Origin of the sequence: Janthinobacterium sp. TB1-E2, from assembly GCF_036885605.1 — a bacterium.
Taxonomy (GTDB): domain Bacteria; phylum Pseudomonadota; class Gammaproteobacteria; order Burkholderiales; family Burkholderiaceae_D; genus Janthinobacterium; species Janthinobacterium aestuarii.
In genome coordinates this window covers 572425-802640 of the sequence record NZ_CP142523.1, presented here as the reverse complement: position 1 = coordinate 802640, position 230216 = coordinate 572425, and the positions used below count along the sequence as shown (strand labels likewise).

At 60.1% G+C, this 230216-nt stretch carries 209 protein-coding genes, 5 tRNA genes, 2 pseudogenes and 2 riboswitches (2 of these 218 only partly in view); of the genes and pseudogenes, 81 read left to right on the top strand and 135 right to left on the bottom strand.

Translation table 11 applies throughout. From position 1 onward, the window contains the following. The 4 genes from OPV09_RS03605 to OPV09_RS03590 all read right to left on the bottom strand — a co-directional run. A protein-coding gene (locus OPV09_RS03605; protein ID WP_034753227.1) for an efflux RND transporter permease subunit crosses the window boundary here: on the bottom strand, positions 1–1151 show its beginning. It extends 1960 nt beyond the left edge of the window; the window shows 1151 of its 3111 coding nt (coding positions 1–1151); the start codon lies at positions 1149–1151; the stop codon falls past the left edge of the window. Further along, positions 1148–2320: an efflux RND transporter periplasmic adaptor subunit gene (locus OPV09_RS03600; protein ID WP_338680567.1), complete on the bottom strand. Its 1173-nt coding sequence runs from the start codon at positions 2318–2320 to the stop codon at positions 1148–1150. The genes OPV09_RS03605 and OPV09_RS03600 overlap by 4 nt, the downstream gene beginning before the upstream one ends. An 88-nt stretch (positions 2321–2408) precedes the next feature. Continuing rightward, on the bottom strand, positions 2409–3767 hold the full coding sequence (locus OPV09_RS03595) for an ATP-binding protein (protein WP_034753225.1): 1359 nt from the start codon (positions 3765–3767) through the stop codon (positions 2409–2411). Continuing rightward, on the bottom strand, positions 3764–4492 hold the full coding sequence (locus tag OPV09_RS03590; RefSeq protein WP_034753223.1) for a response regulator: 729 nt from the start codon (positions 4490–4492) through the stop codon (positions 3764–3766). Before OPV09_RS03590 ends, OPV09_RS03595 begins: the two co-directional genes overlap by 4 nt. Before the next feature lie 185 nt (positions 4493–4677). Here OPV09_RS03590 and OPV09_RS03585 point away from each other — a divergent pair, with 185 nt between their 5' ends. Beyond that, entirely contained in the window at positions 4678–5211 is a 534-nt protein-coding gene (locus tag OPV09_RS03585) for a Spy/CpxP family protein refolding chaperone (protein WP_338680565.1), read from the top strand. 95 nt (positions 5212–5306) lie between these two features. On the opposite strand, the gene dsbD is transcribed toward OPV09_RS03585, so the two are convergent. From dsbD to creB, 33 genes are all read right to left on the bottom strand, one after another. After that, a complete protein-coding gene (dsbD, locus tag OPV09_RS03580; protein WP_338680563.1) occupies positions 5307–7253 on the bottom strand; it encodes a protein-disulfide reductase DsbD in 1947 nt (648 codons plus the stop codon). 171 nt (positions 7254–7424) lie between these two features. Further along, positions 7425–7817 (bottom strand): 50S ribosomal protein L17, encoded by a 393-nt coding sequence (gene rplQ, locus OPV09_RS03575; RefSeq protein WP_034753219.1) that lies wholly within the window; start codon positions 7815–7817, stop codon positions 7425–7427. Between the two features lie 135 nt (positions 7818–7952). Continuing rightward, positions 7953–8930 carry a DNA-directed RNA polymerase subunit alpha gene (locus OPV09_RS03570; RefSeq protein WP_008444343.1) on the bottom strand — a complete coding sequence of 326 codons (978 nt, stop codon included), beginning with the start codon at positions 8928–8930 and terminating at the stop codon, positions 7953–7955. Positions 8931–9041: 111 nt separating this feature from the next. After that, entirely contained in the window at positions 9042–9665 is a 624-nt protein-coding gene (rpsD, locus tag OPV09_RS03565; RefSeq protein ID WP_010394478.1) for a 30S ribosomal protein S4, read from the bottom strand. Positions 9666–9923: 258 nt separating this feature from the next. Further along, a complete protein-coding gene (gene rpsK, locus OPV09_RS03560; protein ID WP_010394475.1) occupies positions 9924–10328 on the bottom strand; it encodes a 30S ribosomal protein S11 in 405 nt (134 codons plus the stop codon). A 17-nt stretch (positions 10329–10345) separates the two neighbouring features. Further along, positions 10346–10711, bottom strand: a complete 366-nt coding sequence (gene rpsM, locus OPV09_RS03555; RefSeq protein WP_046681666.1) for a 30S ribosomal protein S13 — start codon at positions 10709–10711, stop codon at positions 10346–10348. Positions 10712–10725: 14 nt separating this feature from the next. Continuing rightward, entirely contained in the window at positions 10726–10839 is a 114-nt protein-coding gene (gene rpmJ, locus OPV09_RS03550) for a 50S ribosomal protein L36 (RefSeq protein WP_010394471.1), read from the bottom strand. A 42-nt stretch (positions 10840–10881) separates the two neighbouring features. After that, positions 10882–11100, bottom strand: coding sequence for a translation initiation factor IF-1 (infA, locus tag OPV09_RS03545; RefSeq protein ID WP_005663428.1), 219 nt, complete (start codon positions 11098–11100; stop codon positions 10882–10884). Between the two features lie 18 nt (positions 11101–11118). Continuing rightward, on the bottom strand, positions 11119–12453 hold the full coding sequence (secY, locus tag OPV09_RS03540) for a preprotein translocase subunit SecY (RefSeq protein WP_010394438.1): 1335 nt from the start codon (positions 12451–12453) through the stop codon (positions 11119–11121). A 32-nt stretch (positions 12454–12485) separates the two neighbouring features. Next, entirely contained in the window at positions 12486–12917 is a 432-nt protein-coding gene (gene rplO / locus OPV09_RS03535) for a 50S ribosomal protein L15 (RefSeq protein ID WP_034753211.1), read from the bottom strand. Positions 12918–12947: 30 nt separating this feature from the next. Continuing rightward, positions 12948–13127 (bottom strand): 50S ribosomal protein L30, encoded by a 180-nt coding sequence (gene rpmD, locus OPV09_RS03530; RefSeq protein WP_010394435.1) that lies wholly within the window; start codon positions 13125–13127, stop codon positions 12948–12950. Between the two features lie 10 nt (positions 13128–13137). Then, the gene (gene rpsE / locus OPV09_RS03525) at positions 13138–13656 is read right to left on the bottom strand and encodes a 30S ribosomal protein S5 (RefSeq protein WP_010394433.1); all 519 of its coding nucleotides are present in this window, start codon (positions 13654–13656) and stop codon (positions 13138–13140) included. Positions 13657–13665: 9 nt separating this feature from the next. Continuing rightward, a complete protein-coding gene (rplR, locus tag OPV09_RS03520; RefSeq protein WP_010394431.1) occupies positions 13666–14028 on the bottom strand; it encodes a 50S ribosomal protein L18 in 363 nt (120 codons plus the stop codon). A gap of 13 nt (positions 14029–14041) precedes the next feature. Continuing rightward, on the bottom strand, positions 14042–14575 hold the full coding sequence (gene rplF, locus OPV09_RS03515) for a 50S ribosomal protein L6 (protein ID WP_034778281.1): 534 nt from the start codon (positions 14573–14575) through the stop codon (positions 14042–14044). Between the two features lie 10 nt (positions 14576–14585). Next, positions 14586–14981, bottom strand: a complete 396-nt coding sequence (rpsH, locus tag OPV09_RS03510) for a 30S ribosomal protein S8 (protein ID WP_034753208.1) — start codon at positions 14979–14981, stop codon at positions 14586–14588. A 14-nt stretch (positions 14982–14995) separates the two neighbouring features. Next, a complete protein-coding gene (rpsN, locus tag OPV09_RS03505; RefSeq protein WP_010394423.1) occupies positions 14996–15301 on the bottom strand; it encodes a 30S ribosomal protein S14 in 306 nt (101 codons plus the stop codon). Between the two features lie 2 nt (positions 15302–15303). Next, positions 15304–15843 carry a 50S ribosomal protein L5 gene (gene rplE, locus OPV09_RS03500; RefSeq protein ID WP_010394421.1) on the bottom strand — a complete coding sequence of 180 codons (540 nt, stop codon included), beginning with the start codon at positions 15841–15843 and terminating at the stop codon, positions 15304–15306. 6 nt (positions 15844–15849) lie between these two features. Continuing rightward, on the bottom strand, positions 15850–16164 hold the full coding sequence (gene rplX / locus OPV09_RS03495) for a 50S ribosomal protein L24 (RefSeq protein WP_034753204.1): 315 nt from the start codon (positions 16162–16164) through the stop codon (positions 15850–15852). Positions 16165–16173: 9 nt separating this feature from the next. Then, on the bottom strand, positions 16174–16542 hold the full coding sequence (gene rplN, locus OPV09_RS03490; RefSeq protein ID WP_008444317.1) for a 50S ribosomal protein L14: 369 nt from the start codon (positions 16540–16542) through the stop codon (positions 16174–16176). A 253-nt stretch (positions 16543–16795) separates the two neighbouring features. Next, positions 16796–17068, bottom strand: a complete 273-nt coding sequence (gene rpsQ / locus OPV09_RS03485; protein WP_010394415.1) for a 30S ribosomal protein S17 — start codon at positions 17066–17068, stop codon at positions 16796–16798. Further along, positions 17065–17256: a 50S ribosomal protein L29 gene (rpmC, locus tag OPV09_RS03480; RefSeq protein WP_010394412.1), complete on the bottom strand. Its 192-nt coding sequence runs from the start codon at positions 17254–17256 to the stop codon at positions 17065–17067. Before rpmC ends, rpsQ begins: the two co-directional genes overlap by 4 nt. A gap of 12 nt (positions 17257–17268) precedes the next feature. Further along, positions 17269–17688, bottom strand: coding sequence for a 50S ribosomal protein L16 (gene rplP, locus OPV09_RS03475; protein ID WP_034753201.1), 420 nt, complete (start codon positions 17686–17688; stop codon positions 17269–17271). Positions 17689–17690: 2 nt separating this feature from the next. Further along, positions 17691–18515: a 30S ribosomal protein S3 gene (gene rpsC, locus OPV09_RS03470; protein ID WP_034753199.1), complete on the bottom strand. Its 825-nt coding sequence runs from the start codon at positions 18513–18515 to the stop codon at positions 17691–17693. Between the two features lie 9 nt (positions 18516–18524). Beyond that, positions 18525–18857 carry a 50S ribosomal protein L22 gene (gene rplV, locus OPV09_RS03465; RefSeq protein ID WP_170840583.1) on the bottom strand — a complete coding sequence of 111 codons (333 nt, stop codon included), beginning with the start codon at positions 18855–18857 and terminating at the stop codon, positions 18525–18527. Continuing rightward, positions 18854–19129, bottom strand: a complete 276-nt coding sequence (gene rpsS / locus OPV09_RS03460; protein WP_008444295.1) for a 30S ribosomal protein S19 — start codon at positions 19127–19129, stop codon at positions 18854–18856. The genes rplV and rpsS overlap by 4 nt, the downstream gene beginning before the upstream one ends. A gap of 10 nt (positions 19130–19139) precedes the next feature. Continuing rightward, a complete protein-coding gene (gene rplB / locus OPV09_RS03455) occupies positions 19140–19967 on the bottom strand; it encodes a 50S ribosomal protein L2 (protein ID WP_034753198.1) in 828 nt (275 codons plus the stop codon). Further along, positions 19967–20284: a 50S ribosomal protein L23 gene (gene rplW, locus OPV09_RS03450; RefSeq protein WP_010394398.1), complete on the bottom strand. Its 318-nt coding sequence runs from the start codon at positions 20282–20284 to the stop codon at positions 19967–19969. The genes rplB and rplW overlap by 1 nt, the downstream gene beginning before the upstream one ends. After that, positions 20281–20901: a 50S ribosomal protein L4 gene (rplD, locus tag OPV09_RS03445; RefSeq protein ID WP_034753197.1), complete on the bottom strand. Its 621-nt coding sequence runs from the start codon at positions 20899–20901 to the stop codon at positions 20281–20283. The genes rplW and rplD overlap by 4 nt, the downstream gene beginning before the upstream one ends. 3 nt (positions 20902–20904) lie before the next feature. Further along, entirely contained in the window at positions 20905–21561 is a 657-nt protein-coding gene (gene rplC, locus OPV09_RS03440) for a 50S ribosomal protein L3 (protein ID WP_010394393.1), read from the bottom strand. 325 nt (positions 21562–21886) lie between these two features. Next, on the bottom strand, positions 21887–22075 hold the full coding sequence (locus OPV09_RS03435; protein WP_034753196.1) for a hypothetical protein: 189 nt from the start codon (positions 22073–22075) through the stop codon (positions 21887–21889). 242 nt (positions 22076–22317) lie between these two features. After that, positions 22318–23709 (bottom strand): cell envelope integrity protein CreD, encoded by a 1392-nt coding sequence (creD, locus tag OPV09_RS03430; RefSeq protein WP_338680551.1) that lies wholly within the window; start codon positions 23707–23709, stop codon positions 22318–22320. Between the two features lie 86 nt (positions 23710–23795). Then, the gene (creC, locus tag OPV09_RS03425) at positions 23796–25217 is read right to left on the bottom strand and encodes a two-component system sensor histidine kinase CreC (protein WP_338680550.1); all 1422 of its coding nucleotides are present in this window, start codon (positions 25215–25217) and stop codon (positions 23796–23798) included. Further along, positions 25214–25945: a two-component system response regulator CreB gene (gene creB, locus OPV09_RS03420; protein WP_338680549.1), complete on the bottom strand. Its 732-nt coding sequence runs from the start codon at positions 25943–25945 to the stop codon at positions 25214–25216. The genes creC and creB overlap by 4 nt, the downstream gene beginning before the upstream one ends. Positions 25946–26111: 166 nt before the next feature. Between creB and OPV09_RS03415 the strand changes: the two genes are divergently transcribed. Further along, positions 26112–26657, top strand: a complete 546-nt coding sequence (locus tag OPV09_RS03415; protein WP_051991374.1) for a tetratricopeptide repeat protein — start codon at positions 26112–26114, stop codon at positions 26655–26657. Positions 26658–26677: 20 nt separating this feature from the next. Here OPV09_RS03415 and OPV09_RS03410 read toward each other — a convergent pair whose 3' ends face one another. The 6 genes from OPV09_RS03410 to rpsL form a co-directional block, all read right to left on the bottom strand. Further along, on the bottom strand, positions 26678–27523 hold the full coding sequence (locus tag OPV09_RS03410; RefSeq protein WP_046681662.1) for a DUF817 domain-containing protein: 846 nt from the start codon (positions 27521–27523) through the stop codon (positions 26678–26680). A 153-nt stretch (positions 27524–27676) separates the two neighbouring features. After that, positions 27677–27994, bottom strand: coding sequence for a 30S ribosomal protein S10 (gene rpsJ, locus OPV09_RS03405; RefSeq protein WP_010394389.1), 318 nt, complete (start codon positions 27992–27994; stop codon positions 27677–27679). A gap of 179 nt (positions 27995–28173) precedes the next feature. Then, positions 28174–29364: an elongation factor Tu gene (gene tuf, locus OPV09_RS03400; protein WP_034753125.1), complete on the bottom strand. Its 1191-nt coding sequence runs from the start codon at positions 29362–29364 to the stop codon at positions 28174–28176. Between the two features lie 72 nt (positions 29365–29436). Further along, positions 29437–31542 (bottom strand): elongation factor G, encoded by a 2106-nt coding sequence (fusA, locus tag OPV09_RS03395; RefSeq protein WP_034753184.1) that lies wholly within the window; start codon positions 31540–31542, stop codon positions 29437–29439. A gap of 108 nt (positions 31543–31650) precedes the next feature. Next, positions 31651–32121: a 30S ribosomal protein S7 gene (rpsG, locus tag OPV09_RS03390; RefSeq protein ID WP_010394377.1), complete on the bottom strand. Its 471-nt coding sequence runs from the start codon at positions 32119–32121 to the stop codon at positions 31651–31653. 152 nt (positions 32122–32273) lie between these two features. Further along, positions 32274–32657, bottom strand: coding sequence for a 30S ribosomal protein S12 (gene rpsL / locus OPV09_RS03385; protein ID WP_010394376.1), 384 nt, complete (start codon positions 32655–32657; stop codon positions 32274–32276). 433 nt (positions 32658–33090) lie between these two features. Between rpsL and OPV09_RS03380 the strand changes: the two genes are divergently transcribed. Continuing rightward, positions 33091–35016 (top strand): phosphoethanolamine transferase, encoded by a 1926-nt coding sequence (locus tag OPV09_RS03380; RefSeq protein WP_338680543.1) that lies wholly within the window; start codon positions 33091–33093, stop codon positions 35014–35016. Positions 35017–35025: 9 nt separating this feature from the next. Here the strand turns inward: OPV09_RS03380 and OPV09_RS03375 are convergent, their stop codons facing one another. Next, complete coding sequence (locus OPV09_RS03375) at positions 35026–36699, bottom strand: MutS-related protein (RefSeq protein WP_338680541.1); 1674 nt, start codon at positions 36697–36699, stop codon at positions 35026–35028. 157 nt (positions 36700–36856) lie between these two features. Between OPV09_RS03375 and OPV09_RS03370 the strand changes: the two genes are divergently transcribed. The 8 genes from OPV09_RS03370 to OPV09_RS03335 all read left to right on the top strand — a co-directional run bounded on the left by OPV09_RS03370 (position 36857) and on the right by OPV09_RS03335 (position 45785). After that, entirely contained in the window at positions 36857–38122 is a 1266-nt protein-coding gene (locus tag OPV09_RS03370) for an efflux RND transporter periplasmic adaptor subunit (protein ID WP_338680540.1), read from the top strand. Between the two features lie 34 nt (positions 38123–38156). Further along, on the top strand, positions 38157–38873 hold the full coding sequence (locus tag OPV09_RS03365; protein ID WP_070301644.1) for an ABC transporter ATP-binding protein: 717 nt from the start codon (positions 38157–38159) through the stop codon (positions 38871–38873). Positions 38874–38882: 9 nt separating this feature from the next. Further along, a complete protein-coding gene (locus OPV09_RS03360; RefSeq protein WP_072457727.1) occupies positions 38883–40205 on the top strand; it encodes an ABC transporter permease in 1323 nt (440 codons plus the stop codon). Between the two features lie 28 nt (positions 40206–40233). Continuing rightward, complete coding sequence (locus OPV09_RS03355; protein WP_338680537.1) at positions 40234–41472, top strand: ABC transporter permease; 1239 nt, start codon at positions 40234–40236, stop codon at positions 41470–41472. Positions 41473–41500: 28 nt separating this feature from the next. Then, positions 41501–42853, top strand: coding sequence for a sigma-54 dependent transcriptional regulator (locus OPV09_RS03350; RefSeq protein WP_338680536.1), 1353 nt, complete (start codon positions 41501–41503; stop codon positions 42851–42853). Next, on the top strand, positions 42853–44184 hold the full coding sequence (locus OPV09_RS03345; RefSeq protein ID WP_425324020.1) for a sensor histidine kinase: 1332 nt from the start codon (positions 42853–42855) through the stop codon (positions 44182–44184). Before OPV09_RS03350 ends, OPV09_RS03345 begins: the two co-directional genes overlap by 1 nt. 237 nt (positions 44185–44421) lie before the next feature. After that, positions 44422–44946 (top strand): FxDxF family PEP-CTERM protein, encoded by a 525-nt coding sequence (locus OPV09_RS03340; protein WP_219330262.1) that lies wholly within the window; start codon positions 44422–44424, stop codon positions 44944–44946. A gap of 59 nt (positions 44947–45005) precedes the next feature. After that, positions 45006–45785 (top strand): spermidine synthase, encoded by a 780-nt coding sequence (locus OPV09_RS03335; protein ID WP_219330261.1) that lies wholly within the window; start codon positions 45006–45008, stop codon positions 45783–45785. Between the two features lie 10 nt (positions 45786–45795). Here the strand turns inward: OPV09_RS03335 and OPV09_RS03330 are convergent, their stop codons facing one another. Next, a complete protein-coding gene (locus OPV09_RS03330) occupies positions 45796–47283 on the bottom strand; it encodes a PLP-dependent aminotransferase family protein (protein ID WP_338680534.1) in 1488 nt (495 codons plus the stop codon). Between the two features lie 109 nt (positions 47284–47392). On the opposite strand from OPV09_RS03330, the gene OPV09_RS03325 reads away from it, so the two are divergent. Both OPV09_RS03325 and OPV09_RS03320 read left to right on the top strand, forming a co-directional pair. After that, positions 47393–48049 carry a pyridoxamine 5'-phosphate oxidase family protein gene (locus OPV09_RS03325; RefSeq protein WP_070301649.1) on the top strand — a complete coding sequence of 219 codons (657 nt, stop codon included), beginning with the start codon at positions 47393–47395 and terminating at the stop codon, positions 48047–48049. Positions 48050–48137: 88 nt separating this feature from the next. Further along, positions 48138–48965, top strand: a complete 828-nt coding sequence (locus OPV09_RS03320; protein ID WP_338680532.1) for a methyltransferase — start codon at positions 48138–48140, stop codon at positions 48963–48965. 60 nt (positions 48966–49025) lie between these two features. Here OPV09_RS03320 and OPV09_RS03315 read toward each other — a convergent pair whose 3' ends face one another. The 4 genes from OPV09_RS03315 to OPV09_RS03300 form a co-directional block, all read right to left on the bottom strand. After that, positions 49026–49220, bottom strand: a complete 195-nt coding sequence (locus OPV09_RS03315; RefSeq protein WP_046682096.1) for a hypothetical protein — start codon at positions 49218–49220, stop codon at positions 49026–49028. A 293-nt stretch (positions 49221–49513) separates the two neighbouring features. Continuing rightward, complete coding sequence (locus OPV09_RS03310; RefSeq protein WP_338680531.1) at positions 49514–51151, bottom strand: serine hydrolase; 1638 nt, start codon at positions 51149–51151, stop codon at positions 49514–49516. A gap of 22 nt (positions 51152–51173) precedes the next feature. Next, on the bottom strand, positions 51174–53033 hold the full coding sequence (locus OPV09_RS03305; protein ID WP_338680530.1) for a M1 family metallopeptidase: 1860 nt from the start codon (positions 53031–53033) through the stop codon (positions 51174–51176). Positions 53034–53151: 118 nt separating this feature from the next. Further along, complete coding sequence (locus OPV09_RS03300; RefSeq protein WP_338680529.1) at positions 53152–55533, bottom strand: M1 family aminopeptidase; 2382 nt, start codon at positions 55531–55533, stop codon at positions 53152–53154. A 145-nt stretch (positions 55534–55678) separates the two neighbouring features. After that, a riboswitch (yybP-ykoY riboswitch) is annotated at positions 55679–55848 on the top strand. Positions 55849–55869: 21 nt separating this feature from the next. Between OPV09_RS03300 and OPV09_RS03295 the strand changes: the two genes are divergently transcribed. Further along, the gene (locus tag OPV09_RS03295; RefSeq protein WP_058050181.1) at positions 55870–56445 is read left to right on the top strand and encodes a TMEM165/GDT1 family protein; all 576 of its coding nucleotides are present in this window, start codon (positions 55870–55872) and stop codon (positions 56443–56445) included. 113 nt (positions 56446–56558) lie between these two features. Beyond that, entirely contained in the window at positions 56559–56780 is a 222-nt protein-coding gene (locus tag OPV09_RS03290) for a hypothetical protein (protein ID WP_070301653.1), read from the top strand. On the opposite strand, the gene OPV09_RS03285 is transcribed toward OPV09_RS03290, so the two are convergent. After that, positions 56777–65404, bottom strand: coding sequence for a GH36-type glycosyl hydrolase domain-containing protein (locus OPV09_RS03285; protein ID WP_425324048.1), 8628 nt, complete (start codon positions 65402–65404; stop codon positions 56777–56779). The two genes, OPV09_RS03290 and OPV09_RS03285, sit on opposite strands and share 4 nt — an antisense overlap. A gap of 407 nt (positions 65405–65811) precedes the next feature. Beyond that, positions 65812–67839: an aminotransferase class V-fold PLP-dependent enzyme gene (locus OPV09_RS03280; RefSeq protein WP_338680528.1), complete on the bottom strand. Its 2028-nt coding sequence runs from the start codon at positions 67837–67839 to the stop codon at positions 65812–65814. Positions 67840–67990: 151 nt separating this feature from the next. Between OPV09_RS03280 and OPV09_RS03275 the strand changes: the two genes are divergently transcribed. Both OPV09_RS03275 and OPV09_RS03270 read left to right on the top strand, forming a co-directional pair. Beyond that, positions 67991–68488, top strand: coding sequence for an Lrp/AsnC family transcriptional regulator (locus OPV09_RS03275; RefSeq protein WP_034753155.1), 498 nt, complete (start codon positions 67991–67993; stop codon positions 68486–68488). Between the two features lie 141 nt (positions 68489–68629). Beyond that, a complete protein-coding gene (locus OPV09_RS03270) occupies positions 68630–70606 on the top strand; it encodes a methyl-accepting chemotaxis protein (protein WP_338680526.1) in 1977 nt (658 codons plus the stop codon). 9 nt (positions 70607–70615) lie between these two features. On the opposite strand, the gene OPV09_RS03265 is transcribed toward OPV09_RS03270, so the two are convergent. Continuing rightward, complete coding sequence (locus OPV09_RS03265) at positions 70616–71116, bottom strand: thioredoxin family protein (protein WP_034753151.1); 501 nt, start codon at positions 71114–71116, stop codon at positions 70616–70618. A gap of 155 nt (positions 71117–71271) precedes the next feature. Here OPV09_RS03265 and OPV09_RS03260 point away from each other — a divergent pair, with 155 nt between their 5' ends. The 6 genes from OPV09_RS03260 (at position 71272) to OPV09_RS03235 (ending at position 78289) form a co-directional block, all read left to right on the top strand. Beyond that, on the top strand, positions 71272–71562 hold the full coding sequence (locus tag OPV09_RS03260) for a DUF3349 domain-containing protein (RefSeq protein ID WP_139248496.1): 291 nt from the start codon (positions 71272–71274) through the stop codon (positions 71560–71562). 80 nt (positions 71563–71642) lie between these two features. Continuing rightward, positions 71643–72809, top strand: a complete 1167-nt coding sequence (locus OPV09_RS03255; protein ID WP_070301656.1) for an HPP family protein — start codon at positions 71643–71645, stop codon at positions 72807–72809. After that, entirely contained in the window at positions 72806–73903 is a 1098-nt protein-coding gene (locus OPV09_RS03250; protein ID WP_338680525.1) for a M48 family metallopeptidase, read from the top strand. The genes OPV09_RS03255 and OPV09_RS03250 overlap by 4 nt, the downstream gene beginning before the upstream one ends. A gap of 134 nt (positions 73904–74037) precedes the next feature. Next, a complete protein-coding gene (locus OPV09_RS03245) occupies positions 74038–75858 on the top strand; it encodes a DUF885 domain-containing protein (protein WP_338680524.1) in 1821 nt (606 codons plus the stop codon). Positions 75859–76016: 158 nt separating this feature from the next. Further along, positions 76017–77117, top strand: a complete 1101-nt coding sequence (locus OPV09_RS03240; RefSeq protein ID WP_338680522.1) for an SRPBCC family protein — start codon at positions 76017–76019, stop codon at positions 77115–77117. Next, the gene (locus OPV09_RS03235) at positions 77114–78289 is read left to right on the top strand and encodes a zinc-dependent alcohol dehydrogenase (protein ID WP_034753144.1); all 1176 of its coding nucleotides are present in this window, start codon (positions 77114–77116) and stop codon (positions 78287–78289) included. Before OPV09_RS03240 ends, OPV09_RS03235 begins: the two co-directional genes overlap by 4 nt. Before the next feature lie 58 nt (positions 78290–78347). Here OPV09_RS03235 and OPV09_RS03230 read toward each other — a convergent pair whose 3' ends face one another. Together OPV09_RS03230 and OPV09_RS03225 are read right to left on the bottom strand one after the other, a co-directional pair. Then, complete coding sequence (locus OPV09_RS03230; protein WP_034753622.1) at positions 78348–79187, bottom strand: HDOD domain-containing protein; 840 nt, start codon at positions 79185–79187, stop codon at positions 78348–78350. 76 nt (positions 79188–79263) lie between these two features. Further along, on the bottom strand, positions 79264–79815 hold the full coding sequence (locus tag OPV09_RS03225) for an ArsR family transcriptional regulator (RefSeq protein WP_331779118.1): 552 nt from the start codon (positions 79813–79815) through the stop codon (positions 79264–79266). Between the two features lie 96 nt (positions 79816–79911). On the opposite strand from OPV09_RS03225, the gene OPV09_RS03220 reads away from it, so the two are divergent. After that, entirely contained in the window at positions 79912–80685 is a 774-nt protein-coding gene (locus OPV09_RS03220) for a hypothetical protein (RefSeq protein ID WP_338680520.1), read from the top strand. A gap of 265 nt (positions 80686–80950) precedes the next feature. Here OPV09_RS03220 and OPV09_RS03215 read toward each other — a convergent pair whose 3' ends face one another. The 19 genes from OPV09_RS03215 to OPV09_RS03125 form a co-directional block, all read right to left on the bottom strand. Beyond that, complete coding sequence (locus OPV09_RS03215) at positions 80951–81142, bottom strand: hypothetical protein (protein ID WP_338680519.1); 192 nt, start codon at positions 81140–81142, stop codon at positions 80951–80953. A gap of 47 nt (positions 81143–81189) precedes the next feature. Continuing rightward, the gene (locus OPV09_RS03210) at positions 81190–81354 is read right to left on the bottom strand and encodes a hypothetical protein (RefSeq protein ID WP_331779115.1); all 165 of its coding nucleotides are present in this window, start codon (positions 81352–81354) and stop codon (positions 81190–81192) included. Positions 81355–81402: 48 nt separating this feature from the next. Beyond that, positions 81403–85644: a DNA-directed RNA polymerase subunit beta' gene (gene rpoC, locus OPV09_RS03205; RefSeq protein ID WP_034753138.1), complete on the bottom strand. Its 4242-nt coding sequence runs from the start codon at positions 85642–85644 to the stop codon at positions 81403–81405. 109 nt (positions 85645–85753) lie between these two features. Next, complete coding sequence (gene rpoB, locus OPV09_RS03200; RefSeq protein WP_046682083.1) at positions 85754–89860, bottom strand: DNA-directed RNA polymerase subunit beta; 4107 nt, start codon at positions 89858–89860, stop codon at positions 85754–85756. A gap of 244 nt (positions 89861–90104) precedes the next feature. Further along, the gene (gene rplL / locus OPV09_RS03195) at positions 90105–90476 is read right to left on the bottom strand and encodes a 50S ribosomal protein L7/L12 (protein WP_034753136.1); all 372 of its coding nucleotides are present in this window, start codon (positions 90474–90476) and stop codon (positions 90105–90107) included. A 67-nt stretch (positions 90477–90543) separates the two neighbouring features. Beyond that, positions 90544–91083, bottom strand: coding sequence for a 50S ribosomal protein L10 (gene rplJ, locus OPV09_RS03190; protein WP_034753621.1), 540 nt, complete (start codon positions 91081–91083; stop codon positions 90544–90546). 320 nt (positions 91084–91403) lie between these two features. Continuing rightward, on the bottom strand, positions 91404–92099 hold the full coding sequence (rplA, locus tag OPV09_RS03185; RefSeq protein ID WP_034753134.1) for a 50S ribosomal protein L1: 696 nt from the start codon (positions 92097–92099) through the stop codon (positions 91404–91406). Beyond that, the gene (rplK, locus tag OPV09_RS03180; RefSeq protein WP_034753131.1) at positions 92099–92533 is read right to left on the bottom strand and encodes a 50S ribosomal protein L11; all 435 of its coding nucleotides are present in this window, start codon (positions 92531–92533) and stop codon (positions 92099–92101) included. Before rplK ends, rplA begins: the two co-directional genes overlap by 1 nt. 115 nt (positions 92534–92648) lie before the next feature. Continuing rightward, positions 92649–93275, bottom strand: coding sequence for a transcription termination/antitermination protein NusG (nusG, locus tag OPV09_RS03175; protein WP_034753130.1), 627 nt, complete (start codon positions 93273–93275; stop codon positions 92649–92651). After that, positions 93275–93658: a preprotein translocase subunit SecE gene (secE, locus tag OPV09_RS03170; RefSeq protein ID WP_010394308.1), complete on the bottom strand. Its 384-nt coding sequence runs from the start codon at positions 93656–93658 to the stop codon at positions 93275–93277. The genes nusG and secE overlap by 1 nt, the downstream gene beginning before the upstream one ends. Before the next feature lie 32 nt (positions 93659–93690). Continuing rightward, positions 93691–93766: transfer RNA gene (locus OPV09_RS03165), tRNA-Trp, on the bottom strand. A gap of 66 nt (positions 93767–93832) precedes the next feature. Next, entirely contained in the window at positions 93833–95023 is a 1191-nt protein-coding gene (gene tuf, locus OPV09_RS03160) for an elongation factor Tu (protein ID WP_034753125.1), read from the bottom strand. Positions 95024–95111: 88 nt separating this feature from the next. Beyond that, positions 95112–95186 (bottom strand) — tRNA-Thr (locus tag OPV09_RS03155). 43 nt (positions 95187–95229) lie between these two features. Beyond that, positions 95230–95303: transfer RNA gene (locus OPV09_RS03150), tRNA-Gly, on the bottom strand. Between the two features lie 62 nt (positions 95304–95365). Beyond that, a tRNA-Tyr gene (locus tag OPV09_RS03145) sits at positions 95366–95450 on the bottom strand. 232 nt (positions 95451–95682) lie between these two features. Continuing rightward, complete coding sequence (locus OPV09_RS03140) at positions 95683–97329, bottom strand: response regulator (protein ID WP_338680515.1); 1647 nt, start codon at positions 97327–97329, stop codon at positions 95683–95685. Positions 97330–97462: 133 nt separating this feature from the next. Next, positions 97463–99058, bottom strand: a complete 1596-nt coding sequence (locus tag OPV09_RS03135) for a DUF3369 domain-containing protein (RefSeq protein ID WP_070304557.1) — start codon at positions 99056–99058, stop codon at positions 97463–97465. 63 nt (positions 99059–99121) lie between these two features. Beyond that, a complete protein-coding gene (locus tag OPV09_RS03130; RefSeq protein WP_338680513.1) occupies positions 99122–100213 on the bottom strand; it encodes a J domain-containing protein in 1092 nt (363 codons plus the stop codon). A 149-nt stretch (positions 100214–100362) separates the two neighbouring features. Continuing rightward, positions 100363–101514, bottom strand: a complete 1152-nt coding sequence (locus OPV09_RS03125) for a class I SAM-dependent methyltransferase (protein ID WP_338680512.1) — start codon at positions 101512–101514, stop codon at positions 100363–100365. Between the two features lie 74 nt (positions 101515–101588). Between OPV09_RS03125 and OPV09_RS03120 the strand changes: the two genes are divergently transcribed. The 3 genes from OPV09_RS03120 to ttcA are packed head-to-tail and all read left to right on the top strand — an operon-like array spanning position 101589 to position 103788. Further along, positions 101589–102377 (top strand): SDR family oxidoreductase, encoded by a 789-nt coding sequence (locus OPV09_RS03120; protein WP_338680511.1) that lies wholly within the window; start codon positions 101589–101591, stop codon positions 102375–102377. Between the two features lie 53 nt (positions 102378–102430). Then, positions 102431–102829, top strand: coding sequence for a dihydroneopterin aldolase (locus tag OPV09_RS03115; RefSeq protein ID WP_046682033.1), 399 nt, complete (start codon positions 102431–102433; stop codon positions 102827–102829). A 5-nt stretch (positions 102830–102834) separates the two neighbouring features. Further along, entirely contained in the window at positions 102835–103788 is a 954-nt protein-coding gene (gene ttcA, locus OPV09_RS03110) for a tRNA 2-thiocytidine(32) synthetase TtcA (RefSeq protein WP_413774559.1), read from the top strand. Positions 103789–103841: 53 nt separating this feature from the next. Here the strand turns inward: ttcA and OPV09_RS03105 are convergent, their stop codons facing one another. Then, on the bottom strand, positions 103842–105539 hold the full coding sequence (locus OPV09_RS03105; RefSeq protein WP_034753109.1) for a methyl-accepting chemotaxis protein: 1698 nt from the start codon (positions 105537–105539) through the stop codon (positions 103842–103844). A gap of 196 nt (positions 105540–105735) precedes the next feature. On the opposite strand from OPV09_RS03105, the gene OPV09_RS03100 reads away from it, so the two are divergent. Further along, positions 105736–107064 carry an amidohydrolase gene (locus OPV09_RS03100; RefSeq protein ID WP_338680510.1) on the top strand — a complete coding sequence of 443 codons (1329 nt, stop codon included), beginning with the start codon at positions 105736–105738 and terminating at the stop codon, positions 107062–107064. Between the two features lie 147 nt (positions 107065–107211). After that, entirely contained in the window at positions 107212–109092 is a 1881-nt protein-coding gene (gene pepF, locus OPV09_RS03095) for an oligoendopeptidase F (protein ID WP_338680509.1), read from the top strand. Positions 109093–109148: 56 nt separating this feature from the next. Here pepF and kefC read toward each other — a convergent pair whose 3' ends face one another. From kefC to hppD, 11 genes are all read right to left on the bottom strand, one after another. Next, positions 109149–110975 (bottom strand): glutathione-regulated potassium-efflux system protein KefC, encoded by a 1827-nt coding sequence (gene kefC, locus OPV09_RS03090; protein ID WP_338680508.1) that lies wholly within the window; start codon positions 110973–110975, stop codon positions 109149–109151. Positions 110976–111059: 84 nt separating this feature from the next. Then, positions 111060–111644, bottom strand: a complete 585-nt coding sequence (locus tag OPV09_RS03085; RefSeq protein WP_338680507.1) for an SRPBCC family protein — start codon at positions 111642–111644, stop codon at positions 111060–111062. Beyond that, on the bottom strand, positions 111641–112216 hold the full coding sequence (locus OPV09_RS03080; protein ID WP_034753105.1) for a dual specificity protein phosphatase family protein: 576 nt from the start codon (positions 112214–112216) through the stop codon (positions 111641–111643). Before OPV09_RS03080 ends, OPV09_RS03085 begins: the two co-directional genes overlap by 4 nt. After that, complete coding sequence (locus OPV09_RS03075) at positions 112213–112683, bottom strand: hypothetical protein (protein ID WP_338680506.1); 471 nt, start codon at positions 112681–112683, stop codon at positions 112213–112215. The genes OPV09_RS03080 and OPV09_RS03075 overlap by 4 nt, the downstream gene beginning before the upstream one ends. An 8-nt stretch (positions 112684–112691) precedes the next feature. Further along, the gene (locus tag OPV09_RS03070) at positions 112692–113819 is read right to left on the bottom strand and encodes an MGDG synthase family glycosyltransferase (protein WP_319992108.1); all 1128 of its coding nucleotides are present in this window, start codon (positions 113817–113819) and stop codon (positions 112692–112694) included. 111 nt (positions 113820–113930) lie between these two features. Further along, positions 113931–115076, bottom strand: coding sequence for an ankyrin repeat domain-containing protein (locus tag OPV09_RS03065; protein ID WP_338680504.1), 1146 nt, complete (start codon positions 115074–115076; stop codon positions 113931–113933). 61 nt (positions 115077–115137) lie between these two features. Next, entirely contained in the window at positions 115138–116958 is a 1821-nt protein-coding gene (locus OPV09_RS03060; protein ID WP_338680502.1) for a M14 family metallopeptidase, read from the bottom strand. Between the two features lie 127 nt (positions 116959–117085). Then, entirely contained in the window at positions 117086–119809 is a 2724-nt protein-coding gene (locus tag OPV09_RS03055; RefSeq protein WP_072455785.1) for a TonB-dependent receptor plug domain-containing protein, read from the bottom strand. A gap of 162 nt (positions 119810–119971) precedes the next feature. Then, positions 119972–121477 (bottom strand): S41 family peptidase, encoded by a 1506-nt coding sequence (locus OPV09_RS03050; protein ID WP_338680501.1) that lies wholly within the window; start codon positions 121475–121477, stop codon positions 119972–119974. A 123-nt stretch (positions 121478–121600) separates the two neighbouring features. Continuing rightward, positions 121601–125197, bottom strand: a complete 3597-nt coding sequence (locus OPV09_RS03045) for an indolepyruvate ferredoxin oxidoreductase family protein (protein ID WP_070304537.1) — start codon at positions 125195–125197, stop codon at positions 121601–121603. 209 nt (positions 125198–125406) lie between these two features. After that, positions 125407–126534, bottom strand: a complete 1128-nt coding sequence (gene hppD / locus OPV09_RS03040) for a 4-hydroxyphenylpyruvate dioxygenase (RefSeq protein WP_338680500.1) — start codon at positions 126532–126534, stop codon at positions 125407–125409. 125 nt (positions 126535–126659) lie between these two features. Here hppD and OPV09_RS03035 point away from each other — a divergent pair, with 125 nt between their 5' ends. Then, positions 126660–127184 (top strand): Lrp/AsnC family transcriptional regulator, encoded by a 525-nt coding sequence (locus OPV09_RS03035; RefSeq protein ID WP_034753092.1) that lies wholly within the window; start codon positions 126660–126662, stop codon positions 127182–127184. Here OPV09_RS03035 and OPV09_RS03030 read toward each other — a convergent pair. From OPV09_RS03030 to OPV09_RS03015, 4 genes are read right to left on the bottom strand one after another with little or no spacing between them, the layout of a single operon-like run. Beyond that, the gene (locus OPV09_RS03030) at positions 127176–127889 is read right to left on the bottom strand and encodes a GNAT family N-acetyltransferase (protein ID WP_338680498.1); all 714 of its coding nucleotides are present in this window, start codon (positions 127887–127889) and stop codon (positions 127176–127178) included. The genes OPV09_RS03035 and OPV09_RS03030 overlap by 9 nt on opposite strands. Next, positions 127886–128998 (bottom strand): multifunctional CCA tRNA nucleotidyl transferase/2'3'-cyclic phosphodiesterase/2'nucleotidase/phosphatase, encoded by a 1113-nt coding sequence (locus tag OPV09_RS03025; RefSeq protein ID WP_338680497.1) that lies wholly within the window; start codon positions 128996–128998, stop codon positions 127886–127888. Before OPV09_RS03025 ends, OPV09_RS03030 begins: the two co-directional genes overlap by 4 nt. Before the next feature lie 12 nt (positions 128999–129010). Further along, positions 129011–129727, bottom strand: a complete 717-nt coding sequence (locus OPV09_RS03020) for a glutathione S-transferase family protein (RefSeq protein ID WP_058051110.1) — start codon at positions 129725–129727, stop codon at positions 129011–129013. 12 nt (positions 129728–129739) lie between these two features. After that, positions 129740–131728 (bottom strand): lytic transglycosylase domain-containing protein, encoded by a 1989-nt coding sequence (locus OPV09_RS03015; RefSeq protein WP_338680496.1) that lies wholly within the window; start codon positions 131726–131728, stop codon positions 129740–129742. A gap of 104 nt (positions 131729–131832) precedes the next feature. On the opposite strand from OPV09_RS03015, the gene OPV09_RS03010 reads away from it, so the two are divergent. Then, positions 131833–132360 (top strand): 5-formyltetrahydrofolate cyclo-ligase, encoded by a 528-nt coding sequence (locus OPV09_RS03010; protein WP_338680495.1) that lies wholly within the window; start codon positions 131833–131835, stop codon positions 132358–132360. 14 nt (positions 132361–132374) lie between these two features. On the opposite strand, the gene metF is transcribed toward OPV09_RS03010, so the two are convergent. From metF to metK, 4 genes are all read right to left on the bottom strand, one after another. Then, positions 132375–133205, bottom strand: coding sequence for a methylenetetrahydrofolate reductase [NAD(P)H] (metF, locus tag OPV09_RS03005; protein WP_338680494.1), 831 nt, complete (start codon positions 133203–133205; stop codon positions 132375–132377). After that, a complete protein-coding gene (locus OPV09_RS03000; RefSeq protein ID WP_034753082.1) occupies positions 133192–133548 on the bottom strand; it encodes a phage holin family protein in 357 nt (118 codons plus the stop codon). The genes metF and OPV09_RS03000 overlap by 14 nt, the downstream gene beginning before the upstream one ends. A 188-nt stretch (positions 133549–133736) precedes the next feature. After that, positions 133737–135161, bottom strand: coding sequence for an adenosylhomocysteinase (ahcY, locus tag OPV09_RS02995; RefSeq protein ID WP_092713571.1), 1425 nt, complete (start codon positions 135159–135161; stop codon positions 133737–133739). Positions 135162–135185: 24 nt separating this feature from the next. Next, a riboswitch (S-adenosyl-L-homocysteine riboswitch) is annotated at positions 135186–135254 on the bottom strand. A gap of 123 nt (positions 135255–135377) precedes the next feature. Then, a complete protein-coding gene (gene metK / locus OPV09_RS02990) occupies positions 135378–136544 on the bottom strand; it encodes a methionine adenosyltransferase (RefSeq protein ID WP_034783537.1) in 1167 nt (388 codons plus the stop codon). Positions 136545–136732: 188 nt separating this feature from the next. On the opposite strand from metK, the gene OPV09_RS02985 reads away from it, so the two are divergent. Genes OPV09_RS02985 through dapF form a run of 3 tightly spaced genes read left to right on the top strand, consistent with a single transcriptional unit; the run spans position 136733 to position 139349 of the window. After that, entirely contained in the window at positions 136733–137602 is an 870-nt protein-coding gene (locus OPV09_RS02985) for a lysophospholipid acyltransferase family protein (RefSeq protein ID WP_070304528.1), read from the top strand. Further along, complete coding sequence (locus tag OPV09_RS02980; RefSeq protein ID WP_034753075.1) at positions 137599–138474, top strand: lipid A biosynthesis acyltransferase; 876 nt, start codon at positions 137599–137601, stop codon at positions 138472–138474. Before OPV09_RS02985 ends, OPV09_RS02980 begins: the two co-directional genes overlap by 4 nt. An 11-nt stretch (positions 138475–138485) precedes the next feature. After that, positions 138486–139349: a diaminopimelate epimerase gene (dapF, locus tag OPV09_RS02975; RefSeq protein WP_338680491.1), complete on the top strand. Its 864-nt coding sequence runs from the start codon at positions 138486–138488 to the stop codon at positions 139347–139349. An 11-nt stretch (positions 139350–139360) separates the two neighbouring features. On the opposite strand, the gene OPV09_RS02970 is transcribed toward dapF, so the two are convergent. Further along, positions 139361–140863, bottom strand: a complete 1503-nt coding sequence (locus OPV09_RS02970; protein ID WP_338680490.1) for a hypothetical protein — start codon at positions 140861–140863, stop codon at positions 139361–139363. A gap of 415 nt (positions 140864–141278) precedes the next feature. Here OPV09_RS02970 and OPV09_RS02965 point away from each other — a divergent pair, with 415 nt between their 5' ends. The 8 genes from OPV09_RS02965 (at position 141279) to OPV09_RS02930 (ending at position 148690) form a co-directional block, all read left to right on the top strand. Next, positions 141279–142349, top strand: coding sequence for a porin (locus tag OPV09_RS02965; protein ID WP_034753069.1), 1071 nt, complete (start codon positions 141279–141281; stop codon positions 142347–142349). A 178-nt stretch (positions 142350–142527) separates the two neighbouring features. Continuing rightward, positions 142528–143205 (top strand): DUF484 family protein, encoded by a 678-nt coding sequence (locus tag OPV09_RS02960; protein WP_035823876.1) that lies wholly within the window; start codon positions 142528–142530, stop codon positions 143203–143205. Positions 143206–143212: 7 nt separating this feature from the next. After that, the gene (locus tag OPV09_RS02955; protein ID WP_338680489.1) at positions 143213–144160 is read left to right on the top strand and encodes a tyrosine recombinase XerC; all 948 of its coding nucleotides are present in this window, start codon (positions 143213–143215) and stop codon (positions 144158–144160) included. 138 nt (positions 144161–144298) lie between these two features. Beyond that, positions 144299–145393: a GTP-binding protein gene (locus tag OPV09_RS02950; RefSeq protein ID WP_338680488.1), complete on the top strand. Its 1095-nt coding sequence runs from the start codon at positions 144299–144301 to the stop codon at positions 145391–145393. A 481-nt stretch (positions 145394–145874) separates the two neighbouring features. Then, positions 145875–146327, top strand: coding sequence for an RNA polymerase-binding protein DksA (dksA, locus tag OPV09_RS02945; RefSeq protein ID WP_034753066.1), 453 nt, complete (start codon positions 145875–145877; stop codon positions 146325–146327). A 223-nt stretch (positions 146328–146550) separates the two neighbouring features. Further along, positions 146551–147087, top strand: a complete 537-nt coding sequence (gene hslV / locus OPV09_RS02940; RefSeq protein ID WP_034783551.1) for an ATP-dependent protease subunit HslV — start codon at positions 146551–146553, stop codon at positions 147085–147087. A 37-nt stretch (positions 147088–147124) separates the two neighbouring features. Next, positions 147125–148477 carry an ATP-dependent protease ATPase subunit HslU gene (gene hslU, locus OPV09_RS02935; protein ID WP_034753607.1) on the top strand — a complete coding sequence of 451 codons (1353 nt, stop codon included), beginning with the start codon at positions 147125–147127 and terminating at the stop codon, positions 148475–148477. Between the two features lie 18 nt (positions 148478–148495). Then, positions 148496–148690: a hypothetical protein gene (locus OPV09_RS02930; RefSeq protein WP_034753063.1), complete on the top strand. Its 195-nt coding sequence runs from the start codon at positions 148496–148498 to the stop codon at positions 148688–148690. 69 nt (positions 148691–148759) lie between these two features. Here the strand turns inward: OPV09_RS02930 and OPV09_RS02925 are convergent, their stop codons facing one another. Continuing rightward, positions 148760–149374, bottom strand: a complete 615-nt coding sequence (locus tag OPV09_RS02925; RefSeq protein WP_070304524.1) for an outer membrane protein — start codon at positions 149372–149374, stop codon at positions 148760–148762. 168 nt (positions 149375–149542) lie between these two features. On the opposite strand from OPV09_RS02925, the gene OPV09_RS02920 reads away from it, so the two are divergent. Continuing rightward, positions 149543–150328, top strand: a complete 786-nt coding sequence (locus tag OPV09_RS02920) for a helix-turn-helix domain-containing protein (RefSeq protein ID WP_070304523.1) — start codon at positions 149543–149545, stop codon at positions 150326–150328. Here OPV09_RS02920 and OPV09_RS02915 read toward each other — a convergent pair. The 17 genes from OPV09_RS02915 to gpmA form a co-directional block, all read right to left on the bottom strand. After that, a complete protein-coding gene (locus OPV09_RS02915) occupies positions 150301–152559 on the bottom strand; it encodes a patatin-like phospholipase family protein (RefSeq protein WP_338680477.1) in 2259 nt (752 codons plus the stop codon). The two genes, OPV09_RS02920 and OPV09_RS02915, sit on opposite strands and share 28 nt — an antisense overlap. A gap of 68 nt (positions 152560–152627) precedes the next feature. Continuing rightward, the gene (locus OPV09_RS02910) at positions 152628–153194 is read right to left on the bottom strand and encodes a type II secretion system protein N (protein ID WP_080698615.1); all 567 of its coding nucleotides are present in this window, start codon (positions 153192–153194) and stop codon (positions 152628–152630) included. A 16-nt stretch (positions 153195–153210) separates the two neighbouring features. After that, on the bottom strand, positions 153211–154431 hold the full coding sequence (gene gspF / locus OPV09_RS02905) for a type II secretion system inner membrane protein GspF (protein ID WP_070304520.1): 1221 nt from the start codon (positions 154429–154431) through the stop codon (positions 153211–153213). Between the two features lie 10 nt (positions 154432–154441). Next, a complete protein-coding gene (gene gspE / locus OPV09_RS02900) occupies positions 154442–155863 on the bottom strand; it encodes a type II secretion system ATPase GspE (protein WP_100428779.1) in 1422 nt (473 codons plus the stop codon). Between the two features lie 10 nt (positions 155864–155873). Next, the gene (gene gspD / locus OPV09_RS02895; RefSeq protein ID WP_034753053.1) at positions 155874–158120 is read right to left on the bottom strand and encodes a type II secretion system secretin GspD; all 2247 of its coding nucleotides are present in this window, start codon (positions 158118–158120) and stop codon (positions 155874–155876) included. After that, on the bottom strand, positions 158117–158893 hold the full coding sequence (locus OPV09_RS02890; protein WP_338680473.1) for a type II secretion system protein N: 777 nt from the start codon (positions 158891–158893) through the stop codon (positions 158117–158119). Before OPV09_RS02890 ends, gspD begins: the two co-directional genes overlap by 4 nt. Beyond that, positions 158890–159423, bottom strand: a complete 534-nt coding sequence (gene gspM / locus OPV09_RS02885) for a type II secretion system protein GspM (RefSeq protein ID WP_034753050.1) — start codon at positions 159421–159423, stop codon at positions 158890–158892. Before gspM ends, OPV09_RS02890 begins: the two co-directional genes overlap by 4 nt. Next, complete coding sequence (gene gspL / locus OPV09_RS02880; RefSeq protein WP_338680471.1) at positions 159420–160649, bottom strand: type II secretion system protein GspL; 1230 nt, start codon at positions 160647–160649, stop codon at positions 159420–159422. The genes gspM and gspL overlap by 4 nt, the downstream gene beginning before the upstream one ends. Before the next feature lie 19 nt (positions 160650–160668). Then, positions 160669–161646, bottom strand: coding sequence for a type II secretion system minor pseudopilin GspK (gspK, locus tag OPV09_RS02875; RefSeq protein ID WP_338680470.1), 978 nt, complete (start codon positions 161644–161646; stop codon positions 160669–160671). Beyond that, on the bottom strand, positions 161643–162266 hold the full coding sequence (locus OPV09_RS02870; RefSeq protein ID WP_070304516.1) for a PulJ/GspJ family protein: 624 nt from the start codon (positions 162264–162266) through the stop codon (positions 161643–161645). The genes gspK and OPV09_RS02870 overlap by 4 nt, the downstream gene beginning before the upstream one ends. Beyond that, positions 162266–162649, bottom strand: a complete 384-nt coding sequence (gene gspI, locus OPV09_RS02865) for a type II secretion system minor pseudopilin GspI (protein ID WP_070304515.1) — start codon at positions 162647–162649, stop codon at positions 162266–162268. Before gspI ends, OPV09_RS02870 begins: the two co-directional genes overlap by 1 nt. Further along, a complete protein-coding gene (locus OPV09_RS02860; protein ID WP_070304514.1) occupies positions 162646–163140 on the bottom strand; it encodes a GspH/FimT family pseudopilin in 495 nt (164 codons plus the stop codon). The genes gspI and OPV09_RS02860 overlap by 4 nt, the downstream gene beginning before the upstream one ends. A 12-nt stretch (positions 163141–163152) precedes the next feature. Further along, positions 163153–163605, bottom strand: coding sequence for a type II secretion system major pseudopilin GspG (gene gspG / locus OPV09_RS02855; protein ID WP_058051125.1), 453 nt, complete (start codon positions 163603–163605; stop codon positions 163153–163155). Between the two features lie 93 nt (positions 163606–163698). Beyond that, the gene (locus OPV09_RS02850) at positions 163699–164460 is read right to left on the bottom strand and encodes a molybdopterin-synthase adenylyltransferase MoeB (RefSeq protein WP_338680468.1); all 762 of its coding nucleotides are present in this window, start codon (positions 164458–164460) and stop codon (positions 163699–163701) included. A gap of 84 nt (positions 164461–164544) precedes the next feature. After that, positions 164545–166038, bottom strand: coding sequence for a S41 family peptidase (locus OPV09_RS02845; RefSeq protein WP_034753035.1), 1494 nt, complete (start codon positions 166036–166038; stop codon positions 164545–164547). 47 nt (positions 166039–166085) lie between these two features. Beyond that, on the bottom strand, positions 166086–167549 hold the full coding sequence (locus OPV09_RS02840) for a murein hydrolase activator EnvC family protein (RefSeq protein WP_128141379.1): 1464 nt from the start codon (positions 167547–167549) through the stop codon (positions 166086–166088). Between the two features lie 76 nt (positions 167550–167625). After that, positions 167626–168372, bottom strand: coding sequence for a 2,3-diphosphoglycerate-dependent phosphoglycerate mutase (gene gpmA / locus OPV09_RS02835; protein WP_034753030.1), 747 nt, complete (start codon positions 168370–168372; stop codon positions 167626–167628). A 106-nt stretch (positions 168373–168478) separates the two neighbouring features. On the opposite strand from gpmA, the gene OPV09_RS02830 reads away from it, so the two are divergent. From OPV09_RS02830 to OPV09_RS02810, 5 genes are all read left to right on the top strand, one after another. Continuing rightward, positions 168479–168895 carry a rhodanese-like domain-containing protein gene (locus OPV09_RS02830; protein ID WP_034753027.1) on the top strand — a complete coding sequence of 139 codons (417 nt, stop codon included), beginning with the start codon at positions 168479–168481 and terminating at the stop codon, positions 168893–168895. Between the two features lie 27 nt (positions 168896–168922). Beyond that, on the top strand, positions 168923–169189 hold the full coding sequence (gene grxC / locus OPV09_RS02825) for a glutaredoxin 3 (protein WP_034753025.1): 267 nt from the start codon (positions 168923–168925) through the stop codon (positions 169187–169189). A 160-nt stretch (positions 169190–169349) separates the two neighbouring features. Continuing rightward, a complete protein-coding gene (gene secB, locus OPV09_RS02820; RefSeq protein ID WP_034753023.1) occupies positions 169350–169826 on the top strand; it encodes a protein-export chaperone SecB in 477 nt (158 codons plus the stop codon). A gap of 83 nt (positions 169827–169909) precedes the next feature. Then, positions 169910–170371: an SH3 domain-containing protein gene (locus tag OPV09_RS02815; RefSeq protein ID WP_051991348.1), complete on the top strand. Its 462-nt coding sequence runs from the start codon at positions 169910–169912 to the stop codon at positions 170369–170371. Between the two features lie 36 nt (positions 170372–170407). Continuing rightward, entirely contained in the window at positions 170408–171448 is a 1041-nt protein-coding gene (locus tag OPV09_RS02810; protein ID WP_219328498.1) for an NAD(P)H-dependent glycerol-3-phosphate dehydrogenase, read from the top strand. 8 nt (positions 171449–171456) lie between these two features. Here the strand turns inward: OPV09_RS02810 and OPV09_RS02805 are convergent, their stop codons facing one another. From OPV09_RS02805 to mscL, 4 genes are read right to left on the bottom strand one after another with little or no spacing between them, the layout of a single operon-like run. Continuing rightward, positions 171457–171801 (bottom strand): hypothetical protein, encoded by a 345-nt coding sequence (locus OPV09_RS02805; protein ID WP_332860606.1) that lies wholly within the window; start codon positions 171799–171801, stop codon positions 171457–171459. Positions 171802–171816: 15 nt separating this feature from the next. Further along, complete coding sequence (locus tag OPV09_RS02800; protein ID WP_034753016.1) at positions 171817–172509, bottom strand: DUF2461 domain-containing protein; 693 nt, start codon at positions 172507–172509, stop codon at positions 171817–171819. A gap of 21 nt (positions 172510–172530) precedes the next feature. Continuing rightward, positions 172531–173691: a Do family serine endopeptidase gene (locus tag OPV09_RS02795; protein ID WP_072455825.1), complete on the bottom strand. Its 1161-nt coding sequence runs from the start codon at positions 173689–173691 to the stop codon at positions 172531–172533. Positions 173692–173732: 41 nt separating this feature from the next. Next, entirely contained in the window at positions 173733–174182 is a 450-nt protein-coding gene (mscL, locus tag OPV09_RS02790; RefSeq protein ID WP_034753010.1) for a large conductance mechanosensitive channel protein MscL, read from the bottom strand. 412 nt (positions 174183–174594) lie between these two features. Here mscL and petA point away from each other — a divergent pair, with 412 nt between their 5' ends. The 6 genes from petA to OPV09_RS02760 all read left to right on the top strand — a co-directional run bounded on the left by petA (position 174595) and on the right by OPV09_RS02760 (position 178877). Further along, on the top strand, positions 174595–175203 hold the full coding sequence (gene petA / locus OPV09_RS02785; protein WP_072455827.1) for a ubiquinol-cytochrome c reductase iron-sulfur subunit: 609 nt from the start codon (positions 174595–174597) through the stop codon (positions 175201–175203). Positions 175204–175205: 2 nt separating this feature from the next. After that, entirely contained in the window at positions 175206–176618 is a 1413-nt protein-coding gene (locus OPV09_RS02780) for a cytochrome b (protein ID WP_034753602.1), read from the top strand. Between the two features lie 36 nt (positions 176619–176654). Continuing rightward, positions 176655–177419 carry a cytochrome c1 gene (locus tag OPV09_RS02775; RefSeq protein WP_034753006.1) on the top strand — a complete coding sequence of 255 codons (765 nt, stop codon included), beginning with the start codon at positions 176655–176657 and terminating at the stop codon, positions 177417–177419. 120 nt (positions 177420–177539) lie between these two features. Further along, positions 177540–178151 carry a glutathione S-transferase N-terminal domain-containing protein gene (locus OPV09_RS02770; protein ID WP_010394154.1) on the top strand — a complete coding sequence of 204 codons (612 nt, stop codon included), beginning with the start codon at positions 177540–177542 and terminating at the stop codon, positions 178149–178151. A gap of 111 nt (positions 178152–178262) precedes the next feature. Beyond that, positions 178263–178775, top strand: a complete 513-nt coding sequence (locus tag OPV09_RS02765; RefSeq protein ID WP_128140997.1) for a ClpXP protease specificity-enhancing factor — start codon at positions 178263–178265, stop codon at positions 178773–178775. A gap of 26 nt (positions 178776–178801) precedes the next feature. Next, positions 178802–178877: transfer RNA gene (locus tag OPV09_RS02760), tRNA-Thr, on the top strand. Between the two features lie 1211 nt (positions 178878–180088). On the opposite strand, the gene OPV09_RS02755 is transcribed toward OPV09_RS02760, so the two are convergent. Continuing rightward, positions 180089–180226, bottom strand: coding sequence for a hypothetical protein (locus OPV09_RS02755; protein WP_338680462.1), 138 nt, complete (start codon positions 180224–180226; stop codon positions 180089–180091). Between the two features lie 399 nt (positions 180227–180625). Here OPV09_RS02755 and OPV09_RS02750 point away from each other — a divergent pair, with 399 nt between their 5' ends. From OPV09_RS02750 to OPV09_RS02730, 5 genes are all read left to right on the top strand, one after another. Beyond that, the gene (locus OPV09_RS02750; RefSeq protein WP_338680461.1) at positions 180626–181153 is read left to right on the top strand and encodes a hypothetical protein; all 528 of its coding nucleotides are present in this window, start codon (positions 180626–180628) and stop codon (positions 181151–181153) included. Continuing rightward, on the top strand, positions 181150–182160 hold the full coding sequence (locus tag OPV09_RS02745; RefSeq protein ID WP_338680460.1) for a hypothetical protein: 1011 nt from the start codon (positions 181150–181152) through the stop codon (positions 182158–182160). The genes OPV09_RS02750 and OPV09_RS02745 overlap by 4 nt, the downstream gene beginning before the upstream one ends. Before the next feature lie 691 nt (positions 182161–182851). Continuing rightward, positions 182852–184014 (top strand): IS3 family transposase gene (locus OPV09_RS02740; RefSeq protein WP_338682225.1). Its coding sequence is split into 2 segments (ribosomal slippage): positions 182852–183107 and positions 183107–184014, totalling 1164 coding nucleotides; the frame shifts between segments, so codons are not numbered across the junction. Positions 184015–184158: 144 nt separating this feature from the next. Continuing rightward, positions 184159–188148: a hypothetical protein gene (locus tag OPV09_RS02735; protein WP_338680459.1), complete on the top strand. Its 3990-nt coding sequence runs from the start codon at positions 184159–184161 to the stop codon at positions 188146–188148. A 78-nt stretch (positions 188149–188226) separates the two neighbouring features. After that, a complete protein-coding gene (locus OPV09_RS02730; protein ID WP_338680458.1) occupies positions 188227–189714 on the top strand; it encodes a hypothetical protein in 1488 nt (495 codons plus the stop codon). Positions 189715–189853: 139 nt separating this feature from the next. Here the strand turns inward: OPV09_RS02730 and OPV09_RS02725 are convergent, their stop codons facing one another. Beyond that, on the bottom strand, positions 189854–191161 hold the full coding sequence (locus OPV09_RS02725) for a phospholipase D family protein (RefSeq protein WP_338680457.1): 1308 nt from the start codon (positions 191159–191161) through the stop codon (positions 189854–189856). 400 nt (positions 191162–191561) lie between these two features. Between OPV09_RS02725 and OPV09_RS02720 the strand changes: the two genes are divergently transcribed. From OPV09_RS02720 to OPV09_RS02705, 4 genes are all read left to right on the top strand, one after another. Next, a complete protein-coding gene (locus tag OPV09_RS02720) occupies positions 191562–191939 on the top strand; it encodes a hypothetical protein (RefSeq protein WP_338680456.1) in 378 nt (125 codons plus the stop codon). A gap of 59 nt (positions 191940–191998) precedes the next feature. Then, the gene (locus OPV09_RS02715; RefSeq protein WP_338680455.1) at positions 191999–192163 is read left to right on the top strand and encodes a hypothetical protein; all 165 of its coding nucleotides are present in this window, start codon (positions 191999–192001) and stop codon (positions 192161–192163) included. Positions 192164–192640: 477 nt separating this feature from the next. After that, positions 192641–192904: a helix-turn-helix domain-containing protein gene (locus OPV09_RS02710; protein WP_338680454.1), complete on the top strand. Its 264-nt coding sequence runs from the start codon at positions 192641–192643 to the stop codon at positions 192902–192904. A gap of 2 nt (positions 192905–192906) precedes the next feature. Further along, positions 192907–194253 (top strand): type II toxin-antitoxin system HipA family toxin, encoded by a 1347-nt coding sequence (locus OPV09_RS02705; protein WP_338680453.1) that lies wholly within the window; start codon positions 192907–192909, stop codon positions 194251–194253. 115 nt (positions 194254–194368) lie between these two features. Here the strand turns inward: OPV09_RS02705 and OPV09_RS02700 are convergent, their stop codons facing one another. Both OPV09_RS02700 and OPV09_RS02695 read right to left on the bottom strand, forming a co-directional pair. Further along, on the bottom strand, positions 194369–195049 hold the full coding sequence (locus OPV09_RS02700; protein ID WP_338680452.1) for a hypothetical protein: 681 nt from the start codon (positions 195047–195049) through the stop codon (positions 194369–194371). A gap of 13 nt (positions 195050–195062) precedes the next feature. Then, the gene (locus OPV09_RS02695; RefSeq protein ID WP_338680451.1) at positions 195063–196304 is read right to left on the bottom strand and encodes a phage integrase N-terminal domain-containing protein; all 1242 of its coding nucleotides are present in this window, start codon (positions 196302–196304) and stop codon (positions 195063–195065) included. Between the two features lie 926 nt (positions 196305–197230). Between OPV09_RS02695 and OPV09_RS02690 the strand changes: the two genes are divergently transcribed. Continuing rightward, positions 197231–198238: a ParM/StbA family protein gene (locus OPV09_RS02690; RefSeq protein WP_338680450.1), complete on the top strand. Its 1008-nt coding sequence runs from the start codon at positions 197231–197233 to the stop codon at positions 198236–198238. A gap of 14 nt (positions 198239–198252) precedes the next feature. After that, complete coding sequence (locus OPV09_RS02685) at positions 198253–198663, top strand: hypothetical protein (protein WP_338680449.1); 411 nt, start codon at positions 198253–198255, stop codon at positions 198661–198663. A gap of 184 nt (positions 198664–198847) precedes the next feature. Here the strand turns inward: OPV09_RS02685 and OPV09_RS02680 are convergent, their stop codons facing one another. Further along, positions 198848–199174, bottom strand: coding sequence for a hypothetical protein (locus tag OPV09_RS02680; protein ID WP_338680448.1), 327 nt, complete (start codon positions 199172–199174; stop codon positions 198848–198850). 103 nt (positions 199175–199277) lie between these two features. On the opposite strand from OPV09_RS02680, the gene OPV09_RS02675 reads away from it, so the two are divergent. The 3 genes from OPV09_RS02675 to OPV09_RS02670 all read left to right on the top strand — a co-directional run bounded on the left by OPV09_RS02675 (position 199278) and on the right by OPV09_RS02670 (position 202873). Beyond that, entirely contained in the window at positions 199278–200921 is a 1644-nt protein-coding gene (locus OPV09_RS02675; protein ID WP_338680447.1) for a hypothetical protein, read from the top strand. Positions 200922–200977: 56 nt separating this feature from the next. Further along, on the top strand, positions 200978–201217 hold the full coding sequence (locus OPV09_RS28400) for a hypothetical protein (protein WP_425324019.1): 240 nt from the start codon (positions 200978–200980) through the stop codon (positions 201215–201217). A 327-nt stretch (positions 201218–201544) separates the two neighbouring features. Further along, positions 201545–202873, top strand: coding sequence for a hypothetical protein (locus tag OPV09_RS02670; RefSeq protein WP_338680446.1), 1329 nt, complete (start codon positions 201545–201547; stop codon positions 202871–202873). A 214-nt stretch (positions 202874–203087) separates the two neighbouring features. Here the strand turns inward: OPV09_RS02670 and OPV09_RS02665 are convergent, their stop codons facing one another. From OPV09_RS02665 to OPV09_RS02635, 7 genes are all read right to left on the bottom strand, one after another. Continuing rightward, the gene (locus OPV09_RS02665; RefSeq protein WP_338680445.1) at positions 203088–203996 is read right to left on the bottom strand and encodes an HNH endonuclease signature motif containing protein; all 909 of its coding nucleotides are present in this window, start codon (positions 203994–203996) and stop codon (positions 203088–203090) included. A gap of 199 nt (positions 203997–204195) precedes the next feature. Next, entirely contained in the window at positions 204196–204507 is a 312-nt protein-coding gene (locus OPV09_RS02660; RefSeq protein ID WP_338680444.1) for an ATP-binding protein, read from the bottom strand. An 87-nt stretch (positions 204508–204594) separates the two neighbouring features. Then, entirely contained in the window at positions 204595–205554 is a 960-nt protein-coding gene (locus OPV09_RS02655; protein WP_338680443.1) for a hypothetical protein, read from the bottom strand. A 2-nt stretch (positions 205555–205556) separates the two neighbouring features. Next, on the bottom strand, positions 205557–207233 hold the full coding sequence (locus OPV09_RS02650) for an AAA family ATPase (RefSeq protein ID WP_338680442.1): 1677 nt from the start codon (positions 207231–207233) through the stop codon (positions 205557–205559). Next, complete coding sequence (locus OPV09_RS02645) at positions 207227–208420, bottom strand: restriction endonuclease subunit S (RefSeq protein ID WP_338680441.1); 1194 nt, start codon at positions 208418–208420, stop codon at positions 207227–207229. Before OPV09_RS02645 ends, OPV09_RS02650 begins: the two co-directional genes overlap by 7 nt. Further along, on the bottom strand, positions 208417–209958 hold the full coding sequence (locus tag OPV09_RS02640; RefSeq protein WP_338680440.1) for a class I SAM-dependent DNA methyltransferase: 1542 nt from the start codon (positions 209956–209958) through the stop codon (positions 208417–208419). Before OPV09_RS02640 ends, OPV09_RS02645 begins: the two co-directional genes overlap by 4 nt. 30 nt (positions 209959–209988) lie before the next feature. After that, positions 209989–213438: a DEAD/DEAH box helicase family protein gene (locus OPV09_RS02635; protein WP_338680439.1), complete on the bottom strand. Its 3450-nt coding sequence runs from the start codon at positions 213436–213438 to the stop codon at positions 209989–209991. Positions 213439–213740: 302 nt separating this feature from the next. On the opposite strand from OPV09_RS02635, the gene OPV09_RS02630 reads away from it, so the two are divergent. From OPV09_RS02630 to OPV09_RS02615, 5 genes are all read left to right on the top strand, one after another. Next, a protein-coding gene (locus OPV09_RS02630) for an IS5 family transposase (RefSeq protein WP_338680438.1) occupies positions 213741–214485 on the top strand; the annotation gives its coding sequence in 2 pieces (ribosomal slippage) (positions 213741–214070 and positions 214072–214485; 744 coding nt in all). Between the two features lie 397 nt (positions 214486–214882). Beyond that, complete coding sequence (locus OPV09_RS28395; RefSeq protein ID WP_425324018.1) at positions 214883–215017, top strand: KTSC domain-containing protein; 135 nt, start codon at positions 214883–214885, stop codon at positions 215015–215017. Position 215018: 1 nt separating this feature from the next. After that, positions 215019–215219 carry a hypothetical protein gene (locus OPV09_RS02625; protein WP_338680436.1) on the top strand — a complete coding sequence of 67 codons (201 nt, stop codon included), beginning with the start codon at positions 215019–215021 and terminating at the stop codon, positions 215217–215219. A gap of 590 nt (positions 215220–215809) precedes the next feature. After that, positions 215810–216985 (top strand): hypothetical protein, encoded by a 1176-nt coding sequence (locus tag OPV09_RS02620; RefSeq protein WP_338680435.1) that lies wholly within the window; start codon positions 215810–215812, stop codon positions 216983–216985. 100 nt (positions 216986–217085) lie between these two features. Beyond that, entirely contained in the window at positions 217086–217814 is a 729-nt protein-coding gene (locus OPV09_RS02615; protein ID WP_338680434.1) for a hypothetical protein, read from the top strand. A gap of 717 nt (positions 217815–218531) precedes the next feature. On the opposite strand, the gene OPV09_RS02610 is transcribed toward OPV09_RS02615, so the two are convergent. After that, positions 218532–219155, bottom strand: coding sequence for a tyrosine-type recombinase/integrase (locus OPV09_RS02610; protein ID WP_338680433.1), 624 nt, complete (start codon positions 219153–219155; stop codon positions 218532–218534). A gap of 91 nt (positions 219156–219246) precedes the next feature. Between OPV09_RS02610 and OPV09_RS02605 the strand changes: the two genes are divergently transcribed. Next, positions 219247–220505 (top strand): IS3 family transposase gene (locus OPV09_RS02605; RefSeq protein ID WP_338679941.1). Its coding sequence is split into 2 segments (ribosomal slippage): positions 219247–219586 and positions 219586–220505, totalling 1260 coding nucleotides; the frame shifts between segments, so codons are not numbered across the junction. Here the strand turns inward: OPV09_RS02605 and OPV09_RS02600 are convergent. The 3 genes and pseudogenes from OPV09_RS02600 to OPV09_RS02590 all read right to left on the bottom strand — a co-directional run bounded on the left by OPV09_RS02600 (position 220502) and on the right by OPV09_RS02590 (position 223628). Then, the gene (locus tag OPV09_RS02600) at positions 220502–221239 is read right to left on the bottom strand and encodes an Arm DNA-binding domain-containing protein (RefSeq protein WP_338680432.1); all 738 of its coding nucleotides are present in this window, start codon (positions 221237–221239) and stop codon (positions 220502–220504) included. The genes OPV09_RS02605 and OPV09_RS02600 overlap by 4 nt on opposite strands. Before the next feature lie 615 nt (positions 221240–221854). Continuing rightward, positions 221855–222235: pseudogene (locus OPV09_RS02595) on the bottom strand (transposase); the annotation flags it as partial. Positions 222236–222386: 151 nt separating this feature from the next. Beyond that, positions 222387–223628, bottom strand: a complete 1242-nt coding sequence (locus OPV09_RS02590; RefSeq protein ID WP_338680431.1) for a hypothetical protein — start codon at positions 223626–223628, stop codon at positions 222387–222389. A gap of 507 nt (positions 223629–224135) precedes the next feature. Between OPV09_RS02590 and OPV09_RS02585 the strand changes: the two are divergent. The 5 genes and pseudogenes from OPV09_RS02585 to OPV09_RS02565 form a co-directional block, all read left to right on the top strand. Next, positions 224136–224507, top strand: a pseudogene (locus OPV09_RS02585) (DUF4123 domain-containing protein); the annotation flags it as partial. Continuing rightward, positions 224494–224841 (top strand): hypothetical protein, encoded by a 348-nt coding sequence (locus tag OPV09_RS02580; RefSeq protein WP_072455830.1) that lies wholly within the window; start codon positions 224494–224496, stop codon positions 224839–224841. The pseudogene OPV09_RS02585 and the gene OPV09_RS02580, both read left to right, overlap by 14 nt. Then, positions 224841–225428, top strand: coding sequence for a Tox-REase-5 domain-containing protein (locus tag OPV09_RS02575; RefSeq protein WP_072455832.1), 588 nt, complete (start codon positions 224841–224843; stop codon positions 225426–225428). Before OPV09_RS02580 ends, OPV09_RS02575 begins: the two co-directional genes overlap by 1 nt. 19 nt (positions 225429–225447) lie before the next feature. After that, complete coding sequence (locus OPV09_RS02570; protein WP_338680430.1) at positions 225448–226164, top strand: immunity 52 family protein; 717 nt, start codon at positions 225448–225450, stop codon at positions 226162–226164. A gap of 134 nt (positions 226165–226298) precedes the next feature. Continuing rightward, the gene (locus tag OPV09_RS02565; protein WP_034753599.1) at positions 226299–226505 is read left to right on the top strand and encodes a dodecin; all 207 of its coding nucleotides are present in this window, start codon (positions 226299–226301) and stop codon (positions 226503–226505) included. A 27-nt stretch (positions 226506–226532) separates the two neighbouring features. On the opposite strand, the gene OPV09_RS02560 is transcribed toward OPV09_RS02565, so the two are convergent. Beyond that, positions 226533–226844 (bottom strand): hypothetical protein, encoded by a 312-nt coding sequence (locus OPV09_RS02560; RefSeq protein ID WP_070304507.1) that lies wholly within the window; start codon positions 226842–226844, stop codon positions 226533–226535. A 160-nt stretch (positions 226845–227004) separates the two neighbouring features. Here OPV09_RS02560 and OPV09_RS02555 point away from each other — a divergent pair, with 160 nt between their 5' ends. Together OPV09_RS02555 and OPV09_RS02550 are read left to right on the top strand one after the other, a co-directional pair. Further along, the gene (locus tag OPV09_RS02555; protein ID WP_230518124.1) at positions 227005–227379 is read left to right on the top strand and encodes a hypothetical protein; all 375 of its coding nucleotides are present in this window, start codon (positions 227005–227007) and stop codon (positions 227377–227379) included. Positions 227380–227569: 190 nt separating this feature from the next. After that, positions 227570–228559, top strand: a complete 990-nt coding sequence (locus tag OPV09_RS02550) for a PEP-CTERM sorting domain-containing protein (RefSeq protein ID WP_338680424.1) — start codon at positions 227570–227572, stop codon at positions 228557–228559. A 67-nt stretch (positions 228560–228626) separates the two neighbouring features. Here OPV09_RS02550 and OPV09_RS02545 read toward each other — a convergent pair whose 3' ends face one another. Continuing rightward, positions 228627–229694 carry a tetratricopeptide repeat protein gene (locus OPV09_RS02545; RefSeq protein ID WP_338680423.1) on the bottom strand — a complete coding sequence of 356 codons (1068 nt, stop codon included), beginning with the start codon at positions 229692–229694 and terminating at the stop codon, positions 228627–228629. An 11-nt stretch (positions 229695–229705) separates the two neighbouring features. Beyond that, positions 229706–230216, bottom strand: partial view of a type II secretion system F family protein gene (locus OPV09_RS02540; protein WP_070304505.1) — the 3' portion only. Its footprint extends 428 nt past the window's final position; 511 of the gene's 939 nt are visible here — the last part of the coding sequence; its start codon lies beyond the right edge, outside the window — the gene reads right to left on this strand; the stop codon is at positions 229706–229708.

Sequence of the window (230216 nt, the reverse complement as noted above, 5' to 3'; positions counted from 1 at the left end):
AGGCTGTAGCCGAGCCAGTACAGCAGGGCCAGCGCGCCGAGCAGCGAGATCGGCATGGTGACGGCCGGAATGAAGGTGGCGGCCGCGCGGTGCAGGAACAAAAAGATCACCAGCACCACCAGCACCACCGTCAGGGCCAGGGTCAGATTCACGTCGTGGATGGCTTCGCGGATCGACAGCGAGCGGTCGTTGACCAGGCTGATCTGTATCGACTGCGGCAATTGCTCCTTGAAGCCCGGCAGCAATCGGCGCACGCCATCGACCACTTGCACGGTGTTGGCGTCCGGTTGGCGCTGCACCATCAGGCTGATCGAGCGCTCGCCATTGAAACTGCCGACGGCCTTGATCGATTGAAAGCTGTCTTCCACCTCGGCCACGTCTTTCAGGCGCACGGGCTGGCCATTGCGGCTGGCGACGATCAGTTCGGCAAAATCGGCCGCTTTCATCATTTGCGGATTGCCCTGGATGGTCAGGGTCTGGCTGGGGCCGTCAAGGATGCCCAGCGGGGAATTCGTGTTCGAGGTGCGCAAGGCAATGGCCAGCTCGTCCATCGTCAGGTTGCGTGCATTCATCAGGTCGGCACGGGCGCGCACACGCACGGCAAAGCGCTTCTGGCCATTGACGATGACCTGGGCGACGCCGGGCAGGGTCGACAGGCTCGGCGCGATCAGGTTTTCCGCATAATCGTTGAGGTCCGACAAGTTCAACGAAGGCGACGTCATCTGGATGAACAGCACCGGCGCATCGGCCGGATTGACCTTGCGGTAGGACGGCAAGTCCGTCATTTCCGTCGGCAACTGGCGCTGCGCGCGCAGCAGGGCCGCCTGCACGTCGACGGCCGCCTCGTTGACATTGATGCTGGCGTCAAACTCCAGGGTCAGCGAGGTATTGCCCAGGGTACTCGTGGATGTGATCAGGCTGAGGCCGGAAATGGTGGAAAATTGTTTTTCCAGCGGCAAAGCCACCGACGAAGCCATGGTTTCCGGGCTGGCACCGGCCAGGTCGGCACTCACGTTGATGACGGGCGTGTTGTAGCTCGGCAAAGCCGCCACGGGAATTTGCAGGTAGGCCAGCACGCCGGCCAGGATGATGGAGAGGGACAGCAGCACCACCATGACGGGGCGGCGGATGCTCAGTTCGGACAGGTTCATGCTGGCTTGCCCTGCGCTGCGGCGGCGCCATCGGCAGCCTTGTGTTTTTCCGCCAGGCGCACCTTGCTACCCGGACGCAAATTCTGCTTGCCATCGACGATGACTTTTTCATCGCCGGACAGGCCGGTGACGACGGTGTTCGGTCCGAATGCGTACACGCGGGCAACCTTGCGCATCTTGGCCGTGCTGTCCGCTTCCATCGAGTACACAAACGTACCGGCGGTACTCGTGATGATGGCGTTTTGCGGGATCACCAGCGCATCCTTGAGGGTGCGCACGGTCAGCTGCGTATTCACGTACTGGCCTGGCCACAAGTCGGTGCCGCCATTATTGAAGCGGGCCTTGATCTTGATCACGCCCGTGGCGGGATCGACGGCATTGTCGATAAAGTTCAGCTTGCCGTCGAGCTGCTTGCCGCCCGCGTCCGACAACAGCGCCGTGACAGGCACCTCGCCCGCCTTTTGCGCCGCCAGCAAGCCGGACAAGCTGCTTTCCGGCAAGGTGAAGGCCACATCGATCGGGTCGAGCTGGGTGATGCTGGTCAGCGACGTGGTCGGCTGCACCAGGCTGCCCGCGTAGACATTAATGGCGCCCACCCGCCCCGCCTGCGGTGCGCGCAGGACGGTGTAGCTGGAATCGACCTGGGCGGCGCGCAAGGCGGCCTGGTCGGCGGCCAGCAAGGCGCGTGCCGCGTCGAGCTGGCTTTGCAGGGTGTCGACGGCGCCCTGGGCGATGAAATTCTTGCTCAGCAAATCCTGGTTGCGCTTGAGCTGGCGCTCGAAATCCTGTACCGAGGCGCGGTCGCGCAAGACCTGCGCCTGTGCCTTGTCGACATTCGCATGCTCGCTGCGCGCGTCCAGCGTAAACATCAGCTCGCCCTGCTTGACGAACTGGCCTTCGCGTATATGCACCTTGCTAATCGTGCTGGTCGTCTGCGGGTGCAAGTCGACGCTGCTGATCGGCATCACGCTGCCATTGGCTTGCAGCACCATCGGCACATCCTCCCGCACGGGCGCGACCACGCTCACCGTCGTCGGCGCCTGCCCGCCCTTGCCCCCTTTGCCATCCTGCCCACCGGCCGCCGCGCCGGACGGATGAGTGAAATACCAGATGCCGCCACCGATACACAGGGCCGCAGCCACGAGGATTGCCAGACTAGTCTTTTTCATTGTTCTGTCACGCTGTCGCAGCGCAGGGCTGCAGGTTGAATGTAGTTGCCAGGGAGGCATAAAGCACAATATTGTCGCACGGAAATGCTCACTTTCCTGCGTAATACTCTGGCACGATGAGGGTGACTTCCAGTCCACCGTCGACGTGATTGGACAGCAAAACCGTGGCGCCGTGCTGCTCGGCGATATTGCGCGCGATGGTCAGGCCCAGGCCCGTGCCGCCCGACTCGCGCGAACGCGACGTCTCGATACGGTAAAACGGTTCGAACACCTTGGCCAGCTGATCTGGCGCAATGCCCGGCCCGCCATCACGGATGCGGATGCGCGCGGCACCGGGGATGCGCTCGACGGTGACTTGCGCGTACTGGCCATATTTGACGGCATTGTCGATCAGGTTCACCAGGCAGCGCCGCATGGCGATCGGGCGCGCCATCAAGGCCATACTGGCTTGCCCGGCCAAGGTGACATTCTGGCCGGCATCGGCCGCGTCGGAGCAGACGCTGTCCAACAGGGAATCGAGATCGAGCGCCTGCATCGCTTCCGTGCTATCCATCGAGCGGGCCAGGTCCAGCCCTTCCTTGACCATGCTCTGCATGGCAGACAGGTCGCCCACGAGGCGGTCATACAATTCCGTATCGGCCACTTTTTCCAGACGCAGGCGCAAACGCGTGAGCGGCGTCTGCAAGTCATGCGTGATGGCGGCCAGCATCTGTGTACGCTGGGAAATGTGCTGGCGGATGCGCGCCTGCATGGCGTTGAAGGCGGCGCTGGCCTGGCGGATTTCGCTGGCGCCCGACAGGGTCAGCGGCGGGTGGTTGATGTCGTTGCCCAGGTCTTTCGCCGCCTGCGCCAGCTGCTTGAGCGGGCGCATGGTCATGCGCGTGACCAGGTAGGCGAGGATGGCAATGCTGATCAGGAAAGGCAGCAAGGTCATCCAGTCGTTATGTTCATTGAATGGCGGCTGCTGGCGCGGCGGCAAGACCATCAGGCGCAGCACGTGGCCATCCTGCATGCGCACGTCGAGGTTTTCGCAGGTGCCGCCCCATGGCTTGGCGGAAAACATGCCCGGTGATTTACGCGGTTCGATACAGGCGGCCGGGCGTTCGGCCAGCGCGCTGACCTTGAAACCTTCACCCAGTTTGGCTTGCAGGGCGGTGGAAAATTCCGTCGGCTTGCCCGGTACATGCTCGACATCGGGACGCAATTCCAGACGCACGCTGCCCTTGTTGGCCACCTTCAGGTAGGCGGCGCGCGAGGCCAGCGGCACCACGTCGGCCGCCATCACCAGCTGCTCGGCCCGCTCGACGGCGTGGTAATCGCGGTATTGCTCGATGGCGCGCTGGCGTTCGCCCACGGCCAGCCACTGCGTCAGCGCGGCCGAAGCGACGATGCCGATCAGCAAAAACACGAAGACTCTGCCCGTCATCGAGCCCAGGAAGGCCTTCACGCGTGCGGCTCCACATTGACCTGGCCGGCCAGCACGTAGCCGCCGTTGCGCACGGTCTTGATGATTTGCGGCAAGCGCGCGTCTTCGCCGAGTTTTTGCCGCAGGCGGCTGATCTGGATATCGATCGAGCGGTCGAACGGGTCCGCGTCGCGGCCCTGCGTCAGGTTCAGCAGCTGGTCGCGGTTGAGCACGCGGTTCGGGTGCTCGAGGAAGACGCGCAGCAGGCGGAATTCCGCGCCCGACAGCATGATCACCAGGCCGCTGGGATTGAGCAGGTGGCGCGCCGTCAAGTCCAGGGTCCAGCCGGAAAAGCGGATTTGCTGCGCCTTGTCCGACGGCACGTTCGACGGCATGGCATGGCTGCGGCGCAACACGCTGCGTATGCGCGCCAGCAATTCGCGCGGCTCGAACGGTTTCGGCAAATAATCGTCGGCGCCCATTTCCAGGCCCAGGATGCGGTCCAGCGGTTCATTGCGCGCCGTCAGCATGATCACCGGCACCGTCGATTGGGCGCGCAGCTTGCGGCACAAGGTCAGGCCGTCGTCACCGGGCAGGTTCAAGTCGAGCACGATCAAATCGGGCCGCGTTTCATCGAGGATTTTCCACATGGCCGTGCCATCTGCCGCGCCCAGGGTGCGGTAGGCGTTCGTTTCCAGGTAGTCCGCCAGCAAGCTGCGGATATCGCGGTCATCGTCGACGATGAGAATTGTAGAAGTGGGTTCCATGGTACGAATTATCCCCACTTCCCCCGGCCTTGCACAACGCATTTGTATCGTCTTGTATATAGAAGACCCGAAGAAACATATAGATACAAACTGTCTGGCAGCGGACACTTCGGGGAAACATGGCGCGTCCAACATGGATTCATGTGCAGCGACATGTACATCCCTCACTTTACAAAGGAATCCAGATGAACGCCTCAATGAAGACTTTACGCAAGAATTTGATCATCGCCATGAGCGTACTCGGCATGAGTGCGGCATCGCTGACCGTCCACGCCCAGGAAGCGGCCGCCAGCGCGCCTGCCGCCAGCACCAAGATGCAACATGAAGGCCAGCGCGGCCAGCACCGCGGAGGCAATCCCGCCGAACGCATGGCCAAGTACCAGGCCCGCCTGCACGACAAGCTGAAGCTGACGGCCGCCCAAGAACCGGCCTGGGCCACGTTCACGGCCGCCAACGCACCGAAAAAGCCGATGGGCGACTGGAAAGCCAAGCGCGAAGCGATGGCCAAGCTGTCGGCGCCGGAACGCATGGAACAATGGATCGCCATGTCGAAGGAACGCATCGCCGACCAGGAAAGCCGATTGGCCTCGCTGAAAACGTTCTACGCCGTGCTGACGCCGGAGCAAAAGAAAGTGTTTGACGACAGCGTGCCTGGCGGCAAAGATGGTGGAATGCGCGGCCACCATCGTGGTCATGGTGCGCACCATAAAGCAGGCTGAGCGCAGGTCGGATTAGCGGCGGAACGCCGCGTAATCCGACAACCTTGTTGATGTGTGCGGTGATGTCGGGTTACGCCCTGACGGGCTAACCCGCCCTACTCCTCCAGCTTGCGCAACGAGGTAAGGAAAGTGGCCGCATTCTGAAAGCCGATCACGCGCGACTGGGCGATTTCCTGTCCCTGCGGGTTGAACATGATGATGCCCGGCGGACCGAACAGCTGAAAACGTTTCAGCATGGCCTTGTCGTCCGCGTCATTGGCCGTCACGTCCACTTGCAGCAGCACGGCTTTCCCCATCTTCTCGCGCACGGCGGGATCGACGAAGGTCAGTTTTTCCATCTCGATGCACGACACGCACCAGTCCGCATAAAAGTCCAGCAAGGCCGGCTTGCCGTTCAGCTGTGCCAGCGCCGCATCGAGCTGCGCCACGGTCTTTACACGCGTAAATGGTTGCGCATGGACCTGGCCACCACCGAGGTGCGCCAGCGGCGCCAGCGGGTCGCGGCCACCGCTGGCCACACCGACCAGTTGCATCGCACCCAGCACGGCGAACACGACGCCGAAGGCCTTGGCGACCCAGGCGTTCTTCGCGCCGCTCTTGCCCACCAGCAGATACATGCCGTAGCCGACGAACAGCACCGTCCAGCCCAGCATCTGCACGGCGCCCGGCAGCACGGGCGAGACCAGCCACCAGGCCACGCCCAGCTGCAGCACGCCAAAGAAGCGCTTGACGGCATCCATCCACGCGCCCGCGCGCGGCAACAAGGTGCCGGCCGACACGCCCACCAGCAGCAGCGGCACGCTCATGCCCACGGCCATGGCAAACAGGGCGCTGCCACCGATGACGACGTCGCGCGTCTGGCTGATGTACAGCAAGGCGCCAGCCAGCGGCGCGGCCACGCATGGCCCCACGATCAAGGCGGAAATGGCGCCCATGACGAACACGCCCGCCAGGCGGCCCGACGATTGCTGGTTCGACACGGACGTCAGCTTGCCTTGCAGGAAAGCCGGCACTTGCAGCTCATAAAAACCGAACATCGACAGGGCCAGGCCCGCCATCAGCAAGGCAAAGAAACCGAGCACCCACGGGTTTTGCAGTTGCGCCGCCAGGCCTTCGCCCGCCAGGCCGGCCGCCACGCCCAGCGCCGTGTAGACGATGGCCATGCCCAGCGCATAGGTCAGCGACAGCAGCAAGCCGCGCGAGCGGCTGACCTTGGCGCCATCGCCGATGATGATCGACGACAAGATCGGCACCATCGGCAGCACGCACGGCGTAAAGGCGAGGCCCAGGCCCAGCAGCATGAACAGGGGCACGATGACGAGCAGCTTGCCGCCCTTCAGTGCCGCTTCGATCTTGCCCATTTCGCTTTGCGCAGGCGCGGCGCTTGCCGCTACGGGGGCCGCCGCCACCGGCTCGGCCGTGCTGGTGATGTCCGCCTGGGGAATGCTCATCACGGACACGCCAGGCGACGCTTGCGCCTGCGGACCGTTGACGGCAGCCGTGTCGACGGCGGGAGCTGCCGGCAAGGCGAATTTCGACGGCAAGCCGCCCGGCGCCATGCTCTGGCCGCCACCACCGCCCACCAGCTGGGCCGTGGCATCCTGCGGCGCATAACACAGGCCCTTGTCGGAGCAGCCCTGGCCCGTCGCCTTCAGGGTGAACGCGCCGGCCGCTTCCACGGGAATCGTGATGGTCAGCGTCTTGCGGAACGTTTCCACGTTCTTCTGGAAAGTATCGTCAAACTTGACTTTGCCAGCCGGATACACGGGCGTGCCCAGCTTGGCGCCCACGGCCTCGAACTTGAAGCGCTCGTGGTACATATAATAGCCATCGGCGATCACATAGGTGACGGCGATGGTGGACGGATCCTGCATGCGGGCGGAAAACTTGAAGGCCAGCTCGGGATCGAGGAATTCATCGTCGGCACGGGCATGATTGGCGCCAAAGACGGCCATGGCCAGCAGCAAGCTGGTGGCAAACCACAGCAACAGTTGACGTAGGGGAGCGGCGCGCGCGGTGGCGCTGGAGGGGAAACGGGACATGAACGACCTTTTTCTGCGGCATCAGCTGTGCCATTCAACAAGAGACGCGCGGGGCGTGCAGTGGCTGCAGGGCCGGCGCGAAAGAAGAATAGTACACCGCAGCAAGGATAGCTGCAGCAGAAAACAAAAAAGCCAGGCTAAGCCTGGCTTTTCTTGAAGCGGCTACTGGGATTACTCGCCAGCAACTTCAACTGCTTCGGTCGTATCTGGACGATCCATCAGTTCAACGAACGCCATAGGAGCGTTATCGCCGACGCGGAAACCCATTTTCAGGATACGTACATAACCACCGTTACGGTTGGCGAAACGTGGGCCCAGTTCAGCGAACAGTTTGACGACCATTTCACGGTCGCGCAGGCGGTTGAAGGCCAGACGCTTGTTTGCCAGGGAGTCGGTTTTGCCCAGGGTCAGAATTGGCTCGACAACGCGGCGCAGTTCTTTTGCTTTTGGCAGGGTGGTTTTGATCGCTTCGTGACGCAGCAGCGATACTGTCATGTTGCGCAGCATTGCCAGACGGTGGGACGAGGTACGATTCAGTTTACGGAGGCCGTGACCGTGACGCATGGTAAATCCTTTCGGTAGTGAGTTTAAATCCAGTTCTTCGATCAATGAAACCAGGGTTTCATCGCGGACCGGTTTGGTACTTCAAAAATAAAAGCCTGGGACACCTGTCCCAGGCAGTTTGCTACAAACTTCGAATTACTTTTCCAGGCCGGCAGGCGGCCAGTTTTCCAGCTTCATGCCCAAGGTCAAGCCGCGCGATGCCAGCACTTCCTTGATTTCGTTCAGGGACTTGCGGCCCAGATTTGGCGTTTTCAGCAGTTCGTTTTCCGAACGTTGGATCAGGTCGCCGATGTAGTAGATGTTTTCCGCTTTCAGGCAGTTCGCCGAACGCACGGTCAACTCCAGATCGTCGACTGGACGCAACAGGATAGGATCGACCAGCGGAGCGCGCGATGGCGCTTCGGCGGCGGCTTCCGTGCCTTCCAGGGCGGCGAACACATTCAACTGGTCCACCAGAACGCGGGCCGACTGGCGGATCGCTTCTTCCGGCGAGATCACGCCGTTGGTTTCGATGTTGATGATCAGCTTGTCCAGGTCGGTACGCTGTTCAACGCGGGCCGATTCAACGAAGTACGATACACGGCGCACTGGCGAGAACGACGCATCCAGAATGATGCGGCCGATGGTCTTGTTCGTGTCTTCCGACAGGCGACGCACGTTACCAGGAACGTAGCCGCGGCCTTTTTCAACCTTGATCTGCATGTCCAGCTTGCCACCAGCGGTCAGGTGGGCGATCACGTGGTCAGGGTTGATCAGTTCGACGTCATGCGGCAGGTCGATGTCGGAGGCCAGGATCGCGCCTTCGCCTTCTTTTTTCAGGGTCAGGGTTACCGAATCGCGGTTGTGGACTTTGAAAACCACACCCTTCAAGTTCAGCAACAGATCGACGACGTCTTCTTGCACGCCATCGAGGGAGGAATATTCGTGGACGACGCCAGCGATCGTCACTTCGGTCGGCGCGTAGCCTACCATCGACGACAGCAGGACGCGGCGCAACGCGTTACCCAATGTGTGGCCATAGCCGCGCTCGAACGGTTCCATCACGACTTTGGCGTGACCTGCACCGAGAGCTTCAACATCGATAATACGTGGCTTCAACAAACTGTTTTGCATGAAATGTCCTTTTCAATACCCTCGGCTCATTACACCGATAAGGCTGATGGCATTAGTGAAACGCCCACTTTACAAAAGCAAAGTGGGCGGAGATCTTGCTACTGACTACTATTAACGCGAGTACAGCTCGACGATCAGCGATTCGTTGACGTCGTTAGCGATTTCGTTACGCTCTGGCAGGGACTTGAAGGTACCTTCCATTTTCTTGGCATCAACCGAAACCCAGCTAGGCATACCAACTTGTTCAGCCAGCGACAGTGCTTCAACGATACGCACTTGCTTTTTCGATTTTTCACGAACAGCAACGATGTCGCCAACTTTGACTGCGTACGAAGCGATGTTCACAACGATACCGTTCACGGTGAACGCTTTGTGGCTGACCAATTGACGCGCTTCAGCGCGGGTCGAGCCAAAGCCCATGCGGTAGCAAACGTTGTCCAGACGCGTTTCCAGCAACTTCAACAGCGTTTCGCCGGTGTTGCCTTTACGACGGTCTGCTTCAGCGAAGTAGCGGCGGAATTGACGTTCCAGCACGCCGTACATGCGCTTGACTTTTTGCTTTTCGCGCAGTTGGTTACCGTAGTCCGAGGTGCGGGCGCCGGATTTGACACCGTGCTGGCCTGGCTTGACGTCCAGTTTGCACTTGCTGTCCAGCGAGCGACGTGCGCTCTTCAGGAACAGGTCTGTACCTTCACGGCGGGAAAGTTTTGCTTTAGGTCCGATATAACGTGCCACGATACTTCCTTTTTTTAAATGATAACGCCCCAGCCACATGCATGATCAAACACACTGATGCGGTTAGGCGCTAGTCTGATTTGGTTTCAATCAGACGGTGGCTGAAAACGAAAAACCCGTCAAACAGAATTTGACAGGCAAGAACAGCCGGGCAGTATAACCGTTTCCGGCTCCCTGCTCCAGCGTTTTCACACAACTGTACTGAGTTACAACAGACAGCAAAGCAGCTGGCGCCGAAGCGCCCTCTGCAACACTATCTTAGATACGACGACGTTTCGGTGGACGGCAACCGTTGTGCGGTACCGGCGTCACGTCCTGGATCTCGGTGATCTTGATGCCCAGGTTGTTCAGCGCGCGAACGGCGGATTCACGACCAGGACCTGGGCCCTTGATACGTACTTCCAGGTTCTTGACGCCACACTCAACAGCCACTTTACCAGCGGCTTCCGCGGCGACCTGCGCTGCGAATGGGGTCGATTTACGCGAACCCTTGAAGCCTGCACCGCCGGAGGTAGCCCACGACAAGGCATTGCCTTGACGATCGGTGATGGTAATGATGGTGTTATTGAACGATGCGTGGACATGTGCGATGCCTTCAGCGACGTTCTTTTTAACTTTTTTACGCACGCGTGCTGATGCGGCGTTATTTTGCGACTTAGCCATAATTATTCCCTAGCGGATTATTTTTTCAGCGATTGAGCGGCTTTACGCGGTCCCTTGCGGGTACGTGCGTTCGTACGCGTACGCTGGCCACGGCAAGGCAGACCCTTACGATGACGCATGCCGCGGTAGCAACCCAGATCCATCAAACGCTTGATGTTCATGGACAGTTCACGACGCAGATCGCCTTCGACGATGAATTTACCTACTTCATCGCGCAGCTTTTCCAGTTCGCTGTCATCCAGATCTTTGATCTTTTTGTTGGTTGCTACACCGGTCGATGCACAGATTTTCTCTGCGCGTGGACGGCCCACACCGTAGATGGCCGTCAGGCCGATAACGGTATGCTGATGATTTGGGATATTAACCCCTGCAATACGTGCCATTTGTTATTCCTCGATTAACCTTGACGCTGCTTGTGACGTGGTTCCACGCAGATAACGCGGACTACGCCTTTGCGCTTGATGATCTTGCAGTTGCGGCAGATCCGCTTGACTGATGCGAGAACTTTCATTTTTGGGCTCTTTCTTTCGCTTCTTTGGTTTGATTCAGTGTGTTACTTGGTACGGAACACAATGCGGGCTCGGCTCAGGTCGTACGGCGTTAACTCCACCGTCACCTTGTCTCCAGGGAGAATGCGAATATAGTTCATCCGCATTTTACCTGAAATATGCCCGAGCACCACGTGTCCGTTCTCCAGCTTCACTCGAAATGTTGCATTTGGGAGATTCTCAAGAATCTCGCCCTGCATCTGTATGACGTCGTCTTTTGCCATTCGGTATGTTTACCGCGCTTAACGCGTCGGAATTCCGCCCTTGAAATTTGCTTTGCGCAGCAGTGAATCATATTGCTGCGACATCACGTAGTTCTGTACTTGCGCCATGAAATCCATGGTGACAACTACAATAATCAATAAAGAAGTACCGCCGAAATAGAATGGTACTTTCCACTGGGCTTGCATAAATTCCGGCAATAAACACACCAGGGTGATGTAGACTGCGCCGGCAAGTGTCAAGCGTGTCAGGATCTTGTCGATGTAACGGGCTGTCTGCTCGCCTGGACGAATCCCGGGAATGAACGCACCGCTTTTCTTCAAGTTATCCGCTGTTTCCTTGCTGTTAAAGACCAGCGCTGTATAGAAGAAACAGAAAAACACGATCGCCACTGCGTACAACAGCGCATGGATAGGCTCACCAGGCCCCATCGATGCTGCCAAATCTTTCAAGAACCGCACCGCAGGGTTAGCGTTGTCGGCGCCCTTTGAAAACCAGTCCACGATAGTGGCCGGGAACAAGATGATCGAAGAAGCAAAGATCGGCGGGATCACGCCGGCCATGTTCAGCTTCAACGGCAAATGGCTGGTTTGACCGCCATAAATCTTGTTGCCTACCTGGCGCTTCGCGTAATTGACCAATATTTTGCGCTGACCACGTTCGACGAATACAACGAAGTACGTTACCAGTGCTACCAGGATCACGATGAAAATCGCGCTGAAGCTGCCGATCGAACCATTCGACACCTGAGTGAACAAGCCACCCAACGCCGACGGCAGACCTGCTGCAATCCCGGCAAAAATGATGATCGAGATGCCATTCCCCAAGCCACGCTCGGTAATTTGCTCACCCAACCACATCAAAAACATTGTTCCGGTCAACAAAGTGACGACCGTCACGAAGCGGAATGCAAGACCAGGTTCCAACACCAGACCAGCTTGCGACTCCAGTGCGACTGCAATGCCTAACGCTTGGAACAGTGCCAGGGCAACCGTGAAATACCGGGTGTACTGGGTGATCTTGCGACGACCTGCTTCGCCTTCTTTTTTCAACGCTTCCATCTGCGGTGACACGATCGACAGCAATTGCATGATGATCGAGGCCGAGATATAAGGCATGATACCCAGCGCAAACACTGTAAAACGAGACAAGGCACCGCCCGAGAACATGTTGAACATGCCCAGGACGCCGCCTTCGTGCTCCTTGAACAGCGAGGCTAATTGTGTCGGGTCAATCCCGGGAACCGGGACGTGAGCACCGATACGATAAACCACCAATGCGCCAAGCAAAAACCAGAGCCGTCCCCAAGGGAAACCGGCCGCTGCACTTTTAGCAAGTTGTGGATTAGTCGCCAATTTTCGCTCCGATCAAGCTGTTAGCGGTCAACTCAGGCTACCGAGCCGCCGGCTGCTTCGATGGCTGCTTTCGCGCCAGCGGACACTTTCAAGCCCTTCAAATTCACCGCTTTGGTGATTTCGCCGGACAAGATCACGCGCACGTCACGGGCCAACACGCCCAGAACGCCAGCTTGCTTCAAGACCAGAATGTCGACATCGCCAACAGCCAGGTTGTTCAGATCGGACAGGCGCACTTCAGCTTTGAAGGTTGCGTGCATCGATTTGAAACCGCGCTTAGGCAGACGGCGTTGCAGAGGCATCTGACCGCCTTCGAAACCGACTTTATGAAAGCCGCCCGAACGCGATTTCTGACCTTTGTGACCACGACCCGAGGTTTTACCCAGGCCGGAGCCGATACCGCGACCGACGCGACGCTTGTAGTGCTTAGCGCCTTCGGCTGGTGCAATAGTATTCAATTCCATGATTTGCTCCGTTCGTGTAAGCCCGAAGGCTTACCCGACAACTTTAACGAGATACGATACTTTATTGATCATGCCGCGTACGGATGGGGTGTCTTGCAATTCGGAAACCGAATTTACACGACGCAGACCCAGACCGCGCACGGTAGCGCGATGCGATTCGCGCGTACCGATCAAGCCCTTGACCAATTGCACTTTGACTGTGTTTGTCATTTTGTCCACCTTAAGCCAGAATGTCTTCGACCGACTTGCCGCGTTTGGCAGCGATATCGGAAGCAGTGCTCATTTTCGACAGGCCGTCCAGCGTAGCGCGTACCAGGTTGTATGGGTTGTTCGAACCGGTGGATTTCGCCACCACGTCCGTCACACCCATCACTTCGAAGATAGCGCGCATTGCGCCACCAGCGATAACGCCAGTACCAGGCTTAGCTGGGTTCATCAGGACCTTGGAGGCGCCGTGACGACCAACAACCGTGTGATGCAAGGTGCCGTTTTTGAGCGGTACTTTGATCAGGTTGCGACGGGCTTCTTCCATTGCCTTCTGCACGCCAACTGGCACTTCTTTCGATTTGCCCTTGCCCATGCCGACGCGGCCATCGCCATCACCAACTACGGTCAGCGCGGCGAAACCCATGATACGACCACCCTTGACCACTTTGGTCACGCGGTTGATCGCGATCATTTTTTCGCGCATGCCATCATCCGGCTTGTCGCTTTGCATTTTTGCTTGCATTTTTGCCATGATTGATCCTTAGAACTTCAGACCGGCTTCGCGTGCGGCTTCTGCCAACGCTTTCACACGGCCGTGGTAACGGAAACCGGAGCGGTCAAACGCAACTTCGGTAATCCCTGCTTTCAACGCTTTTTCAGCGACGCGCTTGCCGATCAAGGCTGCAGCAGCGGCATTGCCGCCTTTGCCGGATTGGCCTGCCAGTTCAGCGCGAACTTCCGCTTCAGCCGTCGAGGCCGAAACCAGGACTTTAGCGTCCGGGCTGATCAGGTTGGCGTAAATGTGCAGGTTGGTGCGATGCACCGACAAGCGATTTACTTTCAATTCCGCAATCTTGATGCGGGTTTGGCGTCCGCGGCGAAGCCGTGATTCTTTCTTATCCATCGTCAGCCCCTAATTACTTCTTCTTGGTTTCTTTAAGCTTAACCACTTCGTCCGCATAGCGAACGCCCTTGCCTTTATAAGGCTCAGGAGCGCGGTAAGCACGAACTTCAGCGGCTACCTGGCCAACCTGTTGACGGTCGATACCTTTAATCAGGATCTCGGTCGGGGTTGGTGTTGCGCAGGTAACGCCAGCTGGCATGTCATGCACTACAGGGTGCGAGAAACCCAGGGACAGATTCAACTTGTCGCCTTGAGCTTGCGCCTTGTAACCCACGCCTACCAGGTTCAGCTTTTTCTCGAAACCCTTGGTGACGCCAACAACCATGTTGTTGACCAGTGCGCGCAGCGTGCCGGACATGGCATTGGCTTCGCGGCTGTCGTTCGCCACGTCGAAACTCAGGGTTCCTGCATTGTTTTCTACTTTGACCTGGCCGGTGAGAGCCTGGGAAAGTACGCCCAGCGGGCCTTTTACGGTGATCGCTTGTGCGGAGATGGCGACTTCGGCGCCAGCTGGCACTACGATAGGCATTTTAGCTACTCGAGACATGTGTAACTCCTTAAGCCACGTAGCAAATAACTTCGCCGCCGACACCGGTAGCGCGTGCTTTGCGGTCAGTCATGACGCCTTGCGGAGTCGACACGATCGCCACACCCAAGCCATTCATCACAACAGGGATCTCGTCTTTACCCTTGTAGACGCGCAGACCCGGACGGGACACGCGCTCCAAGCGCTCAATGACGGGACGGCCAACATAATACTTCAAACCGATTTTCAGTTCCGCTTTGCCACCAGCTTCGGCAACAGCGAAATCTTCAATGTAACCCTCGTCCTTCAGGACGCTGGCAATCGCAATTTTGACTTTCGACGATGGCATGGCCACGGTCGTCTTTTGCACGCCTTGTGCATTGCGAATGCGGGTCAGCATATCGGCGATAGGATCGCTCATACTCATTGCATATTCTCCTATTACCAGCTTGCTTTTGTCATACCCGGAATTTCACCACGCATGGCGAATTCACGGAGCTTGATACGACCCAGACCGAATTTACGGAATGTGCCGCGCGGACGACCAGTGATGGCGCAACGGTTACGTTGACGCGTCGGGTTCGAGTTACGTGGCAGCGCCTGCAGTTTCAGGCGAGCTTCGTAGCGCTCTTCTTCCGATTTCGATTGGTCATCGACGATGGCCTTGAGAGCTTCGCGCTTAGGGGCGAATTTCGCCACCAGGTCAGCACGCTTGATCTCACGATTAATCAGTGACAGTTTGGCCATGATCAGTTCCTGAAAGGGAATTTAAAGGCGGCGAGCAAAGCTTTGGCTTCGTCATCGGTCTTAGCGGTTGTCGTGATGCTGATATTCATACCGCGCAACGCGTCAATCTTGTCGTATTCGATTTCAGGGAAAATGATCTGTTCCTTGACACCGATGTTGTAGTTGCCACGACCATCAAATGCACGGCCGTTCACACCACGGAAATCGCGTACGCGCGGCAGAGCCACGGTAATGAAGCGATCCAGGAACTCGTACATGCGAGCGCCGCGCAGGGTGACCATCGTACCGATCGGGTAACCTTCACGGATTTTGAAGCCTGCGATCGCTTTGCGGGACTTGGTGGTCACTGGCTTCTGGCCGGCGATCTTGGTCAAGTCAGCAACTGCGTGCTCGAGAACTTTTTTATCCGCGATAGCCTCACCAACACCCATGTTCAGGGTGATCTTGGTCAGGCGTGGAACTTCCATTACCGACTTGTAACCAAACTTGCTGGTCAGGTCGGCAACGACTTTTTCTTTATAGAATTCTTGGAGACGTGCCATGATTTCTTAAGCCTTCACTACTTCGCCGGAGGATTTAAAGATGCGAACTTTCTTGCCGTCCACTTCTTTGAAACCCACGCGATCTGCCTTGCCAGTCGCTGCATTAAACAATGCAACGTTGGACACGTGAATTGGCATGGTCTTATCGACGATACCACCAGTTACGCCAGTCATCGGGTTTGGCTTAGTCGCTTTTTTAGCGATGTTAATGCCGTCAACCACGATATGTTCAGCATCGATACGCTGCTGCACCACACCACGTTTGCCCTTGTCTTTCCCGGTCAGAACGATGACTTCGTCGTTTTTACGAATCTTATCCATTACGACTCCTTACAGGACTTCCGGTGCCAGGGACACGATTTTCATGAACTTCTCAGTACGCAGTTCGCGTGTGACAGGTCCAAAAATACGGGTACCGATCGGTTCCAGCTTGGCGTTCAACAGAACGGCGGCGTTGCCGTCGAACTTCACCAGGGAACCGTCTTGGCGGCGAACACCTTTAGCGGTGCGCACAACCACGGCGTTATAAATTTCACCTTTTTTGACACGGCCACGTGGCGCAGCAACCTTAACGGTTACCTTGATCACATCGCCAATGCCAGCATAACGGCGCTTGGAGCCGCCCAATACCTTGATGCACATTACTTCTTTGGCACCGGTATTGTCAGCCACTTCGAGCCGGCTTTCAGTTTGAATCATAGTATTCTCTTTCCCAACTTAAGCCGAAGAATCCACACAATGTAGACCCACGGTCAGTCTTGGTCCCGCCAGAGCCGCCCTGCTGGGCTTCACTGTTTGGGTGCATGACCTTCATACATCAACTGACCGCGAATGCTACTGTCTGTGGCCAGACACTTTGCGGCGTTACATGAACGAAGCCCGCAAGTATTACATACAATTTGCGGGCCTGCAAGTACTAATTAAAACCCACCGCCGAAACGGTGGCTTTTATTTAAACGGTTGGTGCGGCTTGAACCACACGTGTCACCGTCCATGCCTTCGTTTTGGAGATCGGGCGACCTTCCTGGATCTCGACCGTATCACCGGCCTTGACTTGGTTGGTCTCGTCATGCGCGTGATACTTGTTCGAGCGCATGATGATCTTGCCATACAAAGGATGTTTTACGTGGCGCTCGATCAGAACGGTAACGGTCTTGTCCATCTTGTCCGAAACCACTTTACCGATCAGCGTGCGCTTGAGCGACTGTTTCACTGGTTCGTTCATTTGGCTTCCTTCAGATTCATTACCGTCTTCACACGCGCGATATCGCGGCGTACCTTCTTGAGCTGCGAAGTGTTGCTCAGCTGCTGCGTAGCGATTTGCATGCGCAGGCCGAACTGTGCCTTCAACAGGTCATTCAGCTCTTTTTGCAGAGCTGGCTGGTCCTTGCCGCGGAGTTCAGATGCTTTCATATACAACTCCAATTATTGGCCGACTTGGCGGATGACAAACGTCGTCGCCAGTGGCAGTTTAGCGGCGGCAAGACGGAATGCTTCCCGTGCCAGCGCTTCATCAACGCCATCCATTTCGTACAGTACTTTGCCTGGCTGAATTTCAGCGACGTAGTACTCAGGATTACCTTTACCGTTACCCATACGGACTTCAGCCGGTTTGTTCGAAATCGGTTTGTCCGGGAAGATACGGATCCAGATACGGCCACCGCGCTTGATGTGACGCGTCATTGCACGACGCGCCGCTTCAATTTGACGCGCAGTGATACGACCGCGCGCAACTGCCTTCAGACCGAATTCGCCAAACGACACGGCGGTGCCGCGGCTGTGCGAAATACCGGTATTACGGCCTTTCTGCTCTTTACGATACTTTCTGCGTGCTGGTTGCAGCATGATTATTCTCCTGCTTTCTCAGCTGGTGCTGCTGCGGCGGCCGGTTTAGCGGCGGTACGCACACGTGCACCTGGTGCTGTGGATGGTTTCGCACCGGCACCGGCTGGACGTGGACGGCCAGCTGGCTTGCCATCGTCACGGCGTGGGCCGCGGCTTTTCTTCTCGTCAGCTGGGGTATCGATGACTGGTGCATCGCCGTTAGGCGCGCGGTCACCTTTGTATACCCACACCTTGACACCGATGATGCCGTAGGTGGTCGACGCTTCGCTGGTACCGTAGTCGATATCGGCGCGCAGGGTATGCAGAGGCACGCGGCCTTCGCGGTACCACTCTTTACGTGCGATTTCGATACCGTTCAGACGGCCGGAGGACATGATCTTGATACCGAGAGCACCCAGGCGCATTGCATTTTGCATTGCACGCTTCATGGCGCGGCGGAACATGATCCGTTTTTCCAGCTGCTGAGCGATCGAATCGGCGATCAGTTGCGAGTCGATTTCTGGCTTGCGAATTTCTTCGATGTTCACGTGAACAGGTACGCCCATGATCTTGGTCAGCGCCGACTTCAGTACTTCGATGTCTTCGCCTTTTTTACCAATGACCACGCCTGGACGCGAGCTGTAGATCGTGAAGCGCGCGTTCTTGGCTGGGCGCTCGATAACGATGCGGCCAACGGATGCGTTCTTCAGTTTCTTTTTCAGGTAAGCACGTGCTTTCAAGTCTTCGTTCAGCATGGCAGCGAAATTACCGTTGCCTGCATACCAGCGCGAAGCCCAGTTACGGGTGACCGCCAGACGGAAACCGGTTGGATGAATTTTCTGACCCATCGTGGCTCCTTAGTTACCGACAGTCACGTAAACGTGACAGGATTGTTTCGAAATACGGTCGCCACGGCCTTTTGCACGCGCGGTGAAGCGCTTCAGGACGGGGCCCTTTTCGACGTAGATCGTTTTCACGAACAATTCGTCGATGTCCGCACCATCATTGTGCTCGGCATTCGCAATAGCGGATTCCAGAACGCGTTTGATGATCGCAGCACCTTTTTTCGGGCTGAATTGCAAGATGTTGAGTGCAGCGTCAACTTTCTTGCCACGGATCAGGTCAGCAACCAGGCGGCCCTTTTGGTCCGACAGGCGCACACCTTTGAGGATAGCTTTAGTTTCCATTATTTCTTAGCCTTTTTGTCAGCTGCATGGCCCTTGAACGTACGGGTCAGTGCGAATTCGCCGAGCTTGTGACCAACCATGTTTTCGGAAACATAAACCGGCACGTGCAGCTTGCCGTTATGAACCGCGATCGTCAGGCCGATGAAGTCAGGCATGATTGTCGAACGACGCGACCAGGTTTTGATTGGCTTTTTGTCTTTGGCTGCTTGCGCGGCTTCAACTTTTTTCACCAGGTGGGCGTCACAGAACGGCCCTTTTTTCAATGAACGTGTCATGTGCTACCCCTTATTTCTTGCCGCGGCGCGAGACGATCATGGAAGTAGTACGCTTGTTGCTGCGTGTCTTCTTACCCTTAGTCTGTTGGCCCCAAGGCGAAACTGGATGACGACCAGCTGCTGTTTTACCTTCACCACCACCGTGCGGGTGATCGACCGGGTTCATGACCACACCGCGAACGGTAGGACGAACACCGCGCCAGCGCATCGCACCAGCTTTACCGATTTTACGCAGGCTGTGCTCGGCATTGCCGACTTCACCAACCGTTGCACGGCACTCGATGTGCACGCGACGTACTTCACCCGAGCGCAGACGCACTTGAGCGTAGGTACCTTCACGTGCCATCAGCACAACGCCAGCGCCGGCGGTACGTGCCATTTGGGCACCTTTACCTGGCAGCATTTCGACGCAATGCATCACGGTACCGACTGGGATGTTACGGATTGGCAAGCAGTTACCCGATTTGATCGGTGCTTCCGAACCGTTCATCACGCTGTCGCCAACGGCCATGCCTTTGGTTGCGATGATGTAGTGACGTTCGCCGTCGGCGTAGCACAACAGAGCGATATTCGCGGTGCGGTTTGGATCGTATTCGATACGTTCCACTTTCGCTGGAATACCATCTTTGGTGCGCTTGAAGTCGATCAAGCGGTAGTGTTGCTTATGACCACCACCGATATGACGGGTGGTGATGTGACCGTTGTTGTTACGACCAGCGGTCTTGGATTTCTTTTCAACCAGGGCAGCGAACGGACGACCTTTGTACAGGTCGGCATTCACCACCTTCACCATGCCGCGACGGCCTGGCGAGGTTGGTTTCATCTTAACGAGTGCCATTATGCAGCCTCCTCGGAGAAGTTGATTTCCTGGCCAGGCTTCAGGCACACGAAAGCACGCTTGGTATGGTTACGACGACCGTTGAACTTGCCGGTGCGCTTTTGCTTACCTTCGCGGTTTGCAGTTTGCACGGACAGAACTTCAACCTTGAACAGCAGTTCGACCGCTGCCTTGATTTCAGGCTTGGTTGCATCCGGCAGTACGCGGAATACAATTTGCTCGTTCTTTTCCGCGACCATGGTGGCCTTTTCGGAAATCACGGGCGCCAACAGCACCTTCATCAAGCGTTCTTCGCTATGTTTCAAAATCGCGCTCATGCCAGCATCTCCTCAATCTTGGCCAATGCAGCTTTGGTGACCAGGATCTTCTTGTAGAACACCAGGGACATCGGGTCTGCGTGACGTGGCTCAACGACGAGTACGTTAGGCAGGTTGCGCGATGCCAGTTCCAGGTTTTCGTTCAGAACGTCGGTGATGATCAGAACCGAATCAAAGCCCAGGCCGTTCAATTTTTGCGACAACAGCTTGGTTTTTGGCGCGTCGATCGTCAGATCGTCGATGACGATCAGGCGCTCTTCGCGAGCCAGCTGCGACAGGATCGAGCAGATACCTGCGCGATACATTTTTTTATTCACTTTGTGGGTGAAGTTTTCGTCAGGCGAGTTCGGGAAAATCCGACCACCGCCGCGCCACAGTGGCGACGACGACATACCAGCACGAGCGCGGCCGGTACCTTTTTGGCGCCATGGCTTTTTCGTCGTGTGGTGAACTTCTTCACGGTCTTTTTGCTTGCGGTTACCACTACGTGCATTCGCTTGATAAGCGATGACGACTTGGTGGATCAGCGCTTCATTGTAGTCACGGCCGAAAATCGTATCGGCTGCAGCAACGTTCGAGGCGGCTTGACCTTGCGCATTCAGAAGCTTGAGTTCCATCGTTTAAGCTCCCTTCTTGGCTTTGGTTTTGATGGCTGGCGAGACAACTACCTGGCCATTTTTCGCACCTGGAATCGCGCCTTTGACCAGCAGCAGCTGACGGTCGGCATCGATACGGGCGATCACGAGGTTCTGGATCGTACGGTTAACGTCACCCAGATGACCGGTCATGCGCTTACCAGGGAAAACGCGACCTGGATCTTGTGCCATACCGATGGAACCTGGAACGTTATGCGAACGCGAGTTACCGTGCGTTGCACGGCCAGAAGCGAAGTGGTAACGTTTGATAACGCCTGCATAGCCTTTACCGATGGTAACGCCTTGCACGTCGATCTTTTGACCGACTTCGAACAGGGAAGCAGCGACAACATCGCCAGCTTTCAGTTCAGCGGCTTTGGCAGCGTCGACACGGAACTCTTTCAACAGAGTACCGGCTTCAACACCAGCTTTAGCGTGATGACCAGCAACAGCTTTGGTCACGCGGGAAGCGCGACGTTGACCGAATGCGACCTGAACAGCGGAGTAACCATCTGTTTCAGGGGTTTTGATTTGCGCAACACGGTTGTTCGATACGTCCAACACGGTGACAGGAATCGAATCCCCTTCATCCGTGAAAATGCGCATCATACCAACCTTGCGACCGAGAAGGCCTAGGCTCATTTTTTCTCCATTCCCACCTGCGATTGGGCGGGGCTTGTTTAACTACAAAGTAACGTAGGACTCAAAAAAGACGAATCCATACCGAAGCCGGCTAGTATATAGCACAAAAACCCTTGACGCAACAAGTTAACACGAGGTATGTCAAAGTGTTGCGCGACGCCCCTGCGGGAGTTGTCGGCACGCCGGAAAAATGCCGCCGCGAGCCAACTTGAGAGGCGCAAAGCACGGCGCCATGCGCCCTGGCGGGCAATGGCAGAAACACACAGGGCGCGCAATGGCTTGCGCGCCCTGTCCTGCACTTCCCGGGCGTGACGCCCGAAAAAGCTTATTGCTGGCAGTTGATCAGGCAATGCTGGTACAGATCTTCGCAGATGGGGCTGCCGCCGAGGTGCGCCCGGCAATTGGCCACTTTTTGCCCGCACTCGCTATAGCACTGCGTGACATCGCCAGCGGCAAACGCATACGAGGCGCTCAGGCCCAGCGCAAACAGGAAAGCCATCGACTTCTTGATCATATTTCATCTCCGTTTATCAGATGGAAGAACAACCAGGACGACACGCCATCCTCGCGCCGCTCCGGGCAGGCGCCGCGGCGCCCGCCATTACTTAAAAAGCAATGCCAATAGAATACCGTAAACAATACCAACCAACTACCAATTAACGACGCCGCGTACCTGCCAATCAAAAAAAGCCAGCCCGGACAAATCACCGTCCGGGCTGGCTGCAAGCATCGCGGCGCCTGGCGCCTGGCTGGTCCTTACTCTTGCGGCGCTCCTTTTCCAATCTGATACCAGTCCACCTTGCGCGTTGCCACCATGATGACGGCCAGCACGGCGAACAACAGAATGCTGCCCATCACCAGCGCATTGTTTTCCGAGCTCAGCAAGCCATACAGGGCGCCATACAACAACGTCAGGCCCACGCCGAAGCCGATGCCGCGCCAGGCGTTGCGCAGCACGTGCACCAGGTAAAAGCTGGTCAGCGTGATACAGGCGGCGCTGGCGATCAGGTAGGCGGCCAGGAAGGCGATGTGCTCGGCCAGGCCCACCAGCAGCAGGAAGAAGATCACCAGCGACAGGCCCACCAGCAGATATTGCACCGGGTGGATCGGCAGGCTTTTCAAAATTTCAAAGATGAAGAAGGCGGCAAACGTCAGCGCCACAAACAGCAAGCCATACTTGGTGGCCCGGTCCGACTGCGAATACACATTGATCGGCTCGATGAAGCCGACGCTGAAACGGTCCACCTGGCCCAGCGGTGCGCTGTCGGGCACCTTGAACTCGCCCTCGATCGTGCTCAGCTGCGTTTGCGCATTGCTGGCCAGCGACGAGATATTCCATTCGACCTGAAAGCCATCGGCATTGATCTGGCGGTGTTTCGGCGACGGCAGGAAGCGCCCGCCAAACTGCGGATGGGGCCAGTTCGACTTGATGCTGATCTGGCTGTTTTTCGCCACCGGCACGAAATGCTGGCGTTCGATGCCGTCCAGTCCCAGGTCAAAACTGAATTTCACCTGCTGCGCTTGCGCCAGCGGCATGGCGCCCAGGGGTGCATGCAGGCCGCTGCGGAAGGCAAACAGGTCGGTGCCCTGTTCGAATTCGATCTGGCGCCCGCCCCAGTCGATTTTCGGGATGTTGCGGATGCCGCGCACGTCCTCGATGGACAAGGCAACAAACGGCTCGCCCAGGGTCACGCGCGCGTCCGGCGTCTTGCGCGGCAACTGCTCAAGACTGGGCACCGTGAAGTCGCCCTTGAACGCATGCTGGCCGCTGTACACCAGCACCTGGTGGATGCCACGGTAGCGGCGGTCGGTCTCGATGGTGCCTTCCTGCAGCAAGAGGTTCGGGTACACCAGCAAGCGGCGCTGCATGACGCGGCGCTGCACCTGCGTCTGCGCCGGCACGCTGCCTTTCTGCTCCTTGTCGACGGCGATCTCGACCCGCTCGTCATATTGCTCCACATACGGGATCACGAGGATGGGACCGATGATGGTTTGTTCGCGCACCGAATCGGCGGCGATGCTGTTGACGGCTTCCTGGCGGAATTCCATCCGCTCCTTGATCGTTTCCTGAATCATCAGCAAAGGCAGGCCGATCAGCAACATCAGGCCGAACACGATCAACGCTTTGACTAAGAGGGTTTTTTGCATGGCGCATCCTTGAAGTAAGGCGGCCAGTGTAAAAAAGCTGTGTGCGCTGACGATGCAGTCTGTGTGAAGCGGGAGAATAAAGTGCGCTAGGCTAGTGGCAGGCACAGGCGCGCGCAGGCGCCGCCCTCCGCATGATTGAGCACTTCGACCGTGCCGCCATGCAGCGAGGCCACCTCGCGCACGAAGGGCAAGCCCAGGCCCGTGCTCTTGCCGGCGCTCGGGCGCGGCAGGGAATAGAAACGCTCGAAGACGCGTTCCAGCGCATACGCGGGGATGCCCGCGCCACGGTCGCGCACGGCAATTTCCACCTGGCTGCCCTGGCGCCGCGCCGTCAGGTCGATGCAACTGCCCGGTGGCGCAAAGCCGGCCGCGTTGTCGAGCAAATTGCCCAGCGCCTGGCGCAGCAGCAAGGCATCGCCGGCGACAAGCAGCTCGTCGGTATCGAGTTGCAGGCGCACGCCGCGCGCCGCCAGGGTGGCGGCCGCGTCCTGCGCCACTTGCGCCAGCAGGGGCGCCAGCGCGATGCGCTCGGGGTGATCCAGGCGCTGCTGCTTTTCCACGCGCACGAGGGCCAGCAGCTTGTCGATCAGCTGCCGCTGGCGCGCATTCTGTTCCAGGATGCTGGCAAGGAACTGGCGGCGCTCGACCGGCGGCATGTCTTCCTGCAGCAGCTCGGCCGAGGCCTGGATGGCGGCGATCGGGCTTTTCAATTCGTGCGCCAGGGTGTGCATCAGCTGCTCCACGTATTCCTTGCCTTCCAGGCGCGTGCGCATCGCCTCGAGCGCCCGCCCCAGGGTACCGATCTCGTTCTTTCCCAGCGCCGGCAGCGCCACCTTGCGCCCCGCTTCCACGTCGCCGATGTAATGCATCAGCTTGCCCAGCGCATGGTGCAGCCACCAGGCAAATGCCAGGCCGATCAGCAGCGACAGCAGCAACAGGATGGCGCCGCGCTGCAATATCTTGCGCTGGCTGCGCTCGACAAACGCTTGCACGCTGGCATTCGGCTTGGCCACCGTCAGCACGCCGATCACCTCATTGCCGTCGCGAATCGGCGCGGCCACATGCATGACGGTCGACATCTCGTCATCGGGCCGGCTGCGCGTGCTGCGCGCGCCATACTTGCCCTGCAAGGTGAGATATACGTCATTCCAGCGCGAATAGTCGCGCCCTACGTCGCGCCCGCTGGAATCGAACAGCACGATGCCGTGCCGGTCCGTGATGGTGATGCGGTAGTCGAGCGTGCGCTTGCGTACGCCATTGATATTGACGTCCACGCCATGGCGCGCGTAATCCTGCATGCGCTCGGCCACGGGCGACTGCGCCAGCGTGCCCGCCTTCACGTCGGGCGCCACCAGGCTGGCCAGCAGTTGCGAGGTATCGACCAGCGTGTCTTCCAGGGTCGAGCGCACGCCCGGCTTGACCTGCTCCATGAAGACATTCAGCAGGAACCACGCGGCCAGCCCGACGATCAGGAAGTAGCCGAGCAGGATGCGCAGGCCGATCTTCATGCGCCGGCCAGGCTGTAGCCGAGGCCACGGTGAGTGTGGATGGGGTCGACCTGCGCATCGACGGCGCGCAGCTTGGCGCGCAGCGATTTGACGTGCGCGTCGACGGTCCGCTCGAGCGTGTCGGGGGCACCACTCCACACGCGCTCCATCAGCTGCGCGCGCGACAGCACGTGGCCCGGATGCTCGAGCAGGGTTTTCAGCAGCAGGTATTCATAGCGGGTCAGGTCCAGCGGCTGGCCGTGGAACAGCACCCGCGCCTCAAGCGCGCGCAACTCGAAGCGCGCCGGCGCGGTCGCGGCGACAGGCGCGGCTATCGTCATGCCAGTCTCGCGCGGCACCTGAGCGACACCCGCGCGGCGCAGGATGACGCGGATGCGCGCCACCAGTTCGCGCGGCGAAAACGGTTTGGTGACGTAATCGTCGGCGCCGATTTCCAGGCCCACGATGCGGTCGATCTCGTCGCTGCGGGCCGTCAGGAAGATCACCGGCACGTCGGAAAACTGGCGCAGCCGGCGGCACACTTCCAGGCCGCTCATGTCGGGCAAGCCCACGTCGAGCACCACGAGAACGGGCATCTGCGCCGCTTCGCCGGGCATGGGGCGCAGCGCGGCCAGGGCGTGCTCGCCCAGCATCACATGGCGCGGCGTAAAGCCGTCCGTGCGCAAGGCATAGGCGATGCTGTCGGCAATCGCCTGTTCATCTTCCACGATCAGGACAGTCTTGGACATGGCGGCGGCACGCATTAATGGACAAGCCCGGAGTATCCCTGAAGCACGCAAGCGGCGTCAATCGCGCGGGCTGGCGAAAAGCCACCCTACCCCAAAAAACTTATAGTATATTTATTACGGCATGACTCCACCGATACACCGTGTTTGACACCCGTCCGAGGAGACTATGAAGACCCATACCATCAGCCTGCTATGCGCCGTCAGCCTGCTGGCCGCCTGCGCGGCGCCAGCGACGCTCACCACCTCCAATGAACAGCAGGACGCCTGCAACGCGGCCGAACTCAAGGGCCAGTTTGGCGAAGCGGAACTGGCTTGCGTACAGGCGCTGCGCAGTGCCGAGCAGGCCGGGGCCAGCGCGGACATCCTCTCGCAGCGCCAGTACAACCTGGGCCGCATCAAGCGCTTGCAGGGCAAGAATGCGGAAGCGGAGCAACTGTACCGGCAAGCGCTGGCCACGGAAGAAGCGGCACAGCCGCGCAGCGATGCGCGCGTTGGCCGCCGCATGGTGGAGCTGGCGTCGGCCCTGGCCGCGCAAGGCAAGTGGCAGGAAGGTACGGGCTATCTGGAACGCGTGCTGCCGCTGCTGCCGAAGCTGTCGCCCGCCTCGCGCACGTATTCGGCGGAAGTACTGCGCCAATATGCGAAGCAACTGCAAGGCGGCCCGCAAGCGGCGCTGGGCGCGCGCTTCGACGTGGTGGCGGCCAGCTTGTAAAAGTCGTCCCGAAGCCCGGCCTAAGGCTGGGCGACGTGGATGCTGGCCTTGATGTGCTTGAGGTGCGCCACGATGGTGAACGTCATCACCACCAGCAGCGACCATGAGCTCCATTTGCTGACGTGCACGACCGACCACGCGCCTAGCTGGTTCGGATAGCGCCACACGCCCCAGAAGGTGCTGATGTTTTCAGCCAGCCAGATGAAGAAGCCGACCAGCACGAAACCGAGCAGCAAGGGCATGCTGCGATCGCGGTCGAGCGGGCGGAACACCACGGTCGTGCGCGCGTACAAGCCCAGCGCGCAGGCAGCCAGATACCAGCGGTAGTCGCCGATGTAGTGGTGAGTAAAGAAGTTGGCGTAGATCAGCAGCGCGATCAGCACCGCCATCCAGTACGGTGGATGGTGGCGGATCCGCATGTCGAGCAGGCGCCAGGTCTGGATGATGTAGCTGCCGACGGCCGCATACATGAAGCCGGAAAACAGGGGCACGCCGAACACCTTGGTGTAGGCGAAGTCGGGATAGCTCCACGATTGGATCGTCCCCGACACCTTGAACACTTCCAGCGCGAAGCCGACCGCATGAAACAGGCAGATGGCTTTCAATTCATCCCACGTCTCCAGCCCGCTCCAAACCATCGCGCCCTGGATCGCCAGCGCCACCAGCAGCAGCACGTCATAGCGCGGCAGGCCGAACAGGCCGGCGCGCGGCACCAGGAAGACGGCGGCAAAAAACAGCCCCACAAACAGGCACGACCTCGCCTCCTTGATGCCGAAATACAAGAATTCGGTCAGGAAGCGCGGCCAGCCGCGCAGGCGCTCACGGGGAGCGGCATTTAACAGATGGGTATCGAGGGCGTTAAGCATGCAGCAACTTTATCGGCCGGCTGCGGCACTGTAAAGCGATTTTGCAGAGGTGCGCGGGCACCAATAGCAATGGGGCCGGGCGCACTCACGATCGTGAGCAGGCCCGGCCCCATCATCAGGCAGCGGGATACCCCGCCGGCCTTTTAAAAACGATTATTGCAGTTTGATTTCGACATCAACACCAGCTGGCAGGTCCAGCTTCATCAGCGCGTCAACGGTTTTGTCCGTTGGGTCAACGATGTCCATCAGGCGTTGGTGCGTACGGATCTCGAACTGATCGCGCGAAGTTTTGTTGACGTGCGGGGAACGCAGCACATCGAAACGTTGAATACGGGTAGGCAGTGGTACTGGGCCTTTGACGACAGCGCCGGTGCGCTTCGCGGTTTCAACGATTTCCAGAGCGGACTGGTCGATCAGTTTGTAATCGAAAGCCTTCAGGCGGATACGGATTTTTTGGTTTGGTGCCGACATGATATTTCCTTAAAAGAACGAACCGCGCGGTTTGCACGGCAATGAGGTCATACGGGAATTTCTGACGCAACAACCGTCAGGGTCGACATGATAGCACCAAAATGCTTGCCAACCCCGGCAGTTGAATAAAAAGAAGGGCGCCGGGCGACGACGCGTCTTCTTTTATGCAGGCTTAAGAATTAAGCCAGGATTTTTGCAACAACACCAGCGCCGACGGTACGGCCGCCTTCGCGGATAGCGAAGCGCAGACCTTCTTCCATCGCGATCGGGTTGATCAGCTTGACGGTGATCGACACGTTATCGCCTGGCATGACCATTTCTTTGTCTGCTGGCAACTCGATCGAACCAGTTACGTCCGTCGTACGGAAGTAGAACTGTGGACGATAGTTGTTGAAGAATGGCGTATGACGGCCGCCTTCGTCTTTCGACAGAACATAGATCTCGCCGGTGAAGTGTGCATGCGGCTTGATCGAGCCTGGCTTGGCCAGAACTTGACCACGTTGCACGTCTTCACGCTTGGTGCCGCGCAGCAGCAGACCAACGTTGTCGCCAGCTTGACCTTGGTCCAGCAGCTTGCGGAACATTTCCACGCCGGTGCAAGTCGTTTTGACGGTATCGGTGATACCGACGATTTCGATCTCTTCGCCGACTTTGACAATGCCGCGCTCGATACGACCGGTCACAACGGTACCACGACCCGAGATCGAGAACACGTCTTCCACTGGCATCAGGAAAGCACCGTCAACAGCGCGCTCTGGCGTTGGGATGTAAGCATCCAGCGCATCGGCCAGACGCAGCACTGCGTCAACGCCCATTTCGCCTTCTTTGCCTTCCAGCGCCATACGTGCCGAACCTTTGATGATTGGCAGGTCGTCGCCTGGGAATTCGTACTTCGACAACAGCTCGCGCACTTCCATTTCAACCAGTTCCAGCAGCTCTGCGTCGTCGACCAGGTCGCACTTGTTCAGGAACACGATGATGTATGGAACGCCAACTTGGCGGGCCAGCAGGATGTGTTCGCGGGTCTGTGGCATTGGGCCATCAGCTGCGGAGCACACCAGGATCGCGCCGTCCATCTGGGCTGCACCGGTAATCATGTTTTTGATGTAATCGGCGTGGCCTGGGCAGTCAACGTGCGCGTAGTGACGCGTTTCCGTTTCGTACTCGACGTGGGCGGTGTTGATCGTGATACCGCGCGCTTTTTCTTCTGGTGCTGCATCGATCTGGTCGTATGCTTTAGCTTCGCCGCCGAATTTCTTCGACAGAACCGTTGCGATTGCAGCGGTCAGCGTGGTTTTACCGTGGTCGACGTGGCCGATGGTGCCGACGTTGACGTGCGGCTTGGTCCGTTCGAATTTACCTTTTGCCATTTTATTCTTCCTTAGAACAATGATTTAAATGTAGGGACCGGCATTCTCGTGAAAGCCGGCCCGGAACTTCTATTACTTAGCTTTCGAGCTTACGATTGCTTCAGTCACATGCTTAGGTGCTTCAGCATAGTGCTTGAATTCCATCGTGTAAGTCGCACGACCTTGGGTCGACGAACGCAACGATGTGGCGTAACCGAACATTTCCGACAGAGGTACTTCGGCCTTGATGATCTTGCCGCCACCGCCAGCAATTTCATCCATACCTTGCACCATGCCGCGACGCGACGACAGATCGCCCATCACGGTACCGGCGTAGTCTTCCGGCGTTTCCACTTCCACGGCCATCATCGGCTCCAGGATGACTGGCGATGCTTTGCGGCAGCCATCTTTGAATGCCATCGAAGCGGCCATGCGGAATGCATTTTCGTTCGAGTCAACATCATGGTACGAACCGAAGAACAGCGTGACTTTCACGTCAACGACTGGGTAACCAGCCATCACGCCCGAAGTCAGCGTGTCGCGCACACCTTTTTCAACTGCAGGGATGTATTCGCGAGGAACGGTACCGCCCTTGATCGCGTCAACGAATTCGAAGCCCTTGCCCGGTTCTTGCGGTTCGATCTTCAGAACCACGTGACCGTATTGACCACGACCACCCGATTGCTTGACGAATTTGCCTTCCGACTCTTCGCACACTTTACGGATCGTTTCGCGGTAAGCCACTTGTGGCTTGCCGACGGTCGCTTCAACGTTGAATTCGCGCTTCATGCGGTCAACGATGATGTCCAGATGCAACTCGCCCATACCGGCGATGATGGTCTGGCCCGATTCTTCATCGGTACGCACGCGGAACGATGGATCTTCTGCAGCCAGGCGGTTCAGCGCCAGGCCCATTTTTTCCTGGTCGGCCTTGGTTTTTGGCTCGACTGCCTGCGAAATCACTGGCTCAGGGAAGACCATGCGTTCCAGAACGACACTGGCTTTTTCGTCGCAAAGCGTATCGCCGGTGGTGGTGTCTTTCAGACCCACAACAGCGGCGATGTCGCCAGCGCGCATTTCCTTGATTTCTTCGCGTTCGTTCGCTTGCATCTGCACGATACGGCCGATACGCTCTTTCTTCTGCTTCACGGAGTTCAACACCGAGTCGCCCGAATTCAGGGTACCCGAGTAGCAACGGATGAAGCACAACTGACCGACGAACGGATCGGTTGCGATCTTGAACGCCAATGCCGAGAATTTCTCATTGTCGTCAGCTGCGCGCTCGACTGGCTGCTCGTCCTCGTCCAGACCTGGGACAGGCGGAATGTCGATTGGCGATGGCAGGTACTCGATGACCGCGTCCAACATGGCTTGTACGCCCTTGTTTTTAAAGGCGGTACCGCACAACATTGGAACGATTTCGCTGGCGATGGTACGCTGACGCAGGGCAGCCTTGATCTCTTCTTCCGAGAGGTCGCCTTCTTCCAGGTACTTGTTCATCAGGTCTTCCGACGCTTCAGCAGCGGCTTCAACCATGTTTTCGCGCCACTTGGCAGCATCAGCGGCCAGGTGTGCAGGAATGTCGCCGTATTCGAACTTCATGCCTTGCGAAGCGTCGTCCCAGATAACCGCTTTCATCTTGACCAGATCGATAACACCGGTGAAGACGTCTTCAGCGCCGATAGGCATCTGAATAGGTACTGGGTTGGCTTTCAGACGCGAACGCATCTGATCGTAGACCTTGAAGAAGTTGGCGCCGGTACGGTCCATCTTGTTCACGAAGGCCAGACGTGGCACTTTGTACTTGTTAGCCTGACGCCATACCGTTTCCGATTGTGGCTGCACGCCGCCGACTGCACAGTAAACCATGCAGGCGCCATCCAACACGCGCATCGAACGTTCCACTTCAATGGTGAAGTCAACGTGGCCTGGGGTGTCGATGATGTTGATGTGGTGAGCTGGGAAGTTGTTTGCCATGCCTTTCCAGAAGCACGTAACAGCAGCCGAGGTAATCGTGATACCGCGCTCTTGCTCTTGTGCCATCCAGTCGGTGGTGGCAGCGCCATCATGGACTTCGCCCAGCTTGTGGTTCACGCCTGTGTAGAACAGGACGCGCTCGGTCGTGGTCGTCTTACCTGCATCGATGTGAGCGGAGATACCGATATTACGATAGCGCTCAATGGGGGTCTTGCGGGCCATAATTAATCCTAAATGAATGGACAAAACCGAGCAGCATTTTTTTGCAAAAATGAGCCCGGCCTCGAACAACAGATGCTTGACAGCCGCCTTGCGGTAGCTGGCTTTATATTAGAAGCGGAAATGCGAGAACGCTTTGTTCGCTTCAGCCATACGATGGACTTCGTCGCGTTTTTTCATCGCGCCGCCGCGGCTTTCAGCCGCTTCCATCAGCTCACCGCCGAGGCGTTGTGGCATCGATTTTTCGCTGCGCTTGTTAGCAGCTTCACGCAACCAACGCATGGACAGAGCCATACGACGGACTGGGCGAACTTCGACCGGCACCTGGTAGTTTGCACCACCGACGCGACGGGATTTCACCTCAACCAGCGGCTTGGCGTTGTTGATTGCGGTAGCAAAAACTTCGAGCGGATCTTTGCCCGATTTTGCTGCGATGTGCTCGAAAGCACCGTAGATGATGTTTTCTGCAACCGATTTCTTACCGGACAGCATCAGCACGTTTACAAATTTAGCGACATCAGTGTTGCCGAATTTTGGATCTGGCAAAATTTCGCGCTTGGGTACTTCACGACGACGTGGCATATCAATTCCTTTCAATCTTCAGTTGAGCGCGCGTTCTTCGCACACTCGCGGACGACCATCATAGTCTTCCACTTACTCGACCAGATGCGGTCGACTACATTCACTTAGCTAGTTGCCACTGAGCGAAACTTGGGTTTGCTGCGTACAACTTATTACTTCTTGCCAGCTTTAGCGCGCTTGGTACCGTACTTCGAACGCGATTGCTTACGGTCTTTAACGCCTTGGGTATCCAGAGCACCGCGAACCATGTGGTAACGCACACCCGGCAAATCCTTGACGCGGCCGCCGCGCAACAGCACAACACTATGCTCTTGCAGGTTATGGCCTTCACCGCCAATGTACGAAATGACTTCGAAACCATTGGTCAGGCGAACTTTAGCGACTTTACGCAGAGCCGAGTTAGGCTTCTTTGGAGTCGTGGTGTAAACACGTGTGCAGACGCCACGTTTTTGCGGGCTGTTTTCCAGCGCCGGCGATTTGCTCTTCACGGTCAAAGCGACGCGTGGATTGCGAATCAATTGATTGATGGTTGGCATCGTTATAAATCCAACAAAAAACTACGATTAATAACCCGGGCAAGATGCCCGGCGACTAAAACCTCGTCCCGCTTTCATCTACTGCGCACCGGAGGCGCCCGCAGCCACTCGATTAGGAGCGGCCATGAAATGCCAAGTAATGCGTAAACGATGAGCAGAATAAAATCGAGAACTCGCTAGTTTAGACCTTGTGCCACAGGGGGTCAATCGGTTTACCACTTTTTGCTATAAAAAAAGGCAAAAATGGCAGGTGTTTGTGGCATTTTGACTAATTTTTGGCGCCGATGCGCGGATGCCGGTATGCGTAAACGATTGATGATTTGGCATTCTTCCCCTGCGGCCAAGCATCTGCCGTGCACATTCTTGTGTGACCGCAAGACAACAAAAGGATTGATAATAGCGGACATTTTTCGCTGCCCTCCCGCCCTCCTTTATGCGCTCCTTGCTTCGCCCCGCCAATCTGATCCTGCTCCTGACGTATGCCTCGCTGACGGCCGTGCCCTTCATCCCTGCGCTGCTGGGGCGTGCGCTCGAGCATCCGTGGCAGATGCTCACGTTCGAGCTGCTGGCCTGGCTGGCCGTGTGGGGCATCTTCAAGCGCCCCGCCTACTTCCACTGGTTGCTGGTGCCCGCCTTCCTGGCCTTGCCGACGGAAATCTACCTGTTCATCTTTTATGGCCAGGGCATTTCCACGCACCACCTGGGCATCATCTTCGAAACCAGCCCCAAGGAAGCGATGGAATTCCTCGGGCAAAAAGTATGGCTGATGGGCGCCGTCATGCTGGGCGTGATCACCTGGTGCGCCCTGAGCTGGTATGCGGCCACGCGCACGCGCGACCTCGATTGGCGCGGCAAGACGCGCCCGGCCGCCTTCGTGCTGCTGATCCTGCTGGGCGGCTTCTGGTGGTATGGCTACGAATTCGGTTTCGAGGCCAAGGCCGTGCACAGCGCCGCCGCGTCCGCCAAGGCAAGCAAGCCGGCGGCCAGCGCCAAGCCGGGTGCTTCCGGCTTCGGCGACGCCAGCTCGGCCGACGATGAAACGGAAGAGGAAGACGAGGAAAGCAGCAAGCCAGAGAACGCCAGCATCGCCGGCGCCGATGAAACGGGCCTGGGCTGGCCCAGCCTGCCCCACTGGGCGCGCCTGCCCTACGCCTTCGACACCGTCAGCAATTCCTGGCCCTTCGGCCTGGCAGCGCGCGGCTTCGATTTCTACAAGGAACGCAAGTACCTGGCCGAGCTGGGACAGAAAAGCAGCAGCTTCCGTTTCGGCGCGCACCAGCAACAGCCCGATACCAGCCCGGAAGTGGTGGTCATGGTGATCGGCGAATCGTCGCGCTACGACCGCTGGAGCTTGAACGGCTACGAACGCGACACCAATCCCCTGCTGAAACAGGAAAGCAACCTGGTGCCGCTGGCCGACGTCATCACGGCCGTTTCCGCCACGCGCCTGTCCGTGCCCGTCATCATCTCGCGCAAGCCGGCCACGCAAAGCCTCAAGGATGGCTTCTCGGAAAAATCCTTCCTGACCGCCTACAAGGAAGCGGGCTTCAAGACCTACTGGCTGTCGAACCAGATCTCGTTCGGCCAGTTCGACACGCCCGTGTCCGTCTTCGCCAAGGAAGCGGACGTGGTGCAATTCCTGAACCTGGGCGGCTTTACCAACAGTTCGAACTTCGACCAGATCCTGTTCGACCCGTTCAAGAACGCGCTGGCCGACCCGGCGCCGAAAAAACTCATCGTGCTGCACACCCTGGGCAGCCACTGGAACTACAGCCAGCGCTATCCGAAGGCCTTCGACAAGTGGCAGCCGTCGCTGTTCGGCGTCGACAAGCCCGTCTACACGGACACGGCCATCAAGCCGCAGCTGAACAACAGCTACGACAGCTCCATCCTGTACACGGACTGGTTCCTGTCGAACGTGATCGGCATGCTGAAGGACGACGGCCAGCGCACGGCCCTGCGCAGCTCGCTCGTCTATGTGGCCGACCACGGCCAGACCCTGTACGACGGCACCTGCCGCCTGGCCTTCCACGGGCACAACACGCAATTCGAATTCCACGTGCCCGCCTTCGTCTGGTATTCGCCGCAATTCCAGCAGCACTATCCGGACAAGGTAACGCAGCTGCGGCGCCATCAGAAGGCGCGCCTGTCGACGGAAAACATGTTCCATACCCTGCTCGACCTGGGCGACATCCGCTTTGCCGGCGAACAGCCCGAATGGAGCATCGCCAGCGCCCGCTTCAAGCAGCACAAGCGCTACGTCGACAGCTACGGCTGGACCAACTACGACAACGCCATCATCCGCGGCGATTGCCGCGAAGTGATCGACAAGAGCACGCCGGAAAAGCAGGACAAGTAAGGGCGGCCATCACGCCCGTTCGAGCACGCCGCCGCAATCGGCCGGCTGCGCCATGTGCGTGCTGAGCCAATCGAAGACGCGCCCCGCCTTGTCCGCGATACCGGCGTCAAAACCGCGCTGCGCGAGCAGCGCGATGCCATTCGTGGCCTGCAGCACGCCAGGCGCCAGCAATAACGCGCCCGCCTCATCGCGGCGCACGCACCACGGCGCCAGACAGTCTTCCAGCAGCGGCCCCAATACCAGATTGTGCGACGAGACGATCACCAGGTGATCTGCGGCCAGGCTGTGCAGCACGGCGGCGGCCGCCGCCACCGACTCGAGGTGGTTCGTGCCGCGGAAAATCTCGTCGATCAGGAACAGGGCCGGCGCCCCCTCTTCGGCCAATGCCAGCAATTCGCGCGCGCGCCGCAATTCGGCGATATACAAACTTTCGCCGCCATCGAGCGAATCCTCGTTCTGCATGCTCGAATACAGCGGCAGCATGGGCACCCAGGCCGCCTGCGCATAGCAAAAGCCGAAGGCGCGCGCACTGATCAGATTGAGGCCCACGCCGCGCAACAAGGTACTTTTACCCACCGCATTCTGCCCCGAAATGAAGGCGCCGCGTAAATCAAGCTTCAGCGACAGGGGCATGGCGCCGTCCAGCAACGGATGCACCATGGCCTCAAACGACAACTGCCGCGCATCGGCTTGCTGCGCCCAACAAAACTCTTCACGGCCGCGCAGGTGGCGCGCCAGAGCCAGGTCCGCCTCCAGGTCGGCCAGCAGCAGGAAACTCTGGCGCAAGAAGGCGCGTTCGCGTTGCACCACACGCAGGCTGTGAAAGTAGCGGCGGATATTGCCCAGCATGAGCCAGTCGTCATATTCGCTCAGTAAAGGGACCATCTTAATCCAGCGCACTGGCGTGATCTGGCGGTTGATCACGCCCGCAGCCCGCCCGCCTTCTCGCAGCTCCGCCGTGAGCGCGGTATCGAGCGCGCCCAGGCGGCCATGCACCAGCAGTATCTGCTGCAAGGTAAACACGCTGCGCTCCCACGGTTTGCAACGGTCGTGTAAGCGCATCTGCAACGCCATCAGCAAGAGCCAGACGGGCACCGCGACGGCCCATGCCAGCGGCGCAAACAGCCACGCGGCCAGCAGCGACGCCAACAGCGCCAGCGTCGGCAGCAGCAGCCAGCGGCTCCACCACGGCGGTGCTGGCAGCGGTGCGCCGCACAACAGCGCCGCCACTTCCATGTCCGCCGTGCGCAGCGGCTGCATCGCTTGCTCGATCACCGCCTGCTGTGCCGGCGCGGCCAGCAAGGCCGCGATGCGCACCTGCGAGACGGCGCCGGCCGCACCGCTTGCCAGGCGCTGATGCAATCGCTGCTGGCCAAGAATGCTGGTCTGCGTGGCCAGTCGCGCATGATAGTCGTCGAGCAGCATTTCATCCCACGTCTGGCGATCAAGCTGGGGCGAACCACCGTCGAGCCGCTGCAGCATGGCGATGTCGCTGGCGGCAAATGGATAATCGAGTTCCGGCGGCTCAGGCAGGCTGGCAAACTGGCGCAGCCAGGGACGCAGGCGGGCAAACAGGGAGGGAGAAGGCGACATCATGCTCCAAAGAAGGGGACCGGCATGGCGCCGCGCGCCATCACTGCCTGGGTCGCAGATCAGGTCGATTGCCAGAATATCAAGATCCATGCGCAAACGCCGCGATATTACCGCGCGCGCGGACACCGCTTGGACAGCGCGGACACGGCGGACAGCCGGACGCCAGAATTTTTCCCGATTCAAATCAATGACTTAATAACTGGCATGGATCGTGCATTGTAAAAGGTATCCTTCACGAGACATGACCATGATCCGCGATACTTCCTCCCAAGACGCCGTACTGACCGCCCCGCCGGGCCAGCGCCACAAGCGACGCGCCCTGCTGCTGGCCGGCGCCGTCATCGTCATCGGCGGCGCCATCGCTGCCGTTGCCGGCTGGCGCAACAGCGAGCATTCCGTCAACAGCAGCCGCCTGCGCATCGCCGATGTCACGCGCGGCACCCTGATACGTGACGCCGCCGTCACGGGCCGCGTCGTCGCCGCCATCAGTCCCACCCTGTATTCGACCACCGTGGCCACCGTCACGCTGAAAGCGAAGGCGGGCGACACGGTGAAAAAGGGCGACATCCTGGCCGTGCTGGAGTCGCCGGACCTGTCCGACGCACTCAAGCGCGAACAATCGAGCGTGCAGCAGCTGGAGGCGGAAGTGGCGCGCCAGCAGATCCTGGCCAAGAAGCAGAAACTGCTGGCGCGGCGCGAAGCCGATACGGCTGAAATCGACCGCCTGTCCGCACAGCGCACGCTCGAACGCTACGAGAGCGTGGCGCAGGTGGGCATCATCGCCAAGATCGATTACCAGAAGGCCAAGGACGCCTTGAATTCGGCCGATATCCGCAGCAAGCACGCTTCGCAGGCGGCGGGCCTGGAAAGCGAAGACGTGACCCTGGCCCTGAAAACAAAGAGCAATGAACTCGAACGCCAGCGTCTCGTCCGCGACAATGCCCAGCGCAGGGTCGATGAACTGACCGTGCGTGCGCCCGTCAACGGCTTCATCGGCACCCTATCGGTGGCCAACCGCAGCGTGGTGCAAGCCAATACGGCACTGATGACCCTGGTCGACCTGTCGCAGCTGGAAGTCGAGCTCGAGGTGCCGGAAACGTATGTGGCCGACATCGGCCTGGGCATGCGCGCCGAGATCGAAACAGGCGCCATCCGTGCCACCGGCAAGCTGTCGGCGCTGTCGCCCGAAGTGGTGAAAAACCAAGTGCTGGCGCGCGTGCGTTTCGACGGCGAACAGCCGGCCGGCCTGCGCCAGAACCAGCGCGTGGCGGCGCGCCTGCTGATCGATGAAAAACCGAATGTGCTGATGCTGGCGCGCGGCTCCTTCGTCGAAGCGGAAGGCGGCCGTTTCGCCTACGTCGTGCGCGACGGCGTGGCGATGCGCACGCCGATCAAGCTGGGCGCGACCAGCGTGTCGGCCGTGGAAATCCTCGACGGCTTGAAGCTGGGCGACAAGGTGGTCATCGCCGGTACGGAAAACTTTGAGAACGCGGCCCGCGTCTCGCTCAACTGACACATCATTCAACTTATACCCTGAGAGGCCCTCCATGCTGCGCATGCAAAACCTGAGCAAAGTCTACCGCACCCACATGATCGAAACCCACGCGCTGCGCGGCTTCGACATCCATGTGCAACAAGGTGAATTCGTCACCGTCACGGGGCCGTCCGGCTCGGGCAAGACGAGCTTTCTGAACATCGCCGGCCTGCTCGAGGAATTCACCGACGGCGAATACATACTCGACGGCGTCAACGTCAGGGGCATGGACGACAATGCCCGCTCGCGCCTGCGCAATGAAAAACTCGGCTTCATCTTCCAGGGTTTTAATCTGATTCCCGACCTGTCGCTGTTCGACAACGTCGACGTGCCGCTGCGCTACCGGGGCTTCAACCGCGCCGAACGCAAGGAACGCATCGAGGACGCGCTGGCCAAGGTCGGCCTGGCGTCGCGCATGAAACACTATCCGGCCGAATTGTCGGGCGGACAGCAGCAGCGCGTGGCGATCGCGCGCGCGCTGGCCGGCTCGCCCAAGCTGCTGCTGGCCGATGAACCGACGGGCAACCTGGACACGCAGATGGCGCGCGGCGTGATGGAACTGCTGGAAGACATCAACGCGCAAGGCACCACCATCCTAATGGTCACGCACGATCCGGAACTGGCGCTGCGCAGCCAGCGCAACGTGCACATCATCGACGGCCAGGTGTCGGACCTGGTGCAGCACGGCGCCACGCTGTCGGCCAGGCCGCAGCACGCCGCGACCGCGTAAGGAGAGCGCATGTTCCGCTACTATTTCACCTTGGGCTTGCGCAGCCTGCGCCGCAACCGCGCCCTGACGGCGCTGATGATACTGACCCTGGCCGTCGGCGTGGCCGCCAGCGTGTCCACCGTCACCATCCTGCACGCCATGTCGGGCGACCCGCTGCCGCACAAGAGCGACCGCCTGTTCGTGCCGATGATCGACATCCTGCCCATGAAAGGCTATGTCGCCGGTGAAAAGCCGGGCTTTCCGCAAATGCAGATGAGCTATATCGACGCCCAGAACTTCATGCGCAGCAAAATCGGCGTGCGCCGCACCGTGATGTTCGGCGTGGCCGGCCCGGTCGAACCCTTGCGCAAGGATATCGGCGTCTTCAATGCGCAGGGCATGGCGCCCACGCGCGACTTCTTTGCCATGTTCGAGCCGCCGTTCCTGTACGGCCAGCCATGGAGCGACGCCGACGACGCCAGCGGCGCCGACGTGATCGTGCTCAGCCGCGCGCTGTCGGAGAAACTGGTCGGCAGCGCCAATCCGGTCGGCCAGCGCGTCACGGTGCTGGGCCGGCCCTACATGGTGACGGGCGTCTTGGCCACCTGGGACGTCGTGCCGCGCGCCCATCACATTATCGGCAGCAAGGGGGCATTCGGGCCGGAGGACGAATTCTTCATTCCATTCGCCAGCGCCATCCGCCACGAGACCGTGCACGATGGCGGCATGAGCTGCAACGGCGACAATAACGCACCCGGCTACCAGGGCACGCTCGCCTCGGGCTGCACCTGGCTGCAGTTCTGGTTCGAGATGGCCAGCAGCGGCGAGCGCGGCCAGTTGCAGCAATACCTGGACGCCTATGCGGGCGAGCAGCGCAAGCTGGGGCGCATGCAGCGCAATGCGCCGAACAGCCTGTACGACCTGAACGAATGGATGGGCTTTTTGCAGGTGGTCGACAACGACAACAAGCTGGCGGCATGGCTGGCCTTCGGCTTCTTGCTGCTGTGCCTGGTCAATACCATCGGCCTGCTGCTGGCGAAGTTTTCCGTGCGCGCGTCCGAGGTGGGCATCCGCCGCGCGCTGGGCGCCACCCGGCGCGACATCTTCCGCCAGTTCCTGATCGAGACCACCGTGATCGGCCTGGCCGGTGGCGTACTGGGCCTTCTGCTGGCGTTTGGCGCACTGGCCGTGGTCAGCAAGCACTCGGAGGATCTGGGCACGGTCGCGCACATGGACATACCGATGCTGCTGCTGACGTTTGCCATGTCGGTGCTGGCCGCCGTGCTGGCAGGCCTGCTGCCCACCTGGCGCGCCTGCCAGGTGACGCCGGCGATCCAGCTCAAATCCCAATGAACATCGTTTACCCAACATGAGGTCCAGCATGGAAATCCGTCCCATCCTGTCGGCGCTGATGCGCAGCAAAACCGGCGCCGTCCTGGTGGCGGTGCAAGTGGCAATCAGCCTGGCCATCCTGGCCAACGCCCTGCACATCGTCAACCTGCGCCAGGCCGTCGCCGCGCGGCCCACCGGCGTGGCCGCCGAAAGCGATATTTTTTACGTCAGTATCCAGAACATCAACCGCGGCAGCCATGAGCGCCAGCTGGCGGAACAGAAGCGCCAGGCGGCACTGCTGCGCGCGCTGCCGGGCGTGATGTCGGTGGCGCAAACGTCGCAGGCGGTGCTGTCGCGCTCCGGCCACAGTACCAGCGTGTCGGCCAAGCGCGGCCAGGCTTCGGCCAGCGCCGAAGTGTCCACCTATGTCAGTCCCGATTCGCTGATCAGGACGTATGGCTTGCAATTGGTCGAAGGCCGCGATTTCCGGCCCGACGAGGTGCCCGAAATCAACGAAGACGTCGACGAGAGCTCGCCCAAGGTGCTGATACTGACGCGGGCGGCGGCGCAAAAGATCTGGCCCGGCGAGACCAGTTTTGTCGGCAAGACCTTGTACCAGGGCACCGGCAACGACGACCCGGAACTGCGCGTGGTGGGCGTCGTCGAACGGCTGCAGACCCAGGGCGCGCAGACCAAGCCGCGCGGCGAGTATTCGGCCCTGCTGCCGACACGCCTGACGGGGGGACGCGACCTGCTGATGTACGCCGTGCGGGCCGAACCCGGCCAGCGTGACCGCCTGATGCAGGAGGCGGAGCAGGCCATCCGCAGGTCCAGCACGGACCGGCTGCTGGTACACACCGACACCCTGGAACAGCACCGCAAGGCGCGCTACCGTGCCGACCAGGGCCTGTCGTGGATGCTGATCGCCGTGTCGACCCTGCTGCTGCTGGTCACCGCCAGCGGCATCGTCGGCATCGCCAGCCTGTGGGTGTCGCAGCGCCGCAAACAGATCGGCGTGCGCCGCGCCCTGGGCGCCCGCCGCATCGACATCCTGCGCTATTTCCTGACCGAGAATTTCATGATCACCAGCGTCGGCGTGGCGTGCGGCGTGCTGCTGGGATTGGGTTTGAACCAGCTGCTGGTAAGCCAGCTGGAAATGGCGCGGCTGCCGCCCGGCTATCTGCTGGCCGGCGCGCTCGTGTTCTGGTTGCTGGGCGTGGGCGCCGTGTACGGCCCGGCATGGCGCGCGGCCAGCATTTCGCCCGCCACTGCCACCCGCAGTGCCTGAGCCGGCACCTCAGTGATATGCTGCGCGCATGCCTACCGTACTGATTATTGACGACAATGCCGCCGTGGCCATCGCGCTCGACGTGCTGCTCTCCCTGCACGAGATCGACGCCGTGCGCGCCGCCTCGCCGGAGGAAGGCTTGCAGCTGCTCGAGCGCCACGCCATCGACCTGGTGGTGCAGGACATGAATTTCACGGCCGACACCACGTCGGGCGAGGAAGGCGGCGCGCTGTTCCATGCGATCCGCGCGCGCTACCCGGACCTGCCCGTGATCCTGCTGACGGCATGGACCCAGCTCGACGCCGCCGTCGACCTGATCAAGTCCGGCGCGGCCGACTACCTGGCCAAGCCATGGGATGACCGGCGCCTGATCGCCAGCGTGCAGAACCTGCTGGAACTGGGACAGGCCAACCGCGCGCTGCGCCAGCGCGTGGTGGCCGAACAGCGCCAGCGCCACGCCCTGGAACACGACTTCGACCTGCGCGGCATGGTATGGCAAGACCCGGCCACGGAACGAGTCGTGCACCTGGCGTGCCAGGTGGCGCGCGCCGACGTGCCCGTGCTCATTTCGGGGCCGAACGGCAGCGGCAAGGAACGCATCGCCGCCATCGTGCAAGCCAATTCGCAGGTCGCCAGCGGCCCTTTCGTCGTGCTCAATTGCGGCGCCGTGCCGGTGGAACTGATCGAGGCGGAACTGTTCGGCGCGGAAGCGGGCGCCTACACGGGCATCACGCGCGCACGCGACGGCAAGTTCGACGCGGCCGACGGCGGCACCCTGTTCCTCGACGAGATCGGCAACCTGCCGCTGGCCGGACAAATGAAACTGCTGCGCGTGCTCGAAACGGGACGCTTCGAGCGCCTCGGCTCGAACCGCGAGCGGCAAGTGAAAATGCGCGTCATCAGCGCCAGCAACGCCGACCTGCCGGCGATGATCAAGGCCGGCACGTTTCGCGAAGACCTGTTCTACCGCCTGAATGTGATCGAACTGCGATTGCCGGCGCTGGCGCAGCGTCCGCTGGACATCTTGTTCCTGGCACGGCATTTCCTGGGCGGCGAAAAGACGCTGGACGCGCAGGCGCAGGCGACCTTGCTGGCGCACGGCTGGCCGGGCAATGTGCGCGAACTGAAAAACGTCATGCAGCGCGCCAGCCTGCTGACGCCCGGCCCCGTGATCGGCGCGCAGGAAACGGGCTTGCCGCTGGCCGGCATGGCATCGCCGCGCGCGCCGCAAGATGGCGCCGCGACGGAACCGGACCGCGACAGCGTCACCGCGGCGCTCGCGCGTGCGCACGGCGTGGTGGCGCAGGCGGCGCAGGAACTGGGGCTGTCGCGCCAGGCACTGTACCGCCGCATGGAACGCCTGGGCATCGCGCGCGGCTGATGGGATACCGCCCCATGCGCCTCTCGCTGCTCACGCGCTGGACGGCGCTGATCGTCACCCTGCTGGTGCTGGGCATCGTCATCGCCCTGCTGCTCGCGCACTTTTTGCCAGGCCGGCCGCTGCTGGTGCTGGCCGGTACCCTGCTGTGCGTGCTGCCGGTGGCCGTCATCACCATCCGCGCGCAGCTGCAATCGATGCTGTCGCTGTTTCGCGCCTTGAGCGGCACAGTGACGAGCTACCAGGACGGCGACTTCGGCTTCAGCCTGCGTTGGCCGCAGGACGATGAGCTGGCCGACCTGGTGGCGGCCCACAATGCGCTGGGCGACGTGCTGCGCAAGCAGCGCCTGGACCTGGTGCAGCGCGAACTGCTGCTCGACACCATGGTGCAAAACACGCCGGTGGCCATGCTGCTGGTGGCCGAGGGCAGCGCCATCGTCTACGCCAACCTGGCCGCGCGCCAGCTGCTGCACCAGGGACGCCGGCTGGAAGGACATCACCTGGCCGACATCGTGCAGCAGGCGGCGCCGGCCCTGGCCGAAGCGCTGGCGCGCCGCAACGACGGCTTGTTTACCAGCGGCGAAGGGGAACAGGAAGAGGTGTATCACCTGGCGCGGCGCAGCTTCAGCCTGAACGGACGCAAGCACGAACTGCTGCTGTTGCGCCAGCTGACCCTGGAACTGCGCCGGCAGGAAGTGCAGACCTGGAAAAAAGTCATCCGCGTCATCAGCCACGAACTCAACAACTCGCTGGCGCCACTGGCCTCGCTGGCCCACTCCGGCGCCGAGCTGGTGCGCCGCGGCCAGACGGAGCGCCTGCCGCAAATCCTCGCCACCATCGAAGAGCGCACGCGTCACCTGGAAACCTTCATCCTCGGCTATGCGCGCTTTGCCAAGTTGCCCGCGCCGCGCCTGGCGCCATGCGAATGGCCCCTCTTCCTTGACAGCCTGGCCTCGCAAGCGGCCTTCACGCTCGACGCCCCGCCGCCCGCGCAAGCGGCCTTGTTCGATGCGGCGCAAATGCAGCAAGCGCTGCTGAACCTGCTCAAGAATGCGCTGGAATCGGGCTCGCGGGAAGAGCATATCGGCCTGCACGTCAGCCAGGCGCATGGCCAGCTGCGCATCGAAGTGCGCGACCGCGGGCCGGGCATGAGCGGTGCCGTGCTGGAAAACGCGCTGGTGCCGTTTTATTCCACCAAGCGCAGCGGCACGGGACTAGGCCTGGCCCTGGCGCGCGAAATCGCCGAAGCCCATGGCGGGCGCATCACCCTGGCCAACCGCGAAGGTGGCGGCCTGGCGGTGACCTTGATTCTTCCCTTGCTGGACAGAAATTAGTTCCCAGCGTAACGATTTTTAGACCACAAAATCCCGGACGATTTTGAGTAAAATATTGACAATAAAAATTGTCAATATTGAAATCACTCACGTCCCATGCCCGTGCGTTAGAAATAAGCTATTTGAGTTTGCATAATGATATTGAAATAACTAATTGACAACGTGATGTCTCAGCGATAATTTATCAGCGCGGTACGGTTTTTTTGAAACATCAATCGTCTTTTCGCGGGGATCAACATGAAATTAAAATCACTCATCGCAGCGGCAGTACTGAGCGCTGCTTCCATCGGCAGCGCCAGTGCCGCCGACTACATCGTCAACCTCGTCAATACCACGGGCAATCTGTGGACCAGCGGCTTCAGCGCCGTGCCCAGTCCGCTCGGCGACTTCACCGATACCTTCACGTTCACACCCGATGCGACCTTCGGTTCCACCGCGCAAGCCTTTCTGGCCAACCTGTCCGTCACGGGTTCGGACAGTTCCTCCATCAGCTTCACCAGCGCCAACCTGAATGGCATCGGCCTGACCGGCTTTGGCGGCCCCACCGTCTTTGGCTATGCCCAGGGCGAAGTCCTGGCGCCGACGAACCTCCTGTTCAATGGCCCGCTGGTCCTCACCGTCATCGGCAACACCAAGGGCGGCAGCTATGGCGGCGTCTTCAACCTGAACCTGGCTCCCGTTCCTGAACCGGAAACCTATGGCATGCTGCTGGCCGGCCTGGGCATACTCGGCTTCCTGGCGCGGCGCCGCAAGCAATCTTGAGCGCTCCACCCAAAAGACGCCACGGCGTCTTTTTCTTTGGCGGCTGCTAAACTGGCGCCATGACGACCGACTTTACCTCCACCAGCCATACCGCTTTCAGCCACCCGGGCCACCCGCCCGCCACCACCACCGAACACCGCGGCATCCGCTACCTGCACCTGGGAACCAAGTGGGTGCAAGGCGCCATGCGCCTCGACAAACCCGATGCCATCGAACTCGAATACGTGCAGATGATGATGATGTGGATACTGTTCAAGACGCAGCCCAGACGCATCGTGCAACTGGGCCTGGGCAGCGCCGCGCTGACCAAGTTCAGCTACCGCCGCTTCCCCGATGCCTCGGTCACGGCCATTGAACTCAATCCGAACGTGATCGCCATCTGCGGCGCCCAGTTCGCGCTGCCGCCGAACGACGCACGCCTCGATGTGCGCGAAATGAATGCGCTCGACTTCGTGCTCGACCCGGCCAACCATGGCACCGTCGACGCGCTGCAGGTGGACCTGTACGATGAAGACGCGCGCGGCCCCGTGCTCGACACGCCCGAGTTCTACCAGGCATGCTTCGACTGCCTGACGGACGAGGGCATCATGTGCACGAATGTCTTCGGCGACTTCCCCAACTACGACAAGAATCTGCAGGCGATGGAACTGGTCTTCGACGCCGTCGTCTGGGTGCCGGAAATGGAAGATGAAAACATCGTCGTGCTGGCCTTCAAAAAATCGCCATCGCTCGACTTCAGCGAGCTATACGAACGCGCCGCCACCATCAAGAAGCAATTCAACCTGCCCGCCAAGAACTGGGTCAACGGTTTGAAACAGTGGATGCAGGACCAGCAATAAGATAACCGCATCACGCCGGCAGCAGCGCGCCCAGGCGGCGCGCCAGGCCATCCATATTCTCGGCCGGTACCTGGGCATAGCCGAGCAGAAAACCGTTCCAGCCTGCCTCTTCTCGCGTCCCCTCGCCCGTGCCATGGGCGGACAGCGCCAGCGCCACGATGCCGTCCTGCGCGGCGCGGCGGCTCAGCGCCAGGTCATCCCATGCGCGATCGTGAAAACGCAGCGCCAGGTGCATGCCGGCCGTGCCGCCATGGATGGCCGCGCCCCCACACGCATGGCGCTGCAGTGCCTCGCTCAAGGCGTCGCGGCGCTGGCGGTACAGGCGGCGCATACGGCGTACATGGCGCGCAAACAGGCCGCTGCGCAGGAACTCGGCCAGCGCCAGCTGTTCGGCCACGCGGCCCCGCGCGGCGCCCTGCGCCTGCATCTGCGCGAAGGCCCCGGCCAGCGCCGCCGGCACGACGATAAAAGCCAGGCGCAAGGCGGGGAACATGGTCTTGCTGAAGGTGCCCAGGTACACGATGGGCGCGTCGGCCACCAGTCCCTGCATGGCCGCCAGGGGCGGGCCGCCATGGCGAAATTCGCTGTCGTAATCGTCTTCGATGATCAGGGCGCCGGCCGCGCGCGCGCGTTCGAGCAGCGCCATGCGGCGCGCGGGACTAAGTACGCTGCCCGTCGGATACTGGTGCGACGGCGTCGTGTAGATCAGGCGCGGCGGCGTATCGCGCCAGTCGTCGTCCGTCGGCGCGATGCCATCGATGTCGACGGCGATACCCGTCACCTGCAAGCCGGCGCCACGGCCCGCCGCCAGCGCGCCGCCATAGCCGGGATGCTCGATCCACAAGGTATCTCCCTGGTCGGCAAAGGCGCGCAGGCAGACATCGAGGCTGCTCTGCGTGCCGTCCGTGATGAACACCTGGCCCGCATCGCAGACGACGCCGCGCGCTGCGCGCAAATGGTCGGCGATGGCCATGCGCAGCTGCGGCTCGCCGGCAGGGTCGCCGTAATTGAGCTGGCGCGGCGTCAGCGCGCGCCATGCGCGGTCCAGCATGCGCCGCCACTGCGCCAGCGGAAATTCGTCGAGCGCCGGCACGCCAGGCGCGAACGCGCCCATGGCGTCGGCGGGAAACACCACCGCCGCGCCGGCATCCTGTCCCGCCACGCCGCGCAAACGCCGGGCGCGGCGCGACAAGCCGTCATTGCTGCCGCCGGCAGCAGGTGCCGCTTCCGGCACGCCCACGCTGCCGGCGACGACGGTGCCGCGCCGGTCCGGCAAGACAAACCCTTCGCTGGCCAATTGCTCGTAGGCGTACAGCACGGTATTGCGCGCCAGTCCCAGTTCCGCGGCCAGCACGCGCGTGGCGGCCAGGCGCGTGCCAGGGGCCAGCTGGCCGCCGCGGATCGCCGCGCGCAGGCATTCATGCAGCAGGCGCTGGCGCGGCCAGCCCCGCTCGCGGTGCGTGCGCTCGAATGCGTTCAGCAGCAAAGCAAAATCCATGTGGCTCCCTCAACTATGGCTCTACATTATTTATCGGTTCTGGATCTTTTTTCAGGGCCAGATGCCGATTATAGTGCGGCCTTCCTCTTCAACCAACGGGACTTCCGCCATGACCACTACCGCCCTGCCTCCCAGCCCCCGTACCCGCGTGCGCCGCGTCGCCGAACTGGCCAGCTACGAGCAAACCGCCCTGTACGCCATCCTCGATGCCGCCTACCTGTGCCATATCGCCTTCCACGACGACAAGGGCAGCCATTGCATCCCGACCGCCTGCTGGCGCATCGATGGCCACCTGTACATCCATGGCTCGAACGGCAGCCGCATGCTCAAGCTCCTGCAAGACAGCGACGTATGCGTGACGGTCACCCATCTCGACGGCCTGGTGCTGGCGCGCTCCGCCTTCAACCACACGATGAACTACCGTTCGGCGATGGTGTACGGGCGGTTTGAAAAAGTCAGCGACATCGGCCAGCAGCATGCGGCCATGGACGCGCTGATGGAAAAGCTAATGCCGGGACGCCTGGCGCACGTGCGTGGCGGCAACGCCAAGGAATACGCGGCCACCACCGTGCTGCGCATCGCGCTCGACGAATACGCCGTCAAGCAGCGCAAGGGCGGCCCGCTCGACGATGCTGGCGACATGGCGCATGCCGTCTGGACGGGCGAACTGCCGTTTACGCACGGCCGTGGCGCGGCCGTCGCCGATGCGCTCAACACCTGCGACATGCCCGCGTATGCCGCCGCATGGGGGACGGAATCCGCTTGACCGGCCAGCGTGCTTGACCGATGATCGGCGTTGATGGCGATCGCCACCAATTCACCAACCGATCCAATCACGCATGGAGCAAATGATGATGAAGCGAGTATCCCTGGCTGCGGCCCTGACGGCCATGCTGGCCTGTGGCGGCAGCGGCGCGGCGCTGGCCGCCGACACGGGCGACGCGGCCCTGAAAGCGGCCATCGCCGGCAGCGCGCGCACACCGGCCAACGCGCTGCGCGACAGCGCCCGCCACCCGTATGAAACGCTGACGTTCTTCGGCATCAAGCCGACGATGACGGTGGTGGAACTGGCGCCCGGCGGCGGCTGGTACACGGAGATCCTGGCGCCCTACCTGCGCGACAACGGCAAGCTGATTGCCGCCGGCAACGACCCGCAGTCAAGCAGCGAAGGCGCACGCCGTGGCGCGGCGCGCTTCCAGCAAAAACTCGACGCCAATCCAGCCGCCTTCGGCAAGGTGGACATCGGCGCCTTTGCGCCACCCACCACCTACCGCATCGCGCCCAAGGGCACGGCCGACATGGTGCTCACCTTCCGCAATATCCACAACTGGATACCGATCGGCGAAGCGGGCATGCAGACCCTGTTCAAGGAAGTGTATGACAGCCTGAAACCGGGCGGCGTGTTCGGCGTCGTCGAGCACCGCCTGCCGGCGAACAAGGCGCAGGACGCCACGGCCAGCAGCGGCTACATGCACGAAGCGTATGTGATCAAGCTGGCCGAAGGCGCAGGTTTCAAACTGGCGGCCAAGTCGGAGATCAACGCCAATCCGAAAGACACGGCGGACCACCAGGGCGGCGTCTGGGCGCTGCCGCCCACCTACGCCAACAAGGATGTGGACCGGGCCAAGTACACGGCCATCGGCGAGAGCGACCGCATGACCTTGAAGTTCGTCAAGCCCTAGAAAAGAAAACGGCGGCGCGCCACTCCGGCGCGCCGCCCGATCCCGGACTGGAATGCCGCCTTACAGGTGGATGCCGTACACGCCGCACAGGCGCTTGACCAGGGTGCAGGCGTTGGCATCGCCGTCCGTCACGCAGGCGGTATAGGCTTCCTCGCAGGTTTCACGCGTTGGCAAGGCAAACGCGGAAGAACTGATGGCGCCGGCAAAACCGACGGCGGCGCAAAAGACAAATACGGCTTTTTTCACATTGATCATTTTTATCCCATTCCCCAAAGTTGAGTCGTTCTAAAAAACACTGGAAGACAAAGACGTCAGCCGCCAGAAAGCATCTGTCGACAGACGAATTTCATGGCGCACGGAAATAGTACCACCTTGAAAAGTTAGTAAATACGCAAACAAGAAAACAAGATAACGTTTCTTTTTCGCCCCATTTCATGGAATAAAAACCGGCCCGCCGACCTCCTGCCGCGCATTTGCATGGCAACGGGCGAAAAAAAAACCGCAGCACAGGCTGCGGTTCTGGTATCGACCCTTTATGTATCGACCCTTTATTTCTTCGCTTCCTTCGGTTTCACCGGCACCAGGCTCAGGTCCTGGAAGTCGTAGCTGAAATCCGTCTCGGCCGACACGGGCGCCATCTTCACCCGGTCGATGCTGCCATCGGGATTGAGCGAGAACGTCACGTAGGCGTCGGCGTTGAAGTTACGCTCTTTCCAGCGCACGATGAAGGTGTCGTGCTGCCAGTGTTCCAGCTCGCCCGTCAGGTCCGGCGTGCGCGTAAAGCTGAGGATATGTTTTTTCCCTTCGGGCTTGATGATGACCTTGCCGTACCAGGCATCTTCATACTCGCCGTCGTAGGCCGCCAGAGGCAGCGATGGCTGCGATCTGGCCGCGCGCGCGCTCGACGCCTTGCCCTGCTTTTTCACTTCTTCCGCATGCTGGTCCTGCTCCACCTTGGCCACCAGCGCCAGCCAGTCCGACGGCGCCGCCTGCAGGTAATGGTCGAGGATGCGCCATTGCAGCGCCGTCATGGAACCGCCATTTTCCGCATTGGTGAGAATGGCCACGCCCAGCTTCGCTTCCGGCACCATCACCACGCGCGAATAAAAGCCCTGCAGCGCGCCGCCGTGCATGGCCACCTTCATGCCCTTGTAGTCGCGCAGCTGGAAGCCCAGGCCATACGCGCTGAAGTTCGGTTTCGTCGCGGCCAATGCCGGTTTCGGCTCGGGGATCTTGATCGGCGTTTGCGCCGTCCACATTTCGCGGCCCTGCTTTTCGCTGAACAGGCGCGCGTCCTTGCCGTCCTTGTCCTTCACGCCGGCGATCTTGCCGCCGTCAAGCAGCACCATCATCCACTTGGCGATATCTTCCGCATTCGTGTTGATGCCGACGGCACCCACGGCGTTCGGCACGGGCATCGATTTGACGGCGGCGATCTTGCCGTCGATCTTGCTGTGCGCATTGGCGACGTCGGGATTGCCCGCGTTCTCCGCCAGGCTGGTGGTGGTGCCCGTCATGCCCAGCGGCGCCAGGATGCGCTCATGCATGGCCTCGCCCCAGCTTTTCCCCGCCTTGTCGGCGATGATCTTGCCAGCCACGATGTACAGCAGGTTATCGTAGGCATAGCTGTTGCGGAAACTCGTGGCCGGACGGATGTAGCGCAGCTTCTCGATGATCTCGTCGGTGCTGAAGGTCGTCGTCGGCCACCACAGCAAGTCGCCGGCGCCCAGGCCCAGGCCGCTGCGGTGCGTCAGCAAGTCGCGGATGGTCATGGCGCCCGTCACGTAGGAATCGTGCATCTGGAAACCGGGCAAATGCTTGGTGACGGGATCGTCCCAGGCCAGCTTGCCCTCGTCGACCAGCATGGCCAGCGCGGCGGCCGTGAAGCCTTTCGAGTTCGACGCCACTTCGAACACGGTCTTCGCGTCAACGGCGGCCGGTTCGCCCAGCTTGCGCACGCCGAATCCCTTGGCGGTGATGACTTTACCGTCCTTGACGATGGCGATCGCCATGCCAGGCACGTCGAACACTTTCAGGGCGGTGGCGACGTCGCGCTCAAGATCGAAGGCCGGCGCGGGCACCGGTGCGGCGGCGACAACGGGGGCCGCGTCAAGGGCCAGCGCCGGCATGGCGATCGCGGAAAACGCCAGCACGATGGCGGCGGCGAGGCGGTTCATGGTATGCATGGTCAGGATATCCAAAGGAAGTTCAATGCGCTTGCGCGGCCATCAATTTGTCGACGCTTTCCTGCGTCACCGGGTGGTAGCGTTCGCGCGCCTTCGCATACACGTCCTTGGCCCAGGCATGGCCTTGCGGCGTCTTCATCAAGACGCTGTACAGGGGCACGACGAACTTCTGGCGGCCCACGCTCATGAGGAATGCCTGCAAGGGCTGCTGCACGTCGTAGCCGGCGTTCACGGAGGCCAGGTAGAAACGGTACGCCACTTCATTGTTGCCGCTCTTGCCCACGCCGTAGGCCTGGTCCAGCTCACGCAATTGCGCCGCGCTGGCCTTGTTGTTGATGTCGTTCAGGAAGTGCATCGATTCGATGGCGATCCACTTGTCCATGCCCAGGTCTTTCGTCGGCAATGTGCCTTTCAACCAGGCGTCGCGGTGCTGGTCGAGCAGCGCCAGGCGCGGCGAGACGACGCGCTGCGCGCTGGCCGGCACGCCCGTGCCATACAGCCATTCATCGAGTTCCGCTTCCGGCATCACGGCCGGATGCTGCGCCAGCAGGTTCTTGCGCAGGTAGGCGATGAACTGCTCCGTCGTCACGCTCTGAAACGCGTGCTGGTCGAACCAGCCGCGCAGGAAAGGATCGAACACGGCGCGGCCGGCACGGCGCTCCATGGTGGCCAGGAACCAGGCGCCTTTCGGGTAGATGATGCCGTCGTCCGTGTACGTTTCGGCCGGATTGGCGTCCGCATCGCGCGTGATCAGCGCCGTTTTCGCGGCCGGCAGTTCGCGGATCGAGGCGGCCAGTTCTTCCTGGTCGACCTGCACGCCCATCTGCGCCACTTCGCTGCCATACAGCTGCTCGACGATGCGCGTGGTGACGTAGGTGGTGAAGCCTTCGTTGAGCCACATGTGCTTCCACGAGGCGTTGGTGACCAGGTTGCCCGACCACGAGTGGGCCAGTTCATGCGCGATCAGGTCGACCAGGCTGCGGTCGCCCGCGATCATGGTCGGCGTGAGGAAGGTCAGGCGCGGGTTTTCCATGCCGCCGTAAGGGAACGATGGCGGCAGCACGATCATGTCGTAGCGCCCCCAGCCATACGGACCGTACAGCGCTTCGGCGGCCTGGATCATCTTTTCCGTGTCGGCCAGCTCGTATTCGGCCGCCTTGATGCGCGGCGGTTCCGCATACACGGCGGAGCGGGGACCGAGTTTGCGCACTTCCAGTTCGCCGATGGCAATGGCCAGCAGGTACGATGGAATCGGCTGCGGCATCCTGAATTTCCAGCCGCCCTTGCCCGTCGCCTTTTCATCGTTCTCGGCGCTCATCACGACGCGCATGCCCGCTGGCGCATCGATACGCGCGCTATACGTAAAACGCACGGCCGGCGTATCTTGCGATGGCACCCACGAGCGGGCGTTGATGCTTTGCGACTGGCTGAACATGAAAGGCAGCTTGCCCGACATGGTCTGCTGCGGCGTGAGCCACTGCAGCGCGATGGCGTTCGGCGCCGTGTGATAGTAGACGCGCACTTTGCCCGGCTGGCCCGTGGTGGTGATGCGCAGCGCCTGGCCCTTTTCCGGATCGGCCTTGTCCAGCTGGTACGGCGCCATCTGCCAGGCGCCGCGCTTGTCCTGTACCTGCACTTTCGCGATCGACAAATCGCGCGTATCGAGCACCAGGGTGCGCGCCGCCGGATCAATCCAGTTCAAGGACAGCTCGGCATAGCCGGAGAGCGTCTTTTGCTTGAAGTCCGCTTTCAGGTCCAGCTGCAGGTCGCGCGTGCGCACCTGGTCGTAGCGCGCATAGCTGAGGGGGTCGGCGTGCGCGGCCAGGGTTAGCTGGCAAAGGAGCGCACAGCCCAGCGCGCGCAGGAAGGTCAAAGTTTGCATGGTCGTCTTTTGAATGATTTGCGAAAGCCCCGGTCCGTGTACGCCGGGGCGTCGCGCAGAATAGCACTTCCGGCGCGGGCCGGCAGAAAAAAGCGCCGGACTGGCCGGCGCTGTTTCCCTATTTTGCTTCCGGCTTGGCCTCGGGCGCCTTGAGCGGCGTATTAAAATCCTTCATCAGGTTGTTCTTGTCGCGGTCCTGCTTGAACAGCTCGAGGCGCGATGGCGTGATTTTTCTCGGCCAGGCGTTGTTGCTGGTGTCGATGTCGGCCGTCTCCCAGTACGGGTCCTGCACCAGCCCCACCATCGGCTCGTCCGTGACGATCACCTTGCTGATCTTGTGCGGTGCATAGCGCCACACTTCGGCCGGCACGCGCTCGATGATCTTCTTGCCGCTTTTCAGTTCGATTTCCAGGATCAAGGGCATCACCAGGCCGCCGAGATTCGAAAAGTCGACCAGGTACAGATGCTTGCCCATGTTGCGCTGTTCCAGCAGCTTGCGCTCCCACGGTTCCAGTGTTTCCTGTTCTTCCGCATAGCTGTTGCGGTCCTTGTTGGTGACCGTGAAGTCATCGTGCCGGTTATAGAAATCCTTCAGTGCGGGATCGATGTCGACCTTCTTCGGCAGCGCCTTGTTGCGCTGGTCCGAAATCGAGATGGGCTGCGCGTCCTTCTGCGCCTTCTTCCACGCTTTCTCGACTTCCGGATTCTTCGTGCTCACGCCATATTCGCTGATGCCGTCGATGCTGATGTCGACCGCATCGGTGGTATAGAACCAGCCGCGCCAGAACCAGTCCAGGTCCGTGCCGGACGCGTCTTCCATGGTGCGGAAAAAGTCGGCTGGCGTCGGGCGCTTGAACTTCCAGCGCAGCGCGTACTGCTTGAAAGCGAAGTCGAACAGTTCACGCCCGAGGATGGTTTCACGCAGGATGTTGAGCGCCGTGGCCGGCTTGTCGTAGGCGTTCGCCGTGAACTGCAGCAAGGACTCGGAATTGGTCATGATGGGCACCTGGTTCTGGCTGCGCATGTAGTCGACGATCTTGCGCGGCTCGCCATTCCACGACGGGAAATGCTCTTCCCACGCCTGCTCGGCCAGGTACTGCAGGAAGGAATTGAGGCCCTCGTCCATCCACGTCCACTGGCGCTCGTCCGAGTTGACGATCATGGGGAAATAATTGTGCCCCACTTCGTGGATGATCACGCCGATCAGGTCATATTTTGCCGTCTTCGAATACGTGAGCTCCCCCGTCTTCTTGTCCTTCACGGGGCGCCCGCCATTGAACGCAATCATCGGATACTCCATGCCGCCCACGGCGCCGTTGACGGAAATCGCGTTCGGATACGGATAGTCGAAACTATATTTGTTGTACTGCTCGATCGCGTGCACGACGGCGCGCGTGCTGTACTGCTGCCACAGCGGATTGCCCTCGTTCGGATAATACGACATGGCCATCACGCGCTTGCCGCCGCTGTCCAGGCCCTGCGCATCCCAGATGAACTTGCGGCTCGAGGCCCACGCCACGTCGCGCACATTGGCCGCTTTGAAGTGCCAGGTTTTCATCCCCGCCGCCTTGCCTTTTTCCGCCGCCAGCGCTTCCTGCGGCGTGATCACCAGCAGCGGTGTGTTGCTGTTTTTCGCCCGCGCCAAGCGCTCGCGCTGCGCCGCGCTCAATACGGCCGCAGGATTTTGCAGCTCGCCCGTGGCGGCCACCACGTGATCTGACGGCACCGTCAGGTACAGCTCGTAGTCGCCAAACTCCAGCGTGAATTCGCCGGAGCCGAGGAACTGCTTGTGCTGCCAGCCGGCGGCGTCGTAATACGCGGCCATGCGCGGGAACCACTGCGCGATCTGGAAGATCGTGTTCTTGTCGTCTTCAAAATACTCGTAGCCGGAGCGCTCGACGAGCACCTTCTGGTCATTGATCCGATACGACCAGTCGATGTTGAACGTGATGCTCTGGCCGGGCGCCAGCGCCACCGGCAGATCGATGCGCAGCATGGTCTGGTTGACCACATACGGCAGCGGCTTGCCGTTGGCCGCTTTCACGGCGGTGAGCTTGAAGCCGCCGTCAAATTCGCGCCCGGCGTGGATGGCGCGCAAGTCCTCGAATTTCAGCGCCTCGTCTTCGCTGCCACTGAGCCAGGCCTGGCGCGATGGCGCACTCAATACGCGGCGCTGGTCGGCATCCTGGCGCAAGCCATTCTGGTCCAGCTGCAGCCACAGATAGGCCAGACTGTCGGGCGAGCGGTTGTGATAGGTGATCTGCTCACTGGCCGTGATGGCGCGGCGTTCCTCATCGAGCGTGGCGCGGATCACGTAATCGGCGCGCTGCTGCCAGTAGGCGTGGCCCGGCGCGCCGGACGCCGTACGGTAGCTGTTCGGCGTGGGCAGCAGCTCTTCCAGCTGGCGGAACTTGTCGTCGAAGGGCGCGGCGGCGCGCAGGCCGGACAAGGGAGCAAACAAGGTCAAACACAAGGCAAGCAAGCGGACAAGGACCGGCATGGCGCATTCCATCTGGGAGTCGTGGACAGAACTGCATTCTAAGTCGAGTCTGTTTGCAATCGGTCATTGTTGTCGAAGTCCCACACACCGGGCCGCGCCCCGCCCCGGCGCTACTGGCGCCGGCGCGGGCATTGGCGTATGATGCGCCTCGAACATTGGGGAGTAGTCGTCCCGCGGTCCTGCCGCGGGAACCTGTATCAACATGATTGGCCCGCAGGCCATGGTGCAGGTGGTTGCAGAACTTGACGAGACCATTGATCCAGGGCGGCCGCATGGGCCGGAGTCGCCTGTGGATCATTGGTTAATTCGTCCGGCCCGCGTACCTCTTGCAATCTCATGGAAGCATTCCTCATCTCCACCGGCATCGTCGGTCTCGCTGAAATCGGCGACAAAACCCAACTCCTGGCCTTTCTGCTGGCCGCCAAATTCCGTAAACCCCTGCCCATCGTGCTGGCCATTTTCGTCGCCACCATCGCCAACCACGCGTTTGCCGCCGCCGTCGGCGCCTGGATCACCAGCATGCTGGGCCCCGACGTGCTGCGCTGGGTGCTGGGAGTGTCGTTCCTGGCCATGGCCGCCTGGACGCTGATCCCCGACAAGCTCGATGAAGACGAGACGAAGCTGGCCAAATACGGCGTCTTCCTGACCACCCTGATCGCCTTCTTCATGGCGGAAATGGGCGACAAGACGCAGGTGGCGACCGTGGCGCTGGCGGCGCGCTACCACGACATTGTTTCCGTCGTGCTGGGCACCACCTTCGGCATGATGCTGGCCAACGTGCCGGCCGTCTACCTGGGCGACAGGATCGCCAACCGTGTATCGCTGCGCCTCGTGCACGGCATCGCGGCGCTGGTGTTTGCCGTGCTGGGCGTGGCCACCCTGCTGGGCGCAGGCGCCGCCCTGGGTTTCTGAGACAGTCTTGGATAATTTCTCATTTACAATATTCATGTTCATAATTACAATGTCGGCGACATGAATACCGGCGCGCCGATCCCGAACGACCGGTGCGCTTTCTTGAGGAATGTATGTATTTGAATGGAAAAATGGCGGCGCTGTGCCTGGCCGCTTGCGCCAGCCAGCCTGCCGCCGCCACGGCGGCAGCCGTGAACTACCACCAGCAGACGGCAACGCAGTCCGCGCCCGAAGTGCGCACGCGCGACCTACTGCTGTTTGGCGCCGGCCTGATCCTGCTGGCTGGCCGGCGCCGTCCCGAACACGATACGTGGCAAGTACGTGGGCAAGACTAAACCAGCAGCAGCACCGCATACTCGCGGCCCTCGTCGCGCAGGGTGATGCTGTTGCCGCCCTGCGCCACGCCATCGAGCGACAATCCCGCAGGCCGCCCCTGCGCCTGCTCCACCGTGATGGCGTAGCTGCTGGCGCCGAAGCGGTAATGCAGCTTGAAGCTGCGCCACTCGGCCGGCATCATCGGTGCCATGCGCAGCACGTTCGCTTCGCGCGTCAAGCCGAGCAGGGATTCGACGATCAGGCGGTACAGCCAGCCCGACGATCCCGTGTACCAGCTCCAGCCGCCGCGTCCCACGTGCGGCGCCACGGCATACACGTCGGCCGTCACCACGTACGGCTCCACCTTGTAGCGCGCCACCGCCTGCGCGTCTGCGCCATGGCGCACGGGACTGATCATGCGCAGCAGTTCCCATGCCTTTTCGCCATCGCCCATGCGGGCAAACGCCATCGCCGTCCAGATGGCCGCATGCGTGTACTGGCCGCCGTTCTCGCGCACGCCCGGCACATAGCCGCGGATGTAGCCGGGATTGAGGTCGGCTTTGTCGAACGGCGGATCGAGCAGCTGGATCACCCCGGAATCACGGCGCACGAGGCGCGCATCGACCTGGCGCATGGCGCCGGCGACCCGCTCCTTGTTGGCGGCGCCCGACAGCACGCCCCAGCTTTGCGAAATCGAATCGATCTGGCATTCCTCGTTCGTGTGCGAACCCAAGGGCGTGCCATCGTCGAAATACGCGCGCCGGTACCACTCGCCATCCCACGCATGTTCCTCGACGTTGGCGGCCAGTTTCACGGCTTCGTCGCGGCAGAACTGGGCAAACGCGGCGTCGCCGCGCAGCATGGCCACTTCGGCAAAGCGCTGCAGCACTTCATACAGGAAGAAGGCCAGCCACACGCTCTCGCCCTTGCCATGTTCGCCCACCTTGTCCATGCCGTCGTTCCAGTCGCAGGAACCGATCAGCGGCAAACCGTGCACGCCCAGGCGCAAGCCATGGCGGATGGCACGCACGCAATGCTCGTACAGGTCGGCCGACTCGCCCGAGCGCACGGGCAAGTCGTAGTAGGAATCTTCTTCCGGCTTGACGGCGCGTCCCTCGATGAAGGGCGCCACTTCCGACAGCACGTTGACGTCGCCCGTGGCGATCACATAGCGGCAGGCGGCCAGCGGCAGCCACAGGTAATCGTCAGAGCAGTGCGTGCGCACACCGCGGTCCGATGGCGGATGCCACCAGTGCTGCACGTCGCCTTCGACAAACTGGTGCGCCGCGCACAGCAGCAAGTGCTTGCGCAGCAGCTGCGGCACCGTGTGTATCATCGCCATCGCGTCCTGCAGCTGGTCGCGGAAACCGTAGGCGCCGCCCGACTGGTAATAGCCGCTGCGCGCCCACAAACGACAGGCGATAGTCTGGTACATCAGCCAGCCGTTGGCGATCACGTCGAGCGATGGATCAGGCGTTTCGATGCGTACAGCCCCCAGGGTGCTGTCCCAGTGTGCGCGCACGGCGTCGAGCGCCATGCGGGCCGCTTCCTTGCCCGCATGGCGCTGCACCATGGTGCTGGCATCGGCATTGCGGCGCCCGCCCACGCCGAGGATAAAGACGATTTCGCGCTCCTGCCCCGGCTGCAATTCAAACGGCACCTGGATGGCGGCACACTGGTCCAGCCCCGTGCCCGCCTTGCCTGACAGGCGCACGCGGCGCAGCGCCGCCGGCTGCGCCAGGCTGCCGTTGCGGCCGATGAATTCATTGCGGTCGCAGGTGATGGAGCGGATGCTGGCGTCCGTATTGAAGAAGCCGACCCGGCCCGAAAACTCCGTGTTGTAGTTATTGCGCGCAAACAGGGCGCCGCTGATCGTGTCGACCTCGGTGGCCACATGCATGCCGGACTTGGCGCGCAGGTCGGCCATCACCCATTCCACATAACCGGTGACGGACAGGCGGCGCGGCACGCCGCTGTCGTTGCGCACCTTGATCACCGAATATTTGACGGCAGCGTCCAGCGCCACATAGGTGCACAATTCCGTGGCGATGCCGCCTTCGCTGTGTTCGAAAATGCTGTAGCCGAAACCGTGGCGCGTCACGTAGTCGCCGCTGCCGCGCGCGGGCAGTGACGTGGGCGACCAAAACTGGCCGCTTTGCTCGTCGCGCACATAGAACGCTTCGCCGGACAGGTCGGACACGGGGTCGTTCTGCCATGGCGTGAGGCGGAATTCATGCGCATTCTCGCTCCACGTATACGCCTGGCCCGCTTCTGACACCACCGTGCCGAATTGCGCATTGGCCAGCACGTTCGACCACGGCGCCGGCGTCTGCTTGCCTTCTGCCGTGGTGATCACGTATTCGCGGCCGTCGGGTGTAAAACCGCCGAGGCCATTTTCCAGGATCAACTGGCGCTCTGGCGCCCGGTGCGGCACGCCGCCCTGTTCGCGGGCCGGGTCCTGCAGCAGCGGCGGCATGCGCAGCACGGGGCTCGGCGGGCGCTTGACCTGCTCGGCCAGGGTGCCGCGCAAATCGCTGATGATGGCGCGCGCCACCGATTGCAGCAAGATGCGGTCTTCGTTGGCGATCTGCTCGGCCAGGCGCACGAAGATGCCGCCCGGGCGGTCGATCGCCTGCGCATCGATGCCCGAGGCGATCAAGCCCATGATCTGGTCGTGCAACAGCTGGCGGTAGCCCGACTGCTCCTCGTACCAGATCACCAGGTCGACGATCAATCCCTTCAGGCGCCAATAGGCATGCGCCTGCACCATCTGGCGCGCCAGCTCGATATTGGCCGCGTCGCGTATCTGCAGCAGCACGATGGGCAAGTCGCCGGAAATGGCATACGCCCACAGGCCGGACTGGCCGCGCTGGTTCTTGATCAGGATGCTGGCCTCGGCGCGCAGGGCCGCATTCGGGTAGATCACGGCGTTGGCCAGGCGCGCATACAGCTGCGCGTCCGCTTCGCTCGCGTTCAACTGGCGCAGCACCACCTGGCTGTGCGTCCAGGCCAGCTCGAACACGCGGTCGGCCAGGTGGCGGTCCTGGTATTTGTCGATCAGGTGCAAGGCCGCATCGCGCTGTTCGGCCATGCCGGTGACGCTGTCGACGGTGACGGCCTGGTCTGGTTCGAGCGTGATGACGTAGCGGATGGCCACGATGGGGTCGAGCACGGAACCGTGGCCGCCACTCAATGGACCTCTTTCCTGCAGCGCCTGCGGCAGCTGCGCCGTATTGCCGCGGCCGATGAAGCGCGCGCGGTCCGTCTCGAACGATACTTCGTAGCGCTCGATATCGTGCACGGTCATCACATGCAGCAGCCACGGCATCTGCTCCTCTTTCGAGCGGGGCCGGCGCGTGCATAAAATCGCCTTTTCATGCGCGAGGATTTCCGTCTGCACGAACAGTTTGCTGAAGGCCGGATGGGCCGCATCGGCCGCCGCCGGCGCCATCACCACTTCGGCAAAACTGGTGATCTCGATGCGCCGCTGGCGGTTCGAATTATTGCTGATGCGCGTACGCCGGATTTCGATGTCGTCCTCGGGCGAGACGACGATTTCCGTGTACAGGTCCAGGCCATGGTCGGCGCGGCGGAACTCGGCCCGGCCCTCGGAGAAAATCACTTCGTATTTCTTCGGTTCGGCCAACGTGGGCTGGTACATGGTGGACCAGACTTCGCCATCATCGAGGTCGCGCAGATAGCAGAAATTGCCCCAGTTATCGCGCGTGCTGTCTTCGCGCCAGCGCGTCACGGACAGGTCTTTCCAGCGGCTGTAGCTGCCGCCCGCATTGCTCACCATGACGTGGTAGCGGCCATTCGACAGCAGCTGCGTTTCCGGCACGGCGCTGTTGGCTTGCGTGAGGATGCGCATCGGCATGGCCTGCTCGGACGCGCCGCTGCGCAGCACCGCCAGTTCGGCCGTGTTCGAGTAAAACGCGCCCGCCTGCGGCGTGCGTTCCTGCAGTACCAGCAAGGCCGATTGCAGCAGCGGATCGGACTCGAAACGGCGCTGCATCGGACGGTCGTGCAGCAGGTAGCTGAGGGCCAGAAAGCCCATGCCCTGGTGGTGCACCATGAAGGAGCGGATGATGGCGCTGCCCTGTCCGCGCGGCAGGCGCGCCGTGGTGAAATCGATCGCTTCAAAAAAGCCGTAGCGCCCCATGTAGCCGGCCGCCTGCATGCGCTGCAGGTTCTGGCACGACGCTTCCGGCTGCACCATCAGGCCCATCATGCTGGCGTACGGCGCCACCACCAGGTCGTCGGCCAGGCCCCGTTTCAAGCCCAGTCCCGGCACGCCGAAGGCGCGGTATTGATAGTTCAAACTGGCGTCGACCGTGTTGTAGCCGGATTCGGAAATCCCCCAAGGCACATCGCGCTGGCGCCCGTAATCGATCTGCGCCTCGATGACGGAGTGGTAGGTCTGGTCGAGCAAGGTGTTCGGGTAGTTCGGCATCACCAGGAGCGGCATCAGGTACTCGAACATCGAGCCGCTCCACGACAGCAGCACGGGCTGGCCCGCCACCATGCACAGCTGGCGGCCCAGGGCGAACCAGTGCTCCTGCGGCAGCTGGCCCTGGGCGATGGCGATGAAGCTGGCCAGGCGCACTTCGGAAGCGAGCAAATCGTAGTAGCTGGGGTCCAGGCGCCGTTCGCTGACGTTGTAGCCGATGGCCAGCAGTTTTGTCGACGGGTTGTACAGGAAGCCGTACTCGATCTGCGCGAAGTCGCGCGCCTGGCCCGCCGCGTGGGCGATGTCGCGCATGTGGCGACCCGCCTGTTCGCGGCCCTGCGCCAGCAAGGCGGCCAGCTCCGAAGGCAGGCCTTCCGGCGTTTCCAGGTTGGCCAGTTCGCGCAGGGTCGGCACGCGCATCAGCGCCGCATCGACGCCCGCCTGCGCCGCCCAAGGCGCCAGTTGCAGCAATTCAGCCAGCGCCGCGCGGCACTGGCGCGCCAGCGCACCCGCCCACATCGACAGCTCGCCATCCTCGCTTTGCAAGGTCAGCGACAGCAGCGCATCGGCCGCGCCATTCGCAGCAGAGAGGTAGGCATGCCATTCGGCCAGGCTGGCGGGCGTCGCAGGGGCTTGCAGCAAGTGCATGCTGTCACGCATGGCCTGGCCCTCGCCTTCGGCGGCGATGAATTCCTGCAGTACCTGCGCCGTCGTACGGATGCCCTGCACCACTTGCGCGCCGATGATCGGGGCGTCATACAGCTCCACCAGTCCCGGCTGCAAGGTCAGCAGATGGCCGGCCAGGTTGCCGCTGTCGACCGTTGAAATGTACATCGGCTGCAGCGCCTTCAGGGTCTGCGTGTCGTACCAGTTATAGAAATGGCCCTGGAAGCGTTCCAGTTCGCCCATGCTGTGCAGGGTGGCGCGGCTGCGCTCGATCAACTGGCCCAGGGTCAGATAGCCGAAATCGTAGGCCGTCAGGTTGGCCAGCAACGCCAGGCCGATATTCGTCGGCGAGGTACGGTGCGCCACCACGAGGTTCGGGTGTTCCTGCATGTTATCGGGCGGCAGCCAGTGGTCGTCCGGCCCCACAAAGGTATCGAAATAGGCCCAGGTCTTGCGCGCCACGCCATGCAGGAAACGTCCCTGCTCGGCCGACAGGCGCGCCACGGCCCGCTCGATGGGGCGGCTGATCCACCAGGCGATGGCGGGCGCGGCCAGCCACAGGAGCAGCACCACGGCGGCGGCGGGCAAGGCTTCCGGACGCCAGTAGAGCAAGGCGCCGAAGGTGGCCAGCGCCAGCGCGGGCGAGCACCACATGGCGCGCCAGCTGTCGGCCTGCGAACCTGACGATACATGCAGGTTCGAGGCGCGCCAGTCGAGCAAATGCTTGTGCGACACGCCCAGGCGCCACAGGGTGCGGACGATGGCATCGAGGCTGATCCACGCTTCGTACGGCAGGAAGACGAGGGTCAGCATGGCGTGCGAAAACTGCACGCCGCAGCGCCGCTCGAACGCGGCCAGGTGCTGGCGCCACAGGGTGTCGCGCGGTTTGCGCAGCAGATCATACAGTGCCGAAAAGACGGGCGGCAGGAAGATGATGGCCAGCATGGCCGCGCTCCAGAAGGCCACGTGCGGCAGGAAGCCCCACACCAGCAACAGCGACAAGGTGGTCGCGGGCGCGACGACGCTGCGGCGCAGGTTGTCGAACAGCTTCCAGCGCGACAGCATCGACAAGGGATTGCGTTCGCGCTTGCCGGCGCGGCCCGGCACACGGCCCAGCAGCCAGCCGACCAGTTGCCAGTCGCCGCGGATCCAGCGCTGGCGGCGGCTCACGTCGGCGTCATAGCGCGCCGGATATTCCTCGTACAGCTGCGAGTCGCTCAAGAGGCCCGCGCGCAGATAACAGCCTTCCAGCAGATCGTGGCTGAGGATTTTATTGTCGGGCAGGCGCTGGCCCAGCACGCGCTCGAACATGTCGAGATCGTAGATGCCCTTGCCGATGAACGAGCCTTCATAAAACACGTCCTGGTACAGGTCGGAAACGGTGCGCGTATAGGGGTCGATGCCCGGTTCGCCGCCGCACAGCAGCTCGTAGCGCGAGGCATTCGCGCTGGGCAGCGCCACGGCCACGCGCGGCTGCAGGATGCCGTAGCCGGCCACGACGCGCGTGCCGGCCGCGTCGAGCACGGGACGGTTCAGCGGGTGCATCATGGTGGCGATGAATTCGCGCGCCGCGTCGCGCGGCAGTTGCGTATCGGTGTCGAGCGTGATCACGTATTTGATCGTGCGCAGGCCGCGCAACTCGCCTTCCACCAGCGAGAATTTGTCGCGCGCGCCGCCGCGCAAGAACGCGTGCAGGTCGGACAATTTGCCGCGTTTGCGCTCCTGCCCCATCCACGCATTCTGCTGCGAATTCCACAGCCGCGGACGGTGCAGCAGCAGGAACGGTCCCACATGGCCCAGCTCCTCGGGATCGGCAGGGTCGCCGTTTTCCTTGAATTCGACGCCCTCCACGCGGTATTTCTCGTTCAGGATACGGATGGTCTCCTGCGCCTGGCGCAGCAGGGCTTCGTCGCCCGGCATCGTTTGCGCCTCGGCGTCGACGAAGTCCGTCAGCAGGCAGAAACGCAGGTTCGGGTCGCGGTTGGCGAGATAACGCACTTCCAGCGCCTCGCACAGGGCCGCCACGTTTTCCTCGCTGTAGATCAGGGTCGGCACGACAACGATGCCGCGCGCGTCCGACGGAATGCCGGCCTGGTAATCCATGCGCGGCAGCGGATGCGGCGACGTCATCAGGGTCGCCAGCCAGTTCACCACGGCCACGGCCAGCTGGCTGCTGCCCAGCAGCGCCAGCGCGCCCAGCGCCGCCAGGGGCCAGCCCTGCACGCCATGGCGCACGGCGCGCTCGAGCAGCAAGGCGCTCGTCGCCAGGGTCAGGAAGCAGATGGCGCCCAGGTAGACGGCCAGCGGCGCGGCGCGCGCCGTATGCTGCAGCGCCTCGACGAAGGGCAGCTTGGCGCCGGCCTGCTTTTCCAGCACCAGCACGCCGCGCCCCACCAGGTAGAAGCCGATGTGGCCGCGGCGCGCGTCATTGCCGTTGCCGTGCGTGTGCGCCAGCTGCACCACCATCTCGGCCACTTCCACTTCGCTGCGCGCGCTGCGCCTGGCAATGCGTTCGATGGCGTGGCGGTAGCTGTCGCGCGTGGCGAAATCCATCAAGCCATAGGTGCCGGCCGGGTCGAGGCGCAAGGTCTGCTCGACCACGCTCATCGTCTCGACGAATTCCTGCCAATCCATGGTGCCGAGAAAACGCAGGCTGCCGATGCTGTTGGCGATCGATACCTGGTCGGCCGCCTGCTGCCCGATCTCGGACTGGATCTGCTGTTCGATGGTGAGGCCCGACTCGGCCAGCTTGTGGGTCAGCCACGACAGCGCCAGGGTCAGCGAGGAACTTTGTCCCTGCAGGCGGCGCGACAATTCGGCCACGAAGGCGCTGGTCATCGGCGGATTCGAACGGGCCATGTCGGCCACCAGCAGGATCAAGCCGCTGGGATTGCGCTCGGCGATCTCCGTCATCTGGTCGGCCCAGGTGTTGGCCAGGTCGCGCTGCATGCGGTCGTCGGCCACGCGCACGGCGACGCGGCGCAGGTTTTCGATCAGGGCCAGGCGCAGCATGATGGGCACGGCCCACAGTTCACCGAGCGTGAGCGTGGCCACATCCTGGTAAGCCTCGACGAAGTGGCACAGGTTTTCCAGGTCGACCCGGCCATCGCCGTGCGAGATGATTTCCAGCGCAATTTTATAGACGCGCGGGCAGCCTGCGTCAGGGCCCGACGTCAAGCGCGGCAGCTCCTTGCTGTAGTTCTTCGGCAAATGGCGCCGCGTCGTGCGGATCTGCTCTTCGATCAGATAAAAATTATCGAGCAGCCATTCCGAGGCGGGCGTGACCTGGCGTCCGCTTTTGACGGTCGCCGTCAGCTCGTTGACGGTGGCCGTGATCAGGGCCGCATTGTCGGCCAGGCGCGCCAACAGGCGGTCGCGGCCATGATGCTTGCCCACCGCATGGCCGGTGGCCACGTGCTTGCCGTGGGCGGCCATCTGCATGGCGCTGAATAATTCGGAACGCAGGGGCAAGGCATCGTCGCGCGCGGCGTCGAAGGTGTCCGGTGCTAGGGAATGGTCGCGGAAGATTTCTTTAACTTTGGAAATCTGTTCCTTGATCTGCTGCGTGACAACTGCTGTGTACTCTTTCAACTTGGGGCCTCGCTAGGTGCACGCACGCAGCCAGCGGCCACCGTCACGCTGGCCCAGTCTGGAAGAACACGATCGGACACTGGCGAAGACGGAAAGCGAAGCGCCGGAGCGTTGCGACGAATCTCAGGGTATAGGGAGATTTTCTGAACTTCATCGTAGGTGCGCCATCTGCACAAGACCGTGCGCTAGCGTACATACATCACGTTTTAGGGACGTTTCAGCAAAGAAATTAGCCTGTTGAGCGGCAGAAAAATGCCGTCAGGAAATGAATGCAAGAAATGCGAGAAGAACACCGTGCCAAAGATGGCACGGTGCAATATTTCAAGGAAGAAAGTTCAGACCGTTCAGGCCGCGATGGCCAGCGGGTGGCGCGTCGCCTCGGCCATCGCCATGCCGCCATTGAGTTGCCATGCCGCGCCGTGACCGAGGCGGCGCAGGCAGGCGCTAGCGCGCGCGCTGCGGTTACCGCTGCGGCAGAAAAACACCAGCGGGCGCTGCGGCTGCTGCAGCCACGCGGCCACCTGTCCCGCCAGGCGGCTCAGCGGTACGCTACGCACCTCGCAGCCCTCGAACACCGTGCCGGCGCACGCCGCGTGTTCATACGCTTCGCGCACATCGACGAGGATGGCGCCGGGATGCTGGCGCAGGAAGGCGGGTAAGGCGGCCGCATCGAGCTGCAGTTCGGCAGCCGGCACGCTACCGTCCTGCACGGTGCGCACGGTAGCGCAAATGCTGCCGTCGTCGCCTGACGCGCACAGCACGGTATCCTGCGTCAGCAGCGCCGCATCCAGCAGAGGTGCCAGCGCCCCGGGCGTCAGGGCGCCGATGAAGGCGAAGCGCTGCCCCAGCAGGTACACATGGGTTTCGCCACACTCGACGCGGCGCAAACGCTGCTGGCCCAGCGCCAGCTCACCGTCGATATCGACGTGGCCGACTTGTTCGATCTCGAGTTCCTGCAGCAGCGCCAGGCGCGCCACGCCATGGTCGGCTGGCGCCGCCGTGTGTACGATGGCGCGCAAGGCCAGGTGCTGGCAGCGGATGAAAGCGGCCAGGCGCGGCACGAGCGCGGCGACGGGATCGATGACGACGCAACTGGCGCTGGCAAGGTCGCTGAGCAGCCAGGTGCACTGGCCATCGACGCTCAGCTGAATCACGCCGTCCTGCGGCGATGGCGCCAGCGCGGACGGCAGCAGGCAGCTGCTGCGCAGCGCTTCGCCGCAGCGCTCAATGCGCGCGCAGGCGGCCGTAATGGTCGCCGCGTCGATCAGGGGACCGAACGACAGACGGATGGCCGAGCTGGCACGCCATTGCGGCACGTGCATCGCTTCCAGCACATAGCTGGGGAGCGCCTTGGCGGCGGAACAGGCGCTGCCCGAGCTGACGCGCACGCGCGCCGCGTCGAACAGATCGAGCAATTCCTTTGACGACAAACCGGGCACGGAAAAATTGAGCGTGGTCGACAAGGACAAGTCGAACGGCATATTGAACACGATGCCGGGGAAGGCACGTTCCAGGCTGGCCACCAGCTGCTCGCGGAACGCGGCCAGGTCGGCGTGGCTGCGGAAGGTCTTGCCATCGTCGAGCGCGGCCAGCACGGCGCCCAGCGCGGCGATGCCAGCCATGTTTTCCGTGCCCGAGCGCAAGCCCGCTTCCTGGCCGCCGCCCATCATCAGGGGTGTAAACGGGGCGCCGGCGCGCACGTACAGCATGCCGATGCCCTTGGGCACATACAGCTTGTGGCCGGAAAACGGTGCGTAATCGATGCGCGTGGCGGCCAGGTTCAGTTTCAGCTTGCCCAGCGCCTGCACGCAATCGACCATCCAGTAGGCATCGGCGCCGCGCTCCTGCAGCAGCTGCGCGATGGCGGACAAATCGCTGACGACGCCCGTTTCATTATTCGCCGCCATCGTGCACAGCATGGCCGCGTCGCCGATCAGCGCATCGAGTGCCTGCAGATCGTGGCGCCCCTGCGCATCGACGGGCAGCTTGCGCACTTCCAGGTTCAGGCCCAGCAGGCGATTCCAGTGCGCCAGGCTTTCCGGCACGGCCTTGTGCTCGGTCGCGCCATACAGCAGCAGGCTGCCGATGCGCTTGCCCGCATCGCGCCGTTCGCGCAGCGCGCACAGGGCCGACAGCACGGCAGTCTGAATGCCTTCGGTGGCGCCGCTGTTGAACATCAGGCGGCCATCGCCCACGCCCAGCAAGCCGCTGGCGCGCCGGCGCACGCCATCCATCATGGCCTTGGCCTGCAATCCCGTCGCGTGGGTGCTGCTGGGATTGCCATAGCCCTGCTCCATCGCCTGTTTGGCGGCGGCAACGGCGGCGGGCAGCACGCAAGTGGTGGCATTGCTGTCGAGGTAGATTTCTTTCATGATGGCAGTCTGAGTATTCTATAAAAGGGGCAGCGCAGGCGGCTGGAACATATGGATAGTCTACCGGCCCGCCCCCGTGAAGATATGCCAAACAATGCTGCAAACGATGTACCATGCAGCATGTTCATGCCATAAAAACTGGAATAGTAAAATGAATTCACCAAACGCCTCGCTCGACAAATTCGACTGCGCCATCCTGGCCGCCTTGCAGCAGGATGGCACCCTGTCGATCGCCGCCCTCAGCGAAAAGATCGGTTTGTCCAGCACGCCGTGCTGGAAGCGGGTCAAGCGCCTGGAGGAAGACGGCTATATCGAGAGCCGCGTGGCCATCGTGAACCGGCAAAAAGTGGGTTTGCCCGTGACCGTCTTCGTCAGCGTGCGCACGGGACAGCACGATGAAAAATGGCTGCGCCGCTTCGCCGCCGCCGTCATCGTCTTGCCCGAGGTACAGGAATTTCACCGCATGAGCGGCGACATCGATTACCTGCTGAAAGTCGTCACCACCGACATCAAGGGCTATGACACCTTCTACAAAAAGCTCATCAAGGCCGTGCAGCTGACGGGCGTGTCGTCCGCCTTTTCCATGGAGCAGATCAAGTGCAGCACGGAATTGCCGCTGGAATTGATCGCCCACGGCTTGCCTGCCTGAGACGATCGCGCGTTGCTGCAATGCAACATAAATGAATGAAAAGCAGCAATGGTGCGATGGAAGGCGCAGTGCGGCCGGTATACTGTCTGCTCGCCTGCCCGCTTTTCTGCTCATTCTGCAGGCCATCCTCCAAGGTCTTCCATGTCTCTGCTCCGCCGCCTCTCCATCCAGAAAAAACTCCTGTTCAGCATGGGCTTGTGCCTGCTGCTCTTCATGGCGATCTCGTCTTTCCTCAGCGTGCGCATGAGCAGCGATTACGTGCGCGAGCGCGTCGTCAGTCAGGAGTTGCCGGCGCAAGTGGGCGAGATCCGCAACGACGTGCTGCGCCAGATCAGCCAGCCCCTGTCCGTGGTGCAGACCATGGCCAACGATGTCTACCTGCAAGACTGGGAAGACGCAGGCTTGCCCGACAGCGGCATCGCCACCTTCCAGCGCTACGCCAAGGTCGTCAAGGAAAAGAACAAGGCCGCTTCGATCAACTGGGCCTCGGCCAGCACGGGCAAGTATTTCACCACGGAAGGCTTGCTGCGCACCTTGGACAAAAACCAGGCGGCCGACCAGTGGTTTTATGGCTTGCTGGCCGGCGACAAGGCCTACACGCTCGACATCGACAAGGCGGAAAACTCCAGCGACCTGATGCTGTACCTGAATGCGCGCGGCCAGACGGCGGGCGGCAAGCAGATCGCGGCCGGCCTGGGCCTGTCCATCAATGCGCTGGCTGACACCATCCGCAGTTACAAGATCGGCCAGACGGGCCATGTCTACCTGGCGCGCGCCAATGGCGTGCTGCTGGTGCACCGCGACACGGCCCTGGCCGACGGCAAGCATCAGCTCAAGGATCTGCCCGGCTTTAGCGATACCCTGAGCAAGAGCCTGTTGACCGGTAACAAATACGCATACGCCATCTACGACGCCCCTGCGGGACGCCAGTTCGTCGCCGCCTCCTTCGTGCCGGAATTGAATTTATACGTGATGGCGGAAGTACCGGAAGCGGAAGTGCTGGGCAACGTCACGCGTTCGGCCCTGCTTGCCGCCCTGATCGCCGGCCTCGTCGGTGGCGGCATCGCCCTGTGCATCATTTATGTCATCAGCCGCGCCATCGCCGCTCCCGTCGCGCGGGCGGCCGACATGCTCAGCGAAATCGCCAGCGGCAATGGCGACCTGAGCCGCCGCATGCCCGTCGAATCGGAAGACGAGGTCGGCGCGCTGGCCGCCGCCTTCAACCGCTTCGTCGCATCGCTGAACGTGACGATACGCGAAGTTCGTGACAGTACGGGCTCCATTGCCAGCGCATCGAGCCAGATCGCGTCGGGCAATCTGGACCTGTCGGCGCGCACGGAAGCCCAGGCGTCGAGCCTGGAAGAGACGGCGGCCGCCATGGAAGAACTCACGTCGACCGTGAAACAGAATGCGGACAACGCGCGCCAGGCCAATCAGCTCGTGGTGTCGGCGTCGAGCCACGCCGTCAAGGGCGGTGAAGTGGTGGGACAAGTGGTGCAGACGATGGGTGCGATTACGGAAAGTTCACGCAAGATCGCCGACATTATCGGGGTGATCGACGGCATTGCCTTTCAAACCAATATCCTCGCCCTGAACGCGGCCGTCGAGGCGGCCCGTGCGGGCGAACAGGGCCGCGGTTTTGCCGTGGTGGCGACCGAGGTGCGCAACTTGGCGCAACGCTCGGCAGCGGCAGCGAAAGAAATCAAGGACTTGATCGTCGACTCGGGCAGCAAGGTCGAAGCGGGCAGCAAGCTGGTCGACTCGGCCGGCGCCACCATGCAGGACATCGTCGTCTCCGTGCAAAGGGTGGCCGACCTGATGGGAGAAATCGCCTCTGCCAGCCAGGAACAAAGCCAGGGTATCGCGCAAGTCAATGCCACCGTCACACAGATGGATGACGCCACCCAGCAAAACGCGGCGCTCGTGGAAGAAGCGGCGGCGGCAGCCCAATCGTTGCAGGACCAGGCGGGCCGGCTGGCGCAAGTAGTCAGCGTGTTCAAGCTGGAAGAAACCGGGCATGCGGCGCAGCCACAGCCCCGGCAGCCGGCGCACAAGCCGGCGCTGCCCACGCCATCGCGCCCGGCAGCGCCGGCCAGCGATGCGTGGGAAGAGTTTTAAAGAAGACGCTTAAATCGCCGGCGCTTTCACGCTGGCCGCTTGCTTGAAGAAATCGTAGATGCCGCTCTCGCTCATGCGGCGGGCATTTGCCAGTTCGCCGCCCTTGGTGGCGTACAGCACCTGGTTATTGTCGCTCGATACGAGCACGGCAGCCGGGATGCCTTTCTTGAGCGGATTGCCATAGGCTTGCGCCACATCCAGGTTATGGTCGAAGTTACCCACGTCGACCTTGACGACCTTGAACTGCTGCTGCATCAATTCCGCGTTCTTGCCTTCCTTCAATGCCTTGTCGAGCGCGCGGCAATCCTCGCACCAGTTGGCGCCAAAGATCAGCAAGACAGGCACGTGCGCCGCCTTCGCTTCGGCCAGCGCACGGGCCACATCGGCCTTGGCATCGGCCGCCGCGTTGTACGGCAGGTGCGGCGTGGCGACGGGGTTAGCCGGTGTCGGCGCGGCGGCAACGGCGGTGCCGGCAAGCAGCAGGCTGGCAAGGAAAAGAGAAAAGCGCATGCGGGCTCCTGAAAAAAAATCGTGAGGCCAGCTGAACAGCTGTCAGCTGGCGTGATTGTCTAGAATATGCCTGCTTATGGGAAATATCCACCATTTAATTGCACTGTGCTTATGCGGAAAAGGTATAAGCAACACCAAGGAGTAGCCGCTTGAGCATGCCAGATACCCTGCCCCCAACCTTGTCCGGCGCCGTTCGCATGCTACGCAGCGCCTATCCCGCTGGCATTCCCGACTCGGCGTATTTCGCCGTATTGGCCCTGCTGTATGAACACTTTTCCGACCGCAACCTGGCCGAGCTGATGGCCGCTGTAATGGGCAAGGATGCGGCGGTGGTCCTCAATGACATCTATGCCTGCGCCAGCAGCAAGCCGGCACCTTCCGCCATCGCGGCCTCCAGGAACTTGTTGGAGCAACACGGCTTGCAAGCGGTCTGTGCCGAAGATTGATGCCTGCAGGCAGCGAAATGGAACGCATGGGATAATATCGGGCTCACACTGAGCAACGCGATCCGAACGCGCCCTCCTCCATGACGACTTCTTTCCTGGCACGCTGGCTGCCGCAACCGAACAACGGCAGCCGCCGCGAACAATTACGCGCGTGTGCGGGCGCCATCTGCGGCTTGCTGCTAACAGGCCTGATCTGCCATTTCCTGCTGGCCCCCGACAGCGCCAGCGTCTACCTGATCGCGCCCATGGGCGCCTCTGCCGTGCTGCTGTTCTGCCTGCCGGCCAGCCCGCTGGCGCAACCGTGGTCCGTGGTGGGCGGCAACGTCATCTCCGGCCTGGTCGGCATGGCCTGCGTGAAATGGCTGGGATCGAGCGTGGGCGTGGCGGCGCTGGCCGCCTGTCTGGCCATCGGCGCGATGTTTGCCCTGCGCTGTCTGCATCCGCCGGGCGGCGCCGTGGCGCTCACCACGGTGGTTGGCGGCGCCAGCGTGCATGCGGCCGGCTTTGAATTCGTCTTCATCACCGTGCTGTTCAATTCCGCCGTGCTGGTCGCTTGCGCCGTGCTGTACAACAACCTGACGGGACGCCGCTACCCGCACATCCAGCAACTGGTGGCGCCGCATCCGCACGATACCAAGGATAACGTGCCCAGCAACCGCCTGGGCTTTTCTCCGGATGACCTCGATGCCGTCTTGCGCCAGCACAGCGAAGTGCTCGATATCAGCCGCGACGATTTGCAAGCGATCTTCCTGCAAACGGAAATGCGCGCCTACCAGCGCCGCTTCGGCGTCGTCACCTGCGCCGACATCATGTCGAAAGACGTGCTCAGCGTGGAGTTCGGCACGCCACTCGATGTTGCCTGGCGCACCATGCGCGAGCACCAGGTGGGCGCCCTGCCCGTGCTGAACCGGGCGCGCCGCGTCATCGGCATCATCACGCAAACGGATTTCCTGCGCCACGGCGGCCTCGACGATTATCAGGGCATGCGCCAGCGCCTGCGCGGCCTGCTGCAACGCAGCGGCCTGTCCCATAGCGACAAGCCGGAAGTGGTGGGGCAGCTGATGACGCCATCCCCGCACACGGCCCGCCTGGGCACGCCCATCATCGATCTGGTTCCCCTGATGGCCGACGCCGGCTATCACCACATTCCCATTCTCGACGATGAAGAGCGCCTGGCCGGCATCATCAGCCAGTCCGACCTGATGGCGGCCCTGTACGAAAGCCGCTTTGCCGAGGCGGCCGCATGACGCCATTCCAGGCACTGCTGAGCGGCCCCGACGGCGGCCCGGCGGGCACGGCCGTCAGCGCGCATTTTTTCGGCAGCCAGCTGGCTATCGATGCGCCCGGCCATGGTGTCGACGTGGCGCAGCTGGTCGTCAGCGTGGGCGGCGTCGATGGGCCGGAACTGTTCCTGAACTGGCTCGACGAACAAGGACGGCAAGCCTCGCTGAAACCGCTGACGGCGAGCGACATCGCCATCGTCTTGCGCGAAGCGCCGGCCGCGCTGCAGCCGCAACTGCAGCGTTTGTGGGGCGAGCGCCAGCGCAACCGGCGGCAGGTGTCGGGCTGGCTGGCCGGTTTGACGGGCGCGACCGTCGTCGCGGCGGCCCTGCTATGGTGGCAAGGCGGCCATGCCGTCGGCGCGCTGGCAGGATTGATCCCCTTGTCGACGGAAAAACAGCTGGGCGAACTGGCCCTGTCGCAAGTGCGCGCGCAGGGCGGCATCAGCGAAAGCGGCGTGGCGCAGCAGACGGTGCAGGAGATCGGCCGCAAGCTGACGGCCGGCTCGCGCTACCAGTACCGCTGGCTGATCAAGAACGACGACACGGTCAACGCGTTTGCTATGCCGGGTGGCATCATCGTCGTGCATACGGGCTTGCTGCGCCAGGCCGCCGACCCGGGCGAGTTGGCCGGCGTACTCGCGCATGAAGTGCAGCACGTGGAGCAGCGTCATTCGCTACGGCAAATGATCAGCAGCCTGGGCTGGGGCGCCCTCGTGGGCGTGACCATCGGCGACATCAGCGCCGTGGCCGCCATGCTGGCGCACCAGGCCGGCACCTTGTATTTCAGCCGCGACATGGAAGAAGAGGCGGACCGTCTCGGTTTGCTCGCCTTACAGCGCGCGCACATCCGTCCCGACGGCATGCTCAGTTTTTTCCAGAAACTCGATGACAAGGACAAGGCCAAGGTACCAGGCTGGATTTCCTCGCACCCGCAAACGGCGGCGCGCGCGCAGCAGATCCGCAGCCTGATCGCCGCCACGCCCTGCCCTGCTTGCCTTCCCTTGAGCAGCAGCCACTGGCAAGCGATGAAAGCGGCCCTGCCGCCTACGGCAAAATAGCAACATTCCTCTCGTACAATTTATCCAAACGTACTGGGCAATGGCGTATGCTTACGCCCCGGCTGCTCCATCGCGACCGGCCGCCCCGACCCACAACGCCTCCGTTCATTCCCTCCTTACAAAGGACATCGCGCATGAAGCATCGTTTTGCCGCCGGCACCCTCGGCACCCTGGCCATCTCCCTGTTGCTGGCCTACGCGCCCATGGCGCAAGCGGCCCAGCCCGCAGCCAAAACAGCCGTCGCGCCCGCCGTCAGCGCGCCGAAAGCAAAGCAGCAGCTGCAAGTGCTGGCCGACACATACTACGATGCGCTGGCCCGTTTCGAGCCGATCAATGCCACCGAGAGCGGCGACAACCGTTTTGATGACCAGCTCGGTTCAGCCATCGTGCCCGCCGCGCGCGCAAAACAGTTCGCCCTGTACCGCCAGTACCAGAAGACCCTGCGCAGCATTGCCCGCGCGCAGCTGTCGCACCAGGACCAGATCAACTACGACATCCTCGACTATGAACTGGCGACGGCGCTGAGCTTCGAGCGCTTCCCGGAATACCTGCTGCCGCTGAACCAGATGGACAGCATGCCCGTCACCCTCGCCAATTATGCGGGCGGCGAGGCATCGCAGCCTTTGACAACGATCAAGGAGTATGACGCTTACCTGAGCCGTATCGGCCAGTTGCCGGGCTGGATAGACCAGGCCATCGCCAACATGAAAGTCGGCATGCAAAAGGGCATCGTGCTGCCGAAGGCGCTGACGGAATCGGCCCTGCCGCAATTCAAAAAGCTCGTCAGCGCCACGCCGCAGGACAGCGTCTATTACACGCCGATCAAGAACTTGCCGGCCAGCTTTTCCGACGCGGACAAGGCGCGCCTGACGCAAACCTATACCGTCATCATCGAAGCCAAGCTGATGCCGGCGCTGCAGCGCCTGTCCACCTTCATGGAGCGCGATTACCTGCCGGCCGGCCGCACGAGCAGCGGCTGGAGCGCCCTGCCCGATGGCGCCGCCTGGTACCAGGCGCGCGTGGCCAGCAGCACCACCACGGATCTGAAACCGGAGCAGATCCACGCCATCGGCTTGAAGGAAGTGGCGCGCATCCAGGAACAATACGCGATCGTGGGCCCGAAGATGGGCTACAACGGCCCGGCCGCCGGCCTGCCCGTATGGGTATCGGAACAGGCGAAATACCGCCCGTTCAAGACGGAGCAGGAAGTGCTCGACGTCTACCGGAAACTAAACGTGCTGCTCGACAGCAAATTGCCCGCCCTGTTCACCCTGGTGCCAAAGGCGCCGCTGGACTTGCGCCTGGAACCTGAACTGAGCCGCGACACGGCCGCCGATCACTACACGGCGCCGGCCGCCGACGGTTCGCGCCCCGGCGTGTTCTGGTCCGTCGTCACGGATCCGAAACTGTATGGCGACACGGGCATGACCACCCTGTTCCTGCACGAAGGCAAGCCGGGCCACCATTTCCATCTGGCGCTGGTGCAAGAGATGGACTTGCCGAACTTCCGCCGCTTCGGCGGCAACAATGCCTTCACGGAAGGCTGGGCCCTGTATGCGGAAACCCTGGGCAAGGAAATGGGCCTGTTCGAGGATCCGGCCCAGTATTTCGGCCATTTGAACGACGAGATGCTGCGCGCCGTGCGCCTGGTGGTCGACACGGGCTTGCACACCAAGGGCTGGACGCGCGAGCAGACCATCAAGTACATGCGCGACACCCTCGGCTATGACGCCGTGGCGAAAAGCGAGACGGAACGCTACATGGCCTGGCCGGGCCAGGCGCTGGGCTACAAGATCGGTTCGCTGAAGATCGTCGAACTGCGCCAGCGCGCGCAGCAAGCCTTGGGCGACAAATTCAGCCTGCCGAAGTTCCATGAAGTGGTGCTGAGCGACGGTACGCTGCCCCTGAAACTGCTGGAAGCCAAGGTCGACCGGTGGATCGCGCAGCAGAAGTAAGCTAGTCGCTTTCCGCTACAACGGCAGCGCCAACCGGGGCTGCCGTTTTTTTTCGTGCCGATGCTTGATCTGGCGCAGATCCAGCGCATCTCACGCACGCCTGCCGGAACGCGTACCAAACGATGCTGCCTAATTCCCATACACAGAAGGGAGGCAGCATGCAAAACGAAGACATCAGCGATGGCGCTACGGCGCGTCCGCCAACGTGGCGGCAGCAGTCAGAAATGCCAGCGGAAACATCCGGCTCGTCCGGGAATGGGCACGACGCCATTCTTCACTACACGAGCGCGCGCGTCCAAGGCGATGGACGGCTGCAGCGGCACATTCCCGACGATACCGCGCATGGCAACCATGGCCTGATCACGGCACTTGGCTGGCTCAGCATCGGACTGGGCCTGGTCCAGCTGGTGGCGCCGCGCGGGCTGGCGCGGGCCAGCGGCTTGCGCGGCGTCTCGTCTGTCTGGATACGCGCCATCGGCCTGCGCGAAATGGCTTGCGGTGTCGCCTTGCTGCGCGGAGAAAGCAGGCCGGCATGGCGCTGGTCGCGCATCGCCGGCGACGCCATGGATCTGTCGCTGCTGGGCGTGGCCATGACCAGCCGGCGCAATGCGCGCACGCGCCTGGCGGCGACGGCAGCCGTGGTGGCAGGCGTGACGGCCATCGACTATATCGCCAGCGCACAACTGGCGCCGCGCAAGCTGAGCGAACTGCCCGCGCCCGGCGAAGAGGGGCTGGCGCTGCAAAGGAGCGTGATCGTCAACCGTTCCGCCGACGAATGCTACCGCGCCTGGCGCGACCTGGAAAACCTGCCCCGCTTCATGCCAGGCTTGCAATCGGTGCAGATAATCGATGCGCGCCGCTCGCGCTGGCACAGCGTCGAAGGCGAGTGGATAGGCGAACTGACAGACGAGCGTCCGGGCCAGGGCATGCGCTGGCGCGCGGCGGAAAATCATGCGGAAACGGGCGCGCTGGAACTGTCGCCCGCACCGGGCGGGCGCGGCACCGTGGTCACCATGCAACTGCAGATGCAGGCGCCGGTCGGCAAGGTGGGCGCGGCCGTGGCCGGCCTGTTCAGCCAGGCGCCTGCCTACAAGATCGAGACCACCTTGCGCCGCTTCAAGCAGTGGATGGAAACGGGCGAAGTCAGCACCATCGAGGGCCAGCCGTCAGGCAAGCGCAGCTTCAAGACGCGCTTGCTGCACAAGGCTGGCGGCACGGTATCTTCCCCCCGACCGCAAGCAAACGGAGGTGTGTCATGAAAGCCAACTGCTGGCACGGCAAGCGCGACGTACGGATCGAACAGGTGCCCGATCCCGCCATCCTCAATCCCGGCGACGCCATCATCAAAGTCAGTTCCACGGCCATCTGCGGTTCCGACCTGCACCTCTACAATGGCGTCGTGCCCACAATGGAACAAGGCGATATCCTCGGCCATGAGTTCATGGGCGAGGTGGTGGAGGTGGGCTCCGCTGTGCGCAAGCTCAAGGTGGGAGATCGGGTGGTGGTGCCGTTTCCCATTGCCTGCGGACGCTGCTTCTTTTGCGAGCAACAGCTGTACTCGGTGTGCGAGAATTCCAATCCGAACGCCTATATGGCGGAAAAGATGTGGGGCCACTCGGGCGCGGGCATCTTTGGCTATTCCCACCTGACGGGCGGCTATGCGGGCGGCCAGGCCGAATATGTGCGCGTGCCGTTTGCCGACGTCGGCCCCATCAAGGTACCGGACGAGCTCAAGGATGAACAGGTGCTGTTTCTCTCGGACATACTGCCGACCGGCTACATGGCGGCCGAAGCCTGCGCCATCACGCCAGGCCAGGTGGTGGCCGTCTGGGGTTGCGGCCCCGTGGGGCAGTTCGCCATCCAGAGCGCTTTCCTGCTCGGCGCCGAGCGCGTCATCGCCATCGACCATTACCCGGAACGCCTGCGCATGGCGCGCGAACTGTCCGGTGCGGAAACCCTGCATTTCGATGCCGTGGACGTGCCCGATGCCCTGCGGGAAATGACGGGAGGACGAGGCCCCGATGCCTGCATCGATGCCGTCGGCATGGAAGCGCACGGCTCCGGCGTCAGCTATATCTACGACCGCCTCAAGCAGACGATGAAATTGGAATCGGATCGTCCCACGGCCCTGCGCGAAGCCTTGATGGCGTGCCGCAACGGCGGCGTCGTCTCGGTGCCAGGGGTATATGGCGGCTTCAGCGACAAGATTCCGTTTGGCTCCATCATGAACCGTTCATTGACCATCAAGACGGGCCAAACACACGTGCAGCGCTACATGCAGCCACTGCTGGAACGGATACAACGGGGCGAGCTCGATCCCGGCGCCATCATTTCCCACCACTTGACCCTGGACGAAGCGCCGCACGGCTACGAAATCTTCCAGAAGAAACAGGAGCAATGCATCAAGGTCGTGCTGCATCCGGGCCCCTGACTGCGCTGGCAGACAGCGCGGCAGGGCCAGGCGAACAATGCGCTGATCTCGGACGAGCTCAGACGAGCAGCGCGGCACTCATCGAACGCACTTCCTCGGCCGATTCGGCGAGGATGCTTTGCAAAGTCTCGTTATCGATAATGAAATCGATGACGGAATCGGAGGGCGTGAGCATTTCCACATACGTCACCTGCAACGGCGACTGCACGGGCGACAGTTGCTTGGCCAACAACAAGGTGTCGAGCAGGGAGTCGGGCGGAATCGACAGCAAGCCATCGCGCAAGCCTTCGATGGCTTCGCTCACGGCCAGCGGGATCAAAAGCTTCTTCATGACTTCGCGGGAAATGATTTCTTCTGCGGACTCCATCCAGTGATCCGCATCGTCGTCGAGCAGGCCGGGAAATTCGTCGGCACGCGACAACAGGTAAAAACCGCCCACCTCATGCACGATGCCGGCGAACAGCGCCGTGTCGGCATCGACGTGCGTCACGCGGCGGGCAAGCACGTGCGCCAGCGCCGCCACGTGGGCCGTGTGCTCCCACAGCTGGGCCGCCTTCTGGCGCAGGACGGGGTCGATGATCTTGCTGCCGAACTGGCGCACCACCATGGCCGCCACCAGCGCGTACAGATTGCGGTAGCCCATGCGCATGACGGCGGCGCGTACGCTGGTCACGGGCGCCGCATCGCCGCGGCTGTAGACGGCCGAGTTGGCCAGCGCAACCGTGCGCGCCGCCAGCAAGGGTTCGGCCAATACCAGCTTGATCGCATGGTCGATATGGCAGTCCGGTTCAGCCAAAGCCAATTGCAATTGCAGTGCGGAATTAACGCTCGTGGGAAACGTTAATTCACCGCGCACCGCTTGGGAAACAATTAAACCGAAAGCCTGTAGTTTATTCATCATACGATCAATCCGCCTCAGATATTATTCTGGCCAACAATTTCATGCATCAGAAATTGAATGCCAGGCCCGGCCTTTAGAATACAGATGGCATGTCATTCGCTTGTAATGAAGAATCCGGTAATGCCAGCGCATGCAATAGCGATTCATCGCCGATGACAAACAACTTCGGCTGTTGTAATACCTGCAGCAGAAATGGCTGGCCTTCACGTAGCCGCCGGCGATAATCGGCCAGCGTATATAGGTTGGGATTGATTTTACGCCGTAAGGTTCGCTCGGCCGGCGCCAATCCCGTCAACAGATCGCCATAATTGGCTTCTTCACCCACCAGCAGCAAATCGATGGCGCTGCCGGGCATGTCCTGCCCCTTCGCCGTGGCGCCCGACACGAATGCCAGGTGCAGCTGGGCACGCAAGGGCGCCAGAGTCATGCTTAGTACACCGACGATGCCGAAGGTTTTCTGCACCAGTCCGCTCAACTCCGGATACACGAGGCTTTCCTTGTTGGGCCAGAAGCGCCGCACATTGCCGATCCGTTCGGAGGTAATCAGGCCGGACTCATGCAGCCGGCGTAGTTCCCGCTGCGCCGACGCGCTGCCCAGCCCCGTCAAGCGCATGATCTCGTTCAAGTGAAAGCCTTCATTCACGCGGACAAAGAGCAGTCCCAGCAGTTTCTGCTGGGCGGGAGTAAACAGGGCTTGGGCAATCATGCGCCAGATATTAGCATGAGCGCACTGGAAATTGGCGTGGCAAGTGCGCTTTTGCTACGCTACAACAGAGTGTGCCGGCATGACGGCATCGTGCATAATCGCCATGGTTGCGCACTCCCGAACGATCGGAAAACGGCGTGCCCTCTCACACTTGCAGTCACCGACGCACCGTATTTTCAGGGGAACACTTGTATGTCATCAGCCACCAGCAGCCTGGTCGGGTTTGTCGGAGGACAGCTTGATACGGCGGCCTTTGAACACCTTTTATATGAAGACGCAGAAACAGAGCGCCTGTTGTCAGCGCAGCCGGCGCCCAGGTATGCGCACGCGGGGCACACGCTGTATCACTATCTGATATCGCTCGACCTACACAATCCGGCGGACGTGCTGAACGCGCAGGGCGCCCTGGCCGAGTTTTTGCACGCCGCCGGGATTCCGCTATTCGTCTCGGAAAAGCCTGGCCAGCTGCACGCGCTTTTACTGGCGGCGCAGCCGAAGTGGCTGGATGTGGATCTGGCCTATGTGGCGGCACTGCTGGACAAGGCACCGCCACATGCGAAAAAAAGTGAACGGACGCAGTGGCTGCGGGCGCAATTGCTCGCGTTATTTCGCTATGCGAAGAAGCCGCCCCGTTGGCTGCAAGCGCCCAACTGGCCCATCGAGGCGCACGGTCCGCTAGTATTTTTGGGACAACTCCCGGTGGACGACTATTTTCATGACGAGGCCGCCGTCTATGTGTTTTACGATGCCAGCAAAAACGAGTGCCGATCAATACTGCAGACTTGCTGACGCCATGGCGTTCCTGGGCGCGGCTTCCTGTTTGCGTGTGTGCTGGAAGGCCGCAGTCATGGACATAAAAAACGGCACCAGGAATTTCTCCCTAGTGCCGTGCTTATCAGCGAACAGCGCAGATTCATATTTTAATAAGTTAAATAATTAGCGAATGACCGTTGAATGACATACGCAATAAATCTTTCTATTACCTGGAATTTCTATCAATTAAATGATTAAAATTTCCAGGAAAATAAAGCGGACGACATCCATGCGATTGCAATTAACTATAAATTGTACGCTGCTCGATAAAGATGACGCTTCGTCGTGTGTTGCCGGTTTCGATAGCCAAAAGATCGTCGGTGGTTTCACCGGCCAGGGTGGCTTTATCGGCCAGCAGCGGGGCTTGACTCTCAACCACTTCCCACGTCTCTTTCTCTTTGCATGCACGGTGGAAGGCCGCAGTAACGGACATAAAAAAACGGCACCCGAAGGTGCCGTTTTGTCAGCTAGCAGCGCAGATTACGCTTCGTCGCCGTGGTGTTGCCGGGTTTCGATGGCCAGCAGATCGTCGGTGGTTTCACCGGCCAGGGTGGCTTTATCGGCCAGCAGCGGGGCTTGACGCTCAACCACTTCCCACGTCTCTTTCTCTTTGCGTGCACGGTGGAAGGCCGCAGTAACGGACATAAAAAAAACGGCACCCGAGGGTGCCGTTTTGTCAGCTAGCAGCGCAGATTACGCTTCGTCGCCGTGGTGTTGCTGGGTTTCGATGTCCTGCAATGCTTCTGCAGCTTCGCCAGCCATCGAGGCTTTCTCGGCCAGCAGCAGCGCTTGACGCTCTTCCACTTCCCACGCTTCTTTCTCTTTGCGTGCGCGGTGGAAGGCCAGGCCCGTACCGCCAGGAATCAGACGGCCGACGATGACGTTCTCTTTCAGGCCGCGCAGACCATCGCGCTTGCCCATGATCGCCGCTTCGGTCAGCACGCGGGTGGTTTCCTGGAACGATGCGGCCGAGATGAACGAATCGGTCGACAGCGATGCCTTGGTAATACCCAACAAGACGTTTTCGTAGGTCGCTGGAATCTTGTTCTCAACGGCCATGCGATCGTTCTCGTCCAGCAGTTCCGAACGCTCTACCTGCTCGCCAACGATGTAGTTGGTGTCGCCGGCATTGACGATCTGAACACGGCGCAGCATCTGACGCACGATCACTTCGATGTGCTTGTCATTGATCTTCACGCCTTGCAGACGGTACACGTCTTGCACTTCGTCAACGATGTAACGTGCCAGCGCTTCGATACCCAGCAGGCGCAGGATGTCTTGCGGATCGGCCGGGCCGTCCACGATCATCTCGCCCTTGTTCACGACTTGGCCGTCATGCACCAGCACTTGTTTGTCCTTGGTGATCAAGAACTCATGCTTGTTGCCGTCCATGTCCGTGATTTCCAGACGCTGCTTGCCCTTGGTTTCTTTACCGAACGCAACCGTACCCGTGACTTCCGCCAGCATACCGGCATCTTTCGGCGAGCGCGCTTCGAACAGTTCCGCAACGCGTGGCAGACCACCGGTAATATCGCGCGTTTTTTGCGATTCGGTCGGAATACGTGCCAGCACTTCACCAACCGATACCTGTTGACCGTCCTTGACCATGATCAGCGCGCCGACCTGGAAGCCGATCGCCACCGAGTGTTCGGTGCCGGCGATCTTGACTTCTTCGTTCGCGTCGTTGATCAGCTTGACTTGCGGACGCAACGTTTTGGTCAACGAACCGCGACGTTTCGCATCGATCGCCACCAGGGTGGACAGACCGGTCACTTCGTCGACCTGACGGGCCACGGTGACGCCTTCTTCGACGTTCTCGAAACGCACTTGACCGGCGTATTCGGTAATGATCGGACGGGTCAGCGGATCCCACGTTGCCAGGGCCGTACCGGCCTTGATGACCATGCCGTCCTTGACGATCAGGGTCGCACCGTACGGTACTTTGTGACGCTCACGCTCACGGCCATGGTCGTCGGTGATCAGCACTTCGCCGGAACGGGAAATGACGATTTGCGCGCCCTTGCCGTTCGTCACGTAACGCATGGTTGCCGTGAAGCGGATGGTACCGTTCGACTTGGCTTCCACCGACGATGCCACTGCCGCACGCGATGCCGCACCACCAATGTGGAACGTACGCATGGTCAGCTGGGTACCAGGCTCACCAATCGACTGCGCTGCCACCACACCGACGGCTTCGCCGGCGTTGACCAGCATGCCGCGACCCAGGTCGCGGCCATAGCACTTGGCGCACAGGCCGAAGCGCGTGTCGCAAGTCAGTGGCGTACGGACCTTGACTTCATCGATGGACAGACGCTCGATCTCTTCGACCATGTCTTCGTCCATCAAGGTGCCGGCTTCGTACAGCGTTTCCTGGGTTTCAGGATTGACGACGTCATGTACCACCACGCGGCCGAGGATACGGTCACGCAACGGTTCGATGACTTCACCACCTTCGACCAGTGCCTTCATGACGGCGCCGTTCATGGTGCCGCAATCATCTTCGATCACCACCAAGTCTTGCGTCACGTCAACCAGACGACGCGTCAGGTAACCGGAGTTAGCCGTTTTCAGCGCCGTATCGGCCAGACCTTTACGAGCGCCGTGGGTCGAAATGAAGTACTGCAAAACGTTCAGACCTTCGCGGAAGTTCGCGGTAATCGGCGTTTCGATAATCGAGCCATCCGGTTTGGCCATCAGACCACGCATACCGGCCAACTGGCGAATCTGGGCTGCGGAACCGCGCGCGCCGGAGTCGGCCATCATGTAAATGGCGTTGAACGATTCTTGCGTCGACTTGGTGCCGTCGCGGCGGATCACGTCTTCGACTTTGAGCTGGTCCATCATGGCCTTGCCGACTTCATCCGAGGTTTTGCCCCAGATATCGACTACCTTGTTGTAACGCTCGCCGGCGGTCACGAGACCCGAGGCGTATTGCTGTTCGATCTGCTTGACTTCCGATTCGGCCGTCGCGATCAGGGTGACTTTTTGAGGCGGTACCAGCATGTCGTCGACGCAGATCGAGATACCGGCGCGTGTCGCCAGACGGAAACCCGATTGCATCAGTTTGTCTGCGAACACCACGGTGGCGCGCAGGCCGCACTTGCGGAACGACGTGTTGATCAGCTTGGAAATTTCTTTCTTTTTCAGCGCGCGGTTCAGGACGGAGAACGGCAGGCCTTTCGGCAGAATTTCCGACAGGATCGCACGGCCGATCGTCGTTTCGTAACGCGTTACCGTTTTCTCGAATTCGCCCGTTTCGGCGTTTTTCGGGTATTCGGTAATACGCACGGTGACGCGGGTCGTCAGTTCGACTTCCTTGTTGTCGTAGGCGCGGATCACTTCCGACACGTCAGGGAACATCATCCCTTCGTTCTTCGCATTGATCGCTTCGCGGGTCGCGTAGTACAGACCCAGCACGATATCCTGGGAAGGAACGATCGATGGTTCGCCGTTCGACGGGAACAGGATGTTGTTCGATGCCAGCATCAGGGTGCGTGCTTCCATCTGCGCTTCGATCGACAGAGGAACGTGGACCGCCATTTGGTCACCGTCAAAGTCGGCGTTGAATGCGGCGCAGACGAGCGGGTGCAGCTGGATGGCCTTGCCTTCAATCAGGACTGGCTCGAACGCCTGGATACCAAGACGGTGCAAGGTAGGTGCGCGGTTCAACATGATCGGATGTTCACGGATCACGTCTTCCAGGATGTCCCATACGACCGGCTCTTGAATCTCGACCAGCTTTTTGGCGGCCTTGATCGTGGTAGCCAGACCCATCAGTTCCAGTTTATTGAAAATGAATGGCTTGAACAGTTCCAGCGCCATCAGTTTCGGCAAGCCGCACTGATGCAGTTTCAATTGCGGGCCCACGACGATGACCGAACGACCGGAGTAATCGACGCGTTTGCCCAGCAAGTTTTGACGGAAACGGCCGCCCTTGCCCTTGATCATCTCTGCCAGCGATTTCAGCGGACGCTTGTTGGCGCCGGTCATCGCTTTGCCGCGACGGCCGTTGTCCAGCAGCGAATCGACTGCTTCTTGCAGCATGCGCTTTTCGTTGCGCGTGATGATCTCTGGAGCGCGCAGCTCCATCAGGCGTTTCAGACGGTTGTTACGGTTGATGACGCGGCGATACAGATCGTTCAGATCCGAGGTCGCGAAACGGCCACCGTCCAGCGGTACCAGCGGACGCAGTTCCGGCGGCAGCACTGGCAGCACTTCCATGATCATCCAGTCAGGCTTGATGCCCGAACGTTGGAACGCTTCCAGCACTTTCAGGCGCTTCGCGTATTTCTTGATCTTGGCTTCGGATTTCGATTCCTTCAGTTCCACGCGCAGGGTTTCGGCATCGCGGTGGATGTCGATCGAGCGCAGCAGTTCACGGATACCTTCGGCGCCCATGAACGCGGTGAAGTCGTCGCCGTACTCTTCGTACTTGGCGGCGTAATCGTCTTCCGACATGATCTGGCACTTTTTCAGCGGAGTCATGCCTGGATCGGTCACGACGTATGCTTCAAAGTACAGCACGCGTTCGATGTCCCGCAGGGTCATGTCCAGGACCATGCCCAGACGCGACGGCAGCGATTTCAGGAACCAGATGTGCGCGGTCGGCGAGGCCAGCTCGATGTGGCCCATGCGCTCGCGGCGCACTTTGGCCAGGGTGACTTCGACGCCGCACTTTTCGCAGATCACGCCGCGGTGTTTCAGGCGCTTGTACTTGCCGCACAGGCATTCGTAATCCTTGATCGGGCCAAAGATCTTGGCGCAGAACAGGCCGTCGCGCTCAGGCTTGAAGGTACGGTAGTTGATGGTTTCCGGCTTCTTGACTTCGCCGTAGGACCACGAACGGATTTTCTCAGGCGAAGCGAGACCGATCTTGATTGCATCGAAGGTCTCGTTGGTCTGTACTTGCTTGAATAGATCGAGCAGTGCTTTCATGTATCACTCCAGAGGTGATTAAATTTCTATATTCCTGAGACTACATTGCCCGGCGTGGTTTCCCAGCCGGGCTTTGTGTTTCCCAAACCAAATGACAGGGTGCTGTCGTTTAGTTGCGTTCGAGGTCGATATCGATACCCAGCGAACGGATTTCCTTGACCAGCACGTTGAACGATTCCGGCATGCCGGCGTCGATCACGTGGTCGCCCTTGACGAGGTTCTCGTACACTTTGGTACGGCCATTCACGTCATCGGACTTGACGGTCAACATCTCTTGCAAGACATACGACGCGCCATACGCTTCCAGTGCCCAGACTTCCATCTCACCGAAACGCTGACCACCGAACTGGGCTTTACCGCCCAGTGGCTGTTGCGTCACCAGCGAGTAAGGACCGGTCGAACGCGCATGCATCTTGTCATCAACCAAGTGATGCAGTTTCAGCATGTGCATGACGCCGACAGTGACCTTGCGCTCGAACGCTTCACCGGTGCGACCGTCATACATGGTCACCTGGTTTTTCGAAGCGGTCATGCCCAGGTTCTTGGCGATGTCGTCCGGATACGCCAGGTCCAGCATGCGGCGGATCTCTTCTTCGTTGGCGCCGTCGAACACTGGCGTGGCAAATGGAACACCTTTTTTCAGGTTTTCCGCCAGCTTCATGATCTCTTCGTCGTCGAAGTCGTTCAGATCTTCCGCGCGGCCGTTGTCGTTGTAGATCGTCGTCAGGTACTTGCGCACTTGCTCGACCTTGGTTTGCGCCTTCAGCATTTCGCCGATGCGGATACCCAGACCCTTGGCAGCCCAGCCCAAGTGAGTCTCGAGAATCTGACCAACGTTCATCCGCGAAGGAACGCCCAGCGGGTTCAGCACAACGTCGGCTGGCGTGCCGTCGGCCATGTATGGCATGTCTTCCACAGGAACAATACGGGAAACCACACCCTTGTTACCGTGGCGACCTGCCATCTTGTCGCCCGACTGCAGGCGGCGTTTCACGGCCAGGTACACCTTGACCATTTTTTGCACGCCTGGTTGCAGCTCATCGCCTTGCGTCAGTTTCTTGCGCTTCTCTTCGAAGGCCAGATCGAACTGGTGACGCTTCTCGTTGATCGATTCCTTGATCGCTTCCAGCGCTACCGCTGCATCGTCGTCCGCAGGGCGGATGTCGAACCAGTGGTATTTATCCAGATCGGCCAGGTATTCCTTGGTGATCTTGGCGCCTTTGGCCAGCTTTTTAGGGCCGCCGTTGACAACTTTGCCGATCAGCATTTTTTCCAGACGCTGGAAGGCATCGCCTTCAACGATACGCATCTGGTCGTTCAGATCCAGACGGAAGCGTTTCAGTTCGTCATCGATAATTTGCTGGGCACGCTTGTCGCGCACGATGCCTTCACGGGTGAAGACTTGCACGTCGATCACGGTACCGATCATGCCCGAAGGCACGCGCAGCGACGTATCTTTCACGTCCGAGGCTTTTTCGCCGAAAATCGCGCGCAGCAGCTTCTCTTCCGGGGTCAGCTGGGTTTCGCCCTTCGGCGTCACTTTACCAACCAGGGTGTCGCCGGCTTGGACTTCAGCGCCGATGTAGACGATACCGGACTCATCCAGACGTGCCAGCTGATTTTCAGCCAGGTTCGAGATGTCGCGCGTAATTTCTTCCGCGCCCAGTTTCGTGTCACGGGCCACCACCGACAACTCTTCGATGTGAATCGAGGTGTAGCGGTCGTCCTTGACGACGTTTTCCGAGATCAGGATCGAATCTTCGAAGTTCAGACCATTCCATGGCATGAAGGCCACGGTCATGTTCTGGCCCAGCGCCAATTCACCCAGGTCGGTCGATGCGCCATCGGCGATCACGTCGCGCTTGGCAACACGGTCGCCCACTTGCACGATAGGACGCTGGTTGATGTTGGTGTTCTGGTTCGAACGGGTGTACTTGATCAGGTTGTAGATGTCGACGCCCACTTCACCAGCGGTCGCTTCGTCATCGTTGACGCGAATCACGACACGGCCCGCATCGATGTAATCGACGATACCGCCACGCAGCGCTTGCACGGTGGTGCCCGAGTCGACCGCAACGGTGCGTTCGATACCGGTACCGACCAGCGCTTTTTCCGGACGCAAGCAAGGCACAGCCTGGCGTTGCATGTTGGCGCCCATCAATGCACGGTTCGCATCATCGTGTTCGAGGAACGGAATCAGCGAGGCAGCGACGGAAACGATCTGGCCTGGGGCCACGTCCATGTACTGGATGCGCTCCGGGGAGACCAGGATGGTTTCGCCAGCTTCACGGGCCGAGACCAGTTCATCGGACAGCATGCCGGCGTCGTTGATGGTCGCATTCGCCTGAGCGATGATGTAGCGGCCTTCTTCGATGGCGGACAGGTAGTCGATCTGATCGGTAATCTTGGAGCCTTCGACCTTGCGGTACGGGGTTTCCAGGAAGCCGTATTCATTCAGGCGGGCATACAACGCCAGCGAGTTGATCAGACCAATGTTCGGACCTTCCGGTGTCTCGATCGGGCAGACGCGGCCGTAGTGGGTCGGATGCACGTCGCGCACTTCAAAGCCGGCGCGTTCGCGTGTCAGACCGCCGGGTCCCAGAGCCGATACGCGGCGCTTGTGGGTAATTTCCGACAGAGGATTGGTTTGGTCCATGAACTGCGACAGCTGGGACGAACCGAAGAACTCGCGAATCGCGGCCGAAATCGGCTTCGAGTTGATCAGGTCGTGCGGCATCAGGTTGTCCGCTTCGGCTTGGCCGAGGCGTTCCTTGACGGCGCGCTCAACACGCACCAGGCCGGCGCGGAATTGATTCTCGGCCAGTTCGCCCACGCAACGTACGCGACGGTTACCCAGGTGATCGATATCGTCGACTTCGCCGCGGCCATTGCGCAGTTCCACGAGGATCTTGATCACGGCCAGCACGTCTTCGTTCGACAGGGTCATGGCGCCGGTCAGTTCATCGCGGCCAATGCGGCGGTTGAACTTCATGCGGCCCACGGCCGACAGGTCGTAGCGGTCCGAGTTGTAGAACAGGCCATTGAACAGCGCTTCAACGGAGTCTTCCGTTGGCGGCTCGCCTGGACGCATCATGCGGTAGATCGCCACTTTCGCGGCCATCTGGTCGGCGGTGTCGTCGATACGCAGGGTTTGCGAGATGTAGGCGCCCTGATCCAGGTCGTTCGTGTACAAGGTCTGGATTTCGGAAATGTTGGCATCGCGCAGGCGGCCCAACAGATCTTCGGTCAGCTCATCGTTCGCGGAAGCGACGACTTCACCGGTGTCGCCATCGACGATGTTCTTCGCCAATACGCGGCCCAGCAGGTAGTCTTCCGGTACGGAAATGTGCTTGATGCCGGCAGCTTCGATATCACGCACGTGTTTCGCGTTGATACGCTTGTCTTTCAGCACCAGGGTCTTGCCCGACTTGTCGACGATGTCGAAACGCGCCACTTCGCCGCGCAGACGTTCGGCGACGAATTCCATTTCCGCGCCTTCGGAGCGCAGGTTGAAATTGTCGAAGACAAAGAAATTGGCCAGGATTTGCTCATGCGACATGCCGATGGCTTTGAGCAGGATCGTTACTGGCATCTTGCGGCGGCGGTCGACGCGGAAGAACAGGATGTCTTTCGGGTCGAACTCGAAGTCCAGCCACGAACCGCGGTAAGGAATGATACGCGCGGAGAACAGCAGTTTGCCGGACGAGTGGGTCTTGCCGCGGTCATGCTCGAAGAACACGCCAGGCGAACGGTGCAGCTGGGAAACGATAACCCGCTCCGTGCCGTTGATGACGAACGAACCGGTGGTCGTCATGAGCGGCAATTCGCCCATGTAGACTTCCTGTTCCTTCATCTCTTTGACGACGGGTTTGGTTGGCGATTCCTTGTCCAGGATCACCAGACGCACTTTCGCGCGCAGCGGCGACGCGAACGTCAGGCCACGTTGTTGACATTCTTTGACGTCAAAGGCAGGATCGCCGAGAACGTACGACAAGAATTCGAGACGCGCAAAACCATTGTGCGACACGATAGGGAAAATCGAAGTGAAAGCCGACTGCAGGCCATCATTCTTGCGGCCGGACGGTGCTATGTCCTCTTGCAAGAAGCTATGATAAGACTCGAGCTGGGTCGCCAGCAGGAACGGAACGTGGTGAACGTTGGCGCGCTTCGCGAATGATTTGCGAATGCGTTTCTTCTCAGTAAATGAGTAGTGCATGGACACTCCGTGAGTGACAGAAAGGATAGAAAATTCAGGTTTTGCAAGTGTTCGTTTGCACCGCTGCGTGTGACACAGACGAAACCTCAAGGCTCTGCTTTCCGGCTTGAATCGAATAAAAACTGCTGCTACAACTACATGACAAATACGATGCAGACGACAAAGGAGCCAAAGTCGGATTTCCCCCCTTGCGAGGGGAAACCTCAGACTTTGACTCGGGCGCTAACTGCCGCCGGTACAGATATTACTTGATCGAAGCGGTTGCGCCGGCTTCTACCAGTTTCTTCTGTGCTGCTTCAGCGTCAGCTTTCGACACTGCTTCTTTCACAGTTTTTGGTGCGCCATCGACCAGGTCTTTAGCTTCTTTCAAGCCCAGGCCGGTGATTTCGCGAACTGCTTTAATAACGCCAACTTTGTTTGCGCCGAAGGTGTCAAGGATGACGTTGAATTCGGTTTGTTCTTCAGCAGCTGCTGCTGGGCCTGCTGCAGGACCGGCCGAAGCCATCGCTGCTGCGGACACGCCGAATTTTTCTTCGAATGCTTTAACCAGGTCGTTCAGGTCCATTACGGACATGGCGCTAACTGCTTCCAGGATATCGTCTTTGCTAATTGCCATTTTGAAACTCCTAAATTTATTACGTTAGTTACATCAGATTGGTACTGAGAGAAAAAAGCGCGCGCAATTAAGCGGCTGCTGGGGCTTCTTCTGCTGCTGCTTCTGCAGGAGCTTCGGCGCCTTCGCCTTTTTTCGCTGCCAGGGCAGCCAGACCACGTGCAAAGCCCGAAACCGGAGCCAGCATAACGCCCAACAACTGCGAAATGAGGACTTCACGGCTAGGAATGCTCGCCAACGCGGTGACAGCAGCTGTATCCAGCGGCTTGCCTGCGTAGTTACCTGCTTTGATGACCAGTTTGTCGTTGGTTTTAGCGAAGTCAGCGATGACTTTAGCTGCTGCAACGGCATCGGCCGAGATCGAGTAGATCAACGGGCCGGTCATGGCATCTGCCAGGCTGGCGAATGCGGTACCTTCAACGGAGCGACGAGCCAGAGTGTTTTTCAACACACGCAGGTACACGCCTTGGGCACGCGCTTTAGCACGCAGTTGCGTCAAGTGACCAACCTGGATGCCACGATATTCGGCCACGACGATCGTTTGCGCATTTGCTACTTGTGCGGAAACTTCGGCGACGACGGCCTTTTTGTCATTCAGATTGAGACTCACGGTCAACCTCCTTAAATGATGTTCGGCAATCACAACCGAGTGGTTGAGCGCCTTGCATCGGTTCGAACACGGCGTCCGAAGTCAAGAAGTACTAAACTGAGCGGATGAATTCACGCAGCATGAGGACTACAAAACTTGTTCGGGTACACCATCTGCGTTGGGCACTTGCCGTTGCCGGCAAGCCTATTAACCTTCTGCATGTGCGATCGCAGTCGGCCCAACGGTCTTTGATTGTCTGCCTGCCTGGTGCGAACACCGGGCAGACAGCCCAAAGATGCGCCCGCAGCGCCCGAAGGCGCTACAGGACTTGATTCTGTTACTTAAGCTGCCAGGCTAGCCTGGTCAACACGGACGCCAGCGCCCATGGTCGACGACAGCGAAACTTTGCGCAGGTACACGCCTTTGCTCGATGCTGGCTTGGCTTTGTTCAGTGCGTCGATCAGTGCGACCAGATTCGACTTCAGATCTGCGTCAGCGAACGATTTACGGCCGATGGTAGCGTGGATGATACCGGATTTGTCGGTACGGTACTGAACTTGACCGGCTTTCGCGTTTTTCACGGCGGTAGCGACGTCAGGAGTAACAGTGCCAACTTTCGGGTTAGGCATCATGCCGCGTGGGCCCAGGATCTGACCCAGGGTACCAACGATACGCATGGTATCTGGCGAAGCGATAACGATGTCGAAAGGCATGTCGCCGGCTTTGATCTGCTCAGCCAGGTCTTCCATACCAACGATGTCGGCGCCAGCTGCTTTAGCAGCTTCCGCTTTTTCGCCCGACGCGAATACTGCCACGCGTACGGTTTTGCCGGTACCAGCTGGCAGCACGACGGAGCCGCGCACCACTTGGTCGGATTTCTTAGGATCAACACCCAGTTGTACCGATACGTCGATCGATTCATTGAACTTGGCCGTTGCGCACTCTTTGATCAGAGCGACAGCGTTGTCGAAAGCGTACACTTTGGTACGGTCGACTTTGGCTTTCAAAGCCTTGATACGTTTGGATAACTTAGCCATTATACAACACCTTCCACCGTGATACCAATCGAACGAGCGGAACCAGCGATGGTGCGTACAGCAGCATCCATGTCGGCAGCGGTCAGATCAGGGGTTTTCAATTTAGCGATTTCTTCAGCTTGTGCGCGGGTCAGCGTACCGACTTTGTCGGTATGTGGCTTCGGCGAACCTTTGGTGATCGCAGCAGCTTTTTTGATCAGGTAGGTTGCTGGAGGCGTCTTCATCACGAATGTGAAGGACTTGTCAGCGAACGCGGTGATCACGACTGGAATCGGCATGCCTGGCTCCAGACCTTGGGTCTGTGCATTGAAGGCCTTGCAGAATTCCATGATGTTCAGACCACGTTGACCCAGAGCTGGACCGATTGGTGGGGATGGGTTTGCTTTACCAGCTGGAACTTGCAGCTTGATAAAACCAATGATTTTCTTTGCCATGATGGCTCCTATCTTGGATTGAGTAGTAGCGCCCCGCCGATCCTACCCTGGCGGGGCTCCTCTGACCGGATTTCGCTGAGACCGCTGCGACGCTCCTGGTGGCGCTTGATAATACTTAAACTTTTTCGACCTGGCCGAATTCGAGCTCTACCGGGGTAGCGCGGCCGAAAATGGTGACCGAGACGCGCACTTTGGATTTCTCGTAGTTGACTTCTTCGACATTGCCGTTGAAGTCGGTGAACGGACCATCCTTGATGCGAACTTGCTCGCCCACTTCGTACAAGGTCTTTGGACGGGGCTTTTCAACACCTTCCTGCATCTGCTTCATGATGCCGTCGATTTCGCGCGCGGAGATCGGCGTCGGCTTGTTCGACTTGCCACCAATGAAACCGGTAACCTTGCTGGTGTTCTTGACCAAGTGCCAGCTCTCGTCCGTCATTTCCATTTCAACCAGCACATAGCCAGGATAGAAACGACGTTCGGTGACGGACTTCACCCCATTCTTGACTTCAACAACTTCTTCGATCGGCACCAGGATCTGGCCGAACTGGTCTTGCATGCCCGCGCGCTCGATGCGCTCGGTCAGTGCGCGCATGACGCTTTTTTCCATGCCGGAATAAGCATGCACGACATACCAGCGCTTGCTGCTGACTGGCACGCTCAGCGCTGCACCAGTGTCCGCTACCGGAGCGTCGCCCGGAACGGACTCGTCCGCCGCTTCATCATGCACATTTTCGCTCATTATTTTTTCCAACCAAGAATTACGTCATACAACAAAAACTCGAGCAATTTATCCGTGCCCCACAGGAAAATCGCCATGACCAGCACAAAGGCAAACACGATCGCAGTAATCTGCGTGGCTTCTTTGCGGGTAGGCCAAACGACTTTCTTGGTTTCGCGCACAGCTTCTTTGGCGAAATTGAGAAATTCACGGCCGGTCGTCGAGACATACAAGAGCGCAACAGCAATAACCAAACCAGCCACAAGCGCGCTTGCACGCACCAGAGCTGGTTGGCCTGCCAGGTAATAAAACCCGACTACTCCTGCAATCGCAGCCACTATTGCCAGCGCGACTTTTATCTTGTCACTCGACGTGCTAACGGTTTGCACGGATTGATTTGACATTTTTCTACTTTCGGTGCCCTGCACCTTGACGGTGGCAGGGACGGAGGGCATCGAACCCCCAACCTTCGGTTTTGGAGACCGACGCTCTGCCAATTGAGCTACGTCCCTACGTAAAACTTTCGAGGAGTGCTATTCTACCACCCAGGACGCCCCGGGTGGAAGCATAACATTTCCTTATGCGAGGATTTTTGCAACCACGCCGGCGCCGACGGTACGGCCGCCTTCACGGATAGCGAAGCGCAGACCTTCTTCCATCGCGATCGGGTTGATCAGCTTGACGGTGATCGACACGTTATCGCCTGGCATGACCATTTCTTTGTCTGCTGGCAACTCGATCGAACCAGTCACGTCCGTCGTACGGAAGTAGAACTGTGGACGATAGTTGTTGAAGAATGGCGTATGACGGCCGCCTTCGTCTTTCGACAGAACATAGATCTCGCCGGTGAAGTGTGCATGCGGCTTGATCGAGCCTGGCTTGGCCAGAACTTGACCACGTTGCACGTCTTCACGCTTGGTGCCGCGCAGCAGCAGACCAACGTTGTCGCCAGCTTGACCTTGGTCCAGCAGCTTGCGGAACATTTCCACGCCGGTGCAAGTCGTTTTGACGGTATCGGTGATACCGACGATTTCGATCTCTTCGCCGACTTTGACAATGCCGCGCTCGATACGACCGGTCACAACGGTACCGCGACCCGAGATCGAGAACACGTCTTCCACTGGCATCAGGAATGCACCGTCAACAGCGCGCTCTGGCGTTGGGATGTAAGCATCCAGCGCATCGGCCAGACGCAGCACTGCGTCAACGCCCATTTCGCCCTCTTTGCCTTCCAGCGCCATACGTGCCGAACCTTTGATGATTGGCAGGTCGTCGCCTGGGAATTCGTACTTCGACAACAGCTCGCGCACTTCCATTTCAACCAGTTCCAGCAGCTCTGCGTCGTCGACCAGGTCGCACTTGTTCAGAAACACGATGATGTATGGAACGCCAACTTGGCGGGCCAGCAGGATGTGTTCGCGGGTCTGTGGCATTGGGCCGTCAGCTGCGGAGCACACCAGGATCGCGCCGTCCATCTGGGCTGCACCGGTAATCATGTTTTTGATGTAATCGGCGTGGCCTGGGCAGTCAACGTGCGCGTAGTGACGCGTTTCCGTTTCGTACTCGACGTGGGCGGTGTTGATCGTGATACCGCGCGCTTTTTCTTCTGGTGCTGCATCGATCTGGTCGTATGCTTTAGCTTCGCCGCCGAATTTCTTCGACAGAACCGTTGCGATTGCAGCGGTCAGCGTGGTTTTACCGTGGTCGACGTGGCCGATGGTGCCGACGTTGACGTGCGGCTTGGTCCGTTCGAATTTACCTTTTGCCATTTTGAACTCCTAATGATTTGATTAGATTGCTCAGGCACACGCCCGACGGTCTGGTTTGAATTGCTTCTGTGCTGCCTGCTGCGAATTCTGGTGCCCTTGACGTGGATCGAACACGTGGCCTCTCCCTTACCAAGGGAGTGCTCTACCACTGAGCTACAAGGGCTGTAATTTGTTGCATGCGATGCATCAAGCATCTGAACGGAAACTGGAGCGGGTGAAGGGAATCGAACCCTCGTCGTAAGCTTGGAAGGCTTCTGCTCTACCATTGAGCTACACCCGCGAGGTATCGTTCACTTTTCTTCACTTGCTTTTTGCTACTACCCAGTTTTCCTTGCAAAAACTTGGTGGAGGGGGCTGGATTCGAACCAGCGTACTCATAGAGAACAGATTTACAGTCTGTCGCCTTTAACCACTCGGCCACCCCTCCGCGGGAACCGCAGAGTATGAAGCATCTACTCACAACTGTCAACCTTATTTACTGATGCCTGACTGCTGCATTTGCGTATAAAGAAGAAGTTGGCTGCTTCGGGGCGTGATTATAAGCTCCCGATTTGAGAATGTGCAAGGGTTGGCGCGAAAAAGTCGACTTTTTTCGCATTTTTTTTACCATCCCTGCCCGCAAGCCGCATTTTTCCGTCATTCGCCCCGCATTTTCCTGTTTACCTGGCGTCCGGCGGATGCATCCAGGAGTTGCCTAGGGGCTTATATTTACGCAACAACTGCTGATGCAGGCCCGACAGCACAGGCAATTTGGGGTTGCGCGGGTCCAAACGGCGCACGCCGGCGATAAACGTCAGCGCCTGCTGGCCCATGCGTTCATCCCAGCCCTCGTGCTCCAGGCATTTCAGCACGGCCACGGCCGCATTGAAGACTACTTGCGGATTATCGGGCAGGCGCGTGACGGCCTCGCCCATCAGGTCGACGGCGCCGCGGAAATCGCCCTCTCCCGCGCGGGCGGCGCCGGCCGCCACCATGTCGGCCACTTCCTGGCGGCTTTGCCGCGCCAGCGCCTTGGCCAGCTCTTCGCGTCCCGCCTGTTCGAACACGGCCATGGCGCGCGTCATGGCGGCGCTGTCGGGCGCGTTGCGCATGACTTCGCGCATCACCTCGGCCGCGCCATCCTCGCGCCCATGCGCCAGGCAGTGGCGCGCCAGTTCGGTTTTCAGTATGTTCGAGCCGCCCACGCTGTGGCGGTTGGCGGCCAGCGCCGCGTCCAGCGATTGCTGCAGGCGCTCTTCGTTGCCCGTATGCGCATGCAGCATGGCGCTGCACAGGGCGCTGCACAGTTCCGCATTCTTTTGCCCGCCCATCGACTTGTCGAGGTCGCGGATCACGGCGCCCGCCTGCAGCGGGTCGCCCTTGCGCACCAGGGTCTGCACGAGCCGCACATGGTCTTCCGGATCGCGGAATTCCGAATACTTGGCCTTGCTGACCACCAATTTGAGGGATTTTTCCGCCATCTCGATATCGTCGGCCGCCAGGGCCGCCTCGCCCAGGCGGCGCAAGCGGCGCACGGCGTGCGGCGACAGGGCCACCGCTTCGCTCAGGGCCGCCTGCGCCAGTTCCGGCTTGCCTTGCGCCAAGTGCGTGCGCGCCAGCCAGTCATAGGCGTCGAGAAAACGCTTGTTGTTTTCCAGCAGTCCTTCCAGGGTGCCCTGCGCCGCTTCGTATTCGCCCAGCAGGAACTGCGTCTTGGCCTGTCCCAGGCGCGCCCAGCCGATGGACTTGCTCTCGTACAAGGCTGCGTAGATCGGCTCGGCGTCGCCCGCCTCGCCCAGCAGCAAATGCAATTCCGCGCGCAGGCGCAGGAAATCCGTGGCGTAGCGCGGATACAGGCTGGCACCCTCGGCGCAGGCGGCGATCGCCGCGCGCTCGTTGCCCACGTCGATCAGTTCATACACGGGCACGAAGGCATTGCGCTTGTCCAGCGCGCGGCCGATGCGCTCGAGCATGTTGTCAGCGGTGAATGGCTTGAGGATGTAATCGGTGGGCAACAGCTCGACGGCACTGACCACCTTGGCAAAGCTGCCTTCGCCCGTGACCATGAAGAACATGGTCGATGCGTGCATCAACTTGTGGTGGCGCAAGTCTTCCAGCATCTGCTGGCCATCCTGCCCGCCGTCGAGGTCGTATTCGCACAGGATCAGATCATACGATTTGCTGCCCAGCATGCGGATCGCCTGACCCGAGCTGGCCGCGTCGTCGATCTTCGCCAGGCCGCACAGGTTGAGCATATTGTGCAGGCTGGCGCGCATGCCCGGATGCGGTTCGATGATCAGTGCGCTGAGGCCCTTGAGTTCTTTCATGTCGTGATGTCCGAAAACTCCGCGGCGCGCCACACTGGTGCGTGGCGCCGGCCAGCATGAGGCTGCCGAGTATATGACGGCGTTGCGCGCAAGGGAATGGCGGCGGGCCGAAAAGCGCCAACGAAGTTGCTGCTCAAGCCGTGGCGTGCTCCGGATGCCACAGTTGCGGCTCGTTGTCGATCAGGTCCAGCAGTGCCGCCACTACTTCCGGATCGAACTGGCTGCCGCTGCGCTGTTCGATGTATTCGCGCACCTGCGGATACGGCCACGGCTCCTTATAGGGCCGCTCATGCAGCAAGGCATCGAAGACGTCGACCACGGCAACGATGCGCGCGGCCACGGGGATGTCGCGCCCTTTCAGGCCATTCGGGTAGCCGGCGCCATCGAAGTGTTCGTGGTGGCCGCCGGCGATCTGCGCGCCATAGGTCAGGTAGCTGACGCCGTCGACCATGTTGGCGGCCCGCTCGAGGATGGTGCGCCCGACGCTGGCATGCAGCTGCATCTGCGTGCGCTCCTCGTCCGTATGCTTGCCTGGTTTCAATAGCACGGCGTCCGGCGTGGCCACCTTGCCCACGTCGTGCAGGATGCTGGCCAGGCCGATCATGTCGAGCAGCTGCGGGCTGAGCTCGTCGGCATACGCGCCGCGCTGCTGCATGCGCTGGGCGATGGCGTCGGACAAGAGCTGCACGCGCCGCACGTGGCCGCCCGTGTCGCTGTCGCGGAACTCGGCCAGGTCGGCCAGCGCCACGACGGTCGCTTCCTGCGCCTTGCGCAGCTGGCCGAACATGTACAGGTTGTCGAAGGCGGCGGCGATGCGCTGGCAAAACACTTCCAGCAGATCGCGCTGGATCTGCGCCAGCGGCCACGGCGGCGTAACGGAGATGGCCAGTTCGCGGTTGCCTTCCGTGTGGATGAACAGCACGTTGGCGGGATGCTCGAACTGGCTGCGCTTTTCCGCGAACGCCTTGTCGATGGTGGGCGTGAGCGCGTGATCCGCCGGCATCGCTTCGGATTCGGCCAGCACGGCATATGTGCCCGTGGCGGCCACCACCTCGGGCCGTCCGGCGCCTCCCTGCATCAGGCACAGCACGCCATCGGCGCCCACGTCGAGGATGGCGCTGACCTGGTTCAGCACGCCGGAAGCGAATTCGCGCAGCGAATGGATCTGGTACAGATTGGTGGCGCCGGCGAGGATCTTGCCCAGGCCGATGCGGCTGCGCTCGAGCATCATCAGGCTCTCGTAGGCGCGCAGGGCCGAAATGACGGTGGTAAACAGCTTTTGCGTCGTCAGTTCCGTCTTCGCCTTGTAATCGTTGATATCGTATTCGATGATGACGCGCTGCTCGGGCGCCTGGCCCGGCTGGCCCGTGCGCAGCACGACGCGCACGATGGAGTTGTTCAGGTCGGCGCGGATGCGCTTGGCAAGGATCAGGCCCGCGTCATCCGTTTCCATCACCACGTCGAGCAGTACCAGCGCGATATCGGGCGTGTCGCGCAGGATCTCGTATCCTTCGCGGCCGCTGTAGGCGGAAAACAGTTCCAGTTCGCGGCCCTTGAAACTGACATTGCGCAGCGCCAGCCGCGTGACCGCATGCACATCGACGTCGTCATCGACGATCAGCACACGCCACAGGCGCTGGTCGGGCGCGGCCAGCCCGGAGGGACTGGCCACCGGCTCATCTTCGTCGAGCAGCCAGTTATCATCTGCATCGGCTTTGAGGTCGGTCATGAATACTCCTAAGGGATAAGTTCGATGTGGACGCTGCGTTGACGCATATCAAGCATAATCAGATTAGATGCTGCTTACAACAGGATTCTGCGTACCGCCCTCTCCCGCGGCAGGCGCTGGCGCCGGTATCGACGCGCCGCTGCGCGGGGCGCCGCCGCAGTTGTCCTGGCCTGGCCCGACGGCCTGGTAGCGCACTTCGTACTTGCCCGCGCTGAGCTGCTCCACCGTCAGCTTGTCATTGCCCAGGATGTACAGGTAGCGCACATTCGAGCGCCGCTCCTGGTCATACAGCTTGACGAAGACGGGCGCCGTGTTGCCGCTGTTATCGATGGTCAAACTCAGTTCGTCGCCTTTGTTGCCGATCGGGAAGCCATCGACATAGCCGGACCGCGCCGGCCAAGGCTCGCCATTCGGCGCCACCAGCGTTGCCGACTCGGCCTGGCTGGCACCATCGCAGACGGGCCGGCTGGCTTTCAGGCTCAGCTGCGCCACGGCCAGCACGCGGATCTCGGGCGCCTTCGCTTGCGCGGGCTCGGCCGCATACGGCTTGCCTACCGCCCAGCTATCGATGGCCACGGCTTCGTTTTTTGCCGGCGGCGTGGCAACGCTATCCGCCGTTGCCGTGTCCGGGTGCGCCTTGCCGCCATCGCGGGCCAGGCCACTCCAGGCCGAGGCCAGCGCGGCCGGCACGGGTTGCGAGGTATCGAGCATCAGCAAGGCGCCCAGCCAGCCCAGCAGCAGGCAGACAAGCAAACTCAGCCACCAGCGCCAGTTGCGCCAGATGGGCTGCAGGCCGCGCTGCGCCTTGCCCTTTGGCGGCGGCACATCCTGCGCCCAGGCGTGCTCATGCGATTGCGCATGGCCTTTCGCGCGGCCATCGCGGTGCTTGCCTTCTTCGTGGTGGGTGCTTTCCAGCCATTCGATTTCCCACTCCTCCGCGGCGATCCACTCGTCGTGTTCCTTGCGGCGTTGTGGATCGGACAAGGTGCCGTAGGCGCTGTTGAGGATCGCCATGATGCGGGCGGCCTTCTCGTCGCCGGGATTCTTGTCTGGATGGTATTTCTGGCTGAGGGCTTTGTACGCGGCACGTATGACTTCCTGCGGCGCCAGGCGCGCCACTTTCAGGTTGTCATAGTGTGTATGTATCTTTCCCATCGTTCTATCTTGAAATCGGTGCGCGGCGACGGGTTCTTGCAGGATGGAACCGTGCTGTGTCGGTCATCATATACGATATGACAAGATAATAACCACCGGCGGACAGGAAATTGCAGGGCGGTACGGCCCTGCCTTGATATTGCCGGCGCTTACAGGCGGTGACTGCGGTCACTCGACAACAGCGCTTCCGGCAACGCCACGCGATGCCCCACCACCAGCACCTTGAACAATTCCCCCATCTCGGCCGGCGACACCAGCTTTTGTACGGCGCTGGCTTGCGGCAAGTACGTCTTGACCTGCTCGGGATCCGTGCGCAGCAGCAAGTCGCCGATACCGGAGCCCAGCAGGAAGGATGCCTGGTTCATGTAGGCGAGCACGTCAAGGCCCGCATCCTGCGCCGCCACCGCCATGGCCGTAAAATCCACGTGGGCCGTGATGTCCTGCAAGCCGGGCAGATAAAACGGTTCCGCGTGGGCGTGATGGCGGTAATGGCACATCAGGGTGCCCGTGGCGCGCAAGTCCAGGTAATACTCGTGTGCAGGAAAACCATAATCGAACAGCACGGCCGCGCCGCCCTGGCCATTCGTCAGCATCTGCGCCAGCGAGCGCATGAAACCGCAGGCGACGCCATGAATCTCACTGACATAGCCGACGGGCAAATCATCGGCGCCGGGCACCTGGGCGGCGATCTGCGCGGCCACGTCGGCGCCGGCCGGGCGCTCGACAAACACGAACTGGCCATCGGCAATGCTGACGTCGAGTTCGCACCAGCCGGCCGGTGTCTTGCTGATCAGGTTGACGGGCATGGCGTCGAGCACTTCATTGCCGAACACGGCCCCTTCGAAACTGTCGGGAAAGCCGTCGAGCCACACCACCTGCGGGAAGGCGGCCAGCGCCTGCTCCTGGCGCGCGCGCAATTCGCCGGACAATTCGACGATCGCATACTGTTCGACCGCGATGCCGGCCTGCGCCGCTTCCGTCAGGATATCGAAGGCCAGCTTGCCCGTGCCGGCGCCGAATTCGAGGATGCGCGGGGCCGTTTGCGCCATAATAGCGGCTGCCACATGGGCCAGAGTGGCGCCGAACAGGGGCGAAATCTCCGGCGCGGTTGTAAAATCGCCATCTTTGCCCAGCTTGGCGGCGCCGCCGCTGTAATAGCCGAGGTCAGGCGCATACAGCGCCAGCTCCATGAAGCGGACAAAGGGAATGGCGCCGTCATTGCGCGCGATTTCGGCGGCAATCTGGTGCTGCAAGGCATGGGACGCGGCCAGCGCGTCGCTATCGGGTGCGGGAAGAGACATTCCCGCATTGTAGCGAATCGGCGGCGCATGCCGCCAGTGTGGCGTCCACCGAATATCTCAACCATAGCAAAGACATGACAGAAGCAACGACAACGCCATTCGACAGCACTCCCCGCGTCGCCCTCGTCACGGGCGCGGCGCGCCGCATCGGCCGCGCCATCGCGCTGGGCCTGGCGCGCGACGGCTGGGATATCGCCGTCCATTACCGCGACTCGCGCGAGGAAGCGCAGAGCCTGGTGGCGGAAATCACGGCGCTGGGCCGCCGCGCGCAAGCGTTCCCCTGCGACCTGGCGCAGGAAGAGGCCGTGCGCCAGCTGTTGCCGCAGGCACAGGCGGCGCTGGGGCCAGTGACTTGCGTGGTCAACAACGCATCGTTGTTTGAATACGACAATGCCGGCAATTTTTCCTTCACCGCGCTCGACGCCCACATGCACGCCAACCTGGCCGCTCCCATCCTGCTGGCGCAAGCGCTGTATCAGGCCACCCCAAGCGGCGGGCAAGCCGTGGTCATCAACTTGCTGGATCAAAAACTGTACAATCTCAATCCTGATTTTTTGTCGTACACCCTGTCCAAGGCGGCGCTGCTGTCGGCGACCACCATGCTGGCCCAGGCGCTGGCGCCGAAAGTGCGCGTGGTGGGCATCGCCCCCGGCATCACCATGGTCTCCGGCGAGCAGACGGAAGCGAACTTTGCCAAGGCGCATGAAAACACGCCGCTGGGCCGCTCCAGCACGCCCGAGGATGTGGCCGACTGCGTCTGTTACGTGGCCGGCGCGCGCGCGCTGACGGGCACGACCCTGCTGGTCGATGGCGGCCAGCATCTGATCGGTTTGCCGCGCGACGTCATGTTTTTGACCAAATAATCAGCAGCCCTGCCGAACAACCAGCATTCCAGCATCCCCGAAAAGGTAAAACTATGTCGTCCGCCCTGTCCCACCCTCGCCTGGCCGATTGCCGCCGGCTGTTCCTGCGCAATTACGAAGTCCTCATCAACATCGGCGTCTACGACTTCGAGAAAAAGGGCGAGCAGCGCGTCCTCATCAACGTCGACCTGTACATTCCCCTGGCCCTGTCGACGCCCAAGGATGACCAGCTGGAAGAGGTGGTCGACTACGACTTCATGCGCGAAACCATCGCCAAGCGCATGGCGCAAGGCCACGTGCAGCTGCAGGAAAGCCTGGTCGACGACGTGCTCGCCGCCATGCTGGCCCACCCGCGCGTGCGCGCCGCGCGCGTGTCGAGCATGAAACCGGACGTGTATCCCGACTGCGAAGGCGTGGGCGTGGAAGTATTCAAGATCAAGGATGAAGCATGAGCAATATGAACGACACCGCAGTCATGGAAACCGCCGTGGAAATTCCGGCCAACGTGGAAGCGCAGAAACTGGCGCGCAAGAAGGCGGAAAAGATCGCCCTGGAAAACAACAAGCTGCACAAGCGCCTGTGCCGCCTGGTGGGGCAAGCCATCGGCGACTTCAATATGATCGAAGACGGCGACAAGGTGATGGTGTGCCTGTCGGGCGGCAAGGATAGCTATGCGCTGCTGGACATTTTGATGACCTTGCGCGAACGCGCGCCGATCCACTTCGATATCGTCGCCGTCAACCTGGATCAAAAGCAGCCGAACTTCCCGCCGGAAATCCTGCCCGCCTACCTGACGGAACTGGGCGTGGCTTTCCACATCGAAAACCAGGATACCTACAGCATCGTCAAGCGTTTGATCCCGGAAGGCAAGACGACCTGCTCGCTGTGCTCGCGCCTGCGCCGCGGCATCCTGTACCGCGTGGCCGACGAGCTGGGCGCCAACAAGATCGCCCTGGGCCACCACCGCGACGACATCCTGGAAACGTTCTTCCTGAATATGTTCTTCGGCGGCAAACTGAAAGGCATGCCGGCCAAGCTGCAATCGGACGACGGCAAGCACATCGTCATCCGCCCGATGGCCTACGTGAAGGAAGAGGACACGCAGCGCTATGCGGAAGTCAAGGGCTTCCCCATCATCCCGTGCGACCTGTGCGGTTCGCAGGAAAACCTGCAGCGCAAGCAGATCAAGGGCTTGATGCGCGAATGGGACAAGAAGTTCCCCGGCCGCGTGGAAAGCATCTTCTCGGCCCTGTCGAACGTGGCGCCATCGCATTTGATGGACCCGAAACTGTTCGGCTTCAAGGACTTGAAGGCGGACGGCGTGGCCAACCCCATGGGCGACATCGCGTTTGACGAAGAGCCGTGTTCGACGCCGACGACGTTCGGCACGATCCCGCTGCAGCAAGGCTGACCCTGACGCACGGCGCCATCATGACGATGGCGCCGTTTCTGTATTAACCTGCCTTAAAACTCTTCCCAGTCGTCGCCGGCCAGCGCTTTCGCGGGAGCCGGCGGCTTCGCCTTGACGGCAATGCTGCGCGCGGCAACACGCGGCGCCGGCGCAGGACGCGCGGCTGCCGGTTGTGGCGCCGGGCGGCGCAGCAAGCCTGGCTGCTCGCGCAGCTTGAATACGCTGACCACTTGCGCCAGGCCATGCGCCTGCTCCTGCAGCGAACCGGCCGCTGCCGCCGCCTCTTCCACCAGCGCCGCATTTTGCTGCGTCACCTGGTCCATCTGGGTAATCGCCTGGTTGACTTGCCCGATGCCGTGCGTCTGCTCCTGGCTGGCGCTGGAAATCTCGCCGATGATGTCGGTCACGCGCTTGACGCTGGACACCACTTCATCCATCGTCGCGCCGGCCTGGTCGACCAGTTTGGCGCCTACGCCCACCTTGCTGACGGAATCGTCGATCAATCCCTTGATTTCCTTGGCCGCCGCTGCCGAACGCTGCGCCAGGTTGCGTACCTCGCCGGCCACGACGGCGAAACCGCGGCCCTGCTCGCCGGCCCGCGCCGCTTCCACGGCCGCGTTGAGCGCCAGGATATTCGTCTGGAAGGCGATGCCGTCGATCACGCTGATGATGTCGACGATCTTGCGCGACGACTCGTTGATCGAACCCATCGTCTCCACCACTTCGGCCACCACCGCGCCGCCGCGGCTGGCGATACCGGCCGCCGCGATAGCCAGCTGGTTGGCCTGGCGCGCGTTGTCCGCGTTCTGCCTGACGGTGCTGGTCAGTTCTTCCATCGACGAGGCGGTTTCTTCCAGCGAACCGGCCTGCTGTTCCGTGCGCGACGACAGGTCCAGGTTGCCGGCGGCGATTTCCGACGAGGCCGTGGCGATGCTGTCCGTGCCGCTGCGCACCTGGCTGACGATGCCGACCAGATTGTTGTTCATATTGCCCAGGGCCGTCAGCAGCGCCCCCGTTTCATCCTTCGCCGTCGTGGCGACAGTCTGCGTCAGGTCGCCGGCGGCCACCGTTTCGGCCAGCGCCAGCGCCTGGCGCAGCGGACGCGTGATGCCCGTCGTCAGCAGCCACGAGCACAACACGCCGAACGCCACGGCAAACAGGGTCAGCAGGCTGATGACGGTGGTGTCATGCACGGCGGAAGCGTCGATCTGCTTGGCCGTCGCATCGATGCTTTCGCGCTGCATGGTCACCAGTTCCTGCAGCAAATCCTGGTAGACCTTGGCGGCCGGGGTGAACGCGGTGTCGAGGATGTGCGCCGCGCCTTCCACGTCGCCATCGGCCTTGGCCTTGACGGCGCCATCGCGCGAGGCGCTGTACACCTTGCGCTGCTCGAGGATCTTGGCGAACAGGGCTTTTTCCTTGTCGCCCGCGACCAGCGGCTCGATCTGCTTGAGCAATTCGGCCGCCTTCTTCACGGACGCGGCCGAGTCTTCCTTGAAATACGGTCCCAGCGCCGGGTCGCTGCTCTTGACGATGGCGGCCGTGCGGCGGATCGAGGCAAAGTTCAAGCCATACCAGTCGGTAATCAGGCGTTCCTTGGTCAGCGGTTCGGCCATCATGGCGCGCGTGGACGTCGCCACTTCATTGAGGCGCCACACGCCTACGGTAGCAATCAGAACGGTCATTGCCAGGATCAGGACAAAGCCGATGCTCAGGCGCTTGCCGATCTTGATATTTGCGATAAAGCCCATGGTGTCTTTTCTCTCAATAAGTGCATCGAAGATATATTTAATTCCATATGGAATTTTTTATCTTGCAGATTATACATTGTTGAAATATATGTAGCTGATTTATTGATTTTGAGAAATGTTTTTGTTAAGTTAAAAGTCTCCTCAGCAATCACAGGCGCGCAGTGCGTGTCCGCCCGTCTGTCTCTCAAAGAAACCTATGAAATTTTCCGCATTCCCCCTGAAACAAATCACCTTCGCCGCCGCCCTCGCCTGTGCCGCCAGCGCCCACGGCGCGGCCCTGCCACCCGCCATCGCGGCCCAGCTGGCAGCCAATTACCCGGCCGTCGAAAGCCTGTACCTGGACTTGCACCGCCATCCGGAACTGGCGTTCCAGGAAGTCGAGACGGCAAAGAAGCTGGCCGAGAAGGTCAAGGCGCTCGGTTTTGACGTGACCACGGGCGTCGGCGGCACGGGTGTCGTCGCCATCCTGCGCAACGGTCCCGGTCCCGTCGTCATGCTGCGCACGGAGATCGACGCCCTGCCCGTGCTGGAAAAAACCGGCTTGCCGTTTGCCAGCAGCGCAGTGGCCAAGAACGCGGCCGGCGAAACCGTGCCGGTGATGCATGCCTGCGGCCACGACGTGCACATGTCGGCCTGGTATGGCAGCGCCAAGCTGATGGCCGACAACCGCCAGCACTGGAGCGGCACCCTGATGCTGGTGGGCCAGCCGGCCGAAGAGCCGCTGCTGGGCGCGGCCGCCATGCTCAAGGACGGCTTGTTTACGCGCTTCCCGAAACCGGACTACGCGCTGTCCTTCCACGATGAAGCGACGCTGCCATCGGGCACGGTGGGCTACCACGCCGGCTACTTCCGCGCCGCCGCCGACACCATCAGCATCACCGTGTACGGCCAGGGCGGCCACGGCGCCGCGCCGCACGACACGCGCGACCCCGTCGTCATGGCCGCGCGCATCGTGCTGGCATTGCAAACCCTGGTCTCGCGCGAAAACAATCCGATGGATCCCGTCGTCATCACGGTGGGCAGCATCCATGGCGGCACGCAGGCCAACATCGTGCCCGACCAGGTCACCATGCAACTGACGGTACGCACCTTCAAGGACGCCGTGCGCAAGCGCGTGCTGGCCAGCATCGCGCGTGAAGTCAAGGGTGAAGCGTTTGCCGCCGGCGCGCCGAAAGAGCCGCTGGTGGAAATTCGCCCCGGCACGGACGCCGTCTACAACGATCCGGACCTGACCCTGCGCATGGTGTCTACCCTGCAAAAATCGCTGGGCGCGGCCAATGTGACGGAAATGCCGGCCAAGATGACGTCGGAAGACTTCGCCAACTACGGCCAGGCCGGCGTAAAAGCCGTACTGCTGCATATCGGCGCCGTGGAGCCGTCCAAGCTGGCGGCGGCCAAAGCCAGCGGCAAACCACTGGCCGGCCCGCACTCGCCGCAGTGGGCGCCCGAGTACCAGCCGACCATCAAGGCGGCGATCACGGCGGAAACGTCGATCCTGCTCGATTTGCTGGGCAAGAAGCAGTAAGCATGGCGTACGCGGGGAAGCCAGCCTTCCCCGCCACCCTCACCTTGTCCGAAATGCTTTCCTTCATCCCCCTGCTGCAGTAAGCTCGTTGTCTGCCGCCACGCCTGTGCCGGCATCCCTTGCAACCAGACCATGAATGGATACTGTATGCCGACAACCGCGCTCAAACGCCCCGTACTGACCCTGCTGGCCCTCGGCTTTGCCCTCTCCACCGCCTTTGCCGCTCCTGCGCCCATCGACCGCCAGGCCGACCGCTGGGATTTGACGGCGCTGTATCAAAACGACGCCGCGTTCGACGCCGACACGAAAAAACTGTCGGCCCAGCTGCAGCAGCTGGGCGCCTGCAAGGGGCAGTTGAGCACCTCGCCAGCCCGCCTGAAAAGCTGCCTGGACTTGTACGCCGAGGCGCGCAAGCGCGTCAACACGCTCACTACCTATGCGGCGCAGTATTACGACCAGGATACGGGCGACAGCAAGGGCAACCAGCTGAACCAGCGCGCCGCCCTGCTCGGTAACGACTTCAGCCAGGCGACGACCTTTTTGCAGCCGGAGATCCTCGCCCTGGGCAGCAAGCGCATCGACGCCATGCTGGCGAAGGACAAGGGCTTGCAGCTGTACCGCTTTCAATTGAGTAACATGCTGCGCAGCGCGCCGCATACGCTGGACGCGGCCGGCGAACAGCTGGTGGCGCAGTTCGGCCTGGCAACTGGCTCGGCCGCCAGCGTCTACCGCACCCTGGCCAATGCGGAAATCCCGTGGCCCACCGTGAAACTGTCGGACGGCAAGGAAGTGCGCCTCGACCAGGCGGCCTACACGAAATACCGAGGCGACGACCAGCGCGCCGACCGCAAGCTGGTATTCGACGCCTTCTTCGGCAAGTGGAAGGAATATGAACGCACGTTCGGCGAGACCCTGTACGGCCAGCTGAAGACGGACGCCGCATATGCGAAAGTGCGCCGCTATCCCGATTCGCAAAGCGCCGCGCTCGACGCCGACAATTTGCCGCCGGCCGTCTACCAGACCCTGATCGCGCAAACCAACGCCAACCTGCCCACCTTGCACCGCTACTTCAAGCTGCGCGCGCGCATGCTGGGCGTCAAGGACCTGGCCTACTACGACATCTATGCGCCGCTGCTGAAAAGCGACCGCACGTTCCCGCTGGCCGAAGGCAAGCAGATGATGCTCGACTCGGCCGCGCCGCTGGGCCCCGACTACGTCAAGGCATTGAGCGCCGCGGTGGAGGCGCGCTGGATGGATGTGTATCCGCGCCCGCGCAAGGTGGCGGGCGCCTACATGAATGGCGACGCGTACGACGTGCATCCGTTCGTGCTGCTCAACTACACGGACAACTACGAAGCCGTCAGCACCCTGACGCACGAATGGGGCCACGCCATGCACTCGGTGCTGGCCAACAAGGCGCAGCCATCGATCTATGCGCCGTACAGCATCTTTGTCGCGGAAATCGCCTCGACGACGAACGAGGCACTGCTGCTCGACGCACGCCTGAAGCAGGCCAAGGATGACGACGAGCGCCTGCTGTACCTGGGCGCGGCGCTGGAAAACCTGCGCGGCACCTTCTTCCGCCAGGCCATGTTCGCCGAATTCGAAGCGGCCATCCACGGCAAGGTAGACAAAGGCGAATCGCTGACGGGCGAAGAGATCACGGCCATCTATGCCGACATCCTCAAGCGCTACCACGGCGAAGCGCAGGGCGTCATGACCATCGATCCCGCCTACGCGCTCGAATGGGCTTACGTGCCGCATTTTTATCACGGCTTTTATGTGTTCCAGTACGCCACCTCGATCGCGGCGGCGCAGGATTTCGCGCAGCGCATCCTCGACAAGGAACCGGGCGCGCTGGCCGCCTACCTGAAGATGCTCAGTGCGGGCGGCTCGGCCTATCCGTATGAGCTGGTGAAGGCAGCCGGCGTCGACCTGGCCTCGCCGAAACCGTACCAGGCGCTGGTGGCGCGCATGAACGGCATCATGGACCAGATCGAGGCGATTGAAGCGAAGCGGGGGAAGTAACCCGAAAAGCAAAGGCTGGGGTCAGACCCCCACGCGCGTTGGCGCAAGCCTCTGCGTTAGCGGTGTTGAGGGTCTGACCCCGGAATTTCAGCTTCCGCCGCCGCAAACGCCGCCGCATCGCTTTCGAACATGTCTTCCAGCTCCTCGCGCGCCTGGCGCGTGAGGGACATGACTTTTTGCTGGTCCTGGAAGTGCGGCGCCACTTCCAGCAAGGTCTTCAGGTTATGCCGGCCAAAGATGCCGGTCGCGCGCTGCGCCCGCTCCTCGCTGAAGCCCACCTGGCGCAAGGTCTGCTCGCCCAGCAGCAGGGCCGCGGCAAACGTCTCCCGCTCGATCAGGGTCACGCCCCGCTTCATCAATTCATAGTAATGCGTGACGTTGCGCGCACGCGCCAGTATCGTCAGTTCGGGCAGGCGCAGGCGCACGGCGTCGACCAGGGCCAGACTGTCTTCCACATTGTCGATGGCGATCACCAGCGCCCTGGCCTTCTCGATGCCGGCCGCCACCAATAAATCCACACGCGTGGCGTCGCCATAAAACACCTTGAAGCCGAATTTGCGCAGCAGCTCGATCTGGTCCGGGTCGTGATCGAGCACCGTCACGCCGATCTTGTTCGCCGCCAGCAGACGGCCGATGATCTGGCCGAAGCGGCCGAAGCCGGCGATGACGATGGGATTGTCTTGCGCCTCGATATGGTCGTCGGGACGGCGCTTCTTGTCGCCCTGCAGGCGCGGCGCGACGAATTTGTCGTGCGCCAGCAGCAGCAAGGGCGTGGCCACCATCGACAGGGTCACCACCACGACCAGCAGCGCGGCCGTCTCCGGCGCAAACACGTGCGCGGCCTCGGCGGCGGCAAACACGACGAAGGCGAATTCGCCGCCCTGCGACAGCAGCAGCGCAAAGAACAGCTGCTGGCCGCGGGGAATATCGACAAACTTCGACAGCAGGTACAGCAAGGCGATCTTCACCACCAGCAGCCCCGCCACCAAGGCCAGGATCAGCAAGGGCTGGGCGCGCAGCACGCCGAAATCGACGGACATGCCCACGGCGATGAAGAACAGGCCCAGCAGCAGCCCCTTGAACGGCTCCAGGTCGCTGATCAGCTCATGCCGGTATTCGGAATCGGCCAGCAGCACGCCCGCCATGAAGGTGCCCAGCGCCATCGACAGGCCCACCGATTCCATCAGCACGCAGATGGCGATCACCAGCAGCAGGGCGAAGGCCGTGAAGATTTCGCGCAAGTCCGTCCGGGCGATGAAACGCAGGATGGGGTTCACGAGGAAGCGCCCGCCGATCACCAGCGCCGCCAGCACGGCGGCCAGCTTGGCCACGCGCAGCCAGCCCGGTTCGCCGCTATGCGTGACGAGGCCGCCCAGCAGCGGCACCAGCGCGATCATGGGAATGGCGGCGATATCCTGGAACAGCAGAATCGAAAAGCCGGCGGAACCGGCCGGCGTGCTCATTAATTTACGCTCACCCAGGGTGGCCAGCACGATGGCCGTCGACGACAGCGACAGCCCCAGCGCGCCGACCAGCGCCGTGCGCCAATCCACGCCAAACGCCATGGCCACGGCGCACAGCCCCGCGCTGACGACGCCCACCTGCGCCCCGCCCCAACCGAAAATCGGCCGGCGCAACAGCCACAGTCGTTTGGGCTCAAGCTCCAGGCCGATCAGGAACAGCAGCAGCACCACGCCGAATTCGGAAAAGCTGAGGATCACCTCGACATTCTTGATCAGGCCCAGGCCCCACGGTCCGATGACGACGCCGGCCACCAGGTAACCCAGCACGGCGCCCATGCCCAGGCGCTTGGCCAGCGGCACCATGATGATGGCGGCGACCAGGTAAAACAGTATGTTGATGAGAAAGCTGTGGTGTTCCATGCGGATTCCGGGCAGATGTGTGGATGAGACAACATCATGCCTGAAGTGGCGCGCCAGCGTGAAGTGGCTGCCGCGCCACGCCGGCTATTTGCGCGCAGCCACCCGTGCCCGCAGGGCGTCGAACATTTTCGGGATGCTGTCACGGCTCATGCTGTCGACGATCCAGCCCAGGCCCATCGGTACCGGGCCCGGATCCGTGTACACCTGGTATTTGACGGCGGCACCGCCCGCGTCAAACGGATCCGGCGACAGCTGCCAGTAGCCGCTGGTGTCAGCGATGGTGTCTTCCACCTTCAGGCCCTCCATCGGCACCAGCTTCCAGGCCAGGCTGCAGCTGGCGTCGAGCACCTTGGGCGTCATCTTCAGGCGGTACTGCTTGATTTTCCCCATCGGCAGCTTGAGCGTGACGTCGACCAGCGAGGCGCCGCCGCCGGCGGCCGTCACCTTGATCTTGTCCACGTTGGGCATGAACTGCGGATAGGCGGCGAAATCCTGGATGGCCGCGCAGACGGTAGACACGCTGGCCGGCATGCTGGTCGCGGCGGCAAAGGTCTTGCCGGGCATGCCAACCTTGCTGACGTCGCGCACCTCGAGCGCCGGCGCGGCCGCCAGGGTGGCCAGCGGATAACAGGCGCAGCAGGCGGCCAGGGCGAACAGCAAGGTCTTCATGGTTTTTCCTGCTCGATCTGCGCGCGCAGTGCCGCCACGTCGACGCGTTTGAGGTAGCTTTCGATATTTTTCCACACGGCGTGGTAGCCGTAACCGCCGTTTTTCAGCTCGTCGATCGCCTTCTCGCGCGGCCAGCCCTGGTACAGCATGCGGTACATGGCGGCCATCATGCCCGTGCGGTCGGCGCCGTGCAGGCAATGCAGCAGCACGGGTCCCTGCTGCTCTGCGGCGCGGATACTGCGCATGGTCTCGACCACGTGCTTGTCGCGGATGGCCCAGGTATTGATGGGAATGCGCACGGCGCGGATGCCGCTGCCTTCGAGCACCTGCGTATCGGAGTGGAAGGAGCGCAGGCTGATCACCGTCTTCACGCCCAGCGCCTGCAGCTGGGCCACGTCGCTGCTATCGAGCTTGGCGCTGCGGTACAGAACGGGAGTGACCTGGTGCAGGTTCGACACCTGCGGCAGCGGCGTGGCCCACTCGGTATTGCGCTCGGGCGGCAAGGGCGCCTGCGCGCCGGCGGAACCGGCCGCCAGGGCCAGGGACAACAGCAGGAGATACGGCAAGGTCATGACTTCCTCTTGTATGAAAACCACAGCAGTACGCTGGCCAGCAGCAGCGACACCCAGTAGTCGGTCGGCGCCCACCACAGCCAGTGCTTGTGCCAGGCGATATGGGCCGGGTTGAAGTGCGCCACGCCATAGGCGGGATTGAGCACGAACCACAGATAATCCTCAATGATCCAGAACAGCATGATGCAGCCGATGGCGCGGCATTCGAGCCGCAGCGACCATTGCGCCAGGAAGATCATGGGGAAATGGAAGAACAGGGCGATGAAGGGAAAGACCCAGGCATGGTAGCCGGTCATCGGCCGCCCGCCCCAGAAGATATCGAGTAGCCAATGGCTTTCGATACGCCAGGTGGGCAAGTTCGCGGCCCAGCCGGCCGCCCCTTCGATCTGGATTTCCACCTGCGCGAAAAATAATCCCAGCAAGGCCACCCAGGCCAGGGTCAGGGCGATCTGCCAGGGTTTTGCCACGGCGCCCGTCAAGCCAGCACCTGCGCCAGTACCTCCAGGGCGGCGCGCGGACGGCCCAGGGCCAGCGCTTTCGCGCGCATGGCTTGCAGCTGCTCGGGATGGTCGAGCAACAGGCGCACGCGGTATTCCAGGGTGACGGCGTCGAATGCCTTCAGGGCCACGCCCTGCTCCAGCAGATAGTCGGCATTGCGCTCTTCCTGGCCGGGAATCGGCGAGTTGACGATCATGGGCAAGCCCAGCGCCAGGCATTCGGACGTGGTCAGGCCGCCCGGCTTGGTGATCACCAGGTCGGCGCACGCCATCAGGCGCTCGACTTCGCTGGTAAAGCCTTGCGCCAGCAGGCGCCCCGGATATTGGCCGGCCAGCGCCTGCAGCGCCGCCAGCGCGGCGGCGTTTTTCCCCGCCAGTACGATCAGCTGGAAGTCGCCTGGCAAGGCCAGCAGGCGCGCGGCAACCGTTTCCAGGCTGCCCAGCCCCGCCCCGCCGCCCATCAGCAAAATCGTCGTGCGCCTAGGGTCCAGACCAAACGCCTGCGCGCACTGTACGCGCTCGGGCAGCTGCGCGAACGCGGGCATGATGGGAATGCCCGTCACGTGGATGCGCTCGGCGGGAATGCCTTCGTGGCGCATGCGGAACGCCACTTCGTCGGTGGCGGCGAAATAACCTTCCATCTGCTCGTGCACCCACATGCGGTGCAAGTCGAAATCCGTGACCTGCACCCACACGGGGCAAGCCAGCTGGTGCTGGCGCAGGGCGCGCGACAGCAGTTCGGCCGGCAGGAAATGCGTGCAGATGATGGCGTCGGGCTGGAAGGCGGCGATCTGCGTCATCAGCGCGCGCGTGTTGAGGCGCTCGACGGCGCGGCGCAAGCGCTGCATCGAGCTGTCGCGCGGCGCGTCGTGGGTGGCGTGGTACAGATAGCCCCACAGCGCGGGCGCCTTGTTGACCAGCTTGATATAGAAATCCGTGTACAGCTTGCGGAAGGCGGGCGTGACGAAATCCATCACGTCCAGATGCAGGGCCAGCGCCGCAGGGCCGCCACCGCCATCGCGCGCCGCATACGCCTCGATGGCTTGCGCCGCGCGCATGTGGCCGGCGCCGGCCGAGACGCTCAGGAGAAGAATTTTTTTTGTCATGGAGAACCGATGCGTGAAACGGGTTGGCGCGGACGCGGAAAATTTATTGGCAGGATAACATTGCTGCAAGCGGTGCGGCTTGATCTGGCCATGCGCGCGTGCAGGCCGGCGCTAGCCAATCACGGGGATGGGCAAGGCCGACACTTTCCAGCTGCCTTTGAGCTTGCGCTCGATCAAGGCATGCAAGGCGCTGGCGCCGGGCGCTCCTTTTTTGGTGAACGCCACCGGCACCAGCAGATAAATGGTGACCTTGTCATCGTCGGCAATGTCGTCTTCCTCCGGCTCGGGGTTCCAGCGCTTGTCGATGGCCAGCAGCGCATCGACGCCGTCCGGCCAGGCCAGGTCCGCCAGGTACGGATCGTCGCGCCGCAGCAGCTCGCCCACGGCCAGGCTGGCCTGGTCGAGCGTGCGCCGTCCCAGGCGCGCCAGCAGCGCCACGGGAAAGCGCCACGGGCTGTGCTCGGCGAAGCCGTGCACGGTCAGCGGCCAGCGGGCCGGCAGGCAGATGGCCAGTTCGGTCATCGGCGATTGCCGGAACAGGCCGGTGGTAAACAGCAGCTTGAAATCGCGCTTGCCGCCGATGCAGCTGATCCCCAGCGAAAAGCGCGCGTCGCCGCTGTCCGGACTGAACACGGCCGGCAGCACCCAGCCGGCGCTGTTGTGCATGAAGGTGCGGATCGCTTCCTGCGGCGACGCGGCCGCCTGCTGCGGCACGTCGAGTATGCTGACGCCGCCGGCGGAGGCCAGCAATTGGGCGATCGCGGGAAAGCCCCAGCCGGTGGCGATATCGACCGGCGCCTGGTTCCAGCGCGTATGCAGGCGGTTCGGATTGGCGCCCCGCTGCAGCAGCAATGCGACCACGTCCTCATGGCCGCCAACGCAGGCGCTGTCCAGCGGCGACAGTATATTGTCCGGCAAGCCATCGACGGCAGCGCCCTGCTCGAGCAGCCAGCGGCAGGTAGCGAGGTGGCCATGGCTTGCCGCCGCGTCCAGCGGCGTCAGGTTGCGGTAACCGGGCAGGGGCAGGTCGACGTCCATGCCCAGCGACACGAGCAGCGCGCAGACCTCGCGGCTGCCGCCGGCCGCGGCCAGGTGCAGCAGCGATTCGCCGTCATCCATGTTATAGCGGCGCAAGGTCAACAGCAGCGGCGTGGCCTCGAGCATGCTGCGCACCTGTTCCACCTGATTCTCGCCGACGGCGTCACAGAGGCGAAAAAACGCCTCGCGGTGCTGGTTAAAGAGTGTCTTGTTGACCATGCATGTTCCCTGCTCGTGGTGGCGGCGCCATCATCGAGCGGAGAATAGCATTTTCTTTCGATTAATCTGCGCGATTTGACAACTTCGGTGTGCGCGCAGGCGGCGATGCCAGGCCGGCAGGCGCGGCATCCGTGCGCAGCACCGGATACAGGTTCAGGCGCTCATCCCAGGAAGCATGGCGGCGGGCGAAGAATTCCAGGCGCGCGGCCGGGTTCTTGGCAAACGCGGGATCGCTGGCCAGCTTCTGATGGAACTGCGCCGCCAGCGCCGGGTCGGCCGCCAGTTGCGCGCGCGCCACGTCTTCGGCCACGTATTCTTCCATGTATTCCTTGCGCTCGAAGGCCGTATTGAAACTGCCCCAGGCCAGCAGGGAATCGGGCGCGCGCGGCTCGAGCAGGGCGACGACCAGGCGCGCCTTGGCCTGGCCGACGGGCACGTACAGGTCACCGGCGCCAACCACGCGCTCCTCTTTCTGCCACTCGCCCTGCACGGCCGCAGTCTGGCGTCCCTCGAACGACTGCGCGCCGAATTTCACAGCCGTGGCGCGGAAGGTCTCGACCGGCAGCCTGCCCGGCGCGGTAGCTAATACCTGGTACGACACGCCATGCTGGCGCAGCTTGGCCGCCACCATGGCTGCCTGCGCGGCGGGCACCAGGTAGCCGGCCTTGGGCGCTGCCTGCTGCAGGTCGGGCACGATCTCGTCGCGCAGCGGCACGTTCCAGATCTGCGGCGTGGTTTCGTCGTAGCGCGTCATCAGCGCACCCGACACTTCGGATGGCGTGCGCGTGTAGGCGTAGCCGCGAAACGCGATCATGCGGCTCTTGTCCGTCGTTTTATACGTGAGCGGCAAGGTCGTGCCGGCCAGCTGCGCGGCGCGCACGTCCGCCTCGAGCGCCGTTTGCCGCCACTGCGCGCCATGCTGCGCCACTTGCGACAGCAGCGAAACGATGGTGTTGCGCGTGATGCGCACGCGGGTCGGGTAATCCTTCCACGAATGGGTTTCCACCAGCATGCCGAAACGGTTGCGCAGCTGGAAATAGCCATGCGAGAAGCGCGGATTTGGCGCCGAATCGACAAAACCCGATTGGGGATTGTCGTTCTCGGCAAACGAAATATAGAACGGTTTCGGATCCGAGCCCTGCTTGGCCAGGTCGGCCAGGACCTGATCGCGCAGCGCCGTGCCGGCCGCGCGCAGGGCCGCATCGCCCGCATGCACGGGTTCGACCTGGATCGAGATATCGGGTTCGAACTGGGCGCCGTCGGTGACGTGCAGGTCGACATAGGCCAGCGGATCCCAGGCGTTCACCAGCGCCAGCATGTGCTGCATCTCGGGCGTATCGGCCTTCATGTATTCGCGGTTCAGATTATAGTTTTGCGCCGTGCTGCGCCAGCCCATTTCCACGGGGCCGCGCTGGTTCGGCCGATTCCACTGGCCGAAGCGCTCGTGGCCATCGACGTTAAACACGGGCACGAACAGCAGCACCTGCTTGTCGAGCGCGCCGGGTGCCGCCTTGCCCTCCAATACTTCGCGCAACGCGAGGAAACCCGCATCCTTGCCATCGATTTCGCCCGCATGGATGCCGCCCTGTATCAGCAGCACGGGCAGCTTGCGGCGCGCCGCTTCGGCCGGCGTCAGGGCGCCCGTATTCGAGACGGCCAGCGCCAGCATGGGGCGGTTTTCCGGCGTACGGCCGAACTCCACGCAGCGCACCTGCTTCGGATAGCGCGATTGGAACTGGCGGCACAAGGCTTCCACTTCCGCATAGCGGCCCGTATGCAAAAAGCCCGAGCGTTCGGCCACCGTGGTCAACGGCGAGGCGGCATACGCAGGCAAGGCAAATGTGGACAACAAGGCGGCGGACAGCAGGGCGTGGCGTAGCATGGGTCAAACTCCATCGAGAGAGAACAAGCGGGCAATTATAGGGGTGGTGGCGCGTGTAAAACTGCAGCGGAAAATAAAAAAGCCGGAACAGCGTCAGCTGCTCCGGCCTTGCTCTGGTAAGCGTGGATTATGAGCCAAAGTGGTAGTTGAATTCTACCCAGCCCTGGCGTCCCTGCGGGCTGTAGCTGCCCACCGGGTAGTACGGCCAGCCGCCGCTGTCGTCGCGCTTGATCTTGTCGAACACGTTGTTGACGATCAGCGACAAGGTGGCGCGATCGTTGATGCGGTACACGGTGCTGATATTGGCCAGCGCCGTCGGCGTCAGGTAGCCGGTGCCGGCGGCGTTCGGTATCTTGCTGTAGCGGCTGACCAGCAAAGTGTTCGACCAGTCGCCCGCAGCCCAGTTGACGCTCAGGTTCAGCTTGTCGCGCCAATCCGTATTGTTCAGCGATTTGAGCTCGTCGATTTCTTCGTCGCCGACAAATTGCTGCGATTTATTGCTCAGCACCTTGGCGTAATTGGCCTTGAAGGCAAAGCGGCCATAATCCGCCGTGCGCAGCAAATACTTGACGCTGACGTCGATGCCGCTGCTGCTTTGCTTGGCCGCATTGATCGGATTGACGGTGATGGTCTTGATCTCGCCGGCGCGGTTCAGGGCATTGGCCGCGAAACGCTCGACGCGGCCCAGGGTATCGGCGCAGGTAGGCGAGTTGATGTCGAGCTTGCCCAGGCGGCAATCGGCTTCGTCGCGCAGTATCTTGTCGGCGCTCAAATTCGTCACCAGGTCGTCGATCTTGATGTTCCAGTAATCGACGGAGACGTCGAAATTCGAACTTGGCGACCAGACGGCGCCCACGCCGAAGGACTTGCCCTTCTCCGACTGCAGATCCTTGCTGCCGTTCTGCACATAGTCGGCGCCCGGCGATTTATTCGCGTAGTCGCAGTCCTCGATGGCCTGTCCGGCAGCGCCGCAGCGGTAGTAATCGGTGGTGCTCGAGTAGTAACCGGTGCCGCGCGCCTTGTAGATATAGTTCATGTCCGGCGCACGGAAGCTGGTGGCGTAATTGGCGCGGAACAGCAGCTCCGGCGCGGGACGCAGTTCCAGGCCGCCGTTGTAGGTGAACTTGCCATCGCTGCGGCCGGCAAAGTTGTAGCGGTCATAGCGGCCAGCCAGGGTACCGGTCAGCTTCTCGTGCAGCGGCAGGTTGATCTCGGCACCCAGCGCATAGCGGGTACGCGTTCCGGCCGTGATATCGGATTTGGTGGCGACGTTGAAGTAGCCGTCGTTCAGGCGCGCATCGGGCACATTGCTGAAGCCCTGCTTGCCCAATTCGGCGATGGTGGCGATCTTCGCCACGCCAGCGGGCAGCTGGAACAGGTCGCCATTCGTGGCCAGGCTCAGGGTGTTCGTCCATGCCTTGTCGTCGCTGTCGGAATTGCCCGTGATGCTGTCGAATTCGGCCGCCGTCAGGCGGCGCGACAGGCGCGCCGGGTCCGGTGCGTAGATCGGCACGCCAGCAGTGTCGGTGCCCAGTTTCGGCCCCAGGAAGAAGCTGTCGATATTGGCCAGCGCGCGCGGCGTGTGGCTTTCGCTCTTGTACACCGAAGCGTTGTAGTTGGCTTCATACTGCCACGACGACGTGCCGGGAATGCGGCCCTTGGCGCCCAGCGAGATGGCGGTGGCCAGGTCGTCCCACTTGCGGTTGTAGCGCTCCACGCCGCCCATTTCCTCGGGCGAGATATAGCGCGTCCACGCTTCGTAGCGGTTCGTATTCTGGTTGCGGAAATAGCTGCTACCCGTCGACGACGACGTCCACGTCGGACCACGCGTATTGTTCTCGGTCGAGTTCTTGCCGATCAGGAAGTCGGCGAACAGGGTCGTTTCCGGCGACAGCTCATAGTTGGCGCTGCCGAACACGTTCTGGCTGCGGTTCTTGGTTTGCGTGGTCCAATAGGTGGGGCCGACTTTCGGGCTGGCGCAATAGCTGCCGTTCTTCGCCTGGTACTTGACGACGCTGCCGCCGAACAGGTCGCCGAACTGGTTGCAGGTGTCGCCCAGGTCCACGTAGCTGCCGGAGGTGCCCGCCTGTACCACGCGGCGCGAGGCGATATTCGTCGGCGTGCCCGAGCGCGTGGCCATGAAGTCGCGCTGCAGGCTCGACAGCGGATCGCGCTGGCTCAGCTCCACGCTGAACAAGGTATGCAGCTTGTCGAAATTGCCGCCGCCCGTCAGCTGCACGCGCTGATTGCCGGCGCCGCCACGCGTGGTGCCGCCCGCCTTGACGTTGATATCGAAACCTTCCGTCTGCTTTTTCAGGATCACGTTGACCACGCCGGCGATGGCGTCGGAACCATAGATGGCCGAGGCGCCGCCGTTGAGGATCTCGATGCGGTCGACTATGCTCGACGGGATATTCGCCAGATTGGTGAAGTTGACCGTGCCTTCGTAGGCGACGGGGAAGTCGGCCAGGCGGCGGCCATTAAGCAGGATCAAGGTGTGGTTCGGGCCCAGGCCGCGCAGGCTGATGGTATTGGCCGAAGGCGTGAACGTATTGCCGAAGTCCTCGCCTTGCGTAAAGCCGCTGTTCTGTACCTGGTTGGTCAGCGCATCGAAGACATTCTTGTACCCTTGCTTGGTGATTTCATCGCCCGTCAGGATGGTGACGGACGATGGTCCTTCCAGGCTGGCGCGGGGAATGCGCGAACCGGTGACCACGACGGCTGGCGGGGTGGCCGCCGGCTGCTGATCCGCTGCGGGCGCTTGCGTTTGCGCGTGCGCCTGCCATGCGGAACCGCCCAGGATGGCCAGTACGGCGACGGTGAGCGGTGGTAACTTGAATTGTATAGGCATCTTTGCGCTTCTCAAGGTTAGGGAGAAGGCGAAAGATATCAAAATGCCAGTAATTGCAGAACGAATGGATTCATCTTTCTATATATCAAAATTGTTATATAGAAAGATTTTTGAGCAGAAAGCCCCCCTTCCTTCACCCAGGAAGGGGGGCACAATGGGACTTTAGCGTTTCAAGACAGCAATTTCCTTGTAGGCCGGACGCAGCAGCCGCGTGGCCGTGTCGGCCGGGTTCTCCATCGAACTCAACAGCCTGGTCGCGCCCGTGGCCGGGCTACAGCTGCCGCTGCTGCGGTAACGCAGCGCCGCCGCCAGCATGCCTTCGGCAGGGTCGCCCAGCGGGTTCCGGTAATCGTCGGCCACGTCGCAGGTCGGCGCCATCCCATCGGCGAAGTCGCCAAAGCCCTTGGCGTTGACGCCCTGGAACTGCACGGCGAAATACGTGGTGCCGCAATTGGGCGTGGGATAGAAACCGTAGGGCTTGCCGCACGTCGTGCCGCCGATCAGGTTGACCTGCACGTCCACGCCGCGCAAGCCGTTGATGATGGCTTCGCTGGCCGAGCAGGTATTGCCCGTCGTCAGCAAGGTCACGCGCTTGAGGCCCAGCGAGGGCAGCGGCGTGCCCTTGGGCAGAGGGTTCGGCCCGGCAAAGCCCAGGCTTTGCGCATGGAATGGCACGGGCGCCGCCGGCCGCGTCTTGTCATTGGCCAGCACCTGCTCGAAGGTCTTGCCGGTGGTGACTTGCGGGCCGGCAATCATGTAGGCGAGCTCGCTGGCGACATCGAGGTAGCCGCCGCCGTTGTAGCGCACGTCGAGCACCAGGTCGCTGATGCCGGCCGCCTGGAAGCGGCCCATGGTTTCGGCCAGCTGGCGCTCGGACACGTTGTTGTGGGTGTTGAAGGTCAGGTAGCCCACCTTGCCCGTGGGCGTGTCGATGATGCGCTCGTTTTGCACGGAACTCGTGCTGACATCCACCGCCTGCAGGCTCGCGGAGATGGGCGCGCCATTGCGGCTGAACGCCAGCGTGTGCGTGCCTTGCGCCGAAGGGAACAGGCCCGCGTTGATGATACCCACGCTGGCAGTGTCGGGGGCATTGACGAAATCGACGCCATCGACGGTTTGCAGCGCATCGCCGCGCCGCAAGCCCGCCAGTGCCGCCGGCGAGCCTGGCTCGACGATCGTGACCACGGCCTTGCGCGGCGGAGTGGTGCGCGTCAGCGCCAGCAGCATGCCGTAGCCCAATTCGACGCCATTGAGCGAGGCTTCCCATTCGGCCGTCGTATACGTGAAATGGAACTGGTCCTTCGGCTTGCCGGACGCCGTCGTGGCTGTTGTCTTGAGCACATCGAAATACGCCTTCGCCGTGGCAAAGCTTTGCGGCAGGTAGGTGGTCGGCACTTCGCGGTACCACAGATACGTTTCATCGATCCAGCTGCGCACCCACGTCTGCTCATCGAGCAAGGTGCCCGGCTTGTCGATGCTGCTGCCGCTGCGCGGTGCCTCGCAACGGTTCGCCACCGTGGAGGAAGCGACCAGCGCCGTCGGCCCGGTTGGCGTCAAGGGCGGCACGACGGGCGCGCTGTCGCTGCTGCCGCCTCCTCCACCGCCGCCGCAGGCACTCAACACGAATCCGAGGGAAACAACGAGGCAACGCAGGCGCAGGGAATGCATGAGAAACTTTCCAAGAAGAAATTATCGAAAAATTATAATGCGTTTTGCCAGCAAGCGTTGTTTTCTTTGACACAAAAAAATGGCGCCCGCAGGCGCCATTGCTACAAGATCATGCGCAAACCGTTACGCCACGGTGGCCGCCACAGGTGCTGCCACGACGGGCGGCAGCGGCGTCGGCGCGTTGAAGGCGATCAGCAGACTCGCTTCCTTCTCTTTCGCCGCCTTCAAATGACGCTCCTTCACGTGGCCATAGCCGCGGATGTCTTCCGGTATGCTGGCGATGGCCACGGCTTGCGCCAGCTTGGCCGTCGTCAGTTTCGGCAGCAAGCCGCCCACCGTCGCGCGGTATTCAAGAATCAGCGCGCGCTCCATCTTGCGCTCGGCCGTGTGGCCGAAGATGTCAAACGCCGTGCCGCGCAAGCCCTTGAACTTGGCCAGCACGCCGAACGCCTTCATCATCCACGGGCCGAATTCCTTCTTCACCAGATGGCCCTGGGCATCCGTTTTCGCCATGATGGGCGGCGCCAGGTGGAACTTGAGCTTGATGTCGCCTTCGAACATGGACGCGATCTTTGCCTGGAAGGCGCCGTCCGTGTACAGGCGCGCCACTTCGTACTCGTCCTTGTAAGCCATCAGCTTGTAGAAGTAGCGGGCCACGGCTTCCGTCAGGCGCAGGTGCGGGCCATTCAGGGCGCTTTCGGCGGCGCGCACCTGGCCGACGAAATCGATGTACTGCTGCGCATACGCGCGGTCCTGGTAAGCCGTCAGCAGGGCCACGCGCTTTTCGATCAAGTCGTCGAGCGTGTCGATGCGCTTGAATTCCACCACTTTCGCCGGTGTTGTCATGCGCACCAGGCTGGCCGCGTCATGCGCACCGGCGCGGCCCCAGTTGAAGGCCGCCTTGTTGAACGCCACCGAGACGTTGTTCAAATCGATGGCCTTCATGATGGCAGCTTCCGACAGCGGCACTTTGCCCTTTTGCCAGGCGTAGCCGAGCATGAACATGTTCGTGGCGATCGAGTCGCCCATCAGCGCCGTGGCGATCTGGCCCGCGTCGATGAAGTCCACATGGTCGCTGCCGCAGGCCTTTTCGATTTCCATGCGCGCCGAAGCGCCCGGGAATTGCCAGTCCGGGTTCTTCACGAACGCGGCCGTCGACGAGCTGGTCGAGTTGATCATGGCCCAGCTGCGGCCCTCTCCCATGCGCGACAGGGCGTCGCGGCTGGCCGTGACGATCAGGTCGCAGCCGATCACCAGGTCAGCCGCACCCGTGCCGACGCGCGTCGAGTGGATATCTTCCTGGCGGTCCGCCAGGCGCACGTGCGACATGACAGGGCCGCCCTTTTGCGCCAGGCCGCTCATGTCCAGCACGGAACAGCCCTTGCCTTCCACGTGCGCCGCCATGGCCAGGATCTGGCCGACGGTGACGACGCCCGTGCCGCCGATGCCGGTGACCAGGATGCCGAACGGCTCGGCCGTCGAAGGAATCTGCGGTGTCGGCAAGGCCGGCGCGGCTGGCGCATCCTTGTCGGCGGCAGCCGCCTTCTTCGGCTTTTTCAGGCCGCCGCCTTCCACCGTCACGAAACTGGGGCAGAAACCCGTCGTGCACGAGAAATCCTTGTTGCAGGACGACTGGTTGATCTGGCGCTTGCGCCCCAGTTCCGTTTCCAGCGGTTCCACCGACAGGCAGTTCGATTGCACGGAACAGTCGCCGCAGCCTTCGCAGACGGCTTCGTTGATGACGGCGCGCTTGGCCGGGTCCGGGTATTCATTGCGTTTCCGGCGGCGGCGTTTTTCCGAGGCGCAGGTCTGGTCGTAGATCATGGCCGACACGCCGGGCATGTCGCGCAGTTCACGCTGCACGTCCATCAGTTCCGAACGGTGGCGCACGGTGACGCCTTCCGCCCAGGCATAATCGTCCGGGTATTTTTCCGGTTCGTCGGTGACGACGATGATGGGGCCAACGCCTTCGGCGGCGATCTGGCGCGAAATGATGGCCGGAGATAATGGACCGTCGAATTCCTGGCCGCCCGTCATGGCCACCGCATCGTTGAACAGAATTTTATACGTGATGTTCACCTTGGCCGAGACGGCAGCGCGGATGGCCAGGATACCCGAGTGGAAATATGTGCCGTCGCCGAGGTTGGTAAACACGTGCTTTTCATTCGTGAACGGCGCCTGTCCCACCCACGTGACGCCTTCGGCGCCCATGTGGGTAAACGTCGACGTTTCGCGGTCCATCCATAGCACCATGTAGTGGCAGCCGATGCCGGCCAGCGCGCGCGAGCCTTCCGGCACCTTGGTCGAGCTGTTGTGCGGGCAGCCGGAGCAGAAGAACGGCGTGCGGTCCTTCTGCGGATCGGGTTTCACGCTGATCGCTTTGAGCACATTCTCTTTGGCTTCCAGGTAGGCGATGCGTTCCTTCACGCGCTGCTCGACGGGGTGGCCCGCGTAGTAGCGCGAAATGCGGCTGGCAATGGCGCGGGCGATCATGGCCGGGTTCAGCTCATACGTAGCCGGCAGCAGCCAGTCGCCGTGGCCGGTACCCTTCTGGTTGCTCCATTCGCCCGTATCGTCGAACTTGCCGACCACGCGCGGACGCTCGCCATCCTTCAGGTTGTACAGTTCTTCCTTCAGCGCGTATTCGAGGATTTGCCGCTTTTCTTCCACCACGAGGATTTCATCGAGGCCCTTGGCGAATTCGTGCACGCCATCGGCTTCCAGCGGCCAGGTCATGCCGATCTTGTACAGGCGGATGCCGATGTCGGACGCCGTCTGCTCGTCGATGCCGAGGTCGGCCAGCGCCTGGCGCGTGTCCAGGTACGATTTGCCGGCCGTGATGATGCCGATGCGCGCCTTCGGACTGTCCCAGATGATCTTATTGAGCTTGTTGGCACGCGCATACGCCAGCGCCGCATACCATTTGTAGCTGTTCATGCGCACTTCTTGTTCCAGCACCGTGTCGGGCCAGCGGATGTTCAAGCCGCCGGCCGGCATCTCGAAGTCGGTCGGCAAGGTGATCTGCACGCGGTCCGGGTCGAAATCGACGGCGGCGCCCGACTCGATGATGTCGGTCACGCATTTCATCGAGACCCACAAGCCCGTGTAGCGGCTCATGGCCCACGCATGCAAGCCGTAGTCGATGTATTCCTGCACCGACGACGGATACAGCACGGGGATGCCGCATGCGTTCAGGATATGGTCGGACTGGTGCGCCGTGGACGAGGATTTGGCCGCATGATCGTCGCCGGCCAGCACCAGCACGCCGCCGTGCTTGGCGGAACCGGCGTTATTCGCGTGCTTGAACACATCGCCGCAGCGGTCGACGCCGGGGCCCTTGCCGTACCACATGCCGAACACGCCATCGTATTTCGCGTCTTCGAACAGATTCGTTTGCTGCGTGCCCCAGACGGCCGTGGCGGCCAGGTCTTCGTTCAGGCCCGGGTGGAATTTGACGTGGTGTTCATCGAGATATTTTTTGGCCTTGATCGCCGTCATGTCGACGGACGTCACAGGCGAACCGCGGTAACCAGTGATGTAACCGGCCGTATTCAGGCCAGCCTTCAGGTCGCGCTCGCGCTGCAGCATGGGCAGGCGGATCAGCGCTTGCGTGCCCGTCATGAAGGCGCGGCCACGCTCGAGCGTGTATTTGTCGTTCAGGGAAATCTCGGACGCGTGCGCGCCCGGCTCAAGACTCGAGCCCTTGATTGGTGCATTCATTACTTGTCTCCATTATTCTCTGTGCTACGCGTGCAAAGTCGGTTGAACTCACACGTACCGGCCGCGCTTTGTGGGCAATGCCGGTGCGGAAAAATGACTTGTTTGTCGTAGACTACCACAGGAAGGCGCGCAGTTCTTTTGCTGCACTGCACTCCTGCGTTCGTACCTTTTGCTGCTTTTTAGTGCTTCTTTTTGCGGGCACCACCAGCTTACGCCGCGCTCGTATCTTTCAACACGCCGCGCTTGATCTGGTCCAGCTCGATCGATTCGAACAGGGCGCGGAAATTGCCTTCGCCAAAGCCCTGGTCGCCCTTGCGCTGGATGATCTCGAAGAAGATCGGGCCGATCACCGTCTGCGTGAAGATTTGCAGCAGCAGTTCGCGTTCGTTTTCCGTGCTGTGGCCATCGATCAGGATGCGCAGACGGCGCAGTTCTTCCAGCTGCTCACCATGGTTCGGCAGGCGGCGGTTGACCAGCTCATAGTACGTTTCAATCGTATCCTGGAAATCGATACCCGTATCGCGCATGCCTTGCACGGAGCCATAGATATCATCGGTACCCAGCGCGATATGCTGGATGCCTTCGCCGTGGTACTGATCCAGGTATTCGGCGATCTGCGACTTGTCGTCCGACGATTCATTGATCGGGATGCGGATCTTGCCGCACGGCGAAGTCATGGCTTTCGACTTCAGACCAGTATGCTTGCCTTCGATGTCGAAGTAGCGCACTTCGCGGAAGTTGAACAGGTTTTCATAGAAACCGGCCCATTCCTTCATGCGGCCACGGTGCACATTGTGCGTCAGGTGGTCGATATAGGTCAGGCCATGGCCGACCGGGTTGGCAACGGCGCCGGGAATGGCGACGAAGTCGACGTCATAGATGCTGATGTCGCCGATGCCGCCTGGTGCGGCCGCGTCCGGCTTGTCGGCGCCCTTGCCGCGCCAGCGGTCGACGAAATACAGCAGGGAATCGCCCACGCCCTTGATGGCGGGGATATTCAGTTCCATCGGGCCCGTTTTATTGTCGAAACCCCAGGCGCCCAGTTCCAGCGCGCGGCGGTACACGAAAGCAGCGTCATCGACACGGATGGCGATGGCGCACACGGACGGGCCGTGATGGCGGGCAAAACGCTGCGCGAACGAATCTTGTTCGGCATTGATGATGAAATTGATGTCGCCCTGACGGTACAGGGTCACATCCTTGTGGCGGTGGCGCGCGATGGCCGTGAATCCCATGTTCTCGAACAGCTTGCCCAATGCTTTTGGGTCTGGTGCTGCATACTCGACGAACTCGAAACCATCGGTACCCATCGGGTTATCCCAAGGCTGAAATTGCATGATGTCTCCTCCAAGAAGTAGCGCACAGTATAGGCGTGGGTCACGGGCATTAAATGCCAAAGATCTCCCGAACATCCATGATTTGCGCAATAATATTGCGTGAAACACGAACCACCGGAGGAAGCATGAGCAAAATTACGCTGGATAAAACGGACCGCAAGATCCTCGCCGTCCTGCAGGCCGATGGCCGCCTGTCGAATCAGGACGTGGCCGAGCAAGTCAGCCTGTCGCCGTCGCCATGCTTGCGCCGCGTCAAACGGCTGGAAGAAGCGGGCGTGATCCGCCAGTACGTGGCCTTGCTGGACCCGGAAAAGATCGGCCTGGGGCTATTGGCTTATGTCAACGTGCGGCTGGAAAAGCACAGCGACGCCACCGCGCACAGCACGGCAAGAGTGCTGGCGCCGAATCTGGTGACGAACACGTCGCCGCGCGCCGACTTCGCCGTGGCGGTGGCGCAATGGCCGGAAGTGGTGGCCTGCTATGCGATGACGGGCGAAATGGATTACCTGCTGCGCGTGCACGTGGAAGACATGGAGCACTTTTCGCGCTTCATGATGGCGACCCTGCTGCGCCACCCGGCCGTGCTGGACGTGAAGTCGAGCTTTGCCTTGCAGCGCATCAAGGATACGACGGCCCTGCCCTTATTGTGACGGCGGTGACGGCGGCCCGGGCTTCTTCTTGCGCCCTGGCAAGCGGTCCCACAATTTGAACGCGGCGCGCGCATTCGCCTTGAACGTGTAGTCGAACATGGCGAACTGCTCCTGCACGGCTTCCTGCAGCATGCTGCTCGGGTTCGGCGGCAACAGTTTCAGATATGCATCGGCTTCGCCATAGTCGCGCTGGATTTCCATGCCCGCCTTCTTGGCGATATGCATCATCGTCTTGTTTGACGACAAACAATGCATGTACAGGGTATCGACATCGTTGTTGCGGCAGTGGATCGCCGCCCGCTCGAACAGTTTTGACCCGACCCCCATGCCGCGCATGGATTTCGATACGGACACGCCAAACTCGGCCACCTGCTCCTTGTCCGTCACGACGCTTTTCGCCGGCGACGTGTCCTTCGGCGCGAACGCCAGATGCCCCACGCCCACCAGCTTGAACAGGCTGTTGTAGACGCCGTAGACCATGTCGCGCGAGAAATCCATCTTTTGCACGTACTGGGCGACGAGCTCATCGGGCAAGGCGCTGCCGAAGCGCAGCAGGCGGTCGCTTTTCTCCAGATTCAGGAAATGCTTCATCATGCGGCGCCGGTCGCGCTCATGCAATTGCTTGACGAGCACGGTCGGACGCCCGCCGCCGCTGCGGCTGAGCCAGCGGCGAAACGGGCTCTGGAACAATTTGGGCAGGGTCATGGCAGCTCCGTGCCGCTGATCGCGTTCGTGACGGCTTCGACCCGCGCCGCATGGATGAGCTCGGGAATGCGCTTCGGTTCGTGCGCGCAAGCTTGTGCCAGCGCGCCCGCATCGACGCCGCGCACGGCCGCCAGCATGGCTTGCAGCCAGGCGGACTGCGGGAACGCCGGATTCTGGGCCTGCACGTCGCAGGCGATGGCGTCCAGCATCTGCACGAAGCGCTGCGGCTTGCGCAGTCCGTCGCAGCGTTCGCACAAGCGCACCAGTTCCTCGGCGCTCAAGGCCAGCGCACCGGCAACGGCAGCCTGCTCGCGCGCCGCCATCACGGCCAGCTCGCGGCAATCGTTGGGCACGCGCAGGCGCTCGCTGAGCGCATTGATCTGCTCAAGCGGCACGGCCAGCATCAGCACGGCAAAGCGCACGCACAGTGCGTGGCCCGCGCCCGCCGCCCTGTCGATCACGCGCAGCAGATGGTCGTTGGTTGCCAATTCCGGCAGGATGCGCGCCAGGGCGCCGCACTCGTGCAACACCGTCAGCATGCGCGACGGCCGCGCTTCCATCAACCCTTTCGCCACTTCCTGCCACACGCGCTCGGCCACCAGGGCGTCGACTTCGCCATCGCCCACCATCCGGCGCATCAGTTCCATGGTGGCGGGCGCCACCGTAAAAGTATCGAAACGGGCGGCAAAGCGGGCCAGGCGCAAGATGCGCACGGGATCTTCGCCAAACGCGTCGGAGACGTGGCGAAACACTTTGTTTTGAATATCGTCAATGCCGCCGAACGGGTCGGTCAGGGTGCCGTCCTCGGCCTGGGCGATGGCGTTGATGGTCAGATCACGGCGCACCAGGTCATCTTCCAGGGTGACGTCGGGCGCCGTGTGGAAGACAAAGCCCCGGTAGCCGGGGGCAGTCTTGCGTTCCGTGCGGGCCAGCGCGTATTCTTCCTGCGTCTTCGGGTGCAGGAAGACGGGAAAATCCTTGCCCACGGGCCGGAAGCCCTGGCGCAGCATGTCTTCCGGCGTGGCGCCGACGACGACGTGGTCGTGGTCTTTCACGGGCAAGCCCAGCAGTTGGTCGCGCACCGCGCCACCGACCGTGTATATCTTCATCACATTCTTTTCTTAATCAGGCAGTTCCGCATCGTGCTTGGGCGCCGTTTCCGTTTCCGCCAGCGCTTCCGCGATCCAGCGGGCCACGGCCGGGTGCGCCTGCACGCGCTCGCAATACGCGTTCAGCGCCGGCGCCAGGCTCACGCCATACGTGCGGAAACGCATGACGACGGGCGCGAAATACGCATCGGCGATGGAAAAGTCGCCGAACAGGAACTGGTGGTGGCCAAAGCGCGATAAACACTCTTCCCATATTTCGCTGATGCGGCCGATGTCCGCCTGCGCGGCAGCCGTGCGGCCACGTCCCGGCAACTTGGCCTTGATATTCATCGACATGTCCGTGCGCAAGCCCGTGAAGCCGGAATGCATTTCCGCGCAGACACAGCGCGCCATGGCGCGCGCGGCCACGTCTTGCGGCCACATGTGTTTGTCAGGGAACTGCTCGGCCAGGTATTCGCAGATGGCCAGGCTGTCCCAGATCGTGATCTCGCCCGCCAGCAGCACGGGAACCCGGCCGCAGGCCGAATACTCGGCAATTTTGGTGGCCGTGTCGCTCTGGTCGAGCAGCACGCGCACTTCCTGGAATGGAATGCCGAACGCCGTCATGGCCACCCACGGGCGCATCGACCACGATGAATAATTCTTGTTGCCGATGATGAGGGTCAAACCTGGCTCGCGCGCGGCGGCCAGGGTTTGCGTCAGGCTGGGATCAAGGATGGTCGTTTGCATGGTCGGCTATCTTTAGTTGGATGATGGCAAGTCGGCCGCGATGGCGCTGTTTTTTGGGCCGACGGTACCCAGGCGCGCTTTCAGCGATTGCGGGCTCTTCTCGAACAGGGCCGCGTAATAGGTGGCGTTGGCCATCACGTTTTTCACGTAGCCGCGCGTTTCCGTGTACGGAATGATCTCGGCAAAGACGGCGCCTTCCAGCGGACGCGTCATGGTGGCGCGCCAGATGCGCAAGCGCCCCGGCCCCGCGTTGTAGGCGGCACTGGCCAGCACTTGCGAACCGTCCAGGCCGCCAAGCACCATATTCAGGTAATTCGTGCCCAGCAAGACGTTGGTGCGCACATCGCTCAAGGTTTCCGTGACGAAATCCGTCAAACCGATCTTCTTGGCCACATAACGGGCCGTCGACGGCATCACCTGCATCAGGCCGGATGCGCCCACGTGCGACTGCGCATCCATGATGAAGCGCGATTCCTGGCGGATCAGGCCGTACACCCACGCTTTGTCGAGACCCAGGGTTTGCGTGGCCGGATGCATGACGTCGTCGTGCGGTGTCGGATAACGCTGCGTATAGTCCACTTCCAGGCGCGTGCGGTCCGAGGTGTTGACCATGCGGTCGAGCACATTGTTCTGGCGCGCAAATTCCGCAGCCGCCAGATGCTGGCGGTCCGTCATCGAACGCAATTCCCAGTTCCACTCGCGCGTGCCTTCGAAGCGCAAGCGCATGTTGAAAAATTTCAAGGCGCGCTGCAAACCCGGATTGGCGGCCATGGCGGCGATTTCCGCCGGCGTGATGGGCTGGCCAGGCGGCGGCAGCACCAGGTGGTTGCCCAGCTCTTCATTGGCCAGCAAGCCATAGAAATTCGATTGATCGGCAATCGTGCGGTACAGGGCGTCCGCCTGCGCGTTCTGGCGGCCCGGCGTTTCCGCCTGCTGCGCGCGCGCCAGCCAGTAGACCCAGGTAGGATCGGCGCGCAAGGACGCCGGCATGGCCTGGATGGACGCCTTAACCACGGGCCAGTTGCCTTCACGCAAGGCGATACGCGCCTTCCACTGCATCTGTTCCAGGGTCAATGGCGCGCCATTGGTTTTTTGCCAATACTCGAACGCTTCCGGCGCCAGCGAATACGACGCTTGCAGGGCCAGGCTGGCCCAGCCGATGGCCTGTTCCTGCGGCGTCAGCTGCGCACTCGCCTTTTGCAGGGCGACGACGCCCAGCTTCAAGGTGCTTTTCGCCATGCGGCCGACAGCCACCAGATACATCTCGTGGTCGGCGCGACTTAGACCCGCGCCCTTGGCCAGCACCAGCGCCGGCAAGTCGATCGCTTGCGCCATCTTCGCGTCGGACGCGCCCAGCAGCAGCGCGATGCGGCGCGCCGGGCCTGTGGCGTTGGTCTGGCCCGCCAGGCGGATCTGCGCCCACAGGTCGTTCGTGTCGAACTGGCCGTTTTGCGCCAATGCCGCGATCAGGCTGCCGCACGCTTCGCCATAGCCGGGCGGCGAGACGAGCAGGTTGCGCGCCTCGGCCGCCACGTTCTGGCCCTTGGCCGCGCGCGACATCAGCGCGTAGCACTTGAGCTGGGTGTCGTCGTCGAGGGCGAATTGCGGGTATTGTTCATCGAACACGACCCAGTCGCGCTTGCGGCCCAGTTCCAGCAGCCAGTCGTTGCGGAAACGGTCGGCGATGGCGCTGCCCTTGTAGCGGTTCAGGTAATCGCGAAATTGCGCCTCGGTCAGCAGTTTGATGCGCGGTTTCAGCCGATAATAGTCAACATACGATGGAATCTGGTAATTCGTCAGGCGCCCCGCATAAAAGTCGGCTTTTTCGACGTCATCCTTGCGCGCGGCGTCGCGCAGCAAGAGGAAGGCATCGTCCTCGCTGCGCGTGTCGGGGGCGGCAGGGGATACGGTAGTGGAAACCTGGGCCAGGGCGGCCAGGGGAGACAAGGCCGATGCAACACACAGCATCGTGCCGGCAATCCATTTCAGTGGGGAAATCAATGTACGACTCTCAATCTTAACTTGATGGTGATATGAATAGCGACCCTAGAATAACATGCGATCCGGCTACACGGCCACCCATTGCGCCACAGGAAAAAGCCGGCTTGCGCAAAGCCTTGCTGGCGGCCCGGCGCGCCTTGCCCGACGCCACGCGAGTAACGTGGGATGCGGCCATCGCGCAGCGCCTGCTGGACTGGTGCGCACAGGAAAACGTCAAGGAACTGGGCGTGTACTGGCCCCTGCATGGCGAGCCGGACTTGCACGGTGCGTATGCGCAGCTGGCCGCGCGCGGCGTGGCGCTCAGTCTGCCCGTGGTGCTGGAAAAACATGCGCCGCTGGCCTTTTCCGCCTGGACGCCGGGCGAACCCATGGTCAAGGATGGCATGGGCGTGGCCGTGCCGGCCCGGCTGCGACTGCGCCCGGCGCCCGCCACCCTGCTCGTGCCCTGCCTGGGTTTTAATGAGCAACGGTACCGGCTCGGCTATGGCGGCGGCTATTACGACCGCACCCTGGCGGCCGTGCCGCGTCCGCGCACGCTCGGTATCGCCTATGCCTGCCTGGCGGCCAGCTTTCCCAACGGCGAATACGACATCGCCCTCGATCACATCGTAACCGAGGGCGACCTGTACTGACGAGTCAGGACGGTTTATTTCACCAAACGCTGCCACAGTGCGGTCGTGGGCGCCGCCTGGTTCATGCTATAGAAATGCAAGCCTGGTGCCCCGCCTTCCAGCAAACGTTCGCACAAGCCCGTCACCACGTCCAGGCCGAAGGCCTTGATGGACGCGCTGTCGTCGCCGAAGCTGGCCAGTTTCAGACGCACCCAGCGTGGAATTTCCGCGCCGCACATGTCCGAAAAGCGCATCAGCTGCGTGTAGTTCGTGATCGGCATGATGCCGGCCACGATGGGCACGTTGATGCCCATCTTCTGTGTCTGCTCGACAAACTGGAAATATGCGTCGGCATTGTAGAAGTACTGGGTGATGGCCGCATTCGCGCCAGCCTGCACCTTGCGCGCGAACGCGTTCAGGTCGTCCTGCGGCGAACGGGCTTGCGGGTGCACTTCCGGATAGGCGGCCACTTCGATATGGAAATGGTCGCCCGTCTCGGCGCGGATGAATTCCACCAGCTCGTTGGCGTAGCGGAACTCGCCCGAAGCGCCATAGCCGCTGGGCAAATCGCCGCGCAAAGCCACGATACGCTTCACGCCGGCCGCCTTGAAGTCGGTCAGTACGGCGCGGATCGATTCGCGCGAACCGCCGACGCACGACAGATGCGGTGCGGCCTGTTCGCCGGCCGCCAGGATCTCGCGCACGGTGTCCAGGGTACCCTGCTGCGTGGTGCCGCCAGCGCCAAACGTCACCGAGAAATACTTCGGGTGCAATTCAGACAACTTGACCCGCGTGGCGCGCAGCTTTTCCGCCCCTTCCGGGGTTTTCGGCGGGAAAAACTCAATACTGAAATTATGCTTTTCCATCGTCATTACTCAAAAGTAAGGTCGACAGGGCCCAGGAAATGACGCTGTACAGCAATGCACCACCCACGGCCGACCAGAAACTGGCGACATGGAAACCATCGATCACCTGCGCCACCAGCCAGAACATGAAGCCGTTGATGATGAAAATGAACAGGCCCAGCGACAAGAACGTCACGGGCAGGGTCAGCAGGATCAGCAAAGGACGGATCAGCGCATTGACCAGCCCCAGCACGGCAGCGGCCAGCAGCGCGGTCCAGCCGCTGCTCATCGTCACCGAGTGCATCAGGTAGGGGACGGCAAACAGGGCTGCCGCATTGATAAACCAAATCAGTAGCAAGCGCATTTCTCTAGCCTGTCAAAGAAAGTCAGGCCGGCAACAGCCGGCACAAAAGATATACCGATCAGTCTTGTTGCCTCAGGAACCGTAGCGAGCGGATGCGCGGCGTGGCCGAGAAGCGCAGCTGTGCTTTAGCACAGTGAGCATCGCCGGCCGCGCCCCGCGCCGCGCAGTAGGTTCATGAGGCAACCATCTTAATAACGGTAGTGCTCTGGTTTATAAGGACCTTCCGTGCGCACGCCAATGTAGTCGGCTTGCTCTTGCGTCAGTTCCGTCAGCTGCGCATTCAACTTTTTGAGTTGCAAACGGGCGACTTTTTCGTCCAGGTGTTTTGGCAGGGTGTACACGCCGACCGGATAGTTGGCCGTGTTCGCGTACAGTTCGATCTGAGCGATCGTCTGGTTGGCGAACGACGAGCTCATCACGTACGACGGGTGGCCCGTGCCGCAACCGAGGTTGACCAGGCGGCCTTCGGCCAGCAGGATGATGCGGCGGCCCGACGGGAAGATGATGTGGTCGACTTGCGGCTTGATGTTTTCCCACTCGTATTGCTTCAGCGAAGCGACGTCGATTTCATTGTCGAAGTGACCAATGTTGCAGACGATGGCCTGGTCTTTCATGCGCGTCAGGTGATCGTGCGTGAGGATGTGATAGTTGCCCGTGCAGGTGACAAAGATGTCGCCGTGTTCGCAGGCGTAATCCATGGTCACGACGCGGTAGCCTTCCATCGCCGCCTGCAGTGCGCAGATCGGATCGACTTCCGTCACCCATACTTGCGCCGACAGGGCGCGCATGGCTTGGGCCGAACCCTTGCCGACATCACCGTAACCGGCGATAACGGCCACTTTACCGGCGATCATTACGTCGGTGGCGCGCTTGATGCCGTCGACCAGGGATTCGCGGCAGCCATACAGGTTGTCGAATTTCGATTTCGTGACGGAATCGTTCACGTTGATCGCAGGGAATGCCAGCTTGCCTTCCTTGTGCATCTGATACAGACGGTGCACGCCGGTCGTCGTTTCTTCCGTCACGCCGAGGATTTCCGGCAAACGCTTCGAATACCAGGTCGGGTCGGCCAGCAAGTGCTTCTTGATCGAATTGAACAGGCAGATTTCTTCGTCCGAACCGGGGTTGGCCAGCACCGACAGGTCGGTTTCCGCGCGCACGCCCAGGTGCAGCAGCAGGGTGGCATCGCCGCCATCGTCGAGGATCATGTTCGAGTAGACAGCCTTGCCGTCCACGTTCGGCCATTCGAAGATGCGGTGCGTGTATTCCCAGTAGTCGTCGAGCGACTCGCCCTTGACGGCGAACACAGGCGTGCCGGCGGCAGCGATGGCGGCAGCGGCGTGATCTTGCGTGGAGTAAATGTTGCACGATGCCCAACGCACTTGCGCGCCCAGTGCTTCCAAGGTCTGGATCAGCACGGCGGTCTGGATGGTCATGTGGATGGAACCGGTGATGCGCGCGCCTTTCAGAGGCTGCGCTGCCGCGAATTCTTCGCGGATGGCCATCAGGCCAGGCATTTCCGTTTCAGCAATCTTGATTTCTTTGTCGCCCCATGCGGCCAAGGTGATATCGGCGATGGTGTAGTCGTGTTGCGATTTGAGTACGGCGTTCATCACGCCCTCCTTTCAGTTGAAAAAGGTACGTGAGCGCAGTTGCAGGATATTCCGAGCCTGGCGAATTTCTTCGTCGCAACGCTCCTCGGACGGGGGATTTTAACATTGTCAAGGCTGCCGCGCCAGCTTGTTCGCCATACATTGCCATGTAACAACACATAAAAAAAGCGCCCACGACCAGATGGCCGGGGCGCTTTTCTTGCAAGTCTGACTAGATTACTTCAGGCCGGCAGCGTCGCGCAGCAGGGCGACCTTGTCCGTGCGTTCCCACGTGAATTCCGGCTCTTCGCGGCCGAAATGGCCGTAGGCGGCGCTCTTCTGGTAGATCGGGCGCAGCAGGTCGAGCATTTGCACGATGCCTTTTGGACGCAAATCGAAGTGCGCCAGCACCAGCTTGGCGATTTCCGCGTCGGGAATCACGCCCGTGCCTTCCGTGTAGACGGTGATGTTGATCGGCTTGGCCACGCCGATGGCGTAGCTGACCTGCACCTGGCACTGGCGCGCCAGGCCGGCCGCGACGATGTTTTTCGCCACGTAACGGGCCGCGTAGGCTGCCGAACGGTCGACTTTGGATGGGTCCTTGCCCGAGAACGCGCCGCCGCCGTGCGGGGCTGCGCCACCGTAGGTGTCGACGATGATCTTGCGGCCGGTCAAACCGCAATCGCCTTGCGGACCGCCGATGACGAAACGGCCCGTCGGGTTGACGAGGAATTTGGTCTCCGTCAGCCATTCGCGCGGCAGGATAGGCTTGATGATTTCTTCGATGACGGCTTCTTCGATCTGCTTGTGCGAGATTTCCGGCGCATGCTGGGTCGACAGCACGACAGTGTGCACGCCAACGGGGCGGCCATCGACGTAGCGCAGGGTCACTTGCGATTTCGCATCCGGACGCAGCCATGGCAAACGGCCATCCTTGCGCAGCTGCGACTGGCGCTCGACGAGGCGGTGTGCGTAGTGGATGGCGGCGGGCATCAGCTCGGCCGTTTCATCGCAGGCGTAGCCGAACATCAGGCCCTGATCGCCAGCGCCTTGATCCAGATCAATGCCCGCGCCTTCATCAACGCCTTGCGCGATGTCGGGCGACTGCTTGTCATAGGCCACCAGCACGGCGCAACCCTTGTAGTCGATGCCGTATTCCGTGTTGTCGTAGCCGATGCGTTTGATGGTTTCGCGCGCAACTTGAATATAATCCACATTGGCGTGAGTGGTGATCTCGCCAGCCAGCACCACCAGACCCGTGTTGCACAGGGTTTCGGCCGCCACGCGGGCGGCTGGATCCTGGGTCAGGATGGCGTCAAGGATGGCGTCGGAAATTTGATCGGCAACCTTGTCGGGATGGCCTTCCGAAACGGATTCGGAAGTGAAGAGATAGTCGTTTGACATTGCAAGCTCCTGTTTACTATGTGAATGTTCTGTCGCAGTAAAGAGGATTTTGCCTGCGACGCTTTAGCGAGATTTATATTCCGCATCGCAAGTTGTCTATTAACTCAGCGGTTACTGCATACGTGGTATTTTACGCTTCTTAAAAAATTTTGGCACGGCAACACGCCATTCCTGGAAACCGCTTATACATGTTAGTCCCAATTTTTCGCTTCTTGTCCGTCTTTCCCCTGCCCGTCCTGCATGGCCTGGGCGCTGCGCTCGGCTGGGTGATTTACGCCATTTCGCCGTCCTACCGCCGCCGCATGCGCGAGAACATGCAGGGTGCGGGGTTTTCGCAACACTTGCACACGGCCGTGGCCGAAGCGGGCAAGAGCGTGCTGGAATTACCGTTCATCTGGTGCGCGCCGGCCGAGCGCGTGGCGCGCCATGCAACAGTGGAAAACTGGGAACTGGTGGAAAAAGCGCTGCAGCACGGCCGCGGCATTGTCTTCCTGACACCGCACCTGGGCTGCTTTGAAATCGTCGCGCAACAGATCGCCCTGCGCACGCCGCTGACCGTGATGTACCGCCCGCCCAAGCGCGCCGCCTTGAAACCGCTGATCGAAGGGGCCCGCGCGCGCGAAAATCTGATGCTGGCGCCAGCGAACATGTCGGGCGTGCGCATCTTTGCCAAATGCCTGAAAAAGGGACAACCGATCGGCCTGCTGCCCGACCAGGTGCCGCAGGAAGGCGAAGGCGTGTGGGCCGATTTCTTCGGCCGTCCCGCCTACACCATGACCCTGCCGGCCAAGCTGGCGCAGATGGGCGGCGCCGAAGTCATCATTACCTACGCGGAACGCTTGCCGGGCGGGCGCGGCTACGTCGTGCATTTCGTGCCGTTTACCGAGTCGCTCGACAGCACCTCGGCCGAGCAGGCGCGCACCATCAATGCGGCCATGGAGCAATTGATCGCGCGCAGCCCGGCGCAATACCTGTGGAGCTACAACCGCTATAAAGTACCGCGCGGCGCACCGCCGCCCACGCCGGCCACGTCCGATGCCGCCGGGGAGCAGGCATGAGACTACTGATCGCCTTCATGTGGCTGCTGCACTGGCTGCCTTTACCCATCCTCGGCCGCTTCGGCGTGGCCGTAGGCAGCGTGCTGTTCATCGCCATGCCCACGCGGCGCAAGATCGCCCTGACGAATCTGCGCCTGTGCATGCCGGAATTGACGGAACAACAGCGCGTGGCGCTGGCGCGCCAGCATTTCCAGGCCTATTCGCGCAGCGTGTGGGAACGCAGCATCCTGTGGTGGTCGTCGGAAGCGCGCCTGAACCGTCTGATCAAGAAGGTGCCCGCCTTCCCGGGCCAGCAGATCGCGGCCAAGCCCACCATCCTGCTGTGTCCGCACTTCGTCTGCCTCGACGTGGCCGGCGCCGCCACGGCCATGGAAATTTCCGCCTCGTCGATGTATGTGCAGCAAAAGAACGCCGCCTTCGACCAGGCCTTGCGCAACGGCCGCTCGCGCTTCAAGCCGCCCAAGCTGTTTACGCGCCAGGACGGCATCAAGACGATTTTGCGCGCGCTGCGCGACGGCTTGCCGTATTTCATGCTGCCGGACATGGATTTCGGCGAAAAGGATGCGGAATTCGTCCCCTTCTTCGGCGTGCCCGCCGCCACCCTGACGGCCACGGCGCGCCTGGCGCTGGCCGCCAAAGCGCAGGTGATTCCCGTCATCGCCACCTTCCTGCCCAACTACCAGGGCTGGCAAGTGACCTACTATCCGGCCTGGGACGACTATCCGGGCGATGACATCACGGCCGCCACGCGCCGCATGAACGAGTTCATCGAAGAACGCGTGCGCGAAGCGCCGGCCGAGTATTTCTGGACGCATAAACGCTTCAAGACGCGTCCGGAAGGCGAAGCGTCGTTCTATAACCAGCACAAGTGATACGGCAGACCATGAAACTCCACTTTACCAAGATGCATGGCGCCGGCAATGACTTCATCGTCATCGACGCCATCAACCAGGACATAGCCTTCACGCCGGCCCAGTGGCAGCGTTTGGCCGACCGCCGTTTCGGCATCGGCGCCGACCAGATTCTCGTCGTGGAAAAGCCGCGCCTGCCGGGCTGCGACTTCCGCTACCGCATCTATAACAACGATGGCGGCGAAGTCGAGCAATGCGGCAACGGCGCGCGCGCCTTCGTCAAGTTCGTCAGCGAAAAAGGCTTGTCAAGCAAGGCCAGCATCCGCGTGGAAACCATGGCCGGCGTCATCGCGCCGCGCCTGGAACTCGACGGCAGCATCACCGTCGACATGGGCGCGCCCGTGCTCGAACCGGCGCTGGTGCCGTTCGATGCGGCTGGCTTGACGGGCGTGGCCGAAGGCGCCGATCTGCTGTGGCCGCTGGACCTGGCTTTGCCGGGCCAAACCTCTCCTGTGCTGGTGTCCGTCGTCTCGATGGGCAACCCGCATGCCGTGCAAGTGGTCGACGATGTCGACGCCCAAGACCTGGAAGTGACAGGGCCGCGCATCGAGCATCATCCGCGCTTTCCCCGCAGGGTCAACGCCGGCTACATGCAGGTCGTCAACCGCCAGCACGTGAAACTGCGCGTGTTCGAGCGGGGCGCCGGTGAAACACTGGCGTGCGGCACGGGCGCCTGCGCGGCCGCCGTGGCCGGCATCCGCCGCGGCTTGCTCGATTCCCCCGTGCGCATCAGCGCGCGCGGCGGCGAACTGTCGATCGCCTGGCAAGGCCCCGGCCATCCCGTCCTGATGACGGGCCCGGCCGTAACCGTGTTCGAAGGCACGATCGAGCTGTAATCAACGCTGCATCATGCCGCCAGGAACTGCTGTTCCTGCGTGGCATCGAGCTCGGCCAGGTAGCACTTCAGGCGGTACAGACGCTGCCGGTAATTGCCTTCCGGCCCCGCCACGCTACAATCGACGCGCTCGAACAGCCGTACCACCTGATCGAGCAACTGGCGTTCCTGCGCCGTGCGGATCAGCACGAGGCGCCGCTTGCCGCGCCCATGCGTGGCACTGATATCGATCAACAGGCAATGCCCCTGGTCGGCCGCATGGATATCGAGCAACAGCGCCTCGGCACGCGACAGATGAAAGCAGCGTGCCAGCGCCAGGCGCGCCGCCAGCAGGGGGTGGCTCTGGCCCAGCTGGCGCAAATGTTCATCGGCGTGCATGGCGGCGCACTGGCCCCAGTCGCCGGGCTCGCCTTGCGGCGCGATTTTCGCCAGCGCCGCTTCCGCTTCACTGCTGCCTTGCGCCTGCGCCTGCAGCAGCCAATACGCGGCACGCACATCATTGTTGACACCGTCGCGGCGGTTACGCCACGCATGCATGCCGCATTCGAGCTGCGCCGGGCCATGCCCCAGGTCGGCAGCACGCTCCAGGCAGAAATGGGCTTCGACCACATTGCGCTGGGAAAATTCCGGTTTCGTATAGATGCGCGACAGCACGAACCAGGCTTCGGCCAGTCCCTGCTCGCCCGCCTGCGTCAACCAGCGCACGGCACGCTTGAAATTGGCCGCGCCATTGCGCGTGGCCAGGCGCCGGCCATGCGCATCCATGCGCGCATAGCCGAGTCCCAGCTCCAGCTGCGCCGTGCGGTCGCCGCCATGCGCGGCCAGCTCGCAGCACTGCCAGCCTTCGGCATCGCCGCCAGGCGCCAATGCCTGGGCGCAACGCGACAGCAACAGCACCTGCTGCGCGTCGAGGGCGATCGTGCGCGTACCGGCCGCCGCCTGGCGCTGCAGCAGCTCGCGCGCCAGCGGCAAGCCTTGTGACAGGAAGCCCGCATGGTTGCCTTGGCTCCACGCCTGCTCCAGCCAGGCGTGCAGCGGCGCGTCGCCATCGATGGCTTGCTCGCCAGCGGCGCTGGCGTCCTGCCCGGGCGCCGCCGATGATCTTTCTTGCAGGGACAACAACCATTGCGCATCGGGCAAGCCGGCGCGTACGGCGGCGTCCAGCGCCACGCGGGCCTTGGCGCGCAAGGCTTCACTGCTGCTGGCGGCGTTGCCCAGCACCAGTTGCGCCAGCACCAGGCCCGCCTGTACCAGACCCGCATCGAACGCTTGCGCGTAATACGGGATCAGCGCCTTGGCTGCCGGTTGCGCCACTTCGAAAGGCACGTGCGTGCCGATCAGCAAGCACGCTTCCTCGCTATCCTCCTGGGCCGCCCGCGCCAGCCAGTGCAAGGCGGTCGGCAAGCTTTGCGGCACACCCTGCCCAAACAGGTACACCCGTCCCAACGCCAGCTGGCAAGCCACATCGCCAGCACGTGCGCCCTTGATCAATCCTAATGTTTCGCGATTTGCCATCGATTCTCGATATTGAGTCAATGATTCTAATAATAGTGAGCCATCTCCAGACCCATCCTTGCAGGCCATCCCTTAGTGTAACGTCCTTGTGTCGTAAATCCGCCAAAGCGGCCTCAAGAACTTGATTCAACGCAACAATGTCCTGTTCCCAACATGCCAAGATGACACGGCGCCGCGACGGTGGCGATGGGAAAACGCCGGCCATCGGCGCAGGACTGGCAGAAACCGCGCGTTACAAAAATACAACAGGGGTATGCAGTTATGCCGCTTTTCACCAATCTTTTCACGCATATTTGACCAATCCCGCACGTCTTGCGCGCCGACGAATTAAGGTTCATTCATCGAAACGCGACAGTTAGCGCATTTCAATCTGCTCGGATCTCGGACGGAACTCACTTTTAATAGGGAATAAGACATGAAAAAATCACTCGTTGCCCTCGCACTCTTCGGCGCCTTTGCCGCAACCGCACAAGCGCAGTCGTCCGTCCAAATCTACGGCACGATCGATGCAGGCCTGGGCAAAGCGACTGGTTCGACCACCGCCGTCACCAAGCGCGACAACAACAAACTGGGTTTCAAGGGCACGGAAGATCTGGGCAATGGCTTGAAAGCTATTTTCCAACTGGAAATTCGCTATGAATCCGACACCGGCACGCTGGAAAGCAATGGCGCCCGTCCGCTGTTCCAGGGTCAAAGCCGCGTCGGCCTGCAAGGTGACTTCGGTACCGTACGTCTGGGCCGTGGCCTGACCGCGTTCCAAGAAACGAGCACCGGTTTCGAACCATGGTCGGGCATGCCTACGCCAGCCGGTTTCCAGACCGACCTGACCGTCGCCGGCTACACCAGCGATCCGCTGAGCCCAGCTGGCAACTCGCGTAACCGCTTCTCGAATGCCGTGTTCTACAACTCGCCAGTCATCAGCGGCTTCCAGTTCAACGCCACCGTGGCCGCCAAGGAAGCGAACAACAACGCCGCCGTTGCAGCGTCCGTGCGCAACCTGACGACGAATGCCTCCGGTAACTACTTCGTGCCAGGCAATGTGGCGCCGGCATCGAATCCATACTCGGTATCCGTGACGTACTCCTCGCCAGGCTTTGCCGCCATGGCCGCCTACGAGCGCAATGGCCTGCAAGCCAAGCTGTGGTCGGTCGGTGCGTCGGTCAATCCGATTCCTGAGCTGAAAGTCATGCTGTCGATCCAGCACCAGAACGATGAAGAATTCAAGATCGTCAATACCGGCACCAAATCGTGGGTGCTGGGCGCCAACTACGACGTCGGCCCAGGCAAGATCCGCGCTGGCTACGGTCAAAAAACGCCGGATGGCGTAGTCAAAACCAAGCAAGCATCGCTGGGCTATGACTACAATCTGTCGAAACGTACCTATGTGTACGCAGATATTTCGAACAAGAAAGCTGCCAGCACGACCAACTACAACGTTTCGAGCACGACCAACTACATCGGCGTCGGCGTACACCACAACTTCTAATGGCCCGCCTGTCACCCTCCGCGGGTGACAGCTGACCAGGAAGACAAGGCGGCATGGGCAACCATGCCGCTTTTTTTATGGGCGTGCGGAAAATGCACGGGCGCCGCGCCCTTTGCGCCTATGCCGCCGCACTCTCGGTTAGAATGAAGTGTTCAACTTTCACTGACAGATATTCTCAATGACCGCCACACTCGATTCCAGCACCGTCGCCCAGTACCTGAGCGAGCATCCGAATTTCTTCGAAGAGCATACCGCCCTGCTCGGCGAGGTCAAGCTGAGCAGCCCGCTGACGGGACGCACCATCTCGCTGCAGGAGCGGCAGATGGAAGTGATGCGCGACAAGTACAAGGCGCTCGAGCTGCGCATGTCCAAGCTGAGCCGCGTGGCCGAGGAAAATGGCGATATCGCCAGCAAGTTCCACGGCTGGAACCAGGCCATGCTGCAAGTGCGCAACGATGCGGACATGCCGCGCGTGCTGGTCGATGCCTTGCAAAGCAATTTCGACGTGCCCTACGTCAGCCTGCGCCTGTGGCAAGTGCTGCCGGAACACGCCGACGGCTGGTTCACGGAAGACGTGACGGCCGACGTGCGCATGTTCGCCAACAGCCTGCAAACGCCGTACTGCGGCAGCAACCGCGATTTCGAAGCCGTGCACTGGTTGCAAGCTGACAAGATCGAATCGACCGTCATGATCGCCCTGCGCGCCCCGAACACCACGGGCACCTTCGGCTTGCTGGTGCTCGGTTCGCCCGACAGCGAACGCTTTACGTCAAGCATGGGCACGGACTTCCTCGTACATATCGGCGCCACGGCCAGCGCCGCCCTGGCCGCGCTGCGCGCCGGCTCGCCTGCCTGAATACGCCATGAATGCGGCGCGCGGCAAGGCCGAGTGGCTCGATGCCTACCTGGCGCAGCTGGCCACGCAGCGCAAGCTGTCGCCGCATACGCTGGACGCCTACGGGCGCGACTTGCGCGCCTTGCTGGAACTGAGCGGCGATACGCCGTGGGCGGCGCTCGCGCACAACGAAGTGCGCCGCTACACGGCCAAGCTGCACGCTGGCGGCCTCGACCCACGCTCGATCGCCCGCAAGCTGTCGTCGTGGCGGGGCTTTTTCAACTGGCTCAGTGGCGAGACCCAGCTCGACGCCAATCCCGTCGACGGCATCCGCGCCCCCAAGCGGGCCAAAACCTTACCCAAAGCCTTGTCGGTGGACGACGCCGTGCGCCTCGTGGCACCCGCGCAACACCAGCAAGGCGCCGCCGAGCCGGAGCAGCTGTGCAACCGGGCCATGTTCGAGCTGCTGTATTCGAGCGGCTTGCGCGTGTCCGAACTGACCAGCCTGGACACCCATTACTGCAAGGCCGAGAACGGCCGCGACGCCTCGCTGGGCTGGCTCGACATGGCCAGCTTCGAAGTCATCGTCACGGGCAAGGGCAACAAGATGCGCAAGGTGCCGGTCGGCAAGGCAGCCCTCGTGGCCCTGACTGCCTGGCTGGGCGTGCGTCCGCCGGCGGCCGATGGCAGCGCCGCCCTGTTTCTCAGCACGCGCGCCACGCGCATCTCGCCGCGCGTGCTGCAGCTGCGCCTGAAGGCGCACGCGCTGGCGACGGACATTCCCGCGAATGTGCATCCGCACGTGCTGCGCCACTCGTTCGCTTCGCACGTGCTGCAATCGTCGGGCGACTTGCGCGCCGTGCAGGAAATGCTGGGCCATTCCAGCATCACCTCGACCCAGGTCTACACGGCCCTCGATTTCCAGCACCTGGCGCACGTGTACGACCAGGCGCACCCGCGCGCCAAGGTCAAGTAGGCAGCCGCGCCCGTTGGCCAGCCTGATCCATATCAAGCGGATCGGCGCGCATTTGCAAGCTTTTGCAAAATTCCGGCATAATCGTCCGCATTCTTCCGCTTGCGCGGCGGCACCACCGATTACAGCATAGGCATCTTCATGGCACTGATTCCAACCACCATCCTCACCGGCTTCCTGGGCGCAGGCAAAACCACCTTGCTCAACCGCATACTGCAGGAAGACCATGGCATGCGCATCGCCGTGATCGAAAACGAGTTTGGCCAGGAAAACATCGACAATGAAATCCTGGTGCAGGATAGCAACGAACACATCATCGAGATGAACAACGGCTGCATCTGCTGCACCGTGCGTGGCGACCTGATCGTGGGCTTGACGGAACTGGCGCGCAAGCGCGACTCCGGCCTGCTGGCATTCGACCGCGTCGTCATCGAAACGACGGGCCTGGCCAATCCCGGTCCCGTGGCGCAAACCTTCTTTGTCGACGAGGAAGTGGGCAGCCACTACATGCTCGACGCCATCATCACGGTGGTCGATGCCCGCCATGCAATGAAGCAACTCGATGAATACGAGGAAGCCCAGCGGCAAGTGGGCTTTGCCGACAAGCTGCTGCTGTCGAAAACCGACCTCGTCAGTGAAGACGACGTGGCCGCCCTGACGCGCCGCCTGAAGCGCATCAATCCCCGCGCACCGATCGCCAAGGTCGATTTCGGCCGTGCGCCACTGGCCGAAGTGCTCGACATCCGCGGCTTCAACCTGAATGAAAAGCTGGAACTGGACCCGGATTTCCTCGCCACGGAAACGGCGCACGTGCACGATCATGACCATGCGCATGACCACGATCACGGTCATGAACACAAGCATGAGCACGCACATGAGCACACTGAGGCCTGCGCCACCGATTGCGGCCATGCCGACCACCACCACGCGCAGCACAGCGACGATATCGCCGCCTTTGTTTTCAAGAGCACGCAACCGTTCGACAGCGCCAAGCTCGACGAGTTCCTCGGCGGCCTGGTACAAGTGTATGGCCCGCGCATGCTGCGCTACAAGGGCGTACTGCTGATGCAGGGCGCCGAGCGCAAGGTGGTCTTCCAAGGCGTGCACCAACTGATGGGCAGCGACCTGGGCGCCAAATGGGGCGACAACGAAGTGCGCGGCAGCAAAATGGTGTTTATTGGCAAAAATCTACCAAAAGACATTTTTATTCGCGGACTCGAACAATGTTTGGTATAAACTAGCCGGGTTTTGCAAAGTACCCGTTGCAAAGCAGAAACAAAAGGGAAAGTTAAGCACGCTTTCCCGCTGTCCGACACCCATCTTGCTGGTATAAACCAACAAGTAGCCGTCTCTGATCGGCTAGTCAACAAATCGGGATGGCAATATAAAGCAAAGCGTGCCAAAATCAGCGACGAAAACGGCCCATGTCGTTAGCCTGTCATGAAATGCTGGCAAACTGCCGCTGGCCGCATGCCAGGCATGCAACCGATCCACCCAACACGCCTGTTGACGCGCGCATAGCGCGACTGGCATAGAGCGGTAAAAAGTTATCAACATGGCACCTTAGCCGGCCGGTAATCCTGGCTTACGCCGGCAAGCCAAGGTCGCACGCAGTACAGCGGGACAGCAATGCCAAGCGGAACCTGTACAGTTGCTCGGTATCGCCGCATCAACTGATCAATTTGAAAACTCTGTCGTATCGAAGGTAAGCGAAGTTATGACCAAAACTAATAAATCGACCCCGGCCGCCAACCAAGACATCCCTCTCATCAGCGAAGATCAAATTCGCGCCATGAGCGAAGATGACTACATGAATCCGGCACAACTGGCATTCTTCAAGGCGCGCCTGCAGCAGCTCGAAAAAGACCTGCTGAAAAACGCCGGCGAAACCACGGAACACTTGCGTGAAACCGTGCTCGTACCGGACCCTGCCGACCGCGCCACGATCGAGGAAGAGCATGCGCTGGAACTGCGCACGCGCGACCGCGAGCGCAAATTGCTGAAGAAAGTACAACAATCGATCGCCAGCATCGACGCCGGCGACTATGGCTGGTGCGAAGAAACGGGCGAGCCTATCGGCATCCCGCGCCTGATCGCCCGTCCGACCGCCACCCTGTCGCTGGAAGCCCAGCAACGGCGCGAACTGAAGCAAAAACTCTACGGCGACTGATCGCCCCTCCCCTTGCGCGGCCGCCCCGGCGGCCCCGCGATGGCGATAAAAAAAGCACACAACCCCGGTTGCGTGCTTTTTTTTCGTCCCGCGCCGACTACACTGAAGCAGGCACGGCAGCGGCAAGTGCCGCTTGCAATTGCCTTTTCCATCCCCACTTTTGAACTATGGGCGCGCAATCGCATGGCCTTGCACGCATCGGCACGAATCTTTTGAGGTCACTATGGAACAATTTCACGGCACCACCATCCTCTGCGTCCGGCGCGGCAAGCAAGTCGCCTTGGGCGGCGACGGCCAGGTAACGCTCGGCAACATCGTCATGAAGGGCACGGCCCGCAAAGTGCGTAAGTTGTATCAGGGCAAAGTCCTGGTCGGCTTTGCCGGCGGCACCGCCGACGCTTTTACCTTGCTCGACCGCTTTGAAGGCAAGCTGGAAAAACACCAGGGCAATCTGCTGCGCGCCTCCGTCGAACTGGCCAAGGACTGGCGCACCGACCGCGTGCTGCGGCGCCTGGAAGCGATGCTGCTGGTGGCCGACAGCGAGTCGACCCTCGTCATCACGGGCAATGGCGACGTGCTGGAACCGGAAGACGGCATCGGCGCCATCGGCTCGGGCGGCACCTACGCCCAGTCCGCCGCCAAGGCGCTGCAGGAAAACACGGACTTGTCGCCGGCCGACGTGGTCAGGAAATCGCTGACCATCGCCGCCGAGCTGTGCATTTACACGAACATGTCCCACATTATCGAGACGCTCGACTAAGCGTCCCCGAGCACAGAATGGAAAGCCAATTATGATCATGAACATGACCCCGTCGGAAATCGTTACCGAACTCGACAAGCACGTGGTGGGCCAGGCCAAGGCCAAGCGCGCCGTCGCCATCGCCCTGCGCAACCGCTGGCGCCGCCAGCAGGTGGCCGAGCCCCTGCGCCATGAAATCACGCCAAAAAATATCCTCATGATCGGCCCCACGGGCGTCGGCAAGACGGAAATCGCGCGCCGCCTGGCCAAGCTGGCCGAGGCGCCGTTCATCAAGATCGAAGCGACCAAGTTTACCGAAGTCGGTTATGTGGGGCGCGACGTCGACACCATCATCCGCGACCTGATCGACATCGGCATCAAGCAGACGCGCGCGCTGGAAATGAAGAAAGTGCGCGCACGCGCCGAAGATGCGGCCGAAGACCGCGTGATCGACATCCTCGTGCCGCCGGCGCGCGACTTCGGCTTCACGCCGAATACGGCCGCGGCCGTGGACACGGGCAGCGGCGACAGCACGCGCCAGACCTTCCGCAAGCGCTTGCGCCAGGGCGAGCTCGATGACAAGGAAATCGAGATCGAGCTGGCCGAGGCGGGCCCGCAGATGGAAATCATGGCGCCGCCGGGCATGGAAGAAATGACGGAGCAGATCAAGTCCATGTTCTCGGGCGTGGGCGCGCAGCGCAAGAAGGCGCGCAAGGTCAAGATCAAGGAAGCCTTGAAACTGCTGGTCGAGGAAGAAGCGGCCAAGCTGCTCAACGAAGATGAGCTGAAACAGAAGGCCATCCAGAACGTCGAGCAGAACGGCATCGTCTTCCTGGACGAAATCGACAAGATCGCCTCGCGTTCGGAATCGGGCGGCGCCGACGTCTCGCGCGCGGGCGTGCAGCGCGACCTGCTGCCGCTGGTCGAGGGCACGACCGTCAACACCAAGTACGGCATGATACGCACGGACCACATCCTGTTCATCGCTTCGGGCGCGTTCCACCTGTCGAAGCCGTCGGACCTGATCCCGGAACTGCAAGGGCGCTTCCCCATCCGCGTGGAGCTGGAATCGCTGTCGATCTCGGACTTCGAGCGCATCTTGACGAGCACCGACGCCTGCCTGACGATGCAGTATGAAGCCTTGCTGGCGACGGAAAACCTGAAACTGCAGTTCGCGCCGGAAGGCATCACGCGCCTGGCGGAAATCGCCTATTCGGTTAACGAGCGCACGGAAAACATCGGCGCGCGCCGCCTGCACACGGTGATGGAAAAGCTGCTGGAAGAAGTGTCGTTTACGGCCAGCGAAGGCAGCAGCAGTTCGGAAAACCTGCTGGTGATCGATGCCGCGTACGTCAATGAACGCCTGGAAGCGCTGTCGGTCAACGAGGACCTGTCGCGCTACGTGCTGTAAGAAAGAGGGGGGAAACCGATGGCAAACAAGGCATTGGCGACGCGGCAGAAAATGCAGTTCCGCGTCGAACCCTCGCAAAAACCGCGCAACCCGGTCGCCACTGCAGCCCTGCAGCGCGCCGCCGGGGCGCACGTGAAAACCGTATCAGGCCAGCGCCAGCAGGAAAAACGCCTGCTGGCGAAACTGCTGTTGAAAGTAGAAACGGACAAATAGGCCGCCCGCGGACACCCCTTTTTACAGGGCGTCCGCCATCAGGCCACTCTCTGCCGCGGCATCATCCCCTTAGAAACGGTAGGACGCGCCCAGCGAAAACATGTCGACCTTGGTCGTTTGCTTGCTGTTGTACTTGACGGGCACGCGGTCCCAGTCGAGGTGCAGCGACCAGTTCTTGTTCAGCGCATACGCCGCGCCAAGGCCGTAGGTCAGGCCGATCTTGCTCTTCTTGTCCGAACCGCCACCCAGATAATCGACCTTGCCCTGCGTGTAGGCCGCACCGGCGCGGCCACTCAATGTAAACGCGTCAAACTGGTAGCCGAGCACGCCCTGCATGCCGAGGCCCGAGAACTTGCCGCGGCCAGCGCGCTTGCCCGCGTCCGTGTCGAAGCCGGACTTGACCTCGCCACCCATGTACCCCACCAGTTCAATCGAAGGCACGGCCACGCCGCCCTGAAACGGCAGCGCGTCGAAACTGTAACCCACGTAGGCCTTGCCATTGCGCTTGCTGCTTTTGTCGCAATCGCTTTGTCCGGCGATGCAATCGAGGCCGCTACTGGCGCGAAAGCCATAGCTGGCGCCCGCATAGATGGGACCCGGTGCAGCTTCGGCTGCGTTGGCATGCAGGGGAGCGATGGTGGCCAGCGCCAGCAGCGCTGCGGGGAAACGGAAAGATGGGAACATGGATAACCTCTACAAGTGGATGGATTGCCTGGTTGTAGCGCGCTGCGCGAGCCACAAGCGGGAGTGTCATCGCTTTTGCCAAAAAGTACTATCACCTTGTGCAAAGTGCCATTAACGGCTACATTCGGTACCGTCACCCGCTACCAAACTTGTAAAAAAGGATATCCCGTGAGTTCACCTGAACTGGTTTTGCGCGTGCTGCGCACCCAACTGCGCGCCGCCGGCATCACGTACAAGGTATTGGCCGAACGCATCGGCATGAGCGAGTCGAGCGTCAAGCGCATGTTTGGCCAGCACGACATGTCGCTGTCGCGCCTGGCCCTGATCTGCAAGGCCTCGGGCATCGCCATGGAAGACGTGCTGCGCGGCGCGGCCGACATCACGCCGCATGCCGACACGCTCACCCTGGTGCAGGAAAAATCGCTGGTGGCGCATCCGCGCCTGCTGCTGGTGGCGATCTGCTGCCTCGGCCACTGGAGCCTGGAGCAGGTGGTGGAAACGTATGCGCTGACGCAGGCCGAATGCATCGGCTGCCTGGCCGAACTGGATCGACTGGGCTTGATCGAACTCAAGCCGCTGAACCGCTACAGCCTGCGCGTCTCGAACGCCTTCCACTGGCTGGCCGACGGCCCGGTGCAGCAGTACTTCCGCGAACACGTGGTGGCCGATTACTTCAGCGGGCATTTCGACGGCGCCGGCGAGACCCTGATGTGCATTCCGGCGCGCCTGTCGCTGTCGAGTGCGCAGGAGCTGGTGCAGAAGATCCGCCAGCTGGCCGAGGAACTGGCGCGGTTGCACCAGAACGATCGGCGCCTGGCACCCGCCGAGCGCGATGGCTTTACCCTGCTGCTGGGTTTCCGCTCATGGGAATTTGCCGCCTTCACGGCCCTGCGCCGCAGCTCGGCGTCGGCCGCCCCGGCGACTCCCTACCAGACCGGTCCCAGGAACAGATAAAACGTGCTCTCGCCGCCCTTCGATGCGCCCGAGGCCACGTACACGGGACCGAAGCGCGTATCGACGGAAATGAAGGCGCTGCTCGCTTGCGTGAACTTGGTCGATTTCCAGCGCTCGCTCTGATCGAAGCCGCCGCCCATCTCCAGCGAAAAGCCGGCCCGCACGGCGCCGCCCAGGGTGCTGGGCAGGGAACCGATGCGGCGCGCCATCACGAAGCGCGCCAGGGCCACGCTGCGTCCCGTCACCGACTCGAACTGCGTGCCGGACAGGCGCAGGAAGCCGCCCAGGCTGAGCGGCGCCTCGCCGCGCTGCGCGCGCGCCCATTCGCCATACACATGGCCGGCCCAGTTGCCGCGGCTAAAAGCCTGCATGCCGGTGATGGAAGAGCGGCCCAGGGCCGCTTCGCCCGACCCCGTGCTCGAATCGCGCGTCCAGGTGGCGTCCACCAGCATGCCGCGCGTGGGGAAACCCGGTGAATCGAGCGTATCGATGCGGAGCTGCACAAACTGCGTGGTGCCCAGTGCGCGCGATTCCGGCAGCGTAGGGTCGGCCGGAATCGCCAGCCGGCCCTTGACCTCCGTGCGCGTGACGCCAAACCGCAGATCGCCCCAGGTACCAAACTGGCGTCCCAGTACCAGCGCCGCCGTCTGGCCGTTATATGTCACGCGGGAGCTGCGCCGGCCCTTGTCGAACAAATCCATCGCCGACGAGCTGTACTGCAGTTCCGGCGCGATATACCACGGGTTGCCGGCCCCAAGCGGCTGCCAGAACTGCACGCCATAACCGCGCTCATTGCCGATCTGCGCCATGCTGCGCAATTCGCCGCCCCAGCTGTTCAAGTTCGAGCGCACGTGCAGCAGCTTCAGGGCAAAGGTATTGCTGTCCCTGAAATCACTGGCCATTTCCAGGCCCACGCGCAGCCGGTTGCTGGCCCATGGCGCTTCGACCGCCTTGATGTTGACCGTGCGCTGGTCGCCCGCGTCGACCACTTCCGTCTCCACGCGCGCCACATCGCCACGGCCATACAGCCTAGCGGCCGCCTTGAGCACATCTTCCTGGCTGACCGGCTGCCCTTCCACCAGGCCCGATTGGGCCTGCAGGATGCGCGGATTGATATCGCCTTCGCTCTCCACGGCCAGGCGCGTGAGCGGCAGGGCCACGTCCAGCAGGGCCGGCGCCGCCAGGCGCAGCTGCTCGCGCGCCGCATACTGTTCCGGCGGCAGGGCCAGCGGCGCCAGGCGGGCGGCCAATGCCTGCGCCGCCTGTTCGCCGGCGCGCATGGCACGTGCATAGTTTTCAAAGTCGAGGAAACTCACGCCCGTCAGGTCGGGCGCCACGAGGATATCCTGCGATTGCAGCTCCTTGAGCGAGCGCTGCACGTTCTGCTCCGTGAGGATCTGCAGCATCTGCTGCGCCACGCCGATGGCGCTGCCCAGCTCTTTTTCCGGCGCCAGCGGCGTGCCCACGTTGACGGCGATGATGACGTCGGCGCCCATGGCGCGCGCCATGTCGACGGGCAGGTTGCGCACCAGGCCTCCATCGACCACCAGCCGGTTATTCACGCGCACGGGCGCAAACACGCCCGGCACGGCCAGCGAGGCGCGCATCGACAGGAACAGCGGCGTGTCGACCAGTTCCACCAGTTCGCCATTGACCAGGTCCGACGCCACCGAGCGGAAGGGCAAGGGCAGCTGGCTGGCCGGGCGGTCGCGCATGCCGGCCGGCAGCAGGCGGTTCAGGGCCATTTCCAGCGCCGCATTGCTGGCTGCCGCCGGCGGCGTGGAAATGCCGTTGCGGCTGGCGCCAAACTCGATGCGCGACGGCAGCAGCAAATCTTCCTCGCGGCGGCGGAACGCCAGTTCGTCGCGCGGCGGCCGGTCGGCCACCACGCGCGCCCAGTTGGTGTCGCGCGCCATTTTTTCCAGGTCTGCCACGGAAGCGCCGGCCGCATAAGCGCCGCCCACCACGCCACCCATGCTGGTGCCCACCACCATGTCGATCGGCACATGCAGCTCCTGCAGCACTTTCAAGACGCCGATATGCGCGAGGCCGCGCGCGCCGCCGCCCGACAGCACGAGGGCGATGCGCGGGCGCGCCGGCGCGGAGGCAGGAATGGCCACGGTGGAAACGGGGGAAGGCGTGACGGCGGGAGCGTCGGCTGCGGCGCCGGCTTGCGGCAAGGCGCACAGCGCCGCCACGCAGCCCGCCAGGACGGCACGGATCGAGAACATGAAGACTCCAGTCGCAATGGCGGCACGGCGCCATCGGCAAAATACGATAAGAACGGCGTTAATGAGCGTTAATTCGACGGCGGCGTGCTGGTGGTGGTCACCTGCGGCGCGGCCGGCATGACGGTGGCGGGACGCTGCTGCTCCATCGGCAGCGGCGGCGGCACCAGATTCGATGCCGGCGCCGGGGCCGGTGCAGGTGTTGGGGTGGCGGACACGGGCCCCGGCAAGGCCAGCGCCTTGTCGTCGGCCACCAGGTCGATGCGCTTGCTCACGCCGCCATCGCGCAGCAGCACGTGGCGCGCATGCACTTCCAGCACCGTCACGCCGGGCACCACCTCGGCGCCTTCCGGCAAGGCCACGGACGGCTTGCCATCGGTCGAGATGATGGCCACGCTACCGCGGCCATTGCCGGCGGCCACCACGCCCTTGAGCTGGTAATTGCTGGCCGTGGCCACGCTGACCTGGCCGCCGAACAGCGAGGCGCCCGCCTCCACACTGGCATCCTGCACCACCGGCACGGCCGGCGGATTGATGGGGCGCTGCGGCGCCTTGAACAGCTGCATGGCCCAATAGGCCAGCGAGACGGACAGCGCCACGACGGCGAGCAAACTTGTAAATTGAGGCAAACGCTTCATGGCTTCCTTGGGTTTCTTATCTGACGAGCTGATTGATTTCGATAATCGGCATCAGCACGGCCAGCACGATCAGCAGCACCACCACGCCCATGGCCAGGATCAAGGCCGGCTCCAGCAGGCCGGCGATGGTGAGCGTGCGGCGTTCCAGGTCCTGCTCCTGCGCGCTGGCGGCGCGTTCCAGCATGGCCGGCAGCTCGCCCGTGATTTCACCCGCGCGTATCATGTGGATCAGCATCGGTGGAAAATGCTTTTGCGCCGACAGCGCGCGCGCCAGGCTCACGCCCTCGCGCACGGCGCCGCTGGCTTCCTGCACCAGTTCCTGCATCGCCACGTTGGTGAGCGTGTCGCGGCTCGTGTCGAGCGCGCGCAAAATCGGCACGCCGGACCCCGTGGTGATGGCCAGGGTGCTGGCAAAACGCGCCGTATTCAGGCTGCGTTCGAACTTGCCGTACAGGGGCGCCGTCAGCAGCCAGGTATGCCAGCGCCGTTTAAGGGCTGGCTGCTGCAGCGCGCGGCGCCAGGCGAACCAGGCGCCGATCAGGGCAATGGCCACGACGATGCCATAGTTGCGCACGAAGTCCGACAGCGCCAGCATGATCACGGTGAGCATGGGCAGCTTTTGCTTGGTATTGGCGAAAACAGAGACGATCTGCGGCACCACGTAGGTGAGCAGGAAGATCACGATGGAAAACGCCACCACGGTGACGATGGCCGGATACGTAAAGGCCAGCTTGACCTTCTGCACCAGCGCATTGCGCCGCTCGATATAGTCGGCCAGGCGCGAGAGCACGCGCGACAAATGGCCGATCTGCTCGCCCGACGCCACCAGCGCCCGATAGATCTCGGCGAAATCGCGCGGATGGCGCGCCAGCACGTCGGAAAACGCGGCGCCGCCGATCACTTCCGAACGGATCGAGGCGATCAGGTCGCGCAGATACGGCCGCTCGGCCTGTTCCAGCAGCGCGGAAAACGCCTGCTCCAGCGGCAGGCCCGCTTCGAGCAAACTGGCCAGCTGGCGCGTAAACAGGGCCAGCTCGGTGCTGGACAAACGCTCGCCGAAGCCGCGCCGCTTGGTCACCCCGGCGGCGTCGACCTGCGCGGCGATCGGCTCGACGGCCAGCGGCACCAGGCCTTGCACGCGCAGCTCGGCGCGCGCGGAACGGGGACTGTCGGCATTGAGCACGCCCTTGCGGGTAGCGCCCTGCGCGTCGACGGCTTCATAGCGGAATGCGGGCATGGTGGCGGGCCTAGTCTTTGGTCACGCGCAGCAATTCAGCCTGCGTGGTGGTGCCGTCGCGCAGCCAGCGTTCGCCGTCGTCGCGCATGCTCAGCATGCCGTCCTGCAGGGCCACCGTGCGCACTTCCGCTTCCGACGCGCGGTTGTGGATCTGCGCGCGGATCTGCTCCGTCGTGCGCAGCAGTTCGTACACGCCCACGCGGCCCTGGTAGCCCGTCTGGCCGCAATGCTCGCAGCCGACCGCCTGCCAGTACTGGCCATCGAAGGTCTTGCACGAGCCGCACAATTTGCGCACCAGGCGCTGCGCCAGCACGCCCAGCAGGGACGACGACAGCAGGAACGGTTCGATGCCCATGTCGAGCAAGCGCGTGACGGCCGCCGAGGCGTCGTTCGTGTGTAAAGTCGCCAGCACCAAGTGGCCCGTCAAGGATGCCTGCACGGCGATCTGCGCCGTTTCCAGGTCGCGGATCTCGCCGATCATGATCACGTCCGGATCTTGCCGCAAGATCGCCCGCAGCGCCTTGGCAAACGTCATGTCGATGCGCGGGTTGACCTGCGTCTGGCCCACGCCAGCGAGGTCGTACTCGATCGGGTCTTCCACCGTCAGGATATTCGTGGTGGTGGCATTGAGCATCGACAGCGCTGCATATAACGTCGTCGTCTTGCCCGAACCGGTGGGGCCCGTGACGAGCACGATGCCGTGCGGCTGCGTGATCAGGCCATCGAACTGCGCCAGCATGGGCGCGCTCATGCCCAGGTGCTGCAGGTCGAGGCGGCCCGCTTCCTTGTCCAGCAAACGCAATACGGCCCGTTCGCCATGCCCCGTGGGCAGGGTCGAGACGCGCACGTCGACGGGTTTGCCGCCCACGCGCAGGGTGATGCGGCCGTCCTGCGGCAAGCGTTTTTCGGCGATGTCGAGCTGCGCCATGATCTTGATGCGCGAAATCAGCGAGCCGTGGATGGCTTTACGGGGGCGCACGACGTCGCGCAGGCTGCCATCGATGCGGAAACGCACGACGGACGTCTGCTCGAACGGCTCGATATGGATGTCGGACGCGCCTTCGCGCAGCGCCTGCGTGAGCAGCGCGTTGATCATGCGGATGACGGGCGCGTCGTCGGACGATTCAAGCAAGTCCTCGATGGCCGGCACGTCCTGCAGCAGCTTGGTCAGATCGAGGTCGGCGTCGAATTCATCGGCCATCTGCGACGCGTCGCCGCCGCCGCCCGCGTAGGCGCCGGCAATGGCCGCATCGAGTTCGCCGCGCGGCAAGACCGTCAGCTGGATCTGGCCGAAACGGCGCGACACTTCGGCAATGGCCGCCGGCGCCGTCGATGCGGCCACCAGCACTTCGACGGGGGCGCCGTCGATGGCGCCGGGCCGGGCCAGCAAGCCGAAATCGCGCGCGTAGGCGTAGGGAAGCAGATTGCTCATGACTGCCCCATCACTTCTGCTGTTGCGGCAATTGCTGCTGCTGGTACTGCTGCAGCAGCGGCTGCGGCGGCGTGGCCGCGTTGGCCGGCGCGCCTGGCGGCGGCGTCGGTGCCGGCGGCACGGGACGCGTCACCATGCTGCCGCCCACGGGCTGGCCATCCTGCAAGGCAGGCAGTACCGGCGTGCCCAGGTCTTTCAGCATCAGGTTGCCCGTGGCCGGCACGGCGGCCGTCTCGGCCGAACGCATGTAGTCATAGCGGTCGGCCGCCAGACTACCGCTCTGCTCCTTGTTGCGCACGATGACGGGGCGCAGGAAGATCATCAGATTGGTTTTCTTGCGCTCGCGCGTCTGGTACTTGAACAGGTTGCCGATCAGGGGGATGTCGCCCAGGCCGCGCACTTTTTCCGCATTGTCGCCCGTGCTGTCCTCGATCAGGCCACCGAGCACGATGATCTGGCCATCGTCGGCCAGCACATTGTTTTCGATCACGCGGTTGTTGATGGTGATGCCGCTGACGGCGGCCGCCGTGGATTTGTCCACGCTCGACGTCTCGTGATAGATACCCAGCTTGATCGTGCCGCCCTCGGAAATCTGCGGACGCACCTTCAGGGTCAGGCCCACTTCCTTGCGGTCGATGGTCTGGAACGGATTCGTGTTGGTGCCGGCCGTGCTCGTGTACTGGCCCGTCAGGATAGGCACGTTCTGGCCCACCTTGATGGTCGCCAGTTCATTGTCCAGGGTGATCAGGTTCGGCGTCGACAGGATGTTGGCATTGCCGTCCGATTCCAGCGCATGCGCCACGGCGCCCAGGCCCAGCGCGCCGTTGATCTGCTTGAAGATGCCGACCGTCAGGCCGCCCGTCGGCAAGACCTTGCCGCCGCCCGTGGCGATGGCGGCGATGTTGTTGCTGGTGCCCGAAGCGAACGACTGCAACGCGCCCACGCGGTAGTTGCTGCCGCTGTCGCCGGAAAGGCCCAGCCACTGCACGCCGAATTCGGAGGCCTTGGACGACGTCACTTCGACGATCAGCGCCTCGATGTAGACCTGCGCGCGGCGCACGTCGAGCTGGTCGATCACGGCGCGCAGGTTGCGGTAGACGGCTTCGTTGCAGGTCAAGATCAGGGTGTTCGTCGATGCGTCGGCCTGGATGAAGCCAGCCGCGCCGCCCGACGACAGCTGCTGCGGCCCGTTGTTCAGCGATGCGCCGCCCGTGGTGCCACTTTGCGTATTGCCGCCCAGGCCAGTGCTGTTCATGCCGCTGTTGTTCTGGTTGATCTGGTTATTCGTGGCGGCGTTGCTGGTATTGCCCTGCTGCGCCGACGCGGCCGTGCCGTCCGACGTCACCACCGAGCGCAGGGTCTGCGCCAGCTTCGTGGCGTCCGCGTTTTTCAGGTACACCACGTGCACGTTGCCCAGCTGCGTGGTGGGCTGGTCCAGCTTCGAGATCAGCGACTTGGCCAGGTTGGCGCGCGCCGCCGATGGCGCGCGCAGCACCAGCGAATTGGTGCGCGGGTCGGCCAGCACGGACACCTTGCCCGCGTCGGCCCCTGCGGCGCCGCCCGCATTGCCGCCTTCCATCAACTTGTTCACCATCGAGGCCAGGTCGGACGCGATGGCATAGCGCACGGGGATCACGTCCAGGTCCGTCGACGCGGGCACGTCGAGCGCGGCGATGATCTTCGCCAGGCGCTTGAGGTTATCCGCGTAATCGGTGATCACCAGCGAGTTGTTGCCCGGGTTGGCGTTGATCGTGTTGTTCGGCGAGATCAAGGGGCGCAGCACGGCCAGCAGGTTGGCCGACGATTCGTAGTTCAGGTAAAACACCTGGGTGGCGATCTGGTCGCCCTTCACCTGGCTGGCGCCATTGCCCACCTGGGTCGGCACGGATTGCAGCTTGGCGTCCGCTTCCGGCACCACCTTCGCATAGCCGTCGCCGGAGACCACCGCATAGCCTTGCAGGCGCAGCGCGGAGGCCAGCAGCCCGAACGCCTGGGTCTTGCTGATCGACTTTTCCGACACCAAGGTGATCGTACCCTTGACGCGCGGGTCGATGACGAAATTGATGTTGGTGTAATGGCCCACCGCCTTGATCACCGATTCGATGTCGGCGCCGACGAAATTGAGCGCCGCTTCATCGCCGGGCGCGGCCCAGACGGGTGCCGGCATGCCGGCCACGGAACAGCACAGCAAGGCGGCGGCCGACAGGCGGCGCAGCGAGAAGGAGGAGGTAATGGGGCTCACGGATGGTTTTTTCATTGTCTGAACTCTAAGGCGATGATGTTTTTTTCGCTATTGCTACGGCGCTGTCCCAGCAAATTCAACAAACTCGCCAAGGTCTCTTCATATCCTGCTGCGGCCTGGGCCTGGCCGGAAAACTGCATGCGCCCCTGTTGCAGGCTGCCGCGGCCGTCAAGCAGCAGCGGTCCCTTGATGGAGCGCAGTGTCAACGTCGCCTGCTGCCCCTGCCAATCGAAATCGAGCTCGTAGCTGCCCAGCGGACGCAAGGACGACAGGCGCGACGCCATGTCCGTCATCTGCAAGGTGGTGCGGCCGACGGCGGAAAACTGCCGCTGCTCCAGGGCCAGCTGCAAGGTGCTCCACGACAGGCGCATGCTGCCCGTCGGCGCCACGGTATTCAATGGCGCACCAAGGCCACCAAGGCCATCGGCGGGCAGCAGCAGGGCCGCCGGGCTCACTTGCCAGTGCGACCACGAGCCGCGCAGGTTCACCGGCTGCGACAACGCCTGCGGGTTCTGCAGTTCCACGTCCGCCGATCCCCACAGCACCGAGGGCGAAATGCGCCAGCTGAAACGCCCCGGCAGCAGCGGCGTCACGGCGCCATTCGCGCTGGCCGCCCCGCCGATAAAGGCCGAGCCGCGCCACAGGGTACCTTGCGCGTCGCCCAAGGTCAAACGTCCGCCCGTCTGCTTTTCCACGATGCCAGCGACCCAGCTGGCCGGGAAAAACACCAGCAGGGTGACGCAGACGCTGACGATGATGGCCAGCAGCCAGCCAAGCAAGCGCATCATCGTGCCGCGCCCGGGCTCTGGTGCAGGGTCAGGCTGGCGTCGACCAAGCCCGCCTTGCCCTGCGCCGTGATCTTCGCTTCCTGCACGGCCACGCGGCCTTCGCGGCGCAAGCCATCGAGCCACAGCATGACGCTGGCGAACGGCACACCGGTCAATTGCACGCGCGCGTACTCTCCCGTCAGCGACAGCGATTGCGGCGCCAGGCCGCGCGCTTTCAGCGACGCATCGAGGCTTTCACGGGCCATGGGCGCGACCTGCACGGGCGCCTGGCGCGCCAGTTCGCCCGCTTCACGGGCCAGCGCCTGCAATTGGGCCGCGTTCTGGCGCAGCTCGGGCAAACTCTTTTGCAAGGCGATGCGGCCCGTCCAGGCAGGCTCGAAGAATACGGCGTAGACGAGGGCCAGCCCCGCCACGACGCCGCCGATGGCCAGCAGCTTGCGCTCCTGCTGCGTACGCTCCGTCCAGAACGCCTGCAGGTTCTGTTCCTGGCCAGTCAGCGCGGCGCGGACCTTGTTCAATGCTGCACTCATGCTTTTGCTCCCGTGGCCGGCGTGATCTTCCACACGCCCGGCGCCGTTTCATTCAAGGCCAGCTTGCGCGCGGCCAGGCCATCGCGCACCTGCGCCTGGGCGCTGGCGTCGACCATGTCCGGTTTCAGCTTGACGATCAGGCTGCGCTCGCGGTATTCCAGCGACGCCACCACGCCGCGCCCGGCCAGGCCGCCCAGCGCCTCGCCCAGGGCCGCGCTCATGCTCGTGAAATCATCCATGCTGGCTTGCCCGCTTTGCAGGCGGGCGGCGGCGATATTGCGCCGCATCTGCTCCGCTTCCAGCCCATACACGGGCGCTTCGTTCGGATACGCGGCCTTGAAGGTTTGCTGCATCGAGGTGCGCACGGTGGCGGCTTCGCGCTTCAAGCGCATCCATTCGATATTCATGCCGGCCAGGTTGACCGCCACCGTCAGCAGCGCCAGGCGGATGGGCCAGCGCCAGCGGCGCCAGTCGGCCGCCGCCCCCGTCGCCGTGCCCAGGGCGCCGGCCAGATCCAGCCCCGCGCCCTTGGCGCCGGCGATCCAGTGCGCCCAGTGATCCAGCTCCACCGTCACGCCATCCATGCTAGCGGCCAGCTGTTGATACTGCGCCAGCTCGGCCTGCGCCACATAGACCGTCAGCGGCACGTCGCCGGCAAACGCGCGCGTCGTCAGCAGTGCCTGCTGCGGCTGGGCCGGCAATACGAGGCCCAGGCCCTCTTGCGGCGCCTGGCGCAAGGCCAGTTCCAGGCCATCGCCGCTGGCCTGCAGGGCGGCCGTCACGCTGCCCGGCTGCAAGGGCAGGCACAGCTGCGATGGCAGCAGCGCCACCTTGCGCGCGCCCTGGGCCAGCAAGGCTTTCACGAGGACCTCGGCCCAGGCGCGCTGCGCCACGGCCACCGTGCGCATGCCGGACGCGTCGGGCGCGCCGGCAGCCAGCAGGCAATCCTGGGCGTCGCCAAGGATGTGTTCTTCCACCAGGCCCGGCAGGGCCGCACGCAAGCGGGCGCCAGCCAGCGGCGGGGTTTTCAGGCGCAGCAGGGTCACGTCGGCCGCCGCCAGCAGCAGCACCACCCGCTGCGCGCCGGCGATCAGCTGGCCCAGGCTGCCCAGCGGCGCGCTGCCCTGCTGCAGCAGGGCGCCGCCGTCGCCAGCCAGCACGAAGGAGCAGGCGGGCGCGCTGTCGGTGGACGCCTTGGCCGGGTGACGGATATACAATATTGTCAAAGTGACTCGCTTTCAGCTGTTAATTTTCCCGCAACCAGACCAGGCTGGTGGTGCGCTGCGGATTCGGCTCGCGCCACACCAGTGCCTGCGCATCGAGCGCGGCGCGGTCCAGGCGCACGCGGATCACGGTGAGGAAGTACTGACTTTTTACATCGATCTCCACGCCGTCGATCGGTTTCTTGCCATTGATATTATTCTGGAAATTTAGCCTATCGACAAACTTTTTACGCGGGTTGCTCAAGGTCAGGGCGCTGGCCTCGGACACGGACATGTCGGTGACGGCCGACAGCACCTCGGCCGGTGCCGTATTCACGTTCACCGCAGTCGGTTTCGGCAGCACGATGATAAAGTCGCGCAGTTTCTCGATCATCTGCGGCGTATAGCCGGGCACGGCCAGCAAATCCTCGACCTGCGTGAACGCCACCGATTCGCTGCTGCCGCCCGATGCGGGCGTGGCGGAGGGCGTCTTGCCGTCGGCGCCGCTGTCGGCAGTGCGCGGTTTCGGCCGCGCGCGCAGCACGGCATCGGCCGTCGCCTGCGCCAGGGAACTATCGAGCTGCAAGTTGGACAGCAGCCGCTGGTAGGCCTGCACGTTGGGCTGGCTGACAATCCCCGTGGCGGCGGCCAGGTTGGTGATATTGAAACGCGCCTGCGCATCGAGCGCGCGGCCCGAGACGGTGGCGTCGAATTTTTCCGTATCGACCTTTTCGCGGTCCACATAATCGTCAAGCCGCGCTTCCTCGATGGGCGTGGCCCAGACGCCGTCAAGCGCCGTCAGCGTGACATTATCCTGGCGCAGCCAGAAACGGGCAAAGTCGACCATGCCGCGCATGGCCCACTGCGTCTGCAGGCGCAAACGCTGGTTTTCCATCGAGCGCACCTGCACCTGCTGCTGCCAGAACAGGCTGGCAACGACGGTAATCGCCAGCGCCGTCAGCAGCAGGGCCGTGATGACGGCCACGCCGCGCTGGCGCGAGGGACGTGTAAAAGTCCTCATCCCGGCCCCAGTAAAAAGACTTTGGACAGGCCCGCGTCCTGGCCCGGCATCTGCAAGGTCACTTCCAGGCCCGGCACTTGCGTGGAAATGGCGGCGCCCGCCGTCAGCACGTTCCAGGCGCCATTGCTCCAGCCGCGCATGACCATGCTGTCGACGCCGCGCATCAGGGCCACGTCGGCGCTCGAGGTATCGGTATCGTCGCGCGCCGCCTGCCACAGGGTGTCGAGCACGGCCAGATCGCGCGTGCCGTTCGACTCGCGCCGCGTCAGCACGCCGCCGCGCAGGCGGTAAGTGACCACTTGCAACTGCTGCGGCTCCTGTTCCGACGCGGCCAGGCGCACCAGGGTCAGGCGGTCGGTCTCGGCTGTCAAGTTGGTACGGCCATTGAGCAGGCTGGCATTCTGGCCGGCGCCGGCCAGGTGGTCGCAATCGCTCTGCATCTGGGCAAACGCCAGCTGCATGCCGCGCGCCTGCTCGAGCTGGCTGGTCAGCACTTCGCGCGAGCGCATGATGCTGTCCAGGCCGCGCCAGCCCAGCACGGCGACCATGGCCAGGATGCCGATCGCCACGAGCAGCTCGATCAGGGTAAAACCGCCGGCAGGGACAGTGCGGCGCGCCATCAGTCGTTGAACGCCAACAACACCAGGCGCACGATGCGCCGGGCCGGATATTGCACGTCGTACACGTTGACGCGCACTTGCCGGATGCGGGGATTCGGCGTGGCCACCACTTCCTCTTCACAGATCAGTTTCAGATCGCCCTGTGGACAGTCGACCGTGCGCTTGCCCGTCTGCGGGAAGGTCTTCGCCAGGCGCAGGCGCACCAAATGGTTTTCCGCCGACCAGGTAGCCATCATGGCGCTGCGCAAGCCATCGCTGTTCTGCGTCAGGCTGCCGACGGCGCGCAAGGAGGCGCCCAGGGCCGTGCCGACGATGACGAGGGCGACCAGGACTTCCAGCAAAGTGAAACCGCGCTGGCGGCGGCGGAATGGGAACCGCATCATTGCTCGACCGTGAAGTGGCCGATGCCGTCGGCGCGGATGGCCACGCTGCGCTCGCCGCTGGCCAGGGTCAGCACGAAAGGCTTGTCGACCGGTTCGCGGCCGAAGATGATGCGCAGCGGCTGGGCCACGCTGCTCGATGGCTGCACGCTGAGCAGCATGGGCGTGTTGGCAAACGCCCGCTCGCGCAGCAAATCGTCCTGCGTCACCGGTTGCCACAGCTTTTCATTGAGAACCAGGAAACGGTATTGATTTTCGTCCGCCTCGAACGCCACCTGCCGGCTGCGCACGATGGCTTCATCGCGCGCCAGCTGCAGCAGCAGGGCGATGCGCTCGGCTTCCTTTTGCAGCGCCTGCTGGCCATTCGGCATGGCGTTCAGCGAGACCAGGCCCAGGGTGACGCCGATGATGACCATCACCACCAGCAGCTCGATCAGCGTGAAGCCGCTGGCGCGTGGCCGGTGCAGTGCGCGGCCGGTGGTCATGGCAGGCATGCAATGGAAAACTTACAGTTCCCAGGAACCGATATCGGCGTCGTCGCCGCTACCGCCGGGCTGGCCGTCGGCGCCCAGCGAGATCAGATCAACTTCGCCTTTCACTCCTGGCGACAGGAACTGGTACGGGTTGCCCCATGGATCCTTCGGCATCTTTTCCAGGTAGCCGCCCGCTTTCCAGCCATTCGCGGCCGGTCCCGTGGTCGGTTTTTCGATCAGCGCCTGCAAGCCCTGCTCGGTGGTCGGGTAGCGCTGGTTATCCAGGCGATACAGTTTCAACGCTTGCATCACGGTGGCGATGTCGACTTTCGCCGCCGCCACTTTCGACTCGCCCGTGCGGGCAATCAGCTTGGGCACCACCAGCGACGCGAGGATGCCCATGATCACCACCACGACCATGATTTCGATCAAAGTGAAGCCGCGCGCGCGGCGCTGGCGTATCGGATGGTTTGCTGCGTTTTGCATAAGAAAGAGAGAAGAAGGTGAGTAATGAGAGCAGAGTATAAAGCGGAAATATGACAAAGCCTGTCATATAGGGAAAAATTTCTGCGGGGGCTGTCAGGCCGGCAAGACCACTTTGCCGCAAACGGCACAGCCGGGGTCGCGCGCGACGCGCATGCTGCTCCATTCCATGTGCAAACCGTCGAGCAGCAGCAGCCGTCCGGCCAGCGATTCGCCCGCACCCATGATCAGTTTCAGCGCCTCGGCAGCCTGCATGGCGCCCACCACGCCGACCAGCGGCGCGAACACGCCCATGGTCGAGCACGCCTCGTCCGTGAACTGCTGCTCCTGCGGAAACAGGCAGGAATAGCAGGGCTGCGTACCCGTGCGCGGGTCGAACACGCTCACCTGCCCGTCGAAACGGATCACGGCACCCGACACCAGCGGCACCCTGGCCGCCACGCAGGCGCGGTTGACGGCATGGCGCGTGGCGAAGTTGTCGGTGCAGTCGAGCACCACCGTAGATGACAAGACCAGTTCGGCCAGGCGCGCGCCGTCGAGGCGCTCCTGCAAGGCGATGATGTCAATCTCGGGATTGATGCCGGTCAGGGTTTCGCGCGCCGACAGCACTTTCGGCTGGCCCACGCGGGCCGTCGTGTGGGCGATCTGGCGCTGCAGATTGGTCAGGTCGACCGTGTCGTCATCGACCAGGGTCAGCTTGCCGACACCGCTGGCGGCCAGGTACATGGCCGCCGGCGAGCCGAGCCCGCCCGCGCCGATCACCAGCACATGCGCATCGAGCAAGGCTTGCTGGCCTTCGATGCCGATCTGATCAAGCAGGATGTGGCGCGAGTAGCGCAGCAGTTGATTGTCGTTCATGGTTTTACGTCTACTGCAAACCCAGATCACACCCTGGGGTCGGACCCTCAGGGTCCGACCCCGGCACTTGCATTGGGTTAAGCATCAAGGCTTCCGCACAGGAATCTTCTTGTCATCGGCCTTGATGTCGGAAGCGATTTCCGGCTTGGCGCCGATCTTTTCAACCTTGGCGTCCACCTTGGCCAGCTGCACCGGCAAGCCCTGGAAGTGGTTCAAGGCTTGCTGCAGCTGGAAATCGTCCTTGGCGCCGTATTCGAGCGGCTTGCGCTTTTTCGCCGTGGCGATCAGGCGCTGCTCTTCTTCCAATTGATCCTGCATGCCTTCCATCGTCGGCTTGGCCGCTTCCGGCTTGCCATCGTTGCTGCTCAAGTGTTTTTCCAAGTCCGCCTCGCGCACGCGCAGGCTGTTCCAGCCGTCGCCTTCGGCCGTTTCATCGACCAGCAAGTCAGGCACGATGCCGCGCGCCTGGATGGCCCGGCCTTTCGGCGTGTAGTAGCGGGCCGTCGTCAGCTTGACGGCCGTGTCGGCCGTGATCTGGCGCAAGGTTTGCACGGAACCCTTGCCGAACGTCTGCGTGCCGATAACAGTGGCGCGCTGGTAATCCTGCAGGGCGCCGGCGACGATTTCCGAGGCGGACGCGGAACCGGCATTGACCAGCACCACCAGCGGCACGGTTTTCAGCGCGGCCGGCAGCTTGGCCAGCGGATCGGCCTTGGCGCCGGGCGGCGCATAGAATTCGCGGCGGCCGTAAAACACCTGTTTCGACTCGGGCAACTGGCCCTTGGTCGAGACGATCACGGAATTGCCGGGCAAAAATGCCGTGGCCACGCCGATGGCGCCCGGCACGACGCCGCCCGGATCGTTGCGCAAGTCCAGCACCAGGCCCTTGAGCTTGGGGTCTTGCGCATACAGCGCATTGATCTTTTTGACCATGTCGTCGACGGTCGGTTCCTGGAACTGGGCGATGCGCAGCCAGGCATAGCCGGGCGCGACCATCTTGGCCTTCACGCTTTGCACGCGGATTTCCTCGCGCACGATGGGGAAGACCAGCGGCTTGCTTTCGCCCTTGCGCGACATCGTCAGCACCAGCTTGCTGCCGGGCTGGCCACGCATCTTCTTGATGACTTCTTCCAGCTGCAAGCCTTTCAGCGGAATGTTGTCGAGACGGGTGATCAGGTCGCCCGCCTGGATGCCGGCCTTGGCGGCCGGGCTGTCCTCGATGGGCGAGACGACTTTCACATAGCCGTCTTCCATGCTCACTTCGATGCCGATGCCGACAAACTTGCCCTGCACGCTTTCGCGCATTTCCTTGAAGGCATTTTTATCGAGGTAGACGGAATGCGGGTCCAGCGACGAGACCATGCCGGAAATGGCTTCCGTCAAGAGTTTCTTGTCTTCCACCTTCTCGACGTAATCGGACTTGATCAGGCCGAAGACGTCGGACAACTGGCGCAGCTCGTCGAGCGGCAGCGGGGCATTCGTGATCTTCTGCGCCACGGCCGGGAACTGCAGCGACATGCCGATGCCGGCCAGTACGCCCAGACCGATCAGGCCGATACTTTTGACTTTGATACCCATGTATTCTTCGCAATCTACAAATTCGCTGCCGCAGCAATGGTGGGAACTTAAAACTTCACCCAGGTGGCGGGATCGAAGGCGCGGCCCTGATGACGCAATTCAAAGTATAGCCCTGATTCCTCGTTGCCGCCGCTGTTGCCCGCGCTGGCAATGGCGTCGCCGCCCTTGACGGCGTCGCCCACCCGTTTCAGCAAGGATTGGTTATTGCCATAAATACTCATGTACTGGCCGCCATGGTCGACGATGATCAAATTGCCGAAACCGCGCAGCCAGTCGGAAAACACGACGCGGCCGCCGGCGATGGCGTGGACTTCGCTGCCTTCGCCCGTACGGATGAACACGCCCTTCCAGCTGGGGCCGTCACCGCGCTTGCTGCCGAAGCGGGCGGCGATCTTGCCCGCCACGGGGGCACGCAGCTGCCCTTTCAGGCTGGCAAAGGCGCCGGCCGGCGCGGCCGGGCCCAGGCTCGGGCGTTCCGGCTCCGGTTCCGGCTTCGGTTCCGGCTTCGGTGTCACCTTGGCCACTTGCGGCGGCTCGTCGTCGTCGATCGGTTCCAGTTTCACGGGTGGCGGAGGCGGCGTCTGCGGCTTGATCTTGCCCGATTTATTTTGTTGCTCTTTAGCAATGCGTTCGCGTTCGGCCTGCGCCTGGGCCGCCTTGGCGCGCGCGGCCAGCAGGCGTTCGCGTTTTTCCGCCGCGATCTTCGCGTCGGCGGCCGCCTTGGCGGCAGCGCGCTGCTCGGCCAGCAATTGCTGGCGTTTCTTTTCAGCCGCGGCGGCCGCGGCCTGCTCTTCGATCAGTTTGGCCAGCTTGTCGACCAGGTTACCCATGCGCTGTTCGTCGCGCTCGACATTGCCCACTTCCTTGCGCTGCGCCACCAGGCGCTGCGACAGGGTCGTCAGCAAGGCGGCGCGGCGCGCCTTCTCCTGCACCAGCAGGGCCTTCTGGTCACGCTCTTCCTGCGCAATTTCTTCCAGTTCATCCTTGGCGTTCTGCACGTCCGCCTGGTTTTTCTCCACGGCCAGCAAGTTGGCGCGCAAGGCTTCCAGCAGGCGCGCCTGCGCCTGCGACACATACGCCATCAATTGCAAGTCACGGTTGATGCGGTTGGGGTTGTCGCCCGACAAGAGCAACTTGATGCGGTCTTCGTTGCCGGCGACATATTGCTCACGCAGCAACTTTGACAGCTGCGTCTTTTGTTTCTCGACGGTGGCCGTCAATTGCTGGTGCTCTTGCCCCAGCGCATTGAGTTTCACGCCCGTCTCGCTTTGCTCCTGCGCCAGGTCGCGCAAGGCGCGGTTGGCATTGGAAATGGCTTCTTCCGACTCGGCCAGGGTATCGGCCGCGTCATCCTTGGCGCTTTCCGTGCGGCTGATGTCGCGCTTGAGCGCCGTCAGCTTTTGTTGCAATCCAGCACGTTGTGCTTCCGCGGCCGCCTTCTGCTTGCTGCGTTCGGTGGGCTTGGCGCCCTGCGCGGCGCCGCTGGAAAGCAGCAGCGCCAGGCACAGCATGGCACCGGCGCGCCACGCCGGCAGGGGTCGTTCAGCAGAGGGGGCGATGGCTGTGCCGCGGAAGAAAGACGACAAGTTACTTGGCCTTCCCTTGGTTCGCCACGGCTGCTTGCGCTGCCGCAATCGCTGCCGGGTCGCCCAGGTAGTAGTGACGGATCGGTTTCAGGTCGGCGTCCAGTTCATACACGAGCGGCTGGCCGTTCGGGATGTTCAGGCCGACGATGTCGCTGTCGCTGATACCGTCGAGCATCTTGATCAGCGCGCGCAGGCTGTTGCCATGGGCCGAAATGATGATCTTTTTGCCAGCACGGATGGCCGGGGCGATTTCCTCATCCCAGGCCGGCATCACCCGCGCCACGGTGTCTTTCAGGCATTCGGTCAGCGGAATCGACGCTTTCGGCAAGCCGGCGTAGCGCGGATCGTTGAACGAAGCGCGGTCATCGTCTTCCGCCAGCGGCGGCGGCGGCGTGTCGTAGCTGCGGCGCCACACGAGGACTTGCTCGTCGCCATACTTGGCGGCCGTCTCGCCCTTGTCCAGGCCTTGCAGGGCGCCATAGTGGCGCTCGTTCAAGCGCCAGTCGTTCTTGATCGGCAGATACATCATGTCCATCTCGTCGAGCGCCAGCCACAGGGTGCGGATGGCGCGCTTCAGGACGGAAGTGTAGGCCACGTCGAACGTAAAACCTTCCTGCTTGAGGATCTGGCCGGCGGCCTTGGCTTCGTTGACGCCCTTTTCCGTCAGATCGACGTCGGTCCAGCCGGTGAAGCGGTTATCGAGGTTCCAGGTGGACTCGCCGTGACGCATGAAAACGATTTTGTACATAGTTCTATCTTCTCAAGGGGTTCAAATCAAAAAAGCAAAACGTAAAAAGACCTCGTCCAGCTTCTATTTTATAATGCGCGGATTGACTTAAACCATTGGACCCTACGTGAAATTCATTATCGACCACATTTTTCTGTTTGCCATCGTCATTATTTCCGGCGGCGCCCTCCTCTGGCCACTGCTGTCGATGCGCGGCAAGCGCGCGACCGTGCTGGAAGTCACGCAACTGATCAACCGCGGCAAGAGCGTCATCGTCGATGTGCGCAGCGCGGAAGAATTCGCCACGGGCCACTTGCCTGAAGCAAAAAATATTCCGCTGCCGGAACTGTCAAAACGCCTGGGCGAGCTGGAAAAATTCAAAACGCGCCCCATTGTAGTGGTTTGCCAGAAAGGTTCGCGTTCGGCAACCGCCGTCGGCCTGCTGGGCAAAGCTGGTTTCGCTGAGGCAACGAGCCTGGAAGGCGGCCTCGACGAATGGAAAAAGCAAGGTTTGCCATTGAAAACCTTGTCGCTGGCGAAGTAAGCCGGCACTTAACTGGAAGGAATCATCATGACTGTCCCCGTAATTGTGTATAGCACCGCCGTGTGCCCGTATTGCGTGCGCGCCGAGCGCCTGCTGGAATCGAAGGGCGTCGCGGTGCAAAAGATCCGCGTCGACCTCGACCCGGAAGAGCGCATCAAGATGATGGAACGCACGGGCCGCCGCACGGTGCCGCAAATCTATGTGGGCGACACCCACGTGGGCGGATTCGACGATTTGTATGCGCTCGATCAAGCTGGCAAGCTCGACCCCTTGTTAAATGGCACGGCAGCCTGATATAAAGCTGGTTCGAGAAATTGCTTGGTTTTTTGTCGTATTGTTTTGATACAATTGCCCTCGCACCTGATCTGGCCGCGCCTATCCGGCGCGGTTTACATACCGCAAGCACCATATTTGAACGGTGTGCCGTTCTTGTCCTTTACAACGAAAGCGTTCCATGTCTGACGAAAACCTGCAACCAGTCTTCCAAATCCAACGCGTCTACCTGAAAGACATGTCGCTGGAACAACCAAATTCCCCAGCTATCTTCCTGGAACAAGAAGCACCAGCGATCGAAGTCGCTCTGGACGTGGGCGCTGCGCCTCTGGCCGACGGCATCTTCGAAGCCACCGTGACCATCACCGTCACCGCCAAAGTCGGCGATAAAGTCGCTTTCCTGGTTGAAGGCAAGCAAGCCGGTATCTTCGAAGCACGCAACATTCCTGCCGATCAACTCGATCCGCTGCTGGGAATCGGCTGCCCGAACATCATCTACCCTTACCTGCGCGCCAACATCGCCGACGTGATCACCCGTGCCGGCTTCCCGCCAGTGCACCTGGCTGAGATCAATTTCGAAGTGTTCTACCAACAACGTCTGCAAGCTATTGCTGACGCCGCTGCAGCTGCCCCGGCAGCCGACGCGACGACGCACTAAGCTTCAGGCAAGACCCCGCCAGCCGTCAAGGCTGGCCTGACACGGCGGCCTGGCCGCCGTGTTTCGTTAAGGTTCAAAATATCATGTTGAAAAGTGCGCTCTTGAGCAAGTTCCGCTGGATGGCCGGCGCCGTGCTGCTGCTGGCGACCGCCGCCAGCCACGCCGTCGATTTCAAAACGGTGGGCGCAGCCCCCGTGATCCTGTACGACGCGCCATCCTCCAAGGGCGGCAAGCTGTACGTGGCGCCACGCGGCATGCCGCTGGAAGTCGTGCTCAGCTACGGCGAATGGGTCAAGGTACGCGACGCCAGCGGCGAAATGGCCTGGACGGAAGCCAAGGGCCTGTCGGCCAAGCGCAACGTCGTGGCGCGCGCCGCGAACCTCAAGGTGCGCGCCAGCCCCGACGACACGGCCTCCGCCATCCTCCTCGTCGACAAGGGCGTGCTGCTGGAAATGAGCGAGCAAGCGAGTTCCGGCTGGGTCAAGGTGCGCCACAAGGATGGCCAGAGCGGCTACGTCAAGACCAGCGAAGTGTGGGGCCTGTAAGCACCGCGTCCGTTCCCCCTGCTCCGTTGAGGTTGCATGCAAGTTTCTCCTGAAGTCATTCCCGATAGTATTCCCGCCGCCCGCAAGATCACCCTCCTGGGCGCCGGCGCCTGGGGCACGGCCGTGGCCATGGCGCTGGCCGGCCGCCACGACGTGCTGCTGTGGGGCCGCAATGGCGACGCCATGGCCGCCATGGCCGCCAGCGGCGAAAACAGTTATTTACCCGGCTTCCCTTTGCCGCCGCAACTGCGCATCAGCGCCGATTTCGACGCCGCCGTCGCGCATGCCAGCGGCGAACAGGGCCTCTTGATCGCCGCCTGCCCCGTGGCGGGCTTGCGGCCGATGCTGCATCAGCTGAAAGACAAGGCCATCGGCAACCTCGTGTGGCTGTGCAAAGGGTTTGAAGGCGGTACGGGCATGCTGCCGCACCAGATCGTGCAGGAAGTGCTGGGTGACACCATCCCCGGCGGCGCCCTGTCCGGCCCTTCGTTCGCGCAGGAAGTGGCGCGCGGCTTGCCGTGCGCGCTGACCATCGCCTCGCACAATGCGGCCTTGCGCGGCGCCGTCGTCTCCGCCCTGCATGGCGGCACCATCCGCGTGTATGCGAGCGACGACCTGGTGGGCGTGGAAGTGGGCGGCGCCGTCAAGAATGTGCTGGCCATTGCCACCGGTGTGGCCGACGGCCTGGGTCTGGGTTTGAATGCGCGCGCCGCGCTGATCACGCGTGGCCTGGCGGAAATCACGCGCCTGGGCACGGCCCTCGGTGGCCAGACGGAAACGTTCATGGGCTTGACCGGCATGGGCGATTTGATTTTGACCTGCACGGGCGACCTGTCGCGCAACCGCCGGGTCGGCCTGGGCTTGGCGCAAGGCAAGGCGCTGGATACCATCGTGGCTGAACTTGGTCATGTGGCCGAAGGCGTGCCCTGCGCCAAGGCCGTGCGCGAACTGGCGCGCCGCATGGGCGTCGACATGCCGATCACCAATGCGGTGGCCGGCGTACTGTTCGATGGGGATTTGCCGCACGTGATGGTGCAGCAGCTGCTGTCGCGCGATCCGCGCGCCGAGGCGGCCTAAGGCGAAACCTAGCGTCCCGCCTTGGCCATCAAGATCGTCAGCAGCAACAGACTGTCTTCGCGCGCTTCCAGGGCGTGCGCCTGGCCGCCAAGCAGGTACAGCATCTGCCCCGGTCCCAGCACTTGCACGCCGCCATGCGCTTCCACCGCCACCTGCCCTTGCAGGCACAGCAAGGTGATTTCGCCGAGCACATGATGCTCGGGCATGGTCTTGCCTTTGGGCATGCACATGCGGATCAGTTCCAGTTCATCCGTCTTGGCCAGCGCAATGGCGGAAAACTGCGACAGGTCGTCGCCGTCCCTGCGCAGCACCTCGATCACCTGTCCTGAACTTGCGTGCTCCAGTGCCATCATCTGCTCCTTCAGCAATTACTCGGTGACTTCCTCCGGCTCTTTCGCGCCGCGCATCCACTCGACCAGCGGCCACGCATCCTTCAAGCCTTCCGCCAGGGTCGGCAGCAGTTTCTCGGGGGCGTTGACGGGCAGCGGCACTTCGGTCCAGACGAAAAAGCTCTTCAGCTTGATGAATTCGATATGTTCGGCGTCCGCGTCAAACCCCTTGGGCGGGCGCTGCAGCTTGCCCTCGTTCTGGATGGTGCCGAAGCGGGCCTTCAAGCGCTTATTTTTCAGCACTTTGGAAAAACCTGGCGCATCGTTGACCATGTGCTCGCGCAGCGCCTTCAGGCGGCCCGGCGGCGGCATGTACTCGCCGGCGCCAAACAGCAGGTTCCCCTGGCCGTCGATCTGCAGATAATACGTGGGGCCGCCCGCCTTGCTGGGGCGGCGCATGTCGTTCGGCGCGATGGCGGCCGAAAAACGCGTTTTATACGGGCTTTTATCATGGGCAAAGCGCACGTCGCGGTTGATGCGGAACATGGCCTTCTTCGGATTGCAGTATTTCACGGCAGGGTCGAACTTGCCCAGCTCGCCGATCAAGCTGGTGACCAGCGCCAGGAATTCCTCGCGCAGGATGTCGTAGCGGGGCTTGTTCATCACAAACCAGGGACGGTTGTTGTTGTCGCTCAGTTCACGTAAAAATTGGGTCAAATCACGCACATGCATGTGTCAAATTCCGATCAGCAACTATTTGGAAAGCTCTTTCGGGATGGGGCGCTTGCCCACCATCACGTCGAGTGCCGCTTCGCGATTCTTGCGCAGCACCGTCATTTTAGCTTTTTCGCCGGGCGGCAGTTGGGCGATCAGATTCAGCATTTCCGTCGTGTCGCCCACGGGCTTGCCTTGCACCGTCAGCAGGATGTCACCGGGCACGATGCCCGCCTTGTCGGCCGGGCCGTTGCGCACGACGCCGGCGATGATGGCGCCGCTGGTGCGCTGCAAGTTGAAGCTTTGCGCCAGTTCGGGCGTGATGTCCTGCGTTTCCACGCCGATCCAGCCGCGCACCACATGGCCATCCTTGATGATGGCTTCCATCACCGTCTTGGCCGTCGAGACGGGAATGGCAAAGCCGATGCCGACGGAGCCGCCGCTTTGCGAGTAAATGGCCGTATTGATGCCGATCAGATTGCCGCGCGTATCGACCAGGGCGCCGCCCGAGTTGCCGAAGTTGATCGCCGCATCCGTCTGGATGAAGTTTTCAAAGCTGTTGATGTGCAGGTTGTTGCGGCCCAGGGCGGAGATGATGCCCATGGTCACCGTCTGGCCCACGCCGAACGGGTTGCCGATGGCCAGCACCACGTCGCCCACACGCGCCAGTTCCGACTGGCCCAGCACGATGACGGGCAGCTTGTCGAGGTCGATCTTGATGACGGCCAGGTCCGTTTCCGGGTCCAGGCCCACTACCTTGGCCGGCGCCTTGCGGCCATCGGTGAGCACCACTTCGATTTCGTCGGCGCCTTCGACCACGTGGTTGTTGGTCAGCACATAGCCTTCATGGCTGACGATGACACCTGAGCCAAGGCTGTTTTTCAAGTCGTCGTCATCCCCGTCGTCCGGGTCGCGGTCGCCGAAGAAACGTTTGAAGAAGGGATCGCGCGCCAGCGGATGGGCGCCGCGCTTGGGTACTTGCAGGGTGAGGATGTTGACGACGGCGGGCATGGCGCGCGCCGCCGCGTCGCGGTAGGAGCCGGGCGCCAGGCTACTCGACGCCGTTTCCACCACGGGCACCGGTTTCGCGGGAGAGCCCAGTTGCTGTACCCGGCTGGCCGGGCGCAGCGCGCCGTACACAAAGTACAGCGCCAACGCGATCGTCACGGTTTGCGCAAACAATAACCAGAATCGTCGCATACAGTTCTCTGCCCAGGTCAGCCGGCCCGTGCCGGAACGACTTATTTTGCCAGATCGTTGCTATTCTGTCCGTTCTTCTGCAGCGAGTCGCGGATTTCACGCAGCAGCACGATGTCTTCCGGCGTGGCCGGTGCCGCTGCCGGCGCGACCGGTTCGCTGCGGCGTGCCTTGTTCATCAGGCGTACCATCTGGAAGATGATGAAGGCGAGAATGACGAAATTGAGCAGAATGGTCAGGAAGTTACCGTAGGCCAGCACGGCGCCCGCCTTTTTCGCTTCCACCAGGGTCAGGGTGGTGGCTTGTCCATTCAGGGGCAGGTAGTAGTTGGCGAAATCGAGGCCGCCGAAAATGCGGCCGATAGGTGGCATGATCACATCTTGCACCAGCGAATCGACAATCTTGCCGAAGGCACCACCGATAATGACACCGACCGCCAGATCGACGACGTTACCCTTCATTGCAAATTCTTTAAATTCTTGCATCATTGCCATGAATTTCTCCTTCGGATAGATATAAAAACATGCCGATCATACTATTGATTCCTGGGGACACCAACTTGTGGTTGCCGGCAGGACCAATTCCGGCACAGCCATGCGCATCTAGTTCGAAAGAACTAGCCACCTCCTGCAAAAGTATATAAATTATGGTACAAGCAACGTTTTTGTTTTATTCGTTGTTTGCTTCACTTATAATTTGCGGTTGCCAGAAGTGGCTTTTTCACTTCCGGATAATCAACAAGAAACTGGCACGGGCTGCGCCATTGGCCGAAGTTCCGCAGGGATGTTGCCACGTTACCGTACAAAGATGCGGATCGCGGCAATCAGTGGGATAGAGCTTCGGCGACGGGTTTTTCGCGGCTGCCACTCATAATAAAGATTCGCATTTTGACTGATTGGGGTTTGCATGAGTAACGAAAAGCAGGTCGATTCAGGCCGTCGCGGCTTGCTCGTCGCCACGTGCGCGGCGGGCAGTGTAGTTGGATTGGCAACCGCGGGAGCCTTGGTAAGCACCTTCCAGCCGTCGGAGCGCGCGAAAGCGGCTGGCGCGCCGGTCGAAGTAGACATCACCACCTTGCAACCCGGCGAAATGCGCACCGTCGAATGGCGCGGCAAGCCGGTCTGGATCCTGAAGCGCACGCCGGAAATGATCGCGTCGCTGAAAAAGACGGACGGCAAAGTCGCCGATGCAAATTCCCAACGCAACCCCGACGAATTTACGCCACCGTACTGCATGAACGAGGCGCGCTCGATCAAGCCTGAAATCCTCGTCGCCGTCGGCATCTGCACCCACCTGGGCTGCTCCCCTTCCTCGAAATTTGCCCCCGGCCCGCAACCGTCGCTGCCCGATGACTGGGAAGGCGGCTTCCTGTGCCCTTGCCACGGCTCCACCTTCGACATGGCTGGCCGCGTGTTCAAGAACAAGCCGGCGCCGGACAACCTGCAAGTGCCGCGTCATATGTATCTGAGCGACACCAAATTGCTGATAGGTAAAGACGAGAAAGGCGAGGCTTGATCATGGCTGCTTTCAAAGAGACGAAATTCCCGGCAGACGCTCCCGTCGCCGAAAAAGCGCTGGGCTGGGTCGATGACCGCTTTCCCCTGACCAAGCTGTGGAACGACCAATGGGGCAAGTACTACGCCCCGAAAAACTTCAATTTCTGGTACATCTTCGGCTCGCTGGCCATGCTGGTACTGGTCTTGCAGATCGTCACCGGCATCTTCCTGACCATGCACTACAAACCGGATGCGGCCCTGGCCTTCAACTCCGTCGAGTACATCATGCGCGAAGTACCGTGGGGCTGGCTGGTGCGCTACATGCACTCGACGGGCGCCTCGGCCTTCTTCATCATCGTCTACCTGCACATGACGCGCGGCCTGCTGTACGGCTCGTACCGCAAGCCACGTGAACTGATCTGGCTGTTCGGTTTCGCCATCTTCCTGTGCCTGATGGCCGAAGCGTTCTTCGGCTACCTGCTGCCATGGGGCCAGATGTCGTACTGGGGCGCCCAAGTGATCGTCAACCTGTTTGGCGCCATCCCGCTGATCGGCCCTGACCTGTCGCTGTGGATCCGCGGCGACTATGTTGTTTCCGACGCGACCCTGAACCGTTTCTTCGCCTTCCACGTGATCGCCATTCCGCTGGTACTGCTGGGCCTGGTTGCAGCGCACTTGATCGCCCTGCATGAAGTCGGCTCGAGCAATCCGGACGGCATCGAAGTGAAAGAAAACCTGGGCGCCGATGGGCACCCGGTCGATTCGATTCCTTCGCATCCGTACTACACCGTGCATGACCTGTTCGGCGTATCGATCTTCCTCGTCATTTTCAGCGCCGTCGTCTTCTTCGCGCCGGAAATGGGCGGTTACTTCCTGGAATACAACAACTTCCTGCCAGGCGACTCGCTGAAGACCCCGCTGCACATCGCGCCAACCTGGTATTTCACGCCGTTCTACTCGGTGCTGCGTGCCACCACGGCCGACTTCATGTACGTGCTGATGGGTGTCGTGGCTGCCTACGTGGTGTTCATCTGGCTCAAGTCGCGCCTGTCGACGATCGTCAAGTCGGTCATCGCCGGCATCGCCATCGTCGCCATCATCGGCATGCTGCCGCAGGTGCTGGACGCGAAATTCTGGGGCGTGGTGTTCTTCGGCGGCTCCGTCGTGATCCTGGCCTTCCTGCCATGGTTAGATCATTCGCCGGTGAAATCGATCCGCTACCGTCCGACCTGGCACAAATACATCTATGCCATCTTCGGCCTGTCGTTCCTGATCCTCGGCTACCTCGGGACCCAGGCGCCAACGGATGCGAAAACCATCGTGTCGCAAGTGTGCACCCTGATTTACTTCAGCTTCTTCCTGCTGATGCCATGGTGGAGTGCCATGGGCAAGTTCAAGACCGTGCCGTCGCGTGTGACGTTCCACCCGCACTAAGCCGCTCTCACGCCACGCTCAAAGGACATACATCATATGAAGATTGCAAAAAAACTGCTCGCCATCCTGGCACTCGTGCCCGCCATGGCTCTCGCCAGCGAAGGCGGCTTTCCGCTGGACAAGGCACCTGACCGCCAGACCAACATGGCAGCGCTGCAGCATGGCGCCAAATTGTTCGTCAACTATTGCTTGAATTGCCACTCTGCCGTGTCGATGCGCTACAACCGCCTGCGCGACCTGGGCTTGACGGAAGACCAGATCAAGCAGAATTTGTTGTTCACCAGTGATAAAGTGGGCGACCTGATGACGACAAGCCTGGCAGCGCAGGACGCCAAGGCCTTCTTTGGCGTCGTACCACCCGATTTGTCGGTAATTTCGCGCGCGAAATCATCTTCCGCTGGCACAGGCGGCGACTACCTGTATACTTACCTGCGTACGTTCTATAAAGACGACACTCGTCCGACCGGCTGGAACAACATGGTCGTGCCGAATGTTGCCATGCCGCATGTATTATGGGAATTGCAAGGTGTCCAGACTGCCAAGTTCGTGGAAGAGAATGATCCGCACGAAGCTGGCAAGAAGATCCACAAATTTACCGGCTTCGAGCAGGTCAAGCCAGGTACGTTGAACAAGATCGAGTATGACAATGCGGTAGCCGACCTGGTCGGCTACATGGAGTGGATGGCCGAACCGGCACAGCAAACACGCAAGCGCCTGGGCGTGTGGGTGCTGCTGTTCCTGTCGGTCTTTGCTCTGCTGGCATGGCGCCTTAACGCGTCGTTCTGGAAGGAAGTCAAATAAGTGAGGCGCCGGCCATAGGCCGGTTTATGCCTGTTTCTGCGTTGTCCGCATGAGTGGACAAGCGACCTGGGGTGAGCCGTTCGCGGCTTCACCCCCTTTGTTTCTAAGGAACTATAAAAAATGATGGTTCTCTATTCGGGTACAACCTGCCCATTTTCGCAACGCTGCCGCCTGGTTCTGTTTGAAAAAGGCATGGACTTCGAAGTGCGCGACGTCGACCTGTTCAACAAACCGGAAGACATTTCGACCATGAACCCGTATGGCCAAGTGCCTATCCTGGTCGAGCGCGAACTGATCCTGTATGAATCGAACATCATCAACGAGTACATCGATGAGCGCTTCCCGCATCCGCAACTGATGCCGGCCGATCCGCTGATGCGTGCCCGCGCGCGCCTGATGCTGTTCAATTTCGAAAAAGAACTGTTTGTGCACGTGCACGTGCTGGAAAGCGAACGCGCCAAGAGCAACGACAAGGCCCACGACAAGGCACGCGCGGAAATCCGCGACCGCCTGACGACCCTGGCGCCACTGTTCCTGAAAAACAAGTACATGCTGGGCGACGAATTCTCGATGCTCGACGTGGCTGTCGCGCCGCTGCTGTGGCGCCTGGACCACTACGGCATCGAACTGTCGAAGACGGCCGCACCGCTGATGAAATACGCCGAACGCATCTTCTCGCGTCCAGCCTATATTGAAGCACTCACTCCGTCTGAGAAAGTGATGCGTCGTTAAAAGATATTCCCGGCAAGCCGCGCTTGCCGGGATCTCTTGCGTCAGCAGCCAGTCTTTTGAATTACCGGTGCGCCCGCCTTGTGGGGGCGCTCCCGCCTCACAGTGCCTACCATGTCTGAAATCTCAACCAAACCTTATATGCTGCGCGCCATCTACGAGTGGTGCACCGACAGCGGCTACACGCCTTATCTCGCGGTCAAAGTCGATTCGCGCACCACGGTACCGATGGAATACGTGAAAAAGGGCGAAATCGTGCTCAACATCAGCTTCGGCGCCACCAGCGGCCTGAAGATGGACAACGACGCCATCCGCTTCCACGCCCGCTTTGGCGGCGTCTCGCGCGAAATCTACGTGCCGGTCGACAACGTGATGGCCATCTACGCCAACGAAAACGGCCAGGGCATGGCTTTCGAGCCCGTGCTCGGCAATGATGACCCCGACGCGCAACCAACGGACAGCCCGGCCTCCGCCGACGTCCCGCCGCCAGTGCTCGCCCCCACCGCCAGCGCCCCGACCCTGTCATCCGTGCCGACCAGCTCCCCCGAACAACGCGACAGCGCCACACCAGGCGACGACGAGCCACCAAAAAAAGGCGGCCGCCCGACCCTGACACGCATTAAATAGCGTATAATTCGCAACGCGCAGTTTTTGCCGACTTAGCTCATTTGGTAGAGCAGTTGATTTGTAATCATCAGGTGGCCAGTTCGAAACCGGCAGTCGGCACCAATAAATTCAAGCACTTAGCCCAATCCTCAGGATTGGGCTTTTTGCTTTCTGGATGCCATGTAACCCCTGTGTAACCCGACTTGATCAATCAAGCCGGAAGGGCCAGCGGCCTGTCGCACCATGCACAGGCGATCAAGGAGCCAAAAAGGGCTCTTATCGAATACATCGCATGCACAGGTGCGACGCCCATCTCTCAAGCACCAAGAATGCGCCGGATAGCCTCTACCGGCCAGGCCAGCCGGCCGTTCACCCGAACCGGTCGCAGAGGTCCATTTTCGGCGGACGCCCATACCCGCAATGTCTGCGGTTTTCTCCCCAAGTGGTAAGCAGCACATGCGGTATCGACATGTGTCCGCCGTTCCAGGTCAAGCGGCATGAAGCCCAGCCAAGATTGAGCACCTGCCATCAGGTGCTGTACTGCTTGCGGTTGTTGCTGATCCATCCATCGCCTCGAAATTTGAGCGCCGGACAACAGGCCAACCTCAATGGTCAGCGCCACATTGTCAGGCACATGTCCGACAACGCCAGGGCACTGCCCCAGCCCAAGAATACTGTTCCGTATCGACTTCACCCCTGACGTGCAGTCAATACGCAAGCGCCTTTCGGCGCTTGTCCCCCACCCGGCTTCAGGCACCGGGCACAACTGCCATGCGGTCTCCCGCGTCGCGCTACCTGCAAAAGAGACAGGTCATTGGTGGCGCCACACCGGTTTTTCAGATTCAGAGATGGGGACGGCAAACGTCGTCCGGCCAATGGCCTGGCTCATGTGTTGGATCGACACACGACCAGTTAAAGCTGATGAGGAGAAGCGTCAGGATGAGAAAAACAGGCTTGCCGGGTGCTGGAGGCGATGCTCCGCTTGTGACACGTCGATGGCGTCTGCTATGCGTCGCTCATTGTTCTGCTGGACCGAGGTAGAAAGCAGTTCGTTGGTCAGTCAAGAGACGAAATAGAAATGGTGCGCCATTCAAACTGGCGTTACTTGAAGAGCAATTCCCACCATAGCGGGCATTGTGTGTTGAGGTAGATATTTCAGTTTTCAGGAAGTAAATCCCTGGCCATTCCGCAGAGCGAATCAGCATCATGAAGCAACATATATTGCCTGTCAACAAGTTTCCAAGCATGACCTTGAGGCACTGATACCTGTCCCTGCCCCCTGCAGACGCTGCGATCAAAATGACGTTGCCACAGAGAAATTGGAGTGATATGATTTAAGTGTCGCCATGCGGCCTTATTGTAAATGCAATTTCCTGTAAAAAGTAAGCAACAAAGCAGTTCACAAAATCGTCAGCTTCTGACGCTTCTTCCAGCAAACGCTTGGCGATTGCTCGGTTGAACACGCTCAACATCAGCAACTCTTGGCATATCAGTAATTACCGTATCCCAGAATCTTCTCGTGTATACGCCTGACGTTTCGTGATCTTCACGATGTGTCATCTCGGTCAACCATCTGCAACGTAATCCCAACGCCAACCAGGGCAGGAACCTATACGCCTGTCCACCAACGCTAGCGCGCCCAGCATCGCCATCTTGGGCAATTCCTATTCCGCCCCATTCCATCCTCAACTCTTCTGCGTCTGCCTGGACCTTTCGTGAGCAGCTTCACGACTCGATCCATCAGGTCGATCCGCATGCAATGCAGTACCCGGGTGCGACCGGGCAGATGAGAACACTTCCTCGTCTATTCGCACACAACCGTGGTTACGTTTTACTCGTACCTGTATGCATATTGGATCAAGGAGGATGGCATGTTTTTTAGCACCAACGAAATAGCGCAGCTTGCTATTACGTTCCCCTGGGGACACACGGCCCAAGTCAAAATCAAGGCCGCAAAACACGGCGTGGCACCGGACGACATCATCCAGGAAGGACGCGAAATAATCCTGGAAAAAGCTCAGGTATTTGACCCAGCCAAAGGCACCCTGTGCCAGTTCGTATTTGGCCACCTGGAGAAAAGAATGCTCCGTCAGCTGGGCGCACACACGTTTGCTGTTTCCATCGACAGCGACGAACATTTTGGTGACAGTACACGCAGCATCATCACCGATCTGGAGGCGCCAGCAGTGTCCGACGACGATTTCCCTCCACCTTCAGATCAATCCAAAAGTTCTAAGGCCTTGTCAATCGCCAGTTTTGTTAGCGGAAAGTCGACTGCGGATCTTGCACGGGCCCTTGGCGTCACCCCGCGGCGAGTACGACAAATTATGCAGCAATTTCGTGAGCAGTACGCGACATCGAACCAGTCTGAGCTTTTCTTTGATGAGGTGTGCGAATGACGTCAGGTAATTATCAAAAACATGCGGACTCTCGCGCCCCATCTCGCATAATCATCGCGCTTGACTCTCTCTACGCGCGAAAACTGGGGACAACGACGGCCGTATGGTTGCGTCAGGCTGAATACACTCAAAGAAAAGCTGGGAACGGTTGCTGGTGGTTCAAAAAAATTCTCGCAGATAGGGATGATAATAATCAGATGATTTCACCCCGATGGGAAATCGACCAAAGTTTTGAGTATGAAACGGGCCTGACTCGGTCACACCAAGGGAAAGCCCGAAAGGCAGCGAAAAAGCTCGGCGTGCTTCAGGAGCGGCGCTCGCGCAATGGAGGCCGACTTGAATACCGGATCGATCTGGATCTCTTGGCTAAGATCGTGTCCAAGTGGGCCGATGAAGAGCGCAATTTCCAACGTTCAGAAGCGTCGGAAATCACATTCGGCAACGGCGAATCTGGCGCCCTGGAAAGCGAAATTTCGCTTTCTAGTACAGAGAGTATACAGATTAAAAAAAGTAGAACTGCGCCATCAGGCTCGTCAGCCAAGCACAAGAACAGTAGCAAGAAGCGACAACCAAGGGCGAAGATCGCAGGCGTCCATTGCTGGAACGATCTCGACCAGAAACTTGCCAGTTCTATAGTGGAAAAATATGGCGAGAAAGCGGTTTACGACGCCGTATCACAACTTGAAAACGAGGGCGCAAAGCCATTGCCATCAGTCGTCGAAAAAATATTGTCACGCTCAAGCGCCAAGAATATGGTCGAAGAAACGCGCCAGCGGCTGGACAGCTATGACATCAGCGAAAGCGACCGAAAGAGGCGAACAGCAGCACGTGACGCAGTGGACAGGTTATCGCCAAGCGAACTCGGCGAGTTCATTAAAAAATTCATTGAAGAAAACACCTGCGACCACGCGACCTCATTCGATGCTGTCACGGATAATTTTCGTAGACTGGACGAAAAATTGCATTTCAAACGTTGGCTGGAGGTACAGTTTATGGATAGATGTTGACGTCGACGTTGGATGGGTTCGAGGATGCCGATTAAAATTACTCAGTACAAAATATTTACGACCATTTCCTCATAAAAAACCAAGTTCTCAAAATCATCTAAATTTAGATATGTATAGTCAAAAGTAGTTCCAACGGCTTTTTGTGAAAACCACTTTTTATATGAATTTAAAAATGTGGAACTAATTACTCTCCCGCCATGGACAATGAAAATATTATTTATACTGCAATAAATCAACTTGCACTACCAAGATAAAGTAATTTGTAGTGGCGAAAATTCACCTGACACAAGTCGCTAGATGGGTTAAAGTTCTGAAGTGCTTGCAGCTAACTAGAAGCAACTGGGCGTGCCAAAAATCTGATAGACAAATTTACTGGAATTTTGATAGGAAATTATGCTCTGGCACTGAATAATTAGCGAACAATGCATGCGAAAATAGGGCCAAAAATCCAAAGGCTTATGTAAAAATGGAAACTGGCTCTAATTTTTAAGGTAACATTCGACTGTTCCTAAGGAACTACTGATTAATTCGGGTTTTCGCTTGATCATAACTCGTAAGTCTTTGATTTTTAAAGCGGTGAATTTTCAGAAATTGAATTGATCAACGCGTCCCTAATGGGACTGGGAATGTAGTGGTTTAATGTACCCGGACACTAATTTAGGCGAGAATGCTCGCCATGGAGAGGTGTTTGATGAGCAAGCAAAGACGTACGTTTTCCCCTGAGTTCAAACAGCAGGCGGCATGCCTGGTACTGGATCAAGGATATAGCCATACGGAGGCAAGCCGTTCGGTCGGCATCGGCGAATCAGTGCTGCGCCGCTGGGTGCAGCAGCTTCAGTTGGAACGGCAAGGCATCACGCCACAGAGTAAGGCAATGACGCCTGATCAGCAGCGAATACAGGAACTCGAAGCGCGCATTGAGCGTCTCGAGCGGGAGAAGTCCATTTTAAAAAAGGCTACCGCGCTCTTGATGTCGGAAGGGATAGAACGTACGAGGTAATCGATCAGATTTGTGGTAACGAATCAATCGAGTTGATCTGCGCGGTGTTCGACGTAGCGCGGTCATGCCTGTACGCGCATCGGGAGCGCGCCCGGCACATTGATGTTGAGCGCATGGCATTGCGTAGCCGCGTGCACGAGCTGTTCGTCGAGAGTCGCAGTTCGGCGGGAAGCCGCAGCATCATGGGCATGATGCGCGAGGAAGGCACGGCAATTGGCCGCTTCAAAGTCAGTCGTTTGATGGAAGAGCTAGGGCTGGTCTGCAAACAGCCTGGCAGCCATGCCTATAAGCAGGCTACGGTGGAGCGGGTCGATATTCCGAACCACCTCAATCGTGAATTCACAGTCGAGGCGCCAAATCAGGCCTGGTGCGGAGACATCACCTATGTCTGGGCGCAAGGCCGATGGTATTACTTGGCAGTGGTGTTGGATTTGTTCGCTCGCCGAGCGGTGGGCTGGGCATTCTCGCTACGGCCCGACGCCGACCTTGTTGTGCAAGCGCTGGAAATGGCTTACGAGCAGCGAGGTCGACCGCAGGGCCTGCTGTTTCATTCGGATCAAGGCAGCCAGTACGCCAGTCGAAAATTCCGTCAGCGCTTGTGGCGCTATCGGATACGACAGAGTATGAGCCGTCGGGGAAATTGTTGGGATAACTCCCCGATGGAACGGCTGTTCCGCAGCTTCAAAACTGAATGGCTGCCGTCAACTGGTTACATGACGGCACAGGAAGCACAACGGGACATCAGCCATTACCTGATGCACCGGTATAACTGGATACGGCCACATCAGTTTAATCACGGATTGGCACCGGCCGTCGCCGAAGAAAAACTTAACGCAGTGTCCAGGATGGGTTGACCACTACAGAAAGTGTCCATATCACAATTACGAAATGAGTATAAAGTCTCCTTCCCCTCGTCTTCAAGCGCTCAGTGTTCAATGATATCGAAAAATAATCATAGCGACACCAACCAATCGCACTCCGGCTCGTCGGCCACATCCTTGACTGATAGCGCGGAAGTAAAACGCCCCTTGCGGGGCGCGGCGGCGGCGCAGGCGGGCTTCGACTATCAGCTCAACGTCTCGATCCTTGCAGCTCTGCAACTCCTCCTCATTTCCAATGCAGCTACGCGCCTTGTGCTGGAGCCAGCAAACGAAGAAGATATTGAGGCGGATTTGGAGCCTTACGTGCCAGGACGCATGCAGCCCAGTGCAACTGTCGCGGGCGGATATAAGCTTGTCGTCCAAATTAAAATGAACAGCGGAGAACCTTGGTCCGTCGAAGATTTTAAAGCACTGCTCAAACACGGCGCTGACAAAAAGGGAGGGCGCCAGAAAGCACTTCATCATCTCGACGATCCGAACACCCGCTATCTGCTTGTGACCAATGCCGACGTCAAGGGGAAAGCTCGCAATCTGCTAGTCAACGGCTTCGAAGAAGTCCCCGACAAGGCAAGCTTCCCTGCGAGCCTTCATGCCATATTGAAGACTTCGCCCGAAGGCCGCGTCGCGATCTGGGGACAACTCACCGAAAATCAGCTCGCATCCAATATCCGTGAACTAATGTCGGACCTGTTGCATGTCCCTAAAGTGGAGCAGAGAAATCTAATTGATAAGCTTCGGCTAGAAGCTAGGCGGCGGACACGAGGCAGCACGCCAGGTCAATGGACAAGTGACGATCTTCTCGCGACAGTAAGAGCACACGGCGGGTTCCTAGCTAGCTCTGCCAATCTGGAGCATTTCGTGCCTCCTATGAACTTCGATCAGATGTTAAGGCTACTGAATGAGAAAAATGCAGTCGTGATTAAAGGCCCCTCAGGCACGGGCAAGACGCAGGCAGCACTCAAGCTATGCGATATTGCGCGACGGGGCAATGGAGCGATAGAAGTCGTTACCATTGGTGCGGAGGATGCGCCGACCAGCATGCGTAAGGTCGTTAACAACGGACCGACGCTCTTCTATGTCGACGATCCGTGGGGGCAATTTAGCCTACGTGGGGGTAGTGAGGCGTGGACCGAGCAGTTGCCTCGTTTGCTTGTCAAAGCCACGCCGGATCATCAGTTCGTGATCACGTCCCGTAGCGACATGATGCAGAGCGCCAATGTCGGTGAGGGTCTTGAGATGTGGTCGGTCGAGCTGGATGCTGACCAGTATAGGAACGGTCAACTCCGAACGATTCATGACAACCGCATGGATCAGCTTCCTCCACTTTTGCAAACCAAGGCATATTCGTTTCTCAACGAGGTCCTTGATAAACTTGAGACGCCACTTGAGATCGAACTGTATTTCGCCCACATGCAAAGTGGCCCCGATACCGGGGAGGGCGACCACGACTTTATTCGCCGGATTCTCAAGCTGGCGCGGCGCGATGCAGTAGAAGGTGTTGTTGTCAGAGCCCTATCATCGATCGATACTTGCGGAACCTCTGCCATTGTTTGGGCTCTACTGTCGGCACGCGGCAAGCTCGACCGCAGCGCGCTTTACCCTCTACAACGCACCCTGCGTGGGCTCGACAGAACGCTCGGCGATGACTTGGAACGCCACGTGGACCGAATGGTCGCGGCTCGCCATCTTCGGCAGCCGGCGCGCACCATTGCATTTGCACATCCGAGTGTTCGCCAGGGTTTTGAGGTCTTCATAAGGAATAATTGGGGGCAGAGTCAGTTTGCGATCGAGACCATGATCTCCGCGCTCGTTCAGCTGCCACTATCGCATCGTAATTGGGGTATGGAAACTGCTGCCAGAGTTCTTGAAGCGGCGCGAGCGTTTGTTGATCGAAAGGACGCTGACCAAGCCTTCGAGATTAACTCCACCTGCCAAGTGGCGATCGATGCTTGGCTGGATGAAAGTCTTATGGATCAGGCTTCAAAATTCGCACCATTGTTGGATCTAGCGGCCGAAGTGGGAAGCGATTCGTCAATACCAAGCCGCGTGGCGCGATGGTTGCTGAAAGGGACTCAGCGGGGCGCTTCCTTCTTCGTTGATAACTGGCAACCGCCGATCTTTGACGATGCTTGGTACGATACTGTATCCGCGAGTCCACAATCGCTCAAGATCGCTGCACGTTTTATTCGCGAGGTGCTTGGTTTCGACCAAGGGAACTATGGAACGGGCTTCGTAGAGCGTCTCGACCGTTTCGCACCCAACCTAACCACAGCCTTTCTCGATGCCGCGCACGAAATGGTTGGCAACGGTTTCGAGTGTAACGCCGACGCTGTCGCTGCAGGAGCAGTACGTAACCTAGCAGGGTTTGAGAGTGTTTTGCTGGCTGCACTCGACGATCTCGCGAGGAATCACAGACAGTACACTCAGAGTCGCCTAGAGGAATGGCGTGCGATCGAGGACGGCGAACGGGACCACGCTGCCGAAGAGACAATGCAGTGGAGTCATGACGGCGAGGGCTACACATCTAACGTCTTCATCAACGCGTACGTCTGTCAGCTTCGCGCCGAAGGGCGTTGGATGGCGATTGCCGACCACTCGCGCGTTACTGAGTTGGTCAGTGCCTGGGCGAACGCTTTGCTTAAGTCCCCCGTGCAGGCAACCGAAGATGAACTACGGAGCATTCTCGCTATGGGCAAAAATACGCCCGAGGAGACCAATGTCTGGGCGGCGGTGCGTGAACATTGGTGTGTAGCGCTGGAACCAGCGCTCACAGCCCGGATTAGCTCGTCGATCCCGGATGTACATCTGCTTGACGAGCTTGCTTTGACGGCGTTGAAAGTTGCACCAAACGCACTGTCCGCTGCGTTTAAGGTAAGCAGTGACCAGGCGGCTCGACAAATCACGCTACTCACCGCCATGCAGCGGGGTGGGCGACGGCTTGAAAAGAACAGAGCCGACAAACTGAGGCGCGTAACCGCAGCGCTTAATATGACATTGCAGGAAATTCTCGCCGCGCTCCCGACTGGGAAACAAAAAGCTCGCAAAGTCAAGAGTCAGACACTTTCGCTCCTTGTGAGTTGTGCTTCCCATCTAGGCCCGGATGAGCTCGACCTCGTTGTTCCAGTAATTATAGCTAGCGGAGGCAACGCCTCGCCAGCTATCACCCAATGGCTGGCTACTGCGAGCAGTAAAGCGCATGCCATTAGTGCGACGGAGGCGGCGATTGCTATCGGAGATACTACCCTCATCGGGACGGCACTCCATCACCAGCGAGCTGATGCGCGGTGTGCGGCGCTTCTTCACTTGGCGCCAACGTTTCCGGACCCTTTGCCGTCTGCAATCCTCGCCATGGCATCCGATCCAAGCAGCCGGGTTCGTCGCTCGCTGGTCACTTTACTTGAGAAGCGCCCGCATCCCAATTACCTAACAACGCTGTTAGCGTTGATCCATGACACTTGGTCAAGCGCCGAACCGCAGGAATACGAATTCGAAAGCTTCGACATCGCGCAAAAAGCTGTCATTGCCTTAGCGGGTATCATTCCTCTATCGGATGCGGTTGGCGACACGCTTATCGATCTTGCCAACATTACCAGCGACCGTAAGCTAAGCCAATGTACCCTAAAGGTTGCAGCGAACTGCTGCAGCCCTGCAATCCAACAAAAAATCACCAAGCTTGTTGATATCCCGCAAAAGCGCTGGATACGCCTCGATGCCCTTGATGCATTAGCGGAAGCCGACGTCATTTATCCCAGCGTTGTTGCTCATATAACACCTGGGTATATGCTGAGTCTGCCGTCAATTCTTGCGACCGCAGCGGCAAATCTCGTCGGTACCCACGCCCCTGTGGAACAAGTCCTTGAGCTATTTAATGAAGTTGCTCGCTCAAACAAGTGGCGCGCACTTTTGCTAGTTGGTGCAAGCGCCATGGCAGCACGTGACCGTAGGACAGCCGATCAAATCTTGGATCTGCTGGAACCGGGGCATCCTGGGCGTCATCTGCTGATGACTTCCAGCCCCCTTACTGCCTCTATTCTTGACGACCTCGGCAAGGTGGCGTTAAGAGAGGCTGTGCGAAAGCGGCTTAATAAGCGTATCACTACCTCTTGATTAAGCCATAGAGCACTCTCAATAAATGCTGCAACGCCCCAGCTTATTAAACCGTCGTGATCGTACATAAAAAGAACTATGATGAAATTGTCTCAGAAAGAACAGTTGGGCGAAATCCACATCGGTTTCGGTACGAAAAATGGCCGGACCTTGGTACATGGTATTGAGTTACATCGCAACAAAGAGCATGTCGCCACAACTTACTGGTCGAACGTTGATCCTACAAATACCGTTGAGATCGCCATTTGCGCTGAGAGGCTCACAGACCTTCGTCCGGTGGAAGAAGTACGTCAGTGGCTGACGGCGGAGAAGAAGAACAGCGAGCGTCCGACTGTGGATCATCAGCCAGGTAACGACTGGATAACCATTGGGTTTAACGCGCAAGAACTGAACCAGTTTCTTCAACGCGTGAGAGCGTTTCGACGAACAATGGGAAGCAGAATAGCGCCCGCACTTCCACCATCTGAAATTTCCTCTTTAGAGCAACAATTGGAAGCTCCAATGGTGCCAATAATCCATTTGCTCCCAGATGCCCCTCTATCGCACGCAAAAGTCGGTGCGCTTAAAAAAGGGAAGATATATATCGCAAATTTTGGAACGCAAAACTATCTTTGGCAGGAGTGCCTCGCAGACAATATCATCGCGACATTTGAACTAATGGAGATGCTAAAATTTTTTACTTCAGATGATCGCGAGGGTTACATTGAGCGCATCATGAAGGTAGGTAAAACGGCTAGCGGTTCGTCTGTACCTCGTTCTCTTGCATCACGTTGGTTCACAATAGGTAAAAATTTTGAACAAACCGATGGCGACATCTGGATACACAAGGAAGGTAACTATTTGTGGTGGACTGTATCCCTTCCCTCAGCACTACGAGTGAGAGAGGCCCCAGCCAACCACAGAGGAGCCGTTGAGGGAGAGGTTTTTTACGAATTAATCAAAGACGTCATGCCGTGGTCAAACAAGAACTTGCATGGCAATCGACTGCTCTGGAACCAGCTCCACGCTAAAGCAAAGCGCTTCCTTTTTACCGAAGGGACTTTGCAGCAGCCAAACCCAGATAATGCCTCGTATACTCGAGCATTAATCGCCGGAGATGATTTGGAACAATGGCATAAAAGCGCATCATGGAAAGCGACGGCTAGAGGCGCTGCTCATGCACATGTAACGTTGGCAAACTCTCGGCAAAAATCAGTCACGAGCATGGCCCTGACTGCGATCCATACGACAACATATTCGGATGGAAGAGAAATTATCAGTACAGGAAAAATCAAAAACTTCCTGTTCGACTCATCATACGAACTCGAAACTTACATCTTTGAGCTTCTAGAACTGCAGAACGATGAGTGCGCAATAAGTGGTCTCCCGCTTCAATTTCTCGGCGAGCATGACAACAGCGATTTTCTGTGCTCGCTCGACCGGATAGATAGTGACGGGCACTACGAAAGAGGAAACCTCCAAATTGTGTGCAGGTTTATAAACGGATGGAAAGGCGCCAGAATGGACAAACAGTTTCGTTTCCTATTGAAGGCAGTATGCGAACACAACAACGTAAATTTAGGTTAAAGAGCAGAAAAATTTTCAGAATGCGGCGACTGAGTCCGCAGCTATAAGCGCTGAATAATCGCTACTCTTTTCCACCATTCTGCACAAAACCATGATTTATTTGATTCAGCATGAACACTTTTCAACTTGCAAGTTGAATTCAATTTCTTTCGGGAGGTAGATAGGTTGGACTAATTTCAAGTAAATTAAATCTCGCGTACTCAAGATCATGTTTCGAAAACAAAGGTTGAAACTGCTTTTCTAGCATAATGCTTTCGAAAGACAATTGAAGTGCATTTGCTTTCGCGAGTTTTTTTAGTCCGCTTTTTAGCTCAGCACCCGGTTGAACGAGTTGCTTTGCTACCTCAACAGCATGTTTTCTAGATAACATTCCATCGATTGAGTGTGTGACATATTTTTTTCGCAAAGAAATATCCATCGCTTCTCGAATACGATTACTGAAAGCTTGCCTCAGCGGCTCGATAGGCATAATACTACTATTCGATGTTGCTACCAATTCCTCTTTTAGAGCTTGAAGAAAAACTGGCAATAAAGGTAAGGTCGCACTGATAGACCAAGGTTCCACATTTCCGAGAAAATTTAGAAATCTATCAGAATTAAGCACGGTCCATAATGCACTTATCACGGTTGGTGTAAGTTCAAAAGGAGCAAATAGTGGGCTACGATCATTGCGTTCAACCGCAATTTTTGTGTACTGAACATGCACTGCTCCATTCGATATAACCTCATCTACGTGTAGCCAATATGGCTTGCGATTATGATCAGGGTATCCGTCATTTCGAGCGTACCAGCAGAGTATCCAACGATCCGGTTGGATTTCATCCCCCTCCAGAAATGAAACTGAATCTTTAATCGTAGTGGGAAAAATTACTTGCTCACTATACTCGATTTCCCCCCACACGCAGCATACGTAAAATTCATCTGACGCAACAGGTTGATAATCTTTTAATTCATCTTCCGTCGAATCGTTTCTAATGCCACCTGTTTTAACTGCTCGATCCCATAGTGCACGTAGTTCGGCTAAACGTTCGAGCTTGGATTCCGTCGTGGGATATGCAAACTTGGCTTTGTCCTTATATTTTTCAATTAACACACGCAGCCCATCAATTTCTTCTTTTTCCTCAATAAAGAAGCCTGCCTCTTCCAATCCCTGCGCGCTCAAACCATTGGCCGTCAGATTAAAACTTCCCACTGCAGCCTGTGATGCACTCAGGTATATTTTCGCGTGCAGATTATCGAGAAAATATATGTTTTCCCATCCAATATATTTAACCATATTCACAATTGCATATGGATTTGACCCTAATGTAGGAGACAATATTATTTCTTTAATTCTGTCAGGTGAAACATAGGATGCCCAATCTATTCCTACGTAGGCAACAGCAATGCTGGTTGGCGAGATATCGCGGATTGTCGATTTGATGTCTGTGCCGTGGATAAGCCTCATATTTCCCCGTCAAATAATTAAATTTATTTTTTATAATAACAGCAATTTTATAATTTAGGAGAGCTGTAAAAAACAATGTACGTTCCAACCTGACGATGTTCAATCACTCTCGCGATACAAGGCCGCTGCAACAAGCACATGCTGTTGAGGCCCACGTCAAGTTGATCTAGATTGCCTGTCCTACTACCTCAACTCAAAGCGTCTCAAAACGTTGCTGCACGCGAGTTTCCGGCTATGGATATGTGGGTCATCCAAAAGAGCCACTTGGGGCAAAAATCCGTCGAAGCCGCCACTCTTCCTCAGAACTTAACTCGACTTGCACAAGGACGAACGGGACTTACGATGACTCTTGTCGCGGTCACATATGCCGCTCAACCAACCTTATTAAGGGAGTTACTTGATGAGTACCGATAAAGTCACGAACCAGACCATTTTTACTACCGACTGGGCGAAAGAAGATCGCCGATCCGTGAAGGCCTACCTCAATGGCAAAAGCGACGGCCGGGTCCTGTGGTGGAACATCAATCGTTGGGTTCACCAGCATTTCTGGTCCAAAGCTTCACTCGAGAAGATTATGTTTTGCTTCCACTCACGCCACCAAACACTCACCTTGCTCAACCTGGAATATCGAGCCGACGTCCAAGAGGTGGCAAAGGCAATCCAGTCCGAGGGAGTTGTGGCAGGAATTCGATTCGCGATTTCCTCAGCCTGTAAGACGCGTTTTTCTGAAGGATCCACGTACTCGCAGCTCTCCTGCCATAAGGATGCCATGCCATGAACGAGGTTGGCGAAGGCCGGACATAGTGGTTTCACCCTGAACATCATGAAGACAAAAAAATGAACAAACTTATTGAGCATATTAAAAAAGTAGCGATCGACGACATGCGCCTTTTTTTCGAACCGTTCACCATAATGACACGCCTGATTCGCCGCCTGGCCACAGCCATGATTTCTCGTTTCAGACGAGCCAAAACAAAGGACGAGAAGGAAGGTGATCAATGAGAAGTAGCGCTTTCTACTTGTTACTTTATTTCCATCCGTTAGTGAAAATGCTCCTCACAATTGTGTGTCGGGTTTTCGGCTTCCTCGCGTTCCTCATGCTGATCGCGATATTCTTCAACGACTCTTGGCCGGACATTCTCGCGATTACTGCACTATTCTTTGTGGTATCGATCAGCGCCGCGATTCTTCAGGCAAGGTACACCAGGCTTCTGCTGAAACTCCAACCGGATGAGACTGAATACATTTTTTACGACTGATTGAACATCCAAGGCCGACCGTCACCTGATACTCGGCCTTGGTACCTCACCTACCTCGGTGAAACACGAGGAGAATCTGCAGCATCTTCGGCCAACTGTTCGTTATCTCTTCCCTGCTCTATCTGTTTCTCAGCTATTTCTGATACATCCGTTATTCAGATACCTTGACTTTATCTGCATTTCAGATAATATCGATATATCTGAATAACGGATACCATACATGTCCTTCTCGCCCACCACCCACCGTCTTCTCACGGCGTCGCAGCTCGGCCAGTTGCTCGCATCGGCCCGCAAACGGCATAAAATCACCCAGGCGACTGTAGGCACGCGTGTCGGCTTGAGCCAGAACCGCATCTCCTACCTGGAGAGCCATCCTGACGAAATCAGCGTCAAGCAGTTACTCAGCTGGTGCTCCGCACTCGAGCTGGAGCTGCAGTTGGGCGAGCGCGATACGTCCGCCGCAAGCAATTCGGCGGAGTGGTAGTCATGGGCCGCCGCTCACACAGCCAGACGCTCCATCTTTGGGCAAATGGCGACTATGTAGGACGCTGGACGGTCAAGGCCAACGGAGACTCCGAACTCCAGTACGATGCGTCCTGGCAAAGCTCAAGGTTGGGGCGCCCAATCTCGCTGTCGCTGCCGTTCAATCTACGCAATGAACCGCTCAAGGGTGCCAGTGTTGCAAACTACTTTGAGGGCTTGCTGCCGGACAGTGACATCATTCGCAAACGCGTTGCGACCCGGTTCAAGACAGGCTCTCTCGAACCGTTCGACCTTCTCGCGGCTATCGGCCGGGACTGCGTCGGCGCCTTGCAGCTGCTGCCCGAAGGCGGCAAACCGGAAGGACTGGCCCAGGTCGATGGCATCGCCCTTGACGAGGAAGACATCGAGCGGCACTTGCTCGAAGTGGTCAGCTCGGAGCGACACGGCGCCACCGATGACGCCGACGATGATTTCCGCATTTCGCTGGCTGGCGCGCAAGAGAAAGACGCCTTCTTGTGGTGGGATGGGAAATGGATGAAGCCGCGTGGCGCTACCCCCACAACGCACATCTTCAAGCTTCCGATCGGGATGGTAGGCGGGAAAAAAGCCGATTTCACCACGTCGGTCGATAATGAGTGGCTATGCCTGCGGCTGTTCAAGGAGTACGGGCTGCCCACGGCAAATGCCGAGATTGCGACGTTCGGCGAGCAACGGGTGCTCGTCGTCGAGCGTTTTGACCGCGTGCGGTCAGCCAATGGCAAGCAGCTGTTCCGGCTGGTTCAGGAGGATTTTTGCCAGGCGACGGGAACATCACCGCTGCTGAAATACGAAAATGACGGTGGACCGGGGTTAAAACAGATGTTTACGCTGCTGCAGCAATCGCAGCAGAGCGCTGCCGACATGCACACGCTGATGGCCTCACAACTTCTGTTCTGGATGCTGCGCGCACCCGATGGCCACGCCAAGAACTTCAGTATCCAGCTACTGGCGGGCGCCGGCCGGTTCAAGCTGACGCCCATCTATGATGTGATGTCCGGCTATCCTGTGATCGGCCCTGGACCCAACCAGTGGGCCGAACGCAAGCTCAAGATGGCGATGGCGCTACTCGGAAGCAACCGGCACTACCTTGCGCATGGCATACAGCGGCGACACTTCAATAGCACTGCAAAAGCGGTCGGCTGTGGCGCGGACGCCGAACAGCTCATGCTCGATTTCATTGCCCGCACACCCGCAATTGTAGACAAGGTCCGCGGCGAACTGCCTGTGGGGTTTTCGGAAAAGGTGGCCGACAAAATTCTGGGCGGCCTGCTTGATGCCGCAGCCGCCCTTCAACGGATGCCGCCAGCCTGACCAGTGCCTCGCAGACGGCACGGCCGCGCACCGGGCACTACCGCGAAAATGGCCAGTATTCTAACCTCGGTTAAACATGAGGAAAATCAGCAGCATCTTCTGGCCAGCTATTCCGTTATTCCTCCTCTAAAATCGCATACGCCTCGAACTGCAGCTCAGCCGGATCAATGCACAACTGGTACCGATCGTGTTCGACAAGGAGTTCATGAAACGAGCCATCCGGGGACTGTGCGACAGCTGCCGTAACCTTTTCTTGGACAATTCTTATTGCTTCGGCCAAAAGGTCAGGCCAGATTGTTGGAAGGAACACATTGGCCAGCCAGGACCTCAGTACTTCTCCGCATCCCTCTTCACTTTGAAACGAAATTACTGAAAAGTAGAAATCTCCTTCATCACAATCAAACTCAGGATAATAAAACGGATGGTTGCGGTACAGCCACATGAACAGGTCTTCCAGTTGCGCGCTCTGCGGGAACGCCAGTAGCAGGTCTATTGGCATGAATTCGTAACGCAAAACTGGGATGCTCTCGTCATCATCAGGGTCAATCGGTTCGAACTGTTCACTCAACGTCCCCCAGGAAAAAACATACCCCTGTTTATCCAGGTACTGGTCAAGCATGCTGAGCCCCCGTCCGTCTTTGGATAGACTACAAATATCTTCAGCAGTAAGAAATGAATACTTGCCATGGACAAGCTCCCGTATGAGCTTTGCTGGCATCCCAAGTTCTGCCGGGCACGCATTGATCAACGAGTTAATGGCCACTTCGTTCAGTGCAATATCTCGATTGCTATACATTCCACTTCTCCTATTAACACAACAAAAAATCGTTCAACATCGCTTCAGCGCTGATGCGCAGCGCCAGAGGAGTCTCCAGCCCTGGAGACATCCATTCCACCCCGTGACGCCGGGCATGCTTCGCAAACAACATATGTGCCTGGTCTGCAGTCAAGACTAGGCCAGTGCGAGCCATCATTTCCTGAATAAACCGACAGTCCTCTAACCGCGCGGCGGGAACTTCGGGCAGTGCAACAGCATCGAGAATCCGAAGTGCTTTCTGAATCGTCACGATCCCTTGATCGCTGTCAGGAAAAAGTGCTGAGGACGAGTCGAAGGAACCGATGTACGCACTTGTCACGGACTGCCGGTTGTGTCCCAATACTTGCGCCACCTTCGCCTTCACGACGCCGCTATCGGCGCCATCCAGCTGCCCTACGCCTCCACCCATCGTGGCTGGGATCATCCCGAGCAGCAACGCATGGTTCTCGGCAAATTGCGCGCGCAATCCATGTCCTGTTATGCCGGCATCGGCTTTGGTGAAGCCGAACGACGTCATCAAGTTCTCGTAGCGGCGAATGTTCTGCTCCAGACTGGCTATCTGGCCCGACCGGGAATACTCCCACCCAAGCGCTTTATTTTTCGACACGCGTGCTTTGACGTAGTCGAGCAAATCGCGCTGCGCGTTTGAAACGATGGGAATATTTCGCCAACGACCGCCTTTACCCATCCCCGGAAAAACCTGCAGGTAATGGCCGTAATCCTGAACGTGTGGATTGCATTTCAAGACCTCTTCGCGCCGCAGTCCAAAGCCCAGTTCGAGACGTAACATCAGACCGAGGCACGGGTCGCGCTCGTCAACCTTGCGGAACGTCTCGACCAGATCAATGCCATGTCCCGACCAGGACTTCGTGGTTCGGGCGGCCGAACGCACTTTCAACAATTCAGGATCTACATCCGGCAGATATTTCTGAACGGCGCCAACCATGCCTGGCTTGCCGAGCATTGCGCAGAAAACCCGTAATCGGGACAGATCGTTCTGGATGGTCTTGGCTTTCTTGTGCTGGCAATACCACCAGTGCTTGACGAGCAATTCGATATGCCGTTCACCGAGATTCTTCGGATCCTGAATCTTGTAGCCGAGTTCATGCAGCCGCCGAATTGATGCATATAAAACGTCTTTCGTCAGTGTCTGGGTTCGTTCGGACGCCACCTTGCCATTGACCCGGCGTGTGCCTGCCAATTTCATGATGTCATTCACTTTTTGCTGCCACATATGTCCTCCACAAAAAACATCGATACCTCTTATCACCAGACGCGGAAGCGCAGCGGGTCGAGCGGCGGGGGTAAGGCTCCCGTCTTAAATAAACCGGTTTCGCATCAGCGGGCCTTACTGCCAACCACCGATGCGCCGAGCCCTTGCGGTACTCGGTTTCTCTTCCTGGGAAAAGAACGGAACATTGAGCAGTTTCTCGCTGCGCACTGCCGGACCAGGTCCGGGCGTTGAGGGTGCGCGCCTCCAGTTACGGGAAAACCAGTGAGAGCTGGCGTGACGTTCTCAGGCGCCGTGCCTAATGCACATGCGGCCTGAGGGGTGACTAACCCGATCACGATGTTTGCAGTTGAAGTGTTGGAGGGTGGTGCTCTTCGGAGCGAAGAAGGGATGGAGATATGGCTGTAGCGTGGCCGTTTGCGCTAACCACTCAAGCAGGAACGACGATCTGTGATCGGGTTTTCCCTGCCATTGCGCTGGAAAGCCGATGACGACACGTTTTGGGGATCACTCTGTACCTGCCTGTAGAGCCATGCAGACAAGACTTGGCCAAGTAAGAACTGGATTTTTTGATTGTGATGAGTGCTCGCGATCGGATGAAAGCGAGCGATGCCAAACGCTTGGCGTTGCGAAAAGCTGTTCTCTCTCTGGACAGAACAACTTGAAATTGCGGGGAACAAAAATGCCGAATGTCGACGCTGCGTAATTTATACAAACGTAGCTAGCATGTCAAGACACCTTTTTTGCTGGGCCACTTGTCTGGATTTCCGCACCTGGTGATAGCTAATAACGGCGCATTTTCGAACCTCGATATTCGACACGGACTACTTCCCGGTTCCGGTTGCATCTTCAGGTCACGAGGGAAACCTGACTTGCGCACGCCGGCTTGCGCTTTACATTAAATCTTTCACTGACACTTGGAGTTCTAAATGGAAAACATCTCAATCGCAATCGATGGCGGCCACTCAATGTTCAAAATACGCGCAGCCTCGCTGGCATCGCCAGACGCGCGTCATTCGTTTCAGATTCCCACTGTCGTAATCCCCGCGATCACGCTGACGAACGAGCAGACGCGACAAAAAGCTGAGCTCGAAACTGTCGAGGTGGATGGGCGCAGATACTTCTTCGGCGATACTGCGTTGCGGCAAGGCCGTTCCGAAGTGTACACAGGACAAAACGCGGATTGGATCGAGAGTCCCCAGCACGATGCACTGGTGCTGGGAGCATGGCGCAAGGCCATGCAGGCGTTCGGCAATCCTTCGGCAAGGGTGCATCTGGTGATGGGCTTACCGGCCAAGTTCGTCGGGTCGCAGCGCGACACGCTGCGCGACCGCATCGTAGCTTTGCTGACCCCACGCCTCCTGCCCGGCCAGACACTCAGGGTGATGGTGCAGAGCCAGGCGGATGCACCGCTGCAGTGGCTCTCGATCCAGAATAACGGTTGCCTCCACCCACAGCGAGATCTCGACAGCGAGGCCTGGGGCGTCATCGAAATCGGCCACTACACCACCGACTTCGCGCTGTGCGATCGCGGTTCCATGATGGAGTACGCGGCCATATCGTGCGCAGGCATGCATTTGGTCTACGACGGCATGTCCAGCGCGCTGGCACAGGCCAAGCTGCCAACGTCACTGGACGTGGTAGATGCGGCAGTGCGCAACGGAAGCATCAAACACTTCGGGCAGCGGGTCGACGTCTCTCCCTTGCTCAATCAGGCGAAAGCAGGCTTCGAAGCCGTCGTCATGGATGAAGCCAACCGCGTATTTGGCCAAAAAGCAGCCGTATTGGACGGCATCATCATTGGTGGTGGAGGTGCTGAAATGCTTCTTGATGGACTCAAACAACGATATCCCAATGCTGTCACCAGCGACGAACCGCGGATGATGGTCGCGGAAGGCTTCTGCCGCCTCGGCCTGTTGTCACTGCTGCAGTCCTGATCCTGGGATCTGCCATGTCGACACCAATGGATAAGCCGCCGAAAATCGGTACCGAGATCACCGTTCGCATCAGCCTGACTTTTCAGGAGGCTCCGGACGTCCACACGCTGCTGGCGATGACGCCGGTACGCGAACGAGGCAAGCTCGTACGCCTGGCCTTGGAGCGATACATTGCCGAGATCGGTCACCCAGCAGGTGACGTCGAACAGCAGATCCATGCCATCTCGACATGGCTGAGATCCCGAAGTGGGCGGGAAGAAGCGACGGTGGTTGCTGCACGCAGTTCCGAAGCGGCGGGCCTGGTCGATGCTGGGAGTACAACCCAAGTTCGCGAAACTGCAAAGCCTGTGCCAGCACTAAGGGAACTGGCTCAGAAAGAGACACCAAGTGCACCCTCACCCATTGCGAGATGGCTTCAAACCTAGGCGGACAATCGGATGATCGATTGAATCCGCAGGCTAAATCGGCTCAGAAAGGAAATTCTGAAGGCACCCCGAAATAGGCATCGGCGAACGGATTTGGACCGCTGGAGGCAGAAACGCGAGAAAATGCTTTTCTGTTACGGTCACAAAATTACACTGCAAGCTCCATCCAAGTTAAAAGGAGCATTTAATGAACCACAAACAAGCTGATCATAACGCTAACCAGCATAACCCGAATAACATCGCGCACAAGCAGGTGAATGACAATCGTTCGAATCAAGGAAATTCCACAAGCCCGGTGCATGACAAAGGCAGAGCCATTCAGCAACCAGTCGTGAAACGCAAATAAAATAGAAGGCAATATCTTGGGGCGCGCAGCATCAATTTGCGGGCCCGCTTCCAAAATGGAGTGTGCAATGGCAAGAAAAAAGGCTAATGACGGAGTTTTGGCAACGATCGAGCGACTGACAGGCAAAGTGCCTTGCCCTATGTATTTACGGAGTGCGCTGAACAAGTATTTGTACCAGGAACAGCTATTTGAAGGCGCAACTGCGGGGAATACACATGGTCGCCGTAAAAAGCTGGGACAGCTACGTGGCCCAGATACTGACAACCTCGTGCGTAACCTGCTGGACCTCGATGCGCTCTTCAGCGGTGAGACAACCACGGTGATAGACGTCGTCACTGGTGCAATAGATGCGAATATCTTGAACGAACGGCTGAATGATGTCGAGCAAAGCATGCAGCAACGCCTCGATATCTACCGCTACTGGCTGGATCGTATCTCGTCAGCGCGCTCCGTTCTTGCTGACCCTCATTTGAATTTAAAGGTAGACAGGCTGGATGAGAGGTTGTTGGCCGCCAGGAATACTGAGATACCGACTATTGCTCCCTTTGCGCTGCATGCACTGCAAGTGCAGGAGGCAAGTGAAGCGAAGGCGCGGACAGGCTTGCCAAGCGCAGCTGAGTTTATATCAAGGGCGGATGCTTATCTCGCGCTGGACGACTTGGCGAATGCGGATAGAAATGCCTGCTCAGCTATCGAGCAAGACGCAGCTTGCGCACGAGGCTGGTTTATCCGCGTTGCGATCGCGCTCCGACGCCGTCAATCGGCAATGCGAACATTCCATCGGAAGAGGATGGAGGCGCAGGAATTTGCGGAACCACTCTCGGGGCATGAACGATGGGCAAATGAACAAGCCGACGAGTCAGCTAACGATGCCTGGGAGCACCAACAGTCTCTGGATGCGATACTGCCGCAAGCCATTTTGCATTGGCCCCAAAATGCAGGGCGACGTGAATACGGCGATTTATGGAAGCAGGTTCGCAACGTATTCGTCGGAAGAATGTTCGCGATTGCCGTGCACAGTGTCCAACGAGCAGGCTCACGGGAGCAGTGGGCGCATCTGAACGGCCTGGAGCTAGAATGGGAACTCGAGCACCGAAAGCAGCCATATGCGTCGAGCAGCGGATTGACTGGAAGCTCATCATTCACCGCAGAGGAAACGCGAGCCATCACTAAACTGCTGGCTGTCTACGATGATAAGCCTCAGCAGTTTTTTGACATCATTGAGGGTAGCAGAATCTCCACTGACTTCCAGCTTTACCACCTGCGCTTCGCGCTACGCATGGAAGGTTGCGACGCGCACTGGGCCATGCTGCAGGCCGCAGTTGCGACAAGCCCGCTTGCCTCGCAGGCCGATAACCTGATGCGGGATCCTACTGTAGCGAAACTATGGCAGGCGCATTACTGCCGCCACAGTCAGCCAGCTGCTCTGGTGCAGTCTTACGCGAAATGGCTAAAGGAAACCCAAGCTCAAAGCAACGGACACCTTCGTCACTCTGTCCTGCAGCAATATGCCTACCTATTTCACCATCAATTCGTGCGGCGGCAATTCGGCCTATGCGGGGAGGTGGCCGCTGAGGCACTCACACTTTTTGCAGGAGCTACGGCGCTGACCGGCTGGTTCGGGTGGCAGCCGCATCCCTACGACGATTCCATCAGCATGCCGCTCCATCAATGCCGTTACTGGGAGTATCTTGCAGCAGTCGCGGCCGTCGAGCAACGCAGGAAGAGCGAGCCCCTGTCAGCAAAAGCGCAAGCGATCCTCGATGACGAAAGCCGCTGGAGAGAGGCCTTTTCAGAACAAGCTAAATGCTTTTGGACGGCATCAATGGAGTACGAGGATGGCTGTGGCGAAGACTGGCCCGAGCCGCCTTATGGAATCGACCTGCGCGAGCAGGATAGCTGGGCGAAGTAGGGACGATTTGTGGCCAAGAGGAAGGGAGGGGATATCGGCTTTCAGCTGCTAAGTATTTGCCGAACCAGCTACGTGCCAGCATGCATACCGTCCGTACCTATCGTGACGCGTTAACGATGCTGTTCAAGTTCATTGCGAGTTATCGTGGCCGAGCAATCGCCTCCTTACAGTTGGGCGACATCGATGCCGATGCAGTCCTGCACCGGGTTCATGACGGAGCTGGCTTTACGCTTACCAAAATCTATACAAAATACTTTTTAATATCTATACAGAATCTAGCTATAATTCTCAAATGAATAGAGACAGCAGCCATCTCCTTCTTCAGAATAGTGTTTTAATTTTAAGAAGGAGGGCTTATGTTTCAACGTCGACGCTTAGATTGCGGGATCTCGGTACCCTTGAGCAAATTGTACGTTGGTATGTCGATACACCTTAAAGGAACCGACTTTGGTTGCGTGTGGATTATCGTTCACATTGCCCCTATCGACTCCAAAGGGGTGATCTGGCTGACAGTACGCACACCTAAAAACGGTGTTGTATCTCGAGCCAACGCTACGCGAGCCCGCTACACACGGGCGCAGCAGCCGGGTTTTCGCAGCTTTTAATATCTGAATGGACAGGTTATGTCGGACAAGGCCAAACCACCAACAAACTCCAGCATTCTCGCTGCACGTGCTGTAGAACAGAAGATGTTGGACAATAAAAGCAGGTTAGCCAAATCGGAACGTGTCATCCTGGCGCGAAACCTCGATGGTTTACTCCAAGAGGCGAAAGCGTCAGGAGTACTGAAAGGGGCGGTAGTTCTGAAGGCTGGCATAGCTTGTGGCTCCGATGCGGCTGCCGCAAATGCGCTGAGCAGGTATTGCCTCAGGATAGGACATAAGCGCGCTGAGTCACCCAAGTTGTCTGCAGACCCCAAAAAATACTTAAAGTTAGCATTGGCCGCAGCAACTTTGACGGGAAAGCCGAGGCATGAGGCAATCTTAAAGCTCGCCGAGGGTTCCAATGTTTTTGGTCGGCAAGAGAAAATCGACGAGGCGCAATTTTTGCCGGCTGAAGTTGTTTGGCAGTTGTTGCGTCTCAAGCTCGTGGAGCTCATTAGCCGCCATGATCTGATGACATATTTCCGCGAAGTCGACGAAGTAAGAGGTAGATACAAGGAGGATCTGTATCTCGTTCATAAAAGTGGCTGGCACCAAGACAGTTACAGCGGCCAGTCGACTTCAAGTTGGCCTTTTGTTTACCTCGGGATCATTGTTCGACGCAGTTTTTCTGCCCGTCTAAAGATTGATGACGTCGAGAAAGAGGTAAGTGGTACGGTACAGATAGTGGAAGGTGTAAGACTTGTACTAGGTTGGGAAAACGGCTCTATATTAGCCTATCTCGAATTCTTTCCTGGCCTTGCGGTCCAGACTTTTGAACATGGTGATCACGCTCATATGTTCGATTTCCATTGGTTTGATTTTCATAGCAAGACTAACACTTACACTACAGGTCGCTTAAAGAATTTGCAGTTTAGTTTGGAAAACAACGAGAGCTTCAATAGGCCCATAGAAAGTACTGACTGGCCCTGTAGATTAAGAGAACATTCGCGATTTGAATTTCTGGATCCGCAGTCCCTTGCTAGTACTTTTTTAGAATGTAAGCTGCTCAACATGCCAGATCAAGTGCTAAATCAGTATGCAGATACTTCTGCTGTCGTATCACGCCCAGATTCACCGTTGGCACTTATCGAGGCTCAGCTACTGGAACGCAAACCCACTTACTATCGACAAACAGCATCATTCTTAGACAAGCTTGAAGAGGACATCATTTTATTAAGCACGAGCTTTCGTGCATGGCGTCAAGACCAGCTTGAGAAAGCTCGGAACGACCATTTTTTGGCAGTGGCTGACGTCGAGCAAAAATTGAATGGCCTGCGTGCTGTGCAATCTAGGGCTAAAAACCAATGAATATCCGTAGCTTGAGTGAACAATTACATCCATAGTCAGAATTTTTGAGGATAAATGCTGTTCCAAAATTCGATCACGAATGGTGGTGATAACCCGGCTGCCAGACGGCACTGGGACGACGCTTACACAGCAAGGACCTCAATGGGCACCTCTCCAACCAAATTACGCCTGCTACGCTGGCGCGAGCGTCCGAACACGTAGCGACGATGGTAAGCTAGGTAGCACGCCTGATCAGTGTCAAACAGACCGACATTGGCATTTTGAGGTGCCACGCATGTAGGATCTGGCGGTCCAGCGAAGGTGCAACCATTATTTGGCCGTCGTCAGTGAAGCTGATGCGACCGGTGTCGAAAAGATGATCGACATGCGGCGCGAGCATAAGGCCATTCGCACTGTCGAGATGCTCTCCATCCACGCATGCCGCCCAAGGCTTAATGTGGCTTGCAACAAGACAGGAAGGAGCGGCAATGCCAGTCATGCGACACACCGGTTCGCGCGCTAGAACAGAGGTCCGAAAAATCCCTTGTCCGACCCGTGCATTAATGATTTGAGCACGCGTCGTGCGCCCATATATTGAGTTAATCTGAATCCTGGAAAGTGCAATCGCTTCGCTGATGTCGGGATCGGCCCGGTGCATGCCATGCAATTCTCTGAGCATGTCTAATACGTAGGTGTGCAGCCGTGTACCCGCATTGCATTGCTGCAAACCATGACCGCCAACACGAGTTAATTTGGCCACGTCATGATAATCACGAGTAACGGAGGTATCCCACTCCACCGCAACAGAGCGCACCCGTTCAGTAGGATTAGGATAAAGCTGGGTTCCGCCTACGGTATCGGTCAGGTCTTTCGGTTCTCCGACCCAACCGATGGCAACGAAACCAACACGATCTTCGTAAGCGAATACAGGATCTCCGGGCCGCATGTCTATCAAAGCCTTGTTATATTGGCTAGGGATGCTTGGCTTAGGTGTCACGAATAACCTCCCAGCCATAAGCCAATGCGCGAATGCGGAGTTGTCGCTTGGCGTACGTTGAACCTTATAAAAACTTCCCATATCGGTATTGGCAAACCAAAACCGTTCCGGGGCTACCAATTGTTCTTGCACGTACAGGGGAGTCATAAGCACTCGCTGCTGGATAGCTGGCGTCCGCTAATGAAGAGCTGGTTAGTCATCACTTGGCCTGCGTTTAGAAGTGGGAATTTTATTTCAATATAGTGCAAGAGAGACCTAGCTATATACTGAGGCACATCGCTTCAGGCTCGGGAACCAGCTGAGCGTTCCTCGCGAGGCGTTTCGAGTGTCATCTCGGCTGCTGCCATTAGGCCGGCAAACTTGCAAATGCCCTTTCGCCCTTGACCAGCCGTTGTTTACTGGCCGTCCTCTCGCCGCGATGGTCTCGACGGTCCCGTGCAGATTCAAGCTCTGCCGTTGTCATCCCGGTCCCATCGTCTGAGATGACGATGGGCGCATCGGACATCGGCGCTGGAAGCGAGATGTGGACGTTCTCGGCGTCCGCATCCCAAACGTTGTCGACGAGTTCCTTGAACGCCTTCTCCGTTGACGGATATTCCTGGCTCAGCAGGCGCACCAACCTTGAGTCGACTTGAAAGCGTGCTGTCTTTGCTGCCATAGTCTTGCCCCTCAATTACTCGTTGCCCGGAACCCGTAGCGATACACTTTTCCAGAGGATAGCCGGTGAAGAATAATACCCAACCGCTCAAGTCCGCTGAAGCTTTCGCCTGTCGTGCGGATCTCCCTCAGTGAACTCCTCACGAACATCATTCGCATCCTGCGTGGACAGCATCGACCACCGCGTTGCCTCATCTTTGCTTGTGGTGTCAAAGCCGTATGGCACGGAAATTCCCATCAGGTTCGAGACGAGGTAGCGATCATGGAACTCGTCCCAAACGAACACGCTTATGCTCAGCTTATTCAGGGCGGCATTGGCGGCAATGACTTGATGGAAGCTTTGCTTCCAGTCGCTGGCCGTCCGCATCGGTTCTCGAGGCGCAGGCTTTATTTGCCGATGTAACTCAACCTCAGCATCTGGGTTGATCGCAGCAATTGTTTCGAGCAGGGTCACGAAATCTTTGTAGTTCGGTGCCGCCAGGTCAAGATAAGGATCGATGAACATCAGTGAACGGCTGTACTTGATCAGAGGTCGCAAGACCTCAATGTAAGCATCAATGTCCCGCTTTACCTTTATCGAGCAACCACCACCTGAGAATGGCAAGCAATACGGTATCTTTGAGATGCCAGCTGGCAAGTTTTTGTGATCTGCCGCATTCAACGATGCACAAAATTCGTCTGTCCCGAAAAACTGGGTAATTTTCGGCTCCGCGCCATGGGACGCCACCGCCTCGGCCAACCATTCTTTCTCAGCCGCAGGCGAACCTGCCATTCGGGCTGGCGCATGCACGACTCTCCCGTTTGACTTGAGTTTTTTCAGCACCTCGCGTGACCTAGGATGCAGACCGTCCTCGCGGCCATCCAAGACACCCCACCACATACCACCCGAAAGATTGCGGATCACGCCAAAGCGTTCGATGCCCTTCAATAGCGACGTCAGCGCGAGATGTCCATGGGTTTCTGCGGGAATGAACTCGCCCAGATCGGTCTTGACGTCGAAGGCAGACGCCAAAAAGATATCGGGGCTTACGGCGAACTCATGCAGCATGGTCAGAGGGTCTCCCGCAGTGATTCTTCAAACAAGCCCTTTGGCCAGGGTTTCACAAATTCACCTCGGTGGTTGATGCGCATTTGCATGACCGCAACGCCTTTTCCTTCGTTTTGAATCAGGTATACGGCAATGTCGTCCCTGCTAGCCGGCGGCACACCCTCCGGCAGTTCGCCATCATGGGTTTGGCGTATGCGCTTCATCATTCGAAGGAGCAATGCCTCGCTGTGCGTCTCGATCAAGAAGTTGCGGCCGAACTTGGCTGCTGATTGCAAATACAGGTCTCCAAGGCCGACTTGTACGCGAGGATGAATATGCAACTCTGGCTGCTCGATCAGCAGCAAGGTTCTGTACGAATCTACAGAGGCAGTGACTACGGGAATCAATTGCGAGAGCCCGACCCCTACGTCGTGCGGCGTCACCCTCACATGATTTTTACTGTCGACGAGCCATACCCGGTGCGTGATCGGGAGCGCATCGACCGAAGCCCAATTCAGATCGATCATGTTACTAGCACCCGCGCGTACCGCCTCCAGGTAATGCAGCGGCACTTCCCTAAACTCCTCCCGCTCCAGGCTATATCCCGTTCCCAGCCGATCAGAATCGTAGAGCCACGTGCTCACTTCAGCGAGTTGCGCTGGCGAACACTCGTGAAGGCGCGACCAAGCAGCCAGTCCCCCATACCAATCCGCCTCGTTCGCGACGTTATCGAGATTCAGGCGCCGCTCGGGTATTGCTCTCAACGGACCAACCGCTCTAGAATCGATAAGAAGGTCGCGCAGTACCTCAAGAGGACCAACGATGAGTTCAGTCAAAACGCCAGAAGTGAATTCGACGAGATCAATCTTTTCCGCATCGTCCTCGAATTCGTCGCCAGGGAGTGAATCGAACACGGAAGATGAAACGACTTTCCCCCAGCGCGGCAGGCCGTTGCGAAAGCCAGTCACCGGATACTTCAGCAGATCACGATGCTTAGAATGGAATTCGTACTCATCGTTTAAGTCCCGCTTTCTCTCCTCGCGACGTGACTCGATTTCCTCCAGGCTAGCGCCTGCAAGCTCAGCGTCAAGATCATCGTCGTCCTCGGTCCTCGGGATCAACTTGCGTAGTTCCAAATCCTCAACCGGCGCCGCCTTGTCATCCTCATCGCTTTTTGCGGCGGACTCGAGCAGGGGGTGGCGAACGTTGATGTATGCAAGCCTCTTCTTTCCCGCAGCTGCCTGCACGGCGTCTGGCATCACCAAAGCAACATCGGCCCCGTTCAGTGAAACGAGGTAATAGTCAAGCTTGGGCGAATGATCTTGGTCGTCTGCGCTTAACCCAAACTCGACATAGGCGTCCTGGACCTTGTCGCTGATGGAAATCGAAGACGTTGCCCCATACTCAGGCAAGTCAATGCTGCTGAGATTCAAGCTGTATCCCAACACCATACGGCTCCCGACAGCATGCTTGTAGAGCAAATTCAGGAATCCGCCCAAATCGATGTCATCTGTCGCATACGGCGATCCGGTAGGATCCAAATCGTAGTCCTCCAACAGTCCACGTATGAAGTGCATGGAATGCAGAACCGAACTCTTGCCGGCACTGTTGACACCGTAGAGTAAAGTGACTGGTTTTATAGGGATCTCTATTGGCCCCTTAATGCCCTTGAAGTTCTGAATTTTCAAACCGCTCAGCATAGTTCCTCCACCTTTTCGCCGATGTAGCCAAAGAATTTTTCGCTAAGTGCTGCATTAATAGCGTCTGCCTCACGACCGAAGGCATGGTGTTTTTTCAAGCGCTTCTGCACGGCATCGACAATGCCGGCGTACTTGTCTTGCAGGTCGATCGGTGGCAACAGCAATGGGATATCTTGCATCTCCTGAGCGTTGATGTTCGCCATCCCGACAATACTCTTTGCTCGCGCTTCTAGGGTTCGCTTCCCGTGCTTGGAATTCAGGTATCCGGAAACATAGTGCGAGTTGCCGTGCTCGTTCATACGTACGCGAACCAAGTAGCCTGCAATTGCCATGGGCTCGTCTCGCATGTAGACGGCAGTCTTGCCGACCAACTCCTTGCTGTTGGTCCGATTGAACAATAGGTCGCCTTTCTGTGCCAGATACTTGTGGGCAGACGCCTCATCAAGATCTACATACTTAAGCGACGAAAAATCCCAGCCGCCCTTGTAAGTAATGTTGTTCATCCGAAGGATAGGGAACTGCCCTATTTGTTCACTCGCCTTCTCAGAAGTCCCATAGTTCGCTGAACTTACCAAATCACGAATCGTGCCCTTATCGAACGACTTCGGGTTTGTCTCCGGGTCGCCAAACATGTCGATGAATACTGCCCGAAGGAACTCGTCGGCGAGGCGGATGGCATCCTGGCGTTTGCGGCGCAGACTGTCGGCCTTGTCGAGGATGGCAGCGATGCGTCGCTGGTCTTTCTTCGGCGGCAAAACCACCTTGATTTTTGCCACCTCGGCTGGTCTTGCGCGCAGGAGTGACCCACCGATGCCGGAGACAGTTTGCATAAACTGCCGATGGAACCTGTCAGCAGTCAGTAAGTGCCGGAGATAGCCGGGCTCAAAGCGTGAATCGCGAAACACGATCCATTCACCCGAGGCGATCAATCGGTGGTTGGTCGTCGGTTTAACGACCCAGGCCCGTCGAATGTGGGGAACGATCTTTGATAGCAATACATCGCCTTCTTGCACGACTTGCTTAGTTGAGCGAATTTCAGCACCGACTGTGATTTGCGGCAGTCCTGAATCGAAGGCTGGAATGCTGAGCAGCTCAAAAACTTCGCTAGGAAACTTCGCTGGATCAACGGAGCCGTTTCGCTTCGCGATGACCTCATCAAGCCCGATGATTTGAAGCCCGCCGGTCATCCCAGCAACTCCTCAAGCTCGATAAGTTCGTTCTGAATTTCCTTCTCAAGTGCCTTCATTTGCGCAAGAACTTCGTGCGGATCTATGTTCTTGTCAGCAATGTGCGTCTGTTGGCGATATCGGTTGATTGACATATCATAGCTCTGTGCACGAATGTCATCAGCTGCAACCTCAAACGCCTTCGCCGTCCGATCACTGAAATCGCCATGACCTTCGCACCACTGCATGTACTTGGCCTGCACATCCGGCATGTCTCCCTTGCCGTCGCCAATCTTGGTTCGCTTGTCATCCAGAGTGAAACCATCGGACTGCAAGTCGTAAAAGAAGACGTTCTCAGTCTTGCCGCCCTTGGCAAAGATGATGATGGCCGTAGACACGCCGGCGTATGGCTTGAACACGCCGGATGGCAGCGAAATCACGGCCTCGAGCTGGTTGTTCTCGATCAGGTGCTGGCGCAGTTGCACATGGGCCTTGCTAGAACCAAAAAGTACGCCATCTGGCACGATGGTAGCGCTACGGCCACCCACTTTAAGCATGCGCAGAATCAAACCAATGAAGAGCAGCTCTGTCTTCTTGGTCTTGACAGTGCGCAGGATGTCCGGAGCGACGTCTTGCTCGTCCAGGCTCCCCTTGAACGGTGGGTTGGCCAGGATGAGGTCGAATGCGTTCTTAGAGCCCTTGGGGTGGCGCTCTTCAAAGCTTTGGCTCAACGTGTCCTGGTAATGCACATCAGGCTGCTTCACGCCATGCATAACCATGTTCATGGTGGCAATGCGCAACATGGTTGCGTCGAAGTCGTAGGCATGGAACATGTCGGTGTCGACATGCATGCGGTGCTCGCCGAGAAGATCGCCGCTGTAGCTAATGTGTTCCTCGCCGTCAATCACTTCCTTATGCGTGCCGGCTACGCTGCTGTGGTGGCGCAAGAGGTAGTCGTAAGACTCGATCAAGAAGCCGGCAGTACCGCAGGACGGGTCGCAGACGCGATCGGTAGGCTGCGGCTGCATCAGCTCCACGATCATTCGGATGATGTGGCGCGGTGTGCGGAACTGGCCGTTGATGCCGGCAGTGGTGAGCTTGCTGAGCAGGTACTCGTAGAGGTCGCCTTTAGTGTCGCCTTTTTCTAGCGGCAGTTCGTGCACGGCGTTGACGGCCTTCACCAGCAGCGATTCCTTTTGAATCATCAGCTGGGCATCTTTCATGAAGGCGGCGAAGTGACTAGCATCACCACTGCTGCGCTCAGCCAAGCGGCGGAAGTGGGGGAACACACGGTCACGTACATGCGGCAGCATTTCGGGGCCACCGTAGTGGCGCCAGGTTTCCCAGCGGCAGTCTTGATCTGCATCGCCGAACAAACTGGGTTCTCGTTTGCCAGTAACGGCGGCGCGCTTCTCTTGGGTGCGCTCCTGCATGTCCAGCAGGCGGCTGTACATCAGGAAGGTGATCTGCTCGATGACGGTGAGCGGGTTGGTGATGCCGCCGGTCCAGAAATCGGTCCAGAGGCTGTCGATGCGGCTTCGTAGTGCGCCAGTGATCATATACGTGCTTTCTTCAAGTTTGTTGTGGTGTTAGTGCGCAGCAAGGGGGTGAAGCGGCTCGCCGAAGGCGCGTACCAGACGCACCACTTCATCAAGCTGCATGGGGTTGGGGAAGACGCCACCTAAGCCTTCGGCGTGGACCGTGTTGAACGGTGCGTCGAATAACTGCCCGACTGCAATGGCGCCGAACTGGCGGATGTGGTCCTTCAGCAGGGCGAGAAAGCGCAGCTGTTGACTGTTGAGTGCATGGGCTTGTGCGAAGGCCGAGAACTGTACATCCACGGCCGCGTGATCCAGGCCGACGATGCCGCGCAGTATTTGCGTCAGCTGCACGGCAGTGTCAGGGTAAAACTCACGCAGGGTGGAAAGATCGACATCGGGGTTGCGGGTGTGCAACAGGCTGTTGAGCTTGTCCAGTTCTTCAGGCGTGATGCGCTCGCCACGGCGCAGCTTGAACAAGACCGGATCAGTTTCGAACAGCGGCTCTAGAGCGGACTGTACGGCTTTACGGTAGATGCTGAAGTCGACCGACTTGATCTTGCTCGGCCGTACATGAATTTGGTATTCTGCTTCGTCCTCGCGAATGTCCAAATGAGGTTTGGGCATGGGGGGGGGGAACGCGGGGCGATCGGCTAGCGCCATCACGTCGCGCAAGGCGGTACGCATAGCATCAAGCTGGGCAAAGCTGGGGGCTTGCCAGAAGGCGTCGGTGCGCAGGGCTTGCAGCTCTTTGGCCTTGGCGCGGACCGGGTTGAGATGCGGGGGCAGGCGGCCAACCCATTCCAGGATAGCTTCTCGGTGAGCATTGGGCTGGCCGGGTTCTGCGATGGCAGAGGCTTCGGCCTTTACGAACAACAGGTCCCAGCGCAGTGCATCACCCTGGCCACGCACATCCAGAGCGCCCATAAGTGGCGCGACGGTGTCGGTCAGCACTTGGCGTGTGATAGGGGCGAACTGGTGGACCAACTTGGCATCGCGCGCCTGGTTCACGGCTTGCCAGTTCTCGCGCACTGAGATGCCGCCATCAGGCAGCGCGACGGCGTCTTGCTGGATCTGCAGCGCTAGGACATCAAAGGCTGGGATATCGGAGCGCGCCAGCGCCAGGGCCGCGAGCTCGATGCGGGCCTCGTAGCGGCGCTGCGTTAGTGGCTTTGGAACCGTGGGTTCGACCTCTTCGGCGTTCAGGTCGTGGAAGGCGAAATTATCCCAGTGGTCGAAGATCAGGAACTCGCTTTTGTCTACGCCATGACCGAAAAGATCTTTGCATAAACGCGTGCCGCGGCCGATCATCTGCCAGAACTTCACCTTGCTCTTGACTGGCTTGGCAAAAACAAGGTTGACCACCTCGGGTACGTCGATGCCGGTGTCCAACATGTCCACCGAGACGGCAACGCGCAACTCGCCGTTGGGTTCCTTGAACTGGTCGATCAACTCTTCAGCGCGCAGCTCTTTGGAGTGAATCACGCGGCAGAACTTGCCGGCGAACTGCGGGTACATTTCATTAAAGAGCTCGGCCAGCAGGCGGGCATGGTCAATATTACGCGCGAAGACGATGGTCTTACCAGGGAGCTGGCCATCAACATCGCGAATGCCATTATCCATCAGATTGCGAAGGATGACGCGATTGGTGTCTTTGTTGAAAACGGCGTCATCAATCTCCTTGGCGTCGAAGTCCAGGGTATTGGGATCGATGCCTTGGTCTTCCAATTGCGCAATCTGCTCATTCGTCAGGTGCGCTGCCTTGATGCCATCGCGCAGGAATTTGGTTGTGTGGGCGACCACACGGAAGGGCACGAGCTTACGATCGGCAATGGCTTGCTCCAGCGGGTAGTTGGCTGTAGGCAGCTTGTAGTCGCACCCAAAAAGCTGGCAGGTACTACGGCTAACCATCTCCACAGGCGTGGCGGTCAGTCCGACCTGAAGGGCGTCAAAATATTTGAAAAGGTCACCGTAGAGGTTGTAGATCGAACGATGCGATTCATCGGCAATGACAAGATCGAAAAAGCCGACGTCGAAGGACTCGTAGTCGTTGATCAGCCCTTGGTAAATGCCGATATAGATGCGCGCATCCATCTTACCCACATCGTTGGCCTGGCCGATGACGTAGATCGGCTCACGAATGAAGTCATTGAAGGCATTTTTGGCCTGCTTGCGCAGTTCCTTACGATCGCAAAGAAAAAGCACGCGTTTTACCCAGCGCGCGTCAATCAACAGCTTGGCCAGCGAGATGGCGACGCGTGTCTTACCAGTGCCCGTAGCTTGCACGACCAGGGCGCGACGGTGGCGCTGTGTGAATCGCTCGGCGACACGGGTGATGCTTTCAGTCTGGTGCAGGTAGCCAGCGATGTTGGCATCGGGCCTGACGTCCTTCAACAAATCGAGCTTCTCGCGCCGCTGGAAGGCGACGCGGTATTGCAGCGTGTCTTTGGAATAGAAGCCATAGACCGTGCGGGGAGGATAGCCGCCAGCATCGTCCCAGACCCAGATATCGTGCCCATTGGTGAAGAAAATCATCGGCCGCTGGCCATGATGCTTCTCCAAGGCATCGGCGTACTGCTTGGCCTGCTCCTGTCCAGCGCGAGCATCGACTAATGTCTTCTTGGCCTCGACAACAGCCAGAGGTTTGCCATTGTCATCCCACAGGACATAATCGCAGTAACCTTTGCCCGTCGTGGTAGATTGATGCAGAACCTCAACTTCTTGGCCAACTAAATGATTGCTGGCGGTGCCCTTGGGTACATCCCACCCAGCCATGCGCAGGTCGCGGTCGATCAGCCACTTGCGGGTATTGTCTTCTGTGAAGCGAAGCTGGTTGGCTGTAGCCGCCGAGGATTTGGCAACTCGTACTAAAGCCTGAGCCGATGAAGGCGTAAACGCGGCTACAGCAGGTGCTGTTGCCCGGTCGGCAGCCCTTAGTTCGGCGAGTTCTTGCAGCGCAATTTTAAGGCGTTCCTCCTTGAGACTATTCTCTTCAGCTAAAGCCTTGGCCTTGCGTTTGAATTCTGCCTTGCTGTCGATGCCTTCAGCCGGAGGATGCTTGAACGCCTCAAAGTCATCAACCTTGCCGTTGAGGAATGTCACGTGCAACCAGCGGGCGAGTTGCCAAGCCTCTTGGACGCAGCGAAGTGCATCGGAAGTCTCGACGTCTTCTCCATGGGCACCGCGATTGCCTAGACGCCGTAACAGGTGCAACTTGTCGAGCACGAGAGGTTGAGCAACAGTTTGAAAACTGGCATTGTGCAGTAAGTCCACGAAGTTGGACTGCGGCACTCGTTCGAGCTTCAACTTGATGTATAGGCAATCAACTAGGCGCTCAGCAAAATTTCGGAGCTTGACCAGCGCACTTTCGGGGTCTGAGTGCGCATAGTGCTCCGCATAGCCACCCATATTAGCAAGCTCGGGATACAAGGCCCGCAAGGGCTCGAAGTTCAGCGACTTAATATTTTGCATCGACACCTGGTCAACTTTCGTGGCATTCATGCCTACTATTGTACGAAAGCCTTGCCAGCCCCCCCCTCTTTGTGTGGATCTTGTATTAGAGGCCTACATAATAAGAGATTTTTCGTCTTGGCAAGAATATTTATGACCAAATGGTCAGTCTCTCACTTGCTGACAGCACAACGCATTTAGGCTTTTGAGTGGTTCAGAGCGCCAGAATATTGCTGCAAGCCATGCTCGCTTCGTTGATCTTCCCTAAGAACGCCTAACAAAACATCGCCAGAGAAACAAACGGCCCCGAAGCTGGTCAAACTCACCTGACATCGTTTTTGGGAGCCTATCACATGGCCAAAGCACTTCTTCCTGATGACCTGTGGGCGCTGATCCAGCCTTTACTGCCAGTACATCAGCCTTCCCCAAAGGGAGGACGCCCTCGCATTGACGACCGCGCCGCCTTGACCGGTATCCTGTTCGTCCTCAAGACAGGCTTGCCCTGGGAATATCTTCCTCGTGAATTGGGCTGTGGCAGCGGCATGAGTTGCTGGCGGCGCCTGCATGCATGGCAACAGGCTGGTGTGTGGCAACGCATCCACGAAGCCATGCTGCACCACTTGCGGGAATACGATCAGATTCAATGGGAACGCGCCAGTGTCGACTCGGCCAGCGTGCCATCCCCCCCTCGGCGGACAGCATACCGGCCCCAATCCCACCGACCGCGGCAAGCTCGGATGCAAGCACCATCTGCTCGTCGACCAACGCGGACTGCCTCTGGTAGCGAGCATATCGGGGGCTCAGGTACATGATTCCCGGATGCTGATCCCGCTGCTCGAAACTGTCCCATCCGTATCCGGGCTAGCGGGCCGGCCACGCAAACGTCCGGCCAAACTGCACGCCGACAAGGCATATGCTTCGCGTGCCCATCGGGCCTGGTTGCGCAGCCGTGGCATCGCTCCACGTATAGCCCGCTACGGCATCGAGTCGCGCGAACGCCTGGGTAAATGGCGCTGGGTGGTCGAACGTACACTCGGTTGGCTCCACCGTTTCCGCCGGTTGCGTATCCGCTACGAGCGCCGAGCCGATATCCACTAAGCATTCCTCTCGCTTGCCTGCATACTCATCTGCTGGCGATATATTGAGAGGTTTTGTTAGGTGTTCTAAATCACTACCTGGTCAGGATGGAGGTGCCGGGCGATTTACTAAGAAAATCGCATAGCGGCCGTTCTGAGACGCCGATTTTTTCTAGAATTTTCTTCACGTTTTTACACAGCTTGGGCCAGAAGCGGACGTTTGCATATGTGTGACAATGTTTGAGTTTTCCATCTGGAAAAATTTGGTATGGTTAAGCGCTATTAGATAGCGGCTGCCGCTCCCAACCAAGCGTGGGGTCCTTTTTGAATTCTTAGAGTTCTCGAGAGTTACCGTGCAAATGATTCGAGTAAATTCCAGTGCAATTATTGCAATTTGTTAGGACGGGCAAACATCTCGGATGCGAATTCAATTTCAGCAAGGACACAGTTACGATTTTTGCAGAGTACCTCCGAATGTACATACTGCGTTTATGGCTGCCTATTCCAAGGGTAGCTACTACAACTTGCATATCAAAGACCGCTACCAATGCTAACTTGAATTTGACACAAAAATTCTACTGGTCAGTGGTTGGCCAGAAACCGCCACTCATCGAAAAAGAAAATCGTATGGCACAGTTACCTGAATTTGTAGTCAATGCTCGTGAAGAGGCAAATGCTGCGGCAGATGCTCATCATGATGCATTGGAGAAATTGCAGGCCATTGGCGAACCGTCTTACGAGGATGTCGAGAAATGAATAGCAGTGCGGAAGAAGTTTTCTTCTGCCGAAGAACGGTTCGAAAATTTATTGTGGCAGGCCCTTGGTCTCAAGGCCGCTCTCGGCCAAAACCGGAAGTTCATGAGTGACAGCCTTTGGGCAAGCTATCTACTCAACATACAACTATAAAGCCACCGATGCCGCAATATCTCCGAACGAGCAGTGTCCGTCTTATCGAGGCCAGCCAAGAGGCGCTGCATCTAGCGTTTGTGGGGCTAGGATTGCCTGCGCGCCAGGAGCTCCGTGTTGGTGCTGCACAGTTCGCTGCATCGGTAGGGCTTATCGGGGTGGCAGTTGAACAAGTTATGTCCGCTATCCTTGTGCAAGTGCTGGGCGAAGATGCTTTGATGTCGAGCCGGACCCAGTTCAAGTCTGCGCGCGAAGTGCTTCAAGACCTTCGAACGCTACTGATAGCCCCTCCTCCGCGAGCATCATTCTTGACTTACGGACTTCCAGACGCTGCTGCTCACCGACAAGAACTCCACAGAGCCACAGAAGGTTTCACGCTCATCATTGGCGAGCGTGCGGCAGGCCTACATGCCGGTCAAGGCCCATCGCGTGCCGTCGCCATGGTGCAAGCACAGAAGGTACTAGCCTTCTACAACCTGTTAGCGCTTTCAAGCCGCGTTCGACCATACCTTGAACAACGTCCTCGTCTGCCAGAGAGCCGTCTTGATACCGATGTAATTGTCGATGACCTAGCACGTCGTTTCACTGAAGCTGAGACACTGGGGGAGCGAAGCGCCGCCCTGAGGTCCTTGTTTCTTGTGCTTCCGGAAGTCCCGGCGATAGCTCCCGATTGGTTGGACGCATTCGACCGGTCAGCAGTGGCACCAACGAACGATGACATCAACCTTTTACTTCAGACCCTCGAACGCGCAGCGCCAGTGCGCTTCCATCGGCTAAATGCTGGTGGCCAAGGCTTACCTGTCGTCGTGCGGCCCAATGATGCGAACGCGCTTCCAATAGCACCACACCACTTACGTCGAGCATTTGGTGACGTACTCGGACAGTTCGACGCTTATGTCGGCACGGCGAATGGGCGTATGAATGATGGACATCTAGAGATGCCACCTGAGAGCTTCCTGCTCGATTTGTGGGTCTTGGGACCCAATCAACTCTTCCAAGAGCTAAATCGCGAGAGGCTGACGGCGCATGACGCATGGCCATTAATTATGACCGCGCTATCCTCACCTCGGATCAATCGTCCATTCTGGTTTCTGGTCTCCATGGTGGATGACTTGGGGCAGCTTGTTGCTCAGTTGCGCCGAGCCTTCGCTATCGGCGGTGGCGGGCATCTTCGGCAACAGCAGGCCCCAACGCTGGAGGCGCTGGAGGCGCTGCGACGCACGCAAGTATTAGCGCCGGATAATCCAGTCGTTGCCACTGTGCGTAGAGCCTATGCCCAAGCCAACGCCCGTCGGGAAGCTATTGCTCCGGCCATTGAACGTAATCGTGGAACCGCTCGAGACGCTGGACCAGAAGCCGAGGCGGTCCTTCGTCGCGTGTCGGAGGGCGAGTTGGCTGTGGGGCAAGCGTTCGAAGCGGTTATGAGCCTACTTAATCAAGAAGCAAAGCGTTACTGGACTCGCCTTCTGGCTGAGTCCGCGTCGGATCCGGAGGACCGAGAGATGCTGGTCAGAATTCATCGCGACGACGACCTAGTGCCCGCCCAGTCCGCAGCCCGAAAGGCGATGAAACTCATCGACGCAGTCAGCTACGGACCTCAGGTGGAACTGGAGTAGGCATCTGGCGCTTCGAGTTGAAGTTAAACGAGTTGTAGAACCTTGTAAAAATTACACACCCAGCTTTCGCTATCCGTGAAACACCACATCGGGAGAAAATATGCTTTATGAGAGTGCGTTGGTTGGAGCGTTCAATTATCTGTGGGGCCATCGCGATGCGAGCGCTGGCAAACCGCCGTCTATCCCCATCCTGAGCAATGCTCAAAATCCGTTGGATCATCTCTTAGGAGATATGATTGGCAGAGTGGAAGGTCGTTACTTTCTGATCGAATTTAAGGGCGCCGCACACGGTTTTTTCGATGAGGTACATGCCAAGGGGGCAAAGGCGGCAAGAACTAACTTGTACCAGCATTTGAGGAAAGACTCCGAATGTCGAAAATTTGCGCGCTTCGGCCACTTTGGCGCTTGGTCAGACGGAACTCTCCGGTTCGCGCCCTATGCCCATGTCGTGGGACCCGGAAGCTACGCCAGTGCACAATATCATGAACTTGATTTCGCAAGTTTCGAGGCGGACTTCGAACAGTTCTACGCGCAGATCAATTGCGGCGACCTCACGCCATTTACACAGCACGATGTTCTGTACGCGAACGGTCTAGGTTTGCCAGCCGATGCAATGCTCGAATATTTCGAATGCATTCTGCAGCAGTTCCCTGGCGTGGTAGCCCCCTCGGAAGAGGCCAAGGCGATCTTTGGATTTTGGAGTCCAGTTACCGCTTCGATCGTCGCTGTTCCCACGAGTTTTGAAGGGCTATTGTGGTCGTTCGAAGAAGCTAAGCGCTTAACACAAAAGCAAGAAAAAACCTCCATCCGGCGCGACTACCGTCCATAGATTAGGTTATAAGCTTTCGACTTAGGGAGCGCGAGTGACGTTCTCGCGTGAGGCGACTTTCCTGTGCTTGTACAAGAGCGAAACGGTTGAATGTGGCTTATCAAAATGTGGATAGAGCTGGTTCAGCGATTCTTGAGAGAAACTATCCCAATAACAGCATTCTTAAAGACAAGAACACCCCTATAAGGCTATGTCTGGTTTGGGGCAAATCCAGCCTGTCGTAGGGCACGCTGGATTTTCCATCTGGCAACCTACTATGCTGGTCCGAACGGCCGGGTTCGGCCAGAAGCAATCATTCCCAAGGAGCCTAAAATGCTTGGAGATATAGAGTGGCGCGCTCTTGCCGAGCAGTATTTGCTTCTGTTATCACAACAGTGGAGAGAAGAGCTAGCATAAGCAGCAGCAAAAGAATATCGCGAGCCGGATTGCGTCTGGTGGCTTCGGTGACGCGGAGTAAATGCTGATACTAGCCAGGCTTTTGAAAAGTGGCTTGTGCGATTGAACACTTCTGAACAGAATTGAAATTGGCTTTATTCAAAGTGAGAAGCAGTTGACCTCTTTTTCTAGTCCACCACTTCATTTTCCCCCATGCCCTCGGAAAAGCCCATAGTAGCAATTTAAAACAGTCACAGGGATGTACGGTCAACTCGCCGTAACGTCCACCTAGGAATGCTTGGACGGACATATACAACGCTGCAAGCGCCACCCACTACCCGACTAAACGCCCACAACGCGCAGTAATGCTGGCAAAGATACCGACTCGACACACGCCTGCTCAAGAATCCAAACTTCAATCTTCGCGTGCCAGACACGAAGCAGGTCAAGCGGCCGGCGAATGTAATTTTGCTCGCGCACCCCTTGCGGCGCGTGTCCTTGAATCTGCGCGGCGATGCCATTCGGCATTTCGATCCACTCGCTTAATGTGGCAAATGAGCGTCGCAGGCCATGTAGGGTAAGCTGCGGCAAATTTGCCACCGCGACGGCCTCGTTATGCGCGATTCGCGGCTCTGCGATATGTCCTGATGCGGAGGCTGGACTGGAGAAAACAAAGGCATTCCTGCGCGGCAGGTTGGCCAGGAGCTGAGCAACGAAAGGAGTCAGCGGGACCATCCGAAAATCCTCGACCTTGTCGGACAGTTTGATACTGCCCCACTGGAAATTCACGTCCGCCCACTTCAGTGCCGCGAGCTCCTCGCGCCTGGCGCCGGTGAGCAGCAGAACTTGCAGATAGGCGGCAATTACCGGGTTTCCGATCTTGCGCACTGCGCTGAACCATGACTCCAGCATCTCGCGTTGGAGAACGTCATGGCGCCGCTTCTCTTTACCCAGGCTCTCGCGCACTCGCGCGCTCTTTGTCGGATTTGAAATAGCCCCTTGATTCACCAGACACAGCCTATGCGTTATTCTTACGGATAGGAATAGGACTGTGCATATGACTAGGAACAAGCAAACAATCGAGGTGGTGACGGTGGGCCAGGAGCGCCGCAGGCGCTGGTCTGCCGAGGAAAAAGCGGCGCTGGTGCGCGAGACTTACGAGCCAGGCATGAACGTGTCGCTGGTCGCTCGCAAGCACGGCGTCGGTGCAAGCCAGTTGTTCAACTGGCGTAAGCTCGAACGGGAAGGCGCGCTAACGGCGGTCACTGCTGGCGAATCGGTGGTACCAGCGAGCGAACTGGCCGCTGCACGCGCGCAGATAGCCCAGTTGCAGCGCATGCTCGGCAAGAAGACGATGGAGGCGGAAATCCTGAAGGAGGCCGTCGAGTTTGCTCGCGAAAAAAAGTGGATTGCGCGCTCGCCCTTGTCGGGCAAGGACGACCAGTGAAGCCGGTCTGCTCTGCCCTTGGCGTAGCGCGCTCACACGTAGCCCAGTTGCTGGTTCGTCCCGCGGACTGGATCGACGGGCGTACCACTCAGACGTTCCACCAACCTACCGACGCCATCCTGGTCGACGCCGTGCGCGCCGAGATTACAGCGCTGCCGACCTATGGCTACCGCCGGGCTGGCGCTCTGGTCAACCGCACGCGCGCCTTGATGGGCTTGCCAGCAATCAATCACAAGCGGTTTTATCGCGTGATGAAGGCGAACAGTCTGCTGCTACCCAAGGCGCCGAAACGCCCAGTGAGCAGCCGCGTGCACAATGGCGCGGTGGCGGTGGACGAACCCAATCAGCGCTGGTGCTCGGACGGCTTCGAGATCGCCTGCGACAACGGCGAAGTGGTGACCGGTGTGTTCATGAAGGATTGCTGTGACCGAGAAATCATTGCCTGGCGTGCGTGGGCCGAACGTGGCCTGCCTGGCGAGCCCGTGCGCGACATGCTGGTGGAAGCGGTCGAGACAAGATTCGGCCAGGCCAGCGTCGGCTCGACCCGGCTGGAATTCTTGAGCGACAACGGCGGCGCCTATCGAGCCCATGAAACGCACGCGCTGGTGCGCGCACTTGGGATTGAACCGGTGCATACACCGGTATGCAGCCCGCAGTCGAACGGCATGGCCGAGAGCTTCGTGAACACGTTTAAACGGGACTACGTGAACTTGATGGACCGCAGCAGCGCAGAAATCGTTCTGGCTCAACTGCCAGACGCCTTTATGCACTTCAACGAGGTCCATCCGCATTCGTCGCTGAAATGGAAATCGCCTCGCATGTTCAGGAGGGAGCTGGCGCGCCGGGCTCAGGAAAGCGGCGCTAACTAAACGATTGGCTGTGTCTGGTTATATTGGGGCAAGATCAGATTGCTAGTGACTATGCTCGAATACGTCTTGTGCGAAGCGCACCAGTTCATGAAGGCCTTGAGCAGTCGCCATGCCAGCCGTGCGCTGGATGGACGGGTCTTTGCTTCCTCTCGCGCCCAGGCTTCAACGCGCTCGTTTGTCAGATCGATGAGGCGGAGCGAGGACAAGGACCAGAGCGGACCGGCTTTCGTCAGCGCCGGACTGCGTTTCCGAGGCTGGCCGCCATCCTGAATGATCTTTCGATGCGCGGCAATATGATGTTCTGACCAGCCTGCTTCTCGCGTGGCAATGCGATCGGCAATGTATTCAGGCCAGACGCGGCCCAGGGTCACGGACTCCCGCAGCTGCTTTTCCTGTTCAGCCACAACGGCAGCTTCCTGCATTGCGCGCGCGTCGCGCTCTGCAGCAAGCGCATCTTCCCGCACCTTTCGTGGATCCTGCCCGTTATCGAGCAGGACCTTGAGGCGCCGTGCTTCGGCCTGGGCCTTGGCAATGTCCCATGTACGAGGATCACCGATCGTCAGCCGGATGGTGGCGCCGTCCAGCTTACCCTGAAAAATATAGGACTTTGCGCCCTTCGAAGTCACCCGCAAACCGAGGCCTGGTGAAGCGGTATCCCAAAGGAATGACTGACTTTTTCCCACCTCACAGGCGAACTCCTCTACCCTACCCGCCGCGAACTTTATTTTTTTCACTATTACCTCAAAAAGACGTGCTGTGTAACCGCCATGTAACCCAAATGGTAGCATAACGATCAACAGTCATCTGCATAAAATAAAAATGAAAATCACGTAAGCTTTTGATTTATAAGAATATCCTTGAAATTTTCAACAACCTTCAACATTCCTGAATACCGACTTGCGATGATTTGTAATCATCAGGTGGCCAGTTCGAAACCGGCAGTCGGCACCAAGAACATGTTTTACCCTGTATCATGCAGTCTCAAAGCCCGCTCGCCTTAGGTGACGCGGGTTTTTTGTTGTTTCACGCCAAGTTATGCCATAACATAAGATACCAACAAAAAGATGGGATTTATGTTGGTATCAGCCGTTAGCGAAAATCAGCATATCAACAGAGGCGAAGCAATCGCATTAACCGATACGGCCATCCGGCTGGTGAAGCACAGCGGCGCACGCGCCGGCGACAAACTCAGCAACGGGGGTGGCATGTGCTTGCTGGTCACAGCGACGTCGAAGTGCTAGCGTATGAACTATAGATTCAACGGCAAGCAGAAGACCTTGGCCCTCGCTCACTCGCCCAAGCGCGGTCTCGTAGGGGTGAAGCACGCAAAATACTAGCACTAATCTTGCCCGTCGATCCCAGCCATCGAGCACCATTTGCGTACCAGTGGAGTCGGCAATGTCGGCTGGCGTCAGGTTCATCGCTAGCAAGCGGCCATCCGTGTCGACTGAGATATGGCGTTTGCGCCCGCTGAGTTTCTTGTTGGCGTCATAGCCTCGCGTTCGTGCCTCTGGCGCCTTCACGCTCTGGCTATCAACAATACCGGCACTCGGCAATACCTCCCGCTCATTGCACAAGCGATCAAGCATCAGAGCCAAGTCATGAAGGGTACGAAACAGCATGCGCCGCTCACATCCGGACCGTACCATGTAACGCAGCGCATCGATCACCGTGCGCAAATCTGTCTTGCGAGGTCTTCCCGTCTTCGCTTGCTTTGGCAACAGCGGTGCGCTCCAGAACATCAAAGATGCTTTGACCCGAAAGTTGCTATGAAATTTTTAAACCGTCACTGAGAAGTCACTGGACATGTGAATTGCAGATTATATGTAGCGATGGCGATCCCCTCTGGCATAGGATAACTGATCCGCAGTCAGACACGGCTCAATCAACGGACGTTACACTGCGTGATGCCATCCGTGGGGCGGCCGTTAATAACCCACTTTGAATATTTTCTCGCCACTTCGTAAGATATGTGCTCGTAGCAATGGCCCGTTCGATTCTATCTCGCAATGGGTGATAACCTGACCAGTAATCGTTTCCGTTCATTTCCCGGTCCCAGATATCCTCCCACCACGTAGATCGCCCTTTTCGGAGAAACAACCTTGGGTTGGTATTTCCTTCCACCAATAAAGACATATCTTCTCGCGTCAATTGGTGCCCGACGATACGAATCTCGAATCGCCCTGCACTGCGCCGTTTGTAAAGGAGCTCCAACGTAACGAAAAGCGACATCAAATCTGCCTCGCCAGAAGCACCAATCACCTCTGAGACATGAATGGGGGTATGATAAATTTGAAAGTGATCACGCTTGGATTCCTTCACAATATACAAACCGCCAACGTCATCCATTTCCCGAATCAAATGTAGCGCTTGCAATTGGTCTTCCTCATCTTTCCAATTCAACAATAGATCTGCAGCCTCGCCCGGATTCCTCGGCAGTTCTTCAAACTCAACTGAATAAATATGCCCATCTCCATGCTGCAACCATTTAGCTTCAACTCCGAATAATTCGGCAATATCCAATAGATTGGTGAATGTCGGAGCCTTCTTGCCAAGAAACCAATCTTCAACTTCTACTGTGTGATCTTGACCGAGCATCTGAGCAACGTGAGACGGACGAACTGCGTCATAACGATCCGCATTAACCTGTGCAAGAAGGCGATTCAATCGCGTAGGAATCTCACCCGGCAAAAACTCTTTGTATTGCTTGCTGCTAAACACCGTTCGAAGCGCATTCTCAAAGTCCCTTGCGAGCGAGTCCCGCGCTTTCGCTTTAACATCGTCACCCGCCCCTTCCGGGCAAAAATATGTAATTGGATTTCGTTGGTGACGTAGATCAAAAGGCATGTTTTCGCCACTTGGTTCGCCATATGCGGTGTTCATTACTCCAACAATGCGGCTATGCCCGAGAGCTTTAAGAGCCCATCCGTATTCGATTAAGACGTTCGGATTTGGCGTTGGACGACTGTCGCTTCTGGTCCCAACAAAGGTCAGATCGGGAACAAAGACAGCCGCAGCATCTATCTTTCTAAGGATTGTTTCCACAATGGGTGGGGATCCGGCCACATTTCTCGTGTCGCGATCGAGCTCCAATCTTGGACGATCTCGCTCAGGTTCGAACATGTTTATGTCTTTTGAGATTTTCGAAATGGCACGCTCGAGTGCTTTCTCGATGAGGCTTCGGCCGGTTCGCGACTCTCTGTCCGATTGCCACGAAAAAAAAATGGTTGTCTTCGTCATAGTTGAGCTGTTAATGATTGAAATTACCCCCAGCAAGGTACCGTACGACCGGTGTAGTTGCTCGGTCTCTAATGGTTTACTGTACTTTACCGAATGGTGAGCGGTTAGAGAGACGATAAAAATAATTCATACAGTCCGCCGGTAGCATATACCTCCGGCCGGTCGGCCATCTTTCGATCAACGATCCAAACAGCGATAGTTCCTCTCATCGCGGCGTATCCGACGCTATAGCGAATTTTTATGAGGTGGGCAATGTCACGCAAAGTCATCAGAATTTCCGAACTAGCCAGCACTCCTGCAACTGGCAATCGTCCGGCAAAACCAGGATTACTCCAGTCAGTCCAGTGACAATCTGGCGCTGGGTCAGAGAATCCAAGTTCCCAAAGCCTTTACCCGCTGTTCACCGGCACATCCGACGCTGCGCTCGCGCATGCAGGCCCCTGGTTGGTCGACGTGGCGGGAGCAGCGCCTTCTTTTCTTGAAGATCTGGCCGCACTGGAGCAAGAAGCACCTTCCGTTACCTGGCTGTTCGCCGTACAGGACCTCGGCGGCCTGGCGCAGTTGCTGCAACTACACCTGGAAACACGGCTACCGGATGGCCGCGCAGCGCTGCTTCGCTTTTGGGATCCGCGCGTGCTGGTGAAGCTGGCACAAATATTTGAGCCGGCACAGCGCGAGGCGATGTTTGGCCACATTCATGAATGGCACTTGCTGCTCGACGGCAAGCGGGCAATCATAGGGAGGCGCAATGCTGACGTTTAGCGAGGAGCAATGGCGTGCAGTGCAGACCGGCGACACCACAGATTTTGTCATCGCAGTAGCAGACCAATTCTTGGCCAAGCGGGCCGACATGGCAATCCAGCCAGGCCGCATGGTCGTGATCGAGCGCATGCTGGCTGCGTACACGTACGCCATTCGAATCGATTTCAGGTCCACGCCACATATCGTACATCTGATGTATCTGGCGGCCGACGCGCCTGGGATTCATGACGACCCGCTGGTTGATGCCTACCTGCGCAAGCCTGGCGCCACGCCGGAACAGAGGTTCGACGAACTGATCGCGGTGATGGATAAAAAACTGGAAGGAGAGCACTAATGGCTGCGCTACCGATATTGGTAATACCAGCAGTCGTGGAGAAAATTTTGTTAGCCTTGGGTGTCGCCGCCGCAGGTGCCGTGCTCACGGACGATGCATTGCGCAAACGCAAAAAAGAGGCAGAACAGGCAAAAGACGCCCGCGTCACCCCCCTCGCGCGTGCCGAGACGCGAAGCGATACCAAAGAAAGATGCCGGTGCCCGCCAGACAAGGGGACGCTGATGGCTGTTCCACACAGCATGTCGCCAGCCGCACGCGACTACCAAGCGCGGATTACCGGCTTCCTGATTGGCATGGAATGGGTGTTTGAAGGAAAGGACTTTGACGGCTTCCAATCCCGCTTGTGCTTGTTGCAGGAAGCAAAAGCCGATTATGACCAGTTTTTTAAAGCAAACGGTGAACTTAAATACGATTTTCAAAAAAGTATTTTCCAGAACATGGTATTAAAACAGGCCACCGCCCAGTCCAATATTGTCAAGGATAACCCACCAGCCTCGCTAATCTGGTACTTTCAAACGCCACTCGCGTATGAACACATGCTGCCCAATTTAAGTGCACTGGGTATTACTACTTATTACATTCCATAATATTATGATAATAAAATCTTTGTTCAAACGCGATGCAGCGAACCCAACCATTGCGTTCCGACCTTCCGTCCAAAAAATCGCGACAATTATCCGCTTCTTGCAAAAAACTGAGGCGTTTGGAAAGAATTGGTTTCTGTCGCAGGAGACAGAAGCAGAGTCGTTTCTTTATCCGGTTTTCGATGCCTCGGGAGAACTCACCACTGCAGCCGAAGCCGTACTCGAGGCCGAGTTCAAGGGTGAGAAATTCCGATATCTCAGTGCCTGGAATGGCGAGCTCGGAGACGGTGATGGCGCGAGTATTGCGCTCGGGTTCAGCGACAGTGACTGGCCCTCTCGGAGTCTGGAGATCAGCGATCACGGTCAAGCCGCGAAACGGCTCGGCATTGATGGCGTAAAAGAGCTACTGTCCATTATCGCGGATTCCCTACGGCCGGTATTGATTACGGTTGCACGTAATCAGTATTTTAGAAAACAAGTCTTCAAGGATCGCCCAGGTGTTGGCTGGATGTTGTACCTGCCGCGTGTACTGACGACCCAGCAAGTGCCAGAAGCCCGTGCCTTGGTACCCGTCATGGCGACGGGCGAGCAAGGTAAAGACCAGCAGATCGGCACCATCATCGTCAGCGTCACCGACGAGCCTTTTTCTGATGAAAATCCCGAGCACGTGAAGATCGCCAACGCCATTGAAATTCGCCTGGTCGATCAGGACTTGCTGCCTCGCTATGTCGATATTTGATAAAGGATAGCTCTCGGCATGCGCGGCGCATTGCTGCACCGCGCAATGACTATCAGCACATTTAGGCGCAAGATGAGCACGTGCTTGCGCAAAGCAGGCTCCCGATGTCTGGCTTGCCTATCTGGGGGAATATCATGTCCGCACACACTTACAAGCTGATCGAACTGGTGGGAACGTCCACCGAAAGCAGCGATCAGGCGATACGCGATGCCATTGCCAAGGCGGCGCTGACGGTCAAGCATATGGACTGGTATGAAGTGACGGAGTCGCGCGGCCATATCGTCGATGGCAAGGTGGCGCATTTCCAGGTCACGCTCAAGGTCGGCTTCCGGCTCGAATAAAGGGATCGAGCAAGGCAGGCGGCGCGCTCAGCGCCGCCCAGGTACTCCCCGGCTTTCCAGCCACTCCCGGCCGCCGCTGTCCAGCGCGGTCTCAATCACCTTTTCCGGCAAGCTGTAGACGGTCGCCCAGCTGGCGCGGCCGTCCTGCGTGTTGGCGGGAAAGCTGTGCGTCTCGATCGGCCAGTGGTATTTGCGTTTAAGCGCTTTCACGATGGCGGCCAGCGAGACGCGGCCTTGCAGCGGTTCGGCGCCGGACTGGTCGCGGTTCGACAGCAGCACGGCCAGGACTTGGCCGCGGCCCGTGCGTGCGCCGGGGAAGGTGGGGGTTTTGTTTGCCATGGCCTATTTTACCGGGCAATTATCGGCGCGAGGCGATGTGCCGCACCTTTGATCTGGCGCAAACGCCGCATCGGCTTTGCGGCCACGATAGACGTTTCGACAGGTTGCCAGTGCCCCTCTGGCAGCCTGGTCCTACCATCACGGGGCACAGGAGCCTATCATGCACAGCCTGAACATCCACGCCATGCAATGGCAGCCCGTCGCCGATATTTCCGCCGTCAATCCGCTGCTGCCCGATGACCTCGCCTGCTTTCGCGAACTGCGCGACGTGCTGCAACGCTACGGCGCCCTCGACCGTTTTGGCATTTCCCTGATCCACCGCCATTTCGACATCGCCGATGACGAGGAATTGATGGAGTACACGGATGCGGAAGCACGCACCCTGACGGTAAAGCCTGTCAAGAAAAGCGACATCGACTGGCAGCACACGACGATTACCAACTGGAAACTGACGGAAGACGAGGAAGTGGCCCGCATCGGTTGCGGCTGCGCGCGCAACTCGGGTGGCCACCTCGGCTATCACCGGGGCACCTGAAAGCGGCGTCGGCCTTTCTTACACTTTGCTTCCGTCGGCTCAGTCCGCTTTGCGCAAGCCCTTGATTCAATATGCTTTTTTTGTGTGGCACGCAAGCTGCTTATCACTGTCTACGAGATGAATCCAGGCAGGTCATTCTGGATTCTTTCTCCCCCGGATTTTCCGAGACTGACTACGATAAGAGGCTGCGATGAACGTCGATCACACACGAAGCAAAACCCTGGGTTGGCTGGGCGCACTGGCGGCGGCAAGCTTGCTGGCCAGCGGCCAGGCGCAGGCCGGCGCGTACGGCCTGTCCGTCAACGAATTGAACTCTTTCCGCATCACCACCAGCGCCGGCGCGCTGTCGCTGGCCGGCGCCAATCGCAATGCCAGCGACAGCGCCTTTTTCGAGGGCGGAGTGGCCGTCAATCCGCGCGCCGTCAATACAGGCCCGGCCGCCAACGCCGATGTGCTGCAAGTGTGTTCAGGCAGCGGTTGCGGCGGCTTGCCGCAAAATAACTACGCGCCCAGCCCCAGTTCCACTCTGGAGTTCGCACGCGGCGATGCGCACGCATTCGGCAACATGCTCAATGGCGGCTCCACCGTGCGCGCCGTTGCGGAAGCACAGCGCAACACGGTCGGCGCCGCCACGGCCACGGCTGGCGACACGCTCACCGGCTCCGTCAATCTGACCCTGTCGAGCGCCGGCTTCATCACCTTCAACTTCATGGGACGGCGCGATCTGCGCACCAGCGTGACGACCATGGGTGACAAGTCGAGCGTATCGATCATGGATATCTTCAATATCTCGTGCAATACGTCCAGTCCCGTGGGCTGCCTGTCGAACGCGAATGCCGATGGCGTGATCTTCCAGTTCGCGCCCGATGGCGACGCCAGCAATGGCAGCGACGTCAATGGCAACCATACGGTCGGCAGCCTCGATCCCTTCAGCCTGAACATGACGGCAGGCACCAACGACCCGGCCACCTCGCGCGCCTTTGCGAATGGTTTTGCGATGTTTTCCCTGACGTCGAATTTCGCCCTGCCCGCCGGCAGCTACACCTTGAACTTTTCCAAGTCCACGCGTACCGACATCGTCGTCATCGAGCCTTTGCAAGTACCGGAGCCAGGCACCCTGTTCCTGCTTGGTACGGGACTGGCAGCCCTGGCTTTTACGCGCCGCCGCCAACCGAAATAATTCGCGGCATGAAAAACACGCGGCGCCCGTAAAAGGCGCCGCGTTTTTTTATGCCGATAACGATGTTTTAACCGAGCCGTGCCAGCGCCCGGCGCGCCAGTTTCAATTGCTGCAGATAATAGCGGTGCAGCATGGCGGGATCGGTGAGGTCGCGCCCCAGTACCAGACGCAGCTCGCTGGCGGGACAGTCGGCGGCCTGGGTCTGTACTTGGGCGCCCAGCTGGCGGGCCAGCTGGCGCGCCGCCTGTTCCTGCGCGGGCCGGTATTCGACGCGCGTGCGCGCCACCTGGAAGCTGGTTTCATTGGCCAGGCGCACCACTTGCACGGGCGCACCAGCCAGGCTGCGTGCCAGCGCGGCGGCCAAGCCAGGCACGCCGTTGCCGTTGACAATTTCCAGGCGCGGATGCGGCGCGCCGGCTGCCGGTGCAAGCGCCACAGACACCGACGCGGCAGCGGGCACGCTGCGCACGACGGCCGACGGCACGCGCCGCAGGCGGGCCATGCCATCGCTCTGCGTGATCTCCACGCGCGCCATGGCGGGTGCATCCGGCACAGGCTCGGGCACAAGCTTCGGCGGCGCCTCGCCACGCAACAAGGCCATGTCGCGCCGCACATCGTGTTCCTGCAAGCTGGCCGCCTGGTGCCGCATGACGGCGGCGCGCTCGTGCTGCCCCAGCCGTTCGAGCACCTGCGCCAGATGCCGCCAGGTCAGCGCATTGAGCGGGTCGAGCAGACAGGCCTGTTCCAGCGCAGTCAACGCTTGCGCATCGCGCCCGCTCAAATAATAGGCATGTCCGAGATTGCTGAACAGATAGGCCTGCCGCGGCTGCGGCATGCCCGCCTCCTGCGTCAAGGCCAGCCAATGGGCGATCGCCGCGTCGTGTTCGCCGCGCTGCGCATGCAGCACGGCCAGGCCGTTGCGCGCGTTCACGTGGCGCGGCGCATGGCGCAGGGCCTGCTCATAGGCCGTTTGCGCCGCAGGCAGGTCGCCCCGCTCGAAATGCTGGCGCCCCGCCGAATAGGCGGCATCGGCGTCGGGCCACGCCGCCACCGGCACGTGGGCCAGCTGCGTGGTACAGGCGGCCAGGCCCAGGCAGGCGCAGGTGGCGGCCAGGCGGGAAATCGTCAAGCGCATGGTGACTCCTTTCAGCGGCTGGCCATGGCCGGCACGAGCACGCGATAGACTTCGATCACGGCCGGCCCCATGAGCACCAGCATCAGGGTGGGAAAGACGCAAAAGATCAGCGGGAACAGCAGTTTCAGGGCGATCTTCGCTGCCGCCTCTTCTGCAAGCAAGCTGCGCTTGCCGCGCAGGTTTTCCGAATGCACGCGCAGCGAATCGCCCATGCTCGTGCCGAAGCGTTCCGATTGGATCAGCATGGCGACCAGGGTGTCGACGTCTTCCACGCCGCTGCGCAGGGCCAGGTTGCGCAGCGCCTTTTCCTTGGAAAAGCCGGCGCGCATTTCCATCAGCACCAGCTGCAACTCCTGCGCCAACACCACGCTCTTGATATGGATTTCGCCCGACACCTTCACCAGCGCGCGCTCCAGGCTCAGGCCCGCTTCCACGCAGACGGTCAGCAAGTCGAGCGCGTCGGGGATGTTTTCAAAGATGTCGCGCTGGCGCCGCTTGGCCGTGCTAGCCAGCACCAGGTTG

What these genes read in the sequence shown, in the direction of transcription:
- OPV09_RS03365 (WP_070301644.1), top strand. Translation starts at nt 38,157, where the DNA reads ATGCTGCGCATGCAAAACCTGAGCAAAGTCTACCGCACCCACATGATC.
- creD (WP_338680551.1), bottom strand. Translation starts at nt 23,709, where the DNA reads ATGCAAAAAACCCTCTTAGTCAAAGCGTTGATCGTGTTCGGCCTGATG.
- OPV09_RS03270 (WP_338680526.1), top strand. Translation starts at nt 68,630, where the DNA reads ATGTCTCTGCTCCGCCGCCTCTCCATCCAGAAAAAACTCCTGTTCAGC.
- OPV09_RS02965 (WP_034753069.1), top strand. Translation starts at nt 141,279, where the DNA reads ATGAAAAAATCACTCGTTGCCCTCGCACTCTTCGGCGCCTTTGCCGCA.
- OPV09_RS03340 (WP_219330262.1), top strand. Translation starts at nt 44,422, where the DNA reads ATGAAATTAAAATCACTCATCGCAGCGGCAGTACTGAGCGCTGCTTCC.
- OPV09_RS02700 (WP_338680452.1), bottom strand. Translation starts at nt 195,049, where the DNA reads ATGTATAGCAATCGAGATATTGCACTGAACGAAGTGGCCATTAACTCG.
- hslV (WP_034783551.1), top strand. Translation starts at nt 146,551, where the DNA reads ATGGAACAATTTCACGGCACCACCATCCTCTGCGTCCGGCGCGGCAAG.
- kefC (WP_338680508.1), bottom strand. Translation starts at nt 110,975, where the DNA reads ATGGAACACCACAGCTTTCTCATCAACATACTGTTTTACCTGGTCGCC.
- OPV09_RS02770 (WP_010394154.1), top strand. Translation starts at nt 177,540, where the DNA reads ATGATGGTTCTCTATTCGGGTACAACCTGCCCATTTTCGCAACGCTGC.
- OPV09_RS02960 (WP_035823876.1), top strand. Translation starts at nt 142,528, where the DNA reads ATGACCGCCACACTCGATTCCAGCACCGTCGCCCAGTACCTGAGCGAG.
- rplC (WP_010394393.1), bottom strand. Translation starts at nt 21,561, where the DNA reads ATGAGCCTAGGCCTTCTCGGTCGCAAGGTTGGTATGATGCGCATTTTC.
- OPV09_RS02845 (WP_034753035.1), bottom strand. Translation starts at nt 166,038, where the DNA reads ATGGGTATCAAAGTCAAAAGTATCGGCCTGATCGGTCTGGGCGTACTG.
- tuf (WP_034753125.1), bottom strand. Translation starts at nt 29,364, where the DNA reads ATGGCAAAAGGTAAATTCGAACGGACCAAGCCGCACGTCAACGTCGGC.
- rplN (WP_008444317.1), bottom strand. Translation starts at nt 16,542, where the DNA reads ATGATTCAAACTGAAAGCCGGCTCGAAGTGGCTGACAATACCGGTGCC.
- fusA (WP_034753184.1), bottom strand. Translation starts at nt 31,542, where the DNA reads ATGGCCCGCAAGACCCCCATTGAGCGCTATCGTAATATCGGTATCTCC.
- dapF (WP_338680491.1), top strand. Translation starts at nt 138,486, where the DNA reads ATGAAACTCCACTTTACCAAGATGCATGGCGCCGGCAATGACTTCATC.
- gspM (WP_034753050.1), bottom strand. Translation starts at nt 159,423, where the DNA reads ATGAGTGCAGCATTGAACAAGGTCCGCGCCGCGCTGACTGGCCAGGAA.
- OPV09_RS02710 (WP_338680454.1), top strand. Translation starts at nt 192,641, where the DNA reads ATGTCCTTCTCGCCCACCACCCACCGTCTTCTCACGGCGTCGCAGCTC.
- OPV09_RS03000 (WP_034753082.1), bottom strand. Translation starts at nt 133,548, where the DNA reads ATGCGCTTGCTACTGATTTGGTTTATCAATGCGGCAGCCCTGTTTGCC.
- OPV09_RS02665 (WP_338680445.1), bottom strand. Translation starts at nt 203,996, where the DNA reads ATGACTCCCCTGTACGTGCAAGAACAATTGGTAGCCCCGGAACGGTTT.
- OPV09_RS02795 (WP_072455825.1), bottom strand. Translation starts at nt 173,691, where the DNA reads ATGCGACGATTCTGGTTATTGTTTGCGCAAACCGTGACGATCGCGTTG.
- OPV09_RS03085 (WP_338680507.1), bottom strand. Translation starts at nt 111,644, where the DNA reads ATGAAGACCTTGCTGTTCGCCCTGGCCGCCTGCTGCGCCTGTTATCCG.
- rplQ (WP_034753219.1), bottom strand. Translation starts at nt 7,817, where the DNA reads ATGCGTCACGGTCACGGCCTCCGTAAACTGAATCGTACCTCGTCCCAC.
- rplO (WP_034753211.1), bottom strand. Translation starts at nt 12,917, where the DNA reads ATGGAATTGAATACTATTGCACCAGCCGAAGGCGCTAAGCACTACAAG.
- rplF (WP_034778281.1), bottom strand. Translation starts at nt 14,575, where the DNA reads ATGTCTCGAGTAGCTAAAATGCCTATCGTAGTGCCAGCTGGCGCCGAA.
- dksA (WP_034753066.1), top strand. Translation starts at nt 145,875, where the DNA reads ATGACCAAAACTAATAAATCGACCCCGGCCGCCAACCAAGACATCCCT.
- OPV09_RS28395 (WP_425324018.1), top strand. Translation starts at nt 214,883, where the DNA reads ATGCGAATTCAATTTCAGCAAGGACACAGTTACGATTTTTGCAGAGTA.
- rplK (WP_034753131.1), bottom strand. Translation starts at nt 92,533, where the DNA reads ATGGCAAAGAAAATCATTGGTTTTATCAAGCTGCAAGTTCCAGCTGGT.
- OPV09_RS03325 (WP_070301649.1), top strand. Translation starts at nt 47,393, where the DNA reads ATGACCACTACCGCCCTGCCTCCCAGCCCCCGTACCCGCGTGCGCCGC.
- OPV09_RS03585 (WP_338680565.1), top strand. Translation starts at nt 4,678, where the DNA reads ATGAACGCCTCAATGAAGACTTTACGCAAGAATTTGATCATCGCCATG.
- rpsL (WP_010394376.1), bottom strand. Translation starts at nt 32,657, where the DNA reads ATGCCAACCATCAATCAATTGATTCGCAATCCACGCGTCGCTTTGACC.
- OPV09_RS02565 (WP_034753599.1), top strand. Translation starts at nt 226,299, where the DNA reads ATGTCCGCACACACTTACAAGCTGATCGAACTGGTGGGAACGTCCACC.
- OPV09_RS02645 (WP_338680441.1), bottom strand. Translation starts at nt 208,420, where the DNA reads ATGACCGGCGGGCTTCAAATCATCGGGCTTGATGAGGTCATCGCGAAG.
- OPV09_RS03220 (WP_338680520.1), top strand. Translation starts at nt 79,912, where the DNA reads ATGAGCGCACTGGAAATTGGCGTGGCAAGTGCGCTTTTGCTACGCTAC.
- OPV09_RS03275 (WP_034753155.1), top strand. Translation starts at nt 67,991, where the DNA reads ATGAATTCACCAAACGCCTCGCTCGACAAATTCGACTGCGCCATCCTG.
- OPV09_RS03350 (WP_338680536.1), top strand. Translation starts at nt 41,501, where the DNA reads ATGCCTACCGTACTGATTATTGACGACAATGCCGCCGTGGCCATCGCG.
- OPV09_RS02580 (WP_072455830.1), top strand. Translation starts at nt 224,494, where the DNA reads ATGCTGACGTTTAGCGAGGAGCAATGGCGTGCAGTGCAGACCGGCGAC.
- OPV09_RS03100 (WP_338680510.1), top strand. Translation starts at nt 105,736, where the DNA reads ATGAAATTTTCCGCATTCCCCCTGAAACAAATCACCTTCGCCGCCGCC.
- OPV09_RS03240 (WP_338680522.1), top strand. Translation starts at nt 76,017, where the DNA reads ATGCAAAACGAAGACATCAGCGATGGCGCTACGGCGCGTCCGCCAACG.
- OPV09_RS03305 (WP_338680530.1), bottom strand. Translation starts at nt 53,033, where the DNA reads ATGCAAACTTTGACCTTCCTGCGCGCGCTGGGCTGTGCGCTCCTTTGC.
- OPV09_RS03345 (WP_425324020.1), top strand. Translation starts at nt 42,853, where the DNA reads ATGGGATACCGCCCCATGCGCCTCTCGCTGCTCACGCGCTGGACGGCG.
- rplP (WP_034753201.1), bottom strand. Translation starts at nt 17,688, where the DNA reads ATGCTGCAACCAGCACGCAGAAAGTATCGTAAAGAGCAGAAAGGCCGT.
- rpoB (WP_046682083.1), bottom strand. Translation starts at nt 89,860, where the DNA reads ATGCACTACTCATTTACTGAGAAGAAACGCATTCGCAAATCATTCGCG.
- OPV09_RS02635 (WP_338680439.1), bottom strand. Translation starts at nt 213,438, where the DNA reads ATGAATGCCACGAAAGTTGACCAGGTGTCGATGCAAAATATTAAGTCG.
- OPV09_RS03360 (WP_072457727.1), top strand. Translation starts at nt 38,883, where the DNA reads ATGTTCCGCTACTATTTCACCTTGGGCTTGCGCAGCCTGCGCCGCAAC.
- OPV09_RS03295 (WP_058050181.1), top strand. Translation starts at nt 55,870, where the DNA reads ATGGAAGCATTCCTCATCTCCACCGGCATCGTCGGTCTCGCTGAAATC.
- OPV09_RS02705 (WP_338680453.1), top strand. Translation starts at nt 192,907, where the DNA reads ATGGGCCGCCGCTCACACAGCCAGACGCTCCATCTTTGGGCAAATGGC.
- OPV09_RS02745 (WP_338680460.1), top strand. Translation starts at nt 181,150, where the DNA reads ATGACGTCAGGTAATTATCAAAAACATGCGGACTCTCGCGCCCCATCT.
- OPV09_RS02930 (WP_034753063.1), top strand. Translation starts at nt 148,496, where the DNA reads ATGGCAAACAAGGCATTGGCGACGCGGCAGAAAATGCAGTTCCGCGTC.
- gpmA (WP_034753030.1), bottom strand. Translation starts at nt 168,372, where the DNA reads ATGTACAAAATCGTTTTCATGCGTCACGGCGAGTCCACCTGGAACCTC.
- secB (WP_034753023.1), top strand. Translation starts at nt 169,350, where the DNA reads ATGTCTGACGAAAACCTGCAACCAGTCTTCCAAATCCAACGCGTCTAC.
- rplX (WP_034753204.1), bottom strand. Translation starts at nt 16,164, where the DNA reads ATGGATAAGATTCGTAAAAACGACGAAGTCATCGTTCTGACCGGGAAA.
- OPV09_RS03140 (WP_338680515.1), bottom strand. Translation starts at nt 97,329, where the DNA reads ATGAAAGAACTCAAGGGCCTCAGCGCACTGATCATCGAACCGCATCCG.
- rplW (WP_010394398.1), bottom strand. Translation starts at nt 20,284, where the DNA reads ATGAGCGCGATTTTGAAACATAGCGAAGAACGCTTGATGAAGGTGCTG.
- OPV09_RS02970 (WP_338680490.1), bottom strand. Translation starts at nt 140,863, where the DNA reads ATGGCAAATCGCGAAACATTAGGATTGATCAAGGGCGCACGTGCTGGC.
- metK (WP_034783537.1), bottom strand. Translation starts at nt 136,544, where the DNA reads ATGTCAAACGACTATCTCTTCACTTCCGAATCCGTTTCGGAAGGCCAT.
- OPV09_RS02755 (WP_338680462.1), bottom strand. Translation starts at nt 180,226, where the DNA reads ATGTTGAGCGTGTTCAACCGAGCAATCGCCAAGCGTTTGCTGGAAGAA.
- rplA (WP_034753134.1), bottom strand. Translation starts at nt 92,099, where the DNA reads ATGGCTAAGTTATCCAAACGTATCAAGGCTTTGAAAGCCAAAGTCGAC.
- ahcY (WP_092713571.1), bottom strand. Translation starts at nt 135,161, where the DNA reads ATGAACGCCGTACTCAAATCGCAACACGACTACACCATCGCCGATATC.
- OPV09_RS03235 (WP_034753144.1), top strand. Translation starts at nt 77,114, where the DNA reads ATGAAAGCCAACTGCTGGCACGGCAAGCGCGACGTACGGATCGAACAG.
- OPV09_RS02925 (WP_070304524.1), bottom strand. Translation starts at nt 149,374, where the DNA reads ATGTTCCCATCTTTCCGTTTCCCCGCAGCGCTGCTGGCGCTGGCCACC.
- rpmD (WP_010394435.1), bottom strand. Translation starts at nt 13,127, where the DNA reads ATGACAAACACAGTCAAAGTGCAATTGGTCAAGGGCTTGATCGGTACG.
- rpsK (WP_010394475.1), bottom strand. Translation starts at nt 10,328, where the DNA reads ATGGCTAAGTCGCAAAATAACGCCGCATCAGCACGCGTGCGTAAAAAA.
- OPV09_RS03335 (WP_219330261.1), top strand. Translation starts at nt 45,006, where the DNA reads ATGACGACCGACTTTACCTCCACCAGCCATACCGCTTTCAGCCACCCG.
- OPV09_RS03435 (WP_034753196.1), bottom strand. Translation starts at nt 22,075, where the DNA reads ATGATCAAGAAGTCGATGGCTTTCCTGTTTGCGCTGGGCCTGAGCGCC.
- gspG (WP_058051125.1), bottom strand. Translation starts at nt 163,605, where the DNA reads ATGCAAAACGCAGCAAACCATCCGATACGCCAGCGCCGCGCGCGCGGC.
- OPV09_RS02850 (WP_338680468.1), bottom strand. Translation starts at nt 164,460, where the DNA reads ATGAACGACAATCAACTGCTGCGCTACTCGCGCCACATCCTGCTTGAT.
- gspK (WP_338680470.1), bottom strand. Translation starts at nt 161,646, where the DNA reads ATGAGGACTTTTACACGTCCCTCGCGCCAGCGCGGCGTGGCCGTCATC.
- OPV09_RS03590 (WP_034753223.1), bottom strand. Translation starts at nt 4,492, where the DNA reads ATGGAACCCACTTCTACAATTCTCATCGTCGACGATGACCGCGATATC.
- OPV09_RS03355 (WP_338680537.1), top strand. Translation starts at nt 40,234, where the DNA reads ATGGAAATCCGTCCCATCCTGTCGGCGCTGATGCGCAGCAAAACCGGC.
- OPV09_RS02575 (WP_072455832.1), top strand. Translation starts at nt 224,841, where the DNA reads ATGGCTGCGCTACCGATATTGGTAATACCAGCAGTCGTGGAGAAAATT.
- OPV09_RS03050 (WP_338680501.1), bottom strand. Translation starts at nt 121,477, where the DNA reads ATGCATTCCCTGCGCCTGCGTTGCCTCGTTGTTTCCCTCGGATTCGTG.
- OPV09_RS03125 (WP_338680512.1), bottom strand. Translation starts at nt 101,514, where the DNA reads ATGTCTCTTCCCGCACCCGATAGCGACGCGCTGGCCGCGTCCCATGCC.
- OPV09_RS03025 (WP_338680497.1), bottom strand. Translation starts at nt 128,998, where the DNA reads ATGAAGATATACACGGTCGGTGGCGCGGTGCGCGACCAACTGCTGGGC.
- rpsC (WP_034753199.1), bottom strand. Translation starts at nt 18,515, where the DNA reads ATGGGTCAGAAAATTCATCCAACCGGTTTCCGTCTGGCGGTCACCCGT.
- creB (WP_338680549.1), bottom strand. Translation starts at nt 25,945, where the DNA reads ATGTCCAAGACTGTCCTGATCGTGGAAGATGAACAGGCGATTGCCGAC.
- OPV09_RS03120 (WP_338680511.1), top strand. Translation starts at nt 101,589, where the DNA reads ATGACAGAAGCAACGACAACGCCATTCGACAGCACTCCCCGCGTCGCC.
- rpsJ (WP_010394389.1), bottom strand. Translation starts at nt 27,994, where the DNA reads ATGTCGGCACCAAACCAAAAAATCCGTATCCGCCTGAAGGCTTTCGAT.
- pepF (WP_338680509.1), top strand. Translation starts at nt 107,212, where the DNA reads ATGCCGACAACCGCGCTCAAACGCCCCGTACTGACCCTGCTGGCCCTC.
- OPV09_RS02750 (WP_338680461.1), top strand. Translation starts at nt 180,626, where the DNA reads ATGTTTTTTAGCACCAACGAAATAGCGCAGCTTGCTATTACGTTCCCC.
- hppD (WP_338680500.1), bottom strand. Translation starts at nt 126,534, where the DNA reads ATGCAATTTCAGCCTTGGGATAACCCGATGGGTACCGATGGTTTCGAG.
- OPV09_RS03315 (WP_046682096.1), bottom strand. Translation starts at nt 49,220, where the DNA reads ATGATCAATGTGAAAAAAGCCGTATTTGTCTTTTGCGCCGCCGTCGGT.
- OPV09_RS02695 (WP_338680451.1), bottom strand. Translation starts at nt 196,304, where the DNA reads ATGTGGCAGCAAAAAGTGAATGACATCATGAAATTGGCAGGCACACGC.
- OPV09_RS02685 (WP_338680449.1), top strand. Translation starts at nt 198,253, where the DNA reads ATGTCGACACCAATGGATAAGCCGCCGAAAATCGGTACCGAGATCACC.
- OPV09_RS03320 (WP_338680532.1), top strand. Translation starts at nt 48,138, where the DNA reads ATGAAGCGAGTATCCCTGGCTGCGGCCCTGACGGCCATGCTGGCCTGT.
- OPV09_RS03415 (WP_051991374.1), top strand. Translation starts at nt 26,112, where the DNA reads ATGAAGACCCATACCATCAGCCTGCTATGCGCCGTCAGCCTGCTGGCC.
- hslU (WP_034753607.1), top strand. Translation starts at nt 147,125, where the DNA reads ATGAACATGACCCCGTCGGAAATCGTTACCGAACTCGACAAGCACGTG.
- gspF (WP_070304520.1), bottom strand. Translation starts at nt 154,431, where the DNA reads ATGCCCGCATTCCGCTATGAAGCCGTCGACGCGCAGGGCGCTACCCGC.
- OPV09_RS03060 (WP_338680502.1), bottom strand. Translation starts at nt 116,958, where the DNA reads ATGCTACGCCACGCCCTGCTGTCCGCCGCCTTGTTGTCCACATTTGCC.
- OPV09_RS02950 (WP_338680488.1), top strand. Translation starts at nt 144,299, where the DNA reads ATGGCACTGATTCCAACCACCATCCTCACCGGCTTCCTGGGCGCAGGC.
- grxC (WP_034753025.1), top strand. Translation starts at nt 168,923, where the DNA reads ATGACTGTCCCCGTAATTGTGTATAGCACCGCCGTGTGCCCGTATTGC.
- rpmC (WP_010394412.1), bottom strand. Translation starts at nt 17,256, where the DNA reads ATGAAAGCATCTGAACTCCGCGGCAAGGACCAGCCAGCTCTGCAAAAA.
- OPV09_RS02725 (WP_338680457.1), bottom strand. Translation starts at nt 191,161, where the DNA reads ATGAGGCTTATCCACGGCACAGACATCAAATCGACAATCCGCGATATC.
- OPV09_RS03255 (WP_070301656.1), top strand. Translation starts at nt 71,643, where the DNA reads ATGACGACTTCTTTCCTGGCACGCTGGCTGCCGCAACCGAACAACGGC.
- OPV09_RS02560 (WP_070304507.1), bottom strand. Translation starts at nt 226,844, where the DNA reads ATGGCAAACAAAACCCCCACCTTCCCCGGCGCACGCACGGGCCGCGGC.
- OPV09_RS02870 (WP_070304516.1), bottom strand. Translation starts at nt 162,266, where the DNA reads ATGGCGCGCCGCACTGTCCCTGCCGGCGGTTTTACCCTGATCGAGCTG.
- OPV09_RS02985 (WP_070304528.1), top strand. Translation starts at nt 136,733, where the DNA reads ATGTTAGTCCCAATTTTTCGCTTCTTGTCCGTCTTTCCCCTGCCCGTC.
- gspI (WP_070304515.1), bottom strand. Translation starts at nt 162,649, where the DNA reads ATGATGCGGTTCCCATTCCGCCGCCGCCAGCGCGGTTTCACTTTGCTG.
- petA (WP_072455827.1), top strand. Translation starts at nt 174,595, where the DNA reads ATGAGTAACGAAAAGCAGGTCGATTCAGGCCGTCGCGGCTTGCTCGTC.
- OPV09_RS03330 (WP_338680534.1), bottom strand. Translation starts at nt 47,283, where the DNA reads ATGGATTTTGCTTTGCTGCTGAACGCATTCGAGCGCACGCACCGCGAG.
- OPV09_RS02980 (WP_034753075.1), top strand. Translation starts at nt 137,599, where the DNA reads ATGAGACTACTGATCGCCTTCATGTGGCTGCTGCACTGGCTGCCTTTA.
- rpsN (WP_010394423.1), bottom strand. Translation starts at nt 15,301, where the DNA reads ATGGCCAAACTGTCACTGATTAATCGTGAGATCAAGCGTGCTGACCTG.
- OPV09_RS03375 (WP_338680541.1), bottom strand. Translation starts at nt 36,699, where the DNA reads ATGGATCTTGATATTCTGGCAATCGACCTGATCTGCGACCCAGGCAGT.
- OPV09_RS02815 (WP_051991348.1), top strand. Translation starts at nt 169,910, where the DNA reads ATGTTGAAAAGTGCGCTCTTGAGCAAGTTCCGCTGGATGGCCGGCGCC.
- tuf (WP_034753125.1), bottom strand. Translation starts at nt 95,023, where the DNA reads ATGGCAAAAGGTAAATTCGAACGGACCAAGCCGCACGTCAACGTCGGC.
- OPV09_RS02555 (WP_230518124.1), top strand. Translation starts at nt 227,005, where the DNA reads ATGCACAGCCTGAACATCCACGCCATGCAATGGCAGCCCGTCGCCGAT.
- OPV09_RS03055 (WP_072455785.1), bottom strand. Translation starts at nt 119,809, where the DNA reads ATGCCTATACAATTCAAGTTACCACCGCTCACCGTCGCCGTACTGGCC.
- OPV09_RS02800 (WP_034753016.1), bottom strand. Translation starts at nt 172,509, where the DNA reads ATGCATGTGCGTGATTTGACCCAATTTTTACGTGAACTGAGCGACAAC.
- OPV09_RS03020 (WP_058051110.1), bottom strand. Translation starts at nt 129,727, where the DNA reads ATGCAAACGACCATCCTTGATCCCAGCCTGACGCAAACCCTGGCCGCC.
- secE (WP_010394308.1), bottom strand. Translation starts at nt 93,658, where the DNA reads ATGTCAAATCAATCCGTGCAAACCGTTAGCACGTCGAGTGACAAGATA.
- gspE (WP_100428779.1), bottom strand. Translation starts at nt 155,863, where the DNA reads ATGAGCAATCTGCTTCCCTACGCCTACGCGCGCGATTTCGGCTTGCTG.
- rpsG (WP_010394377.1), bottom strand. Translation starts at nt 32,121, where the DNA reads ATGCCACGTCGTCGTGAAGTACCCAAGCGCGAAATTTTGCCAGATCCA.
- OPV09_RS03080 (WP_034753105.1), bottom strand. Translation starts at nt 112,216, where the DNA reads ATGACCTTGCCGTATCTCCTGCTGTTGTCCCTGGCCCTGGCGGCCGGT.
- OPV09_RS03250 (WP_338680525.1), top strand. Translation starts at nt 72,806, where the DNA reads ATGACGCCATTCCAGGCACTGCTGAGCGGCCCCGACGGCGGCCCGGCG.
- OPV09_RS02660 (WP_338680444.1), bottom strand. Translation starts at nt 204,507, where the DNA reads ATGGCAGCAAAGACAGCACGCTTTCAAGTCGACTCAAGGTTGGTGCGC.
- infA (WP_005663428.1), bottom strand. Translation starts at nt 11,100, where the DNA reads ATGGCAAAAGACGACGTCATACAGATGCAGGGCGAGATTCTTGAGAAT.
- OPV09_RS03210 (WP_331779115.1), bottom strand. Translation starts at nt 81,354, where the DNA reads ATGTCCGTTACTGCGGCCTTCCACCGTGCACGCAAAGAGAAAGAGACG.
- OPV09_RS03245 (WP_338680524.1), top strand. Translation starts at nt 74,038, where the DNA reads ATGAAGCATCGTTTTGCCGCCGGCACCCTCGGCACCCTGGCCATCTCC.
- OPV09_RS02775 (WP_034753006.1), top strand. Translation starts at nt 176,655, where the DNA reads ATGAAGATTGCAAAAAAACTGCTCGCCATCCTGGCACTCGTGCCCGCC.
- OPV09_RS02910 (WP_080698615.1), bottom strand. Translation starts at nt 153,194, where the DNA reads ATGAAGCGTTTGCCTCAATTTACAAGTTTGCTCGCCGTCGTGGCGCTG.
- rpsQ (WP_010394415.1), bottom strand. Translation starts at nt 17,068, where the DNA reads ATGAACGAACCAGTGAAACAGTCGCTCAAGCGCACGCTGATCGGTAAA.
- OPV09_RS03135 (WP_070304557.1), bottom strand. Translation starts at nt 99,058, where the DNA reads ATGACCGACCTCAAAGCCGATGCAGATGATAACTGGCTGCTCGACGAA.
- OPV09_RS03130 (WP_338680513.1), bottom strand. Translation starts at nt 100,213, where the DNA reads ATGGGAAAGATACATACACACTATGACAACCTGAAAGTGGCGCGCCTG.
- OPV09_RS02765 (WP_128140997.1), top strand. Translation starts at nt 178,263, where the DNA reads ATGTCTGAAATCTCAACCAAACCTTATATGCTGCGCGCCATCTACGAG.
- OPV09_RS02780 (WP_034753602.1), top strand. Translation starts at nt 175,206, where the DNA reads ATGGCTGCTTTCAAAGAGACGAAATTCCCGGCAGACGCTCCCGTCGCC.
- OPV09_RS03570 (WP_008444343.1), bottom strand. Translation starts at nt 8,930, where the DNA reads ATGCAAAACAGTTTGTTGAAGCCACGTATTATCGATGTTGAAGCTCTC.
- OPV09_RS03300 (WP_338680529.1), bottom strand. Translation starts at nt 55,533, where the DNA reads ATGCCGGTCCTTGTCCGCTTGCTTGCCTTGTGTTTGACCTTGTTTGCT.
- rpsM (WP_046681666.1), bottom strand. Translation starts at nt 10,711, where the DNA reads ATGGCACGTATTGCAGGGGTTAATATCCCAAATCATCAGCATACCGTT.
- OPV09_RS03260 (WP_139248496.1), top strand. Translation starts at nt 71,272, where the DNA reads ATGCCAGATACCCTGCCCCCAACCTTGTCCGGCGCCGTTCGCATGCTA.
- creC (WP_338680550.1), bottom strand. Translation starts at nt 25,217, where the DNA reads ATGAAGATCGGCCTGCGCATCCTGCTCGGCTACTTCCTGATCGTCGGG.
- rpsS (WP_008444295.1), bottom strand. Translation starts at nt 19,129, where the DNA reads ATGACACGTTCATTGAAAAAAGGGCCGTTCTGTGACGCCCACCTGGTG.
- OPV09_RS03230 (WP_034753622.1), bottom strand. Translation starts at nt 79,187, where the DNA reads ATGAATAAACTACAGGCTTTCGGTTTAATTGTTTCCCAAGCGGTGCGC.
- OPV09_RS03600 (WP_338680567.1), bottom strand. Translation starts at nt 2,320, where the DNA reads ATGAAAAAGACTAGTCTGGCAATCCTCGTGGCTGCGGCCCTGTGTATC.
- OPV09_RS02690 (WP_338680450.1), top strand. Translation starts at nt 197,231, where the DNA reads ATGGAAAACATCTCAATCGCAATCGATGGCGGCCACTCAATGTTCAAA.
- OPV09_RS03105 (WP_034753109.1), bottom strand. Translation starts at nt 105,539, where the DNA reads ATGGGCTTTATCGCAAATATCAAGATCGGCAAGCGCCTGAGCATCGGC.
- OPV09_RS03280 (WP_338680528.1), bottom strand. Translation starts at nt 67,839, where the DNA reads ATGAAAGAAATCTACCTCGACAGCAATGCCACCACTTGCGTGCTGCCC.
- OPV09_RS02840 (WP_128141379.1), bottom strand. Translation starts at nt 167,549, where the DNA reads ATGCTGTGCCTGGCGCTGCTGCTTTCCAGCGGCGCCGCGCAGGGCGCC.
- OPV09_RS02720 (WP_338680456.1), top strand. Translation starts at nt 191,562, where the DNA reads ATGAGTACCGATAAAGTCACGAACCAGACCATTTTTACTACCGACTGG.
- OPV09_RS02715 (WP_338680455.1), top strand. Translation starts at nt 191,999, where the DNA reads ATGAACAAACTTATTGAGCATATTAAAAAAGTAGCGATCGACGACATG.
- OPV09_RS03380 (WP_338680543.1), top strand. Translation starts at nt 33,091, where the DNA reads ATGCGCTCCTTGCTTCGCCCCGCCAATCTGATCCTGCTCCTGACGTAT.
- OPV09_RS02615 (WP_338680434.1), top strand. Translation starts at nt 217,086, where the DNA reads ATGCTTTATGAGAGTGCGTTGGTTGGAGCGTTCAATTATCTGTGGGGC.
- rpsH (WP_034753208.1), bottom strand. Translation starts at nt 14,981, where the DNA reads ATGAGTATGAGCGATCCTATCGCCGATATGCTGACCCGCATTCGCAAT.
- rplR (WP_010394431.1), bottom strand. Translation starts at nt 14,028, where the DNA reads ATGGATAAGAAAGAATCACGGCTTCGCCGCGGACGCCAAACCCGCATC.
- rpmJ (WP_010394471.1), bottom strand. Translation starts at nt 10,839, where the DNA reads ATGAAAGTTCTCGCATCAGTCAAGCGGATCTGCCGCAACTGCAAGATC.
- OPV09_RS03035 (WP_034753092.1), top strand. Translation starts at nt 126,660, where the DNA reads ATGAGCAAAATTACGCTGGATAAAACGGACCGCAAGATCCTCGCCGTC.
- OPV09_RS03410 (WP_046681662.1), bottom strand. Translation starts at nt 27,523, where the DNA reads ATGCTTAACGCCCTCGATACCCATCTGTTAAATGCCGCTCCCCGTGAG.
- OPV09_RS03290 (WP_070301653.1), top strand. Translation starts at nt 56,559, where the DNA reads ATGTATTTGAATGGAAAAATGGCGGCGCTGTGCCTGGCCGCTTGCGCC.
- ttcA (WP_413774559.1), top strand. Translation starts at nt 102,835, where the DNA reads ATGAACGACACCGCAGTCATGGAAACCGCCGTGGAAATTCCGGCCAAC.
- OPV09_RS03070 (WP_319992108.1), bottom strand. Translation starts at nt 113,819, where the DNA reads ATGACAAAAAAAATTCTTCTCCTGAGCGTCTCGGCCGGCGCCGGCCAC.
- OPV09_RS02955 (WP_338680489.1), top strand. Translation starts at nt 143,213, where the DNA reads ATGAATGCGGCGCGCGGCAAGGCCGAGTGGCTCGATGCCTACCTGGCG.
- metF (WP_338680494.1), bottom strand. Translation starts at nt 133,205, where the DNA reads ATGGAAAAGCATAATTTCAGTATTGAGTTTTTCCCGCCGAAAACCCCG.
- OPV09_RS03115 (WP_046682033.1), top strand. Translation starts at nt 102,431, where the DNA reads ATGTCGTCCGCCCTGTCCCACCCTCGCCTGGCCGATTGCCGCCGGCTG.
- rplB (WP_034753198.1), bottom strand. Translation starts at nt 19,967, where the DNA reads ATGGCACTCGTTAAGATGAAACCAACCTCGCCAGGCCGTCGCGGCATG.
- OPV09_RS02860 (WP_070304514.1), bottom strand. Translation starts at nt 163,140, where the DNA reads ATGCCTGCCATGACCACCGGCCGCGCACTGCACCGGCCACGCGCCAGC.
- OPV09_RS02915 (WP_338680477.1), bottom strand. Translation starts at nt 152,559, where the DNA reads ATGTTCTCGATCCGTGCCGTCCTGGCGGGCTGCGTGGCGGCGCTGTGC.
- OPV09_RS03045 (WP_070304537.1), bottom strand. Translation starts at nt 125,197, where the DNA reads ATGAATGCACCAATCAAGGGCTCGAGTCTTGAGCCGGGCGCGCACGCG.
- OPV09_RS02620 (WP_338680435.1), top strand. Translation starts at nt 215,810, where the DNA reads ATGGTGCAAGCACAGAAGGTACTAGCCTTCTACAACCTGTTAGCGCTT.
- rpoC (WP_034753138.1), bottom strand. Translation starts at nt 85,644, where the DNA reads ATGAAAGCACTGCTCGATCTATTCAAGCAAGTACAGACCAACGAGACC.
- rplL (WP_034753136.1), bottom strand. Translation starts at nt 90,476, where the DNA reads ATGGCAATTAGCAAAGACGATATCCTGGAAGCAGTTAGCGCCATGTCC.
- OPV09_RS02730 (WP_338680458.1), top strand. Translation starts at nt 188,227, where the DNA reads ATGATGAAATTGTCTCAGAAAGAACAGTTGGGCGAAATCCACATCGGT.
- OPV09_RS03215 (WP_338680519.1), bottom strand. Translation starts at nt 81,142, where the DNA reads ATGTCCGTTACTGCGGCCTTCCACCGTGCATGCAAAGAGAAAGAGACG.
- OPV09_RS02545 (WP_338680423.1), bottom strand. Translation starts at nt 229,694, where the DNA reads ATGCGCTTGACGATTTCCCGCCTGGCCGCCACCTGCGCCTGCCTGGGC.
- OPV09_RS03265 (WP_034753151.1), bottom strand. Translation starts at nt 71,116, where the DNA reads ATGCGCTTTTCTCTTTTCCTTGCCAGCCTGCTGCTTGCCGGCACCGCC.
- dsbD (WP_338680563.1), bottom strand. Translation starts at nt 7,253, where the DNA reads ATGTCCCGTTTCCCCTCCAGCGCCACCGCGCGCGCCGCTCCCCTACGT.
- OPV09_RS02650 (WP_338680442.1), bottom strand. Translation starts at nt 207,233, where the DNA reads ATGCTGAGCGGTTTGAAAATTCAGAACTTCAAGGGCATTAAGGGGCCA.
- mscL (WP_034753010.1), bottom strand. Translation starts at nt 174,182, where the DNA reads ATGGCAATGATGCAAGAATTTAAAGAATTTGCAATGAAGGGTAACGTC.
- OPV09_RS02590 (WP_338680431.1), bottom strand. Translation starts at nt 223,628, where the DNA reads ATGTTCGAACCTGAGCGAGATCGTCCAAGATTGGAGCTCGATCGCGAC.
- rplD (WP_034753197.1), bottom strand. Translation starts at nt 20,901, where the DNA reads ATGGAACTCAAGCTTCTGAATGCGCAAGGTCAAGCCGCCTCGAACGTT.
- OPV09_RS02805 (WP_332860606.1), bottom strand. Translation starts at nt 171,801, where the DNA reads ATGATGGCACTGGAGCACGCAAGTTCAGGACAGGTGATCGAGGTGCTG.
- OPV09_RS03030 (WP_338680498.1), bottom strand. Translation starts at nt 127,889, where the DNA reads ATGACCCTGCCCAAATTGTTCCAGAGCCCGTTTCGCCGCTGGCTCAGC.
- OPV09_RS02640 (WP_338680440.1), bottom strand. Translation starts at nt 209,958, where the DNA reads ATGATCACTGGCGCACTACGAAGCCGCATCGACAGCCTCTGGACCGAT.
- OPV09_RS03065 (WP_338680504.1), bottom strand. Translation starts at nt 115,076, where the DNA reads ATGGTCAACAAGACACTCTTTAACCAGCACCGCGAGGCGTTTTTTCGC.
- nusG (WP_034753130.1), bottom strand. Translation starts at nt 93,275, where the DNA reads ATGAGCGAAAATGTGCATGATGAAGCGGCGGACGAGTCCGTTCCGGGC.
- OPV09_RS02890 (WP_338680473.1), bottom strand. Translation starts at nt 158,893, where the DNA reads ATGATGCGCTTGCTTGGCTGGCTGCTGGCCATCATCGTCAGCGTCTGC.
- OPV09_RS03310 (WP_338680531.1), bottom strand. Translation starts at nt 51,151, where the DNA reads ATGCATACCATGAACCGCCTCGCCGCCGCCATCGTGCTGGCGTTTTCC.
- OPV09_RS02550 (WP_338680424.1), top strand. Translation starts at nt 227,570, where the DNA reads ATGAACGTCGATCACACACGAAGCAAAACCCTGGGTTGGCTGGGCGCA.
- OPV09_RS02670 (WP_338680446.1), top strand. Translation starts at nt 201,545, where the DNA reads ATGTCGGACAAGGCCAAACCACCAACAAACTCCAGCATTCTCGCTGCA.
- gspD (WP_034753053.1), bottom strand. Translation starts at nt 158,120, where the DNA reads ATGAAAAAACCATCCGTGAGCCCCATTACCTCCTCCTTCTCGCTGCGC.
- OPV09_RS02810 (WP_219328498.1), top strand. Translation starts at nt 170,408, where the DNA reads ATGCAAGTTTCTCCTGAAGTCATTCCCGATAGTATTCCCGCCGCCCGC.
- rpsE (WP_010394433.1), bottom strand. Translation starts at nt 13,656, where the DNA reads ATGGCAAAAATGCAAGCAAAAATGCAAAGCGACAAGCCGGATGATGGC.
- OPV09_RS03370 (WP_338680540.1), top strand. Translation starts at nt 36,857, where the DNA reads ATGATCCGCGATACTTCCTCCCAAGACGCCGTACTGACCGCCCCGCCG.
- rplE (WP_010394421.1), bottom strand. Translation starts at nt 15,843, where the DNA reads ATGGCACGTCTCCAAGAATTCTATAAAGAAAAAGTCGTTGCCGACCTG.
- OPV09_RS02655 (WP_338680443.1), bottom strand. Translation starts at nt 205,554, where the DNA reads ATGCTGCATGAGTTCGCCGTAAGCCCCGATATCTTTTTGGCGTCTGCC.